At 66.6% G+C, this 229466-nt stretch carries 195 protein-coding genes, 1 tRNA gene and 2 riboswitches; of the genes, 131 read left to right on the top strand and 65 right to left on the bottom strand.

The window, feature by feature from the left end:
• Window positions 1–47: 47 nt before the first annotated feature.
• From J3U95_RS08335 to J3U95_RS08320, 4 genes are all read right to left on the bottom strand, one after another.
• Window positions 48–1706: a Na+/H+ antiporter gene (locus J3U95_RS08335; protein WP_208278138.1), complete on the bottom strand. Its 1659-nt coding sequence runs from the start codon at window positions 1704–1706 to the stop codon at window positions 48–50.
• Window positions 1707–1812: 106 nt separating this feature from the next.
• Complete coding sequence (locus J3U95_RS08330) at window positions 1813–3678, bottom strand: putative bifunctional diguanylate cyclase/phosphodiesterase (protein ID WP_208278137.1); 1866 nt, start codon at window positions 3676–3678, stop codon at window positions 1813–1815.
• A 185-nt stretch (window positions 3679–3863) separates the two neighbouring features.
• Window positions 3864–6113, bottom strand: a complete 2250-nt coding sequence (locus J3U95_RS08325) for a hybrid sensor histidine kinase/response regulator (RefSeq protein ID WP_208278136.1) — start codon at window positions 6111–6113, stop codon at window positions 3864–3866.
• Window positions 6110–7273: a pyridoxal phosphate-dependent aminotransferase gene (locus J3U95_RS08320; protein WP_208278135.1), complete on the bottom strand. Its 1164-nt coding sequence runs from the start codon at window positions 7271–7273 to the stop codon at window positions 6110–6112. Before J3U95_RS08320 ends, J3U95_RS08325 begins: the two co-directional genes overlap by 4 nt.
• Before the next feature lie 345 nt (window positions 7274–7618).
• Between J3U95_RS08320 and J3U95_RS08315 the strand changes: the two genes are divergently transcribed.
• Genes J3U95_RS08315 through J3U95_RS08295 form a run of 5 tightly spaced genes read left to right on the top strand, consistent with a single transcriptional unit; the run spans window position 7619 to window position 12833 of the window.
• Window positions 7619–10000, top strand: coding sequence for a bifunctional salicylyl-CoA 5-hydroxylase/oxidoreductase (locus tag J3U95_RS08315; protein ID WP_208278134.1), 2382 nt, complete (start codon window positions 7619–7621; stop codon window positions 9998–10000).
• A gap of 24 nt (window positions 10001–10024) precedes the next feature.
• Window positions 10025–10879, top strand: a complete 855-nt coding sequence (locus tag J3U95_RS08310) for an enoyl-CoA hydratase family protein (protein WP_208278133.1) — start codon at window positions 10025–10027, stop codon at window positions 10877–10879.
• Window positions 10879–12015, top strand: a complete 1137-nt coding sequence (locus tag J3U95_RS08305) for an acyl-CoA dehydrogenase family protein (RefSeq protein ID WP_208278132.1) — start codon at window positions 10879–10881, stop codon at window positions 12013–12015. Before J3U95_RS08310 ends, J3U95_RS08305 begins: the two co-directional genes overlap by 1 nt.
• Before the next feature lie 19 nt (window positions 12016–12034).
• On the top strand, window positions 12035–12427 hold the full coding sequence (locus tag J3U95_RS08300) for a RidA family protein (protein ID WP_208278131.1): 393 nt from the start codon (window positions 12035–12037) through the stop codon (window positions 12425–12427).
• 13 nt (window positions 12428–12440) lie between these two features.
• Entirely contained in the window at window positions 12441–12833 is a 393-nt protein-coding gene (locus tag J3U95_RS08295) for an ASCH domain-containing protein (RefSeq protein WP_229519708.1), read from the top strand.
• 55 nt (window positions 12834–12888) lie between these two features.
• Here J3U95_RS08295 and J3U95_RS08290 read toward each other — a convergent pair whose 3' ends face one another.
• Window positions 12889–13704: an APH(3')-I family aminoglycoside O-phosphotransferase gene (locus J3U95_RS08290; protein WP_208278130.1), complete on the bottom strand. Its 816-nt coding sequence runs from the start codon at window positions 13702–13704 to the stop codon at window positions 12889–12891.
• 82 nt (window positions 13705–13786) lie between these two features.
• Here J3U95_RS08290 and J3U95_RS08285 point away from each other — a divergent pair, with 82 nt between their 5' ends.
• Window positions 13787–14125, top strand: coding sequence for a hypothetical protein (locus J3U95_RS08285; protein WP_208278129.1), 339 nt, complete (start codon window positions 13787–13789; stop codon window positions 14123–14125).
• A 43-nt stretch (window positions 14126–14168) separates the two neighbouring features.
• On the opposite strand, the gene J3U95_RS08280 is transcribed toward J3U95_RS08285, so the two are convergent.
• Window positions 14169–16412, bottom strand: a complete 2244-nt coding sequence (locus tag J3U95_RS08280; protein ID WP_208278128.1) for a xanthine dehydrogenase family protein molybdopterin-binding subunit — start codon at window positions 16410–16412, stop codon at window positions 14169–14171.
• Window positions 16409–16888 (bottom strand): (2Fe-2S)-binding protein, encoded by a 480-nt coding sequence (locus J3U95_RS08275; RefSeq protein WP_208278127.1) that lies wholly within the window; start codon window positions 16886–16888, stop codon window positions 16409–16411. The genes J3U95_RS08280 and J3U95_RS08275 overlap by 4 nt, the downstream gene beginning before the upstream one ends.
• A gap of 181 nt (window positions 16889–17069) precedes the next feature.
• Here J3U95_RS08275 and J3U95_RS08270 point away from each other — a divergent pair, with 181 nt between their 5' ends.
• Window positions 17070–19052 (top strand): diguanylate cyclase domain-containing protein, encoded by a 1983-nt coding sequence (locus J3U95_RS08270; protein ID WP_208278126.1) that lies wholly within the window; start codon window positions 17070–17072, stop codon window positions 19050–19052.
• A gap of 9 nt (window positions 19053–19061) precedes the next feature.
• On the opposite strand, the gene J3U95_RS08265 is transcribed toward J3U95_RS08270, so the two are convergent.
• The 7 genes from J3U95_RS08265 to J3U95_RS08235 all read right to left on the bottom strand — a co-directional run bounded on the left by J3U95_RS08265 (window position 19062) and on the right by J3U95_RS08235 (window position 24886).
• Window positions 19062–20396, bottom strand: coding sequence for an erythromycin esterase family protein (locus tag J3U95_RS08265; RefSeq protein ID WP_208278125.1), 1335 nt, complete (start codon window positions 20394–20396; stop codon window positions 19062–19064).
• Between the two features lies 1 nt (window position 20397).
• A complete protein-coding gene (locus tag J3U95_RS08260; protein WP_208278124.1) occupies window positions 20398–21720 on the bottom strand; it encodes an SRPBCC family protein in 1323 nt (440 codons plus the stop codon).
• Window positions 21721–21739: 19 nt separating this feature from the next.
• Window positions 21740–22438 carry a phosphoribosyltransferase gene (locus tag J3U95_RS08255; RefSeq protein ID WP_208278123.1) on the bottom strand — a complete coding sequence of 233 codons (699 nt, stop codon included), beginning with the start codon at window positions 22436–22438 and terminating at the stop codon, window positions 21740–21742.
• A 97-nt stretch (window positions 22439–22535) separates the two neighbouring features.
• Window positions 22536–23378, bottom strand: coding sequence for an S-formylglutathione hydrolase (gene fghA, locus J3U95_RS08250; RefSeq protein WP_208278122.1), 843 nt, complete (start codon window positions 23376–23378; stop codon window positions 22536–22538).
• 62 nt (window positions 23379–23440) lie between these two features.
• On the bottom strand, window positions 23441–24031 hold the full coding sequence (locus J3U95_RS08245; RefSeq protein ID WP_208278121.1) for a chromate transporter: 591 nt from the start codon (window positions 24029–24031) through the stop codon (window positions 23441–23443).
• On the bottom strand, window positions 24028–24654 hold the full coding sequence (locus tag J3U95_RS08240) for a chromate transporter (protein WP_208278120.1): 627 nt from the start codon (window positions 24652–24654) through the stop codon (window positions 24028–24030). The genes J3U95_RS08245 and J3U95_RS08240 overlap by 4 nt, the downstream gene beginning before the upstream one ends.
• 61 nt (window positions 24655–24715) lie before the next feature.
• Entirely contained in the window at window positions 24716–24886 is a 171-nt protein-coding gene (locus J3U95_RS08235; RefSeq protein ID WP_183407374.1) for a hypothetical protein, read from the bottom strand.
• Between the two features lie 197 nt (window positions 24887–25083).
• Here J3U95_RS08235 and J3U95_RS08230 point away from each other — a divergent pair, with 197 nt between their 5' ends.
• Together J3U95_RS08230 and J3U95_RS08225 are read left to right on the top strand one after the other, a co-directional pair.
• Window positions 25084–25302 carry a hypothetical protein gene (locus J3U95_RS08230; RefSeq protein ID WP_208278119.1) on the top strand — a complete coding sequence of 73 codons (219 nt, stop codon included), beginning with the start codon at window positions 25084–25086 and terminating at the stop codon, window positions 25300–25302.
• Window positions 25303–25678: 376 nt separating this feature from the next.
• Window positions 25679–27772, top strand: coding sequence for an ATP-dependent helicase (locus J3U95_RS08225; RefSeq protein ID WP_208278118.1), 2094 nt, complete (start codon window positions 25679–25681; stop codon window positions 27770–27772).
• Window positions 27773–28039: 267 nt separating this feature from the next.
• On the opposite strand, the gene J3U95_RS08220 is transcribed toward J3U95_RS08225, so the two are convergent.
• On the bottom strand, window positions 28040–28855 hold the full coding sequence (locus J3U95_RS08220) for an SIR2 family NAD-dependent protein deacylase (RefSeq protein ID WP_208278117.1): 816 nt from the start codon (window positions 28853–28855) through the stop codon (window positions 28040–28042).
• Window positions 28848–29486, bottom strand: coding sequence for a phosphohydrolase (locus tag J3U95_RS08215; protein WP_229519706.1), 639 nt, complete (start codon window positions 29484–29486; stop codon window positions 28848–28850). Before J3U95_RS08215 ends, J3U95_RS08220 begins: the two co-directional genes overlap by 8 nt.
• Window positions 29487–29657: 171 nt before the next feature.
• On the opposite strand from J3U95_RS08215, the gene J3U95_RS08210 reads away from it, so the two are divergent.
• From J3U95_RS08210 to glpD, 3 genes are read left to right on the top strand one after another with little or no spacing between them, the layout of a single operon-like run.
• Window positions 29658–30299, top strand: coding sequence for an IS607 family transposase (locus J3U95_RS08210; protein ID WP_208278116.1), 642 nt, complete (start codon window positions 29658–29660; stop codon window positions 30297–30299).
• Window positions 30271–31620 (top strand): RNA-guided endonuclease InsQ/TnpB family protein, encoded by a 1350-nt coding sequence (locus tag J3U95_RS08205; RefSeq protein ID WP_208278115.1) that lies wholly within the window; start codon window positions 30271–30273, stop codon window positions 31618–31620. Before J3U95_RS08210 ends, J3U95_RS08205 begins: the two co-directional genes overlap by 29 nt.
• Window positions 31621–31628: 8 nt before the next feature.
• Window positions 31629–33170, top strand: a complete 1542-nt coding sequence (gene glpD / locus J3U95_RS08200) for a glycerol-3-phosphate dehydrogenase (protein WP_208278114.1) — start codon at window positions 31629–31631, stop codon at window positions 33168–33170.
• A 3-nt stretch (window positions 33171–33173) separates the two neighbouring features.
• Here glpD and J3U95_RS08195 read toward each other — a convergent pair whose 3' ends face one another.
• The gene (locus J3U95_RS08195) at window positions 33174–34016 is read right to left on the bottom strand and encodes a protein-glutamate O-methyltransferase CheR (RefSeq protein WP_208278113.1); all 843 of its coding nucleotides are present in this window, start codon (window positions 34014–34016) and stop codon (window positions 33174–33176) included.
• A 7-nt stretch (window positions 34017–34023) separates the two neighbouring features.
• The gene (locus tag J3U95_RS08190; protein WP_208278112.1) at window positions 34024–38937 is read right to left on the bottom strand and encodes a hybrid sensor histidine kinase/response regulator; all 4914 of its coding nucleotides are present in this window, start codon (window positions 38935–38937) and stop codon (window positions 34024–34026) included.
• A 351-nt stretch (window positions 38938–39288) separates the two neighbouring features.
• Here J3U95_RS08190 and J3U95_RS08185 point away from each other — a divergent pair, with 351 nt between their 5' ends.
• Window positions 39289–40029 carry a helix-turn-helix transcriptional regulator gene (locus J3U95_RS08185; protein WP_208278111.1) on the top strand — a complete coding sequence of 247 codons (741 nt, stop codon included), beginning with the start codon at window positions 39289–39291 and terminating at the stop codon, window positions 40027–40029.
• On the opposite strand, the gene J3U95_RS08180 is transcribed toward J3U95_RS08185, so the two are convergent.
• Entirely contained in the window at window positions 40004–40276 is a 273-nt protein-coding gene (locus J3U95_RS08180) for a helix-turn-helix domain-containing protein (RefSeq protein ID WP_208278110.1), read from the bottom strand. The genes J3U95_RS08185 and J3U95_RS08180 overlap by 26 nt on opposite strands.
• A gap of 351 nt (window positions 40277–40627) precedes the next feature.
• On the opposite strand from J3U95_RS08180, the gene J3U95_RS08175 reads away from it, so the two are divergent.
• On the top strand, window positions 40628–41209 hold the full coding sequence (locus J3U95_RS08175) for an acyl-homoserine-lactone synthase (RefSeq protein ID WP_109347447.1): 582 nt from the start codon (window positions 40628–40630) through the stop codon (window positions 41207–41209).
• Between the two features lie 7 nt (window positions 41210–41216).
• Here the strand turns inward: J3U95_RS08175 and J3U95_RS08170 are convergent, their stop codons facing one another.
• On the bottom strand, window positions 41217–43292 hold the full coding sequence (locus J3U95_RS08170) for a prolyl oligopeptidase family serine peptidase (RefSeq protein WP_267877777.1): 2076 nt from the start codon (window positions 43290–43292) through the stop codon (window positions 41217–41219).
• A 53-nt stretch (window positions 43293–43345) separates the two neighbouring features.
• On the opposite strand from J3U95_RS08170, the gene J3U95_RS08165 reads away from it, so the two are divergent.
• From J3U95_RS08165 to J3U95_RS08145, 5 genes are all read left to right on the top strand, one after another.
• Entirely contained in the window at window positions 43346–46405 is a 3060-nt protein-coding gene (locus J3U95_RS08165; protein ID WP_229519705.1) for a CHASE domain-containing hybrid sensor histidine kinase/response regulator family protein, read from the top strand.
• 78 nt (window positions 46406–46483) lie between these two features.
• A complete protein-coding gene (gene recC, locus J3U95_RS08160; RefSeq protein ID WP_208278108.1) occupies window positions 46484–49861 on the top strand; it encodes an exodeoxyribonuclease V subunit gamma in 3378 nt (1125 codons plus the stop codon).
• Window positions 49858–53523 (top strand): exodeoxyribonuclease V subunit beta, encoded by a 3666-nt coding sequence (gene recB, locus J3U95_RS08155; RefSeq protein ID WP_208278107.1) that lies wholly within the window; start codon window positions 49858–49860, stop codon window positions 53521–53523. The genes recC and recB overlap by 4 nt, the downstream gene beginning before the upstream one ends.
• Window positions 53510–55432 (top strand): exodeoxyribonuclease V subunit alpha, encoded by a 1923-nt coding sequence (recD, locus tag J3U95_RS08150; RefSeq protein WP_208278106.1) that lies wholly within the window; start codon window positions 53510–53512, stop codon window positions 55430–55432. The genes recB and recD overlap by 14 nt, the downstream gene beginning before the upstream one ends.
• 9 nt (window positions 55433–55441) lie before the next feature.
• Entirely contained in the window at window positions 55442–55987 is a 546-nt protein-coding gene (locus tag J3U95_RS08145; protein WP_208278105.1) for a hypothetical protein, read from the top strand.
• Between the two features lie 43 nt (window positions 55988–56030).
• On the opposite strand, the gene J3U95_RS08140 is transcribed toward J3U95_RS08145, so the two are convergent.
• Both J3U95_RS08140 and J3U95_RS08135 read right to left on the bottom strand, forming a co-directional pair.
• Complete coding sequence (locus tag J3U95_RS08140; protein ID WP_208278104.1) at window positions 56031–56981, bottom strand: serine hydrolase; 951 nt, start codon at window positions 56979–56981, stop codon at window positions 56031–56033.
• A 288-nt stretch (window positions 56982–57269) separates the two neighbouring features.
• Window positions 57270–58289 (bottom strand): sulfate ABC transporter substrate-binding protein, encoded by a 1020-nt coding sequence (locus J3U95_RS08135; RefSeq protein ID WP_229519704.1) that lies wholly within the window; start codon window positions 58287–58289, stop codon window positions 57270–57272.
• 204 nt (window positions 58290–58493) lie between these two features.
• Here J3U95_RS08135 and J3U95_RS08130 point away from each other — a divergent pair, with 204 nt between their 5' ends.
• The 4 genes from J3U95_RS08130 (at window position 58494) to J3U95_RS08115 (ending at window position 60642) form a co-directional block, all read left to right on the top strand.
• Complete coding sequence (locus tag J3U95_RS08130; RefSeq protein ID WP_208278103.1) at window positions 58494–59018, top strand: GNAT family N-acetyltransferase; 525 nt, start codon at window positions 58494–58496, stop codon at window positions 59016–59018.
• A gap of 127 nt (window positions 59019–59145) precedes the next feature.
• Window positions 59146–59763 carry a YcbK family protein gene (locus J3U95_RS08125; RefSeq protein WP_229519703.1) on the top strand — a complete coding sequence of 206 codons (618 nt, stop codon included), beginning with the start codon at window positions 59146–59148 and terminating at the stop codon, window positions 59761–59763.
• A 111-nt stretch (window positions 59764–59874) separates the two neighbouring features.
• Window positions 59875–60165, top strand: a complete 291-nt coding sequence (locus tag J3U95_RS08120; RefSeq protein WP_208278102.1) for a DUF378 domain-containing protein — start codon at window positions 59875–59877, stop codon at window positions 60163–60165.
• Between the two features lie 15 nt (window positions 60166–60180).
• Window positions 60181–60642 carry a metallophosphoesterase family protein gene (locus tag J3U95_RS08115; protein WP_208278101.1) on the top strand — a complete coding sequence of 154 codons (462 nt, stop codon included), beginning with the start codon at window positions 60181–60183 and terminating at the stop codon, window positions 60640–60642.
• A 12-nt stretch (window positions 60643–60654) separates the two neighbouring features.
• On the opposite strand, the gene J3U95_RS08110 is transcribed toward J3U95_RS08115, so the two are convergent.
• On the bottom strand, window positions 60655–61554 hold the full coding sequence (locus J3U95_RS08110) for an alpha/beta hydrolase (RefSeq protein ID WP_370662047.1): 900 nt from the start codon (window positions 61552–61554) through the stop codon (window positions 60655–60657).
• Window positions 61555–61683: 129 nt separating this feature from the next.
• On the opposite strand from J3U95_RS08110, the gene J3U95_RS08105 reads away from it, so the two are divergent.
• Complete coding sequence (locus tag J3U95_RS08105; RefSeq protein ID WP_208278100.1) at window positions 61684–62085, top strand: hypothetical protein; 402 nt, start codon at window positions 61684–61686, stop codon at window positions 62083–62085.
• Here J3U95_RS08105 and J3U95_RS08100 read toward each other — a convergent pair whose 3' ends face one another.
• A complete protein-coding gene (locus J3U95_RS08100) occupies window positions 62086–63042 on the bottom strand; it encodes an SMP-30/gluconolactonase/LRE family protein (protein ID WP_208278099.1) in 957 nt (318 codons plus the stop codon). It lies immediately after the preceding gene.
• A gap of 153 nt (window positions 63043–63195) precedes the next feature.
• Here J3U95_RS08100 and J3U95_RS08095 point away from each other — a divergent pair, with 153 nt between their 5' ends.
• Entirely contained in the window at window positions 63196–64308 is a 1113-nt protein-coding gene (locus J3U95_RS08095; RefSeq protein WP_208278098.1) for a Gfo/Idh/MocA family protein, read from the top strand.
• A 59-nt stretch (window positions 64309–64367) separates the two neighbouring features.
• Window positions 64368–65183 carry a transporter substrate-binding domain-containing protein gene (locus J3U95_RS08090; protein WP_208278097.1) on the top strand — a complete coding sequence of 272 codons (816 nt, stop codon included), beginning with the start codon at window positions 64368–64370 and terminating at the stop codon, window positions 65181–65183.
• A gap of 70 nt (window positions 65184–65253) precedes the next feature.
• Here J3U95_RS08090 and J3U95_RS08085 read toward each other — a convergent pair whose 3' ends face one another.
• From J3U95_RS08085 to J3U95_RS08075, 3 genes are all read right to left on the bottom strand, one after another.
• Window positions 65254–65640, bottom strand: a complete 387-nt coding sequence (locus J3U95_RS08085; protein WP_208278096.1) for a hypothetical protein — start codon at window positions 65638–65640, stop codon at window positions 65254–65256.
• A 122-nt stretch (window positions 65641–65762) separates the two neighbouring features.
• Complete coding sequence (locus J3U95_RS08080; RefSeq protein ID WP_208278095.1) at window positions 65763–66737, bottom strand: alpha/beta hydrolase; 975 nt, start codon at window positions 66735–66737, stop codon at window positions 65763–65765.
• 11 nt (window positions 66738–66748) lie between these two features.
• Window positions 66749–68425, bottom strand: coding sequence for an electron transfer flavoprotein-ubiquinone oxidoreductase (locus J3U95_RS08075; protein ID WP_208278094.1), 1677 nt, complete (start codon window positions 68423–68425; stop codon window positions 66749–66751).
• 195 nt (window positions 68426–68620) lie between these two features.
• Here J3U95_RS08075 and J3U95_RS08070 point away from each other — a divergent pair, with 195 nt between their 5' ends.
• Window positions 68621–69397: an SDR family oxidoreductase gene (locus tag J3U95_RS08070; protein WP_208278093.1), complete on the top strand. Its 777-nt coding sequence runs from the start codon at window positions 68621–68623 to the stop codon at window positions 69395–69397.
• 24 nt (window positions 69398–69421) lie between these two features.
• Window positions 69422–69841: an acyl-CoA thioesterase gene (locus J3U95_RS08065; protein WP_208278092.1), complete on the top strand. Its 420-nt coding sequence runs from the start codon at window positions 69422–69424 to the stop codon at window positions 69839–69841.
• Here J3U95_RS08065 and J3U95_RS08060 read toward each other — a convergent pair.
• Complete coding sequence (locus J3U95_RS08060; RefSeq protein ID WP_208278091.1) at window positions 69780–70253, bottom strand: hypothetical protein; 474 nt, start codon at window positions 70251–70253, stop codon at window positions 69780–69782. The two genes, J3U95_RS08065 and J3U95_RS08060, sit on opposite strands and share 62 nt — an antisense overlap.
• 451 nt (window positions 70254–70704) lie before the next feature.
• Here J3U95_RS08060 and J3U95_RS08055 point away from each other — a divergent pair, with 451 nt between their 5' ends.
• From J3U95_RS08055 to J3U95_RS07985, 15 genes are all read left to right on the top strand, one after another.
• Window positions 70705–71679, top strand: coding sequence for a hypothetical protein (locus J3U95_RS08055; protein WP_208278090.1), 975 nt, complete (start codon window positions 70705–70707; stop codon window positions 71677–71679).
• Window positions 71680–72063: 384 nt separating this feature from the next.
• A complete protein-coding gene (locus tag J3U95_RS08050) occupies window positions 72064–73296 on the top strand; it encodes a GNAT family N-acetyltransferase (protein ID WP_208278089.1) in 1233 nt (410 codons plus the stop codon).
• A 97-nt stretch (window positions 73297–73393) separates the two neighbouring features.
• The gene (locus J3U95_RS08045) at window positions 73394–74446 is read left to right on the top strand and encodes a GNAT family N-acetyltransferase (protein WP_208278088.1); all 1053 of its coding nucleotides are present in this window, start codon (window positions 73394–73396) and stop codon (window positions 74444–74446) included.
• Entirely contained in the window at window positions 74434–74658 is a 225-nt protein-coding gene (locus J3U95_RS08040) for a hypothetical protein (protein WP_208278087.1), read from the top strand. The genes J3U95_RS08045 and J3U95_RS08040 overlap by 13 nt, the downstream gene beginning before the upstream one ends.
• A gap of 33 nt (window positions 74659–74691) precedes the next feature.
• A complete protein-coding gene (locus tag J3U95_RS08035) occupies window positions 74692–75834 on the top strand; it encodes a glycosyltransferase family 4 protein (RefSeq protein ID WP_208278086.1) in 1143 nt (380 codons plus the stop codon).
• A 26-nt stretch (window positions 75835–75860) separates the two neighbouring features.
• Entirely contained in the window at window positions 75861–76898 is a 1038-nt protein-coding gene (locus J3U95_RS08030) for a DUF354 domain-containing protein (protein WP_208278085.1), read from the top strand.
• Window positions 76885–78066 carry a Gfo/Idh/MocA family protein gene (locus J3U95_RS08025; protein WP_208278084.1) on the top strand — a complete coding sequence of 394 codons (1182 nt, stop codon included), beginning with the start codon at window positions 76885–76887 and terminating at the stop codon, window positions 78064–78066. The genes J3U95_RS08030 and J3U95_RS08025 overlap by 14 nt, the downstream gene beginning before the upstream one ends.
• Window positions 78066–78962 (top strand): hypothetical protein, encoded by an 897-nt coding sequence (locus J3U95_RS08020; protein ID WP_208278083.1) that lies wholly within the window; start codon window positions 78066–78068, stop codon window positions 78960–78962. Before J3U95_RS08025 ends, J3U95_RS08020 begins: the two co-directional genes overlap by 1 nt.
• Entirely contained in the window at window positions 78941–80704 is a 1764-nt protein-coding gene (locus J3U95_RS08015) for a glucosamine inositolphosphorylceramide transferase family protein (protein ID WP_208278082.1), read from the top strand. The genes J3U95_RS08020 and J3U95_RS08015 overlap by 22 nt, the downstream gene beginning before the upstream one ends.
• Before the next feature lie 34 nt (window positions 80705–80738).
• Window positions 80739–82289 (top strand): O-antigen ligase family protein, encoded by a 1551-nt coding sequence (locus J3U95_RS08010; protein WP_208278081.1) that lies wholly within the window; start codon window positions 80739–80741, stop codon window positions 82287–82289.
• Window positions 82286–83401 carry a glycosyltransferase family 4 protein gene (locus tag J3U95_RS08005; protein ID WP_208278080.1) on the top strand — a complete coding sequence of 372 codons (1116 nt, stop codon included), beginning with the start codon at window positions 82286–82288 and terminating at the stop codon, window positions 83399–83401. Before J3U95_RS08010 ends, J3U95_RS08005 begins: the two co-directional genes overlap by 4 nt.
• Window positions 83385–84530, top strand: a complete 1146-nt coding sequence (locus tag J3U95_RS08000) for a glycosyltransferase (protein WP_208278079.1) — start codon at window positions 83385–83387, stop codon at window positions 84528–84530. Before J3U95_RS08005 ends, J3U95_RS08000 begins: the two co-directional genes overlap by 17 nt.
• A gap of 22 nt (window positions 84531–84552) precedes the next feature.
• Window positions 84553–86034, top strand: coding sequence for a lipopolysaccharide biosynthesis protein (locus J3U95_RS07995; RefSeq protein ID WP_208278078.1), 1482 nt, complete (start codon window positions 84553–84555; stop codon window positions 86032–86034).
• 243 nt (window positions 86035–86277) lie between these two features.
• Window positions 86278–87738, top strand: a complete 1461-nt coding sequence (locus tag J3U95_RS07990) for a GNVR domain-containing protein (RefSeq protein WP_208278077.1) — start codon at window positions 86278–86280, stop codon at window positions 87736–87738.
• The gene (locus J3U95_RS07985; RefSeq protein ID WP_208278076.1) at window positions 87735–88058 is read left to right on the top strand and encodes a superinfection immunity protein; all 324 of its coding nucleotides are present in this window, start codon (window positions 87735–87737) and stop codon (window positions 88056–88058) included. Before J3U95_RS07990 ends, J3U95_RS07985 begins: the two co-directional genes overlap by 4 nt.
• Here J3U95_RS07985 and J3U95_RS07980 read toward each other — a convergent pair.
• The gene (locus tag J3U95_RS07980) at window positions 88055–88615 is read right to left on the bottom strand and encodes a PAS and helix-turn-helix domain-containing protein (RefSeq protein ID WP_208278075.1); all 561 of its coding nucleotides are present in this window, start codon (window positions 88613–88615) and stop codon (window positions 88055–88057) included. The two genes, J3U95_RS07985 and J3U95_RS07980, sit on opposite strands and share 4 nt — an antisense overlap.
• Window positions 88616–88768: 153 nt before the next feature.
• Between J3U95_RS07980 and J3U95_RS07975 the strand changes: the two genes are divergently transcribed.
• Window positions 88769–89464: a CoA transferase subunit A gene (locus J3U95_RS07975; protein WP_208278074.1), complete on the top strand. Its 696-nt coding sequence runs from the start codon at window positions 88769–88771 to the stop codon at window positions 89462–89464.
• A gap of 24 nt (window positions 89465–89488) precedes the next feature.
• The gene (locus J3U95_RS07970) at window positions 89489–90139 is read left to right on the top strand and encodes a 3-oxoacid CoA-transferase subunit B (RefSeq protein ID WP_208278073.1); all 651 of its coding nucleotides are present in this window, start codon (window positions 89489–89491) and stop codon (window positions 90137–90139) included.
• Between the two features lie 58 nt (window positions 90140–90197).
• Here J3U95_RS07970 and J3U95_RS07965 read toward each other — a convergent pair whose 3' ends face one another.
• From J3U95_RS07965 to J3U95_RS07925, 9 genes are all read right to left on the bottom strand, one after another.
• The gene (locus J3U95_RS07965; protein ID WP_208278072.1) at window positions 90198–90578 is read right to left on the bottom strand and encodes an energy transducer TonB; all 381 of its coding nucleotides are present in this window, start codon (window positions 90576–90578) and stop codon (window positions 90198–90200) included.
• Entirely contained in the window at window positions 90575–90991 is a 417-nt protein-coding gene (locus tag J3U95_RS07960; RefSeq protein WP_229519700.1) for an energy transducer TonB, read from the bottom strand. Before J3U95_RS07960 ends, J3U95_RS07965 begins: the two co-directional genes overlap by 4 nt.
• A gap of 91 nt (window positions 90992–91082) precedes the next feature.
• A complete protein-coding gene (locus tag J3U95_RS07955) occupies window positions 91083–92345 on the bottom strand; it encodes a M56 family metallopeptidase (protein ID WP_208278071.1) in 1263 nt (420 codons plus the stop codon).
• Window positions 92342–92728 (bottom strand): BlaI/MecI/CopY family transcriptional regulator, encoded by a 387-nt coding sequence (locus tag J3U95_RS07950; RefSeq protein WP_208278070.1) that lies wholly within the window; start codon window positions 92726–92728, stop codon window positions 92342–92344. Before J3U95_RS07950 ends, J3U95_RS07955 begins: the two co-directional genes overlap by 4 nt.
• Window positions 92729–92846: 118 nt before the next feature.
• Window positions 92847–93251, bottom strand: coding sequence for a DNA-binding transcriptional response regulator (locus J3U95_RS07945; RefSeq protein ID WP_208278069.1), 405 nt, complete (start codon window positions 93249–93251; stop codon window positions 92847–92849).
• Window positions 93244–93747: a GAF domain-containing protein gene (locus J3U95_RS07940; protein WP_208278068.1), complete on the bottom strand. Its 504-nt coding sequence runs from the start codon at window positions 93745–93747 to the stop codon at window positions 93244–93246. The genes J3U95_RS07945 and J3U95_RS07940 overlap by 8 nt, the downstream gene beginning before the upstream one ends.
• A 105-nt stretch (window positions 93748–93852) precedes the next feature.
• The gene (locus J3U95_RS07935) at window positions 93853–95154 is read right to left on the bottom strand and encodes a dicarboxylate/amino acid:cation symporter (RefSeq protein WP_208278067.1); all 1302 of its coding nucleotides are present in this window, start codon (window positions 95152–95154) and stop codon (window positions 93853–93855) included.
• 183 nt (window positions 95155–95337) lie between these two features.
• Window positions 95338–96321 carry an AraC family transcriptional regulator gene (locus J3U95_RS07930; protein ID WP_208278066.1) on the bottom strand — a complete coding sequence of 328 codons (984 nt, stop codon included), beginning with the start codon at window positions 96319–96321 and terminating at the stop codon, window positions 95338–95340.
• The gene (locus J3U95_RS07925; RefSeq protein WP_208278065.1) at window positions 96299–97093 is read right to left on the bottom strand and encodes a 3-hydroxybutyrate dehydrogenase; all 795 of its coding nucleotides are present in this window, start codon (window positions 97091–97093) and stop codon (window positions 96299–96301) included. The genes J3U95_RS07930 and J3U95_RS07925 overlap by 23 nt, the downstream gene beginning before the upstream one ends.
• 122 nt (window positions 97094–97215) lie before the next feature.
• Here J3U95_RS07925 and J3U95_RS07920 point away from each other — a divergent pair, with 122 nt between their 5' ends.
• The 8 genes from J3U95_RS07920 to J3U95_RS07885 all read left to right on the top strand — a co-directional run bounded on the left by J3U95_RS07920 (window position 97216) and on the right by J3U95_RS07885 (window position 103908).
• Window positions 97216–98100, top strand: coding sequence for an alpha/beta fold hydrolase (locus tag J3U95_RS07920; protein WP_208278064.1), 885 nt, complete (start codon window positions 97216–97218; stop codon window positions 98098–98100).
• Window positions 98101–98163: 63 nt separating this feature from the next.
• Window positions 98164–98514: a RidA family protein gene (locus tag J3U95_RS07915; RefSeq protein ID WP_208278063.1), complete on the top strand. Its 351-nt coding sequence runs from the start codon at window positions 98164–98166 to the stop codon at window positions 98512–98514.
• Between the two features lie 14 nt (window positions 98515–98528).
• Entirely contained in the window at window positions 98529–100769 is a 2241-nt protein-coding gene (locus J3U95_RS07910) for a RelA/SpoT family protein (protein WP_208278062.1), read from the top strand.
• Between the two features lie 74 nt (window positions 100770–100843).
• The gene (locus J3U95_RS07905) at window positions 100844–101650 is read left to right on the top strand and encodes an ABC transporter permease (RefSeq protein ID WP_208278061.1); all 807 of its coding nucleotides are present in this window, start codon (window positions 100844–100846) and stop codon (window positions 101648–101650) included.
• 19 nt (window positions 101651–101669) lie between these two features.
• Window positions 101670–102617: an MlaD family protein gene (locus J3U95_RS07900; protein ID WP_208278060.1), complete on the top strand. Its 948-nt coding sequence runs from the start codon at window positions 101670–101672 to the stop codon at window positions 102615–102617.
• The gene (locus tag J3U95_RS07895) at window positions 102614–103255 is read left to right on the top strand and encodes a hypothetical protein (protein WP_208278059.1); all 642 of its coding nucleotides are present in this window, start codon (window positions 102614–102616) and stop codon (window positions 103253–103255) included. Before J3U95_RS07900 ends, J3U95_RS07895 begins: the two co-directional genes overlap by 4 nt.
• A 129-nt stretch (window positions 103256–103384) precedes the next feature.
• A complete protein-coding gene (locus J3U95_RS07890) occupies window positions 103385–103729 on the top strand; it encodes a hypothetical protein (protein WP_208278058.1) in 345 nt (114 codons plus the stop codon).
• A gap of 5 nt (window positions 103730–103734) precedes the next feature.
• Window positions 103735–103908, top strand: coding sequence for a hypothetical protein (locus J3U95_RS07885; protein ID WP_208278057.1), 174 nt, complete (start codon window positions 103735–103737; stop codon window positions 103906–103908).
• A gap of 65 nt (window positions 103909–103973) precedes the next feature.
• Here J3U95_RS07885 and J3U95_RS07880 read toward each other — a convergent pair whose 3' ends face one another.
• From J3U95_RS07880 to J3U95_RS07865, 4 genes are all read right to left on the bottom strand, one after another.
• Window positions 103974–104843 carry a phytanoyl-CoA dioxygenase family protein gene (locus J3U95_RS07880; protein ID WP_208278056.1) on the bottom strand — a complete coding sequence of 290 codons (870 nt, stop codon included), beginning with the start codon at window positions 104841–104843 and terminating at the stop codon, window positions 103974–103976.
• Window positions 104818–106023, bottom strand: a complete 1206-nt coding sequence (locus tag J3U95_RS07875; protein ID WP_208278055.1) for a glycosyltransferase — start codon at window positions 106021–106023, stop codon at window positions 104818–104820. Before J3U95_RS07875 ends, J3U95_RS07880 begins: the two co-directional genes overlap by 26 nt.
• A gap of 159 nt (window positions 106024–106182) precedes the next feature.
• A complete protein-coding gene (locus tag J3U95_RS07870) occupies window positions 106183–107121 on the bottom strand; it encodes an NAD(P)/FAD-dependent oxidoreductase (RefSeq protein WP_208278054.1) in 939 nt (312 codons plus the stop codon).
• 84 nt (window positions 107122–107205) lie between these two features.
• On the bottom strand, window positions 107206–108129 hold the full coding sequence (locus tag J3U95_RS07865) for a cation diffusion facilitator family transporter (protein ID WP_208278053.1): 924 nt from the start codon (window positions 108127–108129) through the stop codon (window positions 107206–107208).
• 131 nt (window positions 108130–108260) lie between these two features.
• Here J3U95_RS07865 and J3U95_RS07860 point away from each other — a divergent pair.
• The 11 genes from J3U95_RS07860 (at window position 108261) to J3U95_RS07810 (ending at window position 119111) form a co-directional block, all read left to right on the top strand.
• Window positions 108261–108337: transfer RNA gene (locus J3U95_RS07860), tRNA-Val, on the top strand.
• 209 nt (window positions 108338–108546) lie between these two features.
• Window positions 108547–110457: a threonine--tRNA ligase gene (gene thrS / locus J3U95_RS07855; protein WP_208278052.1), complete on the top strand. Its 1911-nt coding sequence runs from the start codon at window positions 108547–108549 to the stop codon at window positions 110455–110457.
• Window positions 110457–111014: a translation initiation factor IF-3 gene (gene infC, locus J3U95_RS07850; RefSeq protein ID WP_267871919.1), complete on the top strand. Its 558-nt coding sequence runs from the start codon at window positions 110457–110459 to the stop codon at window positions 111012–111014. Before thrS ends, infC begins: the two co-directional genes overlap by 1 nt.
• 293 nt (window positions 111015–111307) lie before the next feature.
• Window positions 111308–111508 (top strand): 50S ribosomal protein L35, encoded by a 201-nt coding sequence (rpmI, locus tag J3U95_RS07845; protein WP_005667419.1) that lies wholly within the window; start codon window positions 111308–111310, stop codon window positions 111506–111508.
• A gap of 20 nt (window positions 111509–111528) precedes the next feature.
• On the top strand, window positions 111529–111888 hold the full coding sequence (gene rplT, locus J3U95_RS07840; protein WP_005667421.1) for a 50S ribosomal protein L20: 360 nt from the start codon (window positions 111529–111531) through the stop codon (window positions 111886–111888).
• Window positions 111889–112019: 131 nt separating this feature from the next.
• Window positions 112020–113033: a phenylalanine--tRNA ligase subunit alpha gene (gene pheS, locus J3U95_RS07835; protein WP_208278051.1), complete on the top strand. Its 1014-nt coding sequence runs from the start codon at window positions 112020–112022 to the stop codon at window positions 113031–113033.
• A 25-nt stretch (window positions 113034–113058) separates the two neighbouring features.
• Complete coding sequence (gene pheT, locus J3U95_RS07830) at window positions 113059–115485, top strand: phenylalanine--tRNA ligase subunit beta (protein WP_208278050.1); 2427 nt, start codon at window positions 113059–113061, stop codon at window positions 115483–115485.
• 171 nt (window positions 115486–115656) lie between these two features.
• Window positions 115657–116025: an integration host factor subunit alpha gene (locus J3U95_RS07825; protein WP_071362436.1), complete on the top strand. Its 369-nt coding sequence runs from the start codon at window positions 115657–115659 to the stop codon at window positions 116023–116025.
• A 16-nt stretch (window positions 116026–116041) separates the two neighbouring features.
• Entirely contained in the window at window positions 116042–116446 is a 405-nt protein-coding gene (locus tag J3U95_RS07820; protein ID WP_208278049.1) for a MerR family transcriptional regulator, read from the top strand.
• 302 nt (window positions 116447–116748) lie between these two features.
• On the top strand, window positions 116749–117381 hold the full coding sequence (locus J3U95_RS07815; protein ID WP_005667428.1) for a response regulator: 633 nt from the start codon (window positions 116749–116751) through the stop codon (window positions 117379–117381).
• 191 nt (window positions 117382–117572) lie between these two features.
• Complete coding sequence (locus tag J3U95_RS07810) at window positions 117573–119111, top strand: CHASE3 domain-containing protein (protein ID WP_208278048.1); 1539 nt, start codon at window positions 117573–117575, stop codon at window positions 119109–119111.
• Here J3U95_RS07810 and J3U95_RS07805 read toward each other — a convergent pair.
• Window positions 119092–119826 (bottom strand): Crp/Fnr family transcriptional regulator, encoded by a 735-nt coding sequence (locus tag J3U95_RS07805; RefSeq protein WP_229519699.1) that lies wholly within the window; start codon window positions 119824–119826, stop codon window positions 119092–119094. The two genes, J3U95_RS07810 and J3U95_RS07805, sit on opposite strands and share 20 nt — an antisense overlap.
• Window positions 119827–120181: 355 nt before the next feature.
• Between J3U95_RS07805 and J3U95_RS07800 the strand changes: the two genes are divergently transcribed.
• From J3U95_RS07800 to J3U95_RS07755, 10 genes are all read left to right on the top strand, one after another.
• Window positions 120182–120853, top strand: coding sequence for a response regulator transcription factor (locus J3U95_RS07800; RefSeq protein ID WP_208278046.1), 672 nt, complete (start codon window positions 120182–120184; stop codon window positions 120851–120853).
• 10 nt (window positions 120854–120863) lie between these two features.
• Window positions 120864–122177 (top strand): sensor histidine kinase, encoded by a 1314-nt coding sequence (locus J3U95_RS07795; RefSeq protein ID WP_208278045.1) that lies wholly within the window; start codon window positions 120864–120866, stop codon window positions 122175–122177.
• Window positions 122178–122284: 107 nt separating this feature from the next.
• Window positions 122285–123478, top strand: coding sequence for a hypothetical protein (locus J3U95_RS07790; RefSeq protein ID WP_208278044.1), 1194 nt, complete (start codon window positions 122285–122287; stop codon window positions 123476–123478).
• A gap of 193 nt (window positions 123479–123671) precedes the next feature.
• Window positions 123672–124109 carry a type IV pilin protein gene (locus tag J3U95_RS07785; RefSeq protein WP_208278043.1) on the top strand — a complete coding sequence of 146 codons (438 nt, stop codon included), beginning with the start codon at window positions 123672–123674 and terminating at the stop codon, window positions 124107–124109.
• Complete coding sequence (locus tag J3U95_RS07780) at window positions 124097–124747, top strand: pilus assembly FimT family protein (RefSeq protein ID WP_208278042.1); 651 nt, start codon at window positions 124097–124099, stop codon at window positions 124745–124747. The genes J3U95_RS07785 and J3U95_RS07780 overlap by 13 nt, the downstream gene beginning before the upstream one ends.
• Window positions 124744–125184, top strand: coding sequence for a type IV pilus modification PilV family protein (locus tag J3U95_RS07775; RefSeq protein WP_208278041.1), 441 nt, complete (start codon window positions 124744–124746; stop codon window positions 125182–125184). The genes J3U95_RS07780 and J3U95_RS07775 overlap by 4 nt, the downstream gene beginning before the upstream one ends.
• Window positions 125181–126380: a PilW family protein gene (locus tag J3U95_RS07770; RefSeq protein ID WP_208278040.1), complete on the top strand. Its 1200-nt coding sequence runs from the start codon at window positions 125181–125183 to the stop codon at window positions 126378–126380. The genes J3U95_RS07775 and J3U95_RS07770 overlap by 4 nt, the downstream gene beginning before the upstream one ends.
• Entirely contained in the window at window positions 126380–126973 is a 594-nt protein-coding gene (locus J3U95_RS07765; RefSeq protein WP_208278039.1) for a pilus assembly PilX family protein, read from the top strand. The genes J3U95_RS07770 and J3U95_RS07765 overlap by 1 nt, the downstream gene beginning before the upstream one ends.
• A gap of 28 nt (window positions 126974–127001) precedes the next feature.
• On the top strand, window positions 127002–131657 hold the full coding sequence (locus J3U95_RS07760) for a pilus assembly protein (protein WP_208278038.1): 4656 nt from the start codon (window positions 127002–127004) through the stop codon (window positions 131655–131657).
• A gap of 109 nt (window positions 131658–131766) precedes the next feature.
• Window positions 131767–133443, top strand: coding sequence for a peptide chain release factor 3 (locus J3U95_RS07755; RefSeq protein ID WP_208278037.1), 1677 nt, complete (start codon window positions 131767–131769; stop codon window positions 133441–133443).
• 35 nt (window positions 133444–133478) lie between these two features.
• Here J3U95_RS07755 and J3U95_RS07750 read toward each other — a convergent pair whose 3' ends face one another.
• The 4 genes from J3U95_RS07750 to J3U95_RS07735 are packed head-to-tail and all read right to left on the bottom strand — an operon-like array spanning window position 133479 to window position 138856.
• The gene (locus J3U95_RS07750; RefSeq protein ID WP_208278036.1) at window positions 133479–134471 is read right to left on the bottom strand and encodes a DUF3108 domain-containing protein; all 993 of its coding nucleotides are present in this window, start codon (window positions 134469–134471) and stop codon (window positions 133479–133481) included.
• Window positions 134472–134509: 38 nt separating this feature from the next.
• A complete protein-coding gene (locus J3U95_RS07745) occupies window positions 134510–135148 on the bottom strand; it encodes a putative outer membrane beta-barrel protein (RefSeq protein WP_208278035.1) in 639 nt (212 codons plus the stop codon).
• Between the two features lie 11 nt (window positions 135149–135159).
• Complete coding sequence (locus tag J3U95_RS07740) at window positions 135160–135801, bottom strand: outer membrane beta-barrel protein (protein WP_208278034.1); 642 nt, start codon at window positions 135799–135801, stop codon at window positions 135160–135162.
• Window positions 135802–135856: 55 nt separating this feature from the next.
• Window positions 135857–138856, bottom strand: a complete 3000-nt coding sequence (locus J3U95_RS07735) for a sensor histidine kinase (protein ID WP_208278033.1) — start codon at window positions 138854–138856, stop codon at window positions 135857–135859.
• A 243-nt stretch (window positions 138857–139099) separates the two neighbouring features.
• On the opposite strand from J3U95_RS07735, the gene J3U95_RS07730 reads away from it, so the two are divergent.
• A complete protein-coding gene (locus J3U95_RS07730) occupies window positions 139100–140860 on the top strand; it encodes a methyl-accepting chemotaxis protein (RefSeq protein ID WP_208278032.1) in 1761 nt (586 codons plus the stop codon).
• A gap of 22 nt (window positions 140861–140882) precedes the next feature.
• Here J3U95_RS07730 and gcvP read toward each other — a convergent pair whose 3' ends face one another.
• The 3 genes from gcvP to gcvT form a co-directional block, all read right to left on the bottom strand.
• Window positions 140883–143777: an aminomethyl-transferring glycine dehydrogenase gene (gcvP, locus tag J3U95_RS07725; RefSeq protein ID WP_208278031.1), complete on the bottom strand. Its 2895-nt coding sequence runs from the start codon at window positions 143775–143777 to the stop codon at window positions 140883–140885.
• A gap of 87 nt (window positions 143778–143864) precedes the next feature.
• A complete protein-coding gene (gene gcvH / locus J3U95_RS07720; RefSeq protein ID WP_147935818.1) occupies window positions 143865–144245 on the bottom strand; it encodes a glycine cleavage system protein GcvH in 381 nt (126 codons plus the stop codon).
• A 60-nt stretch (window positions 144246–144305) separates the two neighbouring features.
• Complete coding sequence (gene gcvT / locus J3U95_RS07715) at window positions 144306–145436, bottom strand: glycine cleavage system aminomethyltransferase GcvT (protein ID WP_208278030.1); 1131 nt, start codon at window positions 145434–145436, stop codon at window positions 144306–144308.
• 46 nt (window positions 145437–145482) lie between these two features.
• A riboswitch (glycine riboswitch) is annotated at window positions 145483–145577 on the bottom strand.
• Between the two features lie 17 nt (window positions 145578–145594).
• A riboswitch (glycine riboswitch) is annotated at window positions 145595–145680 on the bottom strand.
• 434 nt (window positions 145681–146114) lie between these two features.
• Between gcvT and J3U95_RS07710 the strand changes: the two genes are divergently transcribed.
• The 9 genes from J3U95_RS07710 to J3U95_RS07670 all read left to right on the top strand — a co-directional run bounded on the left by J3U95_RS07710 (window position 146115) and on the right by J3U95_RS07670 (window position 160322).
• Window positions 146115–146675, top strand: coding sequence for an ATP-dependent Clp protease proteolytic subunit (locus J3U95_RS07710; protein WP_208278029.1), 561 nt, complete (start codon window positions 146115–146117; stop codon window positions 146673–146675).
• Window positions 146676–146818: 143 nt separating this feature from the next.
• Window positions 146819–149095, top strand: coding sequence for a DUF1631 family protein (locus J3U95_RS07705; protein ID WP_208278028.1), 2277 nt, complete (start codon window positions 146819–146821; stop codon window positions 149093–149095).
• Between the two features lie 35 nt (window positions 149096–149130).
• A complete protein-coding gene (gene smc / locus J3U95_RS07700) occupies window positions 149131–152640 on the top strand; it encodes a chromosome segregation protein SMC (protein ID WP_208278027.1) in 3510 nt (1169 codons plus the stop codon).
• A gap of 79 nt (window positions 152641–152719) precedes the next feature.
• The gene (locus J3U95_RS07695; RefSeq protein ID WP_208278026.1) at window positions 152720–154564 is read left to right on the top strand and encodes a sensor histidine kinase; all 1845 of its coding nucleotides are present in this window, start codon (window positions 152720–152722) and stop codon (window positions 154562–154564) included.
• Between the two features lie 171 nt (window positions 154565–154735).
• Window positions 154736–156010, top strand: coding sequence for a cell division protein ZipA C-terminal FtsZ-binding domain-containing protein (locus J3U95_RS07690; RefSeq protein WP_208278025.1), 1275 nt, complete (start codon window positions 154736–154738; stop codon window positions 156008–156010).
• A gap of 57 nt (window positions 156011–156067) precedes the next feature.
• Window positions 156068–158383 (top strand): NAD-dependent DNA ligase LigA, encoded by a 2316-nt coding sequence (gene ligA / locus J3U95_RS07685; protein WP_208278024.1) that lies wholly within the window; start codon window positions 156068–156070, stop codon window positions 158381–158383.
• Between the two features lie 15 nt (window positions 158384–158398).
• Window positions 158399–159292, top strand: a complete 894-nt coding sequence (galU, locus tag J3U95_RS07680; RefSeq protein ID WP_208278023.1) for a UTP--glucose-1-phosphate uridylyltransferase GalU — start codon at window positions 158399–158401, stop codon at window positions 159290–159292.
• On the top strand, window positions 159289–159825 hold the full coding sequence (gene def, locus J3U95_RS07675) for a peptide deformylase (protein ID WP_208278022.1): 537 nt from the start codon (window positions 159289–159291) through the stop codon (window positions 159823–159825). Before galU ends, def begins: the two co-directional genes overlap by 4 nt.
• A complete protein-coding gene (locus J3U95_RS07670; RefSeq protein WP_208278021.1) occupies window positions 159822–160322 on the top strand; it encodes a hypothetical protein in 501 nt (166 codons plus the stop codon). The genes def and J3U95_RS07670 overlap by 4 nt, the downstream gene beginning before the upstream one ends.
• A gap of 36 nt (window positions 160323–160358) precedes the next feature.
• On the opposite strand, the gene J3U95_RS07665 is transcribed toward J3U95_RS07670, so the two are convergent.
• On the bottom strand, window positions 160359–162152 hold the full coding sequence (locus tag J3U95_RS07665) for a DUF885 domain-containing protein (RefSeq protein WP_208278020.1): 1794 nt from the start codon (window positions 162150–162152) through the stop codon (window positions 160359–160361).
• A 270-nt stretch (window positions 162153–162422) separates the two neighbouring features.
• On the opposite strand from J3U95_RS07665, the gene J3U95_RS07660 reads away from it, so the two are divergent.
• The 3 genes from J3U95_RS07660 to J3U95_RS07650 are packed head-to-tail and all read left to right on the top strand — an operon-like array spanning window position 162423 to window position 165577.
• Window positions 162423–162806 carry a hypothetical protein gene (locus tag J3U95_RS07660; protein WP_208278019.1) on the top strand — a complete coding sequence of 128 codons (384 nt, stop codon included), beginning with the start codon at window positions 162423–162425 and terminating at the stop codon, window positions 162804–162806.
• Window positions 162806–164272: an ATPase domain-containing protein gene (locus J3U95_RS07655; RefSeq protein ID WP_208278018.1), complete on the top strand. Its 1467-nt coding sequence runs from the start codon at window positions 162806–162808 to the stop codon at window positions 164270–164272. Before J3U95_RS07660 ends, J3U95_RS07655 begins: the two co-directional genes overlap by 1 nt.
• Window positions 164273–165577, top strand: a complete 1305-nt coding sequence (locus J3U95_RS07650) for a hybrid sensor histidine kinase/response regulator (RefSeq protein ID WP_208278017.1) — start codon at window positions 164273–164275, stop codon at window positions 165575–165577.
• 13 nt (window positions 165578–165590) lie between these two features.
• On the opposite strand, the gene J3U95_RS07645 is transcribed toward J3U95_RS07650, so the two are convergent.
• Together J3U95_RS07645 and J3U95_RS07640 are read right to left on the bottom strand one after the other, a co-directional pair.
• Complete coding sequence (locus J3U95_RS07645) at window positions 165591–166784, bottom strand: pyridoxal phosphate-dependent aminotransferase (protein WP_208278016.1); 1194 nt, start codon at window positions 166782–166784, stop codon at window positions 165591–165593.
• Between the two features lie 49 nt (window positions 166785–166833).
• Window positions 166834–168360 (bottom strand): peptide MFS transporter, encoded by a 1527-nt coding sequence (locus J3U95_RS07640; protein WP_208278015.1) that lies wholly within the window; start codon window positions 168358–168360, stop codon window positions 166834–166836.
• 139 nt (window positions 168361–168499) lie between these two features.
• On the opposite strand from J3U95_RS07640, the gene J3U95_RS07635 reads away from it, so the two are divergent.
• The 4 genes from J3U95_RS07635 to J3U95_RS07620 all read left to right on the top strand — a co-directional run bounded on the left by J3U95_RS07635 (window position 168500) and on the right by J3U95_RS07620 (window position 174791).
• Window positions 168500–169501, top strand: coding sequence for an amidohydrolase family protein (locus J3U95_RS07635; RefSeq protein WP_208278014.1), 1002 nt, complete (start codon window positions 168500–168502; stop codon window positions 169499–169501).
• Window positions 169502–169618: 117 nt separating this feature from the next.
• Window positions 169619–170833 carry a beta propeller repeat protein gene (locus tag J3U95_RS07630; protein ID WP_229519698.1) on the top strand — a complete coding sequence of 405 codons (1215 nt, stop codon included), beginning with the start codon at window positions 169619–169621 and terminating at the stop codon, window positions 170831–170833.
• Window positions 170834–171015: 182 nt separating this feature from the next.
• Window positions 171016–172248: a beta propeller repeat protein gene (locus J3U95_RS07625; protein WP_229519697.1), complete on the top strand. Its 1233-nt coding sequence runs from the start codon at window positions 171016–171018 to the stop codon at window positions 172246–172248.
• 131 nt (window positions 172249–172379) lie between these two features.
• Window positions 172380–174791: a glycoside hydrolase family 31 protein gene (locus tag J3U95_RS07620; RefSeq protein WP_229519696.1), complete on the top strand. Its 2412-nt coding sequence runs from the start codon at window positions 172380–172382 to the stop codon at window positions 174789–174791.
• Window positions 174792–174825: 34 nt separating this feature from the next.
• Here J3U95_RS07620 and J3U95_RS07615 read toward each other — a convergent pair whose 3' ends face one another.
• The 3 genes from J3U95_RS07615 to xth all read right to left on the bottom strand — a co-directional run bounded on the left by J3U95_RS07615 (window position 174826) and on the right by xth (window position 176970).
• On the bottom strand, window positions 174826–175452 hold the full coding sequence (locus J3U95_RS07615; protein WP_208278012.1) for a LysE family translocator: 627 nt from the start codon (window positions 175450–175452) through the stop codon (window positions 174826–174828).
• Window positions 175453–175535: 83 nt separating this feature from the next.
• On the bottom strand, window positions 175536–176111 hold the full coding sequence (locus J3U95_RS07610; protein WP_208278011.1) for an MliC family protein: 576 nt from the start codon (window positions 176109–176111) through the stop codon (window positions 175536–175538).
• A 73-nt stretch (window positions 176112–176184) separates the two neighbouring features.
• Window positions 176185–176970 (bottom strand): exodeoxyribonuclease III, encoded by a 786-nt coding sequence (gene xth / locus J3U95_RS07605; protein ID WP_208278010.1) that lies wholly within the window; start codon window positions 176968–176970, stop codon window positions 176185–176187.
• A gap of 179 nt (window positions 176971–177149) precedes the next feature.
• Here xth and J3U95_RS07600 point away from each other — a divergent pair, with 179 nt between their 5' ends.
• The 9 genes from J3U95_RS07600 to J3U95_RS07560 all read left to right on the top strand — a co-directional run bounded on the left by J3U95_RS07600 (window position 177150) and on the right by J3U95_RS07560 (window position 184433).
• Window positions 177150–177980 carry an ABC transporter substrate-binding protein gene (locus J3U95_RS07600; protein WP_208278009.1) on the top strand — a complete coding sequence of 277 codons (831 nt, stop codon included), beginning with the start codon at window positions 177150–177152 and terminating at the stop codon, window positions 177978–177980.
• An 8-nt stretch (window positions 177981–177988) separates the two neighbouring features.
• Window positions 177989–178681, top strand: a complete 693-nt coding sequence (locus J3U95_RS07595; protein ID WP_208278008.1) for an amino acid ABC transporter permease — start codon at window positions 177989–177991, stop codon at window positions 178679–178681.
• Between the two features lie 10 nt (window positions 178682–178691).
• Window positions 178692–179384, top strand: a complete 693-nt coding sequence (locus tag J3U95_RS07590; RefSeq protein ID WP_208278007.1) for an amino acid ABC transporter permease — start codon at window positions 178692–178694, stop codon at window positions 179382–179384.
• A 13-nt stretch (window positions 179385–179397) separates the two neighbouring features.
• Window positions 179398–180126, top strand: a complete 729-nt coding sequence (locus tag J3U95_RS07585; RefSeq protein WP_208278006.1) for an amino acid ABC transporter ATP-binding protein — start codon at window positions 179398–179400, stop codon at window positions 180124–180126.
• Window positions 180127–180174: 48 nt separating this feature from the next.
• Entirely contained in the window at window positions 180175–180591 is a 417-nt protein-coding gene (locus J3U95_RS07580) for a secondary thiamine-phosphate synthase enzyme YjbQ (RefSeq protein WP_208278005.1), read from the top strand.
• A gap of 113 nt (window positions 180592–180704) precedes the next feature.
• Window positions 180705–181247, top strand: coding sequence for a hypothetical protein (locus J3U95_RS07575; protein WP_208278004.1), 543 nt, complete (start codon window positions 180705–180707; stop codon window positions 181245–181247).
• 14 nt (window positions 181248–181261) lie between these two features.
• Window positions 181262–181561, top strand: a complete 300-nt coding sequence (locus tag J3U95_RS07570) for a hypothetical protein (RefSeq protein ID WP_208278003.1) — start codon at window positions 181262–181264, stop codon at window positions 181559–181561.
• Window positions 181562–181696: 135 nt separating this feature from the next.
• The gene (locus J3U95_RS07565; protein WP_208278002.1) at window positions 181697–183349 is read left to right on the top strand and encodes a hybrid sensor histidine kinase/response regulator; all 1653 of its coding nucleotides are present in this window, start codon (window positions 181697–181699) and stop codon (window positions 183347–183349) included.
• 94 nt (window positions 183350–183443) lie between these two features.
• Complete coding sequence (locus J3U95_RS07560) at window positions 183444–184433, top strand: aldo/keto reductase (RefSeq protein WP_208278001.1); 990 nt, start codon at window positions 183444–183446, stop codon at window positions 184431–184433.
• On the opposite strand, the gene J3U95_RS07555 is transcribed toward J3U95_RS07560, so the two are convergent.
• The 3 genes from J3U95_RS07555 to map are packed head-to-tail and all read right to left on the bottom strand — an operon-like array spanning window position 184430 to window position 188645.
• On the bottom strand, window positions 184430–185176 hold the full coding sequence (locus J3U95_RS07555) for a pseudouridine synthase (RefSeq protein ID WP_208278000.1): 747 nt from the start codon (window positions 185174–185176) through the stop codon (window positions 184430–184432). The two genes, J3U95_RS07560 and J3U95_RS07555, sit on opposite strands and share 4 nt — an antisense overlap.
• Before the next feature lie 30 nt (window positions 185177–185206).
• Window positions 185207–187789 (bottom strand): [protein-PII] uridylyltransferase, encoded by a 2583-nt coding sequence (locus tag J3U95_RS07550; protein WP_208277999.1) that lies wholly within the window; start codon window positions 187787–187789, stop codon window positions 185207–185209.
• Between the two features lie 10 nt (window positions 187790–187799).
• Window positions 187800–188645 (bottom strand): type I methionyl aminopeptidase, encoded by an 846-nt coding sequence (gene map / locus J3U95_RS07545; protein ID WP_208277998.1) that lies wholly within the window; start codon window positions 188643–188645, stop codon window positions 187800–187802.
• Window positions 188646–188906: 261 nt separating this feature from the next.
• Between map and rpsB the strand changes: the two genes are divergently transcribed.
• The 17 genes from rpsB (at window position 188907) to J3U95_RS07460 (ending at window position 205948) form a co-directional block, all read left to right on the top strand.
• Window positions 188907–189656 (top strand): 30S ribosomal protein S2, encoded by a 750-nt coding sequence (rpsB, locus tag J3U95_RS07540; protein WP_005667508.1) that lies wholly within the window; start codon window positions 188907–188909, stop codon window positions 189654–189656.
• Between the two features lie 136 nt (window positions 189657–189792).
• Window positions 189793–190701 carry a translation elongation factor Ts gene (tsf, locus tag J3U95_RS07535; RefSeq protein WP_208277997.1) on the top strand — a complete coding sequence of 303 codons (909 nt, stop codon included), beginning with the start codon at window positions 189793–189795 and terminating at the stop codon, window positions 190699–190701.
• Between the two features lie 363 nt (window positions 190702–191064).
• Window positions 191065–191781 carry a UMP kinase gene (pyrH, locus tag J3U95_RS07530; protein WP_005667511.1) on the top strand — a complete coding sequence of 239 codons (717 nt, stop codon included), beginning with the start codon at window positions 191065–191067 and terminating at the stop codon, window positions 191779–191781.
• Between the two features lie 28 nt (window positions 191782–191809).
• Window positions 191810–192370 carry a ribosome recycling factor gene (frr, locus tag J3U95_RS07525; RefSeq protein WP_208277996.1) on the top strand — a complete coding sequence of 187 codons (561 nt, stop codon included), beginning with the start codon at window positions 191810–191812 and terminating at the stop codon, window positions 192368–192370.
• 141 nt (window positions 192371–192511) lie between these two features.
• On the top strand, window positions 192512–193261 hold the full coding sequence (gene uppS, locus J3U95_RS07520; RefSeq protein ID WP_208277995.1) for a polyprenyl diphosphate synthase: 750 nt from the start codon (window positions 192512–192514) through the stop codon (window positions 193259–193261).
• Window positions 193261–194091, top strand: coding sequence for a phosphatidate cytidylyltransferase (locus J3U95_RS07515; protein ID WP_208277994.1), 831 nt, complete (start codon window positions 193261–193263; stop codon window positions 194089–194091). Before uppS ends, J3U95_RS07515 begins: the two co-directional genes overlap by 1 nt.
• Window positions 194092–194103: 12 nt before the next feature.
• Window positions 194104–195291 carry a 1-deoxy-D-xylulose-5-phosphate reductoisomerase gene (gene ispC, locus J3U95_RS07510; RefSeq protein WP_208277993.1) on the top strand — a complete coding sequence of 396 codons (1188 nt, stop codon included), beginning with the start codon at window positions 194104–194106 and terminating at the stop codon, window positions 195289–195291.
• 16 nt (window positions 195292–195307) lie between these two features.
• Window positions 195308–196645: an RIP metalloprotease RseP gene (gene rseP, locus J3U95_RS07505; RefSeq protein ID WP_208277992.1), complete on the top strand. Its 1338-nt coding sequence runs from the start codon at window positions 195308–195310 to the stop codon at window positions 196643–196645.
• Between the two features lie 92 nt (window positions 196646–196737).
• Window positions 196738–199074, top strand: a complete 2337-nt coding sequence (gene bamA / locus J3U95_RS07500; RefSeq protein ID WP_208277991.1) for an outer membrane protein assembly factor BamA — start codon at window positions 196738–196740, stop codon at window positions 199072–199074.
• Between the two features lie 39 nt (window positions 199075–199113).
• Window positions 199114–199665, top strand: coding sequence for an OmpH/Skp family outer membrane protein (locus J3U95_RS07495; RefSeq protein ID WP_208277990.1), 552 nt, complete (start codon window positions 199114–199116; stop codon window positions 199663–199665).
• A 37-nt stretch (window positions 199666–199702) separates the two neighbouring features.
• Window positions 199703–200752, top strand: a complete 1050-nt coding sequence (lpxD, locus tag J3U95_RS07490) for a UDP-3-O-(3-hydroxymyristoyl)glucosamine N-acyltransferase (RefSeq protein WP_109347554.1) — start codon at window positions 199703–199705, stop codon at window positions 200750–200752.
• Window positions 200749–201246, top strand: a complete 498-nt coding sequence (gene fabZ / locus J3U95_RS07485) for a 3-hydroxyacyl-ACP dehydratase FabZ (RefSeq protein ID WP_005667524.1) — start codon at window positions 200749–200751, stop codon at window positions 201244–201246. Before lpxD ends, fabZ begins: the two co-directional genes overlap by 4 nt.
• Window positions 201247–201258: 12 nt before the next feature.
• On the top strand, window positions 201259–202047 hold the full coding sequence (gene lpxA, locus J3U95_RS07480; RefSeq protein ID WP_109347555.1) for an acyl-ACP--UDP-N-acetylglucosamine O-acyltransferase: 789 nt from the start codon (window positions 201259–201261) through the stop codon (window positions 202045–202047).
• Between the two features lie 4 nt (window positions 202048–202051).
• Complete coding sequence (gene lpxB, locus J3U95_RS07475; protein ID WP_208277989.1) at window positions 202052–203227, top strand: lipid-A-disaccharide synthase; 1176 nt, start codon at window positions 202052–202054, stop codon at window positions 203225–203227.
• Window positions 203224–203901, top strand: coding sequence for a ribonuclease HII (rnhB, locus tag J3U95_RS07470; protein WP_229519695.1), 678 nt, complete (start codon window positions 203224–203226; stop codon window positions 203899–203901). The genes lpxB and rnhB overlap by 4 nt, the downstream gene beginning before the upstream one ends.
• Window positions 203898–204683, top strand: a complete 786-nt coding sequence (locus J3U95_RS07465) for a TrmH family RNA methyltransferase (protein WP_208277988.1) — start codon at window positions 203898–203900, stop codon at window positions 204681–204683. The genes rnhB and J3U95_RS07465 overlap by 4 nt, the downstream gene beginning before the upstream one ends.
• Window positions 204684–204739: 56 nt before the next feature.
• A complete protein-coding gene (locus J3U95_RS07460) occupies window positions 204740–205948 on the top strand; it encodes an EAL domain-containing response regulator (protein WP_208277987.1) in 1209 nt (402 codons plus the stop codon).
• Window positions 205949–206387: 439 nt separating this feature from the next.
• Here the strand turns inward: J3U95_RS07460 and ppsR are convergent, their stop codons facing one another.
• Window positions 206388–207236 (bottom strand): posphoenolpyruvate synthetase regulatory kinase/phosphorylase PpsR, encoded by an 849-nt coding sequence (gene ppsR, locus J3U95_RS07455; protein ID WP_208277986.1) that lies wholly within the window; start codon window positions 207234–207236, stop codon window positions 206388–206390.
• A gap of 201 nt (window positions 207237–207437) precedes the next feature.
• Here ppsR and ppsA point away from each other — a divergent pair, with 201 nt between their 5' ends.
• From ppsA to J3U95_RS07435, 4 genes are all read left to right on the top strand, one after another.
• Window positions 207438–209870, top strand: coding sequence for a phosphoenolpyruvate synthase (gene ppsA / locus J3U95_RS07450; RefSeq protein WP_208277985.1), 2433 nt, complete (start codon window positions 207438–207440; stop codon window positions 209868–209870).
• Window positions 209871–210038: 168 nt separating this feature from the next.
• Complete coding sequence (locus tag J3U95_RS07445) at window positions 210039–210467, top strand: NfeD family protein (RefSeq protein ID WP_208277984.1); 429 nt, start codon at window positions 210039–210041, stop codon at window positions 210465–210467.
• 32 nt (window positions 210468–210499) lie between these two features.
• Complete coding sequence (locus J3U95_RS07440) at window positions 210500–211420, top strand: SPFH domain-containing protein (RefSeq protein WP_208277983.1); 921 nt, start codon at window positions 210500–210502, stop codon at window positions 211418–211420.
• A complete protein-coding gene (locus tag J3U95_RS07435) occupies window positions 211417–212226 on the top strand; it encodes an SDR family oxidoreductase (protein ID WP_208277982.1) in 810 nt (269 codons plus the stop codon). The genes J3U95_RS07440 and J3U95_RS07435 overlap by 4 nt, the downstream gene beginning before the upstream one ends.
• Window positions 212227–212229: 3 nt before the next feature.
• On the opposite strand, the gene J3U95_RS07430 is transcribed toward J3U95_RS07435, so the two are convergent.
• Window positions 212230–214422, bottom strand: coding sequence for a TonB-dependent receptor (locus J3U95_RS07430; RefSeq protein ID WP_208277981.1), 2193 nt, complete (start codon window positions 214420–214422; stop codon window positions 212230–212232).
• Between the two features lie 121 nt (window positions 214423–214543).
• Here J3U95_RS07430 and J3U95_RS07425 point away from each other — a divergent pair, with 121 nt between their 5' ends.
• From J3U95_RS07425 to J3U95_RS07415, 3 genes are all read left to right on the top strand, one after another.
• Window positions 214544–215728 carry a PepSY-associated TM helix domain-containing protein gene (locus J3U95_RS07425; protein WP_208277980.1) on the top strand — a complete coding sequence of 395 codons (1185 nt, stop codon included), beginning with the start codon at window positions 214544–214546 and terminating at the stop codon, window positions 215726–215728.
• On the top strand, window positions 215725–215916 hold the full coding sequence (locus tag J3U95_RS07420; protein ID WP_208278246.1) for a hypothetical protein: 192 nt from the start codon (window positions 215725–215727) through the stop codon (window positions 215914–215916). Before J3U95_RS07425 ends, J3U95_RS07420 begins: the two co-directional genes overlap by 4 nt.
• Window positions 215917–216057: 141 nt before the next feature.
• Complete coding sequence (locus tag J3U95_RS07415) at window positions 216058–217506, top strand: Ppx/GppA phosphatase family protein (protein ID WP_208277979.1); 1449 nt, start codon at window positions 216058–216060, stop codon at window positions 217504–217506.
• Window positions 217507–217566: 60 nt separating this feature from the next.
• Here J3U95_RS07415 and J3U95_RS07410 read toward each other — a convergent pair whose 3' ends face one another.
• A complete protein-coding gene (locus tag J3U95_RS07410; protein WP_208277978.1) occupies window positions 217567–218025 on the bottom strand; it encodes a SixA phosphatase family protein in 459 nt (152 codons plus the stop codon).
• The gene (gene ppk1 / locus J3U95_RS07405) at window positions 217997–220159 is read right to left on the bottom strand and encodes a polyphosphate kinase 1 (RefSeq protein ID WP_208277977.1); all 2163 of its coding nucleotides are present in this window, start codon (window positions 220157–220159) and stop codon (window positions 217997–217999) included. Before ppk1 ends, J3U95_RS07410 begins: the two co-directional genes overlap by 29 nt.
• A gap of 149 nt (window positions 220160–220308) precedes the next feature.
• Between ppk1 and lepB the strand changes: the two genes are divergently transcribed.
• Entirely contained in the window at window positions 220309–220983 is a 675-nt protein-coding gene (gene lepB, locus J3U95_RS07400) for a signal peptidase I (protein WP_208277976.1), read from the top strand.
• Window positions 220984–221069: 86 nt separating this feature from the next.
• Window positions 221070–222263 carry a multidrug effflux MFS transporter gene (locus J3U95_RS07395; protein ID WP_208277975.1) on the top strand — a complete coding sequence of 398 codons (1194 nt, stop codon included), beginning with the start codon at window positions 221070–221072 and terminating at the stop codon, window positions 222261–222263.
• Between the two features lie 151 nt (window positions 222264–222414).
• Here the strand turns inward: J3U95_RS07395 and smpB are convergent, their stop codons facing one another.
• A complete protein-coding gene (gene smpB / locus J3U95_RS07390; RefSeq protein ID WP_208277974.1) occupies window positions 222415–222864 on the bottom strand; it encodes an SsrA-binding protein SmpB in 450 nt (149 codons plus the stop codon).
• A 95-nt stretch (window positions 222865–222959) separates the two neighbouring features.
• Between smpB and J3U95_RS07385 the strand changes: the two genes are divergently transcribed.
• From J3U95_RS07385 to J3U95_RS28620, 3 genes are all read left to right on the top strand, one after another.
• The gene (locus J3U95_RS07385; RefSeq protein ID WP_208277973.1) at window positions 222960–223391 is read left to right on the top strand and encodes a type II toxin-antitoxin system RatA family toxin; all 432 of its coding nucleotides are present in this window, start codon (window positions 222960–222962) and stop codon (window positions 223389–223391) included.
• Window positions 223384–223701, top strand: a complete 318-nt coding sequence (locus J3U95_RS07380) for an RnfH family protein (RefSeq protein ID WP_208277972.1) — start codon at window positions 223384–223386, stop codon at window positions 223699–223701. The genes J3U95_RS07385 and J3U95_RS07380 overlap by 8 nt, the downstream gene beginning before the upstream one ends.
• Before the next feature lie 154 nt (window positions 223702–223855).
• Window positions 223856–225022: a GGDEF domain-containing protein gene (locus J3U95_RS28620; protein ID WP_208277971.1), complete on the top strand. Its 1167-nt coding sequence runs from the start codon at window positions 223856–223858 to the stop codon at window positions 225020–225022.
• Here the strand turns inward: J3U95_RS28620 and J3U95_RS07370 are convergent.
• The gene (locus tag J3U95_RS07370; RefSeq protein ID WP_208277970.1) at window positions 224994–225494 is read right to left on the bottom strand and encodes a DUF4124 domain-containing protein; all 501 of its coding nucleotides are present in this window, start codon (window positions 225492–225494) and stop codon (window positions 224994–224996) included. The two genes, J3U95_RS28620 and J3U95_RS07370, sit on opposite strands and share 29 nt — an antisense overlap.
• A gap of 150 nt (window positions 225495–225644) precedes the next feature.
• Between J3U95_RS07370 and guaB the strand changes: the two genes are divergently transcribed.
• Window positions 225645–227105: an IMP dehydrogenase gene (gene guaB, locus J3U95_RS07365; RefSeq protein ID WP_208277969.1), complete on the top strand. Its 1461-nt coding sequence runs from the start codon at window positions 225645–225647 to the stop codon at window positions 227103–227105.
• Window positions 227106–227260: 155 nt separating this feature from the next.
• Window positions 227261–228871, top strand: a complete 1611-nt coding sequence (gene guaA / locus J3U95_RS07360) for a glutamine-hydrolyzing GMP synthase (RefSeq protein ID WP_208277968.1) — start codon at window positions 227261–227263, stop codon at window positions 228869–228871.
• Window positions 228872–229466 lie beyond the last annotated feature (595 nt).

The following is a 229466-nucleotide window of genomic DNA, read 5'->3' as shown; positions in this document are numbered from 1 at the left end:
GCGCAGTCCGAAGCATGTAGGCGCAGTCCGAATCAGTTCGCACGCGCTCAGCGATAACGCGCCTCGACCAGATCGATCTCGCGCAGCAGCTTGCGCGCGATCTCATCCGACAGCTGGTTCTGGCGCGTCATGCGCAGCAGCACCGCGCGTTCCTGCTCGAGCGCGGCCAGGCGGTAGTGGCGCTCGGCGCTTTCGGCTGCGCGCGCCCGCGCCGGGTCGATGTCGGCGCCACCGACGTTGCCCAACCAGCCGTCGAGCCGGTACTGGTACAGGCTGCGCACCTGGTCGGCCGCGCTGGCGTGCATCTCGGCTGCGCCTTCGGCGTCGCAGCCCATGGTGGGCGGTGGCGGCGGGGCCGTTGCGATCGCCTCCAGCGCCGCCAGCGCGGCGGCGTGGCGCGCCTGGTCTTCCTCGCTCTCGTGGGCCGCCTCGGCCGGCAATTCCAGGCCGCGCAGCACGCGCGGCAGGCCGACGCTGGCCAGCACCAGCGACACCACGATCACCGCGCTGGCGAGGAAGATCACCAGGTCGCGCCCCGGAAATGGCGTCCCGTTCGGCATCGCCAGCGGCAGGGTCAGCACGCCGGCCAGGGTGATTGCGCCGCGCACGCCGGCCAGCGAGGTGGCCAGGATCAGGCGCGGATTCGGACGGTAGACGGCCTGCTGCTGGCGCCGCGCGGCCAGCAGGGTCAGGCGCAGCGAGATCCAGACCCAGATGAAGCGCAGCAGGATCAGGCCGACGCTGATGGCCAGCGCATTGCCCAGCAGCCACCAGACATCATGAGGCGCGGGCAGTTCGGGGGCGACCAGCGCCGCTTTCACGATATTCGGCAACTGTTCGCCCAGCAGCACGAACATCACGCCGTTCAGCGCGAACTGGACGGTATCCCAGACCACGGCGCGGCGCACCCGGGTGGTGGCCAGCGCGCGGCCGCTCAGCTCGACGTAGCTCATCGTGATGCCGGCCGCCACCGCCGCCAGGATGCCCGAGGCTTCCAGGTGTTCGGCCGCCAGGTAGGCGCCGAATGGCAGCAGCAGGTTGATCAGGATCGGCGAGCCGCTCTCCTCGCCGATGCGCGCCGCCAGGATGCGCTGGGCGGCGCTGACGGCCACCGTCAGTCCGACGCCGATCGCGATGCCTGCGAGCGCCACCCACAGGAAGGTGAGGGTGGCGTCGCCCAGCGAGAAGGCGCCGGTGAGCGCGGCCGCCACCGCGAAACGGAAGCACACCAGGCCGCTGGCGTCGTTGAGCAGCGACTCGCCCTCGAGGATGTGCATCAGGCGCGGCGGAATCGGCACGCGCGCCGCGATCGACGACACTGCGACCGGATCGGTGGGCGCCAGGATCGCGGCCAGCGCGAACGACACGGCCAGCGGCAGCGACGGGATCAGCCAGTGGATCAGGAAGCCGGCGCCGATCACCGTGAACAGCACCAGGCCGAGCGCCAGTTCGAGGATGGTCGAGCGGTCGCGGAACAGGCCGACCTTGGGAATGCGCCAGCCGTCCAGGAACAGCAGCGGCGGCAGGAACACGAGGAAGAAGATGTGCGGCTCGAGCCGCACGCCATGGCTGGTGGTGCTGGAAATGGCGGCGCCGAGCGCGATCTGGACCAGCGGCAGGGGCACGGCGAACGGCAGCATCCGCACCAGGTAGCCGCTCGCCACCACCGCCAGCAGCATTGCCAGTACGATTCCTACCTCATCCATCGACATCTCCCCCGTTCAACATTGGCATGACAAAATGAAATGATACGGGATCGCGCCAATTCGCGTCGGTGGCGCTCGTGCCGAGCCGGCGGCGCGGGCCAGCGGCTCAGGAAGACTGGCGCAAATGGTCGAGCAGATCTTCCAGCGGCATCGGCCGGTGGAACAGGAAGCCCTGCATGCTGGCGTTGCCGTGGCGCGCGAGATACCCGGCCTGGGCCTCGGTCTCGACGCCTTCGGCGACCACGCGCAGGCCCAGGTGGCCGGCCATCGACAGGATCGACTGCACGATCGCGGTGCCGTCCTTGTCGTGCGGGGTGTCGCGGATAAAACTCTTGTCGATCTTGAGTTCGTACAGCGGCATGCGGGTCAGGTAGGCCAGGCTCGAGTAACCGGTGCCGAAATCGTCGACCGAGATGCGCACGCCCAGCGCCGCCAGTTCGTGCATGCGCCCGACGGTCCGGTCGAGGCGGTCGACCAGCAGGCCTTCGGTGATCTCGAACACCAGCTGGCCGGGCGGCACGCCGGTCTCCTGCAGGATGCTTTCCACCCGCGCCACGAAGTCGGGCTGGCGGAACTGCATCGGGCTGACGTTGACCGACAGCGGCAGCGGATGGCCGGCGCGCGCCAGCGCGTACCAGGCCAGGCAGGCTTCGCGCAGCACCCACTCGCCCAGCGGCACGATCAGGCCGCTCGACTCGGCGACCGGAATGAACTGGTCGGGCGGCACGCTGCTGCCGTCCTTGCGGCGCCAGCGCATCAGCAGCTCGGCCCCGCTCGGGCGCCGCGCGCCATCGACCTGCAGCTGCAGGTGCAGCGACAGCTCGCCGTGCTCCAGCGCCAGGCCCAGGTCGCGCTCGAGGGTGAGGCGGCGCTCGGCGTCGCGCAGCATGCCGGCCTCGAACAGGGCCACGCCGTTGCGGCCGCGCGCCTTGGCGTGGTACATGGCGGTATCGGCCTCGCGCAGCAGGTCGTGCACCGAGGATGGCGCGCGGGCCGAGGTCAGCGCGACGCCGATGCTGGTGGTGGCGTAGTAGCGCTGGCCCTCGATGATCATCTTTTCGCACAGGGCGCCGCGGATCTCTTCGGCCAGCGCCAGCGCGCGCGCGGTGGCGGCGTCGGCGTCCGGGCCCAGGTCGTCCAGCAGCACCACGAATTCGTCGCCGCCCAGGCGCGCCACGCAGGACTGCGCCCCGGCCACCGAAGCCAGGCGTTCGGCCGCCTGGCGCAGCAGCTGGTCGCCGACGGCATGGCCGCGCGCATCGTTGACGTTCTTGAAGTTGTCGAGGTCGACGTACAGCACCGCGCCCAGGGTGCTGCCGCGGCGCGTGCCTTCGACCAGTTCGGCCAGGCGGTCCATCAGCAGGCGCCGGTTCGGCAGGCCGGTGAGCACGTCGTAGAAGGCCAGGCGGTTGACGGCGTCGGCGGCGGTGCGCGCTTCCTGCACCGACCTCGCCAGGCCCTTGAGCAGAGTGCCGGCGGCGAAAGTGACGAGGGCGCCGACGCAAGCGAAGTTGATCGCCACCACCAGCGAGGACAGCAGCGGATCGGTCTCCAGGCCCGGCACGTACAGGCGCGCATAGCCGTTCACGCCGAACGCCACGATGCACAGCGCGCCGAGGGCGAGCGTGAGGATGCCGGGCCGGTTGCCGAGCAGGATCACGGCCATGATCGGCGGCGCCATCAGGTAGTTCAGGCTCACGGGCCCCACCGCCAGCATCAGCCCGATCGCGACCATGAACAGCACGGCCAGGAAGTTCAGCACGCGGAAGGTATGGGGCAGGCGGTCGAGGCGCCAGATGGCGAAGATCCAGGCCAGGGCCACCGCATCCATCAGCGCGATCGGCCACAGGCCCTGGCGCAGCGCCAGGGCGATGCTCGGCAGGGCGGCGCTGGTGCCCAGCACCAGCACGATCGGCAGCAAGGTAGAGAAAACACGCACGCGCCATTGCGCGATATCGTCAGTGGGAACCATCAGGCAGCATCCAGGTCAGCATGCCCACAGAATTTCTCCGGAGTGCATAAATTTGCTTGTCGGCAAATTCTATGTAGGTGGCATGCGGCCTGTCACGCGATATTTACCACGATGTTGTTCCGAAACGACCAAAGGTAAAATGGCAACAGGCCCGCGTCGACACGATGCGGGCCTGAAGATCAGGTTCAGCGCGCGGCCGCGATGGCCAGCAGTTCGCCCAGCTGCAGCGTGTTGACCGGCTTGACCAGGTAATGGTCGAAGCCGGCCTGGTCGGCCGCCTCGCGGTCTTGCTGGCGTCCGTAGCCGGTCGCGGCGACCAGGGTCGCGTCGCTGGTCTGCGGCAGGCGGCGCAGGCGGCGCGCCAGTTCATTGCCGTCCATGTCGGGCAGGCCGATGTCGAGGATGCAGACCTGGGGCGCGAATACCTTGGCGATCTCGATCGCGTCGATGCCGCAATAGGCGATCTCCACGTCGTGGCCAGTGGCGCGCAGGAACAGGTTGAGCGTGTGCGCGGCATCGAGGTTGTCGTCCACCACCAGGATGCGCAGCGCGTTCGGCGCTGCCGCATCGAGGATAGTGCTGCCCGCGGGCAGGTGGCCCGGCAAGTGAGCGGGAAGGGCCAGGCTTTCCTGCCGGTGGCGCGGCAGGCGCACGGTGAAGGTGCTGCCGTGGCCCAGGCCGGGGCTGCGCGCGCCGACGCTGCCGCCATGCAGCTCGACCAGGCTCTTGGCCAGCGCCAGGCCCAGGCCCAGGCCGCCCTGCGAGCGGTCCGGGGTGCGCTCGGCCTGGGTGAACAGGTCGAACACGCGTTCGACCAGGCGCGCTTCCATGCCGATGCCGTCGTCGCTCACGCTCAGTTCCCAGTCGTCGCCCACCTCGACCAGCTGGAGCTGGATGTGGCCGCCCTCCGGCGTGTACTTGGTGGCGTTGCCCAGCAGGTTGGCCACCACCTGCACCAGGCGCTTGTGGTCGCCCTTGACGTGGGCCGGGCCGGTCGGCAGGTCGAGCACCACCTTGTGGCGCCGCGCGGCGATCAAGGGACGGATCTGCTCGGCGGCGTCGTCGACCACGTTGCGCAGGTCCAGCACCTGGGTCGACAGCGACACCAAGCCGCGCGTCACGCGCGACACGTCCAGCAGGTCGTCCACCAGGCTAGTCATGTGCTCGACCTGGCGCGCGATGATGGCGCAGGTCTGGGTGATCTGGGCGTTATCCGAGTGCAGCAGCTTGAGCAGGTGGGCGCCGGTGCTGATCGGCGCCAGCGGATTTCTCAGCTCGTGCGCCAGCATTGCCAGGAATTCGTCCTTGCGCTGGTCGGCGGCGCGCAGCTCGCGCTCGGCCTGGCCGCGCGCGGCTTCCTTCTTCTGCAGGTTCTCGGCCATCTCGTCCAGCGCCGCCGCCAGCCGCCCGATCTCCTCGTTGCCGTATTCGATCCCGGTGCGCGTATCGAGCTCGCCGGCGGCGATGCGGCGCGCGACCGTGGTCAGGCCGCGCACCCGCTGCACGATCAGTTTTTCGCCGGCCAGCCAGGCTGCCAGCAGCGCCAGCAGGGTGGTGGCGCCGAGGCCGAGCAGGGACATGAACTGGGCGTCGCGGGCGACCTGGGTGATCAGGTCGGTCGGCACCCCGATGGTGATGGTGTAGTCGGTCAGGGTCGGCGATCCGACGCGGGCGAACGCGTGCAGGCGCTCGATCCCGTCCTCGCCGCGCACCACCAGCGCGCGGTCGTGTGGTCCGCGCATCGCGTCCAGCATCTCGCCGGTGACGCGCTTGCCGAACCAGCGCTCGGGGTCGGGACGGCGCGAGATCAGGTTGCCCGAGGCGTCGGCCGTCTCCAGGATCGAGCCGGGCGGCATGCTGATGTCGTTGACGAAGGTGTCCAGGCCGGCCAGGTCCATGGCCGCGAACACCACCGCCACCACGTCGCCCGAGCGGTCGATGACGGGGTAGGTGAGATTGATCGTGTGCTTGCGGATCACGCGCCCGAACACGTAGTCGCTGGCGATGAAGCGGCGTTCCGCGAGCGCGCGCTTGAAATGGCTGCGGTCGCCCAGGTTCACCGGGTGCAGCATCGGCACCGCGCTGCAGGTGACTTCGCCGTTCAGCTGGATCAGGCCGAAATTGACGTAGCCCTCGTTGCGGTCGAGGACATTGGCCAGCAGGGCATTGCAGCCGGCGGTGTCGCCCATCAGGTCGGGCACGCTGACCAGGTCGACCAGGATCTGGCGCGCACGGTCGATCGATTGCGCCTCGTTGGCGGCCGCCAGGGCGGTGAGGCGCTTGAGGTTTTCTTCCGAGGCGCGGATCGCCGCCTCGCGCTCGCGCAGGCCGCCCAATACGGTGACGATGGCGATCGGTGTGATCGCCAGCAGCACCAGCAGCATCAGGCGGCTGCGCAGGCTATTCAGGCGAAAGCGCCCCAGCAAACTGCTCATCGATGCTCCGCCGTCTCCGCCAACCGCGTGCCGAATGCGATGATGCGGCGCACGCCATCCATCAGGGTGTCTTCGTCGTCCGAGATGTAGCCGATGCGGATGAAGCCGGGCTGGCCGAGCGCGTCGCCCGGCATCAACGCCACCCGTTCCTCGTCCAGCAGGCGCTCGGCGAAGCCGACCGTGTCCATGGTGAGCCCACGCACGTCGCCCCACAGATAGGGGCCGGAGGCCGGCGCGTGCATGGTGATCCAGGGCACGTCGGCGAACCGGCCCACCACCAGGTCGCGCCGCGCGCGGTAGTCGCGCAGCAGTTCGTGCGGGGTGCCGGTGGCGAAGGCGGCCACCGCCGCCACCTGCGACAGGTGCGGCGCGGCGGCCGTGATCGGTCCCTGCAGGGTCTGCATCGCATTCACCAGCGTGGCCGGGGCGAGGGCGAAACCGACGCGCCAGCCCATCATGGCATAGCTCTGCGAGGCCGAGAACAGGGTGACCACGCCCAGCTCGCGCCAGTCGCACAGCGCCGCCAGCGTGACGTGCTCGCCGTCATAGATCAGGTGTTCGTAGCTCTCGTCGACGATCACGTGCACGCCGCCGGCGCTCGCCCAGTCGCGCACCAGTTCCAGCTCGCGCCGGTTGTACACCTTGCCGGTCGGGTTGTGTGGATTGTTCAACACCAGCACCTTGACGCGGCCGAGGGCCGCCAGGCAGGCTTCGGTCAGCGTCTCCGGCAGCTCGGCCAGCACCACCTCGAGCCCCAGCAGCTCGGCGGTCGCGAGATAGGCCGGCCAGTGCGGACGGAACACGGCGATGCGGTCGCCCGGATCGGTCATCGCGTACAACGCCTGGTAATACGCCTGCTTGCAACCGTTGGTCACGATGATCTCATCCACCTGCGCCTCGATCCGGTTCTCGGCCGCGAGCTTGGCTCGCAGCGCCTCGCGTACCTTCAGCGCGCCGCCCACCTCGGTATACGGCAACGTGCGCTCGCGCTCGACGGCGCCCGAGACCGCATCCAGCACGCTGGCCGGAGCCGGGAAGTGCGAAATCGCGATCGAAAAATCGATGACGCGTTCACCCGCGTTGCGCAGCGCTTCGGCGCGGCCGTGCATGGCGGTGGTGGCAAGGGGACGGGAATGCGCGATTCGGTCTGAGATCTTCATCTTGTCGGTGTCGTTTATCCAAGTTGGGTGGCCGGCTGCGCATCATCCGGGCTCTCGGTACGTTCTTTCTCGATTGTACTAAAAACTGGCGATTTCCAGAGGGGGTTTTCGTAGAGTCTATCCCGGTAGGTGGGGGGAAGCTCATGGCGATGCATGGCGAGTGTGGGCAAGGCGCGAGGAGGCCGCATGGCGAGCCATGCAACGACGAGCAACGCAGCACACGCTCGCCAGGCGCGCCAGGAGCGACTCCCACCTGCCGGGATAGACTCTCAGGTGCAACAAGAGATTGACACCTCAAGCATCGGGGCGGCTAAACTACCCCCTACACCAGCACCGGGAGGGAAAATGAACATCGTCTGCGTGGGCGGCGGCCCGGCCGGTCTCTACTTCGGCCTGCTCATGAAACTGCGCCACCCGACGCATGTGGTGACCGTCGTCGAGCGCAACCGGCCAGGGGACACCTTCGGCTGGGGAGTGGTGTTCTCGGACCAGACGCTGGGTCACCTGGCCCGGGCCGACGAGCCGAGCGCGCGCGCCATCCTGCAGTCATTCAATCACTGGGACGCGATCGACGTCCACATCAAAGGCGCCACCGTCACCTCGCACGGCCACGGCTTTTGCGGCATCGGGCGCAAGCGCCTGCTCGACATCCTCTCGGCGCGCTGCCGCGCGCTGGGCGTGGACCTGGTGTTCGCAACCCGCGTCGAGGACGTGCCCGAGCTGGCGCGCCGCTACCGCGCCGACCTGGTGGTGGCGGCCGACGGCGTGAACAGCGCGCTCCGCCAGCAGTATCGCGAGGCATTCGAGCCCGAGGTCGAGGAGCGCCTGTGCCGCTTCGTGTGGCTGGGCACGCGCAAGCGCTTCGATGCCTTCACCTTCGCCTTCGAGGAAACCGAATACGGCTGGTTCCAGGCGCACGCCTACCAGTACGATAACGAGACCTCGACCTTCATCATCGAGACGCTGGATGCAACCTGGCGCGCGAGCGGCCTGGCCGACATGAGCCAGGCCGATGCGCTGGCCTTCTGCGAGCGCCTGTTCGCGCGCCACCTGGACGGTCAGCCGCTGATGGCGAACGCCGCCCACCTGCGCGGATCGAGCATGTGGATCCGCTTCCCGCGCCTGGCCTGCCGCCAGTGGGTGCATCCGATCGGCGTCGATGGGCGCCAGGTGCCGCTGGTGCTGATGGGCGACGCCGCCCACACCGCCCACTTCTCGATCGGCTCCGGCACCAAGCTGGCGCTGGAAGATGCGATCGGGCTGGCCGACGAGCTGGGGAAAGAAGGTGACTTGTTTGCCGCCCTGGCGCGCTACCAGGAGGCGCGCCTGGTCGAGGTGCTGAAACTGCAGAGCGCCGCGCGCAACTCAATGGAATGGTTCGAGAACGTGGCGCGCTACACGGCGATGGAGGCCGAGCAGTTCGCCTATTCGCTGCTCACGCGCAGCCAGCGGCTGTCGCACGAGAACCTGCGCCTGCGCGACCCCGCCTATGTCGACGGTTTCGAGCGCCGTTTCGCCAGTGCTGCGGCGCGGGACGCCGGCGTCGCGCCGCCTTCAAGGGCGGTTCCTCCGATGTTCACGCCCTACAAGGTGCGCAGCGTGCTGCTGAAGAACCGGGTGGTGGTCTCGCCGATGGCGCAATACTCGGCCGTGGAGGGCGTGGTCGGCGACTTCCACCTGGCCCACCTCGGCGCACGGGCGCTGGGCGGTGCGGCGCTGGTGATGGCCGAGATGACGTGTGTTTCGGCCGACGCCCGCATCACGCCCGGCTGCCCGGGCCTGTACACGCAAGAGCAGATGCTGGCCTTTAAACGCATCGTCGACTTCGTGCACACGGCCAGCGATGCGAAGATCGGCATCCAGCTCGGCCATGCGGGCGCCAAGGGCTCGACCCGGCCGATGTGGGACGGGATCGACCTGCCTTTGGCAAGCGGTAACTGGCCGCTGTTGTCGGCCTCTCGCCAGCAGTACATCGGGGGCGTCTCGCAGATCGCGCGGGAGGCGACGCAGGGCGACCTGGAGCGCATCAAGGACGACTTCGTGCAGGCCACCCGGTCTGCCTTCGACGCCGGCTTCGACTGGCTCGAGCTGCATTGCGCGCATGGCTACCTGCTGTCGAGTTTTATTTCTCCCCTGACCAACCAACGCCAGGATGCCTACGGCGGCAGCCTGGAAAACCGCTGCCGCTATCCGCTCGCGGTGTTCGCGGCGGTGCGCGCGGCCTGGCCGGCCCACCTGCCGATCAGCGTGCGCATCTCAAGCCACGACTGGGTCGAGGGCGGCATCACGCCGCAGGACGCGGTGCAGATTGCGCGCCTGTTCCGCGCGGCGGGCGCCGACATGATCGACTGTTCCTCGGGCCAGGTCAGCAAGCAGGAAAGGCCCGTGTTCGGCCGCATGTACCAGGCCCCGTTCGCGGACCGGATCCGCAACGAGGCCGGCATCCCGACCATCGCCGTCGGCGGTATTTATGAGGCCGACCATGTGAACGGCATCATCGCCGCTGGCCGCGCCGACCTGTGCGCGGTGGCGCGCCCGCACCTGGCCAATCCGGCCTGGACGCTGATGGAAGCGGCGCGCATCGGCTACACTGGCGCCGCCTGGCCACGCCAGTACGGGGCCGGCAAACAGCAGCTGGAACGCAACCTGGAGCGCGAACGCCAGCTGCAGGCGGCTTCCAGCGGCCTGTCGCCGCAGCAGCTGGCGGCGCGCCTGCTCGAAGGCTGACCTAATCATCATCAGGAGTCACACATGCATTATCTACCGGGGCAGTCGCACCGCCTGCCAGGCGGGCATAACAGCCTGGCCGGCTACGCGGCGCAGCACTTCGGCTTCGCGCTCGATGCCGGCGTCGCCACCATCACCCTGGACCGGCCCGAGCGCAAGAATCCGCTGACCTTCGATTCCTACGCCGAGCTGCGCGACCTGTTCCGCGCGCTGGCGTACGCCGACGACGTCAAGGCGGTCGTGATCGTCGGCGCCGGCGAGAACTTCTGCTCCGGCGGCGACGTGCACGAGATCATCGGCCCACTGACGAAGCTGGACATGCCCGGCCTGCTGGCCTTCACCCGCATGACGGGCGACCTGGTCAAGGCGATGCGCGCCTGTCCGCAGCCGGTCGTGGCGGCGGTCGATGGCGTCTGCGCCGGCGCCGGAGCGATCCTGGCGCTGGCCTCCGACATCCGCTACGGCACGGCGCGCAGCCGCACCGCTTTCCTGTTCACCCGGGTCGGCCTGGCCGGCTGCGACATGGGCGCCTGCGCGCTGCTGCCGCGCGTGATCGGCCAGGGCCGCGCCGCCGAGCTGCTGTACACGGGCCGCTCGATGGACGGCGAGGAAGGCGAGCGCTGGGGCTTCTTCAACCGCCTGTGCGCGCCCGAGCAACTGCTCGGTGAGGCGAGCGCCTTTGCCGCCATGCTGGCTGGCGGCCCGACCTTCGCCCACGGCATGACCAAGAAGATGCTGCAGCAGGAGTGGAATATGGGCGTGGACGAGGCGATCGAAGCCGAGGCCCAAGCCCAGGCGATCTGCATGGCGACCAATGATTTTCACCGCGCCTACCACGCCTTCGTGGCCAAGGAACGGCCGCGCTTCGAGGGGGATTGATGGACTACCTGGACTGGCCTTTTTTTGAAGAGCGGCATGGCGCGCTGACGCGCGAACTCGATGCCTGGGCGGCGGACAATCTGACTGACGCGCATGGCAGCGACGTCGATGCGATTTGCCGCGCCCTGGTCGCGCGCCTGGGCCGCGACGGCTGGCTGCGCCATGCCGTCGGCGAAGAAGCCATCGACACCCGCGCCATCTGCCTGATCCGCGAAACCCTGGCGCGCCACGCCGGCCTGGCCGACTTCGCCTTCGCGATGCAGGGCCTGGGCAGCGGGGCGATTTCGCTGTTCGGCACCCAGGACCAGAAGCGGCGCTGGCTGCCACTGGTGGCCAATGGGGAAGCGATCGCCGCCTTCGCCCTGTCGGAGCCCGAAGCCGGCTCCGACGTCGCCGCCATGCAGTGCGCGGCGCGGCGCGATGGGGACGACTGGGTGCTCGATGGCGAGAAGACCTGGATCTCCAACGGCGGCATCGCCGATTTCTATGTCGTCTTCGCCCGGAGCGGCGAAGCGGGCCGCGGCTCGAAGGGTATCTCTGCCTTCATCGTCGACGCCGCGACTCCCGGCCTGGAGATCGCAGAGCGCATCGACGTGATCGCGCCGCATCCCCTGGCGCGCCTGCGTTTCACCGGGTGCCGGGTACCGGCCGACTGCCTGATCGGGGCCGAAGGCCAGGGATTCAAGGTGGCGATGGCGACGCTGGACGTTTTCCGCACCTCGGTCGCCGCTGCAGCGCTGGGCTTCGCGCGGCGCGCCATGGAAGAAGCATTGACGCGCGCCCAGGCGCGGCCAATGTTCGGCAAGACCTTGGCCGACTTCCAGCTCACCCAGGCGAAGCTGGCCCAGATGGCATTGGAGATCGACGCCGCGGCGCTGCTGACCTACCGCGCCGCCTGGCTGCGCGACAGTGGCAAGCGGGTGACGAAGGAGGCGGCGATGGCCAAGCTGGCGGCCACCGAATCGGCGCAGCGCGTCATCGACGGCGCGGTGCAGCTGTTCGGCGGCCAGGGCGTGCAGAGCGGGCAGACGGTCGAAAGCCTGTACCGCGAAATCCGCGCGCTGCGCATCTACGAGGGAGCGAGCGAGGTGCAGCTCCTGATCATCGCGCGCGAGCTGCTCGCGGCGAAGATTTAACCGAAGCTCTGGAGCAGGAATGGACATTCTTCAACCGCCGGGCTGGCCGCGCCCCAAGGGCTATGCCAATGGCGTGGCCTGCCGCGGACGACAGGTTTACGTCAGCGGCATGATCGGCTGGGACGCCGAAGGGCGCTTTCATACCGACGACTTCGTCGGACAGGCGCGCCAGGCGCTGGATAACATCGTCGCCGTGCTGCGCGAAGCGGGCGCCGGGCCGGAGCACATCGTGCGCATGACCTGGTATGTGGTCGACAAGCGCGAGTATCTCGACGCGGGGCGCGAACTCGGCGCCGCCTACCGCGAGGTGCTGGGGCGCCACTATCCGGCAATGAGCGCCGTCCAGGTGGCGGGGCTGATGGAAGACCGGGCGCGGGTCGAGATCGAGGTAACCGCGGTCATACCTGAATGACAAGGCAGAAGCGATGCAGAGACTGAAACGCCTGACCTTCTGGGGCGCCGACGAGAATGACGACAGTCTGCCGCGCGCCGTGATCGCCGGGCGCAAGACGGTCACCGCCGACACGGTCGAGGACTACTACAAGCCTTATAGCGAGTACGGCGATGGCAGCTATGAAGCCGGGGACCTGATCGAAGTGTACGACCTGAAGCAGCGCCTGCGCTGCCTGATCCGCGCCGTCGACGTCCAGATCATCCGTTTCGGTGACATCCCGGAAGCGGTGTGGCGGGGCGAGGGATTCGCCAGCGCTCGTGAGTTTCAGGACGTCCACATCCGCTGTCTGCCGCAATATGAACTCCATGATGACTTCGAGTTCGTCACCTTGCATTTCGAACTGGTCGAAGTGATCGAGCACTGAGCGTCAAGTGGCGTTGCCTTCCTGCGCCCGCCGGCCACGCCAGTGCATACGGCGTTCAGAACAGCTCGTCCAGCATCAAGTGGAACTGCAGCTTGCGCCGGTCAGGTTCGACGATGCCATATTGCCGCAGGAAGCGCTCCTGGAGCGCGCCGCCGAACTCGCCAAGACAATTCCAGGCGATGGCGAGATCCTGGTAGCGATCAGCGATGCCGACCCGCCCGGCGTCGATGCAGCCGGTCACCTCGCCATCGACGATGAGAAGGTTGTCCAGCGAATAGTCGCCGTGGGTGAGCACCGGATCGGGCGCGAGCGGCAGCAGGGCCTGCATCGCATCCCACACCTGCCGCGCGGTCCAGCCGGCGCGTTCCTCGTCGAAGTCGTCTTCATCGACCAAGCCCGCCTCGATGCGCGAGCACGCCAGGCCCAGGCGATAGGCATGGTCGCTGTTGAAAGGGCAAGCGGATGCCGGGATCGCATGCAGCCGCTTCAGGAAGCGGGCCAGGGCATCCACCACGGTGTGATGCTGGCCGGGATCGGCTTGCAGCAACTGGTAAGCGGTCTGGCCCTGCACGGCCGTCATCAGCAGCCAGGCCTCGTTGCCCGAGCAGTCGAAATGCGCGACGGCGGGCACGGGTAGGCGTCCGGCCAACCAGCGCAGCCGAGCCATTTCGTCGACGATCGCGTCGGCAACGGCGTTCCTGCCGTGCTTCAGAAACAGGTCGGGTGCCCCTGGCTTGCCGTGCAGCCGGTAGACGGCGCCGCCCGATTCGCCGACCCTGTCACGCGCCCACGCATAGCCGGCCACCGCGACCGAGATGCTCTCAGGAACGGGTACGGCTTGACAGGCTTCCTCGCGGTTCGTATCGATCATGGTCTGCAGTAGTTGTCCCGACCGAGCGCCACCGCCCCGGCCATTCTGTTAAGTTGGTCCGATAGTGAACCGAGGAGCCACCATGAGCAACCCCATCGTCCACGTCATCCAGGATTTTTCCATCGCCGAGCAATTGCGGGCCGATCTGCTGGCCGCTGGCCTTTCCCAGGACAGTGTCGTCCTGTCACCCATCGGGGACGAGGCTGGCCCGGGCCAGTCCAACTTCACGGTCGGCGATTCGCCATCGGCCCGGGGCGGCACCGACTACAACGACGTCTATCGCCCGGATGGCGATATGCACGGCGCCTGCATCCTCAGGGTGCTGGCCCAGAATGCGCGCGAGGAAGAGCTGGCGCGGGCCGTCGTCGAACGCCATCGCACGGCGAACCCGCACGCGCTGAGCGAACAGCGCGTGCCATAACCGCCGTCATTTCTGCCACTGGCAGAAATGACGGACGGGTACGCTAGCTCCAGCTCAGATCGACCTTGCTGAGCGGAAGCTCGCGCACCCGCTTGCCGGTGGCGGCGAAGATCGCATTGCACACCGCCGGCGCCAGCGGCGGCAGGGGCGGCTCGCCCAGGCCCGTCACCGGCTGATCCGACTTCACGAAGTGCATCTCGATCCTGGCCGGCGCGTCGCCGATGCGCAGCAGCTGGTAATCGTGGAAGTTGCTCTGCACGATGCGGCCGTTCTCGAGGTTCAGCTCGGGGAACATCAGGGTCGACAGGCCGTCGATCACCGAACCCTCGACCTGGTTTTCGGCGCCCGACAGGTTGATGATGGTCGGGCCAACATCCGACGCCACCACCACGCGGTCGACCTTCACCTTGCCGTCCTTCGAGACAGTGACCTCGGCCACCTGCGCCACGTAGCCGCGATGGCTGAAGTGGAAGGCGATGCCTTGCCCCTGGCCGCGCGCGAACTTCTTCTTGCCCCAACCGGCCTTGTCGGCGGCGGTCTGCAGCACCGCGCGCATGCGCGCCACGTTATAGGTCTGGCCGCGCTCGACGCTCGGCGGCATGATGTCCTTGTCGCCCAGCAGTTCGAGGCGGAAGGCCAGCGGATCGCGCCCGCCCGCATGGGCCAGCTCGTCGATGAAGCTGTGGAAGGCCCAGGCGAACACGCAGCTGCCGGGCGCGCGCCACGGTCCCATCGGCACGCTGCATTCCAGCGCGGTCTGCTCCAGCTGGCAGTTGGCCAGCCAGCGGCCCGGGAACTCGTCGGGCGACAGGCTGCCGCCGCTGCCGTTGCGCAGCGTGCTCTTGCCGTCCTGCTCGACGCGGTTGGCGAAGGTGACGAAGTGGTTGTGCCATCCCACGACCTTGCCGGCCTTGTCGACGCCGCCGCGCAGGAAGTGGAAGCCGCCCGGACGGAAGTGGTCGTGCTGCAGGTCGTCCTCGCGGGTCCAGGTCAGCTTGACCGGCGCCTTGTCCTTCATGCGCTGGGCGATCGCGGTGGCTTCGACGATGAAGTCCGAGCTTAGGCGCCGGCCGAAGCCGCCGCCGCTGCGGATGATGTGCATCGTGATCTTCTCTTTGGGGATGCCGCAGGTGGTCGACACGAGCGCCTGCCCCGCGTTCGGATTCTGGGTCGGGGCCCACAGTTCGAGCGCGCCGTCGGGCTTGATCCAGGCGGTGCAGTTCTGCGGCTCCATGCTGGCGTGCGAGATGAAGGGATAGCTGTAGGCCGCTTCCACGGTCTTCGCGGCGCCTTTCAGGGCCCCGGCGACGTCGCCATCCTTGCGCAGCACGGTGGCGCCGGGCTTCTTGCTGGCCGCCTTGGCCTGGGCCGTGAAGTCGGCCCAGCTGTGCTTGGCGGCGCCGCCTTCGTCCCACGTCACTTCGAGCCCGCGGCGGGCGCGGATCGCGGCCCAGGTCGAGGTGGCGACGATCGCCACGCCGGGACGCAGGCCGTTCAGGTTATCGGTTCCTTCGATGATGAAGGCGTCCTTGACGCCGGGCAGGGCGCGCACCGCGTCCAGGTTGGCGCGCAGCGGCTTGCCGCCAAAGACCGGGCACTTGACGTATTGCGCGTGCAGCATGCCGGGCAGCTGGACGTCGATGCCGAACAGCGGCTTGCCGCTGACGATGGCGGGGTTGTCGACGCCGCCGATGCGCTTGCCCAGCAGTTTGAAGGTGGCCGGGTCCTTCACGGCCACGCTCGCCGCTTCCGGCAGCGGCAGCTTCGCCGCCGCATCGACCAGCGCGCCGTAGGCGAGGCGCCGCTTGCTGGCCGCGTGCAGGACATGGCCGACGTCGGTCGTGCATTCGGCGGCCGGCACTTTCCAGGACTGCGCCGCGGCCTGGACCAGCACGGCGCGCGCGGTGGCGCCCAGGCGGCGGAAGTTCTCGTAGTTGTTCGGGGTCGAGTTCGAGCCGCCCGCACCCTGGCTGCCATAGGCTTCCAGGTTCAGGTCGCCCTGGACCACGCGCACGCTTTCCCAGGCGACGTCGAGTTCCTCGGCGATCACCATCGGCAGCGAGGTCTTGATGCCCTGGCCGATCTCGGGCTGCTTGGAAATCAGGGTCACGCTGCCGTCGCGCGCGATGCGGATGAAGGCGTTCGGCACGAAGTCCGCGCCGGCGGCGCCGGCCCTGGTATCGGTCACGGCGGCGAGCACGCCTTGCGCCGACATGCCGATCAGGAAGGCGCCGCCGGCGGCGCCGGCGCGCAGGAAACCGCGGCGGGAGGTGGAAGCGAGCGTCATGCCTGTTTCCCTTCGGTCGATGCGATCTCGGCCGCGCGGTGGATGCCCTTGCGGATCCGCATATAGGTGGCGCAGCGGCACAGGTTGCCGGCCATGGCCTCGTCGATCTGGGCGTCGGTCGGCTTCGGGTGCTGCTTGAGCAGGGCGCAGGCGCTCATGATCTGCCCGGACTGGCAGTAGCCGCATTGCGGCACGTCGAGCTCTTGCCATGCCACCTGCAGCGGATGGCGGGCGTTGGCGTCCAGGCCCTCGATGGTGGTGATCCTGGCGTTACCGATGCTCGAGACCGGCAGCACGCAGGCGCGGGTCGCCACGCCGTCGAGGTGGATGGTGCAGGCGCCGCACTGGCCCAGGCCGCAGCCATACTTGGTGCCGACCAGTCCGAGGGTATCGCGCAAGGCCCACAGCAGCGGGGTGTCGGCTTCGACGTCGACGGCCTGCGCCTTGCCGTTGACATTCAGGGTGTAAGTACTCATGAAGCTCCTTCAAGGCAGTCCGAACAAGCTGACAATCCTAGCTGATATTTCACCTTTTCAACAGTATTGCAGGGTATGTCTCGTCAGCGCCTGAACAGATTCTGTCCCGTATCCCGATGCTACTTGGTCGGTGCGGATTGGTATGTGATACTTTGTTGCATTATCGTCGATATTTACCCTTATGCTGAAACGCGGTCTGCGCCTGGTGCCCGCAACCCTGAAGCTGCGCATGGCCTGTGTCGCGGCCATTCTGGTCTTCGTGACTACCTTGTTGGTCACACTGGCTACCCTGGCGGTAGCCGAGCGCGGCATGAAATCGGTCATCGGCGACCAGCAGTATTCGATACTTTCCAATGCCGCATCATTCATGGACGACCGCATCGTGACGCGTATCGCGCAGGTCGAATCGCTGGCTTCCCGCATGCCGCCGTTGACGGGCGCCGACGACCGCGCGCGTCTTTATCTCGAGGCTCAGGCGCCGATCTGGGAACACGAATACCTCAACCTGATCCTGTTCGATGCGGCTGGTCGGCAGACCGTATCGATGCGTCCCATAGGCGGCGTCAGGCAGCTCAATGCCGCGGGACGCGATTATTTCGAGCGGCCCATGTCGACGCAGCGCGGCTATATGTCGCACCCATTCATCAGCCGTCTTTCAGAGCGCGAGATCATCATCGTGAGCGCACCGGTACGCGACCAGGCCGGCAAGCCAGGCGGCATACTTACCGCCAGCATAGACCTGCAGGCTTCGGGTTTCCTGCGCCAGATCTCGGCGCTGAGGCCAGGTGGCTCGGGCTATCTGTTCCTCATGACCGGCGATGGCACGATGATCGACCATCCCGATCGCCGCAGGCTGCTGCAGAAGGCCGCGCAGGCTCCCTATGTCAACGTAAAAACTGATCCTGCACTCAATGGCTTCGAAGCGTGGCTCGAGGGCAGGGACCGGGATGGCGGAACCTATATCTACGCATACAAGCGCCTGCGCACGACAGGCTGGATTCTTGGAGCTCGTTACCCTACCGCAGAGGCCTTTGCGCCATTGGCGCAGATGCGGCGTAACGCCATCGTCGTCGCCAGCGTGCTGGCGCTCGTATCGGGCGTAGTGGCCTGGGCGCTGGTGTTCCGGCTGCTGGCGCCGCTGCAGCGGCTGCGCGACCGCATCCGCGCGATCCGCCACGACGGCGCCGACATCGCGGTGCTGCACGACACCCGGCGCGATGAGATCGGGGAATTGGGCAATGCCTTCTACCAGCTGATGGCCGAGCGCGAGAACGCCGAAGGCCTGCGCGCGGCCAGCGAGAAGCGTCTGCGCCTGATTGCCGACAACCTGCCCGTGCTGATCGCCTACGTCGACCGCGACCGGCGCTTCCGGTTCGGGAACGCCACCTTCGAGCGCTGGTTCGGGGTCGCGCCCGAGCGGCTGGTCGGCATGTCGATCGCCCAGCTGATGGGCGAGGATGCCGCGCGCCAGGGCGCGGAAAGCCTGGAAGGCGCGTTCGCCGGCCACGCCACCACTTGCCAGATGCGGCTGCTGATAGGGGGCGCGCCGCGGGTGCTGGAAGGTGTCTACATCCCCGACCTGCAGCCGGACGGCAGCGTGGCCGGCGTGTACGTGCTCAAGCATGACATGACGCACGTGAAAGAGGTCGAGGAACAGCTGACCCGGCTCGCGCGCATCGATACCCTGACCGGCCTGGCCAACCGGCGCAGCTTCAACGAGACCCTGCAGCAGGCGCTGGCGCGTGCATCGCGTCACGGCCGGGGGCTGTCGCTGGCCTACCTGGACGTCGACCACTTCAAGCGCATCAACGACAGCCACGGCCACGGCGTGGGCGACGAAGTGCTGAGGGAGTTCGGCGAGCGCCTGCGCGCCTGCGTGCGCGCCAGCGACCTGCCGGCGCGGCTGTCGGGCGACGAGTTCGTGGTGATCCTCGAAGAGATCGGGAGCGCTGCGGAGGCCGAACGCATCGCAGCCAAGATCGTGGCCGCGATGCGCGCGCCGTTCGCCACCGGCGCCGGCAGGCTGGCGGTGTCGGCTAGCGTCGGCGTCGCCTTGTGGCGGCCGGGGCAGGGTGAGGACGCGCTGCTGGCGGCTGCCGATGGCGCCTTGTACGTGGCCAAGGCGAATGGCCGGGATGGGTATGCGGTGGGGGCGGCAGCGTAGCCGCCGGCGTTACAATCCGCCCGGATACGTCTCCGGCGGCTCGCCCGAATGCCAGCCGCTGGTCGCGTCGAGCGGCTCCACCGCCGTGGTGCGGTCGATGTGGATCACGGCGTCGAACTGGCGCGGCAGCTGGGCCATGAAATAGTGGCTCTGGCGCTCGCTGCGCGGCAGGTACAGCACGCCGATGGCGCGCTCCAGCCGCTCTTCCATCAGCACGTCGCGCGCCGGGGACGGCTCGCGCAGCGGCAGGAAGAAGCGCTCGATGCCGGTGCTGTGCAGCAGGTGCTCGTAGCTGTTTTGCAGGGCCGGCCGCACGTGCTTGTGCAGGCCCTCGCCATCCCATTCGGAGGCCGCCGTGACCCGGCCTTCGTAGGTGGTGAAGCCGATCAGTACCGTGTCGGCGCCATGCGCCTTGCGCGCCAGCTCGCCCACCGTCCATTCGCCCTGGCGTCCGATCTCGGTCGCGCGCGCGTCGCCGATGTGGGAGTTGTGCTCCCATACCACGATGCGTGCTGGCTTGCCGCCTTGCGACAGGTAGCGCGCCACCGCGTCCAGGGTCTCGGCCATATGGCTGTCGCGCAGGTTCCAGGACGAGATGCGGCCCTTGAACATGGTGCGGTAATACTCTTCCGCGTTCTTGACCAGGCGCGCGTTCTGCTGGGCGTAGAAGAACGCGTCGTCGCCACCGTCGGCCTGCACGTAGTCGAAGGCGCGCTGCTGCAGCGTGCGCAGGGTGGCGAGCACGCCTTCCTGGCACGAGGGCGACATGCCGAAGCTGGCTTCGTAGCCGTATTGCTGGCTGTCGCGGTCGTAGTGGTCGAAGCAGGCATAGACCTTGCGCGCCTCGCGCGCGGCGTTCGGGTCGACCTGGTCAAGGTAGCGCAGCACCTCGTGGATCGAGGTGTACATGCTGTACAGGTCCAGGCCGTAGAAGCCGGTCCTGGCGTCCGCGTCCAGGCCATCGTTGCGCGCGCGCAGCCACTCGACGAAGTCGAGCACCGCCGTGTTACGCCACATCCAGGCCGGGAAGCGTTCGAAGCCCGACAAGGCGGCGCGGCCGTCCGCGTCCGCCCCTTCGCCGCGCACGTAACGGTTGACGCGCCAGGCATCGGGCCAGTCGGCTTCGACCGCCACCGCGGCGAAGCCTTTTTCCTCGATCAGGCGCCGTGTGATGCGTGCCCGCTCCGCGTAGAACTCGTGGCTGCCGTGGGTGGCCTCCCCGAGCAGCACGAAGCGGGCATTGCCGACCATGTCGAGCAGGGCGTCGTAGTCGTCCGCGCCCCCGGTGAGGGGGCGGGCCGACGCGCGCACCGCGTCGAGGGTGGCGTTGGTGAGGATGGCCACGTCAGTGCAGGAAGCTGTGGCTCGGCGCCGGCTGGTGGCCGGCATAGTGGGCGCCGCCGCGCTCGATGAACGCCTTCATGCGCGCCAGGTCGTCGTCCATCTGGCGCTGCGGATCGGCGCCCAGCATGCGCGCGATGCCGTGGCCCAGGGCGCCGGCCGGCGGCGAGTAGGTCATGCGCACCGTGACGCGGGTGCCGTTGCCGGACGGCTCGAAGGTCACCGTGCCTTCCTGTTCGATCTCCGAGCCCGGCTCGCTGCGCCACGACAGGCGCTCGGGGCGCGACTGCTCGGTCATCACGGCGTTCCAGGCGTATTCCATGCCGCCGGGGCCGCGCACCACCCAGTGCGAGCGGCGGTGGCCGAGGTCGCGCACCTCGGTCACGTGCGACATGAAGCGCGGGAAGTTCTCGACTTCGGACCAGGCGTCGAACACCTCCTTCGGCGCGGCGTCGATGTGGATCGCGTTCTCCACTTCGACCTGGCTGGCGGCGCCGCGGTGACGCAGCGAATCGACCATATGGCGGCCGCGGTCGCTGCGCAGCAGCACCGCCAGCGCGCCCAGGCCGAGCAGGGCAGCCAGCGGCGAGCGGCGCGCCAGGCCGACCACGCTCAGGGCGCCGGTGCCCAGCAGGGCGGAATTGGTGAGCGTCGGGCTGCGCGAGCTGAAGGCCTCGGTCAGGTGATCGGTCCAGCCGCGCACCTGGTTGGCGGCGGCGTGGGCGCGCGAGCGGGCCTCGGCTTTCATGCCGTGGGCGGTCTGTTCGAGGCGTTCACGCGCGTGGTCGGCCCGTTCGCGGGCGCGTTCGGCGGCGTACTCGGCCCGGTCGCGCGCCTGGTCGGCGGCATAGCCGGCATGTTCGCGCGTTTCATGGGCGGCATGGCTGGCGCGGTCGCGCGCCTCGTAGGCGGCGTGCTTCATGCGATCGCGCGCTTCGTGCGCGGCGTGGCTGGCGCGATCCTTCGCCTCGTACGAGGCGTCGGCCAGGCGCTCGCGCGCATGTTCGAGCCGGTCGCGCGTGCGGTGCGAGACCTCGGCCAGGCGGTCGCCCGCCGCATGGGCGGCGCCGGCCAGTCGTTCGCCGGCAAGGGCGGCGGCGCCGGTGGCGCGCAGGCGCGCCGAGTCGAGGCGGTCGCCGGCGCTGTGCCAGGCGTGTTCGAGGCGGTCGCCGGTGCGGTCGCGCGCGTCGCGCAGGGCGCCGCGGGCGCGGGCGCGGCGCTTGGCGCCGCGATCCGGGTCGAATGCGTACATCAGCAATGCGCCTGCGACCGCCGCGCCGATCCACTTGCCCACGTTCGTTGCTTGTTCATTGTTTGTATCGTTCATCTCGGCTCCTTGAGGTAAGTTAGCTGGTGGCATCGTGCTGGCGCGCCCACGCCTGCGCCAGCAGGGATTGCACTTCTTCATCGTCGGTCTGCTCGAAGCGCCGGTACCACTGCCCCACGGCGCGAAAGCGCATCGGGGCGAGGGGGCAGACCACCTCGTCGGCAACGCCACGCAAGACCTGCAGCGCATCCTGGGCCGCCACCGGCACCGCCAGCACCAGCCTGGACGGCCGCTGGCGGCGCGCGACTTCGACCGCCGCCAGCATCGTCGATCCGGTGGCGACGCCATCGTCGACCAGGATCACGCAGCGTCCCTCGAGCCGGGCCGGCGCACGCTCGCCGCGGTAGCGTCGCTCGCGCCGCGCCAGTTCGCTTTGCTCCGCCGCGACGACCGCATCGACTTCGCCCTGGGTCACGCCCATCAGGCCCGGCACGCCGGGCTGCAGCACGAACACGCCGCCGCTGCCGATGGCGCCCATGGCGAACTCCGGCTGGTTGGGCAAGCCGAGCTTGCGCACCAGCATCAAGTCGAGTTCGGCATTCAGTGCCTGGGCGATGGGGAAGGCGACCGGCACGCCCCCGCGCGGCAGCGCGAGTACAAGCACATCGTCGCGGTCGGCGTAATGGCGCAACGCCCCGGCCAAATGCCTGCCGGCGTCGACGCGGTCGATGAATGGTTCGAGCTCTTGCATGATGAAGAAGTTGTTAACTTCCAGCATACACAGGGACGAGCGTGGCCGTCGTTCGTTTGCCGCGCGGAATGATGCCGAGGAGAATGGCGGCCCCGGACAGGTCCGCGCGTGGGTTTCTGACAGGTCAGCCGAGCTGGCGGCTGTGGAAACGCAGGTGGTCTTCGACGAAGGTCGAGATGAAGTAATAGCCGTGGTCATAGCCGGCATGGCGGCGCAGGGTGAGCGGCTGGCTGGCCTTGGCGCAGGCTTCCTCGAACGCCTCGGGGAACAGCTGCTCGACCAGGAATTTGTCGCCCAGGCCCTGGTCGATCAGGATGCCGCCAGGGAATGGTGCGCTCGTCTGCGACGCCATCAGGGCGCTGGCGTCATATTGCTGCCAAGCGCTTTCGTCGGCGCCGAGGTAGCCGCCGAAGGCCTTCTTGCCCCATGGGCAGCGGCTCGGCGCGGCGATCGGCGCGAAGGCCGAGACCGAGCGGAACAGGTCGGGGTGCTTGAGCGCCATGGTCAGCGCGCCATGGCCGCCCATCGAGTGGCCGAAGATGCCGACCCGTTCCGAATCGGCCTGGAAAGTGGCCAGTACCAGCGCGTGCAGTTCCAGCAGGTAGCTGTGCATGCGGTAGTGGCGCTTCCACGGTTCCTGGGTGGCGTCGAGGTAGAAGCCGGCGCCGGTGCCGAAGTCCCAGCTGTCTTCTTCTCCCGGCACATTGGCACCGCGCGGGCTGGTGTCGGGCGCGACCAGGATGATGCCCAGCTCGCTGGCCAGGCGCTGGGCGCCGGCCTTGATCGGGAAGGTTTCTTCGGTGCAGGTCAGGCCGGCCAGGTAGAACAGGACCGGCAACTTCTTCTCGCCGGCCGCCGGCGGCAGGAAGACCGAGAATTTCATCGGCAGGCCGATAGCGGCCGAGTTGTGCTGGTAGAAGCGCTGCACGCCGCCGAAGCAGGCGTGTTCATTGAGGAGTTGGGGCATCTTGGTGTCGGGTGCAGTTGATGGATGGCGCCAGTATGCCGGTTCCAGGCGGCGCTTGCCAACTAGACCACGCCCAGCGCCCCCAGCAGCGCGCCGAGCGCCAGCATCCACAGCAGGTGCAGGCGGGTGCGCCAGATGACGATGGCGGTGGCTGCCGTCAGCAGCCACAGGGGCCAGTTGTCCATGTGTTCGCCGCCCTTGCCGCCGCCGGTGGCCAGCAGCCAGGCGGTCGACAGCAGCATGGCGATCACCAGCGGCGCCATGCCCTGCTTGAAGGCGCGCACGGCGCGCAGTTCGCGGTTGCGCTGGGCCCACTGCGCCACCTGGTAAGTGAATACGGTGGAAGGCAGCATGATGCCGACCATCGAGATCGCTACGCCGGAGAGCGCGGCCGTCATGCTGCCGGTGTTGAGTCCGACGTTCCAGCCCAGCAGGGCCACGAACAGGACGTTGGGTCCGGGCGACGACTGGGCCAGGGCGACCGAGTCGGCGAACTGGGTCTGGCTGAGCCAGCCGTGGCGCTCGACCAGGTAGCGCTGCATCTCGGAGGTGGTCGAGATCGCGCCGCCGAGCGACATCATGGACAGCATCAGGAAATGGACGAACAGGTTCAGCCAGTCATGCCAGCCGAACACCAGGCTGGGCGCGTTCATGGCTTGAGCCTGCGCCAGGCCAGCAGGCAGCCGAGGCCGCCGAGCAGGCCGATCACGGCCGCCAGCGGCACGCGGATCCAGGCCAGCAGCACGAAGCCGGTGGCGGCGATCGCGATGCAGGCGGCGAGCGGGATCACATTCCGGGTCAATGCAACCGACATGCGCAGGCCGGTGGCGGCGATCAGGCCGGCGGCGACGGCAGCCATGCCGCGCAGGGCGCCCTGCAGCTGGGGCTGGGTGGCGAACTGCGCATAGACCAGGGCCAGGCACAGCACCAGGATGAGCGGCACGGTGAGGATGCCGGCCAGGGCGCTCATGGCGCCGGCCAGGCCGAAGTGGCGGGTGCCGATCATCATGGCCAGGTTGCAGACGTTGGGGCCCGGCATGATCTGGGCCACCGACCATTCCTCGACGAAGTCCTCGTTGCTCATCCAGCGCTTGCGCTCGACGACTTGCTGCTGGATCACGGCCAGCACCCCTCCGAAGCCCTGCAGGGCGATCAGCGTGAATGACACGAACAGGTCGGTCAGCGAAGTCGGGCGGGGACGATCGGGTTCGGCCGGCGGTGCGGAAGGGGCAGGCTGCGGCGCGGAAGGCGGCAAGGGCAGGGGTGAGGCGCTCATCCGGCGATTATCGCCGCAGGGCCCGCGCCGTGTCCATGCGCTACCCGTGCTGGATAATGGCTCAGCCGCCGCCGATGCCTTCCATCACGCGACCGGTCCCGCCGCATTGCGGACATGGCTTGCCGTCGGCCAGCGTGCCGCGGCCGGCGCAGGCGTCGCAGATGTCTTCGCCGGCGCCAGGGGTGCCGGGGGCGGCGTCGTCGCCGGGATTCAGGTCGGGTTGGGTGCTCATGGAAATCCTCATGCGTGGTCTGTTGCGGCCGATTGTAGGCAGGAAGACGGCCGGGCGGCGCAGCGCAGACGGAGGGGGGGCCGGCGTCTGCCATAGACAATGTTTTCGCGTATTGATACAGGTTTGACATTGACTTCATTCCGCCATCGTCAATACTCGTGGTGCGTCAGCGACATAACCCACCGGAGACCCGCGCCATGAGCCCATACCGTGCCCAGGATATCAATCAAAGCCTCTCCGGATCTTCCGAGCTCAGGCGTAACATCCGCCAGCGCGACATCGTGGCGCGCGGCATCGCCACCCTGGGCGAGTGCGGCACCATGCCGGCGCTCGAGTACCTCAAGGCGCATGGCGTACGTCCCCAGGTGATCGAGCGCGTGCTGCTCGAGCCGGAGCGCCGCCGGGTGCTCGCCTGAGCGGAACCTGAACTCCCGATTGCCCACGAAGTTGCCGCAATATTTATTTGTGGTGCATACTGTGTCAGTCGGGGTTAAATCTTGTAAACCCTTGATTTTCAGCGGAAACGAGATTGCCTTCCCAATAGGCAAATTGTTGAAAGCCGCACGGGAGGCCGCGTCCAGCGTGTCAAGCCCCCGCTTTTCCACACACTTATTCACAGACTTTGTGGATATCCGAAAAACGCCTTGATTTTCCGTGACTTGGCAGCGATTGTTCAGGTCACGGCTGATGTCATTCTTGACAACCTTTTGACAGTGACACAAGGCGGCCCCATTTTCTCCTTGCGGCCCGGGACTGGATAAATGTACAGTATGGCATTTCCAGATTCCGCCCATGTCCGCCGTCGCCGATCCGATCATCACCTCGTCTACCGACGACCCGTTCGCCAGCCTGAATCCCGAGCAGCGGGCGGCGGTCGAGCACGACGTCGGGCTCGACGCGCCGCGTCCCTTGCTGGTGGTGGCCGGCGCCGGCTCCGGCAAGACCAATACGCTGGCGCACCGGGTGGCGCGCCTGATCCAGTCGGGCGCCGATCCGCAGCGCATCCTGCTGCTGACGTTTTCGCGCCGCGCCGCCACCGAAATGACCCAGCGCGCCGGCGGCGTGCTGCACCGGCTGTTCGGGCTCAAGGGCAGCCAGGCGCCGGTCACGCTGCCCTGGGCCGGCACCTTCCACAGCATCGGGGCGCGCCTGCTGCGCGAGTTCGCCGGGCGCATCGGGCTGGACGATCAGTTCACGATCCACGACCGCGGCGACTCCGAAGACCTGATGGGCATGGTGCGCCACGAGATCGGCCTGAGTCAGCTCGAGAAACGCTTTCCGCTGAAAGGCACCTGCCTGTCGATCTATTCGCGGGTGGTCAATGGCCGCGAGCCGCTCGACGGGGTGCTGCAGGCCTTCTTCCCCTGGTGCAGCGAGTGGGAAGCCCAGCTCAAGACGCTGTTCGGCGCCTATGTCGACGCCAAGCAGGAACAAAACGTGCTCGACTACGACGACCTGCTGCTGTTCTGGGCCGAGATGGCGGCCGACCCGGTGCTGGGGCTTGAACTCGGCGCGCTGTTCGATCACGTGCTGGTCGACGAATACCAGGACACCAACCGCCTGCAGGCGGCCATCGTCACCGGCATGAAGCCCGACGGCCGCGGCGTGATGGTGGTGGGCGACGATGCGCAGTCGATCTATGGCTTTCGCGGCGCGACCGTGCGCAACATCCTCGACTTCGCCGGCCAGTTCTCGCAGCCGGCGCAGCTGATCACCCTGGAGCGCAACTACCGCTCCACGCAGCCGATCCTGGACGCGTCGAACGCGGTGATCGGCGCCGCGCTCGAGCGCCACGCCAAGACCCTGTGGACCGACAAGGCGTCAAGCATCAAGCCGCAGCTGGTCTTGATTCCCGACGAAGCCGAACAGGCGCGCTGGGTCTGCAACCGCATCCTCGAACAGCGCGAGACCGGCATGCCGCTGAAGTCGCAGGCGGTGCTGTTTCGCGCCGCCAGCCACAGCGCCGCGCTCGAGCTCGAACTCATGCGCCGCAACATCCCCTTCGTCAAGTTCGGCGGCCTCAAATTCCTGGAAGCTGCCCACATCAAGGACATGCTGGCCGTGCTGCGCTTCGCCCAGAACCCGAGCGGACGCCTGGCGGGTTTCCGCGCGCTGCAGCTGATTCCCGGCATCGGCCAGGCGACCGCCACCCGTCTGGTCGAGGCCGCCGGCACCAGCAACGACGCGGCGGCGGCGCTGGAGGCATTCCCGGTGCCGGCGCGCTGCAAGACCGACTGGCAGGCGTTCTGCGACCTGTACCGGCGCCTGCGTACGCCCGGCCTGCGCTGGCCGATGGACCTCGAGCTGGCGCGCGCGTGGTACCAGCCGCACCTCGAGCGCCTGCACGACGATGCGCAGGTGCGCGCGGCCGACCTCGACCAGCTGGTGGCGCTGTCGGGCGGTTATGGCAACCGCGAGAGCTTCCTGGCCGAGATCACGCTCGACCCGCCCGAAGCCACCAGCGACCGCGCCGGCGCGCCGCTGCTCGACGAAGATTACGTGATCCTGTCCACCATCCACTCGAGCAAGGGGCAAGAATGGAATTCGGTGCACGTTCTGAATGTCGTCGACGGCTGCATTCCGTCGGACATGGCGACCGGCAGCCAGGAAGATATCGAGGAAGAGCGGCGCCTGCTTTACGTCGCCATGACGCGCGCGCGTGAAAACCTGCACCTGGTGGTGCCGAACCGCTTCTTCATCAAGCAGCAGTCGAGCATGGGCGACCGCCACGTGTACGCGGCGCGCACGCGCTTCATCACCCCGGTGATGCTCAAGCATTTCGAAGAATGTGCCTGGCTCAGCGCCGACAAGCGCGAGCTGCGTACGCCGATGCCCGACAGCATTCGCATGATGGTGCGAGACCGGGCCCGGAACGCGTGGAAATGACGACAGATGCGGGCAAATTGACGACTTATCCCCCGTGCCCCGCTTTTGTAGGAATTTGCCGTATGTGACATGGACGCGCAGAAGTGGTGCACGTGCAAGTGACTGATTTTACGAGGGTATTTTTTTGCCTCCAGAACGGGCATTTTGTTGAAACCCGCATCGATACTGCGCTTGCGGCTTGTCAAGTGGCGCTTTTCCACACACTTATCCACATTTCTTGTGGATAGTCCAAAAGGCTGAATGAAATCAGCCACTTAGTGTTCAATATTACTTGACCACAATGTCCATTTCCTGTGCGATCGCCTGCAGGGCGGCGAGCGCGCCCATGGGGATTCCGACGCCGCCCACGATGCGGTGTTCGCGCGGATTGATACGGATCGCGTGCACGCCCTGCGACTCGGTAAAGCGGCGCACCGAGGGCAGGTCGGTGCCGGCGCCGAGCTCGATCACGGCAAGCCGGGCAACCCCTGCGCGCCACTGCGCCAGCCGCTCGAGCTGGGTGTCGCCGGGAATGTCGACCCGGGCGACGTCGTTGAACATCAAGATATTGGGGCGGGCCAGGGCGCCGCAGTGCGGGCAGGCCGGCAGCGGCGACCGCAGCGCGCAGCGGGCCAGGTCCACCTCGGGCTCGAAGTCGTCCGCCGGCCAGGTGACATCGCGGCAGGGACGGGTGCACTGCAGGTGGTGAATGGTGCCGTGGCATTCGGCGATCCGGTCGTGCGCGAAACCGGCGCGCAGGAACTGGCCGTCGACATTGCTCGTGAAGACGAAGCTGCCATGCCGCATGCGGTCTCCCAGCGCGCGCAGGATCGCGAAGCCCGCATGCGGTCGCGTGCGCCGGTACAGGTCGAGCCGGTGGCCATAAAAGCCCCAGGCCAGATGCGGATCGCGCTCGAAACTCGCCGGATTGGCCATCTCGCGAAATGGCAGGCCGCGTTCGGCCAGTGGCGGATAGGCTTTCCAGAAGCCGGTATTGCCGCGAAAATCGGGCAGGCCCGAATCGACGCCGATGCCGGCGCCGGCGGCGATCAGGAGGCCGTCGGCCTCCCTCAGCAAAGCGCAGGCGCGCGCGATCTCATCCATGGGCGCTCGCCTTGAGCCGCTCGAGTTCGGCCAGGAAGCGCTCGCAGGCCACGCCAGGCGCCCACGGCTCCCACGGCCGGCAATCGTAATGGGCGGCGAGCGGGTCCTCGGCCAGCACCTCGGCGCGGATCTTGAGGGTGCGCCGCACTTCCTCGCGCGACCAGCCGGCCACGTGCACCGCCTCGGTGGCCGCGGCCAGGCGGTCGGCGCGCTTGTGCGCCGCGTGGCCGCGCGCGTCCCAGGCCGGCAGGCCGTAGCGCAGGAAGACCATGTGTTCCAGGCGCCTGGTCAGCGCGCGGAAGGCGTCGCCCAGGAAGGGCTTGATGACCGAGATCGCGTCGAAGCCGAGCAGGCCTTCCTCGGCGTCGTGCAGCAGTTCGCGCAATTCTTCCAGCGGCGTGATGGCCGGCGCGGCCGCGCGGCGCAGCAGCATGACGGTGATCGAATGCTGGGCCACCGACAGCGGCAGCGGCCAGGCCGAGTGGCCGCCCCAGCGGTAGGTGCGGGCCAGGCCGAGCGCCAGGTCGGCGTCGTCCCAGTCGAAGGGTGTCGGGTCGAGCAGGTCGAGGCGGCGGCCGGATGGCATGCGGACCCAGGCGCGGGTCCGGTCTGGCGTGGACGGGATGGACATGTGGCGATTTTACACACCGGTCCGTCCATTCTCCGCATAATTGATCCATGCGTACGCAAGACCTGCGCGCCCGCGTACAGTGGATCGGATGCGCGTGGGGGACCATGAGGAGCGGAACTCTAGTCACAATTCTAGTGTCTGAACCTACGTAAGTGTACATGAGAGAACACTATGGAAATGATGCTGAAGACCGGAGCGGCAGCGCGCAGGCTTGGTGTGACATCCAAGACGTTGCAACGCTGGGATCGCTGTGGCACGTTCTCTCCACTAGCGCGTAGCCCAACCGGTCTGCGCCTCTATAGTGAAACGCAGATCGCTGAGCGGATCGGATTGCAGTCACGCCCGGCTCCATACCGGATCATCGCTTACTGCAGGGTGTCCAGCGCTGCGCAAAAGCCTGATTTGCGCAATCAACGCCGGGTTCTCGAAGAATTTTGCACAGCGCGTGGACTGGCGGATGTCGAGTTCATCGAAGAGATCGGCGGCGGGCTCAATTTCAGGCGTCCGCGCTTGCTGGAGCTGACCGACGCGCTCGGGCGAGGCGAGGTGCGCCCCCTGGTGCTGGCGCACCGGGATCGCCTGACGCGCTTCGGATACGAATGGTTCGAACACATAGCGCACGAACATGGCTGCGAGCTGCTCGTACTGAACCAGGAGCGCTTGTCCCCTGAACAGGAAATGGTGCAGGACATGATGACCATCGTGCATTGTTTCTCAAGTCGTTTATATGGGCTGCGCAACTATCGCCGCCAGTTGGATGTTGCATTGAGCAAGGACGCGCGCAATGCTGCTGTCACATCGCATCCGGATTGAAGCCACGCCTGAGCAGCGCGACTATTTCGCGCGAGCGGCGGGGACGGCGCGCAAAGTCTGGAACTGGGCGCTGGCCGAATGGCAGCGGCAAACCGCGCTGGGGCAGCGTCCAGACGCCATGAAATTGAAAAAACAGTTCAATGGGATCAAGTATGCTCACCCGGACTGGCTCGATGCCGAAGGCAGACCTTGGTTGCGAACGATTCACCGCGATGCGCATGCGCAGCCTTTCGCGCACCTGGAGCGGGCGTGGCGCCGCTACTACGAGCAACGGCAAGCCGGCAACAAAGCCTATTCACCGACATTTAAAAGGAAAGGCCGCTGCCGCGACTCGTTCTATATTGCCAACGACAAGATTCGTTTTGAGGGCAAGTGCGCCGTGCTGCCAAGGATCGGGAAGGTCGTGCTGGCCGAGCTCCTGCGGTTTCCCGGAAAGATCATGGGCGCATGCGTATCGCGCGAAGCCGACCACTGGTATGTGGCCGTGCAGGTCAAGCTACCTGAACAGCTGGCCCGCCTGCAGCGCCAGGGTGATGGCGTGGTTGGGGTCGATCTCGGCATAAGCGCTGCAGCCGTCCTGTCCACTGCCGAGAAGATACCGGCCCCACGGCCGCTACGTGCTAGCCAGCGGCGCCTGCGCATCCGCTCGCGCCGCCATGCACGCAAGCTGAAAGCCGCGAAGGCCAGTGCCGGGATCACGGGCACGATCCCGAAAGGTATGCGTCTGCCGGTGTCGCGTAACCGGAAAAAGGATGCCCGTACGCTGGCGCGCCTGCATGCGCGCATCACCCATGTACGTACCGATTTCATCCATAAGCTCACGACTCGACTGTGCCGCGAAAACCAAGCGATAGCGATCGAGGACCTGAACGTGAGCGGCATGCTGGCCAACCATCGACTGGCGCGTGCGATCGCTGATGTCGGATTCTACGAGATCCGGCGTCAGCTCCAGTACAAGGCGCAACGTTATGGCACGATATTGGTGCTGGCGGATCGCTGGTATCCGTCCAGCAAACTGTGTTCGGCATGCGGCGCGCATTACACCGCATTGAAACTCAGTGAGCGTCATTGGACTTGCGCTTGCGGTATCTCTCACGACCGGGATGTGAACGCCGCGATCAATCTGCAACGGCTCGCCACCGACGCCCTCGTGGCGAGAACGGCGCTACCCGAGGCGAGTCATGCGGCAACGTATGGCACTGCCGCTGGAGAGGTTCCGGCGGCAGGCGGGAAAGTCACGCCTGTCAGATACGAGTACGGTCAACAGGACGGCTCGGGGCAGGAAGAGAGCGGTGTGCACGTGTGTGCACCTTTTCGATAGCAGAGGCGATGGGGGCGGACACGACGATCGATTGCGACCTGCTGGTGGTCGGCGGCGGCATCAATGGCGCCGGCATCGCGCGCGACGCGGCCGGGCGCGGCCTGTCGGTGGTGCTGTGCGAAAAGGACGACCTGGGCGCGCATACCTCCTCCGCCTCCAGCAAGCTGATCCATGGCGGCCTGCGCTATCTGGAATATCGCGAATTCGGCCTGGTGCGCAAGGCGCTGGCCGAACGCGAGACCCTGCTCAGGAGCGCGCCGCACATCATGCGTCCGCTGCGCTTCGTGATGCCACACGTCGCAGGGCAGCGGCCGGCCTGGCTGATCCGCGCCGGCCTGTTCCTCTACGACCGCCTGGCGCCGCGCGCCTTCCTGCCCGCATCCAGCGCGATCGAGCTGGCCGGCCACCGCGCCGGGGCGCCGCTCAAGCCCGAGTTTACGCGCGCCTTCGCCTATTCCGACGGCTGGGTCGACGATGCGCGGCTGGTGGTGCTCAATGCCCTCGATGCGCACGAGCGCGGGGCGCGGGTGCTCACCCATGCGGCCTGCGAAGCCGTGGTCCGGCGCGCCGCGCACTGGGAGGCGCGCATCGACCAGGATGGCGCGCCCCTGACCGTGCGTGCGCGCGGCCTGGTCAACGCCGCCGGCCCGTGGGCGGCCCGCTTCGCCGGGCGCGCCAACCGGGAGGCGCCGCACCGCGCGCTGCGCCTGATCAAGGGCAGCCACATCGTCGTGCCGCGCCTGTTCGAGCACGGCTGCGCCTACCTGTTCCAGCACGAGGACGGGCGGGTCGTGTTCGCGATCCCCTACGAAGAAGCGTTCACCCTGGTCGGGACCACCGACATCGACTTCGCGGGCGACCCCGGCGCGGTGGCGATCGGAGAAGACGAGACGCTCTACCTGTGCGCGCTGGTCAACCGTTACTTCAAGCGCCAGCTGGCCCCTGGCGACGTGGTGTGGAGTTATTCCGGCGTGCGCCCGCTGCTGGAAGACGATGCCGGCAATCCGGCGGCGATCACGCGCGATTATTTCCTCGAGCATGACGCCGGCGGTCCGCCGCTGCTGTCGGTCTTCGGCGGCAAGATCACCACCTATCGCAAGCTGGCCGAGGAAGCGGTCGACTGGATCGCGCCGTTGCTCTGCAAGACGCCGACCGGCGCGTGGACCGCGCACGCCGTGCTGCCGGGCGGCGACCTGTTCGGGCCGCGGCCCGACAGCCGCAGCGTGCTGGAATTCGACCGCTGGGTGGCGGCGCTGCAGCGGAGTCACGCCTGGCTGCCCAAGCCGCTGGCGCTGCGCTATGCGCGCGCTTATGGCACGCGGGTGGACATCTTGCTGGGGGCGTGCCAGTCGCTGGCCGACCTGGGCCTTGAAGTGGCGCCGGGGCTGTACGAGGCCGAGCTGCGCTACCTGATGCGGCACGAGTGGGCCCGCAGTGCGGCCGACGTCCTATGGCGCCGCACCAAGCTGGGCCTGCACCTGCGGCCGGGCGTGGCGGGCAGGATCGATGCGTGGATGGCCGCCGAACGGTCAGCCGCGGCCATCGTGTGAGGCTCAGCGCACCCGCTTGTACCAGGCCCCATCCTCGAACAAAGGCTGGTAGTCGCTCGCCGCCGCATCGCCCGGCGCCAGCTCGCGGTCGATCCCGAGCACCCCGAACAGGGCCAGGCTGTCCCTGAACAGGCGCAGCACGCGCTGGCGCAGCACCGGGCCGAAGTCGGGCAGGGCGCGGCAGCAGACGATAGCGTGGAACTCGTTGAACGAGCCGTCCGTCACCAGGCAGTATTGCAGCCAAGTGATGCGCTCGCGCAGCTGCGGCAGAAGGCGCGCGCGGCCGTCGCTGACCTCGAAGTAGTCGGCCAGCCGCCCCGTGCCGCCACTGGCTTCGTAGCCGCGCTGGGCCTCCACCAGCTGCGAGGCCGGCAGCGTGGCTTCTCTCGCCTCGAACAGCAGTTCGTCGCTGGCCAGGGTCGCGAACACCTCGGTGCGTCCGTACAGCTTTTCCTCGGCCAGCAGCACGGCCAGGGTCCAGGCTTCTCCCACGCCGGCCACCTCGGGCAGCCAGACCTTGGGCAGCGCGGTCGGACGCAGGCTGTCGGCCAGCGCGTCGCGCTGGCGCCGCGCCCAGTCGGGACGGTCGAACAACGCCGCCGGCTGCACCGCCAGCGCGCGCACCACGCCCAGCGCCGCGCCGGGCGCATGCAGCACCTGTTCCTGCAGCCGCGTCAGGTTCGGCAAGGCGTGCAGGCGCGCGAGCTCCTGCAGCCGGCGTCGCAGGATCGCGCGCTCGTGGCTGCGGTAGTCCAGGCCGAAGCGCTGGTACAGGGCTTCGAGCAGCAGCTCGATCTCGAGCTCCGCCAGGCCGGTATCGACCGGCACACCAGTCAAGGCATTCACCGCTGCCTCAGTGCAACCAGACCCGCATCATCGACAGCAGCTGCGCCACGTCGACCGGCTTGGTGATGTAGTCCGAGGCGCCGGCCGCGATGCACTTGTCGCGGTCGCCCTTCATCGCCTTCGCGGTCAGCGTGATGATCGGCAGCGAGCGGAATTTGGGGATGCGGCGGATCGCCCGCATCGTGTCGTAGCCGTCCATCTCGGGCATCATGATGTCCATCAGGACGATCTCGATGCCCGGGTCTTTCTCGAGCACCTCGATGCCGTCGCGGCCGTTCTCGGCGAACAGCACCTGCATCTGCTGGCGCTCCAGCAGCGTGGAAAGCGCGAAGATATTGCGCAGGTCATCGTCGACGATCAGCACCCTGCGTCCGGCCAGGCCCGAGTCGAGGGCGTGGATCTCTTCCAGCATGCGCCGCTGGGTCTCGGGCAGACTGGCCTGCGAACGGTGCAGGAACAGCGCCGTCTCGTCCAGCAGGCGTTCGGGCGAGCGCGCGTCCTTGATCACGATGGTCTTGGCGAAGCGCTTGAGCTTCGTGACTTCCTTGCGATTGAGCTCCTGGGCGGTGTAGATCACGATCGGCAGGTCGCGCAGGCGTTCGTTGCGGCCGATCTGGTCGAGCAGGTCGAAGCCCGAGATGTCGGGCAGGGTCAGGTCCAGCACCATGCAGTCGAAGTGCGAGGTCTGCAGCGCCTCGAGCGCCGCCGCGCCATTGTCGACGGTGACCATGTGGATGTCGTTGTTGCCGATCAGGGACACGATCGAATCGCGCTGGGCCGGGTCGTCCTCGACCACCAGCAGGCTGCGCTTGCCGCCCATCAGGAATTTCTGGATGCGCTTGAATTCCTCGTTCAGCGCCTCGCGTTCGACCGGCTTGTTGATGTACGAGATAGCGCCCTGGCGCAGCGCGCGCTCGCGCTCGCGCAGTGACGACATCACGTGCACCGGGATGTGGCGCGTGCTCGGGTCGCGTTTCAGGCGGTCGAGCACCGTGAAACCGTCGATGTCCGGCAGGTCGATGTCGAGCAGGATCGCCGACGGCAGGTAGTCGCGCGCCAGCGACAAGGTCGAATCGCCGCGGTGGGTGACGATCGCCTTGAAGTTTTTCTCGCGGGCGAATTCGAGCACCACCTTGGCGAAGCGCTCGTCGTCCTCGACGATCAGCACCGACGGGTCGCCCGGCGTCACCAGGCCACGGTCGTCCAGCACGCTCGCGTATTCGACCACGGCGCCGCTCGGATCGAGCAGGTCGGTCGTCAGGTCGAGCGTCGAGACTTCGCTGTTCTCCTGCAGCACTGGCACCAGCGGGGCGGGGACGTTCAGTGGCGGCGCCAGGCGCGCCGGCTGCGGCTGGCGCGCCTGTTCGTAGTTGATGAAGCCGGCGCGGTTGTACGGCAGGTAGAGCGTGAACACCGAGCCGACGTTGACCGTCGATTCGACCCGGATCTCGCCGCCCAGCAGGCGCGCCAGCTCGCGCGAAATCGACAGGCCGAGACCCGTGCCGCCATACTTGCGCGCGGTCGAGCCGTCGGCCTGCTGGAAGGCTTCGAAGATCAGCTGCAGCTTGTCGGCCGGGATGCCCACGCCGGTGTCGTAGACCGAAAACGCCAGCACCGCATCGGCGTGTTCCAGGTTCGGGTGGTCGGCGGTCCAGCCGCTGGTCACCAGGCTGATGCCCAGAGAGACCTGGCCATGGCTGGTGAACTTGAAGGCATTGGATAGCAGGTTCTTCAGCACCTGCTGCAGGCGCGTGGTGTCGGTCATCACGGCGGTCGGCAGGTTCTCGGCCAGCTCGACCTGGAAGCCCAGGTGCTTGGCCTCGGCCATGTGGCGGAAGGTGCGGTCGACGTAGTTGCGCAGGTTCGAGAAGCGGTATTCCGAGACGTCCAGGGTGACGGTGCCCGACTCGATCTTGGACAGGTCGAGAATGTCGTTAATCAGGGTCAGCAAGTCCGAACCGGAGCCGTAGATCGTCTTCGCGAACTCCACCTGTTTTCCGGACAGATTGCCTTCCGGGTTGTCGGACAGCTGCTGGGCCAGGATCAGCAGCGAATTCAATGGCGTGCGCAGCTCGTGCGACATATTGGCCAGGAACTCGGACTTGTACTTCGAGGACAGCGCCAGCTGGGTCGCTTTTTCTTCCAGCGCCAGCTTGGCCTGCTCCACCTCGCGGTTCTTGCGCTCAACCTCGATGTTCTGCTCGGACAGCAGGCGCGCCTTCTCGCCCAGCTCCTGGTTCGTCTGCTGCAGTTCCTGCGCCAGCGACTGCGACTGGGTCAGCAGCGACTCGGTGCGGCTGTTGGCTTCGATCGTGTTCAGGACCACGCCGATCGACTCCATCAGCTGGTCGAGGAAGGACAGGTGGGTTTCGGTGAAGCGGTCGAGCGAGGCGATCTCGATGACCGCCTTGACCTGCTGCTCGAACAGGATCGGCAGCACCACGATATTGTTCGGCGGCGCCGAGCCCAGGCCCGAGGACACCACGATGTAATCGCGCGGGACGTCGGTCAGCCAGATGCGGGTCTTCTCCAGCGCGCACTGGCCCACCAGGCCTTCGCCCGGCAGGAAGGAGGTCGGCAGCTTGCGGCTCGAGCGGTAGCCGTAGCTCGCGATCATGCGCAACCTGGCGTCGGTCTCCTGCGAGTCCATCATGTAGAACACGCCGTGGTGGGCCGAGACCAGGGGCGCCAGTTCCGACAGGATCAGCTTGGTCACCGCCTGCAGGTCGCGCTGGCCCTGCAGCAAACGGGTGAAGCGCGCAAGGTTGGTCTTGAGCCAATCCTGCTGCGCGTTCTTCTGCGTGGTCTCCTTCAGGTTGCGGATCATCTCGTTGATGTTGTCCTTCAGATAGGACACCTCGCCGCGCGCTTCCACCTGAATGGAACGCGACAGGTCGCCGCGCGTCACCGCGGTCGCCACTTCACCGATCGCGCGCATCTGGTTGGTGAGGTTGGCCGCCAGTTGGTTGACGTTTTCCGTCAAGTCCTTCCAGGTGCCGGCCACGCCCGACACGTTGGCCTGGCCACCGAGTTTACCCTCGGTGCCGACCTCGCGCGCCACCCGGGTCACCTCCGACGCGAACGAGGACAGCTGGTCCACCATGACGTTGATGGTGTCCTTCAGCTCGAGAATCTCGCCCTTCACGTCCACGGTGATCTTCTTGGACAGGTCGCCGCGCGCCACGGCGGTGGTCACCGCCGCGATATTACGCACCTGGCCGGTCAGGTTGGAGGCCATGAAGTTGACGTTGTCGGTCAAGTCCTTCCAGGTGCCGCCGACGCCCGGCACATAGGCCTGGCCGCCGAGCTTACCTTCGGTGCCGACCTCGCGCGCCACGCGCGTCACTTCCGATGCGAACGACGACAGCTGGTCGACCATCACGTTGATCGTGTTCTTCAGTTCCTGGATCTCGCCCTTGACGTCCACCGTGATCTTCTTGGACAGGTCGCCGTTCGCCACCGCGGTGGTCACTTCGGCGATATTACGCACCTGGGCGGTCAGGTTTCCCGCCATCGAGTTCACGCCGTCGGTCAAGTCCTTCCAGGTGCCGGCCACGCCCGGCACGTTGGCCTGGCCGCCGAGTTTGCCCTCGGTGCCGACCTCGCGCGCCACCCGCGTCACCTCGGAAGCGAAGGAGTTCAGCTGGTCGACCATCACGTTGATGGTGTTCTTCAGCTCGAGAATCTCGCCTTTCACGTCCACCGTGATCTTCTTGGACAGGTCGCCGTTCGCCACCGCGGTGGTCACGTCGGCGATGTTACGCACCTGGCCGGTCAGGTTGCCCGCCATCGAGTTGACCGAGTCGGTCAAGTCCTTCCAGGTGCCGGCCACGCCTTTCACCACCGCCTGGCCGCCGAGCTTGCCTTCGGTGCCGACCTCGCGCGCCACCCGCGTCACCTCGGAGGCGAACGAGGACAGCTGGTCCACCATCACGTTGATGGTGTTCTTCAGTTCGAGAATCTCGCCCTTCACGTCCACCGTGATCTTCTTGGACAGGTCGCCGTTCGCCACCGCGGTGGTCACCGCCGCGATATTGCGCACCTGGCCCGTCAGGTTCGACGCCATGAAGTTGACGTTGTCGGTCAAGTCCTTCCAGGTGCCGGCCACGCCCGGCACATAGGCCTGGCCGCCGAGTTTACCTTCGGTGCCGACCTCGCGCGCCACCCGCGTCACTTCGGAGGCGAAGGAGCGCAGCTGGTCCACCATGACGTTGATGGTGTCCTTCAGTTGCAGGATCTCGCCGCGCACGTCGACCGTGATCTTCTTGGACAAGTCGCCGTTGGCCACCGCGGTGGTCACCTCGGCGATGTTACGCACCTGCGAGGTCAGGTTGCCCGCCATCGAGTTGACCGAATCGGTCAAGTCCTTCCAGGTGCCGGCCACGCCCTTGACCTGCGCCTGGCCGCCCAGCTTGCCCTCGGTGCCGACTTCGCGCGCCACGCGCGTGACTTCGGACGAGAACGACGACAGCTGCTCGACCATGGTGTTGGCCGTCATCGCCGCGCGCAGGTACTGGCCCTTGAGCGGGTGGCCGTCGACCTCCAGGGCCATGGTCTGGGACAGGTCGCCTTTCGCCACCGCGCCGATCACGCGCGCCATTTCGGTCGTGGGGCGCACCAGGTCGTCGATCAGGGTGTTGACCGAGCTGATCATGGTGCTCCAGCCGCCCACCACGCCCGGCAGGTCGGCGCGCTGGGTCAGGTGGCCTTCGCGGCCCACCACCCGCGAGACTTCCGTGACGGTCTCGACCATCTTTTGCTTGGTCTCGATGATGTCGTTCAGGGTATCGGCGATCTTGCCGGACACGCCGGTCCAGTCATCAGGCATGCGTACCGAGAAATCGCCTTTTTTCAAGGCCATCAATGTGGTGAGCAGCAGTTTGACGTCCAACTGTTCGCCCATATCGGTCATGGTGTTCATCGCCTGGATCCTCGTCCTGAAAGGAAGTCTGTGGTTAGCCGTTGGGTCCGGCAAAGATGTCGTTTTTACACACGTACAAGATACGATTCTATAGATCTACGTCAAGCTGCGAAACCGTATCTGGGTTAGCAAATACTTGCTAATCTGAAATTTGTTACAGGTAATTCGGCGGAGGGTAGCCGATTCCCCTCTGGGAGGGCGCACGATTGCAACTTTGTTGTGGTTTATGCACGACAATATGCAAGCGATATGCAGGCTAGATACAAGTAAATATCTTGATTGTTAATTTCTGTGAATTTGTGAACGGGGTGAACCATCTAGCATAGGGGTGTTACATCAAACTTTGCCCCCATGATTGACACTGCTTTATTACTCGAGCTGACGCAGGCCAAGGATGCTTCCCACTGGAGCGCGTCCTTGTTCACCATTGCGCGGGGGCTGGGCTTCGACCACGTGCTGTTTGGCGTCGTCAATTCGCGCCATACCCGCTTCGAGTCGGCCTTCTTGCGCAGTAATTATTCCGCCAACTGGCGCGATCGCTACGACCGCAACGGCTTCGCCTACGTCGATCCGACCGTCGCCCATTGCCTGTCGAGCACGACGCCCATCGTGTGGCAGCCGGGCACATTTGCTTCCAGCTCCCAGCAGGCCGAGCTGTACGAGGAAGCGAGCGCCCACGGCATCCGCAGCGGTGCGACCCTGCCGATCCACGGGCCGCAGGGCGAATTCGGGGTGATCAGTTTCGCGTCCGACGCGCGGCCGGATGTCGCTGCACAGCGCGCGATGAACGAGGCGCTACCGATGCTGTCGCTGGTGCGCGACTATGCGTTCGCATCTTCCGGGCGTTTCCGCGAGGAGGCGGCGCGGCCGGACGAGGCGCCGCGCCTGACGCGGCGCGAGCTGGAAGTGTTGCAGTGGGTGATGGCGGGCAAGTCGTCATGGGAAGTCGCGCGCATCACCGGCTGTTCCGAAGCCACCGTCAATTTTCACCTGGCGAATGTGCGTCAAAAATTTGACGTCAACACTCGCCAGCAGGCGGTGGTCAAGGCCATCGCCCTGGGGCTCATCACCCCTGAAGATCACCATCGCTGAGCTTACCGTTCATGTACATGCGCAGAAGAATCGACACGGGCGCCGGGATCGCGAGGCCGGTCTCAAAGCGGCTGCCGCTGGACTGGGTGACGCCGAAGCGGCCCCAGAATTTTTCCTGGCTTTCGCGCTTGGTGATGCGCAGCCGACGCAGTTCGTGCGGCGCCAGGCGGGCCGCGCCGGCGGCGTGGACCAGCTGGTTGGCCTGCAGTTCGGCTGCCAGTGCGTCGCACATCAGATCGTTTGCCATGGTGGTTCCTTTCGGGGTGATGAATCGAGTAGTTCAGAAACTGCGTCGTTTCCAAAAGTATTGCACCGCCGATATTGCTCGCCACCTATCAATGCTGATAGTACCCAGCTTACCCGATTTGCATAACGCTTCCATGCTCGGGGAAGCACTGATTTATTCGTGGCGGCGGTCTTGGCACATAAAAAAGACGTCCCGCTGCGTTGCAAATCCTCGCCATACCACACGGTATGGCTGCGGTTTGCGCCTTGCCGGACGCCTTTTTATGTTGCCAATCCCATCCGCCAGAATAAATCAGTGCTTCCCCAGCGCATATTTCTTGAACCGATTTTCTCAACGAGGAGGGGGTTGGCAATGAGCATGCAAATCACGATCGCGCCACGGCGCGCATTCGCATCCAAAGAGCTGTGGGAAATGCATACGCTGCGCGCGAAGGTGTTCCGCGGGCGGCTGGGCTGGGAAGTGCCGGTGTTGTCCGGCATGGAGATCGACGGCTACGACGCGCTCGAGCCGCGCTACATGCTGATGCGCGACGGCGAGACGCTGCGCGGCTGCTGGCGCCTGCTGCCGACCGAGGGGCCGTATATGCTCAAGGATTCCTTCCCTCAGCTGCTGGACGGCCAGGAGCCGCCCAGCGACCCGCATATCTGGGAGCTGTCGCGCTTCGCGATCGAGACCGAAGGGGCCGGCAGCTACGGCTTTTCGGAGATGACGATGGAATCGATCGAGGCCATCATCCGCCACGCCCACGAGCGCGGCCTGTCGCGCTACGTCACCGTCACCACCACCGCGATCGAGCGCATGCTGCGCCGGGCCGGCGTGGTCACCACCCGCATCGGGGCGCCGCAGGCGGTCGGGATCGAGACCGCGGTCGCGCTCTACGTGGAGATCGAGCCGACCTGGGAAGCGCTGTTCGCCAGGCGGCTGGCCTCCTGAACGGGCTTCAGGCCGCGTGCGCGCCCAGCTGTCGCAGCAGGAAGGTATAGGTCAGCGCGACCATCCGCGCGGTCTGGGCGTTGTCGGCGGCGCCGGAGTGGCCACCCTCGGTGTTTTCCCAGTACAGCACGTCGTGTCCCTGGTCCAGCATGCGCGCCGCCATCTTGCGCGCATGCGCCGGATGGACGCGGTCGTCGCGGGTCGAGGTGGTGAACAGCACGCGCGGGTAGCGCTCGCCGGGCCGCACGTTGTGGTACGGCGAGTAGCGCGCCAGGTAAGCCCAGCCGTCGGCATCGTCCGGATCGCCGTACTCTCCCATCCACGAGGCGCCGGCCAGCAGCAGGTGGTAGCGCCGCATGTCCAGCAGCGGCACCTGGCACACCACGGCGCCGAACAGGTCGGGACGCTGGGTCAGCGCCGCGCCGACCAGCAGGCCGCCATTGCTGCCGCCCATGATGCCCAGCTGCTGCGGCGTGGTGACCCCGCGCGCTATCAGGTCTTCGCCGACCGCGATGAAGTCATCGAATGCGCGCTGGCGGTGCTGGCGCAGGGCCGCCTGGTGCCAGCGCGGACCGAACTCGCCGCCGCCGCGGATATTGGCCAGCACATAGGTGCCGCCGGTTTCGAGCCAGGCGGCGCCGGTCATGCCGCTGTAGAAGGGTTTGAGCGACACCTCGAAGCCGCCGTAGCCGTACAACAGGGTCGGATTGGCTGTGCCGGCGGCGCTGTTGCGGCGGGTGACGACGAAGTAGGGCACGAGGGTGCCGTCGCTGGAGGTCGCCGTGTGCTGGCTCACCTCGTAGGGTTCGGCCTCGAAGAAAGCCGGCATCGCCTTGAGCGGTTCGCGCTCGTCGCTGCCGGCATGCATCAGGTACAGCGTGGTCGGATGCAGGAAATCGGTCACGGTCAGGAAGTAGTCGTCCGAGTGGTCCGGGTCCACGGCCGACACGCCCAGCGAACCGATGCCGGGCACCGCGACCTCGCGCCGGATCCAGTGTCCATCCTCATGGCGCAGCTCGACGATGCGGTTCTTGACGTTGTCGAGCACCGTCAGCAGCAGGCTGCTCCTGGTGGCCGCCACGCCGTCCAGCGAAGTCATTGGCGTCGGCGCGAACAGCACCTCGAAGGCGCGGCCGCCGGCCACGAAGGCGTCGAAGCCGGTCGCCAGCAGGGCGCCCTGGGGGTAGGTCACGCCGTCGACCGTCCAGTCCGAGCGCAGCTCGATCACGAGCTGGTCGCGCAGGGCGAAGGCGCTGGCGTCGATCGGCTTGTCGATCCTGACCAGCTGCGCGCCACGGCGCCAGAACAGCTCGCTCGTATAGAAATCGATCTGGCGCACCACGAAGGCGCGTTCCCAGCCGGGGCTGTTGTCCTGATAGCCGGATGCCGCCATGTCGCCAGGCGCCGCCTCGTACACGGTGGTGGCCGCCGCCAGCGGCGTGCCGCGCTTCCACTCCTTGACGATGCGCGGGTAGCCCGATTCGCTCAGGCTGCCGGGGCCGAAGTCGGTGCCGACGAACAGGGTGTCGCGGTCGATCCAGGACACGTCGCTCTTCGCCTCCGGCAGCGTGAAACCGTCGGCCACGAAGTCGAGCGACACCAGGTCGAACTCGCGCACCACCCTGGCGTCGCCGCCGCCGCGCGACAGCATTATCAAACAGCGCGAGGCATCGGGCTCGAGCCAGGACACGCCGGCCCAGACCCAGTTGTCATTTTCCGTGCGCGCCAGCGCATCGAGGTCGAGCACCGTGTCCCACGCAGGGGCCGGCTTGCGGTACTCGTCGAGCGTGGTGCGGCGCCAGATGCCGCGCACGTGGGCCGCATCGCGCCAGAAGTTGTAGCACCAGCCGCCATGCAGGCCCACATAGGGAATCTTGTCGCTCGAATCGAGGATGCTCGTCAAGCGTTCGCGCAGCGGCGCGAAGCGCGGATCGGCCTCCAGTTCGGCTTCGGTGGCGGCGTTGCGCGCGTCGACCCAGGCGCGGGATTCTTCGGTGTCGATCTGTTCCAGCCACAGCCAGGGATCGTCGTGGTGTTGCATGCTGTCCTCATCGGTTTCACGCCGGCTCGGTGCGCCGCGCAGTGCACCGATATACTAGCAATTTTGCGTGGCGGCCACCGTCCGCCAGGGGAAGCATGAAGCGCTTGACCATGCCAGGAATCGACGCCATCGAAGCGGCTTGCGCGCGCGTCGGCCGGCCATTCGTGCTGTGGGGCGGCGGCATCGCGCTGTCGCTGGCGATCGGCCTGCTGCTGCATGCGGTGGCGAGCGCCGCCATCGAGGACGCGGCCAGGAGCCGTTTCGAACACGCGGCGCAGGCGGCGCGTGAAAGAATCGACGCTGCGCTCGCCTCGTATGGCCGCGCGGCGCGCGCGCTGGCGGCGCTGCACGCGGCCGGCGGCGGCGACGCGGTGCCCGACCGCGCCGCCTTCCACCGCTATGTCGCCGCCCTCGACCTGCCGTCCAACTTCCCGGCGATCGAGGGCGTGAGCTACGCCGCCCATGTGCGCGAAGACGAGCGCGAGGCCTTCATCGCCGCCATGCGCGCCGACCGCAGCGTCGATGCGCGCGGCTATCCCGACTTCGCGATTTTCCCGGCCGGCCGCCGTCCCTGGTACGAGGTGATCGCCTACCAGTTCCCGATCGACCAGCCAAGCCGCCGGCTCGGCTTCGACATGGCCGCCAGGCCCGCCGTCGCCCACGCCCTGGAGCAGGCGCGCGACAGCGGCGGCATGAGCGCCTCCGGCCAGCCGGTATTCCTGCGCGAGCCCAAGCCCCATTACGCGTTCGGGATGCGCATGCCGGTCTACCGCGGCGGCGTGGCGCCGCTGGGCGTCGAGGCGCGCCGCGCCGCCTATCTCGGCTCGTTCGGGATCGCATTCTCGGTGCAGGACCTGGTCGAGAACGCGCTGGCCGCCCCCGGCGCCCAGCCGCTGGCGGTCAGCATCTACGGCGCCGGCCAGCCAGGCGGCATCCTGCTGCACGGCCAGGACCTGCGGCGCATGGCGCCGGCGCCCGGGCAGCATTTCACCCTGGCGCTGGACGTGGACTTCGCCGGCAGCCGCTGGCTGGCGCATTTCTCGGCGCCCAGGGCGGCCATGATGGGCGGACTCGATCCCTGGCTGCCGATGGCCGCGCTGGCCTTCGGCTTCGGCGCGACCCTGCTGGTGTATGGCCTGTTCCTGGCCCAGTACCGCTCGCGCCGCGCCGCCGACGAGCAGCGCCTGCTGCTCGACACGGTGCTGGACAACCTGGACGCCGAGGTCTACCTGAAGGACGCTCTGCGCCGCATCCGCTACCTCAATGCCAAGGGCGCCTCGCGCCTCGGGCGGCCGGCGGCGGAACTGATCGGAAGGCGCGACGTCGAGGCCATGGACCGTGCCCTGGCCGATGCCGCCTGGGAGCTCGACCGCGCGGTGCTGCACGACGGCCGCCGCAGCAGCGCCCAGGTGGCGCAGTCGGCGCCGGGCGGCGCGCCGCGCCAGCTGTGGATGGTGCGGGTGCCGATGCAGGTCGACGAGGAAGCGGCGGTCCTGTGCGTGGCGACCGACGTCACCGAGCTGCACCGCCTCAAGGCGCGCGCCGACGCCGCCAGCAAGGCCAAGAGCGACTTTTTGTCGAACATGAGCCACGAGATCCGCACCCCGATGAACAGCATCATCGGCATGACCCACCTGGCGCTGCAGGCCACGCCCGACGCGCGCCAGCGCGACTACCTCGAAAAGATCTACCACTCGGGCCAGCACCTGCTGGGCATCATCAACGACATCCTCGATTTCTCCAAGATCGAGGCCGGCATGCTGGAACTGTCGCGGGTGTGCTTCATGCTCGACGCCCTGCTGCGCAACGTCGAGGCCCAGTTGGGCACTGCGGCCGTGGCCAAGGGCCTGGGCTTCGACATCGAGATCGATCCGGTCCTGATGCGGCCCCTGTGCGGCGACTCGCTGCGGCTGGAACAGGTGCTGCTCAATTTCGCCGGCAATGCCGTCAAATTCTCCGAGCGCGGCCGGATCACGCTGCGCGCGCGCCTGGCGCGCGCCTTCGGTCCCGAAGTGCTGGTGCGCTTCGAGGTTCAAGACCGCGGCATCGGCATCGACGCGGCCGCGCTGCCCCACCTGTTCACGCCGTTCCAGCAGGCCGACCAGTCGGCCACGCGGCGCCACGGCGGCACCGGCCTGGGCCTGGCCATCAGCCGCCAGCTGGCCGAGCTGATGGGCGGCGAGGTCGGCGTGGTCAGTACGCTGGGCGAGGGCAGCACCTTCTGGTTCACGGCGCGCCTGGCGCTGGACGATGCCGCAGGCGCCCGTTCGGGAACCATGCTCGGCGCCGGCCTGGGCGCCGCGCCGGCGCCGGCCCAGGCGCGCCTGGACGACTGCGCGGTGCTGCTGGTCGAGGACAACCTCTTCAACCAGCAGGTCGCGCGCGAGCTGCTGGAGCAGTCCGGCGCCGCGGTCGAGGTGGCGAACAATGGCCAGGAAGCGCTGGCGGCGATGGCGGACAGCCGCTTCGATTGCGTGCTGATGGACGTGCAGATGCCGGTGATGGACGGGCTGGAAGCGACCCGCCGCATCCGCCGCGATCCCGCCTTGCGTGACACCCTGGTGGTGGCGATGACGGCCAATGCCGGCGTCGACGACCGCGCGCGCTGCCTGGCCGCCGGCATGAACGAATTCCTGGCCAAGCCGGTGGTGCCGGAACTGCTGGCCGCCACCATCGCGCGCTGCCTCGGTCGTACCACGGCGCCGGTGGCCGACGTCGCCATGGCGGGGGCAATGCAGCGGGCGCCAGGGTCCGCAGCCGGTGCGGGGCAGGGCGGGCAGGGAGAAGTGCTCGACCTGGCCAGCCTGGCCAGCACGGCCGGCGGCGACACCGAGCGGATGCGTAAATATGTGTTCCTGTTCCTCGATACCGCGCGCGAGAACCTGGCGGGGATCGACGCCGCCCTGGCCGGCGGCGACCTGACCCATACTGCGAGCCTGGCGCACCAGCTCAAGTCGGCCGCGCGCGCGATCGGCGCCGCCAGCTTCGGCGCCATCTGCGAAGACCTGGAGGCGCAACCGAAGCGGGCGCCGCGCCTGGGCGCGGCCGGCACCGCCCAGGCCCGGGCGTTGGCGGCGCGCCTGCGCGCACTATTGATCCGGATCGAACGCGAGGTCTCGACCCAGTTCGGCAGCCGGGACGGCGAGGTGCGCTGAGTGCAGGAGCAGCCTGCGGCCCTACCGCGAGCGGGCCAAACACGGTATGCTGTGGCCCCGACCGTTCGAGCTTCAAGCATGCCTTCCCCGATCACTCCCGGCCTCCTGATCCTCCATGGCAACCAGATGGAGCTGCTGCGCAGCGCCGTGTTCGACTGGCTGCGCAACCGTCCGCTGGCCCCCCTGGAAGAAGAGATCTTCCTGGTGCAGTCCAATGGCGTGGCCGAATGGCTCAAGATCGCGCTGGCCGAGGAGATCGGCGTGTGCGCCGCCACCAGGGTGGCGCTGCCGGCGCGCTTCATGTGGGAAGCCTATCGCGGCATGCTGGGGCGCGAGCGGGTGCCCAATCGCGCGCCGTTCGACAAGGATCCGCTGACCTGGCGCCTGATGCGCCTGCTGCCGACGCTATTGCAGGAAGACGGCTACGAGCCGCTGGCGCGCTTCCTGGCCGACGGCGATGCCGAGCGCCGCCTGCAGCTGGCCGAACGGGTGGCTGACCTGTACGACCAGTACCAGGTCTACCGCGCCGACTGGCTGGCCGATTGGGCCGAGGGCCGCGACCAGCTGCGTCGCGCGGCCGGCGACCCGCAACCGCTGGCCCCGGACCAGCGCTGGCAGGCCTGCCTGTGGCGCGCCGTGCACGCCAGCCTGGACGAGGTGCAGCGCGATAGCGGGCGCGCCACCATCCACCAGCAATTCCTCGCCGCGATCGAGGCCGGCCAGGCGCCGGCCGGCCGCCTGCCGCGGCGCGTGGTGCTGTTCGGGATGTCGACGCTGCCGTACCAGACCCTGCAGGCGATCGCGGCGCTCGCACGCCATACGCAAGTGCTGTTCGCGGTGCCGAACCCGTGCCGCTTCTACTGGGGCGACATCATCGATGGCCGCGACCTGCTCAAGGCCGCGCGCCGGCGCCAGCCGCAGCGCAATGGCGTCGACCTGGGCGCGATCCCGATCGAGGAACTCCATGCGCACAGTCATCCGCTGCTGGCGAGCTGGGGGCGCCAGGGCCGTGACTTCGTGCGCATGCTGGACGAATTCGACAACCAGGACCGGGCCGACGATACGGATGCGCCGCTACGGGTCGACCTGTTCGCCGACGACGACGGCGCGACCCTGCTGGGGCAAGTCCAGGCCGCGGTGCGCGACCTGTTGCCGCCGGATGAGCACCCGCACGCGCCGCCGGAGCCTGGCGACCGCTCGATCGAATTCCACGTCACCCACAGCGTGCAGCGCGAAGTCGAGGTTTTGCACGACCAGCTGCTGTCGTGGTTCGCGCAAGACCCGAGCCTGCGTCCGCGCGACGTGGTGGTGATGGTGCCCGACATCGACACCTTCTCGCCGGCGATCCACGCCGTGTTCGACCAGCATCGCCAGAACGACGATCGCCGCATCCCGTTCGAGATCGGCGACATGCGCGACCGCAGCGTCAACCCGCTGCTGGTCTCGCTCGAATGGCTGCTGCGCCTGCCGCAGCAGCGCTGCCGCCAGAGCGAGGTGCGCGACCTGCTGGACGTGCCGGCAGTGGCGCGCCGCTTCGGCCTGGGTGACGACGACCTGGCCATCCTGGGCCGCTGGATCGAAGGCGCCGGCGTGCGCTGGGGCCTGGACCACGACCACCGCGCCGGTCTGGGCCTGGGCATGGCCGGCGAACAGAACGCCTGGATCTTCGGCGTGCGGCGCATGCTGCTCGGCTATGCCAGCGGCGCCGGCGCCAGCTTTGCCGACATCGAGCCCTACGCGGAGGTCGGCGGACTCGATGCCGCGCTGGCCGGCGCGCTGGCGCAGCTGGTCGATTGCCTGCTCAACTGGCGCGCCCAGCTCGACACGCCGCGCACCCCCGTCGCCTGGGGCGAGGCGGCGCGCGAGATGCTGTCGTGCTTCTACGCCGCCAGCGACGAAGCCGATCGTCTCACCCTGCAAAGCCTGAACGAAGGCCTGCAGTGCTGGCTCGAGACTTGCGATGCGGCGGGCTTCGACGAAGCGGTACCGCTGGCGGTGCTGCGCGAAGCCTGGATGAACGAACTCGACCAGCCGACCCTGAACCACCAGTTCGTCTCGGGCGGCGTGACCTTCTGCACCCTGATGCCGATGCGCGCGGTGCCGTTCCGCGTGGTGTGCCTGCTGGGCATGAACGACGGCGACTTCCCGCGCCGCGCGCGCCAGGCCGACTTCGACCTGCTGGCGCTGCCCGGGATGGCGCGCCCGGGCGACCGTTCGCGCCGCGACGACGACCGCTACCTGATGCTCGAAGCGCTGCTGGCGGCGCGCGACAAGTTCTACGTGAGCTGGGTGGGCCGCAACGTGCGCGACAACAGCGAACAGCCGCCGTCGGTGCTGGTGTCGCAGCTGCGCGACTACCTGGAAGAGGGCTGGGACCTGGACCTGCATGCGCTGACGACCGAGCACGCGCTGCAGCCTTTCAGCCGCGTCTACTTCCAGCAGGGCGGCTTGCTGACCTATGCCGGCGAATGGCGCCTGGCTCATGGCGCCGGGCAGATGGAAGGCGGCGACGCCTTGCCGCCCTTTGAGCTGGAGCCCGGCTTCGTGCTCAAGCTGGGCGAGCTGGCCAGCTTTTTGCGCCAGCCGGCGCGCTACTTCTTCCGCCGCCGCCTCGGCGTGGTATTCGCCGACGCCGCCCAGGTGGGAGAAGACGAGGAACCGTTCGCGCTCGACGCGCTCGAACGCTACCAGATCGAGGACCACCTGCTGGACGACAGCGGCGAGCCCGAGGAATTGCACGAGGTGCGCGCCACGTTGGCCACGCGTGCCGAAAGGCTGGCGCGCGAAGGCGTGCTGCCGATCGGGCTGATGGGCCGCATGTGGCAGGAGCAGCTGGTCGAGAGCCTGGCGCCGGTGCGCACCGAGTGGCTGCGCCTTGGAGCGCGCTTCCCCGAGGCGGCGCCCAAGCAGGCGCTCCGTCTCGAGCTGGACGGCATCTTGCTCGACGACTGGATCGACCGCCTCAGGATTGGCGACGGCCACACGGCCTGGCTGATGCAGCTCTCCTCGAAGGTACTGGACCGCAACGGCCGCCCGCGCGGCGACAAGCTGATCGCCCCCTGGCTGCGCCAGCTGGGCAGCAGCGCGGCCGGCCATCCGGTGGCAGGCTACCTGGTCGCGCGCGACGCGGTGCTCGAGATGGCGCCGCTGCCCCAGGAGGAATCGCTGCAGATCCTGAGCGACCTGGTGCGCCTGTGGCGCGCCAACCTGGACGCGCCGCTGCCGGTGGCCTGCCGCACGGCGCTGGCGCAGCTGGCCGACGGCGATCCGCGCGCTACCTATGACGGCGGCTTCGAGCTCAGTGGCGAAGTGGACGACCTGTGCCTGGCGCGCCTGTGGCCCGATTTTGATGCGCTGCGCGCCGCCGGCGCCTGGCCCGAGCTGGCCGAAGAATTGTATGGACCGCTGGCGCGCTGGATGGATGGCGCCGTCACGATCAAGGAGTTGTCCGCATGAGCAGTAAACTCGAAGCGATCCGGTTCCCGCTGCACGGCTCGCGCCTGATCGAGGCCTCGGCCGGCACCGGCAAGACCTGGACCATCGCCGCCCTCTACGTGCGCCTGGTGCTGGGCCACGGGGGCGACGACGCCTTCGTGCGGCCGTTATTACCGTCCGAGATCCTGGTGATGACCTTCACCCGCGCCGCCACCCGCGAACTGTCCAACCGCGTGCGCGAACGGCTGGTGCAGGCGGCGGCATACTTCCGGGGCGAAGCGCAGCAGCAGGATCCCTATCTCGACGAGCTGGCCGAGGCCTATGCGCCGGGCGCCGAACGCAGCAGGGCCGCCCACCGTCTGATGCTGGCCGCCGAGACGATGGACGAGGCGGCGATCTTCACCATCGACGCCTGGTGCCAGCGCATGCTGCGCGAGCACGCCTTCGACAGCGGCAGCCTGTTCGACGAAGAACTGGTCAGCGACGAGCGCATGCTGTTCGAGGACGCCGCCCACGATTACTGGCGCCAGCACGTTTATCCGCTCGATGCGCAGAACCTGGCCGTCGTGCTGGACACCTGGAGCGACGTCGAGGCGCTCAAGGGCAGCGTGCGCGAGCTGGTGCACCGCGGGCCGCTGCTGGGCGAGGTGGAGCGCGCGCCGCTGGGCAAGTTGGTGGCGCGCCTGGCCCAGGCCCAGCGCGACGAGCTGGCGCGCCTCAAGCACGGCTGGATCGAGCGCGCCGACGCGATGGAGCGCTGGATCGCCGGCCACCGCGAACGCGCGCCCAAGTGCTTCAACGGCAACAAGATGCGCGCCGATTTGCTGGTCAAGTGGTTCGAGGCGCTGCGCGCCTGGGCGCGCGACCCGGCACAGCACATGCCAGACCTGAGCGACACCGCCTGGCGGCGCCTGACCCCGAACGGCATCGTGGACGCGTTCAGCAAGGACTTCAGCGCCGACGTCCCGGCCTGCTTCGACGGCACCGCCGCGCTGCACGAGGCCTTGGGCGCGATCGATCCGATCGCTCACGCGCTGCTGCGTCACGCCGCCGGCCACATCGGCGCGCGCATGCAGGAACTCAAGCGCCGCAACCGCCAGTTTGGCTTTGCCGACATGCTCGAGCGCCTGAAGCTGGCTTTGGCGAGCGAGAACGGCGCGGCGTTGCGCGAACGCATCGTGCAGCAGTATCCGGTGGCCATGGTCGACGAATTCCAGGACACCTCGCCCGACCAGTACCGCATCTTCGACCTGCTGTACCGGGTAGGCGACAACGATCCGCAGCAAGGGCTGTTCCTGATCGGCGACCCCAAGCAGTCGATCTATGGCTTCCGTGGCGCCGACATCCACAGCTACCTGTCGGCGCGGCGCGCCACCAGCGGCCGCCATTACCAGCTCGACACCAATTACCGCTCGACGGCGGCGCTGGTGGGGGCGGTCAATGCGCTGTTCCTGCACGCCGAGGGCGGCGACGGCAAGGCCGGCCATGCGCAAGCGGCCTTCCGCTTCCGGCGCGGCGACGACAATCCCTTGCCGTTCGAGGCGGTCAAGGCGCGCGGCCACGGCAAGCGGCTCGTCGGCGTCGATGGCGACGGCGAGATCGAGGCGCTGGCCGTGTGCACCACCGGCCGCGACGACCTCAAGGCCGAGGACTACCGCAGCTTCTTCGCCCATCACTGCGCCGAGCACATCGTGCGCCTGCTGAACGACGAGCGGGTCGGCTTCCAGGACGAGGAAGACGGCAGCTTCCGGCGCCTGATGCCGGCCGATATCGCGATCCTGGTGCGCGACCGGCGCGAGGCGGCCGCCGTGCGCCAGGCGCTGGTGCGGCGCAAGGTGGCCAGCGTCTACCTGTCCGACAAGGATTCGGTGGTCGAGAGCGAGGAGGCGGCCGACGTGCTGCGCTGGCTGTACGCGGTCGCCAATCCGCTGGACGGCGCCTTGGCGCGCGCCGCCTTCGCCACCCGCACCGCCGGGCTGCCGATGGGCGAACTGGCGCGGCTGTCGAGCGACGAGCTGGCGTGGGAGCGGCGGGTCGAGCAACTGAAAACCCTGCATGGCGCCTGGCAGCGCCGCGGCGTTCTGGCCATGCTGCGTACCTTCATCCATGAGCTGGAACTGCCGGCGCGCCTGCTGGGTGAAGCGGGCGGCGAACGGCGCCTGACCAATCTGCTGCACCTGGCCGAACTGCTGCAAGAGGCCAGCGCCCAGCTCGAGGGCGAGCAGGCCCTGATCCGCTGGTTCGCCGAGCAGATCGAGGGGCTGGGCGCCGGCGGCGACGAGCGCGTGCTGCGCCTGGAAAGCGACGCCGAGCTGGTCAAGGTGGTGACGGTGCACAAGTCGAAAGGCCTCGAGTATCCGCTGGTGTATCTACCGTTCGCGGTGACCGCGCGCGCGACCAATCGCCGCAACCGCGCCTTCTTCGAATACGTGGACGACGAAGGCAGCCGCCGCCTCGACCTGGCGCTGTCCGACGAAGCGCTGGAAGCGGTCGACCGCGCCCGCATCGAGGAAGACCTGCGCCTGCTGTACGTGGCCCTGACCCGGGCGCGCCACTTCCTGTGGCTGGGCGCGGCGGCGGTGGCGGGCGCGCGCAAGGGCGAGAACCGGCTGCACGAATCGGCGCTCGGCTACCTGCTGGCCGGCGGCGAACGGATTCCTGCCGACGGCCTGCGCGATCGCTTCGCCGCGGTGGCCGGCACTGGCGGTGGCATCGCCCTGAAGGAGCTAGAGCTGGACGAAGGCATCACCATGCTGGCGCGCCAGGATGCGCGTCCCGCGCTGCTGGACGCGCCGGTGTACCGCGCCAGCTTCGAGAAGGACTGGTCGATCGGCTCGTTCACCTCATTGACCCGGCATGCGGTGGCGCCGCCGCCGACGCCGATGCGGGCCCAGGAACAAACCCTGCTGGAAGAAGCGCCGCAGGTGCCGGCGCCGCCGCGCATCGAGGACGTCGCCTGGCACCGCTTCCCGCGCGGCTCGGTGCCGGGCAACTTCATGCACGAACAGCTCGAATGGCTGGCGCGCGAAGGCTTCGACTGCCTCGACCAGCCGCATTGCGAGACGCGGCTGGTGCAGCGGATCGAGCGCGCCGGCTGGGGCAACCGGCTGGAAGACGCGCTGGCCTGGCTGCGCGCGATCGTCGATACGCCGCTGCCGCCGCTGGGGGCGGCATTGCGCGACCTGCAGGGCGTGCTGCCCGAGATGGAATTCTGGTTCCCCAGCGAGCGCCTCGCGCTGCCCGAGCTGGACGAGCTGTGCCGCGCGCATCTGTTGAACGGCATCGAACGGCCGGTCTTGCCCGAACGCGAGCTGCACGGCATGCTCAAGGGTTTCGCCGACCTGGTGTTCGAGCACGACGGGCGCTACTGGGTGCTCGACTACAAGACCAATGCGCTGGGACCGGGCGATGCCGCCTACGGCCAGGCGGCGATGGAGGCCGGCATGGCTGAGCAACGCTACGAGATCCAGGGCAGCATCTACCTGCTGGCGCTGCACCGCCTGCTGCGCGCGCGCCTGGGCGAGGACTACGAGCCGGAATACCAGCTGGGCGGCGCGATCTTCATGTTCCTGCGCGGGATCGCCAACCCGGACACGCGCGGCTGCTGCGTGCTGGCGCCCGACCTGGAACTGCTGGACGGACTGGAACGATTGCTGGACAAGGAAAAGCATGGGCAAGACTGAATCCGATAGCGCCGCCTTGTGGCACGAGATCGGCAACCTGACCGAGGCGGGCGAGCTGCGCCGCCTGTCGAGCGCTTTCGCGCGCTTCATCGCGCAGTTGGGGACCGCGCCGCCGCCGCTGGTGCTGGCCGCTGCCATCCTGTCCGAGCTCGAAGGCCATGGCCACAGCTGCGTCCAGCTGTCCGACCTGGCCACCAGCGCCGCAGCCCTGCTGGGCTGGAGCGAGGAGCAATGGGCGCAGCTGGCAACAAGCGCGGCGCCGCTGCCCAAGGGCGTGGCGGGCTGGAGGAAGCTGCTGGCCAGTTGCGAACAGGTGTGGGTGCGCGAGGAGTTCGACTACGATCAGCCGCTGGTGCTGGACGGCGAGCGCCTCTACCTGCGCCGCTACTGGCGCGACGAGACCCAGGTTGCGCGCGCGGTGCGCGAACGCGCCGAGGCGACCCACCCGGTGGATACGAACCTGGTGCGCGCCTGGCTCGACAAGCTGTTCGTGGCGGCGCCGGGCGCCGCGCAGCCCGACTGGCAAAAGCTGGCCTGCGCCGTGGCCCTGCGCGGTTCGGTCGCGATCATCACGGGCGGCCCCGGCACCGGCAAGACCTATACGGTGGCGCGTCTGCTGGCCTTGCTGTTCGCGACCGCGCCGGATGCCGAGCGCCAGCGCGTGGCCCTGGCCGCGCCGACCGGCAAGGCGGCCGCGCGCCTGAAGCAGTCGATCGACAAGGCGCTGGGGGAGCTGGCCGACCGCGTCGGCGCCGAGCTGCCGCTGCGCAAGCTGACCGAGCGCATGGGCGCCGCGCGCACCCTGCACAGCCTGCTCGGGGCGCGGCCCGACACCCGCGCCTTTGCCCATCACCGCGGCAATCCGCTCGACGTCGACGTGTTGATCGTCGACGAAGCCTCGATGGTGCACCTCGAGATGATGGCCAGCCTGCTCGATGCGCTGCCGCCACGCGCCACGCTGATCCTGCTGGGCGACAAGGACCAGCTGGCCTCGGTGGAGGCGGGCGCCGTGCTGGGCGACCTGTGCCACGATGCGCAGGCCGGCAACTACGATGGCGACACCATCGGCTATGTGAAGGCGGCCAGCGGCGAGGCGATTCCCGCGCAGTACGCGGGCGAGGGCGGGCCGCTGGCCCAGCAAACCGTCATGCTGCGCCACAGCCGCCGCTTCGGCGGTCCGATCGGCCAGCTGGCGCTGGCGGTCAATGCCGGAGACATGGCGCGCGCCGGGGAAGTCCTGCGATCCAGCCTTGATGGCGTGCGCTGGATCGAGCACGCGCAGCCTTCCCAGTTGCTGCAGCTGGCCTACGCCGGCTACGCCCCTTATCTTCAACTGCTCAAGGGCGGCGCGGCGGGCGACGAGGACTGGGTGCGCCAGGTGCTGCAGGCCTTCGAGACCTTCCGCATCCTGTGCGCGGTGCGCGATGGCGAGTGGGGCGTGGCGGGCCTGAACGAGGCGATCGAGAAGCGTCTGGAGGCCGGCGGCCTGCTGCGCCGCGGCGCCGAATGGTATGTGGGCCGGCCGGTGATGGTGACCCGCAACGACTATTCGACGGGCGTGTACAACGGCGACATCGGCGTGACCCTGGCCGACCCAACGCGTCCCGGTGCGCAGCGGGTCTACTTCCTGGAGGGCGATCAGGTGCGCAGCGTGCTGGCCACGCGCCTGCGCAATGTGGAGACGGCGTTCGCGATGACGGTGCATAAATCGCAGGGCTCGGAATTTAGCCACACGGTGCTGGCGCTGCCGCGCGAGAGCAATGCCATCCTGACGCGCGAGCTGGTCTACACCGGCATCACGCGCGCCAGCCGCGAATTCACGCTGGTGACCCCGAGCGGCGACGTGCTGCGCGAGGCGATCGCCAGCCGCACCCACCGCACCAGCGGCTTGCGCGAGCTGGTGGCCTAGGAGAATGTCATGCGTCTTGCTGCATCTCTGTTGTTGCTATGTCTTGGAACGGCGGGATTACCGGCCGCCCTGGCTTCGTCGCGCGCGCCGCTCGATGGCGAGGAGATCGTCTCTGCGACGGTCGTCCTGTTCCCTTCCGGCGTCTTTACGCGCGCGCCATTGACCGAGGGGCTATTGGCCCTGCAAGGTTGCACTTTCACGACGGCCGGGGACACCGCCCGGCACGTGGCGCTGGCCGGCATCCTGAACCGGCGCCTGGCGGACGGCGTGGAGGGGGATGGATTTCCGAACCACCTGCGCAATGTCGTTTACCTGCGGCTGCGCGACGGCGCCAGGCTGCGTTATACCCTGACCGATGAGTACGATGCGCAAGGCCGCGTGTATGGCTGGGTCGATAGCTATGCGGGCGACGGCAGGCCGCTGGTCGCGGGTCGGGAACTGCTGTTCGACTTGCGTGACTGGGCTGCGGGTGTGACGGACAGGAAGAACTTCAGCGCGGAATGCCTGGCGAAGACCGTCTGGCCGCCCGGGCCCCGGATAGCGCCTTCCCAATGACAAAGAGGCCTTGCGGCCTCTTTGTGATCGGAATGATGCGACGTTAATCGCGGCGCTTGCGCGTCGCCTTGACCTTGGCCGAAGTGCGCTTCTTGGTCGCCTTGGCCTTCGAACCCTTCGAGCTGGCGCGGGCCTTGGCCTTCGAGCTGCCGGCGCTGGCCTTGATGCGCGGGCCGCCGGCGGCGCGGGCAACCCTGGCCACAGGCTCGTCGCCGGTGATGAAGCGGCGGATGTTCAGCGCATCCATGATGCGCGCCGACGAGGCGTTGGCGTTCAGCAGCACCAGCGTCGCCTTCTTGCCGGCGGCGGTGATGTTCATGATCAGGCAGCGGCCGGCTTCGTTGGTGAAGCCGGTCTTGGACAGGCCGACGTCCCAGCCCTTGGCGCCGACCAGGCGGTTGGTATTGCGGTACTCGACCCCGCGGCCGTTGATGTCGATGATTTCCTTGGTCTCGGTCGTCATGCGCACGATTTCCGGATAGCGGGTCGAGGCCGACGCCATCTTGACCAGGTCGGCCGCGGTCGAGCGGTTGTGCGGCGACAGGCCGGTCGGTTCTTCGATCTCGGTCTGGCTCATGCCCAGCGCGTGGATCTTGCGGCGCACGGCGGCCTTGAAGCCTTCCTTGCCGCCCGGGAAGGTGCGGGCAAGGGCGGCGGCGGCGCGGTTGTCCGAGGACATCAGGGCCAGGTGCAGCACGTCGCGGCGCGCGATGCTGGCGCCGACCGGCACGCGCGAGCTGCTGAACTTGACGCGGTCGACGTCTTCACGGTCGATCTCGATCATCTCGTCCATGTCGAGCTTGGCGTCGAGCACGACCATCGCCGTCATCAGCTTCGTCAGCGAGGCAATCGGGACGACCGCATCGGCATTTTTCTCGAGCAGGATCTTGCCGGTGTCGTCTTCCACCACGAGCACCGATTGCGAACCGAACGGCACGGCGAATGCCGCAGCCGAAAAGGTCATCAGGACCGTTGCTAACAGTTTCTTGATCATTCTTTGTCTGGAATCTGGGGTTGAGGTTGAACGTCGGGGCGCCGGGCGGCGCAGGATCAACATCTATCTCTAGAGCAACTAGAGTAAGGACAATATCATCCATCCCAGCTGCATGTCTATGGCGCACAAGCAAATTCCCCTATGGGAAGCCATTTTTTGTCGGAAATGTGACGCTAGCGATTCGCAAGATTAACAACTCATGTCACATAGAAATGTCGAGTGGCTAATTTGTGTGCATATCAAACAAAACAGCCCTGCACGCGGCAGGGCTGTCGAGATCAAGCGGTTTTATTTGGCCTGGTAGATCTTGTCGAACTCACCACCATCGTTGAAGTGGCGCTTCTGGGCCGCGGTCCAGCCGCCGAACACTTCGTCCACGGTGAACAGGCTGATCGGCTTGTAATTGGCCGCGTACTTCTTCATGACCGTTTCCGAGCGCACGCGCATGAAGTGCTTGGCGCCGATTTCCTGGCCTGCCGGCGAGTACAGGAAGTTCAGGTAGGCGGTGGCCGGCTGGCGGATCTTGAGGCGATCGACCACCTTGTCGACCACGGCCACCGGCGATTCGGCCAGGATCGAGCTGGTCGGATAGACGACTTCGAAATCGTTGCCGAATTCCTGGCGCACCATGCTGACTTCGTTCTCGAAGGTCACCAGCACGTCGCCGATCTGGCGCTGGGTGAAGGTGGTGGTCGCGGCGCGGCCGCCACCGTCCAGGATCGGCACGTTCTTGAAGATCTTGCCGACCAGGTCGCGCGCCTGCGCTTCGTTGCCGCCTTTCTTGATCACCGAGCCCCAGGCCGCGAGATAGGTGTAGCGGCCGTTGCCCGAGGTCTTGGGATTCGGGATGATGCTGGCCACGCCCGGACGCGCCAGGTCGGCCCAGTCGCGCACCTGTTTCGGATTACCCTTGCGCACGAAGAACACCATGGTCGAGTAGTAGGGCGTCGCGTTGTTCGGGAATTTCTTGGCCCAGTCCTTTGCCACCAGGCCGCGGTCGACCAGCAGATCGATGTCGTTGGCCTGGTTCATGGTCACTACCGACGCCTCGAGGCCGTCGGCCACGGCGCGCGCCTGCTTGCTCGAGCCGCCGTGCGACTGCTTGATGGTGACGGTCTGGCCGGTCTGCTGTTTATACGAGGCGATGAAGGCCGGATTGACTTCCTTGTACAGCTCGCGGGCGACGTCGTAGGACACGTTCAGCAGTTCGGCATTGGCCGCGCTGGCGTGGAGCGGCAGCGCACCGCCGGCGGCCAGGACCAATGCCAGGAGGGAGCGGCGCAGCGTGTTCGGGGTGGTGTCGCGCATTGTTTTTTCTCGCTTTGAAAGTGATAGTGACAGAGTGCATGTTCCCTAATCCAGGTCGCGAACGGAACGATAGTTTCGTCATATCCTTATATGGGGAACGCGTTTGACCGTGCCGCCAGCAGGGTCTCTTACTTTCGGTGTATAGTCGAGGCCGTGCGATGCCGCGTCATCGTTCGTTCATGTCCGTTTCCAAGTAGATGATTGATGTCCACGCGTATTGAAATCCGCAGGGCTGTCCCTGACGATGCAACGGCTGCCTGCAATCTGCTGCGCCGTTCGATCGAAGAGGGCTGCCGCGCCGATCACCAGGACCAGCCCGGCGTGCTTGGCGCCTGGCTCGGCAACAAGACGCCGGCCAATGTCGTCACCTGGTTTTCCTCGCCCACCAATTATGCGGTGGTCGCCGAGAGCGAAGGCGAGCTGGTCGGCCTGACCCTGTTGACGCAGGCGGGCAAGGTGGCGCTGTGCTACGTGCTGCCGGAAGCCTTGCGCTGCGGCGTCGGCCGCGCGCTGCTGGATGCGGTGGAACAGCAGGCGCGCGCCTGGAACATCAGCAAGCTGCATCTGCACAGCCCGGCTGGCGCGAGCATGTTCTTCGAGCGCCATGGCTATATCAATGCCGGCAAAGAAAAAGCCTGCTTCGGCCTCGAATGCGACCTGCTGTGGAAACGCCTGGACGGCGCCTGCGATCCGGCGGCGCGCAAGCGCTTCTGCAACTGCGGCGAGTAAATACTGCCGGCTGGTGTCAACGTGCAACAAAGCGATAACATTTGCACGCTTCGTGAACACTTCTGCATGCTTGTCGGATACGCTATAGTACGCACTATCGCAATTGTCGAGTAACGGATCCGCACCCATGGCTTCACGCAGAGAATTTCTTCACCATAGTGCCCGCCTGGCCGCGCTGGGCGCACTCGGCGCGCCGCTGGCCGCTGCCGCCACCGACCTCCAGCCGCCTCCCGACCTGTTCGACTCGCAAGCGCTGGACCTCGATTTCTGGGTCAAGCCGCGCACCCTGTCCGTGACCCGTCCGGCCAGCGGCGAACGTGCCAGCGTGCTGTACTGGAAGGATGGCGAAGTGATCGACTCCGCCTACGAGCAACTGTGCCACCTGCTGCGCGACGTGAACGGCAAGGCCACCGCCAGGATCGATCCCAAGCTGCTCGAGATGCTGTGGAGCACCCAGGCCTTCATCGCCCGCTACGGCCTGCTGCAGCCGCTCGAGATCCTGTCCGGCTATCGCTCGCCGGCATCGAACGCGCGCCTGCGCGAAGCGGGCATCCCGGCCGCGCGCCAGTCGCTGCACATGGTGGGCAAGGCGGCCGACATCCGCATCGCCGGCCTGAACGAAGAAGTGCTCGGCGGCCTGATCAAGAGCTTCCGCGGCGGCGGGGTCGGCTACTACTACCGTTCCGGCCCGCGCGGCGGCTGGATCCACGCGGATACGGGCCTCGAACGTACCTGGAAGGGGTGACCCGCCATCGCGCCGATGCGTGCGAACGTGTCCGATAACTTGGGATAGTATTGTTGTCAAGTGCCGGGGCAGGACGCCCTGGCAGTCCCACGTCTTTCCAAGGAGGCTGTGATGGCAACAATCAACGCACCAACCATGGACCGCCGGTCCATCCCCGACCGCCGGGTCAACGTCCATGCGCGCGAGCGCTCGGCCATGTCCGCCGTCGACTACATCGCGATGGCGCTCCTGATCATCGGTGGTCTCAACTGGGCCATGGTCGGCCTGTTCGACGTCGACATGGTCGCCACGCTGTTCGGCCCCGAGACCGCGCTGACCCGCATCGTCTATGTGGTGGTGGGCCTGGCCGCGCTGTACTCGATCTATACCACGGCCAAGATGGCCAGCAGCAAGCGTCACTGATTGTCGACCGGGCCCGTGCGTATTGGCTTGATCTCCGACACGCACGGGCTGCTGCGGCCGCAGGCGCTCGATTTCCTGCGTGGCAGCGATCACATCCTGCACGCCGGCGACGTCGTCGGCGCGGACATCATCGACCAGCTCGCCGGGCTGGCGCCATTGACCGCCGTGCGCGGCAATAACGACCACGGCGACTGGGCGCAAGCCTTGCCCGAGAGCGTCACCCTGGCCCTGGGCGGCGTCACCATCCACATGCTGCACGATCTCAAGGAACTGGCCATCGATCCGGCCGCGCAAGGCGTGCGCGTGGTCGTGACCGGCCATTCGCACAAGCCCGCCTGCGAGGAACGCGGCGGTGTGCTCTACGTCAATCCGGGCGCCGCCGGACGGCGCCGTTTTACCTTGCCGGTGTCGGTTGGCGAACTGCTGGTCGACGATGGACGGGTGGAGGTCCGGCTGGTCACGCTCGACGTACCGTAAGCAGGCGCGGCTTCATTTCTTATGCGTTGCCAGGTAGGCCCGCAAGCCATGGGTGACGACCATCGGCAACACGCTGGCGTGATCTTCGTCGGCGAACACTTTCAGGCGGGTACGCAGGTGCTTGTAGCCGCGGCCCCTGAGCGCCGCATCGAACTCGCGCAGGTCGGCTACCATGTCGGCATCTTCTTCCGCACGCGAGCGTTTTTTGCCGGGCGCCAGGGTCTCCAGGCTGCCGATGCCGAAGAACGCGCTGGCCGGCAAGTCCTTGTTGTGCGCGGCATAGGCTTGTTCGCGCTCGAACATGATGCCGGCGTCGAACCATAGCGAAGGACTGCCGAGGATATAGTGCTCGAAGCTGCGCGGCGCATCGAGCATCATCTGCAGGCCGAGCAGGCTGCCGTAGGAGTGGCCGACAAAGATCTTGCGTCCCATGTCGGCGCGGTAATTTCGGGCGATGAAGGGAAACACCTCGCCGGTCAGGTAGCGGCCATAGGCCGACGCTTCGCCGAAGGCGGGCGCCCGTCCCGGCATGTCCGAGCGGTAGGCATGCTTGCGCGGGGTGGTCGGCGTATAGTCGCGGCGGCGGCTGAAGACGGCGCCGTCGCCTTTGGCATACGACAGGCCGACGACGATGGCTTCTTCCATGCCCGCGTGCCGGTTCAGGCGCGACGCGATATTGCGCACCACCGGGAAGGCGTAGTCGGCATCGACCACGAACACGACCGGGTAGGAACGCTTGCTCGTGGCATAGGAATCCGGCAGGGCGACGAAGACCTGGTAGTCGCGCCCCAGGGTACTGGCGCGCACGTCGCGCACTTCGGTATTGGCCAGGACGTAGGGTGAAGGGGCGGCGGGAGCGGCCGCCGCGAGCGTCGAGAGAGAAACCACACAGGCGGCAAGGATTGCTTTCACGCGAAGACCTTTGTTGTTGTCGTGCAAGCATTGTCACACAGCTAGTTGCGCCAGGAAAGCGCCCCCAAGGTCGGGCGCAGACGCCCGAAATCCCTTAAGATAGGGGCCGTTTCATCAACCGCGCAGCACATGACCCTCCAGTCCGACCAACCCCGTTTCAAACCCCGCCCCTGGACGCCGCTCGAGACGCCGCAGGACGTCGAACTCTGGATCGACGAACACAACGCCGCGATGCAGGAGCTGATCCGGCCGCAAGAGACCGGCGTCGGCATCTGCTTCACGCTGGCCGAGGGCGGCACCGTGCACATGCAGACGACGGAAGATGCGATCGTGCTCGATGTCGACGATGACGCCGCATGGATCGCGCCACTGATCATGGCCGCCACGAGCGCCGAGCAGCCGCGCGGCCACTACTGGCTGCTGCCGGACGACAGGCTGGTGCAGCTGATCCTCGGCCTGTCGATGCTGGTGCAGAGCACGACGCTGGTGACGGGCCACAACTTCGGTGCGGCCGGTCGCCGCGCCTGGTAATCAATAGGGCAGGCCGGTCACGTCCAGCCGCACCTGCCACACGGCGCCGGCGCCGGTGATGTACAGGGTCTTGCCGTCGGCGCCGCCGAAGGCCACGTTGGTGACGTTGGCGTCGGTCCGGATCGTCGCCAGCTCGCGGCCCTGCGGCGTGAACACGCGCACGCGCTTCGGTCCGTGTTCCGTCACGTACAGGTTGCCGTGGCAGTCGAGCGTCATGCCGTCGCCGTTCTCGATGCCGCGGATGACATCGTGGCCCGACTGCGGCACGCCGTCCCTGATCGGGTAGGCGCGCACCGCGCCGTCGCTCGCGTTCACGTACAGGGTGTCGCCGTTCAGCGAGAGCGCGATCCCGTTCGGATTCTTGCGCGTGCCGTCCACCAGCGTCACCGTGCCATCGGGCGCGATGCGGTAGATGCCGGTCACCGGCTGGCCGCCGGGCGCCGCGGCCTTCTGGTAATCCGGGTCGGTGAAGTAGATCGTTCCGTCGGCCGCGATCGCGATGTCGTTCGGCGAATTGAAGACCTGTCCCTGATAGCGCGTGGCGACGTCCGCACGCTGGCCCGTCACGAGGTCATAGCGCGACATGGCCTTGTACTTGTGGGTCGCGGCGACCAGCGCGCCGTTGGCGTCGACCGCCAGGCCGTTACTGCCGGCGTCCTCGAGCGCCGTGCTCACCGTGCCGTCGGGCGAGAACTTGCGCACGCGCGAAGGAAACCCCGCGCTGAAGCTGAAGTCCGAGAAGTACAGCGCATCCCTGATCCATACCGGTCCCTCGTACAGGCCCGGCTCGCTGCGCGACGGCTTGATCGCGGCGATCCGTTCGGCCTTGAGTTCTCCCGATGGCGGCCTGCCGCTGCAGCTGGCTGCCATGGCGGCAGCGGGCAGGGTGGCCGCCACGCTGGCCGCAAGCAGGGCGCGAACGAGGGGAGCGAAGCGGAATGGACGGGATCGGGTCATCAATGTGGTCTCCTTTTATGAATGCCTGGGGTGGCGTGCGCTGTGTTAACGCTACCATTTCAATCGAATCAATTGTATCCTTATTAAGCGATGGTAACCCGCGCCGCTCGACCGGCACGGTATTCGAACGAAACATTCTGCAAGGAGACCTGAATGATCGACCTGAATCGGCGCGGCCTGGTCATGGCCGCGGGTGGTGCGCTGGCGGCCGGCGCGGTGGGCATGCCGGCCTGGGCCAATCCCGAACGCAAACTGGGCTATGCGATCGTCGGCCTGGGCGGTTATGGGCTGGGCCGCATCATCCCCCAGTTCAAGGAATGCCGGCACAGCCGCCTGGTGGCGCTGGTCAGCGGCGACCCGGCGAAGGCGAAGAAGGTGGCCGCGGAATACGGCGTGCCCGAACGCGGCATCTATAACTACCAGAACTACGACAGCATCCGCGACAATCCGGACATCGACATCGTCTACATCTGCCTGCCCGTCTTCATGCATGCCGAGTACACGATCCGCGCCGCCCAGGCCGGCAAGCACGTGATGTGCGAAAAGCCGATGGCGCTCAGCGTGGCCGAATGCGAGCAGATGATCGCCGCCTGCCGCAAGGCCGGCAAGAAGCTGATGCTGGGCTATCGCTCGCGCTTCGAGCCGCACAACGTCGAGGCGATCCGCCTGGCGCGCAGCGGGGCCATCGGCAAGCTGCGCTACTTCCGCTCCGAACACGGTTTTACCGCGCGCGACCCGAATGCCTGGCGCATGAAGAAGGCGCAATCGGGCGGCGGCTCGCTGATGGACATCGGCATCTACGCGCTGCAGGCGGCGCGCTACATGACCGGCGAGGAGCCGGTCGCCGTGTTCGCCAAGGAGACCACCGACCGCAGCGACCCGCGCTTCCGTGAGGTGGAAGACATGATCGACTTCCAGCTCGAATTCCCGTCCGGCGTCATCGGTTCATGCATGTCGATGTACAGCGCCAACCGCAACCAGTTCGTGCTGATGGGCGACAAGGGGCGGATCGAACTGGAACCCGCCACCGCCTACAGCGGCCAGCGCATGTGGGTCGGCGGCGAGCGCAGCGAGAAGACCCTGGTGACGCCGCCGGCAGGGCCGTATGCGAACCAGTGGGTCGGCCAGCTCGACCATATGGCGCAATGCGTGAAGGATAACCGCGAGACCATCGTGCCGGGCGAGGAAGGCTTGCGCGACATCCGCATCATCGAGGCTGTTTACCGCTCGGCGCGAGAACAGAAACGAATCGCTCTGCGCGGCTAGTCACCGATGCCGTTTTTCGGTTATAAAGTGCCATTGACCGTGGTGCAGGGTAAAAGTCGATGGTTGAGGCAGTAACGAAGGAGCGGCGCCGCCGGTGCATGGCTGCGGGAGTGGCGGCGGCCTTGCTTGCCATGCTGCTGCCGGTCGCGCACGGCGCCGACCTGATGGGCGAGACCAGGGCCCGCGGCGTCTTGCGCATCGCCGTCGAAGGCACGTATCCCCCCTTCAATTTCAAGGATCCGAAAACCGGCCACCTGGCCGGCTACGACGTCGAGGTGGCGCGCCTGGTCGCCGCCAGGCTGAAGGTCAGGCCGCAATTCGTGTTCACCGAATGGAGCGCCGTCCTGCCGGCGGTAACGTCAGGCAAGGTCGATGCCGCCATCAGCCAAGTGATCATCACGCCCGAGCGCGAGCAGTCCTACGATTTCTCGGTCCCCTATACCTATTCAGGCTTCCAGCTCATCGTGCGCAAGAACGAGCGCGCCAATTACCGCAGCCTGGCCGACTTGAAGGGGCGCAAGCTGGGCGTGCGCCAGGGCAGCGTGTTCGAGCAGCAGGCGAGGGCGGTGAAGGGGATCGAGGTCAGGAGTTATCCGGCCGTGCCCGAGAACCTGCAGGACCTCGCCTTCGGGCGCATCGACGCGTCGCTCGACGACAGCCTGATGGTGAGCTACCTGCTGAAGAATTCGGAATTGCCGATCAAGGCCGGGCCGCGGGTGGGCGAACTGGTGCGCGTCGGCGTGGCTTTTCGCAAGGGTAATCCGGACTTCAAGGCCGCGATCGACAAGATACTGAACGAGGCGCGCGCCGACGGCACCCTGCGCCGGCTGTCGTTCAAGTGGTTCGGCATCGACGCCAGCAGCGCCACGCGCTAGTTGCGGACGACGCACACGATAACAGGCGCGGCCCGTCTTGCGGGCCGCGCCATCCGTGGTCGATGCCACGTCAACGGTTCTTGTCCTGCTTGCCGTTCCAGCCGTCCGTCTGGTCCATCTGCTGGGATGCGTTGCCCAGCGACCCACGATTACGACTGTCGAGGTCGGCATTCAGGTCGTCCAGTGCCGGGGTTCCGCCCGAGGCATGCTGGCCGCCTTTTTGCTGGTTCTGCCGTTGTCCGCCGGCGCTTTGCTGATTGCCGCGGTCCTGTTGCTGATCTTGCTGCTGATCTTTCTGCTTCTGGATACTGCTGTCTTGCTGCAGGCCGGCGTCTTGCTGTTGACCGGCACTCTGTTGATTGCCGGCACTCTGGCCGGCGCGGCTTGCTGCCGATCCCTTTGCGTCCAGCTCGGGGTAGTTCGGCGCTTTATCGCTATGTCCTTTGTTTTCACCCATGTTCGTCTCCTAGCACTGGTGTCTGGAAGACCCATGCTACGCCGATGCCGGACCCCGCCAATCAGCGGATTGGTGGAGACTTCGTAGGATTAATCAGACAAAGTCAGCAGTAAATTGGAGGGTCAGCGGGAGGCCGGAATGATGCCTTGCTGGCGCAGGAAGGACTGGATCTCGCCGAAGATGATCACCTGCTGATCGAGGCTGAAACCGCCATGGCCGCCGCCCTCGACCGTATGCATCACATTGCTGACTCCCGCCTTGTCGAGCGCGCTTTTCAGGCGCATGCCCTGGGCATACGGCACCAGCTTGTCGGCATCGCCGTGGATCGTGAACACGGCCGGGCCACCGGCACGCACATGGCTCAGCGGCGACAATTCCCTGGCCAGCGCGAGGCGGCCCGGCAGGCTGCCGAACCAGCCCACCGCATACGAGCGGATATTGGGACCTTCCAGCATGTCGGCCACGTCTGTGATGCCATACCAGTTGACGACGGCTTTTACCCTTGGCGCGGCGTTCTTGTACGGTCCGCTCCAGCTTCCTTCGGTGAAGGCGCAGCCGTTGGTGAAAGGAGAATCGCTTGGAATCATGGCCGTCGCCAGCGCCAGGTGGCCGCCGGCCGAATCGCCGGTGGTGACGACCCGGTCCAGGTCGAAGCGGTAACGCTCGGCATTACGGCCCACCCATTGCAGCGCGCACAGCGTGTCTTCGACGGCGGACGGAGCAAGCGCCACATTGGCCAGGCGATACTGCACGTTGACGAAGACAAAGCCCATCTGCAGCCAGGGCAGGGCGGTCAGCGCGCGGCTTTCGCGGTTGCCCGCCACCCAGCCGCCGCCATGGAAGTTCAGCACCACCGGCAGGCGGGCTGCATCGTCTCGCCGGGGCCGGTAGACATCCAGCTTGAGCTCCTGCCCGCTCGCGCGCAGGTAGGTGATGTTCGGCTCGACCGCCATCTCATGGCTGAGCAGGACGGCGGTACGCAATGCGTCTGGCGCCGCGCCATCCTGTGCCAGGCTGGGCGCGCAAGTGAAAGCCGCGGCCAGCAGGCAGGCGGCCTTCACGGCATGCATTCGATGGTGCAGCGTGATGGTCGCCATGGGCGTACTCCTTACATGTTCGGATAGTTGGGGCCGCCACCGCCTTCCGGCGTGACCCAGACGATGTTCTGGGTCGGATCCTTGATGTCGCAGGTCTTGCAGTGCACGCAGTTCTGGGCATTGATCTGCAGGCGGTCGCCGCCATCCTCGCGCTTGACGAACTCGTACACCCCGGCCGGACAGTAACGCTGTTCCGGGCCGGCATACTTGGCCAGGTTGACGTCGACCGGCACGCTCGGATTCTTGAGCGTCAGGTGGACCGGCTCGTCCTCGCGGTGGTTGGTGTTCGAGATGAACACCGACGACAGCTTGTCGAAGGTCAGCTTGCCGTCCGGCTTCGGATAAGCGATCGGCTTGTAGTGCGCAGCCGGCTTGAGACACTCGTGATCGGCGTGCTGGTGGTGCAGGGTCCAGGGCGCCTTGCCGCGGAACACGATCTGGTCGATGCCGGTCATGATCGTGCCCAGGACCAGCCCCTTGCTCATCCACGGCTTGAAGTTGCGTGCGATGTGCAGCTCTTCATGCAGCCACGATTTCTCGAACGCTGCCGGGAAGGCGCTCAACTCGTCGCTCGAGCGGCCTTCGCCCAGCGCCGCGAAGGCGGCTTCGGCGGCCAGCATGCCGGTCTTGAGCGCGGCGTGGCTGCCCTTGATGCGGCTGGTGTTCAGGAAGCCGGCGTCGCAGCCGATCAGGCAGCCGCCCGGGAACACGGTCTTCGGCAAGGATTGCAGACCCCCAGCGGTAATTGCTCGCGCGCCATACGAGATGCGCTTGCCGCCTTCGAAGAAGCCGCGGATGTCCGGGTGGGTCTTGTAGCGCTGGAATTCCTCGTACGGCGACAGATAGGGGTTCTGGTAACCCAGCCCCACCACATAGCCGACCGCGACCAGGTTGTTTTCCAGGTGGTACAGGAAGGAGCCGCCATAGGTATCGTTCGGCAGCGGCCAGCCGGCCGTGTGGATCACCAGGCCCGGCTGGTGCTTGGCCGGGTCGATTTCCCACAGCTCCTTGATGCCGATGCCATAGGTTTGCGGATCCTTGTCCTTGTTCAGGTCATACTTCGCCATCAGCTGGCGGCCCAGGTGGCCGCGCGAACCTTCGGCGAAGAAGGTGTACTTGGCGTGCAGTTCCATGCCGAGCTGGAAGTCCGCGCCCGGATTGCCTTCGCGGTTGACGCCCATATTGCCGGTGGCCACGCCCTTGACCGAGCCATCCTCGTTGTACAGGATCTCGGCGGCCGGGAAGCCCGGGAAGATCTCCACGCCCAGGCTTTCGGCCTGCTGGCCCAGCCAGCGCACGACGTTGGCGAGCGAGACGATGTAGTTGCCGTGGTTCTTGAGCGCCGGCGGGATGGCGAACACGGGCGTCGAGAACGATTTGGTTTCGGTCAGGAACATGACGCGGTCTTCCGTGACCTGCGTGTTCAGCGGCGCGCCTTTTTCTTTCCAGTCAGGAATCAGTTCGTTCAGCGCACGCGGATCCATCACCGCGCCCGACAGGATGTGGGCGCCCAGTTCGCCGCCTTTCTCCAATACGCAAACCGATACTTCCTGGCCCTTTTCTGCGGCCAGCTGCTTGAGCCGGATCGCAGCGGCCAGGCCGGCAGGGCCGCCGCCGACGATCACGACGTCGTACTCCATGGCTTCGCGCGGTCCGTATTGTTCGATGAGGGTGCTTGTCTCTGTCATGGTTGTCAGGGTGCTCTTAATGAGGCAATCTTGAAAATAGCACGAGTGTGCGGGTTTTTGCTGTTCAATGCAACTTGCGCGCCATTGTAAAGGCAATATTAGATGAGGCAATCTAATACTGGACATTTGTGGGATCATTATGCTTTCGCAATTAGCCAGATTCGTGGCCGGCATGACAGCATTGGGGAGCGGGACGTGGGAATCGAAGTCAATTTCGAAGGAAAGATCGCGATGGTCACCGGCGCCTCGAGCGGACTCGGGGCGCGCTTCGCGAAGGCGCTGGCCGGGGCCGGAGCCCAGGTCGTGCTGGCCTCGCGCCGGGTCGAGCGCTTGAAGGAGTTGCGCGCCGAGATCGAGGCCGATGGCGGGGCCGCGCACGTGGTGCGCCTCGACGTGACCGACCTCGGCAGCATCAAGGCGGCGATCGCGCACGCCGAGACCGAGGCGGGGCCGATCGACATCCTGGTCAACAACTCCGGCGTCTCGTCAACCCAGCGTCTGCTGGATGTCGGCGAAGACGACTATGGCTATATCATGGACACCAACCTGCGCGGCGCCTTCTTCATGGCCCAGCAGACGGCCAAGCGCATGATCGCGCGCGCAAAGGGCGACCCGCGCAAGCAGCACCGCATCGTCAACATCGCCTCGGTCGCGGGCCTGCGCGTGTTGCCCCAGATCGGCGTGTATTGCATGAGCAAGGCCGGCGTGGTGCAGATGACCAAGGCGATGGCGGTGGAGTGGGGCAAATACGGGATCAACGTCAATGCGATTTGTCCCGGCTACATCGCCACCGATTCGAACGAGGATTATTTCGACACCGAGCCGGGCCGCAAGCTGATCGAGATGTTGCCGCGCAAGCGGCCGGGCAAGCCGGAAGACCTCGACGGGCTCCTGCTGCTGCTGGCGGCGGAAGAAGCCCATTTCATCAATGGCGCCATCATCACGGCCGATGACGGGATGACGGCGCAGTAATTTTTTGGGAAGCAGAGACAGGGAATGAGTAGCAAGAAGTTGGTTCACACCATGCGCATGCCGATCCGCTGGGGCGATATGGACGCCATGGGGCACGTCAATAACACGAATTATTTCCGCTACATCGAGTCGGCCCGCATCGCCTGGCTGGAACAGGTGGGCGGCCTGCCGGACTCGCGCGCCGAAGGGCCGGTGATCGTCAATGCATCGATGAACTTCCTCAAGCAATTGACCTATCCGGGAGAGATCGAGGTGCGCACCTTCGTGGCGCCGCCGGGACGCTCGAGCGTCGAGGTGTCGCACGAGATCCGTCTGGTCGGAGCGGACGGCGAACCGGGCGACCTGCATGCCGACGGCGTGGCCAAGGTGGTGTGGGTCGATTTCAGGCTCGGCAAGTCGGCGCCGTTGCCGGAATCCCTGCGCGCCGGGCTGCCGGCCGAATAAGCCGGGCGCGACCGCGCGCGATCATCTTCCACGGTTGCGCGCGCCATCGTGGCGCCGCTCCGAGCAAGCACGTGTGATCGAACACGTGCATCACACCTGAATTCACATCACTCGCCGTCCAGCCGTACGATGGCATGCCGCCGTGCATGTCATCCACGATCGATATGGCGTCGATCGGATAGTTGTTCGATATCTCATTATCGCTTATTGACGAATGCGGCTGTGAATAACTGTCTATATGCTGTGTTGACGATAGCATGTCGCATTGAAACTCTGTTTCCTTAGGCGCATCGATTAATGTCGGTTCGGCATTTTTTATCCCTAGTTCAATTTCTAAATGGGAAAACTCTTTGTTTATTTGAGTTGGTGAAATAGCCAGCAGAAAATATTTTCCTGAAGTGATGGAACTCATTGGCCATTGGAATCCTCCAACGACCTCATTTCATCATTGTGTAAGGAAAGATTCTGTGAACAATTCCACTCGACTCCAACCGAAAGCCAAACTCATGGTGCTTGCCCCTGCGTTTGCCGTACTCGCCGCATGCGGTGGTGGCGGGGATCCTGCCTCGATTGACCCGGCCAGTGTTTCTCTGGCAGAAGTAGAAACTCCAGTTCGTCCCGCCGATTATGCTCCCGACACCGCTGCCACTACCGCAGCCGATGCGCCCGCCACCGACGCCACGCCGGATGGACAGTCGGCCGCAGGCGGCGTTGCGGCCGCAACCGACGCCCCGGCAGCCACTGCCGCCACCCCCGCGGCTACGACCGACGCCCCCAGTGGAAACAAATCCCTGGCAAGCGTGACTGCCGTGGGTGCCCGAGATCCCCTCAAACAACCGTTTGCCAGCAACAGCATCTGGAATATGCCGATCGGTAGCGGTGCACGGTTCGTGCGCGCCAACCTGAATTCGCGACCGGGCAATAACATCTGGGCACAAATGCCCGGCATCGACGATGAAAAAATCATCCTCAAGCCGACCGCGCCGCTGGTCAATATCAATTACAGCAATGCCGCCTGGACCGGCAGGAATCGTTGCGGCGCGACGGGCGGCCTGATGTACCAGGTGCCGATGCCCAGCAATTACATCATTCCCAACACCAACAAGAACAGCTCGGCCGTGTTCCTGATGAGGGATGGCCGCACGCTGGTGCAAACCCAGCCGGTGGCGCGCTGCACTGCCGGAGGACCGGCGACATCCTTTGCCAAGTTCGCCAACGTCGACCTGTATGGTCCGGGCATCACCGGGGCGCACGGCGGCTCGGGCCTGTCGGCCATCGGCGGCAGCATCCGCCTCGGTGAGCTGCGTCCAGGCACCACGACCGGACCGCGCCATGCGTTGAAGGTCAATGTGTACGCCAAGGAAGCGCTGTACCGTTGCACGACGCGCAGCGCTTGCTCCCGTTGGCCGGCAACGACCTCGGACAGCTACGCGGTCGGCTGGTACGGCAGCGCCACCGGCAACAGCAACACCGCCATGAAGATGGGTTCCTTGCTGGCGATTCCCGGCACCACCTCGATCACGTCGCTGGGCCTGGAAACCACGCCGGCCAAGCAACTGGCCTGGACGCTGCAGAACTATGGCGCCTACATCGTCGACGACACCTATGCGCCTGGTTTCGACATCAGCGCCGAAGACGGTCCGGACGGCTCGAAACGCGCCGAGTTCCGGCGCGACTGGGGCTTCGACATGAACCAGAAGGTCCAGGGCAATACCGCGTGGGTGCGTGACATCCAGCGCCTCATGAGGGCACTGAGCGTGGTCGACAACAACAGCCCGACCAGCATCGGTGGTGGCGGCACCCCGCGCCAGCCACTGGCGCCAGCGATCGCACCATAAGTTCCTCGCAAGAGCAACAGCCGCCGCGTGAAAATGCGGCGGCTTTTTTTATGGGCGTTGTTCATGATATTGATCACTTTGCTTATTATAAGATCCGCCGTCGAATATGCTAATGTCGAATTATTATAATAAATGACATGAGAAATCTGTGCGTCGCTTGTAGTTTTTATCAAGCCATTTCGTGAAAAATCTCACGCGTGTGGTCCGATCGGGTGGGGCTGCCCTGCGAACTTGTCAATGTGAATTTAATGGAGGAGGGTAAAGCCATGCTCGGCAGTGATAAATGTTTATTGCTCATGCATGGTTTGATATTAATCACGCCCGGCCGGCCGCGAAAAAAATAGAATTTGAATGTATTCACTTCATGCGGAGGGTGGTAATAAAATGGGTATTGAAAACACCACCGTTCAAGCGATTCCCACTAATTTCTGGATAGAAGGAAATCCGCCCTTTGCATCTCATGCAGACAAGAACATTGTTTCCAGCCGTTTTTACGAGAACGCCATTCCAGACTTTGCGGAAGCGGCCCTCGAGCGCCTCTATGCAAATATCTATTGCACCCTGACCCGTATCGGCATCTACGAGCGGCTCGACGACATCCACACCTTCGCCGCCGCCGACGAGCATGACGTCGTCCTGCTGATCCTGTTCCGGATCGATCGCGACACGGTCCGCATCGTCAATCAGCAGGTCGCCCTGAGCGCGGGTGACCTCGCTTACTTCGCCGCCAACGTGTTTTCGCGCTACCCGGCGGCAAGGCGTATCGAAGGCTACGCGCTCGACACGCGCATCGATGCGTCCACATTCTCCTTCCCGGTCCAGGTCCTGCCCCAGCTCGAAGAAAACGTGGCCCAGCTCCCACCCAGCGCGGACGCCTATATGCGGCAGTTGGGCAAGCGCACCAGGGAGCTGATGCGGCGCAGCATGCGCAAATGCGCGGCGCAGTTTCCTTCCTGTCGTTTCGAGGTGCTGTCGACGCACCGGATCACGCCGCGCCATGTGCGCGAACTGGTCCGCCTGACCGACCAGCGGATGGGGGCGCGCAATGCCGCGCCGTATGTCGAGAATGCCGACATCGAGCGCATGGTAAGGCTGGCGCACAGCCACGGCTACCTCGGCATCATGCTGATCGACGACAGCATCGTGGCGGCCAGCCTCTTCTTCAAGGTGGGTATGCGCCACTTCCTGCACCTGGTCGGCCACGACCCACGTTTCGATGCCTACCGGCTGGGCCGCCAGGTGACCCTGCACACCATCTTCCATGCCATTGCCATCGGCGGCCGGGAGCTGTGGATGATGGGGGGCCATCACGACTGGAAGTCCCATTTCCTGGCACGCCGCAAGACGCTCGGCAACGTGACGATCTACCGTTCCCGCGTTGCCGCGCTCGTCTGTTGGCGCACCTTGTTGCGCAACGCAGCGCGCTCCCGGCTGCACGATCTCAGGCTTCTCGTGGCCAGGGTGCAGGCGCGGGACGGCGCGGGCGGCCGGCTGCTGGGCGGTTCGTTTGCCGGGCTGCGCCACGCCAGGAAAGGCCTGCGACGCCTGCGTTTCCTGCTGGCGGGGGGAGCCGGCAAGCCGTGCTTCCGGCGCGAAGGGGGCGACACGGATGCCTGACGGCCTGCTGACCGTGAGGAGCGGCGCGGTGCAGCCCGGCTCAGGCTCGTGGAACCTGCCGGGACAGGTTCCTGGATCAAGACAACATGGTGGAACAATGAATGATCGACTCGACGATCGACTCGACCTGGTAAGCGGTGCGGCGCCGCAAGAAGCGGTGCTCGTCGGGCGGCCTTTTCCACCGTCCCTGCGCGCCTTGCTCGAGACGTGCCACGAGAACGTGTTCTGCACCGAGGCGCGCTGCGCGGCCTTCCCGGCCGACGCCGAGGTGGCCTGCCATGTCGCGCTGCGCGACGGCGTTCCCGTCACGGGCGTGCTGTATCGCCGCGAAGGGGGCGCGATCACGGTGCTGAGCGAGCTGTTCGCCATCGGAGGCTGCGCGCTCGAGCAGATGGTGCGCTGCCTGTTCGGGCGGCACGAGGGCGTCCATTCAATCCATTTCCCGGCGGTGGAGACGCCGCCCTGGCCCTTGCCGTTTCCGTCCCAGCGCTACGGCGCCACCGAAGACCTCGTGATCTCGCTGCCGGGCACGCCCGAGGCCTATCTCGCCAGCCTCGGGCCGAATACCCGTGCGGCGATCCGGCGCGCCCAGCGGATGGTCGCGCAGCAGGCGCCCGATATGGCGTTTTCCTTCCATGGTCCCGACACCATCGACCGGGCCGATGTCGCCGCCCTGGTCGAGCTCAACTGCCTGCGCCTGGCGCACAAGAAACAGTCCCCGAGCCATACGGCGGACTCGCTGGCCACGCTGGAGAGCATGTTTGGCGCGTATGGATGCGTCCTGTTCGCCCGCAGCGGCGGACGTATCCGCGCCGGCGTGGCGTGCACCCATGTGGGCGGGCATGCCTATATGCACGTGATCGCGCACGACCCCGGGTTCGACCAGGCCCGGCTCGGCCTGCTGTGCTGCTACCTGAGCATCTGCGAGTCGATCCGGCGCGGCATGCGCGAGTATCACCTGCTCTCCGGCCGCTACGACTACAAGCGTCGGCTGCTCGGGCAGCAGCGCGACTTCGACCGCATCGTCGTGTATCGCTCGCTGGCCGCGGTCATGGCGAGCCTGCCGACCTATGCCCGCACCCTGGTGCGCGGGCGGGGGCGCCAGGCCAAGCAGTGCATTTCGTCCTGGAGGCGATCGTGGAGATCCTAGATATCGGCCGGCCCCTGACCGAGCGGGAGCGCACCGGCCCGCCCGAACAGCTGCCATTGCTGTGGGACGAGACAGAGGCGCCGGCGCCAGGACACCCGGCGCCACGCGCGGCGAGCGAGCGCGATGCCGCCATCGAACGCGAGACGCGGCGCGCCAAGACGGTGCTGCTGACCCTGCTCGGCGCGATCCTGCTGGCGTCCCATTTCCTGTGACACGAGGGCGCACACATGCCTGGAGCGACAGCCATGAACCGTGAAAAGAAGATCGTGATGCTCGGCACCCATGTCGATGGCTGCGGCGGCATCGCGTCGGTCATCGCGGTGTACCGGGCCGCGGGGCTGCTCGCGCGGCGCGACATCGTCTACCTTCCGACGCATCGCACCGGGCCGGGACGGGCCAAGGTCCACCTGTTCGCGCTGGCCCTGCTGGCCACCTTGCGCCTCCTGGCCAGGGGCGAGGTCGCGCTGCTGCACGTTCACGTGGCCATCAACGCCAGCTTCTGGCGCAAATATGTCTTCTTCCTGCTGGGTTACCTGTGCCGGGTGCCGGTCGCGCTGCACCTGCACGCGGGGCGCTACCCCGACTACTACCGCAACGGATGCGGCCCGCTGGCCCGCCTGCTGATGCGCTTCGCCTTCGACCGGGTGCGGGCCGTCGTCGTCGTCTCGGGCGAACTGCAGGCCTGGGTGCGCACCGTCTCGTCCCAGGACCGCGTCGTCGTCCTGCACAACCCGGTGCTGCTGCCGCAGCGCGCGCATGGGGTCGCGCCTGCGGCCCGGCCAGCGCGCGCGCGCGCGCCGGCGACCTTGCTCTTCCTCGGCCATCTCGAGGCGGGCAAGGGCTGCCACGACCTGCTGCGCGCGATGCGCACGATCGTCGCTGCCGTGCCGCAGGCGCGGCTGCTGCTGTGCGGCGACGGGCAGCGCGACGAGGCGCGCGCACTCATCGCGGCCCTCGGACTGCAGGCCAATGTCGACTTGCCGGGCTGGGTCGACGCAGGCGAACGCGCGGCCTTACTCGACGCAGCGACCGTCTTCGTGCTGCCGTCGCACGCCGAAGGCTTGCCGATGAGCCTGCTCGAGGCGATGGCACATGGCGTCCCGGTCGTCGCCACGGCCGTCGGCGGCATCCCGGAGGCGGTACGCGATGGGGTGGAGGGCGTGCTGGTCGCGCCCGGCGACACCGCGGCGCTCGCCGACGCGGTGCTGGGCCTGCTGGCCGACCCGGCTGCCCGCCTGCGCCTGGGCGCCGCCGGCCGCGAGCGGGTCCGGACGGAGTTCTCCAGCACGCGGATGATCGCCACGCTGGAAGACCTGTACGAGAAGCTGGCGGCCAGGGAGGCGCGCCGGCCCGGCAGGCGCGAACGCTTCGACGAGAAAATCGGCTGACCGGGCCGCGCATCACGGGGGAATCCATGAAGATATGGTTCGATCTATCCAATTCGCCGCACATCAATATGTTCCGCACGATGATCCGCGACCTGCAGCGGTCGCACGAGGTCATCGTCACCAGCCGCCCGCTGGCCAATACCGAGGACCTGCTGCGCATGCACCGCATCCAGCACACGACGGTGGGCGTGCACTATGGCCGCTCCCTGATCGGCAAGACCTTCGGCTTCCCGATCCGCGTCGCGCAGCTGGTGCGCTTCCTGCGCCGGCGCGGGGTCGAAGTGGCGGTGTCGCAAAGCTCTTTCCACTCGCCGGTCGTGGCCCGGCTGCTGGGAATCCGGTCGGTCTACCTGAACGACAACGAGCATGCGGCCGGCAACGTGCCGGCCTTCGCCTGCGCCGACCGGATCATGGTGCCAGAATTCCTGACGGCCCAGAACCTCCGGCGGCAGGGCGCGTCGCTGGCCAAGGTGGAGCGCTATCCCGGCGTGAAGGAGGGGATCTACCTGTGGGAATATGCGCAGCGCTGCAGGGCCCCGACGCCGGCGCCGGCGCGCGCGCGCCGCTCGCCGGCGCCGCCGCGCATCTTCGTCCGCCCCGAGCCCTGGACGGCCCAGTATTATCGCGGACCGAGGAACTTTTTGGACGACGTCATCGGCGCGCTGCAGCACCGGGCCAGCGTCACCGTGCTGCCGCGCTCGCGCGAGCAGTACCAGCATTACGCCGGCGCGGCATTCAGGGCTTGCCGCACCCTGTCCGGCGTGATCGACATCGAGACCATCGCCGGCGAATGCGACCTGTTCATCGGCGCGGGCGGCACCATGACGCGCGAGATGGCCGTGCTGGGCGTGCCCACCATCTCGGTCTACCAGGACGCGCTGCTCGATGTCGACCGCTACCTGATCGCCGAGGGCGCCTGCGCCCACCTGCCGGCGCTCACAGCGCAAGACGCCCTGGACTACCTGGCCTCGCGCGAGCGGGCCGGCCCCAATGCCGGCCTGCTCGCCAAGGGGCGCGCCGCCTACGACATGATCAAGCACGAGGTGACCCATGCACACGCCTGACACGCCCCCCATCCGCATCGCCATCGCCGGCCTGGGCAAGATGGGCCTGTCGCACCAGGCCCTTGTCAACGCCCATCCCGACCTGGAGCTGGTCGCCGTCTGCGATCCCGCGACCTACCTGCTGGACATCATCGGCCGTTACACCAGGGTGGCCACCTACAGCGACTATGCGCGCATGCTCGAGCGCGAGCGGCTCGATGCGGTGCTGGTCGCCACGCCATCGCGGCTGCACGCGCGGATGGTGCGCGCGGCGCTCGAGCACGGCCTCGACGTGTTCTGCGAAAAGCCGTTCTGCCTGGACATCGAGGAAGGCGCGCGCCTGGTGGCGCTGGCCGCCGCGCGCGGCGCGGTGACGCAGGTCGGCTACCACAACCGCTTCCTGGGCACCTTCGAGGAGGTCCGGCGCCTGCTCGACGTGGACGCGATCGGGCGCGTGCATCACGCGCGCGTCGACTGCTATGGCCCGGTGGTGCTGCGCCCGAAGGGCGCCACCTGGCGCAGCAGCCGCAACGAGGGCGGCGGCTGCCTGTACGACTACGCATGCCACGGAATCGACCTGCTCAATTACACGGTCGGCCCGCCGACCGGCGTATCCGGTTCGATCCTCAGCGGCGTCTTTTCCGCGTCGGCCGACGACGAGGTGTATGCCAACCTGTCTTATGCCGACGGCAAGACCGCGCAACTGTCCGCCAACTGGAGCGATGACAGCCACCGCAAGATGTCGACCACGCTCGTGCTGTGGGGCACCAACGGCAAGATCGAGGCCAGCCGCCAGGAGCTGCACATCCACCTGCGCACGCCGGTGGCGGCCCGTCCCGACCTGGCGGCTGGCTGGAACGTCCGCTATACCACCGACCTGACCAGGCCGGTGTGGTTCTACCTGCGCGGCGAGGAATATTCGGCGCAGATCGATTATTTCGCCGAATCGATCCGGCAGCGCCGGGTCGACAGCCACTGCGGCCTGGCCGCGGGCCTGGCCACCGACATCGTGGCCGACATGATCCGGCGCGACGCCGCCAGCGCGGCCGGCGCCCGCACCGACACGGTCACCGGCGCCGCGACGGACCTGGCAAGCGCGCGCGGCGTCCCGGGGCGCTGGGGAAGGCTGCGCGACGCAGTGCTGAGTTCGCCCGAAACGATCATGAAGGCATTGAAAGGGAGCCCTTGATGGACCGTATTCTATTTGGAGACAACCAGTTTTTCGGCATCAACCACATGTCGGACGAGCATGCCCGCGCCCAGAGCATGCAATTCCAGAGCAACGAGGCAGTCATGGCGATGCTCGACGGCGTCCTCGAAGAAGGCATCGAGGTGCTGATGTGCACCACCCATGAGCGGGTCGCCGCGATCTGCGAGGCCATCCGTGCGAAGCCGGCGCGCTACCGCCAATTGAAAATCTATCCCTGCATGCCTTACGCGCACAAGTATGCCAACGCGGTGTCCGAGCTGGGAATCATCGACACGGTCCGCAAGTTCCTGCCGGATGAGTCACCGCTGACGGCGGCGGTCATGAGCGGCATCGCCGTGGCGCGGCGCGACGTCGACGCCCTGATCCGGCGTCTCATCGACGCCGAAATGAAGATGTTCGCGGCGATCCCGACACCGGTGATCTTCCTGCAGAACGTGGTCACCGACCTGGCGCTGGGCCTCGGCTTCCATGACGCGCTGCGCACCTTCCACGACCATGTGCGCGAGCGCTACGAGGCTGAGCCCGGCTTCATCACCATGAACCTGCCGCGGCTGCTCGAGGCACTCGACGCCGTGGGCATCGACAACCCGATCGTCTGCGCCAACGTCAACAAGATCGGCTTTCGCATGTGCGGCGGCTTGCCGGCCTACGAGGAAACCGTCGCTACGCGCAAGTTCCGCGCGGTGGCGATGTCGGTGTTCGCGTCCGGCGCGATCCCGGCCGAGGAAGCGATCGAGTACGTCTGTGGCCAGCCGCGCATCGAATCGATCGTGTTCGGCGCTTCCAGCCTGGGCAAGGTGCGCCATACCAAATACCTGATCGACCACTATACGGCGCTGGGAAGGGGCGAGCCATGCAGCGTGCGGGTGCAATGAAGCCGCTGCGCGTCGGCCTGGTGCTCGAGACGCGCGCGAGCGACGCCTATGCGGCCGCCCTGTGCGACTGGCTGGTGGAAAGCCGCGACCTCGAGCTGGCGCTGGTGCTGGTGTCTGACGGAGCGCCGCCTGGCCGGGCCGGGCGCAAGCGCCGCCCAGCGGCCCAGGGGCGAACTGCGCCGCGAATTGCGCCGCCGACTGCGCCGCCGACTGCGCCGCGGGTACCGCTGCTGTTTGCCGGCGTGATGGCCATCGAGCGACAGTTGCTGCGCCACTACGAGGCGCACCGTACGCACCTGGACGTGGTCGACGTGGCCGCCCTGGCCGCCGCGCGCCGGGTGCCGGTGCGCAGCATGGCGCTGCCCGGCCTGGCGTGCGCCGCGGCGCCCGCTGCGGCGTCCGATGTGCCTGCGGATGCGGCGCCCGACCCGGCGTTCCCGGCGATCTCGCATGCCGAGCTGGCCGGCCTGGAACTGGACCTGCTGGTGTGCTGCGATGGCGTCGCGTGCGACGAGCGCCTGGGCCGCGCGGCGCGCCTCGGCGCCATCGGCATCGACTACCGGCGCGACCAGATCGCCGGCAGCGCGCCCATCGGCTTCTGGGAAACCTATCACCGCGCACGCAAGACCGGATTCGCCATCGTCCGGCTGGGACGGGCAGGGGAGGCGGGCCAGGTCCTGGTCGAGGGGGCGTTCCGCACCAAGTATGCCTTCCTGCTCAACCAGGCGCACCTGTTCTGCAAGGCGCATGCCCAGCTGCGCAGGCTGCTGGGCGACGTGGCCATTACACGCACGCTGCCGGCCGCGCGCGATCCGGTCCCCTACTCGGGATGCTGCCCGGCGCAACCGGACAGCCTGCACGCGCTGCTGTACGCGCTCAAGCTGGCCGGGCGCCTCGGCATGCGCGGCGCGCGGCGCATGCTCGGCATCCGTCACAAATGGACGCTGTCGGTGACCCGCTCCGGATGGCGCAACGCCGCCCTGTGGCGCGGCGTGCCGGTGGCGGCGCCCCACGGGCATTTCTGGGCCGATCCCTTCCTGCGCGTCCATGCCGGAAGGGTGTACTGCTTCGTCGAAGACTATGTGTATGCCACCAACCGCGCGCATATCTCGGTGCTCGAGATTACCAAGGCCGACGTCAAGTGCCTCGGCGTGGCGCTGCAGGAGGGCTTCCACCTGTCGTTTCCCTTCCTGTTCGAATACGGGGGGCATCTCTATATGTGCCCCGAGACCTCCGAGAGCAACCAGATCCGCATCTACAAATGCGACGAGTTTCCGCTGCGCTGGTCGCTCGATTCGGTCGCCATCGACGGCATCTCGGCCGCCGACTCGATGTTCTTCGAACACCGCGGACGCTGGTGGCTGCTCACCAGCATCGACCGCTCGGGCCTGAACGACCACTGCTCCGAGCTGTGCCTGTTCCATGCACCCGATCCGCTCGGCGGAGCATGGACGCCGCACCCCATGAACCCGCTCTACATCGATACCGACATGGGGCGCAATGCCGGCCTGATCGTGGACGAGGGACGCATCTACCGCGCCGCCCAGCGCCAGGGGTTCGACCAGTACGGCGAAGGCCTGGCCCTGTACGAGATCATCGAGCTCGACGAGACCAGGTATTCCGAGCGCAAGGTCACCGACATCCGCCACGATTACCTGCAGCGCTCGCTCGGCAGCCACCATATCTCGTCGGACGGCAACGTGACCGTGGTCGATTTCAAGACCCATTGCTTCGCTCCCTGAGGGGCCGACCTGACCAGGACCCGACGAGAACCCCATGAGCGATCCGATCCTGCCACCGCTGTCGCCGCCACTGTCGCCATCGATCCCGGCAGCCGTTGCGTGTCCGCCCGCCGCGGCCCGTCCGGCCGAGTCGGCGCTGGTGTACCTGGCCTGCCTGGGGGCGGCGCTGGCGGTCGGCATGGCGTGCGAGCTGCTCGGCGGCGTGCGCGCCGCCGCCGTCCTCGGCGCCGGCGTGGTGGCGCTGCTCGGCATGCGCGATTTCCGGGTCCTGGCCGTGGCGGTGGCCTTCCTGCTGCCGTATGTGCCGACCTGGTTCCTGTCCGAAGGCGTGGCCGGCGTGTCCGGCCAGCGCATCGTCGGCCTGGTGATGCTGCTCGCCCTGGTGTCGGTCGCCTGCGGCCATGCGCTCGATCCCTGGCGCATCCGTTATCCCCGCTGGCGGCCGGCCTTCCTGGCCTATGTCGCCGTGTTCGTGTTCGCCGCCCTCAACGGGGCCGGGTCGGCGAGCGCCATCCCGGAGTATTTCAGGGTGCTCGAGGTGGTGCGCGAAACGACGCCGCTGGGCTACCTGCGGGTGAGCCTGTTCGCCCCCGCCCTGATCATCGCCGGCTGTGCGATCGCGGGCCTGCTGGCGGCGAACGTGCGCGATCCGCGCTGGATCCTGCTGCCGGTGCTGTCGTCGGCGGTGCTGCTGGCGGCGCTGGTCTGCGTGTTCGCGCTGCTCGGCGCCAGCGCCGGCGCCGACCTGGCGCAGCAGGAATCGCGGCGCTCGCTGTCGGTGCTGGGCCTGCATGCGAACGAACTCGGCCTGCTGCTGAACATGGCGCTCGCGCTGGCGATCTGCGCCCTCGGGACGGCCAGGTGCGCCATGGCCCGGGTCGCGCTGGCGCTGGCCTGCCTGGCGCTGATGGCGGGCGTCCTGATGACCTTCTCGCGCGGCGCCTTCCTCGGGCTGGCGGTGGTCATCCTGTACGCGCTGGTGACCGCGCGCGGCCGCAGCTGGCTGCTGTGGGGGCTGGTCGCGCTGGCGCTGGCCGTGGCCCTGTCGTCCGATTCGCTGGCGCAGCGTGCCTTGCACGGCATCGGCGGCGGCGACCTCGACTTTCTCAGCTCGGGCCGGATCGACGCCATCTGGCTGCCCCTCATTCCAGAAATACTCGACCACCCGATCCTGGGCGCCGGCCACGCATCGATCCTGTGGTCGCAGGCGGCGCAGGCGCGCACGATCTTGCCGGTGAGCCATCCGCACAGCGCCTACCTGGCCTCGCTGCTCGACGTCGGCATCGTCGGCAGCGTGCTGACCGCGCTGTTCTTCGCCCATGCCTGGCGACTGCTGCGGCGCGCGGCGCGCCTGGCCGCCCGGCTCGCCCAGGGCGCGCTGGCCGGGTTCTTCGGCGGCGGCGCGGCCTGCATCCTGCTGCTGCTGGTCCAGGGCCTGACCGACGACAGCTTCATGCCGGCGTTCACGCATGTGTATTTCTGGCTGTGCTACGGCGCGGCGGTCGGGACCCTGGCCCGTACGCAGTCCGCGCGTGCGGCGAGCACCGCGGCGCGCGGCCGGCCCGCAGCGGGGGAGGCGTCATGAAAGTCTGTTTCGTCGGCATGGACAACCTGCCGGTGCTGGCCGAAGAATTCAATATGCACGGGATCGGCGGCGAGCAGGTCCAGCAGACGCTGCTGGCCCGGGCACTGGAGCGGCGCGGCTTCGAGGTCAGCATGGTGGTGTACGACTACGGCCAGGCCGACCGCCGCAGCTGGTCGGGCATCGTCACCCACCGCGCGTTTCGCCAGGCGGCCGGATTGCCGGTGCTGCGCTTCATCTACCCACGCTGGATCAAGACCTGGCGCGCCCTGCGGCGCGCCGATGCCGACGTGTACTACCTGAGCTGCGCCGGCATGCAACTGGGGCTGGTGGCGCTGTTCTGCCGTCTTCATGGCCGCAAGCTGGTGTTCCGGGTCGCGCACGACAGCGACTGCGTGCCGGATGCGCTCCTCATCCAATACCGGCGCGACCGCAAGCTGTACGAGTACGGCTTGCGGCGGGCGCACCTGGTGCTGGTCCAGACGCAGCGCCAGCGCGACGCCATGCTGCAGAACTACCGGCGCCACAGCACGGTCGCGCGCATGCTGGTGCAGCCGGCGGCGGAGCCGGTGGAACGCGATATCGACGTGCTGTGGGTGAACAACCTGCGCCAGTTCAAGCGTCCCGACCTGCTGCTCGAGCTGGCGCGCCGCCTGCCGCGCCTGCGTTTCTGCATGATCGGGGGAGAGCAGCCCGGCGCCGCCGACCTGTATGCCGGCATCGCGGCGCAGGCCGCGCAGCTGCCCAACCTGTCCTTCAGCGGCCGCGTGCCGTATCACCGGATGGCCGGGCGCTACGCGGCGGCGCGCGTGTTCGTCAATACCTCGGACAGCGAAGGTTTTCCCAACTCCTACCTGCAGGCGTGGATCCACGGCACGCCCACGGTCGCCTTCTTCGACCCCGACGGCGTGATCGCCCGCGAAGGACTCGGCCATGCGGCCACCACGCTCGACGACATGGCGGCGCAGGTCGCCGCGCTGGCCGCGGGCGGCGCCGACTGGCACGCGCGCAGCGCGCGCTGCCGCGCCTACATGGAGCGGCATTATGCCGAGCAGGACGTGCTCGGCCCCTATCTGGATGGACTCGAGGAGGTCTGCCATGGAACAAGCAACTGAACGGCCGCTGCATGTGATGTTCCTGGTCGTGTCCGCCAGCGTCGGCGGGGCCGAGACCCATGCGGTGACGCTGGCGCAGGCGCTCGACCAGCGCCGCTTCTCGGTGTCGCTGGTCTACCTGAAGGACGAGGCCGAGATCCCCGGCGCCTTCGACGACGAGCATTGCCGGGTATCGGCGTTCTGCCTGAACGCCCGCAACAAGCTCGACCTGGGCGCGGTGCGCCGGCTGGCCGACTATGCGGCACAGCGCCAGGTCGACATCATCGTCTGCGCCAACCCGTATCCGCTGATCTATGCATGGGCGGTGCGACTGCTGTCGCGCAAGCGCCTGCGCGTGGTCGAGATCCTGCATTCGACCGAGCCGTTCACGCGGCGCGCCTGGCTGCAGATGGTTCTGTACCGGCCCCTGATGTGGATGTCCGACCTGCTGGTCTTCGTCTGCAAGAACCAGCGCTCGTATTGGGAGACCCAGCGGGTGCGGGCGCGCAGTTCGCAGGTGGTGCACAACGGCGTGGACCTCGGCCGCTTCAGGAACGACTTCGGACCGGCGCAGATCTGCGCCTTCCGCCGCCTGAACGGCTTCGCGGACCACGACTACGTGGTCGGCATCTGCGGGATCCTGCGCCAGGAGAAAGGGCACCAAGACCTGTTGCGCGCGCTCCACATGGCGCATGCGGCCGGCACCTGCGCCAAGTGCCTGATGATCGGCGACGGGCCGATGCGGCCGGCGATCGAGTCGACCATCGAGCGCCTGCGCCTGACCGGAGATGTCGCGATCACGGGCGTGCTGGCCGACGTGCGGCTCGCCATCTCCTCGTGCGACGTGATCGTGGTGCCCTCGCACAACGAAACGTTCTCGATCGCGGCGCTCGAGGCGATGGCCCTGGGTAAACCCCTGATCATGGCCGACGTGGGCGGCGCTTCGGAGCAGGTCGAGCACTCGGGCAATGGCTACCTGTATCCGAAGGCCGATGTGGCCGCGCTGTCCGACCGCATCCTGCGCATGGCCGATCCCGGCTGCCGCAGCGCGTTCGGCGCCGCCAGCCTGCGCAAGGTGATCCGTGAATTCTCGCTGACGCGGATGGTGGATGCCTACGTGCGCGAACTCCTCGACCTGGCGCGCCACTGAGATGGGACGCGCCGGTCCAGCCATGGGAGTGAGCCGGTCGGCGGCGCTCCTGACCGCCGGCGGCATGGTCGAGTTCGCCTTGCAGTTCCTGCTGCCTGTGATCCTGGTGCGCCAGCTCGACCCTGATGCCTTCGGCCAGTACCGCTTCCTGACCCTGGTCCTGGGCACGGCGCTGGCGCTGGCGCCGGCCTTCATGCCGCAGGCGCTGTACTACTTCCTCCCGCGCGCCGGCGGCCGGCAACTGACGGTGATCGGCAACGCCGCCGCCTGGCTGGCCTGCATGGGCCTGGTCGTGGCCTTCCTCGTGAGTCCGGTCAGTCCGCTCGCGGGCGAGCTGCTCCGCGCGCTGCACCGGGCCACGCACGGCCTGTCGGCGCTGTACCTGGGCCTGTCGGTGCTGCTGACGATCGTGACCACGCTGGCGATCGCCGAGGGGCGCATCCTGTGGCACTGCAGTACCGAGCTGGCGCTGGCCCTGCTGCGCACCGCGCTGGTGGCCACGGCCGCGGTGCTGTCGCATGACGTCGCCTGGGTGGTGGTGGCGCTGGTGCTCGAGGCCACGCTGCGCCTGGCGGTGCTGGCGGCCTACCTCCTGACGCGGCCAGGCGGGGCGCGCCTGCGTTGCGAGCCGGCGAGCCTGCTGGCGCAATTGCGCTATGCACTGCCGTTCGCCGCGGGCGGCAGCCTGTTCGCCATGCGGGCCCAGGCCGACGGCTGGATCGCCGCCTCGGTGATGCCGCCGCACGTCTTCGCCGCGTTCACCATCGGCGCCGTGGTGCTGCCGGTCGCCACGCTGATCCGCCAGCCGATCAACAGCGCCATGCTCCCGCACCTGAACCGTGCCTTCGCCGCTGGCGCCCGCGCCGAAGTGCATGCGCTGCTGCTCAAGGGGAGCGGGGCGGCGACGCTGCTGCTGGCGCCGCTGGCCTGTGCGCTGATCCTGCTGGCGCCCGAGATCGTGGCGCTGGTGTACACCGAACGCTACCTGGCGGCGGTCCCGGTGATGCGCCTGTACTTGCTGCTGGTCGTGCTGCAGTCGGTGGCGGTCGGCTTCGCGATGCCGGCCCTCGACATGGGCCGGCTGGCGCTGCGGATCAATCTTGCCGGGCTGGCGCTGTCCGTCACCCTTAGCCTGGCCGGCGTGCACTGGTTCGGCCTGGCCGGGGCGGCGCTCGGCAGCGTGGCTGCCTTCCTGCTGTGCGAACTCGCGAATGCGCGCGCCGTGGGGAAGGTGCTGGAGCGGTCATGGCGCGCGATGTTCCCGCTGCGGCTGGCGGGGCTGGTGCTGGGCGCCTGCGTGGCGGGAGTCCTGCTGGCCGAATGGTGGGCGCCGGCGTTCGGCGCCGATCCGTGGCGCTCCCTCGGGAGCAAGCTGGGCGTGTACGCCGCCGCGACGCTGGCGCTGTTTGCCGCGGGTGGCGGCCTGGGAGAGCTGCGCCGCCTGAGCGCGCCGTTCGGCGTTGCCGGCGTGGCGCCGGTCGCGGCGCGGCCGCCATCGGCCTGAAGCCGCGATTCCTGGAGCACGTAGCTGGAACCTGCTTCAGCGCCGGCTGGGGGCGCTTGAAGCACGAATACTGCTTGCTGAGTTACCGATCGCCTTGATCTAACTCAGCAAGTAATGTGTTTATGGCGCTAGGGTAGTGGTAGCACGCTTGCCTTCACGCGCCACGTCATTGAGAGCTTACAGGGATAGGCTCCTGAATAGCCGCGCAGCAGTGCGCTGTGCCGGTCCAACCGAGGGAACAGCATGGGGAAGAACGAGATCCTGACACCGGAAGCGACGCCATTGGACAGGTTCGATCCCGGCCCTGCGCTGGTGCCCTTCAGGCTGGCGGAACATGTCGGGGTCATAGTGCGCCACCGGCTGTTCATCCTGCTGGTGACCGTGTCGGTGACGGCGCTGGGGACCCTCTACGCCCTGGCGCGGCCACCGTCCTATACGGCCAACCTGCTGATCCACGTGACCGACATGCGCTCGTCCGAACCGCGCACGCTGCTCGGCCATGCCACGCCGGGCGTGGCGTACAAGCGCGCCATGGCCGAGGCCGAACTGCTGCGCTCGCGCGCGGTCATCGGCACGGCCGCGACGCGCCTGCGGCTGGACGTGGTGGCCGAGCCGCGCTACTTCCCGGCGATCGGCACGGCGCTGGCGCGCTGGAATGCGCGCCACGGCCTGGCGCCCGCGCCCTATGGCGGCTACGCCTGGGGCGGCGAGCGCATCCGGGTGAGCGAGCTGGCGGTGCCCCCGGACCTCCTCGACCAGCCACTCCATGTCACGCGCCTCGACCGCGAGCGCTACAGCCTGAGCGTCGGGGACGGAAGCCGCGCCGTCGTCGGCCGGGTCGGCACGCCGCTGGCGGCGGCGCAGGGCGGCGGCAGCGTGCGCCTGACCATCGATGCGCTGGAGGGCGCGCCCGGCACCGCCTACCTGGTCGCGCGGCGCTCGGTCCCGGCCGTGATCGACGAGATCGGCGCCGCGCTGGACGTTGCCGAGCTCGGCAAGGACACCGGCGTCCTCAGCGTGAGGCTCCAGGGCGCCGAGCCGCGCCGGCTCACGGCCATCCTCAACGAGATCGGCAATGTCTATATGGAGCATGTGCGCAGCGAGAAAGCGAGCGAGTCGACCGGTTCGTTGGACGTGCTGCGCGCGCGCCTTCCCGCCCTGCGCCAGCGCGTCGTTGCCGCCGAGGAGCGCTACGAATCCTACCGCCGCCAGCACGGCGCCGCGGACGTCGTCGAGGATACGCGCCTGGCGCTCGGCCGGCTGTCCGCGACCCGCGAGCAGCTGGCCCAGCTGCAGCGCAGGCGCGCCGAGCTCGGCGTGCGCTTCGGCGACCAGCATCCGGAGCTGCTGGCGCTGGACCGGCAGCTCGACGGGGCGCGCCAGGAGATTGCCGGCCTCCAGGCCGAGGCCGGGCGCCTGCCCGCCGTGGCGACCGAGCTCGAGCGGCTCGCGCGCGACCTGAAGGCCGAGACCGACCTGTACAACGCTGTGTTGCGTCGGACGGAAGAGCTCGACGTCGATGCTGGAGACCGCTCCAGCAACGTCAGGATCGTCGACGAGGCGATCGTGCCAACCCAGCCGGCCGGTTCGCGCAAGGTGATCGTCGCACTGTCCGTCGTGCTCGGCCTGTTCTTCGGCATCGCCGGCGCCTTCGTCCTGACCTTGCGTGAACGGCTGCGCCAGCCGATGCGGGGGGAAGCATGAAGCGTGTCGCGCGTATCGGGATAGTCCTGCTGGCCGCCTGCGCGCTATGCCTGCTGCGCATCGCCCTGGTGCTGCTGGGGATCACCGTATATCTGTTGCTGCTGCCAGGTGTGATCGCCATGAAGCGCGACTATCCCCGTGCCGACCGGGTCTTCCTGTGGTGCGCGCTCCTGGGCTGGACCGGGGTGGGCTGGATCGCGGCCCTGGTCTTCGTGCTGACGCGGCGGACCAACCCCACGCACGCGAATGCCGGTCGTCAGCCCTCCATGGCCACCGGTGACGGCACCGTCGTATTTACCAAGCGCGGACGGGACTGCTAGCCGCGCACACCCACCAGCTTGTGCACCAGCTCCGACGAAGTCGACGCCGCGAATTTGCGCATCAGGCTGGCCCGGTGCATTTCCACCGTGCGCGGGCTCAGGGCCGTATCGCGTGCGATCATCTTGCTCGTCTTGCCTTCCACCAGCAAGGCCGCGATCTCGCGCTCGCGCGGGGTCAGTTGCGCCGTCACCGGGCGCTTTTCGCTGACGTCCTCGAAGGTCCAGACCCCGGCGCCCAGCGGCAGGGCCGGATCCAGCGCGCGGCCGGTCACGTGGCACCAGAACAGCTCGCCGTTCGCGCGGCGCATGATGCGCTCGTCCGAATAGCGTCCCTTGGCGTTCATGATGGGGATGATGCGGTCGCCAGTGCGCAGGAACTCGTCCATGGTCGGGTACAGGACGCTGAACGATTGCCCATCGAGCTTGCCGTCGGCATAGCCGAACATCGCCGCCAGCGCGCCGTTGCAGGTCTGGATCACGCGATCGACCGAGACGCACATGCCCACCGGCGCGTGCTGGAAGATCATCTTGTAATCGATGGCGCAAGGCGGATTCATCTGATGCAGATCTACAGCTGGGTTCATTCGCGGTGGTATGTGTGGAGAATGGCCGTAGTTCTACGGTATTGTGCATTGTTATCACGTATTCTATGCTGAGAGTCTACTCAGTAGTACAGAAGAGCTTTGGCTTAACCTATAAAAGGGACGGGTATGAATAAAGTTTATCCTGACGCGCGCGCCGCCCTGGCCGGCGTCGTTCAAGACGGCCAGACCATCGCCGTGGGCGGCTTCGGCCTGTGCGGCATTCCGGAAGCCCTGATCGCGGCGTTGCGCGATTCGGGCGTCAAGAATCTCACCGCCATTTCCAACAACGCCGGCGTGGACGGTTTCGGCCTCGGCCAGTTGCTGGAAACGCGCCAGATCAAGAAGATGATCTCGTCCTACGTGGGCGAAAACAAGGAATTCGCGCGCCAGTTCCTGGCCGGCGAACTCGAACTCGAGTTCACGCCGCAGGGCACCCTGGCCGAAAAACTGCGCGCCGGCGGCGCCGGCATCCCGGCCTTCTTCACCAAGACCGGCTACGGCACCATCGTTGCTGAAGGGAAAGAGACCCGTGAGTTCGACGGCGAGCACTACGTGATGGAACACGCGCTGTTCCCGGATGTGTCGCTGGTCAAGGCCCATATGGCCGACCGCGCCGGCAACCTGGTGTTCCGCAAGACCGCCCGTAACTTCAATCCGAATGTAGCCATGGCCGGCAAGGTCTGCATCGTGGAAGTCGAACAGCTGGTCGAGATCGGCGAGATCGATCCGGACCAGGTGCACCTGGCCAGCATCTTCGTGCACCGCATCGTCCACAATCCGACGCCCGAGAAACGCATCGAACAGCGCACCGTACGCGCCTGATCACCCACATTCGGAGACAAGAACATGGCATGGACTCGTGATGAAATGGCCGCGCGCGCGGCCCGGGAGCTGCAGGACGGCTTCTATGTGAACCTGGGCATCGGCTTGCCGACCCTGGTCGCCAACTATGTACCCAAGGATATCGAGGTGTTCCTGCAGTCCGAGAACGGCCTGCTGGGCATCGGCCCATTCCCCACCGAACAAGAAGTCGACGCCGACCTGATCAACGCCGGCAAGCAGACCGTGACGGCGCTGCCCGGCTCGGCATACTTCAGCTCGGCCGATTCCTTCGGCATGATTCGTGGCGGCAAGATCAATCTGGCGATCCTGGGTGCGATGCAGGTGTCGGAACACGGCGATCTGGCTAACTGGATGATTCCGGGCAAGATGGTGAAGGGCATGGGCGGCGCGATGGACCTGGTTGCCGGCGTCAAGCGCGTGGTGGTCGTGATGGAACACGTCGCCACCGCCAAGGACGGCAGCACCAGCCACAAGATACTCAAGAAATGCGACCTGCCGCTGACCGGCGTGGGCGTGGTCGACCGCATCATCACCGACCTCGGCGTGATCGACGTGACCGACACCGGCCTCAAGGTGGTCGAACTCGCGCCGGGCGTGAGCCGTGACGAGATCCTGGCCGCGACCGGCTGCGAACTGGATACGTCGGCGCTGTAGGCCGCAGCATCGGCCATGATGAAGGGCGCTGGATTCAGCGCCCTTTGTCGTTCATGCCTCAGTCCATCTTCCAGACGTATTGCACCGCAGTCCAGGCAGGCACCGGTTTTCCCTCGCGCATTGCGGGCTTGAATGTGCAGGCCGAGAGGGCGCTGCGGGCCGCTTCGTCGAGCGATGCGTCGCCGCTCGACTTGATCAGTCGCGACGTGACAACCTTGCCGTCTGGACCGACCAGGAAACCGACCGTCGTGATCCCCTCGACCTTGTTGGCCTTCGCCTGTTCCGGATAGACCGGGCTGCTGCTGCAGGAAGCATGGTTCCCGGCCGCCTGCGTTGCATCGGCCGGTGCGGCGGCTTGGCGTGAGGGCGACTGTGCGCAGCCGGCCAGGATAGCCGCGGCCGTGCCTGCAGCTGCAAGCAGGCGAATCACCGGCATCATTCCAGCACCCAAGTGTACTTCAGATCGGTCCATTGCTCCTTCGGCGCACCGTTCACCGTGCCCGGCTGGAACCGGCATTTGGCGAGCGCCGCGCGCGCTGTCTCGTCCAGCGAGTTGTTGCCGCTGGTCTTGCGCACCACCGCTTCGCGCACCGTGCCGTCGGCCCTGACCAGGAAGGCGAGGGTGACCGTGCCTTCGACCTTCGCGGCCAGCGCCTGCGGCGGATACTCCGGCTTGCGGCAAGACTTGAAGTTCACGACCGGCTCGGTGGTGACACTGTCCGGCATCGCGGCGAAAGGATTGACCGGCGCCGTCTGGGTGCAGCCGGCAAGCAGGGCCAGTCCGAATGCCGGCAGGGCGGCTTTCCAGCGCGGGTGGGCGAGGGTGCGAAACAGCGGTTTGTTGCGTGACATTCCTTCTCCTTCGTTGGCCGCCCCGATCGGATGTCTGGTGGCGGCTGTGCACGTCGATCCCCCAGGCGTCCCCGGTGGATCGTTCATGCCGTTAGTTTAACTGCCAGACATAGGATACCTTGGTCCAGGACTGGACCGGCTTGCCGCCGGCCAGCGCCGGCTTGAAGCTGCACTTGACCAGGGCGGAGCGTGCCGCCTCGTCCAGGCCGGCATGGCCGCTCGATTTCTCGACCTTGTTTTCCTTGACCTTGCCGTCGGCGCCGACCAGGAAGTTCAGGTCGACCGTGCCCTGGTGTTTGGCGCCGAGGTCGGCGGCCGGATACTCCGGCTTGGCGCAGGATGAAAATTCGGCGATCGCCTCTTGATCCACTTTCTGGGCCGCCGCCTGTGCCGGTTGGGCGTTGGCGAAGACGGCGGCGCTCAGCATGGCCAGGCCGATAACCGGGACGGCTGCCTTCCAGCTCGGGGCGTGGTGTTCGGGACGAACCAATCGTGTGATACGTTTCATCAGATTTCCTCCGTTGGCCGCTTGGGCCAGGTGGTGGGTGGAGAACTGGAGCTTGTCCAGTTCGGAAAGGGCAAGGGCCAGGCGCCGCGGTTCGCCCAGTTGCGTTGCCGCGATATCGTCGGCGATGTGTTCGCGCTCGGTGCGGATGCGCCCCGAGATCCACCACACGGCCGGGTGATAGAAGAGCAGCGTCTCGACCACGTTCTGGGCCAGGTTGACCAGGTAGTCGTGACGCCGGATATGGGCCACTTCGTGCGCCAGCAGCGCTTCGAGCAAAGGCGGCGGCATGCCAGTCACCAGCGATGCGGGCACCAGCACTACCGGCTGCCACCAGCCGGCGGTCACCGGACTGGACAATCCTTCGACCAGGCGCAGGCGCACCGGGCGCGTGACACCGCATTGCGCCGCCAGCCGATCGAGCCGGGCCTGCCAGGCGGCGTGGCCCGTGTCGCTCGCCGCGGCACGCCGTATCCAGGCCAGGCCCAGGCCCATGCGCATGGCCAGCACGAGGGCACAGGCGGCCCAGCACGCCACGATCCAGGCGAGGTGCTCGCGCAGCAGGGCGTCCCAGAACAGGCCGTCCTTCATGGCGGGGGCCGTCGTTGCAGCGTCGAAGATGGCGCCGGCGTGACTGGCGCCGGCATCCTGCAGGCGCAGCACGAGGCCCGCCGCCGGTATCGCCAGGCACAGGAACAGTCCGGTACAGGCCACGGTGTAGCGGTGTTCGGCGCGCGCCTTGCGCATGGCGAACAGGGCGAGGGCCACCGCGAGGCCGATCAGCGCGCCTTGCCAGATAAAGTGGATCAGGGTCCAGCCGATGCTATCGACAAGATGCGCGCTATTCATTGCTTGTCCCCGTCCTTCAGCAATTGCTCGATCTCGTCGCGTTCCTTCTTCGAGATGCCGCTTTTCAGCGCCGCCAGCACCAGCGCCTTGGCCGAGCCCGAGAAGGCGCGCTGCATCAGGTCTTGCAGCAGATTGGTCTGCAGGGCGTCGCGTTCATGCACGGGCGCATAGACATGGGAACGTTCGCTCTCGTCGCGGCTGAGCAAGCCCTTGCCGTGCATGACCTGCATCAGGCGCAAGACGGTAGCATAGGTGACGTCGGGACGTTGCGGGAGCATCGCCTCGTGCACCTGCTTGGCGGTGGCGGCGCCGAGCGGCCATAGGACCTGCAGGAGGTCGAGTTCGGCGGGCGTGGGCTTGGGAGCGTCGGGGGAGCGCGGCATGACATAACCTCGTCTGTTCAGGATGAGTCTAGATTATCCTGTCTAGATCGAAGTGTCTACATCAATTCGTGCGTTCATGCGTGCCGGGTAATCCCGGCCTTGCTGCTGTTGCGGTCGGTCAGGGCAGGCGCGGAACCGCGCCGAATTTCTCGATCGTTTCCAGTAGTACCTTGGCGCGAAACGGCTTGAGAATGACGCGGCTGATATTGCGGTCGCGTAGTGCACTCAACAGTTCTGCCGTGGCTTGCTCGGCCATGATCGCGATCGGCATCGCCTTGCCAGGCGTATCGTCGGCACGCAAGCGGTCGATCAGGCCCAGGTCGTATTGCTGGTCGGCGCCACGACCGACGCAGTCGACGGCGATGACGGCGCCGTGGAAGGTGCGCGAACGCAGCAGGCTCAGTGCGGCGTCGTTGCTGGCCGCTTCGTGCACCTGGCTCATGCCGAGGCTGCGCGCCGTCATGACCACAGTGCGGCGCAACATCGGCTCCGGTTCGACCAGCAAGATGTGGCTGTCAGGCATCGTGATTTTCCTCCGTGCGCGCCAGTTCCATCACTGCCAGGTCGCGCAGCGTGCCCAGGATGCCCAGGTCGAGCGGGTCCAGCGTGCGCGGACGGCGGTCGATCAGGCACAGGGTGCCCAGGCGCAGGCCGGATGGCAGCGCCAGCGGCGCGCCGGCATAGAAGCGGATATGCGGCGCGCCCGTCACCAGCGGGTTGTCGGCGAAGCGCGGGTCTTGCAGCGCGTCCTCGACCACCATGATCTCGTCGTGCAGGATGGCGTGCGCGCAGAACGAGACGTCGCGGCCCGTCTCGCACACTTGCGTGCCGACGCGCGCCTTGAACCACTGGCGCTCGGCATCGACCAGCGTGACCAGCACGATCGGCATGTCGAATTCGTCGGCGGCGAAGCGCGCGATCTTGTCGAAGCGCTCCTCGGGCGGCGTGTCGAGAATCAGCAGTTCATAGAGGGCGGCGAGGCGGGCGGCCTCGTTGTCGGGTTTGGCGGCGATGTGCATCGTGGAAGTGCTCGTCAATCTGGATAGGCGCAATATAGCAGACTGGCGCAGGCATAAAAAAACCGTGCCACGAGGGCACGGTTTCCAGGGCGGCGGCGTGAGAAATTACGCCGCTTCGCGCACTTCCTGCATGCTGTTCTGGTCTTCGATATGCACACGGCCGCTCAAGACGTCATCCATGCGCGACGAATCCAGTTCCTTCTCCCACTTCGACACCACGACCGTCGCGACACCGTTGCCGATGAAGTTGGTCAGGGCGCGCGCTTCGCTCATGAAGCGGTCGATGCCGAGGATCAGGGCCATGCCCGCCACCGGAATGGTCGGCACCACGGCCAGGGTCGCGGCCAGGGTGATGAAGCCGGCGCCGGTAATGCCCGATGCGCCTTTCGAGGTCAGCATCGCCACCAGCAGGATGGTCAGTTCCTGGGTCAGCGTCAGGTCGGTATTGGTTGCCTGCGCCACGAACAGCGCCGCCATCGTCATGTAGATATTGGTGCCGTCCAGGTTGAACGAGTAGCCGGTCGGGACGACCAGGCCGACCACGGGCTTCGAGCAGCCCAGCTTTTCCAGCTTGCGCATCAGGTTCGGCAGGGCGCTTTCCGACGACGAGGTGCCCAGCACGATCAGCAGTTCTTCCTTGATGTACTTGATGAACTTGAAGATCGAGAAGCCGGTGAACTTGGCGATCAGGCCCAGCACGATGAACACGAACAGCGCGCAGGTCAGGTAGAACGAACCCATCAGCTTGGCCAGCGGCAGCAGCGAGGCGATGCCGTATTTGCCGATGGTGAAGGCCATCGCACCGAAGGCGCCGATCGGGGCGACTTTCATGACGATGTTGACGATGCCGAAGATCACGTGGGCGATGTCGTCGATGAACTTGGTCACCGGACGGCCGCGTTCGCCCATCATCGACAGCGAGAAGCCGAACAGGATCGCGACCAGCAGCACTTGCAGGATATTACCGGTGGCGAAAGCATCCACGAACGTCGTCGGGATGATGTGCATGATGAACTCGGTCGTGGTCTGGGCATGCGCATTGGTGGTGTATTGCGCGATCGAGCTCGAATCGAGGTGGGCCGGATCGACGTTGAAGCCGGCGCCCGGCTTGGCCAGGTTGGCGACGATCAGGCCGATGGCCAGCGCGAAGGTCGACACGACTTCGAAATAGATCAGCGCCTTGCCGCCGACGCGGCCGATCTTCTTCATGTCCTGCATCCCGGCGATGCCGGCGACGACGGTACAGAAGATCACGGGGGCGATGATCATCTTGATCAGTTTGATGAAGCCGTCTCCCAAAGGCTTCATCGCGGTGCCCAGTTCGGGGTAGAACACCCCCAGCAACACGCCAAGGACGATGGCGATCAGCACCTGGACATACAGTACTTTATAAAAAGGCTTCTTCATGGCAACTCTTCAACGAGGTTGGTGGTTGTTCCATGTTGGAGCAATCGTTCCCTGCGGGCTATTGTGGAAATCCGCATGCTGCACTGCACCAGGGCATCGTGGATAACCACGCACCGCGGCGGTGCGGGAGGGAAGGGCAGTGAAAGGCGTGTACGAGCTGCCTCTTGTGGCAGAGAGCAATGCCTAGCTTGCGGCGGCGTTGGCGGCGCGGCGCCAGGCGCCCGGCCCCACGCCGTAGCTGCGCTTGAAGACCCGGTTGAACGCTGCCTCGGACTGGTAGCCGACCGCCTCGCCGATCGCCGCGATCGGCCGCGTGTCGCGCGCCAGCCACTGCGCCGCCTGGGTCATGCGCAACTGCACAAGGGCATCGAGCGGAGTCGTTCCCGCCAGCTGGCGGAACAGGCGCGCGAAGGTGGCGCGCGACATGAAGCAGGCGGCAGCCAGTTCTTCCACCAGCCACGCGCGGTCCAGCTGCGCCAGCATCAGGCGCAGCGCGGGACCGAGGCGGCGGTCGGCCAGCACCGCCAGCAGGCCCGGGGTAGTCGGGCTGTCGTCGAGCCAGGCGCGCAGCAGCAGCGTGAACAGCGCCCCGGACAGTTGCGCCACCACGGCCGCGGCGCCGGGCCGTGCGCTGTCGGCTTCGCTGCGCAGCATTGTCACCAGCGCCAGCAGGCCGCCGAAGTCGGGGCGGGAAGAGGCGTGAACGACGATCATGGCGGGCAGCGCCGGCTGCAGGACGCGGCGCGCGCCGTCGTCGAACACGAACTGGCCGCACAGGATGCCGGTCGGCGCGCCGTCGCCGCCATTCGAGACCCAGCGCAGCGGCTCGGGACCCGGCACATCGACCAGCGGCCGCGCCTGTTCCGGCGGCCCCGCGTGCAGCCGGTGTGCGCCGCCCTGCGGGAAGACCACGATGTCGCCGGCGGAGAGCTTGACCCGTTCGCCGCTGGGCGTGTCGACCGCGGCTTCGCCCTCGACGATCAGGTGGTAGGGCGCCACGCCGGCGCTGGCCGCCGGCTGCTCCAGCACCCAGGGCGCGGCCAGCGCGCAGCGGATGTCGAGCGAGGTGCGCAGCGTGAACAGCGACAGCAGGCGGCTGAGCGCATCGATGCCCTGGGCCGCGCCGCCGTCGGCCACGCCGGGATTACTGCGCAGCCCAGCCTCCATCCATATTCCAGGCCACGCCGCGCACCTGGTCGGCGGCCGGGCTGCAGAAGAACACGGCCAGCGCGCCCAGTTCTTCCGGGGTAACGAATTCGCCCGACGGTTGTTTCTCGGACAGCAAGGCCTTGCGCGCGGCGTCGTTGTCCAGGCCCTCGCGTGCGGCGCGGTCGTCGACCTGTTTCTGTACCAGCGGGGTCAGCACGAAGCCGGGGCAGATCGCATTCGCGGTCACGCCGGTCTGCGCCGTCTCGAGCGCCGTCACCTTGGTCAAGCCGACCAGGCCGTGCTTGGCGGCGACGTAGGCCGATTTCTGGCTCGAACCCACCAGGCCGTGCACCGACGCCAGGTTGATGATGCGGCCCCAGTTTTTCTGCTTCATGCCGGGCAGGGCCAGGCGGGTGGTGTGGAAGGCCGAGCTGAGGTTGATGGCGATGATGGCGTCCCATTTCTCGGTGGGGAAGTCCTCGACCGCGGCCACGTGCTGGATGCCGGCATTGTTGACCAGCACGTCGACCCCGCCGAACTTCTCGAGGGCGTAGGCCATCATGGCCTCGATTTCTTCTGGCTTGGACATGTCGGCGTTGTGGTAGGCGGTCTGCACCCCGAACTCGGCGCCGATGTCGGTGTACAGCTTCTCGATCTGCTGGGCGTCGCCGAAGCCGTTGAACACGATGTTGGCGCCCTGTTCGGCCAGCGAGCGCGCGATCCCGAGCCCGATGCCCGAGGTCGAACCGGTGACGAGAGCCGTTTTACCACTTAGCATGGTGGATTTCATTGTGTCCTCTATATGAAGGTGATCGGGGGAACTTCGTGAGAATTGGTAGAATTCTAATCGCAACGCCATCGCGATGGTGATTTGCAGAGCCGCCGCAACCATATTGTCATGACGGAGTCCCGATGTCTGAACCCAGATTAAAAAGCGTCCAGTGCAGCTCGCCCGCCGGGCTGCACCGCGTCGCCTACAAGGAATGGGGCGACGCGGACAATCCGAAGGTGCTGGTCTGCGTGCACGGCGTGACCCGTGTCGGCGACGATTTCGACCACCTGGCGCGCGCCCTGTGCGATGAATACCGCGTGGTATGCCCGGATATCGTCGGACGCGGACGCTCGGAGCGCCTGCGCGATCCGGCCTATTACACGGTGCCGCAATACATGGCCGACATGGTGACGCTGATCGCGCGCGTGACAGCCGGCGCCGGCGCCGACGAAGAAGGCGTGGCCTGGTTCGGCACCTCGATGGGCGGCCTGATCGGCATGGCGCTGGCCGCGCTCGAGGACAGCCCGGTGCGCAAGTTCGTGCTCAACGATATCGGGCCGGTGCTCGACGGCGCGGCGCTGCGGCGCATCGGCGACTACATCGGCCAGGACCTGCGCTTCCCCAGCTTCGCCGCGGGGGCCGAGTTCGTGAAAACGGTGTCGGCATCCTTCGGCCCGCACTCCGACGACGAATGGCGCAAGCTGGCGGCCGACGTCCTGCGTGTGGGGCCAGACGGCCAGTGGGAGCGCCACTACGACCTGAACCTGGCGCAGCCGTTTCGCGCCATCACCCTGGAAGGGGCCGCCCAGGACGAGGCCGCGCTGTGGGCGGCCTGGGACGCGATCCGCTGCCCGACCCTGCTGGTGCGCGGCGAGCAGTCCGACCTGCTGTCGCACGAGACGGCGCGGCAGATGACGCAGCGCGGGCCGCGTCCGCGCCTGGTCGAGATCCCCGGGGTGGGCCATGCGCCGACCTTCGTGCACGATGACCAGATCGCGATTGCGCGTGCGTTTTTAGTGAACTGAATCAATCGGCTGAATTATCAATCTGAACCAAACGGTTCGTCATAAACCTAGAAGAAAGAGATCATGGAAATCAAACGACTGCATGTAGGCAAACGCCTGTCCGAAGTGGCGATCCACAACGAAACCGTCTACCTGGCCGGCCAGATCGCCGAAGACACCAGCCAGGGCATCGAGGGCCAGATGCGCGAGGTGCTGGGCCACGTCGACCGCCTGCTGGGCGAAGCCGGCAGCGACAAGACCTGCATCCTCTCCTGCCAGATCTTCATCTCCAGCATGGACAACTTCCCCGGCATGAACAGTGTCTGGGACGAGTGGGTGCCGCAGGGCCATACCCCGCCGCGCGCGACCGTCGAAGCGAAGCTCGCCAACCCGGCCTGCCTGGTCGAGGTGTGCGTGATCGCCGCCCTGCGTTAAGGCAGAACCGGCATATGGTATCGACCGCCCTTCTCGGCGACGTCAACAGCGGCCTGGTCCAGGGCTTGAGCCAGGAGGACTGCGTGCGCGTGCACGCGGCGCTCGACTACGCGGCCGCCGGCTATGGCGAGCGGGTGGCCTCCTCGGGCCAGGGCGCATTCGAGTTCTCGCTCGGCGCGGCCGGCACCCTGGCTTTCCTGAACACCGACGCCGAAACCCGCATCGCCGGCCTGCTGTTCGAGCTGGCGCTGATGGACCCCTCCACCTTCGGGCGCATCGAGGAGCGCTTCGGCCCCGAGGTGGCGGCGCTGGTGCAGGGCGTGCACCAGCTGATCCGCCTGCGCGACCTGACCGTCGGCCAGGCGCCGGTGGGCAGCGGCAAGAACGCGGCCCAGCAGGCCGCGGCCCAGAACGAAACCCTGCGCAAGATGCTGCTGGCGATGGCCACCGACATGCGCGTGGTCCTGATGCGCCTGGCCTCGTGCGCCGCCACCTTGCGCTACTTCGCCGAACACAAACGCTTCGACGAGGTCACGCGCGCCTATGGCCGCGAGGTGCTGGACTTCTATGCGCCGCTGGCCAACCGGCTCGGCATCTGGCAACTGAAATGGGAGCTGGAAGACCTGGCCTTCCGCTTCATCGAGCCGGACACCTATAAACGCATCGCCAGGATGCTCGAAGAGAAGCGCATGTCGCGCGAGAGCTTCGTGGCCTCGTCGATCGCGCGCCTGCAAAGCGAACTGGCCGCGGCCGGCATCAAGGCCGACGTCTCCGGCCGGCCGAAACACATCTACAGCATCTGGAGCAAGATGCGCGGCAAGGAGCTCGATTTCTCGGAGCTGTACGACGTGCGCGCCTTCCGCGTGATCGTGCTTGATATCAAGACCTGCTACACGGTGCTGGGCGTGATCCACAATATCTGGACCCCGGTGCCGAAGGAGTTCGACGACTACATCTCGCGGCCGAAGCCGAACGGCTACCGCTCGCTGCACACGGTGGTGACGGCCGACGACGGCCGTCCGCTCGAAGTGCAGATCCGCACCCAGGAGATGCACAACTTCGCCGAGTACGGCATCGCCGCCCACTGGCGCTACAAGGAAGAGGGCGGCTCCAACTTCAAGAGCCAGGCCTACGACGAAAAGATCGCCTGGCTGCGCCAGCTGCTGGCCTGGAAGACCGACGTCACCGACGCCGTCGCCGGCCAGGAAGACCTGCAGAAGGAGTGGGTCGAGAAGCTCAAGGCGACCAGCCTGGACGACCGCATCTTCGTGCTGACGCCGCAGGCGCGGGTGCTGGAGCTGCCGGTGGGCGCCACGCCGATCGACTTCGCCTACCACCTGCACAGCGACGTCGGCCACCGCTGCCGCGGCGCCAAGATCGACGGCACGATGGTGCCGCTGAACACCCAGCTCAAGAACGGCCAGACCTGCGAGATCATCACCGCCAAGGGCGGCAGCGCGGGGCAGGGGCCGTCGCGCGACTGGCTCAGTCCCGGCTACGCGGCCAGCAGTCGCACCCGTTCCAAGATCCGCGCCTGGTTCCATGCCCTGGACCAGGCCGAGACCTTGGCCCAGGGCCGCGCCGCGGTCGAGAAGTCGCTCCAGCGCGAGGGCAAGACCGCGGTCAACCTCGAGCTGCTGGCCCAGAAGCTGGGCTTCGCCAAGGTGGACGAACTGTTCATCGAGGTCGGCAAGGACAAGTTCAGCCTGCGCCACGTGGAGGCGGCGCTGCACGAGAGCGCCGAGCCGGCGCCGGTCGAAGACGCGGCGGTGGTCAACAAGAGCCGCGCCTCGAGCGTGGAGCAGGGCGCCAAGTCGGGCGTGCTGGTGGTGGGCACCGACGGCCTGATGACGATGCTGGCCAAGTGCTGCAAGCCGGCGCCGCCGGACCCCATCGTCGGCTTCGTCACGCGCGGCAAGGGCGTCTCGATCCATCGCCTGAGCTGCAAGAACTTCGCCGAGATGCAGGCCAAGTCGCCCGAGCGCGTGATCCAGGTGGAGTGGGGCACGGCCGGGATGGAGACCGTCTATCCGGTCGACCTGTTCATCCTGGCCCAGGACCGGCAAGGCCTGCTGCGCGACATCTCCGAGGTGTTCTCGCGCGAGAAGATCAATGTGATCGGGGTGAATACCCAGAGCGCCAAAGGCCAGGCGCGCATGGTGTTCACGGCGGAGATCGGGTCGACGGCGCAGGCGCAGAAGGCGCTGGCGGCGATCATGGAGGTGTCGGGGGTGATGGAGGCGAGGAGGCAGTAGCGGAATGTGGTGAGCACGTAATCATTTGTCACGAGCGAAGCGCAATCCCTTGCAACCGAAGTATCATTCAGCCCATGCCGCGAACGATCCCGCCCATCGCCCAACCGACCCTCTGGCCCGCCTACCTGGCGCGCTACCTGCGCAGCTGGTGGTACATGATCCACCTGGGCGCGATCGCCGTCGTCACGGCGCTCTCGCCTTCCACCTGGCGCCGCGCGAGCTTCCACGCCACCGCGCGCCACATCCACGCCAGCACCTGGCAGGTGCTGCCCTGGTTCACGCTGGCCTCCTGCCTGGTCAGCCTGGTCATCATCCGCATCGTGCTGGTCACGGCCAAGAGCTACGGCCTGTCCGGCCTCGCGCTCGAGATGGTGGTGCGGGTGCTGGTGCTGGAGCTGGTTCCTCTTTCTGCGGCGCTGTTCGTGGCGCTGCGCGCCAGCATGGCCTTCGACGCCTCGGCCCTGGGCCTGGCGCGTTCCGGCCTGTCGATCCGCGCCGCCAGCGATGAAGCGTTGCGCCGCGTGCGGCGCGACCTGGTGCCGCAGCTGATCGCCAACGCAGTGGCGGTGCTCTCGCTGGCGATGGTCACGTCGGTCATCGTGCTGCTGCTGGCCTACCTGAACGTGTATGGCCTGTCGCCCTGGGGCATACCCGACTACACCCGCACCGTGGGCCGCGTGTTCGCGCCGGTGGTGACGGCCGGCTTCGTGCTCAAGACGGTGCTGTTCGGCCTTGCCGTGGCCCTGATCCCGACCGCCGCCGTGCTCGAGCTGCAGCGCTATCCGCGCGCGCTCGCCACCAGCGTGCAGCCCGGCGCGCTGCGCCTGCTTTTCGTGCTGATCGTGATCGAGGCCGGCTCGCTGGCCCTGAAATACATCTGAATCCTGGAAGAAGAACACCATGCCGGACCTGACTCCCGATCCATCCATCCCCGACGAACCGAAGAACGTCGAAGCCAAGGCGGTGATCCTGCTGGTGCTGCTGGGCCTCCTGATCGCGGCCTTCGTGCTGTACGTGATGTACGCGCGCGGCGTGTTCGAGCCGACCCAGCGCCTGACCCTGGTGGCCGAGGATTCGTCCGGCGTCATCCCCGGCATGGACATGACGTTCGCGGGCTTCCCGATCGGGCGCGTGCGCCAGGTCGACCTGGGTGACGACGGCAAGGTGCAGATCACGGTCGACGTCCAGAGCAAGGACGCCAAATGGCTGCGCGCCTCGAGCGTGTTCACGCTGGAGTCGAGCATCGTCGGCGAGACCCGGCTGCGCGCCTATACCGGGGTGCTGACCGACGCGCCGCTGCCGCCCAATTCCACCCGCACCGTGCTGCGCGGCGACGCCACCGCCGAGATCCCGCGCATCGTCGCCACCGCCAGGGCGCTGCTGGAAAACCTGGAAACCATGACGGCCTCCGGCTCGGACGTCAACGCCAGCCTGGCCAACCTGTCGGCGGTGACCGGACGCATGTCGGGCCGCTACGGCGTGCTCGGTGGGGCGCTGGGCGGCGACGAAGAGGCGAAGAAGCTGATGGAGGCGCTGGACCGGGTCAACGCCATCCTGGCCAAGGCCGACCAGCGCGTGTTCGGCAAGGCCGGCGTGATGGACGACACGCAAGCCGCGATCCGCCAGCTGGACGTGGTCCTGCAGGACGCCAGCGCCACGCTGAAGAAGGTCGACGCGGTGCTGGTCGAGGCCCAGGCGGTGGGCGCCAACACGCGCGAGGCCACCGAAGACCTGGGCGCCCTGCGCGGCGAGGTCGACGCCAGCCTGCGCAAGGTGAACCGGCTGGTCGAGGAAATCAACCGCAAGTGGCCATTTGCCCGCAGCAGCCAGGAGATCAAGCTTCCATGAAGATCGCATACGTATGCATCGCGGCCGTGCTGGCCGGCTGCGCCGGCGGGCCGCTGCCGCCCGACTGGCAGGCCAATGCCAAGGGCGCCCTCGACGCCTCGGTCGACGATTACCTGAAGGGCCACACGGCGGCGTCCGAGGCCGAGTTCCGCGAAGCGCGGCGCGAGACGACGGCCACCGGGCGGCTTGACCGCGTGGCCCAGGTGGAGCTGGTGCGCTGCGCGGCCCAGGCGGCGAGCCTGGTGTTCGAGGATTGCCCGGGCTATGCGGCGCTGGCGGCGGATGCGACGCCGGCGCAGCGCGCCTACGCCGCCTACCTGGCGGGGCAGTGGGATGGCCTGGACGTGGCGCTGCTGCCCGAACAGCATCGCGCCGTGGTCGCGGGCGGCGCCCTGGAGAAAATCGAAGACCCGCTGTCGCGCATGGTCGCGGCCGGAGCGCTGTTCAAGGCCGGGCGCATGACGCCGCCGGGCATCGAGTTGGCGGCCGACACCGCCTCGAACCAGGGCTGGCGCCGTCCCTTGCTCGCCTGGCTCGGCGTGCAGGAGCAGCGCGCCAGGGCGGCGGGCGATACCGCGGCGGCGGACCAGATCCAGCGCCGGATGGCGCTGGCGTCCGGCGCGCCTTCGAACGAATGATGCGAGTATCCGTTATTATGGTCGTGTAAACCTTGGTTAATCGATCGTTTGATGCTGGCTCTGTCCTTGTAAACTGGTCGTGCAATCCGATGAAGCCAACGGTACACACACTTTTCATGGAGCAGAACCATGTCCCGCATCGATTCCGGCAATCCCTACCGCGTGCAAGGCCCGATCATGTCCTTCAGCGAGCTGGCCAAGAAGAACCCTGACATGGTCTTCAAGATGCCCGACGAACTGGTAGCGGAGGCCAAGCTGCACGACGAGCAGATGGCCGCGCGCCTGGAAGCCGGGCGCCTCTACGCCGAGCAGCATCCGGACAAGATCCATGCCCAGATCACCATGGGCGGCAAGACGGTGGCGACGATCTACGATTCCGGCGTCACCCGGCTCGAGCGGGAGGCCTACGGCGCGCAACTGACCATCGATGGCGAGGGCTGGCCCTGGCCGACGCCCGCATCGCCGACATCCTGAAGGCGGTGCCGGGAGCTGTGAAGTACGGCGACTTCACCGACCCGGGCAGGCTCTCGGCGCGCGGCGCCCCGGAGTCGGTCCTGCCGAAGGTCACTGCGCGCAGCCTCATGCAGATCATGCAGGACCTGGACTGGAAACTGGCGCGTGCGCGCATCGACGAGGGCGCGCCCGGGGCTTGATCGAACGATCGGGAAGGTCATATTCACGATGGGTCGCGGTTGGGCGTGCCGATGACGGTCTCGATTCAGGCGCGCGGCGGCAGGGTGTGGACCGGCAGCAGGCGATGCACCAGTTTTTCCGACAGCCGGCGCAGGCGAACCGCCGCGCCAGGCGGCGCCAGGCAGTCCAGGCGGCGTCCGAAGTGGCTGACGCCGGGCACATCGACGCCGAACAATTGTTGGCGTTGCAGATTGCCATCGAAACGGGTCAGGTCGGATGGTGCAGCGCTGCGGAAGGCCTTCATCCAGAAATGCCCGTAGGTATAGATGAGCGACTTGCGCACGCGATCGGTTTCGTTGGCCTCGGCCATGTGCAGCACATGGGTGTTGAAAAGCACTACGTCGCCGGCGCGCGGCACGATGCGCACCGTTGCCGCGGAGGCGGCCAGCGTTGGCCGATGCGGATTCACGTGCAGCGGCGGCAGGTGCTGGCTGCCGGGGATGAACGACAGGCAGCCCTGATTCGGCGCCAGGTCTTCCAGGTAGAAATGGGCCTTGGCCAGGAAGCCCGGCGCATGCGCGGGATCGATGCCCGAGACGCGTGCGATGTCGGAATGGTAAGGGCTGGTGAAGGTCGGGCCGGGGAAGAACAGGCGTGCACTGGTTTCCTGCAACGCGATATCTTCGCCCACCGTCGCCCGCAGCAGCGGGAACAGTTGGGGCAGGTCGACAAGGTCGACGAAGACCGGGTCGGCATCGAGGATGGCGGGCAGGTCGTGGAAGCGCTTGCCGCTGTCGCGCGCCTGGTCCGTCGCCTGCACGTGGCGGGCGGAGGCGGCATCGAAGGCATTGCGCGCAGCGTCGAGCACCGCCTGCGGCAGCAACTGTTTCAGGTGAACGAATCCTTGCGTATTGTATTGGAGCGTGAGGTCAAGCAGCTGGTCGGTGGAGAGCATGGTCGATGGGCATTCCGGCGGCGTTGGCGAACAGGTTGAATTGGGCATGCGTCGTCGCGTGCCAGGAGTGCAGGCGCGCGTGAGCGCAGGTTGCTTCGCGCGCGGGCATGTCGGCGCGCAGGCGCCGCACGGCATCGGCTACCCCAGTCGCCGAATTGGCGCGAAGCAGTAGCCCGGCTGCATGGCAGCGCACCACCTCGGCGGTGCCGCCCACGTCGCTGGCAAGGGCCGGCGCACCACAGGCCATCGCCTCGAGCAGGACGTTGGCCCAGCCTTCCCGGTTCGAGGCCAGCACCAGCGCGTCGGCGGCGCTGTAGCAGGTGCGCAGCTGGCTCTGTGTGAGCAGGCCGAGAAAGCGGACACGATCTTGTACGCCCAGCTCGTGGCACAGGGCGACCAGTTGGGCGCGCTCAGGACCGGCGCCAACGATCATCAGGCGCGTGTCAGACAGTTGCGGCAGCGCGGCGATCGCCTTGTCGTGGCCCTTGCGTTCGATCAGGTGACCGACCGAGAGCAAGGTAAAGCCATGGACGCCCAGCGCCGCACGTGCCTGCGCATGGGGTTCTGGATAGAACAGCTCGAGATCGACGCCGTTACGCAGCGCGTGGATGCGTTCCCCCGGGAGGCCAAGGCGGATCATGTCCTGGCGCAGGGCCTCGCAGACGCTGATCATCGCGTACGCCGAGTGCGCGGCCTGGCGGATCAGGCGGCGTGGCCAGGCATGGTCCGGCAACTGGGTGATGTCGCTGCCGAGGGCGCTGATGACGACCGGCTTGCCGTAATGGCGTCCCAGCATGGCCGCGGCGACGCCATCGGGGTAAAAGTAGTGTGCGTCGATGACGTCGAAATCGCAGCCCTGCGCGCGCAGGCCGTCGATGGCCCTGCGTGCGGCATGGAACAGCGTCCAGGGAGTCATGTACATGCCGATGCCGGGCGCGTTCGCATAGCGCGGATGCAGCACGCGCACGCCGTCCCGGACTTCCTCGCGCGGCACCCGCGCATAGCGGGCATAACGCCCAAAGACTTCAGCGGTAGACGGGAACCACGGCACGGGTGCGACCACCACCGAGCGCAGCGGGTGGTGGCGCAGTTGCTGGCGCAGGCTGGTCTCGGTGAAGATGCCGTGGTGCGGCTCCACGGCATTCGGAAACAGGGTCGAGAACGTCAGGATATTCAGCATCGTGGTCGCTGGCAGCGTTGATCGGTCGCGCCGCTATCAATCGATGATGATTCGGACGATGGGTATCGCTATGCAATTCCCATGCCTATCCGCAATTACTTGATTTTGTTCAGTATCTGCGACGTAAGTTGTTTTGCTGTAAAGTTTATCGACAGTCGGTTACGTCCGGGATCTCAAGGCCCACGGCAGCGTATTGTGGATGCTCGTGGCCGCGATCGCCGCCTGGCCCGCGGCCACCGCGATCTGGTTCAGACCGCGCGTGACGTCGCCGATGGCGAACAGGCCCGGCACCGAGGTGCGGCAATGGTCATCGACCAGCAGCTTGTCGCATTCGACGGTCTCGGCGCCGAGCGCCTTCGCCAGGCCTGACCTGGCGCTTTCGCCCAGCATCGGATAAAACACGTCGCATTCGTAATCCTCGCCATCGCGCGTGTGCAGCACCGGCCGCAGGTCGTCGGTGAGGGTCACGCCGGCCAGCGGCGAGACGATGCGGCGCACGTTCGCGGCTTCCAGCTTGCGCTGTTCCTCGTCGGTGACGGCCGATTCCTCGGCCCGCTCGAACAGCCAGACGTCGGCGCTGAAGCTGCGCATGAACAGCGCGTGGCCGACCGGATTGACCTCGGAGGTCGCCACCGCGATGCGCTTGTCGATCACGTCGAAACCGTCGCACACCGGGCACAGGCGCACCGCGCCGGCGGCCACGGCTTCTCCCCAGCGCTCGACCGGCATGCCGGCGTCGGCCACGCCGGTCGCCAGCAGCACCGTGTGTGCGCGCAGGATCGTCAAATCTCCCTCGGGACTGCAGCAGTCGGCCACGAACAATCCATCCTCGATGCGCAGGTCGACGATTTCGCCAGGGATCACATGTCCGCCATAATTGCCGAGCTGGCAACGCAACTGGTCGAGCAGCAGCTTGCCGTTGATCCCATTGGGAAAGCCGGGATAGTTGTGCGAGACGGGAATCCAGCCGAGCCGGCTATTGCCCTTGTCGACCAGGGCCACGTTGCGGGTGAAGCGGTGCAGATAGATGGCGGCCGTCAGCCCACCGGGGCCGCCGCCGACGATGAGGGTGTCGAATACGTTCGCTTTCAGTTCCATGCCGTCGATTATGCCGAGCGACAAACGGACGGGCTATCGGCGCGCGCCTGCACGCCGGGTCGGCATCGGCTTACACGCGCGCCTTCACAGGGACTTGCCGCCGGCCGCCTCCGGCTGCAGGGTCACGTGGTCGATGCCGTGGCGCTCGCGCAGCATGGCGCGCACGGCCTCGAGCACGGGCGGCCATTCTTCCAGGCTGCGGATCTCGATGTGGCCGATCAGGGCGGGGTGGCCCGGCGACATGTCCCACACGTGCATATCGTGCACGGCCAGCACGCCGTCGACGGCAGCCATGTCGGCGCCGACCTGGACGTAGTCGATCGCATGCGGCACGCCCTCCATCAGGAAGTGATACGACTCCCGCAAGATGCCGCTGGTCGAGCGCAGGATCAGCAGGGCGACGAAGATCGACAGGATCGGGTCGGCCTGCACCCAGCCGGTGACATAGATGATGGCGCCGGAGGCGATCGCCGCCAGCGAGCCCAGCAGGTCGCCCATGACGTTGACGAGGGCAGCGCGGGTATTGATGCTGTCGTTGTTGCGAGAAAGAATCCAGGCAACCAGCAGGTTGATCGACGCGCCCAGGGCCGCCACCACCAGCACGATGCCGCCTTGCACGTGCTCGGGATGGATCAGGCGCTGCACCGCCTCGTAGCCGATCCAGGCCACCAGGCCCAGCATCGCCAGGCAGTTGACGAAGGCGGCCAGCGCCTCGGCGCGCACGAAACCGAAGGAGTGGCGGGCCGACGGCGGACGCTTGGCGATCAGCTGGGCCAGCAGGGCCAGGCCGAGGGCGGCGGCGTCGGTCACCATGTGGCCGGCGTCGGAGATCAGGGCCAGCGAGTTGGAGAGAAAGCCGGTGATCACTTCGACCACGGCGAACAGCAGGGTCAGGCCGAGCGCCACCGCCAGCGCCTTCTGGCTGCGCGCCTCGATCGAGTGCGAGTGGCTGGCGTCGCCGTCCAGGTGGGCGTGCAGATGGGAAGGGTCGAGCTGTTTCAAGTTCATCGCAAAAGTAAATATGGGCCTGGTGTCGAAGTGTAATGCATCCCGCGCCACGGGGCGTGGGCGGACCCTGCGGCAACTATTTCCGTGCGAGGGTTGCGGTTCCGCCATGCGGTCCTTATAATGGCGGCATCGGGCGGTTAGTTCAGCTGGTTAGAATACTTGGTCGACATCCAAGGGGTCGCAGATTCGAATTCTGCACCGCCCACCAGACACATTGAGTAAGAGCGAGAAAGGCACCGACGGTTATGACACCGCGAACTACAACCTGGTTGTGGGGGAATCGCTAGACGCGAAGGGGTGTGCTTTTGCTCAACACAACGGAGAAACGCGGCTAGTGCCGCGTTTTTTTTCGTCTTTTAAGTTTTCATTGTCTTTTTGTTTATTTTTCACCGGCGCGAGCGCCAATTGGAGAACAGCATGCTGAACGTTCGACTTCCCGATGGCTCCAGCCGTCAATTCGACGGCCCCGTGACGGTGGCCCAGGTAGCACAGAGTATTGCCCCGAGCCTGGCCAAGGCCGCGCTGGCCGGCAAGGTCAACGGCAAGGTGGTCGACACCTCGCACCTGATCGACGCCGACGCCGACCTGGCGATCGTGACCGACCGCGATCCGGAAGGCCTGGACGTGATCCGTCACTCGACCGCCCACTTGCTGGCCTATGCGGTCAAGGAATTGTTCCCGGACGCCCAGGTCACCATCGGCCCGGTCATCGAAAACGGCTTCTATTACGATTTCTCGTACAAGCGCCCATTCACCCCGGACGACCTGGCCGCGATCGAAAAGAAAATGGTCGAGCTGGCCAAGAAGGACGAGCCGGTCACCCGCAAGGTGCTGCCGCGCGACGAGGCCGTGGCCTATTTCAAGTCGATCGGCGAGGCTTATAAAGCCGAGATCATCGCCTCGATCCCGGCCAATGAAGACGTGTCGCTGTACAGCGAAGGCGGCTTCACCGACCTGTGCCGCGGTCCGCACGTGCCGTCGACCGGCAAGCTGAAGGTCTTCAAGCTGATGAAGCTGGCCGGCGCCTACTGGCGCGGCGACTCGAAGAACGAGATGCTGCAGCGCGTGTACGGCACCGCCTGGACCAAGAAGGAAGACCAGGAGCAATACCTGCACATGCTCGAAGAAGCGGAAAAGCGCGACCACCGCAAGCTCGGCAAGGCATTGGACCTGTTCCACTTCCAGGAAGAAGCCCCAGGCCTGGTGTTCTGGCATCCGAAGGGCTGGACTGTCTGGCAACAGGTGGAGCAGTATATGCGCCACAAGTACCAGGTGAGCGGCTACAGCGAAGTCAAGGCGCCGCAGATTCTCGATCGCACCCTGTGGGAGAAGACCGGTCACTGGGAAAACTACCGTGACAATATGTTCACGACCGAGTCGGAAAACCGCTCGTATGCGCTCAAGCCGATGAACTGCCCGGGCCACGTGCAGATCTATAACTCGGGCATGCGCTCCTACCGCGACCTGCCGCTGCGCTTCGGCGAATTCGGCCAGTGCCACCGCAACGAGCCGTCCGGCGCGCTGCACGGCCTGATGCGCGTGCGCGGCTTCACCCAAGACGACGGCCACATTTTCTGTACCGAAGAGCAGGTCGAGCGTGAAGTCACCGAATTCCACGCCCAGGCGATGGGCGTCTACGACGACTTCGGCTTCACCAATATCGACGTCAAGCTGGCGCTGCGTCCCGACAGCCGCATCGGTTCCGACGAGGTCTGGGACCAGGCCGAGGAATCGCTCCGTTCGGCGCTGCGCGCCTGCGGCGTGGAGTGGACCGAGCTGCCGGGCGAGGGCGCCTTCTATGGTCCGAAGATCGAGTACCACCTGAAGGACAGCCTGGGTCGTCCATGGCAGGTTGGCACCGTGCAGGTCGACTTCTCGATGCCGGGCCGCCTCGGTTCCGAGTATGTCGCAGAAGACAATACCCGCAAGGTGCCGGTGATGCTGCACCGCGCGATCGTGGGTTCGATGGAGCGCTTCATCGGCATCCTGATCGAGAACTACGCCGGCGCGCTGCCGCTGTGGCTTGCGCCGGTGCAAGTGGCAGTCCTGAATATTTCGGATGCGCAGGCCGATTACGTCAAGCAGGTCGAGGCAAGGCTGCGCGCTGCGGGCCTGCGCGTTCACGCTGATTTGCGGAACGAGAAGATCACCTATAAAATACGCGAACATTCCGTCCAAAAACTGCCATATATCCTCGTTGTTGGGGATAAGGAAAAGGACGCGAACACTGTGGCCGTGCGTGCCCGCGGTAATGTCGATCTGGGCGTGATGTCCGTCGACGCGCTCGTGGAGCGTCTGGTAGGCGAAGTTGCCGCCAAGACGAAATAATCCCGGCCAATACCAATACATTCAAAGGAAAAGACATAGCTACTGACAAGCAGAATCGCATCAATGGCGAGATCACCCATCCGGAAATGCGTTTGAACGGTGTGGACAACGAGCCGCTGGGCATCGTGACCCTGGCCGAAGCGTTCCGTCTGGCCGAAGAAAAGAACGTCGACCTGGTTGAGATCGCGCCAAATGCGGTCCCTCCGGTTTGCCGCCTGATGGACTACGGCAAGTTCAAGTATTCGGAGCAGAAGAAGGCCCACGAAGCCAAGCTCAAGCAGAAGATCATCCAGGTCAAGGAAATCAAGTTCCGTCCGGGTACCGATGAAGGCGACTACAGCATCAAGCTGCGCAACCTCATCAAGTTCCTGGAAGAAGGCGACAAGACCAAGATCACCTTGCGCTTCCGTGGTCGCGAGATGGCGCACCAGGACATCGGCCTGCGCATGCTCGAACGCCTGCGCGGCGATCTGGAGCCGTATGGCCAGGTCGAGCAGTTCCCGAAGCTCGAAGGTCGCCAGATGATCATGGTGGTCGCGCCGAAAAAGAAGAAGTAATTCTTCGCGCGAAGTAGATACACGGCCGGGTCCGTGGCGCGGGCGAAAGCCGGCGCCGCGGCCCGGCTTTCACACGTCCGTGCCTCGCGTGCGGTGTGCGGATCGCCGGATGAGTTGCCGGCGACCATCCTATTCCCCAAAACCTGTGCTACAATCTGCGATTCCTGTTTTTAGAAACAGGTTGTAGCAGACTCGCTTCTGCTGCAAGACAAGTGAAAGTAGGCATCCAAGAGCAGCGTTGCTGCCACCTGCAATCCTGTCCCATATGAGGCTGTCCGCGAGGACAGATGACTATGCCAAAAATGAAAACCAAGAGCTCCGCGAAGAAACGTTTTCGCGTGCGTCCGGGCGGTACCGTCAAGTCGGGCATGGCCTTCAAGCGTCACATCCTGACCAAGAAGACCACCAAGAACAAGCGCCAGCTGCGCGGCACCCGTAACATCAATGCGTCGGACGTGACCAGCGTCTACCGCATGATGCCATCTGCTGTTTAATCTCACACTAAGGAGCTAATATGCCTCGAGTAAAACGTGGGGTTACTGCACGTGCCCGTCACAAGAAAGTTCTTGAACTTGCCAAAGGCTACCGTGGTCGCCGCAGCAAGGTATACCGGATTGCCAAGCAAGCAGTCATGCGCGCTGGCCAGTATGCCTACCGCGATCGCCGCAACAAGAAGCGCGTCTTCCGCGCACTGTGGATCACCCGTATCAACGCGGCTTCGCGTTCGCACGGCATGACCTACAGCGCCTTCATGAACGGCCTGAAGAAGTCCGCGATTGAACTGGACCGTAAAGTCCTGGCCGACATGGCTGTGCATGACAAGCCGGCATTCGCCGCGATCGTCAGCGCCGTCAAGGCCAAGCTGGCTGCTTAATCTCAGTCTGCTAGCAAGTCAGTGCCGCGTTAGCAATAGCGCGGCGCACTAGAAGCGGGGCAAGGGTCACACCTGTGCCCCGTTTTTGATTCTGGCGTCTCCCGCCAACGAAAAACAGGAAAAGAACAAGCATGAACTTGGAAGAACTCGTCGTCGCGGCCAGGAACGACTTCAGCGCCAGTGCGGATGCCGCCGCGCTCGAAAATGCGAAAGCCAAGTACCTGGGCAAGACCGGCCAGGTGACCGACCTCATGAAGGGCCTTGGCAAGCTCGACCCTGAACAGCGCAAGGCGCAGGGCGCCCTGATCAATGCCGCCAAAGAACAAATCGAACAGGCATTGACCGCGCGCCGCGAGGCGCTCGCCGAAGCGCAGCTGATGCTGCGCCTGTCCGCCGAGAGCATCGACGTCACCCTGCCGGGCCGTGGCCGCTCGAAGGGCGGCATCCACCCGGTGATGCGTACCTGGGAACGCGTGGAGCAGATCTTCCGCTCGATCGGCTTCGACGTCGCCGACGGTCCCGAGATCGAGACCGACTGGACCAATTTCACCGCACTGAACAGCCCCGAGAACCATCCGGCGCGTTCGATGCAGGACACCTTCTATATCGAGGGCAACGACAGCACCGGCAAGCCGCTGCTGCTGCGCACCCACACCAGCCCGATGCAGGTGCGCTACGCGCGCACCCACACGCCGCCGATCAAGGTGATCGCGCCAGGCCGCACCTACCGCGTCGACAGCGACGCTACCCACTCGCCGATGTTCCACCAGGTCGAAGGCCTGTGGATCGGCGAGGACATCAGTTTTGCCGACCTCAAGGGCGTGTACCTGAACTTCGTCAAGGCTTTCTTCGAGACCGACGACCTGCAGGTCCGGTTCCGTCCGTCGTACTTCCCGTTCACCGAACCGTCGGCCGAGATCGACATCGCCTTCGGTTCCGGTCCGCTCAAGGGCCGCTGGCTGGAAGTGTCGGGCGCCGGCCAGGTGCACCCGACCGTCGTGCGCAACTTCGGACTGGATCCGGAAAAATTCATCGGCTTCGCGTTCGGCTCCGGCCTCGAGCGCCTGACGATGCTGCGTTATGGAATCAACGACCTGCGCCTGTTCTATGAAGGCGATCTGCGTTTCCTGAAGCAGTTCAATTAATTTGCGAAGCTGAGGTAAAAAGAATATGCAATTCTCGGAAAACTGGCTCCGTTCCATCGTCGATCCGAAGATGAGTTCGGATGAGCTGTCCCACCTGCTGACCATGTCCGGCCTCGAAGTGGAAGAGGTCGAAGCCGTTGCGCCGCCGTTCTCGAACGTGGTGGTGGCGCACGTCGTGGAAGTGGTGAAGCACCCGAACGCCGACCGCCTGAACGTGTGCCAGGTCGATGCCGGTACCGGCACCCTGCTCAATATCGTGTGCGGCGCGCCGAACGTGCGCGCCGGCATGAAGGCGATTTGCGCCAAGTCCGGCGCGCTGCTGCCGCCGGGCGCCGACGGCAAGCCGTTCGAGATCAAGACCGGCAAGCTGCGCGGCGTCGAGTCGCAGGGCATGATGTGTTCAAGCAAGGAGCTGGGCATCTCGGAAGAGAGCAGCGGCCTGATGGAACTGCCGGAAGACGCGCCGGTCGGCCAGAACATCCGCGACTACCTGGGTCTGAACGACCTGAAATTCACCATCAAGCTGACCCCGAACAAGGCCGACTGCCTGTCGGTGCTGGGCGTGGCGCGCGAAGTGTCGGCCTTGACCGGCTCGCCCCTGAGCCTGGCGCCAACGCGCGCCGTGCCGGTGAGCAGTGACGAAATCCTGCGGGTCAAGGTGTCGGCGCCCGACCTGTGCGGCCGTTTCGCCGGCCGCGTGATCCGCGGCCTGAACGCGCGCGCGGCCACCCCGGAATGGATGAAGCGCCGCCTGGAGCGCAGCGGCCAGCGCTCGGTGTCGGCCCTGGTCGACATTTCCAACTATGTGATGCTGGAAGTCGGCCGTCCGTCGCACGTGTTTGACCTGGCCAAGATCCACGGTTCGCTCGACGTCCGCTGGGGCAAGAAGGGCGAGTCGCTCAAGCTGCTGAACGGCAATACCGTCGAGCTTGACGAGTGGGTGGGCGTGATCGCCGACGACAAGGAGATCGAATCGCTGGCCGGCATCATGGGCGGCGATTCCACCGCCGTCTCGCTGGACACGACCGACATCTACCTGGAAGCGGCCTTCTGGTGGCCGAATGCGATCCAGGGCCGTGCCCGCCGCTACAATTTCTCGACCGATGCGGCGCACCGCTTCGAGCGCGGCGTCGACTACGCGACCATCCCCGACCATATCGAGCGCATCACCGCGCTGATCGTCGAGATCTGCGGCACCGCCGAGACCAAGGTGGGCCCGGTCGACGACCAGGTCGTCAATCTGCCTCAGCGCCAGCCCGTGATGCTGCGCACCGCGCGCGCGCAAAAAGTCATCGGCGTGCCGCTGACCGATGAGCTGATCGCGGACATCTTCACCCGCCTGGGACTGGAATTCACGCGCGCCGAGGGCACGTTCCTGGTGACGGCGCCGTCGTACCGCTTCGACATCGAGATCGAGGAAGACTTGATCGAAGAAGTGGCGCGCGTCTATGGCTTCGAGAACATTCCGGCAAATCCGCCGGTGGCGCCGAGCGCCATGCTGATCGCGCCCGAAAACACCCGTTCGCTGTTCGCGATCCGTCACCAGCTGGCCGACCTGGGTTACCAGGAAGTGGTCAATATGAGCTTCGTGGAGAGTGCCTGGGAGGCGGATTTCGCCGGCAACCTCGAGCCGATCCGCCTGCAGAACCCGATCGCCAGCCAGCTCTCCGTGATGCGTTCGAGCCTGATCGGCAGCCTGGTCGCCAATGTGCGCTACAACATCAACCGCAAGGCCGGCCGCGTGCGCGCCTTCGAAGTCGGCGCCGTGTTCAAGCGCAATGCCGACGTCCAGGACGGTCCGCTGGCGGTGGCCGGCTATGACCAGCCCAAGCGCGTGGCCGCGATCGCCTACGGTCCTGCGGTGGACGAGCAGTGGGGCGCGCCGACCCGCGCCGTTGATTTCTTCGACGTGAAAGCCGACCTGGAAGCGCTGTTCGCCCCGCGCCAGCTGCGTTTCACCAAGGCCGAGCACCCGGCGCTGCACCCGGGCCGCTGCGCCACGGTGGAGCTGGACGGCAAGCAGATCGGCCTGGTCGGCGAGCTGCATCCGCGCTGGCTGCAAAAATATGATCTGCCTCAAGCGCCGGTACTGTTCGAAGTCGATGCCGCCGCCCTGTGCGAGCGCGTGGTCCCGAGCCATACCGAGATTTCGAAGTTCCCGGGCGCCACGCGCGACCTGGCGCTGGTGGTGAAACAGGACGTGCCGGCCCAGCTCGTGATCGATGCATTCAATGCCGAGATCGCCGCCAATCCTGCAGGCAAGATCGTGCAAGCCGTTGTTTTGTTTGATGAATATCGCGGCAAGGGCCTGGAGGCGGATGAAAAAAGTCTTGCTTTCCGCTTTAGCTTGCAAGATACTCAATCGACGCTGCAGGACGAAGCGGTCGACGCCATCATGGCGGCCGTCGCCGAATCCGCATCGACGAAACTGAACGCGCGGCTGCGCGCCTGAGTAGCGAAATAAGCAAAATCCGATCGCAGGATTAGTCCATGACGGGCAAGCCCAGGCTTGTCCCGTCATCCGAAACATCGTTTGACTTGAAGGCAGGGCTTCAAAATTAACAACAACGACGTTGATTCCGCCGTCTTCCAAGAGGCGCTGGCCGCCGACCTGGACCGCGCCATGCACGTGGCGCGGGTACGCAAGGAAGCTGAACAGTCATTGCCGACCTTGACCAAGGCCGAGCTGGCCGAGCTGTTGTTCGAGCAGGTCGGCCTGAACAAGCGCGAAGCCAAGGACATGGTCGAAACCTTCTTTGACGAAATTCGCAATGCGCTCGAGCGCGGCGAGGCGGTCAAGCTGTCCGGCTTCGGCAATTTCCAGTTGCGCGACAAGCCACAGCGGCCCGGCCGCAATCCGAAAACGGGGGAAGAAATCCCCATCACGGCGCGCCGCGTCGTGACATTCCACGCCAGCCAGAAACTCAAGGGAATGGTCGAAGAGACCACGCCAGGTAGTCCACCCGCGGGTTCCCTGGCGCGTGCAGCCTGAGGACGCCCGATAAGCGATGAATGACCGACCGAACAAGATCGAACCGAACGTGCTGCCGCCGATTCCGGCCAAGCGTTATTTCACGATTGGGGAAGTCAGTGACTTGTGCGGAGTCAAACCCCACGTCTTGCGCTACTGGGAACAGGAATTTACTCAGCTTAAGCCGGTCAAACGTCGTGGAAACCGCCGATACTATCAGCACCACGAAGTCCTGCTGATCCGGCGCATCCGCGCGCTGCTGTACGAGCAGGGCTTTACCATCAGCGGCGCCCGTAACCGCCTCGACGGTCGCGCCAGCGCGGCTGCCGAGTTCGACCGGCTGGACCTGCCCGACAGCCCGCCAGCGATCGACGGCGACAAGCTGCGCGCCGATCTGCTGGACATCCTCGACTTGCTCAAGAACGGGTCGCGGCCGGCGTAAGGCCTGCGCGCGGTCCTGCCGTCCGTCGACATCGGTCTCCAGCCGGGCTAGTCGTGAGCAAATCGTGCCATACAGAATCACGCGTTCCTTCGCCGGCGGGTCGTCCCCGGTTCAGTTGCCGGGTTTCCACTGCTTAGGCGTCGGTCACACGCTGCTTATGACTACTCAAGCATTCGTGCACCTGTTGAACGCGGCCCTCTGGGTGTTAAAATGTCACTTGCGCATATGCTGAATCTAACGCATGTAAACCGGGCGGTTCAGACCCGGCACTTTCCTGCGCAAGGAAAATTTAAGGGAAGACAATGATACGCGTTGCCATTTGTGACGATCACCAGATAGTTAGAGCAGGGTTCAAGCAGATTTTCTCGTCGTCGGGCGATTTCGAAGTCGTCGCCGAAGGCGCCACCGGCCGCGAGGCCCTCGATATCGCACGCCGCGAGATCTGCGACGTGCTGCTGCTGGATATCGCGATGCCCGACCAGAGCGGCATCGACATCCTGCGCACCATCCGCCAGGGCCAGCCCAATCTGCCGGTGCTGATCCTGTCCGGCTACCCGGCGCAGCAGTATGCGCTCAACCTGTTCAAGATGGGCGCCAACGGCTACCTGAACAAGGAGTGCGAGGCCGACGAACTCAAGACCGCCGTGCGCACCGTCTACCAGGGCCGCCGCTATGTGTCCTCCACGGTCGGCGAACTGCTGGCCCAGAGTTTCGACCGCGATCCCAACACGGCGCTGCATACCGAGCTGTCCGATCGCGAGTTCCAGGTCTTCCTGCGCCTGGCGAAGGGCGCGACCGTGTCCGACATCGGCAACGCGCTGTCGCTGTCGATCAAGACCGTGTCCACCTACCGTACCCGCATCATGGAAAAAATGGGCCTGCAGTCGAATTCCGACCTGACCTATTACGCCATGAAGAACAATCTGCTCGACTAAGCTTCGGCTGATTTTCTAACCAGATTCATCTGACAACGCGCCCACCGGGCGCGTTTTTGCTTGCTGGGCAGGTAGACAGAATACTCAGGCGCAAATGCAACAAAAGGTTACTGCAGAGAATATCGCAGTGCAACATTGCGTCCATACGCCTATAATGAAGGGCCACATTCCTTGCGCGAAAGGAAGCCTGGATGTACTTCACTACCACTGCGGACGAGAAATCCATTCGCAGTCTCCCTCTTCACAAGACAATGCTGTGCCTGATGTGCGTGGTGCTGTTGGTCGTCAATGGCGTGTTCCTGGCGCGTAACCTCGACGATTTGCGGGCGGCCAATGCGCTGCAGGCGCAGACGGCCCAGGTGTCGGACGAGCTGCAATACCTGAACCTGATCGTCACCGATGCAGAAAGCAGCCTGCGCGGCTATTTTCTGTCGGGCGACGAGGTCTATCTCGGCCCGCTGCGCAGCGCCTCCCAGCACATCGACAAGCAGATGCACTCGCTGGATGAGCTGCTGCGCGACAATCCTTCCCAGGCAAAAAACCTGCAGCAGCTGCGCACGCTGGTCGACAAGAAATTTGGCCTGCTCCGGCAATCGCTCGAGGTCTACCGCGAGGGTGGCTTGAACGATATCGTGGCGATCGCCGCCTCGCCCGACGACCGCGCGCAGATGGACGAGATCCGCCTGCAGGTCGTGATCATGACGCGCGAGCAGAACGAACTGCTCACCACCCGCACCGCCGCGTTCTACCAGCAATACCGGCACGCCGTGGTATTCGGCGTCGGCATCAATGCCGCCGCCATCTTCGTGCTGCTGCTGTTCTACAAGATGATCAAGCGCGCCTTCCGCCTGCGCCTGTTGGCCGAGCGCGCCCTGCAACACACGAATGATGGCCTGGAAGAAATCGTGGCCGAGCGCACTGCCCAGTTGTCGGTGCTGTCGCGCCACCTGATCAAGGTGTCGGAAGAAGAAAAATCGCGCCTCGCGCGCGAATTGCACGATGAAATGGGCGCCAACCTGACGGCGATCGGCATGGACTTGTCCACGGTCGCCGAGCACCTGCGCGCCAGCCATCCGGAACTGGCGTCGAAGCTGGGCCGCGCCAAGCGGACCCTGGTCGATACCGTGCAGCTGAAACGCCGCATCATCGAGAATTTACGGCCGAGTCTGCTCGACAATATGGGCTTGTCGGCCGCGCTGCAAAGCTATTGCGCCGATTACGCAAGAGTCACGTCGCTCGACTGCGATGCGCTGATCGATGCCGAGGCCGATGCCGCCGGCCCGATGCAGGCGATCGCATTGTTCCGTATCACGCAAGAGGCCCTGAACAATATCGCCAAGTACGCCAAGGCGCGCAACGTGATCGTCAACCTGACGCGCGAACCCGATGGCTGGGGCCTCGAGATCACCGACGACGGCATCGGCATTCCGCTTGACGCCATGGCCAGGTCGAAATCGCATGGCCTGCTCGGCATGCGCGAACGCGCCTTGCTGCTGGGAGGCACCTTGGTGGTGGAGCGTGGTGTGAATGGAGTGGGAACTTGCGTGCGCGCCATCATTCCGGCGACGGCCCCGGGGGGCAATGAAGAGGTGGGTGCGGCCCAGGCCGTCAGTGCGGCTGCGGTGGCCTTGTCTTGCGTACAGGCTGAAGCGGTCTTGCTGGATCCGCCGACCCCGGGCGGGGCGCAGGCGGATCCGGTACGGCGTCATCTCAACGCGCCACATCCATGAGCAGGCGGTCGTATTCCGATTTGGCGACCTTGTAGCATTCGCCAGCATATTCTTCCAGGCCGGCGCGGTCCAGCACGGTGATATTGCCGCGGCGGTACTGGATCAGGCCTTCGTCCTGCAGCTTGCCGGCGGCGGCGGTGATGCTTTCGCGGCGCACGCCCAGCATGATCGAGATCAATTCTTGCGTCACCTTCAGTTCGTTGCTGGCCGAGCGGTCCAGGCGGTCGAGCAGCCAGCGGCACAGCTTCTGTTCGATCGAGCTGTGACGGCCGCCGACGGCGTTCTGGGCCATCTGGGCGAACAGCGCATTGGTGTAGCGCATCAAGAGCTGGGGCAGGGCGCCGCCGCGGTTGAAGGCGTCGCGCAGGTATTGGGTCTTGAGGCGGTAGCCGTAGCCGGCGCTCTGGACCACGGCGCTGCAGGTGGCGCGCTCGCCCATGAACAGCGACACGCCGACCGCGCCTTCATGGCCGACCACGGCGATCTCGGTGGTGGCGCCGTCTTCCATCACGTACAGCAGCGACACGATTGCGGTCGTCGGAAAATACACGTATTCCAGTTTGCTGCCATACTCGAACAATTCTTTACCGAACGGCATCGGGACCAGTTCGAGGTGGTCGAACATGTCTTCCAGGTCGGTACGGGGCAGGGCGGCCAGCAGTTCGTTCTGCTGGGTGCCGCTGTAGCTCACGACCGGTTTCGACGCGGACTTCATTGCCTCACTCGTGGCAGGGATCTGGTTCTTGGATTTTTGGGTGAGACCACCAAACTGAGTGTTGTTCATCTTATGTCCTCTTTTATGTCTATCGTGCGTCGGGGGCGATTCAATGGAGGCTTGTCTTTCTTACCTCATCGCGATGGGTGTACTTTAAGGCTACCGTCTGTTGCCGCACATAAGACGAGTATCCGCCCCCATGTAGGTTCCAAGCATGATGTCGTGTCAGCCCAGTCCTACTAGAGAAGACTGTGCGTTGGCGCACCTTCCGCCGCAAAGTTTCGTTAAAGAACGCCGAAATGCCGCATAATTTGCCGGCGCGACCGGCGCACGACGAAAAGAGGGCTACGGGGATATGGGGTTGCGGGTATTGCTGGTGGAAGACGATGCGGTGCTGGCCGATGGCCTGCTGCGCGCGCTGCAGGCGCAGGACATGACGGTCACGCAGGTGGCCGACGGCCTGGCCGCCGACCGCGCGCTGCAGGAGCCAGGAATCGAAGTGGCGGTGCTCGACATCGGCCTGCCCGGCATCGACGGCTTCGAGGTGGTGCGCCGCCTGCGCGCGCGGGGCGCGGCGACTCCGGTGCTGCTGCTGACGGCGCGCGATGCGGTCGAGGACCGGGTGCGCGGCCTGGAGACCGGCGCCGACGACTACCTCGTGAAACCCTTCGCCACCGCCGAACTGGTGGCCCGCATCCGCGCGCTGGCGCGGCGCCACGCCCCCGTCTCGACCGTCATGACGCTCGCCGGCCTGAGCCTGGACCGCGCCACCCGCCGCGCCCGCGTCGCCGGCAATCCCATCGAGCTGTCGGTCCGCGAATGGGGCGTGCTCGAATACCTGCTGCAGCATGCCGGGCGGGTGGTGTCCAAGCAGCAGATCATCGACGCCATCCTGCCCTGGGGCGAAGACGTGACCCAGAACGCGGTCGAGGTCTATGTGTCGCGCCTGCGCCTGAAGCTCGATGGTTCGGGCGTGGCGATCCGCACCATCCGCGGCTTCGGCTACCTGCTGGAGGCGGCCGAGTGAACCTCGCGGCATGAGCAGCATCCGGCTGCGCCTGCTCAAGTGGCTGCTGGGCCCGATCCTGCTGGTCAACCTGGTGCTCGCCGCGCTGGTGACCGGCCTGGCCTGGACCCCGGCCCAGGTCGCGTTCGACGGCGGCTTGCTCGACACCGCCAACGGCCTGACCGCGCGGCTGGCGGCGGGCGCCGCGCCGCAACTGCCTCCCGGCGGAGCGGATGCCGACCGCAGCTGGTTCGTGGTGCGCGACGGGCACGGCCGCCTCCTGGCCGGCGCCGCCGGCTTTCCTGCCTTGCGGCCCGGCGCGGCGCCGTATGACGCCGAGGTCGACGGCGAGCCGGTGCGGGTGGTCGCATTGGCGGTGCGGACGGCCGACGGTGAGCGCCATGTGGGCGTGGCGCGCACCCTGCGCCAGCGGCTCGAGGTGCGCTCGGCCATCGTGCGCTCGCTGGTGGTGCTGGTCTCGCTGGTGACACTGACCCTGGCCGGCGTGGTGTGGCTGTCGGTCAGCAATGGCCTGCGTCCGCTGGCGCGCATCCGCGCCGAGCTGGCCGCGCGCGGGCCCGGCGACCTGGCGCCGATCCCCCAGGCCAGCGTGCCCTACGAGATCGCGCCGGTGGTCGCCGGCTTCAACGAATTGCTCGACAAGGTAGAAGCCGGCGCGCGCGCCCAGCGCGACTTCCTGGCCGACATGGCGCATCAGTTGCGCACGCCGCTGGCCGGCATGCAGCTGCAGCTCGAGTGGCTGCGCGCGCGCCATGCGCGCGACCCCGATACCGTGCGCTCGCTGGGCATGATGGAACTGGCCAACGAGCGCATGATCCGCCAGGTCAACCAGCTGCTGGCGCTGGCGCGCGCCAGGGAAGGACTGCCCGACGGACAGCATGCGCCGCTCGACCTGGCGCAGCTGGTGCAGGAAACGATCCAGTTCTTCGTCGGCCAGGCGACCGCCAAGGACATCGACCTTGGCTTCGAGCTGGCGCCGGCGCCGGTCGAAGGCGACGCCTTCCAGCTGCGCGATCTGGTCGACAACCTGGTCGACAATGCGCTGCGCTACACGCCGGCCGGAGGGCGGGTGACCGTCGGCTGCGCCCGCGAGGGGGAGGCCGTGCTGTTCACGGTCGAGGATTCCGGCCCCGGCATCCCGCCCGCGCGCCGCGCCGCCGTGTTCGAGCGCTACGTGCGCCTGGACGACCAGACCACGGGCAGCGGCCTGGGACTGGCCATCGTGCGCGATATCGCGCTGGCGCATGGCGCGACCGTGCTGCTCGACGATGCCGAGGGTGGCGGTACCCGCATCACGGTGCGTTTTGCTGCGTTGCCTGCATGAAACGATCGGTGAGAATTCAAGCGATATCGGACGCTATACTGTGGAGTTCCCGAAGGCATCTTTAATCGAGATACGGGCGGGATTAACGTATTTTCATAGGACACCACATGCCTAGTTATATGTCTTCTATCGCCGGCTGGTTCAAAGCCGGTTATGAGGGACGGCACTTAGAGTTGATATTGCTTGAGATTGCAAAGCTGAAGCCGAAAGTAATTTCCGGCTATCTTGCGAGGGAACTGGGCATCGATATTGCCGAGTTCGACAATGCGGAATACGCGATCGAAGTAGCATTCAATGGCCAGCGATCTCAGCGCCGCGCCGACATGGCAGTACGTCGCGAGGGCGAAGCTGATCCGTTCGTGCTTATCGAAATTAAGTACTTCGACAAGCCGCTGGCGGAAACGGAACACCGCGCCGAACAGTTTGCGGACTATCGCTACTGGAAGGGGAGGAAACGCGGTCGCCATGTCCTCGTTCTGTCGCGTGAACTGTACCAAGCTCGCGGGATCGAAGTCCGGCGCTGGGATCACTTGGCACGCGCGTTGCGCAAACCGGCGGAGCAATCGGATCTCATCGCCATGTTTGTCGAATATCTGGAAGAAGAGGGAATCGTGATTCAGAACATCAACAGCGCTGCGCTTGAGCGTTACTTCGTGCGCCTGGTGTGCGCAAACCGAAATGTCGGCCGCGCTGCCGACAACCTAGATGGACCCGTTGAATTCGCTAAGGTCTTGAAGAACCTGCAAATGTTGAGCGGAGCATTCACACCTAAGTTCAAGCAAGCGTGGAGCGATGCTGGCGAGCAGATCGATGGGCTGGCGACACGGTCCAAAGTTGCCAGCATCGATTTCCGGATTCGCAACAAGCTGCGCACCGTGAGCGATCCATCCAAATATCGGGATGAGGATGGTGAGCTGCCCCAGGGCCTGAAAGAGGGCGGCTACATTGAGGTGTTTGCAAGGCATTCGCTGGGCCATGCTGAAGACCGTCTGCGTATTGAATACGGCATCATGTTCACCGTCCCGTCCGATAGGAAACCCGTTCTGTTTGTCAGTGGCTACGGAAATCAGATGACTCCGGCATATCAAGACTTCGAGATTGGACCAACCCTAGTGACGGACAACGCTGAGTCGATGGCGGAGCGAGTCGAAGGCTACTTGCGAGACGCCATGTGCGCTGTTATTTCGGATTTGCTTGGAAGCCCGAAATCTCTGAATGCAAAGCAAAGGCATGCGTTGCGCTCACTGCAAAAGTCGCTCCCCGCGACCGAGATCGTTGACGCAGAGGACGCCGCAGCATAATCCCTGTTGTTGCATTGATTCCTTCCAACCCGTTGTGGTCTGTTGCAGACGGCATCCATCGAAACCAAAACGTCGTATTTGCGCCGCTGTCAGGAGTTTGTCAGCTTTTCCTCAGGGAAATGACAGCTTCGTAGGATATCATTCTCCATGGCAACATTATTGGCGGAGTCCGTCCGCCGTCCAGGAGAATCCCATGCAGCAGCGCCAGTCCGGCTTCACCCTCGTCGAGATCATGATCGCCGTCGTCATCATCGGCATCCTGACCGCGGTCGCGCTGCCGTCTTATAGCAGTTACGTGATGCGGGCGCGCCTGGCCGAGGCCCACAGCGCGCTGGCCTCGACCCAGCCCAAGCTTGAGCAGTTCTGGGCCAACCACCGCACCTATGAGGACTTCGACGACGAGGAGCTGGACCCGCAGCTGATGCCGGCCGAGACCGCCAACTTCGTCTACACCCTGGAAAACGCCAGCGCCACCGGCTATCAGCTGGTGGCCACCGGCCAGGGCGCGGCCGCCAGCTTCAAATACACGCTCAACCAGGCCGGCGCCCGCGCCACCACCGGGGCGCCTGAAGGCTGGACCAAGAGCGATACCTGCTGGGTCGATCGCAAGGACGGCTCGTGCACCCAGTGACGGCGCGCGCTTGCGGCCTGCCCCGGCGCCAGTCGGGCTTCACCGCGCTCGAAGCCATGATCGCGGTGTCGATCCTCGGCATCCTGATGGCGGTCGGCATCCCGCGCCTGTCCGGCTGGCTGGCCGCGACCAAGGCCGCCGGCGCCGGCCAGTTCTACGTCGAGGGCTTCGCGCTGGCGCGCACCCAGGCCCTGGCCCACAACAGCAATAGCCGGCTGGTCTTCATCGACAACCCGGGCGGCCAGCCCGACTGGCGCGTCGATATCTGCTTTCGCGCCACCGGCAATGCCTGCGACGACGCCAGCAACGACTGGTCGACGCCCACCACCGCGGCCAACGCGGCGCCGGGCGAGTCGGCGGCATTCCGTTCGATCCGCCGCAGCGCGGCCGGCTTGCCGCCACCGAGCCTGCTGGCGGTGACCCTGGGGCCCGACGACGAGGCCGACGCCGTCTACTTCACGCCGACGGGATGGGTCGATGGCGGTATCGCGCCGCGCGTGACGCAGATCGACCTGACGCCGGCCGAGGGGAAGGAAAACGAGTTCAGGCCATCGGCCGTCATGCTGACGCTGGCCGGGATCGCGACCACCTGCGATCCGGACGTCGACGCCGGCGATTCGCGCAGGTGCCCGCAATGATCGCCCGATCTCACCCACGCCGGCAGGGCGCACAGCGCGGCATCGCCATGATCGAGTCGCTGATCGCCATCCTGATCCTGGGCATCGCCCTGGTCGGCACGCTCGGCATGCAGGCGCGTTCGGTGGCGGCCCTGTCCGATGCGGGCCTGCGCGCCGAGGCGACCATCGCGGCCAACCAGCTGCTCGGCATGATGAATACCGATAGCGCCAACGCCGGCGCCTATGCGGTGGCCAGGACCGCGGCCCCGGGCGAGCGCCTGGCGCCGTGGTACGCCGGGGTGCGCGAGCGGATCCCGGGCGCCACCATCGAGGTCGCCGTGACGCCGGTCGCCGGCACCACCCGCACCGAAGTCGACATCCGCATCGGCTGGCAGCGCACCACCGACAGCCAGGTCAACTCCCATCGCGTCACCTCCTACCTGTCGCCGGCGACATGAACCTCCAATTCACCCGCCGCGCGCGCGGCTTCTCGCTCGTCGAACTGATGGTCAGCGTGGTCATCGGCCTGCTGGCGATCCTGTTCGCGACCCGCATCATGACCGACGGCGAGCGCAACAAGGATGCGGCGATGGGCGGCTCGGACTCGATGCAGAACGGGATGCTGGCCATGTTCCAGATCAGCGCCGACGCCGAGCAGGCTGGCTTCGGCCTGAACGATCCCCTGGTCACCGGTTGCAATACCGTGTTCAGCGACAGCCAGGGCTATGAGCTGGCGCCGGCCCAGCGCGATGGTGTGTCCGTGCGTCCGCTGGCGGCGACCGTGATCGAGCCTGGCGGCGAGGGCCCGGACCGCCTGACCCTGTATGCGGGCGGCGCGACCGGCGGCGCCACGACCCTGCGTGTGACCCAGAACTACATCGGCGGCAACACCATCACCGTCGACCGTCGCCCCTGGGGCTATTTCGCCCTGGGCGACGTGATCGTGGTGGCGCCCGAGCAGATCGGCGAGAACTGCGCAATGGCCCAGATCTCGGTCGAGCCGTCGACCCAGCCGCCGAATCCCATGCAGCTGCAGTTCGGCTCGGTCGAGCAGCGCTTCAACCGCGGCCAACTCGACGTCCTCTACGACGGCAATACCACGCGCGTGTTCAATCTGGGGCCGGGCGCGCGCCTAGCCTTCCATACCTGGTCGGTCGACCAGGGCTACCTGCGCCTGCGTGCGACCGACATGGCCGGCGCCGCGAAAGACAGCCAGGCGGTGGCCGACAATATCGTCATGCTCAAGGCGCAGTACGGCTTCGATACCCGCGAGGCCACCGACTTCAAGCCGGGCCTGGGCACGACCGTCGGCCAGTGGTCGTCCGACATGATCGATGCCGACGGCGACGGCGTGAACGGCGGGGCGGGCGACTATGGCCGCATCGTGGCGCTGCGCATCGCCGTGGTGGCGCGCGCCAGGAATCCCGAGCGGCCGGTCGCCGACGCCGACGGCGAAGCCGTGTGCAAGGCCACCGTCGAAGTGGAAAACCAGGAGCCGGTGTACCTGTTCAACAGCGCGCAGCCGGAGGGCGTCGAGGCGGCGCCGGTGAAGGTCGACCTGGCGGTCGAGGGCGACACGGTCGACTGGCAGTGCTACCGCTACCGCGTGTTCGAGACCATCGTCCCGCTGCGCAATGCCGGGTGGAGGAACTGATGCCGATCCTGCACCGGACCCCGAAGCAGCGCGGCATCGCGCTGCCGGTCATGCTGATCATGATGCTGGTGATGCTGGTGACCGGCATCTACCTGCTCAAGTCGACCAATTCGACCACGCTCACCGCCGCCAACCTGGCCTACGACGCCTCGCTCAGCCGCGCCGCCGATCTGGGCCTGCATACGGGCTTCGAGTGGCTCAAGGAGAAAGCCGCCACCAACAAGATCGACCTCGACGGCAATCTGCCGGACGAGGGCTATTCCGCCATCCGGCCGCCCGGACTGAACATCCGCGACGGCGGGTTCTGGGATGACGCCATGACGGTCGATGGGCCCGGCGAGACCAGCGTCGAATACGTCATCCACCGCATGTGCCGGAGCGAGGGTCCCTACGATACCAACGATAATACATGCGTCCAGACCGCCGCCAACACGGCGGTCCTCGGCACGCCGGTCGCGATCGGCGAAAGCCTGGCCTCGGACGCGCCGAGCTACGCCGGCAGCCCGCAGCTGCACTACGTGATCACCGCCCGCATCAAGGGGGCGCGCGGCGGCACCGTGGTCAACCAGATGGTGGTCCTGATCGGCGTCTGAGACGCTGCAATACTCTGATGGAATGCGCATGAAACGCCTGCTTGCCCTGTTCGTCCTGATCTTCGCGCTCCCGGCCTGGGCCGAGCCGACCGCCATCGCCCAGCTGCCGCTGATGAATATCAGCGGCAGCGGCACCGTCCAGCCGAACCTGATGCTGCTGTACGATAACTCGGGCTCGATGAACTTCAACTACACGCCCGACTACGTCAACCTGCGCTCCACCTGCCGCCTCGGCAATACGATGGACGACGACACCACCGCCTGCGTGGCCGGCCATCCGCCCTTCGCCAGCGCCGACTTCAATCGCCAGTACTACGATCCGAAAGTGCGCTACATGCCGCCGCTCAAGGCGGACGGCACCTATTACGGCGAGCTGGACGCGCGCGCGACGAGCGACTGGAAATCGGTGCCCAACGACGTGTTCGGGGTGAACCGCACCGACCTGCTGGGCAACCGCAACGACGCCTCCACCACCAACCTGGTGACGGGATTCCCGGACCTGAACTGGTGCGTCGGCCGCAACAACAGCTGCGACTACAACCGCACCGGCTATACCTATCCGACCAATTCGCGCGCCTACGCCCAGTATTTCACCGCCAATCCCTATTACTACACGATCAACGTCGCCGAGTATTGCCTCGACGCCACCCTGACCGATTGTCGCGCCGCCAATGCCAACGGCGGCCCGCCCACCGACCGCTACACGGTGCCGGCGCGCGTGCGTTTCTGCGACTCGACCAAGCTGACCAACTGCCAAGCCAAGTATGTCGGCAACTACATCTATCCGCGCTTCTCGGGCAGCAACCAGGTCGCCGCATGGTACGGAACGATCACCATCGGCAGCTCGGCCGGCACCCAGGCGCGCACGATCGAGAGCGTCACCGCGACCGGCGTCGGGGCAACCGAGATCATCACCGCACGCGAAGTCAGGGCCGACACCGGCACCAATACCGCCGACAAGCAGCTTGCGCTGGCGCGCGACCTGGCGCGCTCGATCGTCGACAAGACAGGACTCGCCAACCAGTTCACCGCCTGCCTGATGTCGCCAGGAAGCAGTGGCGTGCCTTCCTGCGCCTCGTTGGGGATCACGCTGGCAGGCAACAACGTGGTGGGCGTGCTGCCGATCGCATGCGCCGAAGGCGTTACCGGCAAATCGATCGGCGACTGCGCCCTGGTGACCGACAACAGCCGCGCCGGCACCAGCCTGATGGTGGCCAGCGGCACCGGCGCCACCGCGCTGCTGCGCATCAGCGGCACCACCAACGGCAACAACACCCAGGTGATCAGCAATTTTTCGCTCAACAAGGTGTCGCTGTTCGCACGCTCCCTGAGCCTGGAGCGGGGCAAGAACGCGACCTGGGTCGCCAGCCGCATCCGCGACTACATCAACGAGTCCATGGCCGGCAAGGGCACCATCCGCGCCTACGTCGGCGGCGAGGCGAATTCCTCGCCGACTTGCCGCGCCGAGCAGCCGACGACCTTGTGCGTGATCGATTCCTCCGGCAACGCCGATGGCCAGAGCGTGAGCTACGACGGCCCGACCAACAACGTCCAGCTGTTCTGGCCCTACCTGACCCTGACCAGGGTGGCGGCCGTGACCGATTCGATGGCCATCACCACCACCGGCCTGGGCAGCTCGGTGTTCGTGCGCACCGACATCGTGCCTACGCGTTCGGTCTACCCGCGCTACCCGAACCGCAGCGACTGCACCGGCACCTTCTGCACCTATGCCCAGGAGATGACCAACTTCGCCAACTGGTACGGCTACTACAAGACCCGCAACCAGATGATGAAGACCTCGGTGGGCCAGGCCTTCGGCCCGATCAACGACAAGTACAACGTCGGCCTGGTGTCGTTGTCGGTGGCCGCCGAGGAGGGCGACATGAACCCGCCGAAACCCTTCGCCAGCAGCGACCGCACCAAATGGTATGCGGACCTGTACGGCATGAACACCTCGGGCGCGACGCCGGTACGCCTGGCCCTGCATGCGATCGGCAAGATGTACGCCAACAAGGCCCCCTATGAGGTCGAAGGCGATGCGCGGGTGGTGAAGTTCGCCTGCCAGCAGAACTTCACCTTCATCACCACCGACGGCTACTGGAACGGCGGCGCGCCGGGCGGCATCGCCAGCAACGACAACAAGCACGACCCGTCTCGCTTCTGCCTGCAGTCGCAGGGCTGCGTCGACAAGCGCGGCCAGAGCGTGCCGTCGCTGGCCGACATCGCCCTGTACTGGTACAACGGCGGCTGGGACGGCCGCGATCCCAAGCCGGACATCCCATCCCTGCGGCGCGACCTGGAGGGCAAGGTGGGCGCGGTGCCGGCCGCCGGCGGCGAGAACAACCGCCTGCACATGCGCACCTATGCGCTCGGCCTGGGCGTGGACGGCATCATGAACTACGAGCCGAACTACGACGTGGCGCCGCTGCCGGGCGGCGACCTGTACAAGGTGATCAGCGAGGCGAAAGAGGGCTGCCCCTGGAACGGCGGCGGCGCCTGGGTCTGGCCCAATCCCGAAACTGGCGTCAACAGCGGTTCGGCCGCCTACCAGTCGCGGGTGGACGACCTGTGGCATGCCGCGATCAACGGCCACGGCAAGTATTTCTCGGCCTCCGACCCGCTGCAGGTGGTCGAGGGCCTGCGCTCGGCGCTGGCCAATATCGAGGTCAAGACCGGCGCCGCCGCGGCCGCCGCGACCTCGACCCCCAACATCTCGCAGAACGACAACGACATCTTCTCGGCCACCTTTACCACCGTGCGCTGGTTCGGCCGCCTGGCCAAGCGCAGCGTCGACGTCGCGACCGGCGAGGTGAGTACAACCGAATCGTGGAATACCTCCGACACCCTCGGCACCAAGGTCGACGCCAGCAGCGACGAGCGCAGGATCTATATGCGCAGTGCCAGCGGCGCGCGCGCCAACTTCCTGTACGCCGAGATGGACCTTGAGAAGGCCTGGTTCGACAACAAGTGCAATGCGCTGACCCAGTGCGCCAGCATGTCCGCCGCCAACCGCCAGATCGTGAACAACGGCGCCAATATCGTCAACTGGCTGCGCGGCCAGCAGCAATATGCGGACGACACCGTGCTGCGTTCCTATTCCCGCACCACGGTGGGCGAGAACAGCGGCAACAGCTCGGTACCGATCGTGCTGGGCGATATCGCCTCGTCCAAGCCGGCCTACCTGCGCGAACCGCGCCGCAACTTCGACCGCGACGGCTACAGCGCCTACAAGATCGCCAACGCCAGGCGAGCGGCAACGGTGTTCGCCGCGGCCAACGACGGCATGCTGCACGCGTTCAACGCCAGCAGCGGCGAGGAGACTTGGGCCTATGCGCCGCGCATCACGATGAAAAAGCTGCACCTGCTGGCCAGCACCACCTATGGCACGAATCACATCTTCTCGGTCGATGGTTCGCCCGAGGTGGCCGACGTCAAGATCGGCGATGAATGGCGCACCGTGCTGGTGGCCGGCCTGAATGCGGGCGGGCGCGGCTACTACGCGCTCGACGTCACCAATCCCGACGATCCGCAGCCGCTGTGGGAACTGTGCGCCGACAGCACCGTGTGCAGCGGCATCCACAATGAGCCGCAGATCGGCTACTCGTTCGGCAACCCGCAGTTCGGCACCATCAAGGACGAGGCGAACGGCGAAGAGAAATGGGTGGTGTTCCTGACCTCGGGCTACAACAACATCCCGGGCACGGACGGCGTGGCCGGCGGCGACGGCAAGGGCTATCTGTTCGTGGTCGACGTCGCCAGCGGCCGGATCCTGCGCAAGATCAGCACCGACGTCGGCAGCGTCGGCACGCCGTCGGGCCTGGCCAAGATCACGGCGATCACCAACGATCCGAACAACGATCCGCTGGTGACCTACGTCTACGGCGGCGACAACACCGGCAAGATGTGGCGCTTCGACTTCACCGTGCCGGGCACGACCACCCGCCTGCTGATGGGCGACGCCGGCGTCGACAAGCCGTTCACCACCCGTCCCGAAGTGACTGCCTGCCGGGTCGAAAGGCCGGTTCTCGACGAGGATGGCGACGAAGACGAGAGCGGCAAGACCGTGGCCGGCGCCCAGCGCGTGGTGGTGTTCGGCAGCGGACGCCTGCTGGACCTGATCGACGTCGAGAACACCAAGCGGCAGAGCGCCTACGTGCTCAAGGATGGCGGGCAAACGATCGGCGCCAGCGGCTGGCCCGGCTCGTCCATGGTCAAGATGCAGCTGGCCCGGATCGAGGACGAGGCGGCCCAGGAGGACGCGGCGAACCAGAAGGCGGTGCCCTACAGTATCTCTGGCGAGGACGTCGACCTGGCGCGCCAGGACGGCTGGTACATCGACTTCGACCAGAACACGGGCGAGCGCGTCAACCTCGACCCGAAGGTGGTGGCAGGCACCGTCAACGTGGTGACGAACCTGCCGAGCTCCTCGACCGAGTGCTCGGTGGGCGGCACCAGCGTCATGTACCAGCTCAACGTCTGCACCGGCCGCGCCGCCTCGCCCGACGGCGTCGCCGGCTATCCGCTGGCGGCATCGGCGGCGGTCGGCTTCATCGTGGTGCGCCTGCCGTCCGGCGCCCTGAAGACGATCACCACCACCGCCGACGGCAGCATGGTGACCGGCCGCTTCCCGCCGTCCGAGACCACCGAGGCGCACCGCGCCGGCTGGCGCCGGGTGCGCGACTAAAGGCATGGAGGGCGCCGCCGCCGGGGCGGCGCCATTCAATTCACACGGGAGAGGGCGGAGACGGTAAAATTGAGGGTTTTCTTACCAGGGCCGTCCAAAGGGCTCGACTATGGCCAACGACACCGACATCTCCGCCGCGAACGATACCCCCGACGCCGGCGACGACACCACCAGCACCACCTCCCGCCAGGGCGGCCTGACCGCGCGCGAAGTCGCGCGCCGCCGCACCTTCGGCATCATTTCCCACCCTGACGCCGGTAAGACCACGCTGACCGAGAAGCTGCTGCTGTTCTCGGGCGCGATCCAGCTGGCCGGCACCGTCAAGGGCCGCAAGAGCGGCCGCCACGCGACCTCGGATTGGATGGACATCGAGAAGCAGCGCGGCATCTCGGTCGCGTCCTCGGTGATGCAGTTCGAGTTCCGCGAGCACGTGATCAACCTGCTCGACACCCCGGGCCACCAGGACTTCTCGGAAGACACCTACCGCGTGCTGACCGCGGTCGACTCGGCCCTGATGGTGATCGACGCCGCCAAGGGCGTCGAGGAACAGACCATCAAGCTGCTCGACGTGTGCCGCATGCGCGACACCCCGATCGTCACCTTCATGAACAAGATGGACCGCGAGACCCGCGATCCGCTGGAACTGCTGGACGAAGTCGAGTCCGTGCTCAAGATCGAGTGCGCGCCGGTGACCTGGCCGATCGGCATGGGCAAGAACTTCCGCGGCGTGTACCACCTGCTGCGCGACGAGATCATGCTGTTCAAGGCCGGCGAGGAGAAGGCCGACGGCGCCTTCGAGATCGTCAAGGGCATCGACAATCCAAAGCTGGCCGCGATGTTCCCGCTCGAGATCGAGCAACTGAAGATGGAAGTCGAGTTGGTGCACGGCGCCTCGCACGTGTTCGACCTCGAGCGCTTCCTGTCGGGCGTGCAGACCCCGGTGTTCTTCGGCTCGGCGATCAACAACTTCGGCGTGCGCGAGATCCTGTCGGCGCTGGTCGACTGGGCCCCGGCCCCGCGCGAACGCGACGCCACCGTGCGCGCGGTCGAGCCGACCGAACCCAAGTTCTCGGGCTTCGTGTTCAAGATCCAGGCCAATATGGACCCGGCCCACCGCGACCGCATCGCCTTCCTGCGCGTGTGCTCGGGACGCTTCGAGAAGGGCATGAAGGTCAAGCACCTGCGCCTGGGACGCGAAGTGAAGCTGTCGTCGGTCGTGACCTTCATGGCCTCGAGCCGCGAACAGGTCGAAGAGGCCTACGCCGGCGACATCATCGGCCTGCCGAACCACGGCAATATGCAGATCGGCGACAGCTTCTCGGAAGGCGAGATGCTGACCTTCACCGGCATTCCGTACTTCGCTCCGGACCTGTTCCGCACGGTGCGGATTCGCAACCCATTGAAAGTGAAGCAGCTGCACAAGGGCTTGCAGCAGCTGGGCGAAGAGGGCGCGGTGCAGGTGTTCAAGCCGGTGCTGGGCTCGGACCTGATCCTGGGCGCGGTCGGCGTGCTGCAGTTCGAGGTCGTGGCCAGCCGCCTGCTCAACGAGTATGGCGTGGACGCGGTGTTCGAAAGCAGCAGCATCAGCAGCGCTCGCTGGATCTCGAGCGAAGACAAGAAATCGCTGGCCGACTTCGAGAACCAGCTCGGGCACCAGGTTGCCTACGACGCCGCCGGCAATATGGCCTTCCTGGCGACGTCCGGCGTGAACCTGCGCCTGACCCAGGAGCGCTGGCCCAAGCTGGTGTTCCACGCGACCCGCGAGCACGCGGCCAAGCTGGCCTGACGGCCGCCGCGGCGCGGGAGGCATCCCGCGCCGTTTTACTCCTCTTGCACGGCCTCGATCGCGATCGAGGCCATGGTCTGGGTGCTGACCGTGCCGTCCGCGCCGGTCAGCCGCAGCTGCACCGGCATCCAGGCATGCTGCGGCGCCAGCCACAGCTCCAGCAGCGGCGCGCCATGCTCCGCCAGGCGCGCCAGGCGCACCGTGTCGAGCGGTCCGGCGCCGGTCTCGATCCGCTCCGGGCCCAGCACCTGGTAGCGTTCGACGCCGGCGCCGTCGCTTGCCCCGACCCAGAATTCCAGTTCCCTGCGCACCTGGCGCGCGTCGCCCAGGCCGATGCCTGCCAGTTGCAGCAGCACCGAGGCCGGGTCCTGGCTGCCGGGCGCCAGCTGGTCGGCGTGACCGCCAGCACTGGCGATCGTGCCCGTGGCCCGGTCGAAGGTGGTCGCTGCCTGTCCGGTGCCGACGGCGCGCAGCGCGCGCTCGGGGGCGATGCCGGCGTCGTCGACCCGGCCTTCGCTCGACAGTGTTCCCATCACGCCATCGATCTCGACCGCATAGCTGTTGCCGTCGCTGCGCCATGTCATGCTGGCGCTGCCGGCGTCGCGCGGCGCGCCGCCGGCGGCGCTGCGCGTGACCGTGTATGCGATGCGGCCCGAGGGCGGCGGGGCAATGCGATAGGTATCCGGCATCCGGACCGGGGCGACGTCGCCCTCCAGGCCTGGTGGAGGCGGCTCGGCGACCGGCGCGGGCGCGGGCAAGGGTACGTCGCCGTCCGGAGCGTCGATGGTTGGCACCGGGGCCGCTTCGGGCACGGCGACCTCCGGCGCGGGCAGGTCGGGCGCCCGCGGCAGTGGCGCGGCAGGCGGCGTGTCGACCAGGCGCAGCGCCAGCGCGGGATTGCCGACCGTGACGGCCGGCGGCGCGAGGCGAGTGTCGACCCAGGCGATCGCGAGCAAGTGCAGCAGCAGCGAGGCAAGGCCGGCGGGCAGCAGGCGCCGGTAGCGCGCCAGGAAGACGGAAAATCTCATGGGCGCTAGTGTAGCGCGCCCGTCCCGCCAGCGGCGGTTCAGAAACCGACGCTGAGGTTGGCCTTGACCCTGCTGCTGGAATTGGTCGCGTTCTGAAAGCGTTGGGCCGCGTGACCATGGTTCTCGAAGGAACCGTCGACCGTGACCCGCTCGCTGACCCGGTAGCGGGCGCCGACGCCCGTGTACAGGCCGGTATCGACGCCCTGGATTTGGCCACGGCGGTTCTGGCTGTGCGCCACGCCCAGCTTGCCGTAGGCCGACAGGCGTTCGCCGAGCGGCTGCGTGACCTTGACGGCCGCGTGCAGGTTGAAGCCGCGCAGGCCGATCGCGCCGGTCGTGTCTTCGGGATCGCGTTCGTTCACCGGCCTGAAACCCTGGTCGAGCAGGTTGACGTAGCCGGCCTCGAAGGCCAGCCCCGGCGTCACCGCGACGCCCATCAGCAGCCTGGGATCGGTCTTGAACAGGCCGCCGAACAGGCGGTCGTTGGGATTGGCGTTCAGGTTGCCGCCATACACGCGCGGGAAGGCCTGGTCCCCCGGATCGCGCGGGGCCGAGAACACGCTGCGTGGGCGGGTGTCGGCCAGTTCGACTGGCGACGCGGTAGATTCCGCCAGTTGCGCCTGGGCCGGCGCGCCGGTGGCGACGGCCGCCGCCAGCAGGAAGGCTGATCGCCCCATGTCGCGTCCTTTCAGAAGCCCATCTTGAGATTGCCTTGCAGGCCGTCGCGCACGCGGTCGAGCTTCTTCGCCGCATCGCCGTGGCGCACGAAGTCGCCGCTCACGGTGGTACGCTTGTCGACCTTGTAGCTGGCGCCGGCGCCGGTGTACAGGCCGGTATCGGACCCGGCCACGCCGCGTTCCTTCTTTTTTTCAGTATAGGCGATGCCGGCCTTGCCGTAGGCCGACAGGCGGTCGCCGGCTGGCAGCGAATATTTGGCGGCCAGGTGGTTGCTGGAACCTTTTTCGCCCAGCGGGATCGAGGCGTCGGCGGGCTTGCCCGGCTCCACCTTGTGCAGACCCTTGTCCGGCAGGTTGAGGTAGCCGCCCTCGATGGCGACGTTGGGCGCCACCTCGACGCCGGCGATCAGGCGCGGATCGCGCCGCATTCCGGTGAACACGTGGTCGTTGGGCTGGGCCGCCACGTTGCCGCCGTATACGCGCGGATAGGGCTGGTGGCTGCCGGCGAACGGATCGGGCGCGGCGGGTTTGCCGGGTTCGAGCTGGGCCGGCTGGCGCGGCGCCGGGTCGGGCAGCAACTGGGCCTGGGCCTGGGTATGAGCCCCGGCGGCCGTCAGTATTCCAAGCGTCAATGCGAAGGCGCGAGCTTTCATCGGTTTTTCCTCGATCGGGTCTCGTGCAAGCATAGCGCGTTATACGGCGCTGTGCTCATGCACGACGCATGCCTTGGTAAGCAGTTGTTACCGGTATGCATACACTGACGATGGTGCCGGCCGGGGTGCTGTCGATCTCCAGCGCGCCGCCGGCCAGGCGCGCCCGCTCGCGCATGCCGGGCAGGCCCCAGTGGCCTTCGCGCCCGCCGCGGGCCAGGATCTCGGGCGGGATGCCCTGGCCGTCGTCGCTCACCGCCAGGCGCAGGCTGTCGGCGTGGTAGTCGAGCGTCAGCGTGACCCGCGTGGCTCCGGCATGGTGGAAGGCGTTGGACAGCGCTTCGCGGCCGATGGTGAACATCTCGTCCTCGACTTCCGGGTCCAGTTCTCGCACATTGCCCGTGACTTCCCGGGCGAAGGCCACGCCGGACGACGCCGCCAGTTCGCCGCCGGCGTCTTCCAGCGCCTGCAGCAGGCAGCCGTGGCGCACGCCCGGCACCCGCAGCTGGCGCACCTGCTGGCGGCCTTCCTCGATCACGTCTTCGGCGCGCGCCAGCACCGCCTCGACCTCGGCCCGCATCCCGCTGCCGGCCGGCAGCCTGCCCATCAGCACGTGCATGCGCAGCACCAGGGCCTGCACGCTCTGCAGGAAGGTGTCGTGCAGGGTGCGCGCGATGCGCTCGCGCTCCAGCGCACGCGCGCGCAGGCGCAGGTCGACGTCGGCGTGCAGGCGCGCCTCGACCCGCTTCAGGCGCCAGCGGTGCAGCAGCCAGGCCGTCGCCAGCAGCGCCAGAGCGCAGGCCAGCCTGAACCAGGCGGTCTGGGTCGGGGCCGGCTCGATGCGAAAGTCCGCGCGCGCCGGCTGCGGGCTCCAGACGCCATCCTCGTTGGCAGCCTTGACCTCGAAGACATAGGCGCCGGGCGCCAGGTTGGTATAGACCGCCTGGCGCACGCCGCCGGCATCGCGCCAGTTTGCATCCTGGCCGACCAGGCGGTAGCGAAAGCGCACCCGCTCCGGCATCGACAGGGCGGTGGCGGTGAAATCGATCTCCAGGCGCGTGGTGCGCGGCGGCAGCACCGTGGTGCCATCCGGCGCGAAGGACTGGCGGTCGGTGCGCAGCGCGCTCACCAGGACCGTCGGGGGACGCGGATTGCGCGGGATCGCCGCCGGATCGATGTGGCCGACGCCGCTCGAGGTGGCGAACCACAGCCGCCCGTCGCTGGCCTGCACCAGCGTCGGCAATGGGCGGATCTGGGCCGGCAGGCCGCGGTGGCCGTCGAGATGGTCGAAGCGCTCGGCGCCAACCAGGGCCGGCGGACCGCCGGCGCCGGCCAGCGTGGTCGCGTCGATGCGCGCCAGTCCGCTGGTATCGTGCAGCCACAGCTCGCCGCCGGCGCGCTCGACGATGCCGGACACGCCGCGAAAGTCGCCTCGCTCGCGTTCGCCGATCGTGTGGAAGCGGCTGCCGTCGAACCATGCCAGGCCCCGGTCGCCGCCGATCCAGACATGGCGGCGGCCGGGCGCGATCGCGAGGGTGTTGCCGACCGCCAGGCCGTGGGTGGCGTCGTAGCGGCGCACGGTAGTCCCATCCAGCACGGCGATCCGGTCGCCCGTGTAGCCGAACCAGATGCGACCGGCGCGGTCGCGCGCGATGCTGACGGCGGTGTCGCGCTCCAGTTCCGGGTAGCCGCCGCCGGCGCGCCAGGCGCCCTCGTGGAAGGCATGGACGCCCAGCCCGACCACCGACAGCCACAGCCTGCCGTCGCCATCGGTGCTCATGGCCTGGACGTCGCGGCCGGCGAAGGCGGCCGGCAGCGGCCAGCGGCGGGTGGCCGCGCCGTCCACTCGCCACAGTGCGTCGCTGCTGGCGAACCAGAGGACGCCGTCGTCCTGGCGATGACTGGCGGTCACCCCGGCGATCTCGCTACGGCGCTGGGCGCCATCGGCAGCCAGCACGATGCTGCGCATATTGAAGGTGTCCTGCACGTCCGAGGTGCCGATCCAGACCGCGCCGTCGGCGCCGGGCGTGACGCCCAGGGCGGCGGTGAAGCCGGCCGGCAGCGCCACCATCGCCAGCCGCGCCGGGCGCACCCGGTCGACCCCTTCCGGGGTGACGAACCAGACGTTGCCTTCGCGGTCGGTGAGGTTGGCGCTGAAGGTCGAGCCGGTGAAACCGCCCGAGGTGACGAACTGGCGCACGACCTTGCCCTCGCGATCGAGCAGTTGGACCGATTCGCCCGTGCCGACCCACAGGCCGCCATGGGCGTCGCTGTAGTAGCCGAGGTTGGGCAGGCCGCCGTTGTGCAGGGTCAGCGGAGCCAGCGCGCCGCTGTCCGGATCGAACAGCTGCATGCCGCGCGAACGGCTGTTGATCAGGACCCGGCCGTCCGGCTGCAGCTCGCCGCCGTCGACGCCGGGCTGGTCGAGCACCTTGCGAAAGCGCGGGCGGTCCGGTGCCGGTCCCCCGGCGCTGCGGTAGACGCCGTCGGGGTAGTAGGCGAGCATGCCGCCGTCCGCGAGCATCGTCAGCTGGTGCAGGCCGCCCGCGGGCAGGCCGGCTTCCGGCCCGGCGGGGCGCCAGACGTCGCCGTCGAGCCGGTACAGGCTGGCGCTGGTGGCGGCCCAGGTGGTGCCGTCGGCGGTGCGCGCGATCCGGTGCACCGAGCCGCGCGGCGCGTCGGCGCCGACGTAGTGGCGCGCGCCGGAGCGCTCGAAGCGGCTGATGCCGCCGAACTGGTAGCCGACCCAGATCGCGTCGTCGAGGGCCGCGACGGCCATCGTCACCGGCGAGTGCAGGCGGTGGCCGTAAACCCGGTCGTTCCGCACGAAGCTCACCCCGTCGAAGCTGTACAGGCCATCGCGGGCGGCGAACCACAGCAGGCCGTCGGCATCCTGGGCCATCGAATACAGGCCGGCCGGGGCGCCGTCCTTGCGCGTCCAGCCGCTGTGCTGCAGGTTGGCGTCCCACGGCGCCGGGGTGGCGGCATGGGCGGGGGCGAGGGCCTGGATGCCGGCGAGGGCCCAGGCCAGGATGATGCGCGCGCAAGTCGACGTCATGCTGCGTTTTCCGTGGTTGTTTGCTTGTTATTGGTCTGGCGGTCCACAATCATAGCCATCGGCCGGCGAAAAGCAAGGCGCCGTCACCGCCTTGCGCCGCCGCAAGCGCCCGGGCGTGCCGGCGGCGTACATTGATGAGTGCGCCAAAGAAACAGGCGCCGACCGAGAGGATGCCATGACCGCTTCGACCCCGCGCCCCGTGCGCCGCCCGTTCCCCCCTTCCACGCCGCTGCCGGGCTGACCATGCTTGCCCGCCTGCGCATCGGTCCCAAGCTGCTGCTCGCACCCGGCGCCGTCCTGGTCCTGTTGCTCCTGCTGTCCTGCGTGGCGTATTACGCGATGGTGCGCCAGAACGATTCGCTCGAATCGATCGTCGGCCAGCGCGCGGCCAGCATGCGCGCCGCCAGCAGCCTGGCGGCGCAATCGCAGAAGGCGCACGCCGACATCTATCGCCTGCTGAGCTGGATGGGCGGCAGCTTCCCGGTGGCGCGCACCGAGCCGCTGCGCCAGGACATCCTGGCCCAGCACCGGCGCATCGCGGCCGGCCTGGAGTCCCTGGGCAAGATGACCCTGACCGGGGCCGAAGACCGCCACGTGGAGCAGGCCGGCGCGGCGCAACAGCGTTATGCCGAGGCGGTGCGCGAGGTGATCGAGCTGGCGCCGCTGGACGGCTCGATCAGCGCCAACGCCATGCAGAAGGCCGAGAGCGCGTTCGCGCTGGTGGCGCAGCGCCTGGCCGACCTGGCCGCGCTCGAAGAAGCGCTGTCGCGCGAGGCCTCCAGCAGCGCCAAGGCCGACTTTCGCATGATCTCGGTCCTGATGCCGGCGGTCGTGCTGCTGGCGATCGGGCTGTCGCTGGCGATCACCTTCGCGGTGCGCCGCATCCTGCTGGACGAGATCCGCGGCATCGGGCGGGCCGCCAGCGGCCTGGCCAGCGGCGACCTGACATTGCGAGCGCATCTCGACCACGACTACGGCGGCGACGAGATCGCCGACACCTCGCGTCAGCTGGACGCCAGCATCCGCAACCTGAACGGCACCCTGCGTTCGATCCTGGAATCGGCGCGCCTGATCGGCGCCGCCTCGCGCGACATCAAGCTCGGCAGCCTGAGCCTGGGCAGCCGCGCCGTGTTCCGCGCCAGCGCGCTGGCCCATACCGAAGGCGCGCTGCGCGAGCTGGCGGCCGACGTCAAGCTTGGCGCCGACCAGGCGCGCGCCGCCAACCGCCTGGCCGCCGGCGCCGGCGAGGCGGCGCACGAAGGCAGCGACGTGGTCGAACGGCTGGTGGCGACGCTCGAGGGCAGCCGCCGCGGCGCGCAGCGGGTGGTCGAGATCGTCGACGGGCTGGACCTGGCGGCGAGCGAGACCGGCACGCTGGCCCTGAACGCCGCGCTGGACGCGGCGCGCGCACAGATGGATGCCGGCGTGGATGCAGGCATGGACAGCTGCGCGCAGTCGCCGGCGATGGCCGCAGTGGCCGGCGAGGTGCGGGCGCTGGCGCGCCGGGTGGCCGCCGCCAGCCGCGAGATCCGCGCCGTGGCGGCCCAGTCGCTGGCCGAGATCGACGGTGGCGCTGCCTGGGCCCTGCACGCCGGCAGCAGCATGGAGCGCATCGCCGGCACGGTGCGTGAGGTGGAAGACCTGGCCGGGCGCATCGGCGCCGCCGGCGAAGGCCAGGCCACGCACCTGGCCGACGTGGGCCAGGCGATCGTGCAGATGGACCAGGTGACGCGCCAGAACTGCACGCTAGTGGAAGAAGCCGCGAGCGCGGCGCGCACCCTGCAGATGCAGGCGCTGGCGCTGTCGCGCACGGTGGCGGGGTTCAGGCTGGAAGAAGAGGGCGCCCGCGCGGCGGCCCCGCAGGCGGAGGACGCGGGCCGGAAAGACGACGGCGGCGTCCCCTTGTCGAAGCCCTTCGATCCGGCGCGCGAACGCCGGGGGGGCAACAGGGAACGCCGCCGTCACCAGGCGTCGCACTTGCGGCTCGCCTCGAGCCGCAAGTGACGGGTTAGGTCAACCCGGGCGATTACTCGTAATCGCTGATCGGCGCGCAGCCGCAGAACAGGTTGCGGTCGCCGTACACATTGTCGGCGCGGCCGACCGGCGGCCAGTACTTCTTCTTGCGCAGGCCGGCGACCGGGAAGGCCGCCACTTCACGGGTGTAGCCGTGGGCCCAGGCGTCCGAAGTCACGACTTCGGCGGTGTGCGGCGCGCCCTTGAGCGGGTTGTCCATGCGGTCGTACTCGCCGCGCTCGACCTTGACGATCTCGGCGTGGATGGTGATCATCGCCTCGATGAAGCGGTCGATCTCGGCCTTCGATTCCGACTCGGTCGGCTCGATCATCAGGGTGCCCGGCACCGGGAAGCTCATGGTCGGGGCGTGGAAGCCGAAGTCCATCAGGCGCTTGGCCACGTCTTCGTTGCTGATGCCGGTCTTGTCCTGCAGCGGGCGCAGGTCGATGATGCACTCGTGGGCGACCAGGCCGTCGTGGCCCGCGTACAGCACCGGGTAGTGCGGGGCCAGGCGGCGCGCGATGTAGTTGGCGTTGAGGATCGCCACTTCGGTCGCCGAAGTGAGGCCTGCGGCGCCCATCATCGCGATGTACATCCACGAGATCGGCAGGATCGAGGCCGAGCCGAAGGCGGCGGCGCTGACGGCGCCGATGCCGTCGCCGTTCTCCTGACCTTCGCGCACGTAGCCGGTGGAACGCTGGTTCGGCAGGAACTTCGCCAGGTGGGCGCCGACGCCGATCGGGCCGACGCCGGGGCCGCCGCCGCCGTGCGGGATGCAGAAGGTCTTGTGCAGGTTCAGGTGGCTGACGTCGCCGCCGAAGGCGCCAGGCGCGGCCAGGCCGACCAGCGCGTTCATATTGGCGCCGTCGACGTAGACCTGGCCGCCGTGCGCGTGCACGATCTCGCACAGTTCCTTGATGCCTTCCTCGAACACGCCGTGGGTCGACGGGTAGGTGACCATCACGCAGGCCAGGTCCTTGCTGTACTGCTCGGCCTTGGCCTTCAGGTCGGCGAGATCGACGTTGCCGTTGTCGTCGCAGGCGGTGACCACGACCTTCATGCCGACCATGCTGGCCGAGGCCGGGTTGGTGCCGTGGGCCGAGGACGGGATCAGGCACACGTTGCGATGGCCTTCGCCGCGCGACTCATGGTACTTCTGGATCACCAGCAGGCCGGCGTACTCGCCCTGCGAGCCGGCGTTCGGCTGCAGCGAGATGGCGGCGTAGCCGGTGGCAGCGCACAGCATGGCTTCCAGCTGGGCGATCATCTCGCGGTAGCCGATGGTCTGCTCGTTCGGCGCCAGCGGGTGGACGTTCGAGAACTCGGGCCAGGTGACCGGCACCATCTCGGCGGTGGCGTTGAGCTTCATGGTGCACGAGCCGAGCGGGATCATCGTGCGGTCCAGCGCCAGGTCCTTGTCGGCCAGCGCGCGCAGGTAGCGCAGCATCTCGTGCTCGGCGTGGTAGCGGTTGAAGGTCGGGTGGGTCAGGTAGGCGCTGGTGCGGGCCAGCGCGGCCGGGAAGGCTTCCGCCACGCCGGCGTCCAGCTGGTCCAGGTCAAGGGTTTTGCCATTGCCGAACACTGCGAACAGGTTCGCCAGGTCGTCGCGGGTGACGGTTTCGTCGAGCGAGACGCCGACGGTGGTGGCGTCGATCTGGCGCAGGTTCAGGCCGCGCGCATTGGCTTGCTGGTGGATCGCGTTTGCATCCTGCACGCGCACGGTGACGGTGTCGAAGAAGGTCTTGTTAACCAGCTCGAAGCCCAGCTGCTGCAGGCCGGCGGCCAGGATGGTGGTCTGGCGGTGCACGCGGCGCGCGATGCGGGCCAGGCCTTGCGGGCCGTGGTAAACCGCGTACATGCCGGCCATCACGGCCAGCAGCACCTGCGCGGTGCAGATGTTCGAGGTCGCCTTTTCGCGGCGGATGTGCTGTTCGCGGGTCTGCAGCGCCAGGCGGTAGGCCGGGTTGCCCTGGGCGTCGACGGTGACGCCGACCAGGCGGCCCGACATGCTGCGCTTGAATTCGTCGCGGGTGGCCAGGTAGCCGGCGTGCGGGCCGCCGAAGCCGAGCGGCACGCCGAAGCGCTGGCTGTTGCCGACCACGACGTCGGCGCCCCATTCGCCCGGCGGGGTCAGGACCGTGAGCGCCAGCAGGTCGGCGGCCACGATCACCATCGCCCCGGCGGCATGCAGGTGCTCACAAGCAGCGCGGTAGTCGCGTACTTCGCCATCGACGCCCGGGTATTGCAGCAGCACGCCGAAGCAGGTTTCCTCGAGTTTTTCGATGTCGGCCGGTGCGATGGTGCGCACTTCGACGCCGATCGGTTCGGCGCGGGTCTCGATGATCTCGCGGGTCTGCGGCAGCACGTCGTCGGCCACGTAGAACACTTTCGAGGCCGACTTGCCGACGCGCTGGATCAGCGTCATCGCCTCGGCGGCGGCGGTGCCTTCGTCGAGCATCGACGAGTTGGCGATGCCCATGCCGGTCAGGTCGGTGATGGCCTGCTGGAAGTTCAGGATGGCTTCCAGGCGGCCTTGCGAGATCTCTGGCTGGTAAGGGGTGTAGGCGGTGTACCAGGCCGGGTTTTCGAAGATGTTGCGCAGGATGACTTTCGGCGTGTGGGTGCCGTAGTAGCCCTGGCCGATCAGCGATTTCAGCACCTTGTTCTTCGATGCCAGGCCCTTCAGCAGCGCCAGCGCTTCTTCTTCGGTACGCGGCTCGGCGAACTGGCCCAGGTCCAGCTTGTCCTTGCGGCGGATGTTGGCCGGGACCACGGCGTCGATCAGGGCGGCGCGGGTGGCGTAGCCGAGGGTCGACAGCATGGCTGCCTGTTCGGATTCGGACGGGCCGATGTGGCGCGGGATGAACGAATCGCGTGCTTCAAGTTGGGTGAGGCTGGAGCGGGTCATGATAGAAAGGAGTCTGGCGCCAATGCTGGCTGGATCGAGAAGGGGTGCACAGGGAGGTGCGCCCGGGGACGGGCGCACCTTGGACCATCAGTGGTCGGTGGTCTTGCCGTAGGCGTCGGCGTCGAGCAGCTTGTCGTAGGCGGCGGCGTCGCTCGGGGCCAGCTTGAACAGCCAGGCGCCGTAGGCATCCTGGTTGATCGAGTCGGGGGCGTCGGCGACCGGCTGGTTGACGGCGGTGACGGTGCCCGAGACCGGAGCGTAGATGTCGCTGGCGGCCTTGACCGATTCCACCACGGCGGCGTCGTCGCCCGCGGTGAATGCCTTGCCGACCTGCGGCAGTTCGACGAACACGATGTCGCCCAGCGCGTCCTGCGCGTATTCGGTGATGCCCACGGTCAGGCTGCCGTCTTCTTCGCGGCGCACCCATTCATGGGATTCGGTGTATTTCAGGTCGGTAGGGATGTTCATGGAAACTCCTGAGGATGGTGGGTTTATTAGTATACGTGTTTGTTATGACGCAACGACGATTCAGGCGGCCAGCACTTTGCCGTTGCGCACGAACGGCAGCTTGACCACGCTGGCGGCCAGGCGCTTGTCGCGAATGATCACGTGCACGGTGTCGCCGACGGCGACGTCCATCGGCACGCGCGCCAGGGCGATCGCCTGCTGCATGGACGGGCTGAAGGTGCCGCTGGTGATCTCGCCGAATTTCTCCGATTCTTTGCCGGAGGCGGCAACGACGGCCTGGTGGGCGCGCAGGATGCCGCCTTTCTCGCGCAGGATCAGGCCGACGAACTGGGCGCCCTGGCCCTTGGCCTGCAGCGCGGCCTTGCCGATGAAGTCGCGCTCGGAGACCAGGTCGATGGTCCAGGCCAGGCCGGCGTCGAGCGGGTTGGTCGTTTCGTCCATGTCCTGGCCGTACAGGTTCATGCCGGCTTCCAGGCGCAGGGTGTCGCGCGCGCCGAGGCCGGCGGGCTTGACGCCGGCGGCGAGCAGGGCATTCCACAGGGCTTCGGCCTGGCTTGCAGGCACGCCGATCTCGAAGCCGTCTTCGCCGGTATAGCCGGTGCGGGCGACCATGGCTTCGCCGAAGGCGGTATCGCCGACGATGGCGGCGTTGAACGGCTTGATGTTTTCGGTCGCCGCCTGGGTGGTCGGCAGCACCTGCCACACCTTGGCGCGGGCGTTCGGGCCCTGGACGGCGATGAGGGCGATCGGATCGTTGCCGTCGCGGCGCTGGGTGATAGTCACGCCGCTGTTGGTGGCGACATTCTGCGCGTTCATCCAGGCCACGTCCTTGTCGGCGGTGCCGGCGTTGACGACGATGCGGAACCAGTCCTCGGACAGAAAATAGACAATCAGATCGTCGATGACGCCGCCTTCGGGATTGAGCATGCACGAGTACAGGGCCTTGCCCGGCACTTGCAGCTTGTCGACGTTATTGGCCAGCAGACCGCGCAGGAAGGAGCGGGTGTTGGCGCCCTTGACGTCCACGACGCACATATGGGACACGTCGAACATGCCGGCGTCGCTGCGCACCGCGTTGTGCTCTTCGATCTGGGAGCCGTAGTTGACGGGCATATCCCAGCCGCCGAAGTCGACCATCTTGGCGCCAAGGGCACGGTGAGCGGAATTGAGCGGGGTCGCTTTGAGCGTCATGGAATCCTCGGGCATGAATAGGGTGTCGGCACGATCGTCGTGCGCTATCGACCCCTCTGTCCTTGGTACCTGAGAGATAGCGGCTGGCGCCGCTTGCCCCTTCGGTGGGCCGTATCGCGGCCGCTCTCCAGAGTTGACCGGCCGCGCCGTGCGCCGCCGTCCCTTGACCGGTCCTTTTGCCTGAGAGTTTATGGGTGAGTGCCCCTTCGGCGGCAGCGTCGCTGCGCTCTCCCGATCAAGACTGCGGAGGATATGCCAGCCCGCCACCCCTGTCAACCACACAAGCCCCCACTTTTATTTCCCCCACCCCCTTACTCAACAATTAGGGTCAGAGTCGAATTCTTTGACAACTTTCGAAGTTGCTCATTAATTCTACTCTGACCCTCATTGTTTTCTGACCGCTGGGGAAACAAAAGGCGTTCATCCGGAAAACTATTTGACGCTGAGAATCAAATCCTATTTTTGGTAGCGCTAAACCGCCCGAAATTAATTAGGGTCGGAGTCGAATTGTTTGACAACTTTGAGGAATTGCCCAATAAATCTACTCTGACCCTAATTGTAGAATTTCACTGCGGAATTGCTGGAAAGTATTGCTGCGCACTATTGGCGCAGGGCGGTCGGGGTGTTTGTCGTGATTTGCTACACTTGTTCCACTTACTTTGTAGGCGGGAATTGACTATGAACGAAGAAAAAACGTTGCAGGAGAAAGAGGGTTGGTACACGCTGTCGGGCGACGTCAACAGCGATATGGTGCACCGGATGTTCGAGGCGGTGGCGGCGATGACCGAGGACGGGATCGATACCGCCCACGTGCTGCTGCAGTCGAATGGCGGCTATGTCAGCGACGGCTTGTGCCTGTATAACTTCATGGCCAGCTCGCCGATCAAGTTTGTGATGTATAACGCCGGGGCGGTGGCCTCGATCGCGGTGGTGCTCTACCTGGCTGGCTCGCGCCGCTATGCCAGCGAGACCGCGCGCTTCATGATCCACAAGTCGCATGCGACCGCTTCGCCCGGTTCGCGGCCGGATGCGCTCAACATCATCGTCGAAGGCCTGCGCGCCGACGATGCGCGCACCGAGGCCATCCTGCGCAAGGAAATCGAACTCGCGCCCGAGCAGTGGAGCGTCCACCAGTACGGCGACCTGCACATGACCGCGCGCGATGCCAAGAAGGCAAAGATGATCCACGAGGTGCTGGACTTCGCGCCGCCGAAAGGCGCCATCCTGCGCAATATCTGAACCGGGCGCCGTCGCCAGCCGTCGCCAGCCGTCGCCGGCCGTCGCGCCGGCGGCCAGCGACGCCCCGGCCAGGATGTGTTTGGTCATTGCTGAGAGGTAAGAATATGGCAGAATAGGGGCTTGCCTCACTTCGCCGAACCGTCATGGCCACCCCATCCGCCCAGAGCTCTGCCGCGCGCAAGGCCGCATCCGCCCAGCAGGCGGCGCTGGCCGAGCTGGTCGACATCGCGCGCAGCCATGCCGAGTCCGGCCTGGCGGACATGGCGCGGCGCATGGTGTCCGCGCTGCTCGACCTGACCGCGGCCGGACTCGACCCCGCCACCGTCATGCGGCGCGTAAAATCCGGCAATCTCCTCAAGGACAACGGCTACGCCTTCACCCACCTGGCGACGAGCGAGATCGAAGCGGCGCTGCGCCGCGAAGTCGCGGGCCTGCTCCCGCACGCCGCCGGCGTCCCGAATGCGGCCCCGGCCACCGCGGCCGAACTGAGCCTGGTCCCGCTGGAACAGATCGACCAGCAGATGGCGCTGGGCGCCGTCAGCCGGCCCTTCGACCTGCAGCATTCCGAGGGCCTGGCCACGCTGGGCGTGCGCCTCGGCCTGCTGCTCGGGCGCGACCTGGTGCGCGCCGCGCACAACCCCTTCCGTCCCGACGTCTTCCTGGCCGCCGTGGACGCGGCCTGGCGCCAGTTCGAGCCCGATCCCGACGCCCACGGCCTGGTGGCGCCGCTGCTGCGTCCCGGCCTGATGTTCGACCTGGGACCGATGTACGAGGCCTTGATCGAGAAGCTCAAGGCACGCAAGGGCGACAACGCCGACACCCGCTTCAGCAAGACCGACGACCGCGCGTCGCGCCAGGCCGAACGCGCCCGGCGCGATGCCGCGCTGGCCCAGCAGCTGCGCCAGCTGTTCGACCCGGCGCTGGCTGTCGACGAGATCCCGAACCTGCCGCAGGGCAGCGGCGGCTGGCGTCCGAGCGCGGCGTCCGGCTTCGCGGTGGCGCCGTTGGCGCCGCCCGCGCCTGCAGCGGGCGCCGTTCCCTCGGGCGCCGCCGCCGGCGTGACCGCCCATCCGTCACCGGTCTACGCCTCGGGCGGCGCCGGCAGCGCCGTGCCGCTGGCGCCGTCCGCGCAGCCCTTGACGCATTCCTTGAGTGAGCTCCTGGCCCGCGCCGGCGCCGCGGCCCGGGACGCCGCCCCCGGCGTCCCCGTCCTGCCCGGCCTGCGCGCCAGCCTGCCGCAGGGCGCCCTGTCGCGCGCCGACGAAACGACGCTCGACCTGCTGTCGCGCGTGTTCGGCAGCGTGCTGCAGGACGACGGCGTCGCCCCCGAGACGCGCGAGCTGATCGGCCACCTGCAGCTCCCGGTCCTGCGCACCGCGCTGCGCGACCGTAGCTTCTTCTTCCAGGAGAGCCATCCGGCGCGGCGCCTGCTCGACCTGCTGTCGCAGGCCGGCTGGGAACGCCCCCTGGACGCGGACGACCCGGTCTACCGCGCCATGCGCAGCAGCGTCGAGCGCGTGCGCGGCCAGCTTGACCCCGAATTCGGCGCTGCCGTGGCCGATCTCGAAGCCGGCCTGGCCGCGCGCGATCATATGGAAGAAGCGGCGATGGCGGCGCCCATCGCCCAGGCCATGCGCAGCGAGAAGCGCGCCGCCGCCGAGCGTTCGGCCCGGCGCGCGGTGGCGCTGCGCCTCACCGGAGAGCAGCTGATACCGGCCGTCTCGGGCTTTCTGGAGGGCCGCTGGAGCGCCGCGCTGGCACTGGCCTACACGATCGAGGACAGCCGTCCCGGCGCCGTCGACAATGCCACGCGCACGATGGAAGACCTGATCTGGAGCGTCAAGCCGAAGGCGACCCAGGAGCAGAGGAAGGCCCTGATCGCGCGCCTGCCGGCGCTGCTGGCAAGCCTGAACAACTGGCTCGACGCCACCCGCTGGCAGGATGCCGAGCGCCTGCAGTTCTTCGCCGAGCTGGCCGAATGCCACGCCTCGATCGTGCGCGCGCCGATCGAGTTGCTGCCCGAACGCCAGCTCGAACTGGCGCTCGAGGCGGCGCAGCAGGATGCGCTGCGCCGGGTCGCCCAGGAGCAGGAAGAAGAGCGGGAACAGGCCAGGATCCGGGCCGAGGAAGCGCAGGCGGCGGCAAGCGATCCGGCCGCCGCCCTGCTTGCCAGCCTGGAGCGCGGCATGCGCCTCGAGCTGAGCGAGGCGCACATCGTGCGCCGGGTGCGCCTGGCCTGGGTCAGCCCGCTGCGCACGTTGTACATCTTCTCGGGCGCCGGGCGCCAGGAAGCGTTTTCGCTGCCGGCCGCGCGCCTGGCCGAGCTGCTGCGCGAAGGCGCGATGCGCGTGGTGGCGGCCGAGGGCGTGGTCGGCCGCATCCTGAGCGCGGCGGTCAAGCCCATGCCGGCAATGGTATGATGCGCGCTTTACCTCTACAGTCATAGCCGATCCACGTGCGCCTCTCTTCCATCAAATTGTCGGGATTTAAGTCGTTCGTCGATCCCACCAATTTCCAGGTGCCGGGTCAGCTGGTCGGCGTGGTCGGCCCCAACGGCTGCGGCAAATCCAATATCATCGACGCGGTGCGCTGGGTGCTGGGCGAGTCGAAAGCCTCCGAACTGCGCGGCGAGTCGATGCAGGACGTGATCTTCAACGGCTCCACCCACCGCAAGAGCGCCGGCCGCGCCTCGGTCGAACTGGTGTTCGACAACAGCGCCGGCAAGGCCGCCGGCCAGTGGGGCCAGTACGCCGAGATCGCGGTCAAGCGCACGCTCACGCGCGACGGCACGTCCACTTATTACATCAACGGCCAGCCGGTGCGCCGGCGCGACATCCAGGACATCTTCCTCGGCACCGGTCTCGGTCCGCGCGCCTACGCCATCATCGGCCAGGGCATGATCGCGCGCATCATCGAATCGCGCCCGGAAGAACTGCGGGTCTTCCTCGAAGAAGCGGCCGGCGTCTCGAAGTACAAGGAACGGCGCCGCGAGACCGAGAACCGCCTGTCGGACACGCGCGAGAACCTGCTGCGGGTCGAGGACATCCTGCGTGAACTCAACGCCAACCTCGAAAAACTGGAGGCCCAGGCGGCGGTGGCGAATCGCTTCCGCCAGCTGCAGGCCGACCAGGAAGAAAAGCAGAAGCTGCTCTGGCTGATGCGCAAGAACGAGGCCAAGGCTGAACAGGTGAAATTCTTCCGCGAGATGGAAGAGGCGCAAACCGCCCTGGAAGCGCAGACTGCCAGGCTGCGCAGCGTCGAGGTCGACCTCGAACACCTGCGCCAGGCCCACTTCGCCGCCGGCGACCGCCTGCACACGGCGCAGGGCGCGCTGTACCAGATCAATTCCGAGATCGGCAGCCTGGAGGCGCAGATCAAGTTCGTGGTCGAGTCGCGCACCCGGCTGCAGAACCAGATCGTCACGCTCACCGCCCAGCGCGATCAATGGCTGGCGCAGGAGCAGGAACAGCGCGAGGGCCAGGAAGAAGCGGAGATGCAGCTCGAGGAACTGGCCGCGCGCGCCGAAGGCGCCCAGATCGCGGTCGAGGTCCACAACGAGCGCCTGCCCGAGCTGGAAGCGGCCTGGCGCGCCGGCCAGGAAAGCTCGACCGCCTCGCGCGCGCGCATCATGCAGGTCCAGCAGCGCATCGAGCTGGCCTCGGCCCACGGCCGCAATGCCGCCGGCATCCTGAACAACCTGGCGGCGCGGCGCGAACGCCTGCAGCAGGAGAGGAATGGCCTCAACCTGCCCGACAGCGCGACCCTCGACAACCTGCGCCTGCAGCTGGAAGAAAAGCAGATGGCGCTGGAAGAGCAGACCATGCTGTTGGAGGAGGCGACCGGCCGGCAAGAGGCGGTCGAACTCGAACGCAAGGAGGCGCATGCCCAGGTGCAGATGGAGAGCGCCGCCAACGCCCAGCTGGAGGCGCGCCTGAACGCGCTGCGCCAGATGCAGGAGCGCGTGCAGACCCAGGGCAAGGTCCAGCCCTGGCTCGAGAAGCACGAGCTGGCCGGCTTGCCGCGCCTGTGGCAAAAGCTGGACGTGGAAGAGGGTTGGGAGACCGCACTCGAGGCCGTGCTGCGCGAGCGTTCCGGCGCCCTCGAAGTGTCGAACATCGACTGGGCCAGGGCCTTCGTGCTCGACGCCCCACCGGCCCGCCTGGCGCTGTACGCGCCGCAGGCGGGCGCTCATCCGGCGCCACCTGACGGTTTCAAGCCATTTTCGAGCCTGCTGCGCGTGAACGACGCCGGCGTGCGCGGCGTGCTCGAAGACTGGCTGCACGGGGTCTACGTGGCCGTCGATGCGGCACAGGCGCTCGCCGAGCGCGCGCGCCTGCCGCAGGGCGCCGCCTTCGTCACCCGCGAAGGTCACCTGGTGACCCGTTCCAGCGTGCGCTTCCACGCGCCGGACGCCGAGCAGGACGGCATGCTGGCGCGCCAGCACGAGATCGAGAACATCGGCAAACAGCTCAAGGCCCAGGCCTTGCTGGCCGACGAGGCGCGTGCGCGCGCGGTCCGCGCCGATGCCGCCGTCACCGACCTGGCGCGCCGGCTGCAGGATGCCCGCGGCCGCGTGGCCACCTTGCAGCGCGAGGGACATGCGCTGCAGATCGAGGTGCTCAAGCAGAGCGAGATCGAGGCCCGCTTCAACCAGCGGAGCGGCCAGATCGCGGACGACCTGTCCGAGATCGCGGCCCAGGAAGCCGAGCAACGCCAGACCCAGCTTGAGGCTGAGCAGGAATTCGAACAGCTCGACCTGGAACTGGCCGAGCTGCAGGAAGCGCACGAAGAAGGCCAGACCGCCTTCCTCGAACAGGAGCAGGCCCTGGGCCGCGCGCGCGAGCACCTGCGCGAGCTGGAACGCAGCGCGCAAGAGGCCCAGTTCGCCGAGCGCGCCCAGCGCAGCCGCATCGAGGAATTGCGCCGCACGATGGCGACTGCCGCCACCCAGGCCGAACAGGTCGGCGCCAGCCTGGCCCAGGCGCGCCTGGAACTGGAAACCCTGGAAAGCGGCACCGCGCACGAAGGCCTGCAAGAGCTGCTCGACCGCCGCACGAAGCAGGAAGTGGCGCTGTCCGACGCCCGCCACGAGCTGGACCAGGTAGCCCAGCAGCTGCGGGCGGCCGAAGAGGCGCGCATGGGGTCCGAGCGCAGCCTGCAGCCGCAGCGCGACCGCATCACCGAGATGCAATTGAAGGAGCAGGCCGCGCGCCTGAACCAGGAGCAGTTCGCCGAGGCGCTGGCCGCCACCGGCGCCGACGAGGCGGCACTGAGCGAAAAGCTCGTTCCGGAACTGAAGCCCCAGTACCTGCAGGGCGAAGTCACGCGGCTGACGAATGCCATCAACGGCCTGGGCGCGGTCAACCTGGCGGCGGTCGACGAGCTGGCCCAGGCCACCGAGCGCAAGCGCTTCCTGGATTCGCAGAACGCCGACCTGAACGAGGCCATCACCACGCTCGAAGACGCGATCGGCCGCATCGACCGCGAGACGCGCGACCTGCTGCAGGACACCTTCGACCGCGTCAATGGCCACTTCTCGGAACTGTTCCCGATCCTGTTCGGCGGCGGCAATGCCAGGCTGGTGATGACGGGCGACGAGATCCTGGACGCGGGCGTGCAGGTCATGGCCCAGCCGCCGGGCAAGAAGAACGCCACCATCCACCTGCTGTCGGGCGGCGAGAAGGCGCTGACCGCGACCGCCCTGGTGTTCTCGATGTTCCGCCTGAACCCGGCGCCATTCTGCCTGCTCGACGAGGTCGACGCGCCGCTGGACGACGCCAATACCGAACGCTTCTGCCGCATGGTCAAGCGCATGTCCGACCACACCCAGTTCCTGTTCATCTCGCACAACAAGATCGCGATGGAGATGGCCAGCCAGCTGATCGGGGTGACGATGCAGGAGCAGGGCGTTTCGCGCATCGTCGCGGTGGACATGGAGTCGGCCGCCGACCTGGCCGCCGCCTGAACGGGCGCGGACTTCCCGGACCGCCGTGCTACACTGGCCCGGCTCTGCCAGGGCGCGTCCCACCGTACGATTGCTTGCAATGACCCACCACTCCAGATCACCGCAGCCTACCCATATCCCTTCAGCACTGGAGCAGGGCTTGCGGCTGATCGGCGCGTCGCCGGCGCCGATGTTCATCGTGCACGGCGACGGCGTCATGGCCGCAGCCAATCCGGCCTTCACGGCGCTGCTGGAAGGGGCTCGGGCCGCATCTCCCGATGCCTGGACGCCGCTCGCCGCGCTGCTGCCGGGCGCCATCGACCCGGTTGCGCGCATCCTCGACGGCAGCCTGGCCCAGGCCAGCTCCGAGCTGGAGCTTCCCACCCGCATCGGGCTCGCCCTGTCGCCGGTGTGCGAAGCCGATGGCGCCATCGTCGGGGTGCTGGGCGTGGCCGCGGCGCTGCCGCCGCAAGTCGACCAGGCCGCGCGCGAACTGGGGCGGCTGGTCGAACTCAGTCCGGTCGGCGTGGTGCGCTACACCGTCGACGGCGAGATCCTCGATTGCAACGACGCCTTTCTCTCCATGCTGGGGCTGAGCCAGGAGGACCGCCTCCGCGGCCTGTCCTGGCGCGCCCTGACGCCGCCCGAGTGGCGCGAGGTCGACGACGCCGGCCTTGCGCGCCTGCGGGCGCACGGGGTGATGCCGCTGATCGAGAAGGAATTCCTGCACCGCGACGGCCGCCGCATTCCGGTGCTGGTCGGCGCCGGCAACCTGCTGGCCGATGGCCGCCAGGGCTTCGGCGTGGTGATCGACATCTCGGCGACCCGCGCCGCCGAGCGCGCGCTGGCGGAGAGCGAGGCGCGCTTTCGCGCGATCACCAATGCGATGCCGCAGATGGTGTGGTCGACCCGGCCCGACGGCTTCCACGATTACTACAACGACCAGTGGTACGCCTTCACCGGGGCGCCGCCCGGGATGACCGACGGCGAGGCCTGGAACGGCATGTTCCATCCGGACGACCAGGAGGCAGCCTGGGCCAGGTGGCGCCATTCCCTGGACACCGGCGAGCCCTACGAGATCGAGTACCGCCTGCGCCACCACAGCGGCGCCTACCGCTGGGTGCTGGGCCGCGCCTTGCCGGTGCACGACTCGCGAGGGGTGATACAGCGCTGGATGGGCACCTGCACCGACATCCATGAGCACAAGCTGACCGAGGACGCGCTGCGCGAAGCCGACCAGCGCAAGGACGAGTTCCTCGCCATGCTCGGCCACGAGCTGCGCAATCCGCTGGCGCCGATCCGCAGCGCGGCGGCGCTGCTGCCCCTGGCCAAGGCCGATCCGGCCCGGGTCGAGCACATTGGCCAGGTGATCGCGCGCCAGGTCACCCACATGACCGGCCTGATCGACGACCTGCTGGACGTGTCGCGCGTGCCCCGCGGACTGATCGCGCTGGTCCAGGAAGACGTGGCGGCGCGCCTGCTGGTCGACGAGGCCGTCGAGCAGGCGCGCCCGCTCATCGAGGCGCGCGCGCACGCGCTGTCGGTGGCCGACCACGCCGGCGGGGCCTGCATCCATGGCGACCGCAAGCGCCTGGTCCAGGTGCTGGCGAACCTGTTGTCGAACGCGGCCAAGTATACGCCGCCGGGAGGGCGCATCGTCGTCGCGCTGGCGCGGGTGGACGGCATGGTCGAGATTGCGGTCAGCGACAACGGCATCGGCATGGCGCCCGAGCTGGTCGACGGCGTGTTCGAACTGTTCCGCCAGGGGCAGCGCACCCCGGACCGCTCGCAGGGCGGCCTGGGCATCGGGCTGGCCCTGGTCAAGAGGCTGGTGCACCTGCATGGCGGCCGGGTCGGCGCATCGAGTCCGGGAGAGGGGCAGGGCAGCGAAGTCGTGGTCGCCCTGCCGGCCTGCCGCGAGGCGGGCGCGCCGGCGCCGGCATGAAGATCGCAGGGCACGCCGGCTATCCATGGCGTCCGCGCGGGGGAGTTGGTATGATGGCACGAGTTTTCGTGGGGAGCGCCCGCACGGATGGCATTTCGATCGAATCAACCTTCGCGCACGACAACAGGACCCGGCGTCCGGCGCGAATTTCGCTATTGAGGCACAAGCAGCATGACTGATTTCCAAATGAGCCTGATCGCAGCCGGCGGCGTCTTCGTCGTCGGCGTCATCACCTATAACAAGTGGCAGGAATACAAGGCCAGGAAGAGCGTCGAACGCGCCTTCGCCTCCGACCACGACGACGTCCTGATGCGCGACGGCGAGCAGGCCCCGGCCGTGGACCGTCACGAGCCGGTGTTCGAGGCCGACCTCGAAGAGAAGGCGCCGGTAATCGCCAAGGAACCCGTGCTCGACGCCGACGCCTTCGTGCCCAGCGACGTCAAGCCCGAGCCGCAGCTGGACACGCCGGCGCCGACGCCGGCGCCAGCCGCACCGGCTTCGGCTCCGACTCCGGCGGCGCCGGTCACGCCGACCGCCAGCGCCCCCGCCACCACCTACCGCGCCGCCGGCGCCAGCGCCGCCCAGGATGCGGTGGCGGCCTCGCTGCCGGGTACCCGTCCCGGCATGCCGCCGGCCGAGCTGGCCGAATGCCTGGTCGATCCGTTGATCGACTGCCTGATTCCCCTTTCGCTCGAAACGCCTGTCCGCGGCGACAAGATCCTGCCGACCCTGCAAACGCTGCGCCGCGTCGGCAACAAGCCAATCCACTACATCGGCTTCGCCGTCAGCGGCGACTGGGAGCCGATCGTGCATGGCGGCGTGTACACCAAGCTGCAGGCGGGCGTGCAGATGGCGACCCGCACCACGGCGCTGAACGAACTCGAATACTCCGAGCTGGTCACCCGCCTGCGCGCGGTAGCCGACGAGATCGGGGCCGAGCCGGAAGTGCCGGACATGATCGAGGTGATGGCCGAGGCGCGCATCCTGCATCGCTTCGTGGCCGGTCACGATGCCCAGCTGGGCGTGAACCTGGCCGCGAATGGCGCGCCGTGGGCGATGTCGACGCTGATCGGCGCCCTCGAGAACGCGGGCTTCGACGTGCGTCCGGACGGCCGCTTTGCGATGCCCGACAAGGAAAGCTCGGGCGGCGGCGTGCTGTTCACTCTGTCGACCAACGTCACCCTGGGCGCCGACACCACCTCGCGCCTGACCCTGCTGCTGGACGTGCCGTGCGTGGCCCCGGCGCGCGACGGCTTCGGCCGCATGGTCGAGACGGCGCGCGGCCTGACGCAGCGCCTGGACGCGACCATCGTCGACGATTTCGACCAGCCGCTGGTGGATGAGGCGCTGGACGAGATCAAGGGCCAGGTGGGCGAGTTCTACCAGGAGATGGACGCGGCCGACATTCCGGCCGGCTCGACCCGCGCGCTGCGCCTGTTCAGCTGAGGAAGTCCGGTGACCGAGCAAGAGCAACAGAATGACCGCCAACGCAGCATTGAACAAATGCGATGGCTGGTCGCGGAACTGAACCGCGCCAGCTACAACTACCATGTGCTGGACGCGCCGACGATTCCCGATGCCGAGTACGACAAGCTGTACCACGAGCTGCTGGCGCTGGAAACGAAGCACCCCGAGGCGGTCGATCCCGACTCGCCGACCCAGCGCGTCGGCGACGCCCCGATTCCCGAATTCAGCCAGGTGACGCACGCCGTGCCGATGCTGTCGCTGAACAACGGCTTCACCGATGACGATATCGAGAACTTCGACCGCCGCGTGCGCGAGGGCCTCGAAACGCGGCAGGTGACCTACAACGCCGAACTCAAGTTCGACGGCCTGGCGATCAGCCTGCGCTACGAGAATGGCCGCCTGGCGCAGGCCGCGACCCGCGGCGATGGGTATACGGGCGAAGACGTCACCGCCAATATCCGCACCGTGAACGTGATTCCGCTGCGCCTGCACGGAAGCGACGTGCCGGCGGTGCTCGAGGTGCGCGGCGAAGTCCTGATGTTCAAGCGCGACTTCGAGGCGCTCAACGAGCGCCAGCGCGCCGCCGGCCAGAAGGAATTCGCCAATCCGCGCAACGCCGCCGCCGGCAGCCTGCGCCAGCTCGACTCGCGCATTACGCGCCAGCGCAAGCTGCGCTTCTTCGCCTATGGCGTTGGCCAGCTCGAAGGCGCCGAGCTCCCGGAAACGCATTCCGGCACGCTCGACTGGCTCGATGCCCTGGGCCTGCCGGTCGCGAAAGAGCGCAAGGTGGTCACCGGCCAGGACGGCCTGCTCGAGTTCTACCGCGACATCGGCGAACGCCGCAAGTCGCTGCCCTACGAGATCGACGGCGTGGTCTATAAAGTCGACCGCATCCAGGACCAGCGCGCGCTGGGTTTCGTCTCGCGCGCGCCGCGCTTCGCGCTCGCCCATAAATTCCCGGCCGAGGAAGCATTGACCACGGTCCAGGCGATCGAGGTGCAGGTCGGCCGCACCGGCGCCATCACGCCGGTGGCGCGCCTGGTGCCGGTCTCGGTCGGCGGCGTCACCGTCACCAACGCCACCCTGCACAACGAAGACGAAGTGCGGCGCAAGGACGTGCGCGTGGGCGACACCGTGATCGTGCGCCGCGCCGGCGACGTCATCCCCGAGGTGCTGTCGGTGGTGCTGGAACGTCGCCCGAGCTCGGAACCGGCGGTCTATGCATTGCCGAAGCAATGCCCGGTATGCGGTTCGCACGTGGTGCGCGAGGCCGATGAGGCGATCGCGCGCTGCTCCGGCGGCCTGACCTGCGCGGCACAGCGCAAGGAAGCGATCCGCCACTTCGCGGGCCGGCGCATGATGGACATCGAAGGCCTGGGCGACCGCTATATCGACAGCCTGGTCGAGGCGAACCTGGTCAAGGGTGTGGCCGACCTGTACAAGCTCACGCTCGATGACCTGCTCAAGATGAAGCGCCTGGCCGACGAACGCGACGGTACCACGCCCGAGACGGTCAAGCAGGGCAAGGTCGCCACGAAGTGGGCCGACAACCTGCTGGCCGCGATCGCCGCCAGCAGGCAGCCGCCGCTCGAACGCCTGCTGTTCGCGCTCGGTATCCGCCACGTGGGCGAGTCGACCGCCAAGACGCTGGCCGACTGGCTCGGCAGCCTGAACCTGGTACGACGCGCGCCGGCCGCGCTGCTGCGCGTGCTGCCCGATATCGGCGGCACGGTGGCCGAGTCGATCGCCGAATTCTTCGCCGAAGAAAAGAACCAGATCGCCCTGAATGCCTTGCTGGACGCGGGCGTGGGGCCGAAGGGCGAGCATCCGCCGAAGGCGCAGCTGCGCGAAAAGCTCGACGAGATCAAGCTGCTGGCCGCGCTCGACATCCCGAAACTGACCGAGCCGCGCGCGCGCCAGGTGGTGGGCGCCGGCCAGACGCTGGAAGACATCGGCGTGCGCACCGACTTCGGCATCTTCGGCCTGCCGGCGACGGTCGCGGCGGCGCTCGAGGAATGGATGGCGGTGCGCGAGAACCGTGAGCGGCTGCAGGCGCTGGCGGCGCTGCGCCGCTCGCTGCTGGAATCCCTGCCCGAGGTCTCGGCGGCGGCCGCGCCCGAGGGCCCGCTGGCCGGCAAGACCTTCGTCCTGACCGGCACCTTGCCGACCATGAGCCGCGACGCGGCCGGCGCGCTGATCGAGCAGGCCGGCGGCAAGGTGTCGGGCTCGGTGTCGAAGAAGACTTCCTACGTGGTGGCCGGCGCGGAAGCCGGCAGCAAGCTGGCCAAGGCCGAGGAGCTGGGCATCACCATCCTGGACGAGGCGGCGCTGCTGGCGCTCCTCGGACAATAACCGAACTGGACCACGATGAACCTGATTCGCAAAGCCGTATTCCCCGTCGCCGGCCTGGGCAGCCGCTTCCTGCCGGCGACCAAGGCGCAGCCCAAAGAGATGCTGCCCATCGTCGACAAGCCGCTGATCCAGTACGCGGTCGAAGAGGCGGTCGCCGCCGGCGTCACTGAACTGATCTTCATCACGGGCCGCAACAAGCGCGCCATCGAAGACCATTTCGACAAGGCCTACGAGCTCGAATCCGAGCTCGAGGCGGCCGGCAAGCAGGCCCTGCTCGAGACCGTGCGCGGCGTGATCCCGAGGAACGTCAACTGCATCTACATCCGCCAGTCGTCGCCCCTGGGCCTGGGCCACGCGGTGCTGTGCGCGCGTCCGGTGGTGGGCAACGAGCCCTTCGCCGTGCTGCTGGCGGACGATTTCATGGACACCGCCGACGGCCAGAAACCGGTGCTGGCCCAGATGGCCGACGTCTACGGCTATGAGCGCAGCAGCATCCTGGCGGTGCAGGACGTGCCGCGCGAGCACACCCGCCAGTACGGCATCGTCAGCGCCTCGGCCTACCGCCAGGACCTGGAGCTGGTGTCGGGCATCGTCGAGAAGCCGCAGCCTGCGGACGCGCCATCGACCCTGGCCGTGGTCGGCCGCTACGTGCTGTCGCCGTCGATTTTCGGCTACCTGGAAAACATCGGCAAGGGCGCCGGCGGCGAGATCCAGCTCACCGACGGCATCGCGGCCCTGATGCGGGACGAACGCGTGCTGGCCTACCGCTATGCCGGCCAGCGTTACGATTGCGGCTCCAAGCTGGGTTATCTGCAGGCCACCGCCGCGATCGGCCTGAAGCACCCGGAAACGGCCGAGGGCTTCCGCGCTTCGCTGGCCGGCCTGCTTGAAGGACGAGGCCTGGCATGACGGTGCGCGAGATCCTGAAAATGGGCGATCCGCGCCTGCTGCGGGTCGCGCAGCCGGTGACGCAATTCGATACGCCCGAGCTGCATGCGCTGATCGCCGACATGTTCGAGACCATGCATGCTGCCAACGGCGCCGGCCTGGCCGCGCCGCAGATCGGCGTCGACCTGCAACTGGTGATCTTCGGCTTCGGCAGCAACCAGCGCTATCCCGATGCGCCGCCGGTGCCCGAGACGGTCTTGATCAATCCCGTGCTCACGCCCCTGTCGGACGAGATGGAAGAGGGCTTCGAAGGCTGCCTGTCGGTACCCGGCCTGCGCGGCAGCGTGCCGCGTCATACGCGCCTGCATTACGAAGGCTTCGACCAGTTCGGCAAGCGCATCGTGGTTGACGCCGAAGGCTTCCATGCGCGCGTGGTGCAGCACGAAGTGGATCACCTGCTGGGCATCTTGTATCCGATGCGAATCCGCGACTTTTCCCGCTTCGGCTTCAGCGAAGTGATGTTCCCCCACCTTGATCCCGGAGCCGACGATTGAGCCGTGCTTTATGTTCCCTGGCGCTGCTGGGCGCCGCCTGTCTTGCCGCGCCCGCGGCAAGCGCCGCTGACTTCTTCACGAAGATCGATCCGTCGCCCACCAGCGAACTGTGGATCGACACCGGCTTCTACACCGCCCACTTCGACGGCGACAAGGATCTGAACGACAACAACAAGGGCCTGGCCTTCGAATACCGCTTCAAGGGCACGATGACGGCGACTGCCGGCCGCTTCTACAACAGCGACCGCGCCTGGTCGAATTACGCGGGCGTGATCTGGCAGCCGTATGCGGTCGGCCCGGTGCGCGTGGGCCTGGCGCTGGCCGCGTTCGACGGCTATCCGAAGACCCGCGACGGCGGCTGGTTCCCGGGCGCGATCCCGACCCTGACCTACGAATACAAGCGGGTTGGCGTGAATGTCGGGATCATCCCGAACTACAAGGACCGGCTGTATGGCGGGATTTCGTTCCAGCTGAAGTTCAAGCTGTTCGACAAATAAAAAAGGGGCCGCGCGATGCGGCCCCTTTGCCGATGATCAGCCTTCCTTCGGATACGGACTCGGTCCGCCATCCGCGATGAACTGGTCGATCCGCTGCTGCAGCACCGGCAGCGGCACCGAACCCACGTGCAGCACGGTGTCGTGGAAGTTGCGGATGTCGAACTTCGACCCGAGCGCCTTCTCGGCGCGGGCGCGCGCTTCCTGGATCGCCATCTGGCCCAGGTAGTAGGACAGCGCCTGGCCCGGCCACGAGATGTAGCGGTCGACTTCGGTCTCCACCTCGTGCTTCGACAGCGCGGTGTTCTGCAGCAGGTAGTCCTGCGCCTGCTCGCGGGTCCAGCCCTTGGCGTGCACGCCCGTGTCGACCACCAGGCGCGAGGCGCGCCAGGCCTGGTAGCTGAGCATGCCGAAGACCTCGTACGGGGTCTCGTAGATATCCATCTCGGTGCCCAGCCGCTCGGTGTACAGCGCCCAGCCTTCGCCGTAGGCCGAGATATAGGCGCGGCGGAATGGCGGCACGCCTTTCTGTTCCTGCGCCAGCGGGATCTGGAAGGCGTGACCCGGCGCGGATTCGTGCAGGGTCAGGGCCGGCAGGCTGTACAGGGGCCGCGCCGGCAGGTTGTACGTGTTCACCCAATAGGTGCCCGGGCCGCCGCGGCCCGCGGTCCAGAACGGCGCCTGGTCGTCCGGCACCGGCACGATCGCGAAACGGCGGCGCGGCAGGTGGCCGAAGAACTGGTCGGCCTTGGCGTCGAATTTCTTGGATGTCCAGGCCGCGCTCTTGAGCAGCTCTTGCGGCGTCTTCGCATAGAACTGCGGATCGGTGCGCAGGAAATGCAGGAAGGCCTGCAGGTCGCCCTTGAAGCCCACCTGCTTCATGACGTCGTGCATCTCGGCGCGGATCTTCGCCATCTCGGCCAGGCCGATCGCGTGGATCTGGTCGGCCGTCAGGTCGGTGGTCGTGAACTCCACGATCTTCGACTGGTAGTACGCCTTCCCGCCCGGCATGTCCTGGGCCGCCAGCGTGGTGCGCGCCTTCGGCACGTACTCGTCGCGGAAGTAGGCCAGCGCCTTGGCGTAGGCCGGCTGTATCTTGTCCTGGATGAGGGCCACCGCCTGTGCGCGCAGCGCTTCCTGCTCGGCGGCCGGCATCGCGGCCGGCATCTGCCTGAACGGGTTGTAGAACACGACGTCCTGCGGCGTTTTTGCCCCGGCCACCGAGCTCAAGGTGCCCTCGCGGCCGGCCAGGGTGACCTTGGGCGGGGTGAAGCCGCGCGCCAGGCCGGCGCGCATATTGTCCAGCTCCTGGTCGAAATAGGCTGGCAGGCCTTCGAGCATTGCCAGGTACTTGCGGTACTCGTCGGCGCTCTTCAGGGGGCGGCGCGCGGCGTAGGCGACGTCCGACCAGAACGCGGTATCGGCGTTGACCGGCTGCTCGTATTCGCGGAAGCGCTGGGCGTCATGCAGGGCGGCGATCTGGGCGCGGTAGACGGCGAAGTTGATGCGTTCGGCGGGCGAAAGCGCGCTCGGTGCGATCGCATCGAGTTCCTTGAGGATGCCGGCCCAGTAGACGCGGCGCGCTTCCTGAGCGGCGGCGTCGACCCTCGCATAGCCCGGATTCGCGTTGGGCGCGTTTTCGTCGCGCGCCAGGCGCTCGGCGATGCGCCACTTCCATTCCTTGGTGTAGATGTCCTTGAATCGCGCATCGGCTGCGGTGGCAGCCGCGTGCGCCGCAGGTGCGCTCGTTGCGGCCATGGCCGTCGGCGCGAACGCCATACCCATCACGACGGCGGCCGTGGAGACGGCGGCGCCCAGCTTGCTTATTTTCATTGATCCCCTGCTTGATAAAGAGCATTATTGCTCGGCGATACACATCTTAGCGGGGAAACAGGCACATGCCTACCGCATGTTTTGTATCGTAAATACTTATACTGCAGCATGGTGCGCTGCAACTTTAATCGCCGGATATCCGGGGAATGGAAGGAAGCCAAGATATAATGTTCGTTAACCTATCGCCGGGCGAGCGCACGACGTTTCCGCGCGAGCGTGTGCATGGACCTTTCATGAAAATAACGGCAGCAGTTGCTATTCAACCTAGACATGATGACGAGTAAGGGCGGCCCCGGACGTTCTGAAGAGCATATCCAGCTCATCCAATCCTGGCGGCGCCTGGCGGATCAGTTGGGTCCGCTCATCGGTGACAGCGGCTTTTGCGCGCTGTATGGACGCGCATGCCGCCTGGCCGGGCCCGAATTCAAATGGTTGGCCGATACGCCGCCATGCAAGACCCGCGACTCCCAAATCACCGCGCTGGACGAGCTGCTCGCCAGCGTGGCACCCGACCACGCAAAAGCCGCGCACGCGGCACTGCTCCAGACGTTTACCGAGCTGCTGGCGTCGCTGATCGGCCAGGCGCTCGCGCGGCGCTTGCTCGATGCCGCGGCGCGTGACGGGGAAGAGAAGAATGCACAGGAGCACAAGTAATGAGCGATAAAGTATCCCTTGGAAAGCTGAGCACTGGCGTGCAAGGGCTCGATGTTCTCCTGGGGGGAGGGCTGAGCGAATTTTCCTTCAACCTGATCGCCGGGCCGCCCGGATCGGGCAAGACCACGCTCGCCCACCAGATCATGTTTTCGCTGGCAAGCAACGAGCGCCGCGCCCTGTTCTTCACCGTGCTTGGCGAGCCGCCCCTCAAGATGCTGCGCTACCAGCAGCAGTACAGTTTCTTCGACATGGACATGGTCGGCAACTGCGTCCGCTACGTCAACCTGGCCGAAGACCTGCGCGCGGGCGATTTCAGCGGCGTGCTGGCGCGCCTGATGAAAGAGGTCGAGGACTTCTCGCCGAGCCTGGTGTTCGTCGACTCGTTCCGCTCGGTCGCGCAGACGGCGCGCGCCGGCAACGAGGGCGTGGCCGACCTGCAGCACTTCATCCAGGATCTCGGCACCCGCATGACGAGCTGGCAGGCCACCACCTTCCTGATCGGCGAATACCTGCATGGCGACGCCGAGGCCAGTCCGATCATGACGGTCGCCGACGGCATGATTTCGCTGACCCCGGTGCACGAGGATAACTCGGTGGTGCGCAAGATGCGGGTGGTGAAGATGCGCGGCCAGGCCCACCTGGGCGGCTCGCACACCTTCCGCATCACCGACGACGGCATCCGGGTCTATCCGCGCATCCTGCCGCCGCTGGCGGCCGATCATCACCAGGGCGCACGCGTCGACCGCGATGCGGCGCGCATCCCGACCGGCACGCCCGATCTCGACGCCATGCTGCATGGCGGCCTGCCGCAGGGGCACTCGCTGCTGGTGTCCGGTCCCAGCGGCTGCGGCAAGACCATCCTCGGAACCCGCTTCCTGCAGGCGGGCGCGCGCCTGGGCGAGAAGGGCGTGGCGGTCTCGTTCGAGAAAGGCGCCTCGCGCCTGCGCAACGCCGAGCTGGCCGCGCTGGTGGCCAACGGCGACGTGCAGATGGTCGAGAGCCGCAAGATCGACCTGACGATCGACGAGCTGCTCGACGAGATGAACGAGGCGATCGACCGCACCGGCGCGCGCCGGGTGGTGGTCGATTCGCTGTCCGAGCTGGCGCTCTACCTGGCGCCGGAAGGCCGCAACCAGCTGCGCTCGACCGTGTTCCAGATGCTGTCCTCGCTGGCCAAGCGCGGCGTCAGCGTGCTGGTGACGATGGGCGTGGATGATGACTTCACCCAGCTCAGGTTCGGCCAGGCCGACGTCGCCTATCTCACCGATGCCATCGTGCTGATGCGTTTCGGCGAGAGCGGCGGCCAGATCCGGCGCTTCATCTCGGTGGTCAAGGTGCGCGGCAGCGCCCACAGCACCGACCTGCGCGAATTCAACATCGGCGACGACGGCATCCATATCGCGCCGGTCGCCACCGAATACGAAGGCGTGCTGCACGGCCTGCCCATCTCGCGCGGGACACCCTGAATGAATCTCATGGCGGCGACACCAGGCAACGACGACGGCACCCTGGCGATCCGCCTGGCGGCCCTGGAACTCGAGGCCGCGCAGCTGCGCGGCGAGCTCGCGGCCAGCCTCGCGCTGACCGCAAGCCTGCGCGAAGCGAACGAGCACCTGGTGCTGGCCGCGGTCGATGCCCAGACCTCGCGCGACGACGCCGAGGAAACCAACCGCCGCCAGAACGAATTCCTCGCCATGCTGGCGCACGAGCTGCGCAACCCCCTGGTACCGATCAATGTGTCGGCGAGCCTGCTCGAACGTTCGCCGGTGAACACGGCCACCCTGGAGCGCCTGACCGGCGTGATCCAGCGCCAGGTAGGCCATATGGCGCGCCTGCTGGACGACCTGCTCGATGCCGCTCGCCTGAGCAGCGGCAAGATCACGCTCGCGATCGAGCCGCTGCGGCTGGCCGAGCTGATCGAGCATGCGGCGGAAACCGTCATGCCGCGCGTGCGCGAGCGCGGCCAGGAGCTGGCGATCGCCTCGGTCTCCGATGCCCTGGTGGTCGAGGGGGACCGGGTGCGCCTGACCCAGGTGTTCACCAACCTGCTCAACAACGCCTCCAAATACACCCAGGATGGCGGCCGGATCGCGGTCGCGGCCCGGGTCCGCGCCGAGGGCGGCGTGACGGTGACCATCGACGACAACGGTTCCGGCATGTCCATCGAGACCATCGGCCGCGCCTTCGACCTGTTCACCCAGGGGCCGCGCACCCTGGCGCGCTCGGAGGGCGGGCTCGGGGTCGGGCTGAACGTGGTGCGCAACCTGGTCACCATGCATGGCGGCAGCGTCGGCGCCGCCAGCCCGGGACTGGGCCAAGGCAGCACCTTCACGGTGTCGCTGCCGCTGTCGAGCGCCGCGGCGCCCAGCGGCGTCGCCGACGGCGCCGCGCCGGTTGCCGGCAGCGCGCGCCGGATCCTGATCGTGGAAGACAATGCCGACGCGTCCGACGTGCTGCGCATGCTGCTCGAAGTCGAGGGCCACCAGGTCGAGATCGCGGGCGACGGCAACACCGGGCTGGCACTGGCGCTGGAAGGCCGGTTCGACGCGATCGTGTGCGACATCGGCCTGCCGGGCCTGGACGGCCTGGAACTGATGGCGCGCCTGCGCGCCGCGGAGGCGGGCGCGGCCCGCCCCCTGACGATCGCCCTGTCGGGCTATGGCCAGCCGCAAGACCGCGAGCGCGCACTGGCCGCCGGCTTCGACCGCTACCTGGTCAAGCCGGTGGCGCCCGCCGTGCTGATCGAGCTGCTGGCGGGCGTGGCGCCGTAGGGACCACGGTCATTCAGGCAAACAAGCGCCGCAGCCGCGCCACCGCTTCCTCGATCCGCTCGTACTTCGTCGCATACGAAAACCTCACATGGCGCTGCGGCGCCGCCACCCCGAAATCGTCGCCCGGCACGATCGCCACATGGGCGTCCCGCAGCACCGCCATGCTGAACGCCGCACTGTCGTCACGCAGCGGGTGCGCCACGCGGTCGATGTCGGCGTACACATAGAAGGCGCCGTCCGGCATCACCGGCACCCCGAAGCCGAGCTCGCGCAGCGCCGGCACCAGGTAGTCGCGGCGGCGCTGGAATTCGCGCCGGCGCTCCTCGAAGATCGCCAGCGCCTCGGGCTGGAAGCAGGCCAGGGCCGCATGCTGGGCCACGGTCGGCGCGCAGATGAACAGGTTCTGGGCCAGCTTCTCGAAGGTCGGCACCAGGCTGTCGGGCACCACCAGCCAGCCCAGGCGCCACCCGGTCATATTGAAATACTTGGAGAAGCTGTTCACCGTGATCGCGTCGGGATCGAGCGCCAGCGCGCTCACGGGCTGGTGGTCGTAGGACAGGCCCTGGTAGATCTCGTCGACGATGGCGAAGCCGCCGCGCGCGCGCACCGCCGCCAGCATCTCGCGCAGCTGGTCCGGCGTCATGGAGGTGCCGGTCGGATTCGACGGCGAGGCCACCAGCACGCCGCGCGTGCGCTCGCTCCAGCGTTCGGCCACGTGGTGGGCGCCGAGCTGGTAGCGATCTTCGTGGGAGGAGGGCACCAGCACCGCCTGGCCCCCGAAGCTGGCCACGAAATGGCGGTTGCACGGGTAGGACGGGTCGGGCATCAGGACCTCGTCGCCCTCGGACACCAGCGCGGCGCAGGCCAGCAGCAGGCCGGCCGAGGCGCCGGCGGTGATCACGATGCGGCGCGGGTCGATGTCCAGGCCCTGGGTCGCGGCGTAGTGGCCCGAGATCGCCTGGCGCAGCTCGAGGAGGCCGAGCGACTCGGTGTACTGGGTGACGCCGCCGCGGATCGCTTCCATTGCGGCGTCGGCAACGATGTCGGGCGCGGTGAAATCGGGCTCGCCGACGCTCATGCTGATGACGTCGTGGCCGGCGCGTTTCAGTTCGCCGGCGGCCTTGACCATCTCCATGACGCGGAATGGTTCGATCGCGTGCACGCGCTGGGCGAGCTGGAGCTGGCGGTTGGGGATGATGAGAGACATGCTGGGATGGCAGGGAGTGGGAATCCCCGCCATCTTACTGGATAGGCGCTTATGCGTGGGCGTGATGCGCAGCGGTCAGGCGCCGCATCAAGGGCAGGGCGGCCAGCGCGATCAAGGTGCAGGCGATCGCCGCCAGGCCCAGCTTGTTGAACAGGCTGGTATAGATCGGCAGCGTCTGCAGTGGGTCCGTCATGCCTTCAGGGACGCTGGCCATGGTGGCCACCAGGCCGCCCAGGTATTGCGAGATGCCGACCGCGACGAAATAGGCGCCCATCATGAAGCCGCCCATGCGCGCCGGCACGTAGCGCGCGATCATCGCCAGCCCCAGACCGCTCACCAGCAACTCGCCCAGCGAATACAGGCCGTAGCCCGCGATCATGATCCACGACGAGGTCAGGCCATTCACGGCGAAGGCGCCGGCGAAGCCGTAGGTGAAGAAGCCGGCGGCCACCACCGCGAAGCCGAGCGCGAACTTGGCGGCGATCGACACGTCCAGGCGGCTGCCGCTGGAACGCGTGTAGACCCAGGCCAGCACCGGGGAGAGGACCATGATCCAGATCGCGTTGAGCGCCTGGAACTGGGCCGGCGACCAGGTGAACAGGTGGCTGCCGAACAGGCTGAAATCGAGGTCGACGTTGCGCAGGGCGAACAGCGACAGCGAGGTCGACATCTGCTGGTAGAAGATGAAGAAGAACACCGTCTGCAAGGTCAATACCAGCGCCGCCACCAGGCCGGCGCGCTCGCTGGCCTGGCTGGTGCGGATCAGGTGGATGAAGATGCCCAGCACCACCAGGCCGGCGACGTAGACGAACAGGCGCGCCAGCCACTGGTATTCGAGGATGAAGGTCGATGCGATCACGGTGAGCACGCCGCCGCCCAGTACCAGCGCCAGCTTGCCCCAGTTCAGCGGCAGTTCGTCCGGCGGCGAGCCGATGTGGTTCACGGTGCGGCGCAGCACGCCGACCGTGAGCAGGCCCACCCACAGGCCGACGCTGCACACGGCGAACGCCATGTGCCAGCCCAGGTCAGCGCCGGAGCTGGCGTTGAAATGGTCCTTGATCGCCGGCGTGGCCAGCATCGAGACGGTGGAGCCGACGTTGACCGCCATGTAGTAGATGGTGAAGGCGCTGTCGATCTTGGCGTCGTCGCCCTCGTAGATCTTGCGCACGAGGTTGGCGGTGTTGGGCTTGAACAGGCCGTTGCCGACCACGATCACGCCCAGCGCCACGAAGGTGAGCCAGGTGCCGCTGACAGGGATCCCCATCAGGGCGTAGCCCAGCGACAGGATGATGGCGCCGATGATCATGCAGCGGCGGGTGCCGAGCACCTTGTCGCCGATCCAGCCGCCGATGGCCGGGGCCACGTAGATCAGGGCCGCCGCGGCGCCCCACACGAGGGTGGCGCGGGTATCGTCGAAGCCCAGGCGCTGCACCATGAAGTAGACGATCAGCGCCTGCATGCCGTAGTAGCCGAAGCGCTCCCACAACTCGATCAGGGCCACGGTGAGGAAGGAGCGGGTCTGGCTGACTGGAAGCGTGGCCCCGCGGTTCGGCTGGCGCTGCGACTGCTGCTGCATATGATTCCTTTGACAACGGCGCCGGGCAAGGATCGGCGCAAAACGGATGATTCTATGCCATCCGGATGGAATCCGCAGCCTTGACAGCGGGTGGTGACATTGCGTTAACATGGTCCGGGTTTCCAGACATGAGGTTCGCATGAGGCGATTGAGCATCACCACCGGCGCCATCTTCTGCGCCGCCATGGCCGCGTTCGTGTCCGTATCCGCGTCGGGTCCGGCTTGCGCGGGCGAGGCCCCGGCGCAACTGCGGCCGACCGCCGATCACCACCAGCACCTGTTCAGCCCTGCCGCCGCGGCCTGGATGTCGTCGTCGATCGCGCTGGCGCCGGTCGACGCCGACGCGCTGGTGGCGCAGCTGGATGCGGCCGGCGTCGGGCGCGCGGCGGTGCTGTCGGCGGCCTACGCCTACGGCCTCCCGGCGCGCGCCATCGATCATGAATACGCCCGCGTGCGCGCCGAGAATGACTGGGTCGCGGCCCAGGCCGCACGCCATCCGGACCGCCTGGTGGCCCTGTGCAGCTTCAACCCGCTCAAGGACTATGCGCTGCTCGAGCTGGGGCGCTGCGCCACCAGCCCCGGTTTCGGGCGCGGCATCAAGCTCGATTTCGCCGCTTCCGACGTCCAGCTCGACGAGCCCGGCCACGTCGAGCGCCTGCGCCAGGTCTTCCGCGCCGCCAATGCGCGCGGCATGGCGATCGTGATGGACGTGCGCGCCTCGCGCGCCCTCGGGCGGCCGTATGGCGCCGCGCAGGCGCGCGTGCTGCTGGAGCAGGTGCTGCCGTATGCGCCCGACGTGCCGGTGCAGGTCTCTCATTTGGCCGGCAACGGTCCCGGCTTCGGCGACACTCCGGCGCGCGAGGCGCTGGCCGTGCTGGCCGAGGCGGCCGCGCGCGGCGATCCGCGCATGCGCCAGGTCTGGTTCGACGTCGCGGCGGTGGTGCAGGCCGACCTGCCGGCCGACGAGGCGCGGCGCCTGGTGCGGCGCCTGCGCCAGCTCGGCCTGGACCGGGTGCTGTACGGTTCGGATCCGCGCGGCGACAGCGATGCGCCGGACGGCTGGGAGGCCTTCCTGCGCCTGCCGCTGGAAGACGCCGAGACGGCGCGCGTGGCGCGCAACGTGGTGCCGTATCTGCGCTGACCGATCGTCGGCTTACATTTTCGCGACATTCCGTCGACAATAATCCGGAACATGCCGTAGCCCGCTTGCCTAGAATTCCCCTGTTAGTCAATACACCTTCCAGGACAGGGGACACGCATGCATCACCACATCAAATTCACCGCCATGGCCATGAGCTGCGCGCTGCTGCTGGCAGGCTGCGGCGGTTCGGACGACGACGACGACAAGCCGCCGGTCGTGGTCCAGCCGCCGCCGGTGGCCGCCACCATCACGCTGCTGACCAGCACCGCGCGCGGCATGGAGAGCGTCGCCTACTACGGCGGCAGCGCCTATCTGTCGCTGTCCAACAGCAAGACCGAAGGCTCGGCCGTGCTCAAGGCGACGCTGCCGGTCACCAGCACCTCGAGCTGGACCCCGGTCAGCCAGGGCGCCTGCGCCATGGGCAAGCAGGGCGACTTCATCGTGCGCGCGCCGAAGCTCAAGATGGTGGGCGACGATATGTGGCTGATGCAGCCGTGGGCCGACCTGCCGGAATCGAAGAACGAGAGTTCGACCTGCACCCTGATGGCGAGCAGTAACAGCTTCGTGCCGCGCGACCAGGACCTGCGCGTCTGCACCGGCGGCTTCTGTGAAACCCTGTCGATGCAGGACGTCAAGCTGCACGGCAAGCGCCTGTACAGCAATCCGGGCGCGGGCGTGAACCTGTTCACCTCGAACAACGGCGGCAATACCTGGACCGTGATCCGCGGCCAGAAGGCCTCGATGGTGTGCACCCCGACCAAGTTCCATGTGCTGGGCGACCGGGTGCTGGTCGGCGGCGAGTGTCCGCTCGACATGGCCTTCGTCGAGGCCTACCAGCTCAATGCCGACGGCAGCGCCCTGGCCAGCGAAGCCAAGCTGGCGCTGAACCTGCCGGCGCTGGAGAACCGCAACGTCCAGTTCATCGAATCGGTCGCGGACACCAAGCGCGTGTTCATCGGCGTCGAGGGCGGCCTGCTGCGCAGCGACGACAATGGCGTCAGCTTCAAGTTCGTGATCCAGCAGCCGCTCTCGGGCAGCAAGAACTACCCTTACATCACCTCGTTCCTGCCGCTCAAGGGCAAGCCCGACACGATGGTCATCGGCGGCTTCGACAAGGCCACCCAGATGGCTTACCTGGCCTGGTCGAAGGATGGCGGCGCAACCTGGACCGACATCTCGAACCTGACGCCGAACCACGGCAAGACGCCGCCTGCCGGCGCCACCGTCATGATCAAGTCCATCACCGAGGATCCGCAGGGCCGCATCCTGGTGACGATGAATGAGCTCGGCGAGGGCCAGGGCAAGCTGATGCTCCTGAGCCTGGGCGGCTGACCGGCCGGCGGCATCGTCCGTCGCGTACTGCTTCCGCCCCAGTGCGGATGCGGTACGCTTACACATTCACGACATTCTGTCGACAATAATCCCCCAAACGCGACAAGTGCCTTGCCTAGAATTCCCCATTTTGGACAGGGGCCATGCCGGCCCCCGTCGTCATGACAGATTTGGGGACCCGGATGCAACGACACACTTCACTCGCCGCCATCGGTGCGGCCTGCGCGCTGCTGCTGGCCGCCTGCGGCGGCTCGAGCAACGACCACCAGGCTCCGCCACCACCGCCACCCGTGGCGGTGGAACCGGTACCGGTGACCACCAAACTCGAGGCGCTTTCGAGCACCACGCGCGCGATGGACAGCGTGGCCTTCTACGGCGGCAGCGCCTACCTGTCGCTGGCCAACAGCGCGACCGAGGGCTCGGCGGTCCTGAGCGCGAAGCTGCCGCTGACGGCCACGTCGACCTGGAGCCCGGTGGGCCTGGGCGCCTGCGCCATGGGTCCGGTCGGCGACTTCATCATGCGTTCGCCGAAGCTCAAGATGGTGGGCGGCGACATGTGGCTGATGCAGCCCTGGGCCGACACGCCTGACGCCAGCAACGGCCATTCGACCTGCACCCTGGTGGCCAATACCGCCAGCTTCATCCCGCGCGACAACGACCTGCGCACCTGCAACCCCTACTTCTGCGAAACCCTGTCGATGCAGGACATCAAGCAGGCGGGCGGCCGCCTGTACAGCAATGCCGGCGCCGGCAACAACCTGCTGACCTCGAAGGACAAGGGCAACACCTGGCAGGTGATCCGCGGCTCGAAGGATTCGCAGATGTGCTATCCCTCCAAGTTCCACGTGCTGGGCGACCGGGTGCTGGTCGGCGGCGAATGCCCGCTCGACTTCGCCTTCGTCGAAGCCTATCGCCTGACGGCCGACGGCGGCGCGCTGGCGAGCGAGGACAAGCTGCCTGTCACCCTGCCCGAGATGGAGAACCGCAACGTCCAGTTCATCGAATCGGTGCCGGATACGCAGACCGTGTTCGTGGGCGTCGAGGGCGGTCTGCTGCGCAGCACTGACAATGGCAACAGCTTCAAGTTCGTGATCCACGAACCGCTCTCGGACGGCAAGGGCTATCCCTACATCGGCGCCTTCCTGCCGCTCAAGGGCAAGCCGGATACCCTGGTCGTCGGCGGCTTCGACAAGATGCATGGCCGACCCTACCTGGCCTGGTCGAAGGACGGCGGCAATACCTGGACCGATATCTCGACGCTGGTGCCGGGCTACGAGCGCAAGACCGACGACGAGTACAGCACGGCCTCGATCTCGGCGCTCATGCAGGATCCGGACGGCCGCATCATCGTGGTGACCAACGAGCGTGCCGACGGCCAGGGCCGCCTGATGCAGCTGACCCTGGGCACCAATTAAGCTTCAGATTGTCTTCAGCGCCCCATGCCTGCCCAGGGCAGCGTGGGGCGTTTCGTTTGCGTCAAGACTGTCTGTGAGGGCGGAATTCTGTCATGCTCTCGCCTGCATCTCACCACAACGATAATGAAGACATGACCAAAGCCTTGACGTCCCGCCTGGCGCTCAGCCTTGCAGCCATCCCGCTCGCCGCCAGCCCGCTCGCATACGCCCAGAACGCCGAACGCCAGCTGGCCGGCGTGACGCGCAACCAGAACACCCTCGAGATCGCGACCAACGACGGCCGCTACCTGATCAAGCCCTATTCGAGCACGATCGTCGAGACCACCTTCATCCCCAAGGGCGAGCGCTTCGATCCGGCCTCGCACGCGGTGATCCTGGCGCCGGTGCAGGTGCAGGGGACGCTCAAGGACGAAGGCGGCCGCATCACCTATGCCGTCGATGGCGGCATCAGCGTCACCGTCGACAAGCGGCCGTTCCGCATCAGCTATGCGTACAAGGGCAAGCCGCTGGTGGCCGAAAAGCGTGGCTTCGGGCGCGCCGACGGCCATGACACCATCGAATTCGCGCTGGAAGACGGCGAGGCCCTGTACGGCGCCGGCGCGCGTGCGGTCGGCATGAACCGCCGCGGCCACCGCTTCCAGCTCTACAACAAGGCCCATTACGGCTATGCCGAGCGCTCCGAGCTGCTCAACTACACGATTCCGGTCGCGCTGTCGTCGAAGAAGTACGCGATCCACTTCGACAATCCGCAGATCGGCTGGCTCGACTTCGACAGCCGCAAGGACGGCACCCTGCGCTACGAGGTGATCGGCGGACGCAAGACCTACCAGGTCGTGGCTGGCGACAGCTGGGACCACCTGATGGCCGGCTATACCGGCCTGACCGGACGCCAGCCGCTGCCGCCGCGCTGGGCCTTCGGCAACTTCGCCAGCCGCTTCGGCTACAAGACCGAGGCCGAGACGCGCGCCGTAGTCGACAGGTTTGCGCAAGAGAAGATTCCGCTCGACGCCGTCATCCTCGACCTCTACTGGTTCGGCAAGACCGTGCAGGGCACGATGGGCAACCTGGCCTGGGACCGCGACACCTTCCCCAACGCCGAAAAAATGATGGCCGACTTCAAGGAGAAGGGCGTCAAGACGGTGGTGGTCACCGAACCGTTCGTGCTGACCACGTCGAAGCGCTGGGACGAAGCGGTGGAGAAGAAGGTGCTGGCCCTTGATAAGGCGGGCAAGCCGTATACCTATGACTTCTACTTCGGGAACACGGGCCTGATCGACATCTACAAGAAGGAAGGCCGCGACTGGTGGTGGAGCATCTACCGCGACCTCAAGAAGGGCGGCGTCACCGGCTGGTGGGGCGACCTGGGCGAGCCGGAGGTGCATCCTTCGAGCCTGCAGCACGCCACCGGCTCGGCCGACCAGGTGCACAACGTCTATGGCCACGACTGGGCGCGCCTGATTGCCGAGGGCTACAAGCAGGAATTCCCGGCCGAGCGTCCCTTCATCCTGATGCGCGCCGGTTACTCGGGTTCTCAGCGCTTCGGCATGATCCCGTGGTCGGGCGACGTCGCACGCAGCTGGGGCGGCCTGCAGTCGCAGATGGAGATCTCGCTGCAGATGGGCATGCAGGGCCTGGCCTATATGCACTCCGACCTGGGCGGTTTCGCCGGCGCGGTGCTGGACGACGAGCTGTACGTGCGCTGGCTGCAGTACGGCGTGTTCCAGCCGGTCTTCCGTCCGCATGCGCAAGAGGCGGTGGCGTCCGAGCCGGTGTTCCGCTCCGAACGGACCAAGGTGCTGGCGCGCGAAGCGGTGTGGCTGCGTTACGCGATGCTGCCGTATAACTACACGATCGCCTTCGACAACGAGCAGACCGGCATGCCGCTGATGCGTCCCCTGATGTTCGTCGAGACCGATCCTGCCCAGCCGGCCGAGCGCTCGACCACCTATCTGTGGGGCCCGGACTTCCTGGTCACGCCGATCGTGCATCCGGGCGCCACCCGCGCCGAGGTCTACTTCCCGAACAGCGGCAGCGTGTGGTTCGACTTCCATACCGGCCAGGCGCACAAGGGCGGCATCCTCGAGACCGTGAAGCCGGTCGAGGCCAATATCCCGGTCTACGTGCGCGCCGGCGCCTTCGTGCCGATGGCGAAGGTGGTGCAGACCACGCGCGACTACACCGGCCGTGAGATCGATCTGCACTATTACCACGACGCCTCAGTCGCCAACTCCAGCGGCAAGCTGTACGACGACGACGGCGAGACCGCGGGCGCCTATGAGCAGGGCAAGTACGAGATCGTGCGCTTCGATAGCAAGTTGGCCGGCAAGCGGCTCGAGATCGGCTTCAGGACCGAGACCGGCAAGGCGATGCAGGCAAAGGAACGGGCCTTCGCGCTCAAGGTGCACAATGTGCAGGCGAAGCCGCGCGGCGTGACGGTCGACGGACGCAAGGCCAGCTTCGTCTTCAACGCCCAGCAGCACCTGCTCGAAGTGCAGGTTCCCGCGCGCAGGAGCCAGGCGGCGCAGGTCGCCATCGAGCTGTAAGAACGAAAGCGCGGTTCATCGAACCGCGCTTTTTTTAGCGCGCCACGATCAGGCGCAGTCCCAAGCCGATGAATACTGCCCCCGCGATCCGGTCCAGCCACATGCCGGCCGTGGGCGTGCGGTTGAGCCACTGGCCGATCGTTCCCGAAAAATAGCCGAGCGCGCCGAAGATGACGGCCGCCTGCAGGGTGAACACGATGCCCAGCAGGCCGATCTGCAGATTGGCGTCGCCGCGCGCGGCCACCACGAACTGCGGCAGGAAGGACAGGAAAAACAGCACCACCTTGGGATTGATGGCCGCGGCCACCAGCCCCTTGACGAACAGCCGTCCGGCCGGCTCGTCGGATGCGCCGGCAGCCGTCACGCGCGCGCCGCCGCGGCTCCTGATCGCGCCCCATCCCATCCAGATCAGGTACAGGCCGCCCACGACCTTGAGCGCGGTGAAGGCCGCCGGCGAGGCCGCGATCAGCGCGCTGACGCCGATCACGGCGAGCACGGTATGGCTGATGCAGCCGAACGCGCACCCGAGCCCGAAGGCGATGCCGCGCAGGCGGCCCTTGGCGATGCCGGTGCTCAGCACCATCAGGTTGTCGGGACCGGGGGAGAGGGTGATCAGGATGGCGGCGGCGAGGAAGCCGAAGAGTTGTTCGGGCGAGAGCATGGGCGTGTCGAAAAATGAAACGGGCGAACAGCTTAACGCATGTTCGCCCGCCCATGTTCACTCTGGCAGAGCTGCCAGCCGGATTACGACTTCTTGCAGCTCAGCTCCTTGGCATTGGCGCCCCACTTGATGGTGACCTTGCCCTGGTGTTCCTTGAATTCCTCGCTGCGGTTGCCATAGGCGATGCCGCTGGCGGTCTTTTCGCCGCGCAGCAGCACGTTTTCCTTGTTGCGCACCGCGACCATCGAGGCCGGCGTGGTATCGAGGAAGGTGGCGCTGATCTTGCTGCCGTCACTGCAGGTGAAGGCGACCGGGCCGGTGGTCTTTACCAGCTTGTAGCTCGATTGCAGCTGCATGATGCGGGTGCCGTAGGCGTTGTTGAGGCAGCCGTTCATGTCCTTGGACTCGGCGCACTGCTTCACGCCTTCCCACCACTTGGTGTGCTGCTCCTGCAGTTCCTTGCCGGCGCCGGCGTCGAGTTTCTCGAGCGCGGCGCGGTACAGGGCGTAGACCATGCCTTCGGATTCGGCCGAACCCGGAGCCTGGCAGATCTTGGCCTCGGCGGCGCCGATGCCGCGCGCGCAGAAGCCGGGCATCGAGACGGCCTGGGCTCCCAGCGGCAGGGCCAGGACGGCGGCGGCGATGAGTAGTCGTTTCATGATGTGCTCCTTATTGTATTGAATGCGATGGTGGGGGCGGCGCGGCGTCTTGCCTGACCGCGGGTAATGAGTTCTATGCCGTGACCTTCGCCAGGTCCAGTTCGACCCAGGTCGGCGCATGGTCGCTCGGCTTTTCGCGGCCGCGCACGAACTTGTCGACCCCGGCGTCCTTCAGCGCCGGCTGCAGCTTGGGGCTGAGCAGCAGGTGATCGATGCGGATGCCGGCGTCGCGCCCGAAGGCGTTGCGGAAGTAATCCCAGAAGGTGTAGATCGTCGCGTCCGGATGGATGGCGCGCAGCGAATCGAGCCAGCCCTGCTCGATCAGGCGCTCGAAGGCGGCGCGGGTCTCGGGGCGGAACAGGGCGTCGTCGACCCAGCGCTCCGGCTTGTAGACGTCGCGCTCGGTCGGGATGACGTTGAAGTCGCCCGCCAGCACCGCGGGAATGCCCTGGGCCAGCAGTTCGAGGCCGCGCAGGCGCAGGCGTTCCATCCAGGCCAGTTTGTAGTCGAACTTGGGGCCGGGGGCCGGATTCCCGTTCGGCAGGTAGAGTCCGGCGATGAGGATGCCCTTGTAGACCGCCTCGATGTAGCGGCTCTGTTCGTCGGTTTCGTCGCCCGGCAGGCCGCGCTGCACTTCCTGCGCCGGCTCGCGCGTCAGGATCGCCACGCCGTTCCAGCTCTTCTGGCCATGCCAGAGCGCGTGGTAGCCGGCGTCCTGGATCGCCTGCAGCGGGAATTTGTCTTGCGGAGCCTTCAGCTCCTGCAGGCAGACCACGTCGGGCGCGCGCTCGCCGAGGTACTGGACGAGGGCGTCCAGCCGGCTGTTGATGCTGTTGACATTGTAGGTTACGACGAGCATGGCTTCTCCGATTGGCTTGAGGTAATTATGACAACAATTTCTGGCAACAGGCGCACGGGTAGCGACGTCGGCGCCGGTCTATATGAGTTTTTCGACATTTTCTTATGGCAAATTAGTCGTTTTTCGATATAAGCGTTTGTTCTATACTCGCAGGAATTGTTATCGTAGCCGGAGCATCAATGATCACTCGCCGTCACCTCATCCTGAGCACCTTCGCCCTGGGCGCATCCTTGTCCGCCGGCCTGGCGCAAGCCGACCAGCTGGCCGACATCAAGCAGAAGGGCCAGATCGTGTTCGGCGTGCTCGGCACCGATGAACCGAACAGCTTCATCGACCCGAAATCGCGCCAGCTGGTCGGCTACGAGATCGACATCGCCAATGCGGTGGCCAGGAAGCTGGGCGTCAAGCCGGTATTCAAGCAGATTTCGGTTGCCGCCCGCATCCCCGAGCTGCAGCAGGGCCACGTCGATATCCTGGCCGCTTCGCTCACCCACAACAAGGAGCGCGAATCGCAGGTGGACTTCGCGCTGACCCACTTCGTGACCGGTTCCAAGGTCATGGTGCGCGCCGCCAGCGGCATCACCGGCTTGCCTCAGCTGGCCGGCAAGAAGGTGCTGACCGTGCGTGGGGGCACCCAGGAAACGAATATCCGCAAGGCGGTGCCGAACGTCGAGGTGGTCACCTTCGAGAATACCCAGCAGGCCTTCCAGGCGCTGCGCCAGGGTAAAGGCGTCGCCTACGTCAACGACGAATCCTCGCTGCTGTCCGACTACGGCAAGCTGGGTCCGGCCGCCAAGGGCTTCACGATCCTGGCCCCGTCGATCGGCAGCGAGCCGCTCGCGCTCGGCCTGCGCAAGGGCGAGAAGGGCCTGAAGGCGGTGGTCGACCAGACCCTGCGCGAGCTGGAAAGCAGCGGCGCTGCCGAGGGGCTGTTCAACAAATGGTATGGCCCCGGGACCCGCACCAACCTCGCCAAGCGCGGCTTCAAGATCCACACTGACCAGATCTGAGCCTGGTCTTGTTCTTCGATCCGACCATCCTGCAGTCCGGCGAGTACCACGACTGGCTGGTGCAGGGATTCTTCCTGTCGATCCAGCTGACCGTCATCAGCTTCGCCTTCGCGCTGCCTTTCGGCGCGCTGGTGGCGGTGATGCGCACGTCGACCTTCGCGCCCATGCGCGCACTAGGTGCGACCGTGGTCGAGGCGATCCGCAACGTGCCGCTGCTGGCGCACCTGCTGTTCTGGTACTTCGCCTTTCCCGAACTGCTGCCGGAAGGCGCGCGCGAAGTCCTGTACGCGAACAATCCCGAAGTGATCTGCGCCGTCATCGCCCTCTCCCTGTACGCCGGCGTGCACATGGCCGAGGACATCCGCAGCGGCATCCGCGCGGTGCCCGCGACCCAGCTCGAGGCTGCGCGTTCGCTGGGCCTGGGCCGGGCGGCCGCGGTGCGCCTGGTGCTGCTGCCGCAGGCGCTGCGCGCCTCGGTGCCGCCGCTGCTGTCGCAGACCGTCAACCTGTGGAAGGACACCAGCGTGGCCACCGTGATCGGCGCCGCCGAACTGATGTACCAGGCCGCGCGCGTGGAAACCGCCAGCTTTCGCAGCCTGGAGGCGTTCACCTTCGCCACGCTGGCCTACCTGACGGTCTCGCTCGTGATCGCGCTGCTGGCCCACCTGTTCCAGCGCCGCTATCCGGTGCGCACAAACTGAGAGGCGCCGGATGCTCGAACTGATCGATACCTACTGGCTGTACTTCCTGGTCGGCCAATATCCCGAAGGTCCGCTGGGCGGCCTGGCGCTGACCATCCTGCTGTCGGGCGCCGCGCTGGTGCTGGCGATGCCGCTCGGCCTGCTGCTCGGCATCGCGCGCGTCAGCCCTTATCGCGCCATCAGCCTGCCGGTGGCCGGCCTGGTGCAGGTGGTGCGCGCCGTGCCGCTGCTGCTGGTGCTGTTCTGGGTGTACTTCTTCCTGCCCGCCGTCACCGGCGTCAAGACCTCGCAGGCGACCACGATGCTGATGGTGCTGGTGGTGTTCGACAGCGTCTACCTGGCCGAGATCGTGGCCGCCGGCATGCGCGCGCTGCCCAGGGGCCAGCTGGAAAGCGCCCGTTCGCTGGGCCTGGGCTATGGCGCCGCGCTGCGCCACGTGGTGCTGCCGCAGAGCCTGCGCCACGGCCTGCCGTCGATCGTCAACCAGCTGGTCTCGACCATCAAGGCGACCTCGCTCGGCTACATCATCGGCCTGTCCGAAGTCTCGTTCATCGCCACCCAGATCAATACCCTGGTGTTCACCCAGGCGGTGGAGGTCTACCTGATCCTGGCGCTGACCTATTTCATCCTGTGTTTCGGCCTGTCCCGCCTGGCCTTCCTGCTCGAGCGGCGCCTGCAACGGCGCGCTGTGCAAGCGTCATGAAAGTGCATGAACGATGATCGTTCTCGATAAAGTCAATAAATTCTACGGCGACTACCACGCGCTGGTGGACGTCACCGAGCGCGTCGACGACAACGAGGTGCTGGTGGTGTGCGGTCCTTCCGGTTCCGGCAAGTCGACCCTGATCCGGACCCTCAACCGGCTCGAGGAGATCGACTCCGGCCGCATCGCGATCGACGGCCGCGACGTCCACGCCAGGGACCTTGATGTCAATGCGCTGCGCGCCGGCATCGGTTTCGTGTTCCAGAGCTTCAACCTGTTCCCGCACCTGACGGTGCTCGAGAACTGCACGCTGGCGCCGGTGAAGTTGAAACGCGCGACCAAGCCTGAGGCGCGCGACTACGCCATGCAGCTGCTCGAGCGGGTCGGCCTGGCGCACAAGGCCGACGCCTATCCGAACGCGCTGTCTGGCGGCCAGCAGCAGCGGGTGGCGATCGCGCGCGCGCTGGCCATGCGGCCGCCGATCATGCTGTTCGACGAGCCGACCAGCGCGCTCGACCCCGAGATGGTGGGTGAAGTGCTGCAGGTGATGCGCTCGCTGGCGGGCGAGGGCATGACCATGGTCTGCGTGACCCACGAGATGGGTTTTGCGCGCGACGTCGCCGACCGCATCTGGTTCATGGCCGAGGGGAAGATCCTGGAGAAGGCCACGCCGCAGGAATTCTTCGCCAACCCTCAGCACCCGCGCGCACGGCAGTTCCTGGCCGACCGCCGCCGCGACTAGCTGTCGCTGCTATGATGAAGGCCTCGGCTTTCATCCCAGGACGGCAGCATGGCGCACCAGACCATTCTCGAATTTTCGACCAGCGGTCGCGGCACGCGCGACATCACGCGCGACGTCGCCGCCGTGGTCGCGGTATCGAAGCTGCAATGCGGCCTGGTCCACGTTTTCGTGCAGCACACCAGCTGCTCGCTGCTGCTCACCGAGAACGCGGATGGCGACGTGCGGCGCGACCTGGAAACCATCGTCTCGCGCCTGGCGCCGGACGGCGACCCGGCCTACCGCCACGACGCCGAAGGGCCGGACGATATGTCGGCCCATGGCCGCAGCATGCTCACCGACACCGCGCTGACGATTCCGATCGGGGGAGGGCGCATGCTGCTCGGCACCTGGCAGGGCATCTACCTGTGGGAACACCGCACGGCGCCGCACCGGCGGCGGGTGGTCGTCACGGTGCTGGGCGGTTGAATGCATATGCATATCATGGCGGTTGCATGGAATCCGCTCCCGGCGTAGATCGGGGCCGCGACTTCTGGTAACGTGAGGCGATTGAGCTCCTCCACCTCCAGCCCGGGAATCCCATGCACGCCTCCGCCTCCACCAGCCGTCGCCGTATTCTCCTGACGCTCCTGGCGCTGTGCGCCGAACTGGCCCTGCTCGCGCGCGAGCACCTGCATGGCGGCGTGCTGTCGCATCACCTGCTAGCCAACCCCGACCTGCCCGCGTTGTCCAACTGGTGGGGGCTGCTGCTGGTGCCGCTGCTGACCTGGTGCACCGTGGGCAGGGTCGAGCGCCGCGCGCGGCTTGCCGCCAGCGCAGGCCGGCCGCTCATGCCGGCGCCCCTCATCGCGTTCCTGTGCGCGCTGGCCTATGGCGCCACGCTGGCGGCGCTGTTCGCGGCCGGCAGTCCCCTGGTCGACTACCTCTTCTTCGGCCTGCTGGCGCTGGCTCTCGTAGTGCGCCTGTGGCATGCCGAATACCTGCTGGGCTTCGTGCTGGCCATGAGCTGGGTGGCCGGGCCGATCCTGCCGGCCATGTTCGGCTCGGTCATCGCCGTGTTCTCCTGGCTGGTGCACACGGCGGCGCGGGCCTTGTGGCGCCGGCTGCGTCCGGGCGTGGCCTGAGCGGACCGCCTGTCATGAGCCACCCTTTCCTGCTGTTCGCCACGATCTTCGTCATCCTTGCCATCGTGCTGTACGCAGCGCCCGGGCGCAAGCTGCTCAACTTCGTGCACTACCCGACGGGGCAGGACCAGGTCGCGCGCCTGAACCGCTACGCGGCGCTGCGCCTGATGCTGCCGGCGCTGGTCAACCTGGGCTGCGCCTGGGCGGTGACCGAGCGGCCGGCCCTGATGGTGCCGATGATCTTCCTCACGCCGTTGTCGGTGATGGGCGTGGTGGTCTGGATCGCGGCCGGGTCCAGGCGCTTCGGCGCGTGAACCCGGTCGAGTGACGGTCGCAAGACGCGGCGCAAGCTTTCCAGGACGTTCCGTGTGGCAGTACGCGGCGCTTTCTTCCTATAATCGGGGAGCAGCCGGCATCTTCGCCCGACCCGTTTTGAAGCCCGACCAACCATGACGTCCAGCACCGCCACCCTTGACGAAGAAGGGCGCCTCGCCGTCCTCGATTCCTACGGCATCCTCGACACGCCGCCCGAGCGCTCGTTCGACGACGTCGTGCGCCTGGTCAGCCAGCTGCTGTCCGCGCCGATCGCCGCGGTCAACCTGATCGCGCGCGGCCGCCAGTGGTTCAAGTCCGAGATCGGCCTGGGCACGCGCGAGATGCCGCTGGACGATTCGATCTGCCGCTTCGCACTGCTCGAGGAGCAGCAGTTGATCGTGCCCGACACGCGCGACGATCCGCGTTTCAGCTGCAATCCGCTGGTGACCAGGGATGCCGGCTTGCGCTTCTACGCCGGGGCCCTGCTCAAGACGCGCGACGGTGTCCCGCTCGGCACCCTGTGCGTGCTCGATGACAAGCCGCGGCCGCAAGGCTTGAGCGAGCAGGAGCAGTTCGTGCTGGCCACCATGGCGCACCAGATCATGAGCCAGATCGAGCTGCGCAAGGCGATGGCCGAGCAGGAGGCCCTGATCGCCGCGCTGCGCCAGGCCGACCAGCGCAAGGACGAATTCCTCGCCATGCTGGCCCATGAGCTGCGCAATCCGCTGGCGCCGATCGTCTCGGCCGCCACCATGCTGTCCAACTTCAACCTCGACCCCGCGATGGTGCAGCGCGCCAGCGAGATCGTGGCGCGCCAGTCCGGCCACATGACGTCGCTGATCGACGACTTGCTGGACGTCTCGCGCGTCACGCGCGGCAAGGTGGAGCTCGAGCTGCGCGAGCTGGATTTCAAGGACGTCATCGCCGACGCCATCGAGCAGGTGCGGCCGCTGATCGAGAAGCACCAGCACCGCCTGACCCTGGACTTGCCGCCGGCGCGCGCCATCGTCGTCGGCGACCGCAAGCGCCTGGTGCAGGTCATGACCAACCTGCTCAGCAACGCCGCCAAGTACACGCTCGAAGGCGGGCGCATCGAGGTACGCCTGACGACCGATGGCGCTGCGCTCGCGGTCGACATCCGCGACGACGGCATCGGCATGTCGCCCGAACTGATCGCCAGCGCCTTCGACCTGTTCGCGCAAGGCGCCCGCGGCCTGGACCGCAGCCAGGGCGGGCTGGGCATCGGGCTGGCCCTGGTGCGCAGCCTGCTCAAGCTGCATGGGGGCGCGGTCAGCGCCAGCAGCGACGGCCCCGGACGGGGCAGCACCTTCCACGTCGTGCTGCCGCTGTCGGCCCGCGCCCAGGTCGAGCGGCGTGCGCGCGACCGCAATGCGCCGCAGGGCAAGCTGCCGGCGCTGCGCATCGGCGTGGTCGACGACAACGAGGACGCGGCGGTCACGCTGTCGCTGCTGCTCGAAACCCTGGGCCACACGGTGCTGGTCGCCCACTCCGCGCGCGAAGCGCTGACGGCGCTGCCGGCCTTCGGCCCCGACGTCTGCCTGCTCGACATCGGCCTGCCCGAAATGAATGGCTACGAGCTGGCCGCCGCGCTGCGCAGGAAGCCCGGCACGGCGCAGGCGATCCTGATCGCGGTGACGGGTTATGCGCAAGAGAAGGACCGTACGCTGGCGCTGGCGGCGGGCTTCCACGACCTGTTCGCCAAGCCGGTCGACCTCGACGTGCTGGGCGCGGCGCTGGTGCAGATCGAGAGCCGGCGCGCGGCCTGAAGGCAATGTGGCGCTGCAGCGCTGGCGTGCGCCGGCGTCGCGGTCCGGCAGGCAGAATCTGTCCCATCATGCGTCGTCGAGAAAGGACAGAACAATGACTCAGCGTTACCAACCCCTGACGCGCCTGGGCCTGGGTGGCACCGGCCTGGGAGACATGTACCACAAGACGAGCGAAGAGGCGGCGCAAGCCACCGTTGATGCGGCTTGGGACGCCGGCATCCGCTATTTCGACACCGCGCCGCACTATGGCGCCGGCCTGTCCGAGCACCGCTTCGGCCAGGCCCTGCGGCGCCGTCCGCGCAATGAGTACACGCTGTCATCCAAGGTCGGCCGCATCCTGGCGCCGAGCGAGACGCCCGAGATTGCCGCCCCCTTCGTGGGCGGCCTGCCGTTCCGGCGCATCACCGACTACACGGCGGACGGCGCGCGCCGTTCGATCGAGGACAGCCTGCAGCGCATGGCGCTGTCGCACATCGACATCGTCTATGTGCACGACCTGTCGCCGGACCGTTTCAGCCAGGCCGAGTACGAGCACTACTACGCCATCGCGGCCGGCCGCGGCGGCGCCTTCGAGGGCCTGGCCAGGCTGCGCGAGGAGGGCGTGATCAAGGGCTGGGGCCTGGGCGTGAACACGGTCGACCCTTGCCTGCGCGCGCTGCGCGATGCGGATCCCGACGTCTTCCTGCTGGCCGGCCGCTACACGCTGATGGAGACCACGCCTTTGGACGAGCTGTTCCCGTTGTGCGAGGAGCGGGGCGCGAAGGTGGTGCTGGGCGGTCCGTTCAATTCCGGCTTCCTGGCGGGCGGCCCGAACTACGATTACGGCCCGGCGGATGAAGACAAGATCGGGCGGCGCGAACGCCTGCGCCAGGTGGCGGCGCGCCACGGCGTCGACCTGCCGGCGGCGGCGCTGCAGTTCGGGCTGGCGCATCCGGTGGTGGCGGCCACCATTCCCGGCGCCAGCAGCGTGGCCCACCTGCAGCGCAATGCTGCGCTGATGGACATCGTCATCCCGCCGGCGTTCTGGGAAGAATTGAAGGCCGAGGGCCTGCTGGCGAGGGAAGCGCCGCTGCCGAACGGTTAGAACTGCTCGTCCGGGGCCAGGTAACGCCACTGGCCCTCGGGCAGGTTGCCCAGTTTGACCTTCCCGATGCGCACGCGCTTGAGGCCCACCACTTTCAGGCCAACCATATCGCACATGCGCCGGATCTGGCGCTTCTTGCCTTCGCGCAGGGTAAAGCTCAGCTGGTCCTCGTTCTGCCAGCGCACCTTGGCCGGCAGTAGCGGTTTGCCGTCCATCCATAGGCCGTGGTTCAGCTTTTTCAGGTCGCTCTCGGGCAGCTTGCCCGGCCTGGTGTACTGCACCCGCACCAGGTATTCCTTGTCGACGGAAGTGGTCTCGCCGATCAGGTGCTTGGCGATGCGGCCGTCCTGCGACAGCACGAGCAGCCCCACCGAATCGATGTCCAGCCGTCCGCAGGGCACCAGGCTGCGCAACTGGGTCGGGTGGAACTGTTCTAGCGCAGGATCGTCCGCCCAGCGATTCTCGGGCTTGATCAGGGCGATCGCCGGCGTATAGCCATCCTCGGCCTGGCCGCTGACGTAGCCGACCGGCTTGTTGATCAGGATGGTCACGCGTTTCGACTGCTCGGCCGCGGCCTGGCGCTCGACCGTGATGCGCTGGGTCGGGAGCACCTTGCTGCCCAGCTCCGAGACGACCTTGCCGTCCACCCGCACCCAGCCGCGGGCGATCCATTCATCGGCTTCGCGGCGCGAGCACAGGCCGAGTTCGGACATACGTTTGGAGAGGCGGAGCGGTTCGGTCATGGGTAAAGCTTTACTGTGAAAAGAGGTGAATCAAACTTTGAGGGCGTCGAGCAGGTCGGTCTCGAGCTGCACCTGGGTGCGTGGATTGTTCAGGGCCGGGCCGTCGATCAGGAACACGTCCTCGACGCGCTCTCCCAGGGTCATGATCTTGGCCGTGTGCAGGTTCAGCCGGTAGCGGGCCAGCACGCTGGCGATCGCGTACAACAGGCCCATGCGGTCGTTGGCGGCGATCGACAGCACGTGGAACTGGCCGCGTTCGTCCGGCCGCAATTCGACCGTCGGCGTGATCGGGAAGGTGCGCGCCACGCGCGACAGGCGTCCGCGCACCAGCGGCGGCAAGGGTTCTTGCGACAGCAGCTGGGCGCACAGCTCGTGCTCGATCAGGCTGATGATGTCGCGGTAGCTGCCGGCGAAGTTCTCGTCCGCCACCAGGAAGCTGTCCAGCGCATAGCCGTGGCGCGTGGTGTGGATCTTGGCGTCCAGGATGCTGAAGTTCTTGCGGTCGAAGTAGCTGCAGATGCGCGCGAACAGGTCGGGCTGGTCCTTGACGTAGACCGCCACCTGCAGGCCTTCGCCGATCGGCGCCAGCCGCGCGCGGACCACGGGCTTGTCGCTGTCGACCTTGTCGACCAGCGCCCGCGTCTGCCAGGCGATGTCGGAGGCGTCGTGGCGCAGGAAGTACGCCACGTCGAGCTGCTTCCACAGCGCTTCGTGGGCATTGGCGTCCAGGCCGAACAGGCGCAGGGTGGCCAGCGCTTCCTTCTGGCGCGTGCGCAGCTCGCGGTCGGCCGAATGCGGCTCGCCGCCCAGCACGCGCAGGGTGACCTTGTACAGGTCTTCGAGCAGCTTGGCCTTCCAGGCATTCCACACCTTGGGACTGGTGCCGCGGATGTCGGCCACGGTCAGGAGGTACAGCGCGGTCAGGTGCCGCTCGTCCTTCACTACGGCGGCGAAGGCCTGGATCACGTCGGGGTCGGACAGGTCCTGCTTCTGCGCCACCGTCGACATGGTCAGGTGCTGCTCGACCAGGAATACCACCAGCTCGGTGTCTTCCTCGTTAATGCCGTGGTCGCGGCAGAACCCGCGCGCATCATCCATGCCGAGCTTGGAATGGTCGCCGCCGCGGCCCTTGGCGATGTCGTGGAACAGGGCCGCCACGTACAGCAGCCAGCGGTCGTGGAAGTCGGCGATCAGCTGGCTGCAGAACGGGTATTCGTGGGCGTGTTCCGGCATCGTGAAGCGGCGCAGGTTGCGCACCACCATCATGATGTGCTGGTCCACGGTATACACGTGGAACAGGTCGTGCTGCATCTGGCCGACGATCTTGCGGAAGGCCGGCAGGTAGCGGCCGAGGATGCCGAACTCGTTCATGCGGCGCAGCGCGTGCACCAGGCCGCGCGGCGCCTGCAGCACGCGCAGGAACAGGGCCTTGTTGCCCGGGTCGGCGCGGAAGGCCTCGTCGATCAGCGTGCGCGCATGCCACAGCGCGCGGGTGGCGCGCGCCGTCATTCCCTTGAGCTCGCGGCGCTCGGTCATCGCCACGAACAGCTCGAAGATGGCGGATGGATGCTTCTCGAATGTGTCGTCGGCCACGACGTCGATCAGGCTGCCCACCTGGGTGAAGTGGGCGCTGATCGGGAAGGCCACCGCCGGCTGCGGGAACAGCTGGGCTTCGATGTTCTGCAGCAGAATCGTATTCAGCTGGGTCACGGTCTTGGCGGCCCAGTAGTAGCGCTGCATCAAAAATTCGCTGGCGCGGCGCGCGTCCGGGCCTTCGCCGCTGGCGGTCAGGCCCAAGGTGCCGGCGATCGCGGTCTGGACGTCGAACACCAGGCGGTCTTCGCGTCTTTTCGTATGCAGGTGCAGCCGGATGCGGATGTCCTTGAAGGCGCTTTCCTTTTCCAGCAGCTGGCGCGCTTCCATGCGCGTGATCAGGCCGCGCGTGGCGAGCTGGCCGAAGGTGTCGGCAAGACCCGCGGCCTTGGCCACCCACAGGATCACCTGCAGGTCGCGCAGCGCGCCGGGGCTTTCCTTCACGTTCGGTTCGAGCGCGAAGGCGGTGTATTCGTACTTGGCGTGGCGCAGCCGCATCTCGGCCGTCTTGGCCTGGAAGAAGGCTTGCGGATCGAGGGCGTCGCGGTAGCGCCGCTGCAGCTCCTCGAACAGCGGCGCGCTGCCGGTGACCAGGCGCGCTTCGAGCAGGCTCGTTTGCACCGTGATGTCGGCGGCGGACTCGCTCAGGCACTCGTCCACGGTGCGGATGCTGTGGCCGATTTCCAGGCCCAGGTCCCACAGCAGCTGGACCAGGCCTTCCAGGCGCGCCTGGGTGATGGCGTCGGCCGGCTGTCCCAGCAGGATCAGGAGGTCGACGTCGGAATAGGGGAACAGTTCGCCGCGCCCATAGCCGCCCACGCCCACCAGGGCGGTGTGCTCCGGCAGGCCGGCGGCCTGCCAGGCGTCGAGCAGGACGCCGTCGACCACCTGGCGCAAGCCGCGCAGGAGCTTCTCGGGCTTGCCGTCTTCCTGGAAGGCCTGGAACACCAGCTGGCGTTCGGCCTTCAGGCGCTGGCGCAGCGTGGTGCGGGCGGTGTCGAGCAGGGCGGCCTGTCCCATTGGCGCTCCTTCAGGCCGCGGCCAGGCTTGGGACCGCGCCGGGGTTCAGCAGCGGCAGCACGATGGCGGGCGGCGGCGGGCTGCCGGCCGACATGGTCAGCACCTCGACCCCGGTCTCGGTGACCAGCACCGTGTGTTCCCACTGGGCCGACAGGCTGCGGTCCTTGGTCTTGATGGTCCAGCCGTCCGGCATTTCCTTGATGTCGCGGCGGCCGGCGTTGATCATCGGCTCGATGGTGAAGATCATGCCCGGCTTGAGTTCCTCGAGGGTGCCGGGGCGGCCATAGTGCAGCACCTGCGGCTCTTCGTGGAACACGCGGCCCACGCCGTGGCCGCAGAATTCGCGCACCACGCTGTAGCCGGCCTTTTCGGCGTGCTGCTGGATCGCATGGCCGATGTCGCCCAGGTGCTTGCCCGGCTTGACGGCGGCGATGCCCAGCCACATGCACTCGAAGGTGATCTCGGACAGGCGGCGCGCCATGATCGACGGCTCGCCGACCAGGAACATGCGGCTGTTGTCGCCGTGGTAGCCATCCTTGGTGATCGGGGTGATGTCGATGTTGAGCGCATCGCCCGATTTCAGCACGCGGTCGCCCGGGATGCCGTGGCAGATCACGTCGTTGAGCGAGGTGCAGATCGAGCCGGGGAAGGGCGGGTAGCCCGGCGGGGCATAGTTCAGGGTCGCCGGGGTCGTGCCCTGGACGTTGACCATGTATTCATACGCCAGGCGGTCGAGTTCGCCGGTGGTGACGCCGGGCTTCACGAACGGGGTGATATAGTCGAGCACTTCCGAGCCGAGGCGGCAGGCGACGCGCATGCCTTCGATTTCTTCGGGAGTTTTGGGAGTGGAGGCCATAGGGGATTCTTATCCTGCGATAGTCTGGGCAATAAGGGTTCATTATAGAGGAAACATTCCTTCCTCAGGGCGGGCCCCATCGCCAGTCCTACGTCACGCTTGAACAAAACGGCAAATCCCGCTAGAATCTCGGGTTGCTCGGATTCGCATCGAGCAATGTTGTAAAAAGCATCTTTTATTTTATTGAAATCGCGAATGTGGCCCTAAAAGGGTGCCTGACTGGTGACTGGCCACATTCAAGACCCAACCCTGGAGAATTACATGTCCGTTACTATGCGTGAAATGCTGGAAGCCGGTATCCACTTCGGCCACCAGACCCGTTTCTGGAACCCAAAGATGGCGCCGTTCATCTTCGGTCATCGCAACAAGATCCACATCATCAACCTGGAAAAAACCATGGCGATGTACCAGGATGCGATGAAAACCATCAAGCAGATCTCGGCCAACCGCGGCACCATCCTGATGGTCGGCACCAAGCGCCAGGCACGCGACATCATCGCCGCCGAAGCACAGCGCGCTGGCGTGCCTTACGTCGACCAGCGTTGGCTGGGCGGCATGCTGACCAACTTCAAGACCATCAAGACCTCGATCAAGCGCCTGAAAGACATGGAAGCCCAAGTCGAAGACGGTTCGGTCGAGAAGATGTCGAAGAAAGAAGCGCTGCTGTTCTCGCGCGAAATGGAAAAGCTGCAAAAGTCGATCGGCGGCATCAAGGACCTGGGCGGCGTGCCTGACGCGATCTTCGTCGTCGACGTCGGCTACCACAAGGGCACCATCACCGAAGCCGGCAAGCTGGGCATCCCGGTCATCGGCATCGTCGATACCAACCACTCGCCAGAAGGCGTGACCCACGTCATCCCAGGCAACGACGACTCGTCGAAAGCGATCACCCTGTACGCACGCGGCGTCGCCGATGCGATCCTGGAAGGCCGCGCCAACGCCACCAACGAAGTCGTGGAAATGGTCAAGGCTGGCGGCGACGACTTCGTCGAAGTTTCCGAGCAGGCATAAGTGACTGCGGGTCATTGACCCGCTGGCACATCGAAGGGGGCGCCGCACACACGAGCCCCCCTTTTTTTAAGCTGAATACCCGTGGGGCGTTGTCATAACGACCTGCAACCGGATAAAACATTTAGGAGAAATCAACATGGCAGCGATTACTGCAGCGATGGTAGGCGAACTGCGCGCGAAGACCGACGCGCCAATGATGGAATGCAAAAAAGCACTGACCGAAGCCGACGGCGACATGGGTCGTGCTGAAGAGATCCTGCGCGTCAAGCTGGGCGGCAAGGCATCGAAGGCATCGGCACGCATCACCGCCGAAGGCGTCGTGGCAACCTACATCTCCGGCAACGTCGGCGCGATCGTCGAAGTCAACAGCGAAACCGACTTCGTCGCCAAGAACGACGAATTCCTGGCCATGGTCAACCTGGCCGCCAAGCTGGTCGCCGAGAACAACCCGGCTGACGTCGCCGCCCTGGCAGCGCTGCCGCACGACGGCAAGACCTTCGACGACGTGCGTACTGGCCTGATCGGCAAGATCGGCGAGAACATGACCGTGCGCCGCTTCCAGCGTTTCGAAACCACCGGCAAGCTGGCTTCGTACCTGCACGGCACCCGCATCGGCGTCATCGTCGACTTCGAAGGCGCGGACGAGCAAGTCGGCAAGGACCTGGCCATGCACATCGCTGCAATGAAACCAGTCGCTCTGTCGTCGGAGCAAGTGCCTGCTGAAATGATCGAAAAAGAGCGCTCGGTCGCCGAACTGAAGGCCAAGGAAGACGCCGAGAAGGCCGTCGCCGAAGGCAAGCAGCCGCAATCGGACGAAATCGTCGCCAAGCGTATCGACGGTTCGGTGCAGAAGTACCTGAAAGAAGTGTCGCTGCTGAACCAGGCATTCGTGAAGAACGACAAGCAGTCGATCGAGCAATACCTGAAAGCATCGAACACCACCGTCAAGGCATTCACCATGTACGTGGTGGGCGAGGGCATCGAGAAGAAGGTCGACGACTTCGCAGCGGAAGTCGCAGCACAGATGGCTGCAAACAAGCAGTAATCAAAAAGAACGGGCCGCAAGGTCCGTTTTTTTAAGGTGGGAAGGTTTGTTTGCGTAGCCGTAATGGAGTTGCGGCTGAGCATGGAAACTTGGGTTCCCGCCTTCGCGGGAACGACGTACTGGCGGTGCAGGCCGATGCAGGCTCCTGTGGCCCGCACCCTCCGTACGTCGTCCCCGCGCAGGCGGGCGCAATGCCACTGGCATTGTGCCCCCCAAGTTCGCATGCCGACCAGCTGCGCGACTCACCGACCGCGCCCGCCTTACAATGCCATCGCCCTCGAGGCAGATGAGATCGCAGCCCACGGGCCAGCGATCGGACCCGAATTCGCAACATCGAAACATCACATTAGGAGCCGCTTCATCATGTCAAAACCAGCTTACCAACGAGTCCTCCTGAAACTGTCCGGCGAAGCGCTGATGGGCGACGACCCGTTCGGCATCAACCGCGCCACCATCGAGCGCATGGTGGCCGACGTGGCGGAAGTGGCGAAGCTGGGCGTGCAGGTGGCGGTGGTGATTGGCGGCGGCAACATCTTCCGCGGCGTCGCCCCGGGCGCCCAGGGCATGGACCGCGCCACCGCCGACTACATGGGCATGCTGGCCACCGTCATGAATGCGCTGGCCCTGGCCGACGCCATGCGCCACGTCGGCATCACCGCCCGCGTCATGTCGGCGATCGGCATCGAGCAGGTGGTCGAGCCCTATGTGCGCCCGAAAGCCCTGCAATACCTGGAAGAAGGCAAGGTCGTCGTGTTCGCCGCCGGCACCGGCAACCCGTTCTTCACCACCGATACCGCGGCCGCCCTGCGCGGCGCCGAGATCTCGGCCGAGATCGTCCTGAAGGCCACCAAGGTCGACGGCGTCTACAGCGCCGACCCCAAGAAAGACCCGCACGCGACCCGCTACGAGAACATCTCGTTCGACGAAGCCATCGCCAAGCACCTGCAAGTGATGGACGCCACCGCCTTCGCGCTGTGCCGCGACCAGAAACTGCCGATCAAGGTGTTCTCCATCGTCAAACCCGGCGCGCTCACCCGCGTGATCATGGGCGAAGACGAGGGTACACTGGTACACGTTTAAAATATTACTGAACAACAAGGAGAGCAGCATGTCCCTGGCTGACGTCAAAAAGAACGCGCAAGAGCGCATGGCCAAGTCCATCGAGACCCTGAAAGCCGACCTGGCCAAGGTCCGCACCGGCCGCGCCCATACCGGCATCCTGGACCACGTGATGGTCGAGTACTACGGCGCCCCGACCGCGCTGCCGATGGTGGCCAACCTGACCCTGGTCGACGCGCGCACCATCGGCGTCCAGCCGTTCGAAAAGAAAATGGCCTCGACCATCGAAAAAGCGATCCGCGACGCCGACCTGGGCCTGAACCCATCGGCCCAGGGCGACATGATCCGCGTGCCGACCCCGCCGCTGACCGAAGAGCGCCGCAAAGAGATGGTCAAGCTGACCAAGTCGGAAGGCGAAGATGCGAAGATTGCCGTGCGCAATATTCGCCGCGATGCCAACGAAGCACTCAAGAAAATGGTCAAAGACAAGACCGCGTCGGAAGACGACGAGCGCCGCGCCTCGGACGAGATCCAGAAGCTGACCGACAAGGCCGTGGCCGACATCGACAAGCTGCTGGGCGAAAAAGAGAAAGAAATCCTGACGGTGTAAAGGCCCAGCTCAACGGCTTTCTTGCGGACCGGCCCCGGCAGCTTGCCGCGGCCGGTCCGCCTACCTTATGATTGTCCAATTCTGATTGGCCATATGCGCACCGCCGGACGGCAGTCCGGGCGCAGCCCTGCTGGATACAAGATGTTCAAAAGTTCGACCACCGCCGTTCCCGACACGCCCGCCGTGCCGCGCCATATTGCCATCATCATGGATGGCAATGGCCGTTGGGCCACCAAACGCCTGCTGCCGCGCGTCGCCGGCCACGTCAAGGGCGTGGAAGCCGTGCGCGGCATCGTCGAAGCCTGCGTGCTGCGCGGGGTCGAGTACCTGACCCTGTTCGCCTTCTCGTCCGAGAACTGGCGCCGCCCGGCCGACGAGGTCTCGCTCCTGATGCGCCTGTTCGTCACGGCGCTCGAGCGCGAAGTCTCGAAGATGCACGCCAATAATATCCGCCTGAAAGTCGTGGGCGACCTGAGCCGCTTCGACCCCAAGCTGCAAGAGATGATCGCCAACGCCGAGCGCCGCACCGCCGGCAATACCCGCCTGACCGTCACCGTGTGCGCCAACTATGGCGGCCGCTGGGATATCATGCAGGCAACGGGGAAGATGGTGCAGGCCAACCCCGGCGTGACCGAATTTACGGAGGAAATGCTGGCTCCGCACCTGGCGATGGCGTATGCGCCCGAACCCGACCTGTTCATCCGGACCGGCGGCGAGGAGCGCATCTCGAATTTCCTGTTGTGGCAGCTGGCGTATTCCGAACTGCATTTCACCAGCACTTTCTGGCCCGATTTCACGCCCGAGGCGCTGGATGAGGCGATCGCCTCGTTCCAGGGCCGCGAACGGCGCTTCGGCCAGACCAGCGCCCAAGTAGCGAAGAAGACCAACTGATGCTCAAGACCCGGATCGTCACCGCGCTCGTCCTGCTGGCAGTCCTGCTGCCGGTTCTGTATTCCAACAACCCCACGGCGTTCGCGGTGGTCGCTTCGATCTTCTTCGGGGCGGCGATCTGGGAGTGTTTCCGCCTGTTCAATCCGGGCGCGAAGAGCGCCGTGCTGATTGCGGCGGCCTGGACCCTGGCCTTCGCCTATGCCTTCTTCATGCGCGAGCAGGGCGATCCGACCTTCTGGTTCGCCATCGGCGCGCTGCTGTGGCTGCTGCGCTTCGCGCCCACGCTCAAGCTCGGCCTGCCGCCGTTGGCCAGCACGCCGAACACGCTGCTGAGCCTGCTGTACGCGATCTCTCTGGTGGCCTGCTTCGCCGCCATCGTCATGCTGTTCCAGTACTCGGCCCTGTTCCTGCTGTCGGTGCTCGTCATCGTCTGGTCGGCCGACATCTTCGCCTATGTGTGCGGCAAGACCTTCGGCAAGAATAAACTGGCGCCGTCGATCTCGCCCGGCAAGTCGTGGGAAGGCGCCATCGGCGGCGGCGTCGTGACCGTGCTGCTGGCCTCGCTTACCGTCCTGTTCGGCGGCGAGGCGCTCGCGAATACCTTCGCGGTGCGCGTGCAAGCCAGCTTCGGCTGGGCCGGCATGCTGGCCGTCATCGCCCTCATCGTCGTCGCCAGCGTGGTCGGCGACCTGTTCGAATCCCAGCTCAAGCGCCGTGCTGGCATGAAGGACAGCAGCAATCTGCTGCCTGGCCACGGCGGCGTGCTGGACCGGATCGACGCACTCGTGCCGGTCCTGCCGCTGGCGGCCCTGATCGCCACCCGGCTCTAGAAGGAAGTTTCCATGCAAGGCATTACCATCCTTGGCGCCACCGGTTCGATCGGCGCCTCGACCCTCGACGTGGTGGCGCGCCATCCCGACCGCTACCGCGTCCATGCCCTCAGCGCGCATTCGCGCGTGGAAGAACTGGCCGCCGCCTGCCGCCAGTTTCGCCCGCAGCGCGCGGTGGTCGGCAGTCCTGAGGCCGCCACGCAACTCGCGGCCTTGATCGCCGACCTGTCCACCAGCGTCGAATATGGCGAACAGGCGCTGTGCGACATCGCCTCCAGCGCGGACACCGACATCGTGATGGCCGCCATCGTCGGCGCCGCCGGCCTGGCGCCGACGCTCGCTGCGGCGCGCGCCGGCAAGAAGATCCTGCTGGCCAATAAAGAGGCGCTGGTGATGTCGGGCCAGCTGTTCATGGACGCCGTGCGCGAGCACAAGGCGACCCTGCTGCCGGTCGACAGCGAACACAATGCGATCTTCCAGGCGTTGCCGGCCTCGTATGCGCGCGTGCCCGGCGCCTGCGGGGTGTCCAAGATCCTCTTGACCGCGTCCGGCGGGCCGTTCCTCAACCGCGCCGTCGACACGCTCGGCAGCGTGACCCCCGACGAAGCCTGCAAGCACCCGAACTGGGTCATGGGCCGCAAGATCTCGGTCGATTCCGCCACCATGATGAACAAGGGCCTCGAAGTGATCGAGGCCCACTGGCTGTTCGGCGCGCCGGCCGACCAGATCGAAGTCGTGATCCACCCGCAAAGCGTGATCCACTCGATGGTCTCGTATGTGGACGGCTCGGTGCTGGCCCAGTTGGGCAATCCCGATATGCGCACCCCGATCGCCAATGCGCTGGCCTATCCGGAACGGATCGATTCGGGCGTGGCCCAGCTCGACCTGACGCAGATGGCCGGGCTGCAGTTCTTCAAGCCCGACTTCGAGCGCTTCCCCTGCCTGGCGCTCGCTTTCGACGCATTGCGCGCGGGCGGCACCGCCCCGGCCCTGCTCAACGCGGCCAACGAGGTGGCAGTGCAGGCCTTCCTCGAGCGCCGCATCGGTTTCCGCGACATCGAGCGCGTGGTCAAGCACGCGCTCGACGTCGTGCCGCACGGCCCGGCCCCGTCGATCGAGGCGGTGCTGGCCCAGGACGCGCGTGCGCGCGCGGCCGCCGACGACGCCGTATCGACCATCGCTTCAGGCTTGCAGCGCTGACCCCCTGGACCCCGCCATGACCATGCTTTACACCGTGCTGGCCTTCGTGCTGGCGCTCGGTCCCCTGATCGTGATCCACGAACTGGGCCACTACCTGGTCGCGCGCGCCTGCGGCGTCAAGGTGCTGCGCTTCTCGGTCGGGATGGGCCGCGTGGTGTGGTCGCGCCGCTTCGGCAAGGACCAGACCGAATGGGCGCTGTCGGCGCTGCCGCTGGGCGGCTACGTCAAGATGCTCGATGCGCGCGATCCCGAGACGGCGCCGACCAATGATGCCGACCTGGACCGCGAGTTCACGCGCCAGAACGTCTGGAAGCGGATCGCCATCGTCGCCGCTGGCCCGCTGGCCAACTTCCTGCTGGCGATCGGCCTGATGGCCGCACTGTATATGCATGGCGTGGACGAGCCGTCGGCGCGCCTGCGCGAGGCGCCGGCGGCGTCCGAGGCGGCCAAGGCCGGCGTGCGCGGCGGCGATACGGTGGTTGCCGTGAACGGCAACGAGGTGGCCTCGTGGGCCGAGCTGCGCTGGCAGATCGTGCATGCGGCGGTGGACAAGTCGGACGCGCGCCTGGAACTGCGCGGCGCCCACGGCGGCACTTACAGCGCGACGCTGCCGGCGGCGGTGGTCGGCCGGCTCGACGTCGAGACCGACGTGATGGCCGAGCTGGGCCTGGACTTGTGGCGCCCGCAACCGCGCATCGAGAAGGTGCTGCCGGATGGGGCAGGGCAGCGCGCCGGCCTGCAGGACGGCGACCTGGTGCTGCGCATGGACGGTCGGCCGGTCAATGACGGCATCGCCTTCATCGAGGCGGTGCGGGCCTCGCCTGGCAAGCCGCTGGCGCTCGAGGTCGAGCGCGGTGGCCGTCCCGTGGCCCTGTCGCTGGTGCCCGAGGCCGACGCGAATGGCCGCGGCGTGATCAAGGCCATGGTGGCCCAGGCGCCGGAGATGGTGACCGTGAGCTCGGGCCCGTTCGAGGCGATCGCGCGCGGCGCGGAACGCACCTGGGATACCAGCGTGATGACCCTCAAGATGATCTGGAAGATGATTACCGGGGAGGCGTCGTGGAAGAATGTGACCGGTCCCATTACCATCGCCGACTATGCCGGACAGACAGCGAGAATAGGTCTCGTGAGCTATTTACAGTTCATCGCCTTTATTAGTATCAGCTTAGGAGTAATGAATTTGTTACCAATTCCAGTTCTGGATGGTGGCCATTTACTGTATTATTCGCTGGAAGTTTTGACCGGGCGTCCCCTTCCTGCGCGCGTCGGCGAGTTCGCGCAGCGCGCCGGGGGCGGCCTGCTGTTCATGCTGATGGCGCTCGCCGTCTTCAATGACCTGGTGCGGCTGCTCTAGCGGCCTGCATTCGCTCCCGGAGTCGGGGCGACATTCCCGGCACAGAATAATATGCAATCGTTGTCCAAATGACTGACCCTTTGATCCAGCCAATGAAATCACAACCAGATCGTTTTGCCCTGCCGTTCATTCGTCGCAGCTTGATCGGCGCGGCCGTGCTGGCCCTGTGCGCCGGTAATGCGCTGGCCGCCAACCCGTTCGTCGTCAAGGATATCCGGGTCGAAGGCATCCAGCGGACGGAAGCAGGCACCGTGTTCAGCTATCTGCCGGTGCGCGTGGGCGAGACCTTCGATGACGCCAAGGCCTCGAGCGCGATCAAGGCACTGTACGCCACCGGCTTCTTCAAGGACATCCGCCTTGAGGAAGAAAACGGCGTGCTGGTGGTGCTGGTCGAGGAACGCCCGGCGATTTCGTCGGTCGATTTCACCGGCACCAAGGAGTTCGAGAAGGACATGCTGGTCAAGGCGTTGTCCGAGATCGGCGTGGCCCAGACCCGCATCTTCGACAAGGCCTCGGTCGACCGCGCGGAGCAGGAGCTCAAGCGCCAGTACCTGTCGCATGGCCTGTACGGCGTCAAGATCACCACCACCGTGACCCCGATCGAGCGCAACCGCGTGACGGTCATGTTCAACGTCGACGAGGGTGAGGTCGCCAAGATCAAGGGCATCAACATCATCGGCAACAAGGCCTTCAGCGACAAGCAGCTGCGCCAGCTGCTCGAACTGCGCCCGTCCGGCTGGTTCACCTGGTACTCGAAGGCCGACCAGTATTCCAAGCAAAAGCTGACCGGCGACCTGGAGACCATCAAGTCCTGGTACCTGAACCACGGCTACCTCGAGGCCAACGTCGAATCGACCCAGGTCTCGATCACCCCCGACAAGCGCGACATCTACCTGACCCTCAACATCACCGAGGGCGAGCAGTACACCGTCTCGAGCGTCAAGCTCGAGGGCGAGATGTTCGGCCGCGAAGAGGAGCTCAAGGAGCTGATCGTGCTCCAGCCGGGCAAGACCTATGTCGGCGACCTGCAGGAAGCGACCAACAAGCTGATCGCCGACCGCCTGGGCACCTTCGGCTACGCTTTCGCCAACGTGACGGCCAACCCGGAACTCGACCGCGAGAAACGCGAAGTCGCGTTCACCTTCTTCGTCGATCCGGGCAAGCGCGCCTATGTGCGCCACATGAACATCTCGGGCAATACCGTGACCCGCGACGAAGTCATCCGCCGCGAATTCCGCCAGTTCGAAAGCTCGTGGTACGACGCCAACCGCGTCAAGCTGTCGCGCGACCGCGTCGACCGCCTCGGCTACTTCAAGGACGTGAAGGTCGAGACGCCCGAGTCGCCCGGCACCTCGGACCAGGTGGACGTGAACATCGCGGTCGAAGAAAAACCGACCGGTAACTTCATGATCGGCGGCGCCTTCTCGCAGTCCGAGAAGTTCACCTTCACCGCGTCGATCTCGCAGGCCAACTTCGCCGGCAGCGGCAACACGGTCGGCATCGAACTGAACACCAGCAAGTACAACCGCACGATCGCGTTCTCGCAGACCAATCCGTACTTCACGGACGACGGCATCTCGCGCGCGTTCTCGCTGTACCTGCGCACCTCGCGCCCGCCGGCGCTGAACATCGGCTCGTACACCGTGCGCCAGATGGGCGGCAACCTGACCTTCGGCGTGCCGTTCTCCGAATCCGACACCGTCTACTTCGGCGCCGGCCTGGAACGCACCGAGCTGGAAACCGACCAGACCTCGCCGACGATCTACCAGACCTTCGTGCGCCAGAACGGCGGCCCGGCCAGCGGCATCGGCAAGGCCACCACCAATGCGATCCCGCTGACCGCGGCCTGGGGCCGCGATACCCGCGACAGCGCCGTGACCCCGACCCGCGGCCGCTTCCAGCGCGCCAACTTCGAGATCGACGCCATCGGCGACGCCAAGTACTACAGGATGGTCTACGAGCACCAGTGGTGGAAGCCGCTGACCCGCTGGATGACGCTGGCCCTGCGCGGCGAGTTCGACTACGGCAAGGGCATCGGCGGCAGCGCCTACCCGGTGTTCAAGAACTTCTATGCGGGCGGCATCGGTTCGGTGCGCGGCTACGAAAGCTCGTCGCTGGGCGTGGTCGATCCGCGCTACTACGATGCGATCGGCGGCTCCAAGCGCATTATCGGCAATGCCGAGCTGCAGTTCCCGTTCCCGGGCAGCGGCACCGACCGCAGCCTGCGCTGGTTCACCTTCGTCGACGGCGGCCAGGTGTTCCAGGAAGACGCGAAGATCCGCTACGACGAGTTCCGCTACTCGGCCGGTATCGGCCTGTCCTGGATTTCCCCGGTCGGTCCGCTCAAGTTGAGTTATGCTAAGCCGCTGAATTCGCTGCCGGGCGACCGCCTGGAGCGCTTCCAGTTCCAGATGGGCACCGGCTTCTAAGCGGCCCACGGCGACCCGAAGAACGATTGCGAGAGACTTATGTTGAAAAATCTGATTGACTCGCTGCCTGGTGGACGCAGGTCCACGGTTCGACCCGCGCTCGGCGCCTCGCTGGTGCTGGCCGCCGTGTGCGCCGCGCCGCTGGCCCACGCGCAGGCGACCGTCAGCCGCATCGGCTTCGTGCACACCGAGCGCCTGATGACCGACTCCAAGATGGCCAAGGCGGCCGACGCCAAGCTGGCCGCCGAGTTCTCGAAGCGCCAGAAGGCGGTCGAGGAGATGGTCGGCAAGTACAAGCAGACGTCCGAGAAATTCGACGCCGAAGCGGCGGGCCTGAATGAGCTGGACCGCACGCGCCGCGCGCGCGAGCTGTACAACATGCAGAAGGACGTCGAGCGCATGCAGCGCGAGTTCCAGGAAGACCTGCAGCAGCGCAAGAACGAAGAGCGCGCCGCGATCGCGCAAAAGGCCTACAAGCTGGTCGAGCAGGTCGCGGAACAGGAAAAACTCGACGCCGTGCTGGTCGAGGCGGCGTGGGTCAGCCCGCGCGTGGACATCACCGACAAGATCCTGAAACTGCTCGACAAATAAAGCAGTACCGATTTTGACTTACACTGGAAAGACCGAGATGGGCATTCGACTGGGCGATTTGGTCGAGCGCTTCGGCGGACAGCTGGTGGGCAACCCGGACCTCGAAGTCCAGGCGATCGCCCCCCTGGACAGCGCCGGCGCTTCGCACATCAGCTTCCTCAGCAACAGCAAGCTGCGCGCACTGGCCGCGCAAAGCCAGGCGGCGGCCTTGATTTTGTCGCCGCTGGACGATCCGACGGTGGCCGCGACCTATGAAGGCGCGCGCATCGTCACCACCAATCCTTACGCCTACTTCGCCCGCGCGGCGCAGTATTTCGTGTCGCTCACCGAGCAGGCGCCGGCGCCCGGCATCCATCCGAGCGCCGTGGTCGACCCCGGCGCGACGGTCGATCCGACCGCCCACGTCGGGCCGCACGCGACGATCGAGGAGGGCGCCATTGTCGGCGCCCACGCCGTGATCGGCGCCGGCTGCTTCATCGGCCGCGAGGCGGTGATCGGCGAATACACGCACCTGTTCGCGAACGTGACCTTCCATGCGCGCTGCCGCATCGGCAAGCGCGGCATCCTGCACTCGGGCGCGGTGATCGGCACCGACGGCTTCGGCTTTGCCGTCGAAGCCGGCGCCTACATCAAGATCCCGCAGACCGGCCGCGTGCTGATCGGCGACGACGTCGACATCGGCGCTAACACCACGATCGACCGCGGCGCGCTGGACGACACCGTGATCGAGGACGGCGTGAAGCTCGACAACCAGATCCAGATCGGCCACAACTGCCGCATCGGCGCGCATACCGCGATGGCCGGCTGCGTCGGCGTGGCCGGCAGCGCCAAGATCGGCAGCCGCTGCACCTTCGGCGGCGCCGCCATGGTGCTGGGCCACCTCGAAATCGCCGACAACGTCCATATCTCCTCGGGCAGCATGGTGTCGCGCTCGGTCCTCGAACCGGGCCAGTACACCGGCTTCTACCCCTTGGCCAAGAACGCCGAATGGGAACGCAGCGCGGCGATCGTGCGCAATCTCGATTCGATGCGCGCCAAGATCCGCACGCTCGAGAAAACCATCAGAAACCTGACAGAACAAAAATGACCACTCCAGAACTCAAGACCCTCGACATCACCCAGATCAAGGAATACCTGCCGCACCGCTATCCGCTGCTGCTGGTCGACCGCGTGCTGGACGTCGAACTGGGCAAGCGCATCGTCGCGATCAAGAACGTCACCGTCAACGAAGAATTCTTCAACGGCCACTTCCCGCACAAGCCGGTGATGCCGGGCGTCTTGATGATCGAAGCGATGGCGCAGACCGCGGCCATCCTGTCGTTCATGACCATGAACGTCAAGCCCGACGAAAACTCGGTGGTGTACTTCGTCGGCATCGACAACGCGCGCTTCAAGCGTCCGGTCGAGCCGGGCGACCAGCTGCGCATGGAAATCGAGATCCTGCGCGTCGCGCGCGGCATCTGGAAGTACAAGGCGGTGGCGACCGTCGACGGCAAGGTGGCGGTCGAAGGTGAGTTGATGTGCACCATCCGCGGCGCCGCCGAAGCGACCATGAAGGGCCCGGAAGGCGCGGCGCAGTAAGGGGAGTACGAGATGAGCAAAATCCATTCGACCGCGATCGTCGATCCGAAGGCGGAGCTGGACAGCTCGGTCGAGGTCGGCCCGTATTCGATCATCGGGCCGAATGTGCGCATCGACGCCGGCACCGTGGTCGGCCCGCACGTGGTCATCGAAGGCCACACCACGATCGGCAAGGACAACAAGTTCTTCCAGTTCTGCTCGATCGGCGGCGCGCCACAGGACAAGAAGTGGAACGGCGAACCGACCCGCCTGGAAGTGGGCGACCGCAACACGGTGCGCGAATTCGTCACCTTCAACCTGGGCACGGTCCAGGATGAAGGCGTCACCCGCGTCGGCAGCGACAACTGGATCTCGGCCTACGTCCACGTGGCGCACGACTGCCAGGTGGGCAGCAACACGATCTTCTCGAACAACGCGCAGCTCGCGGGCCACGTGCAGGTGGGCGACTGGGCCATCCTGTCGGGCTACGCCGGCGTGCACCAGTTCTGCAAGATCGGCGCCCATGCCTTCATCGGCATGTACACCAGCCTGACCCAGGACGTGCCGCCCTACGTGCTCGTCTCCGGCAATCCGGCCGGCGCGCGCGGCGTGAACCTCGAGGGCCTCAAGCGCCGCGGCTTCACGCGCGAGCAGCTCGACGGCATCCGCAGCGCGTATAAACTGCTGTACCGCTCGAACCTGACCCTGGAAGAGGCCAAGACGGCGCTCCAGGCCGAGGAAGAGCGCCTGCCGGCGGCCAGCGCAGACATTCGCCTGCTGCGCGAATTCCTCGGCACCGCCACCCGTGGCATCGTCCGCTAACGAGATGAAGAACGACGTTTCGCTGGCGTTGGTGGCCGGCGAGGCGTCCGGCGACATGCTCGCCGCGCGCCTGCTGGCCGGCCTGCGGCCGCATCTTCCCCAGGCCCGCTTCCACGGCATCGGCGGGCCGCGCATGATCGAGCAGGGCTTCGTGAGCGAGGTCCCGATGGACACGCTCACGGTGCGCGGCCTGTTCGAAGTCATTCCCCGCTATCCCGAACTCAAGCGCATCCAGAGCAGGCTGCGCGACCGTCTCATCGCAGAGCGCCCAAGCGCCTTCATCGGCGCCGACTATCCGGGCTTCAATCTCGGTCTCGAAGAGCAGCTGCGCGGCGCCGGCATCCCGACCGTGCACTTCATCGGGCCGCAGATCTGGGCCTGGCGCGGCGGGCGGATCAAGAAGATCCAGCGCGCGGTGTCGCACATGCTGGTGATCTTCCCGTTCGAGGAAGCGATCTATCGCGAGGCCGGGGTGCCGGTGACGTATATCGGGCATCCGCTGGCCGAGACCATCCCGCTGGCGCCCGACGTCGCCGCGGCGCGCCGTGCGCTCGGCCTGAATGCGGATGCGCGCGTGGTGACGGTGATGCCGGGCAGCCGCATGGGCGAGCTGAAATACCTGGCCGAGCCGTTCATCCGCGCGGTAAAGCTCCTGGGCGCGCGCGATCCGGGTTTGACCTTCGTGGTGCCGATGGTCGGCGAACGCCAGCGCGCCTACTTCGACGAGCTCGTGGTCAAGGCGGGCTTGCAGGACGTCGAATTGCAGGTGACCGCCGCCGGCTCGCACACGGCGATCGCCGCCGCCGACGCGGTGCTGGTCGCTTCCGGCACCGCGACCCTGGAGGTGGCGCTGTTCAAGAAGCCGATGGTGATCGCCTATAAAGTGATGGCGGCGTCGTACGCGATCATGCGCCACATGGGCTACCAGCCCTGGATCGGCCTGCCGAACATCCTGGCGCGCGAGTTCCTGGTGCCGGAGCTGATCCAGCATGCGGCCACGCCCGAGGCGATGGCCGATGCGGTCTGGGCCCAGTTGCAGGATGCGGCCGGACGCGAACGGCTGGCCGCGCGCTTCCTGGAGATGCACCACAGCCTGCTGCGCGACAGCGCGCGAGAGAGCGCGGAAGCGGTATTGAAAGTGATAGGCCGCGATGTTCATACATCGCGTGAACCGGCATGAGAAAGAAGAAAGTCAACCTGTATCCCGGCCTGCCGCCGAGGCTTCGGCCGTTCACCGAGCTCGATATCGTGTGCGGCGTCGACGAGGCCGGACGCGGTCCGCTGGCCGGGCCGGTGTTCGCCGCCGCCGTCATCCTCGATCCGCTGCGGCCGATCGAGGGCCTGCGCGATTCGAAAAAGCTGACCGAGGCGCGGCGCGACGAGCTCGCGCCCCTGATCCGCGAGCATGCGTTGGCCTGGGCCATCGCCGAATGCTCGTGCGAAGAGATCGACAGCATCAACATCCTGCAGGCGACCATGCTGGCGATGCGGCGCGCGGTGGAGGCGCTGCAGACGGTGCCGACGCTGGCCCTGATCGACGGCAACCGCTGCCCGCAGATGGAGGTGCGCGCGCATGCGATCGTGGAGGGCGACGACAAGGTCAACGCCATCTCGGCCGCCTCGATCCTGGCCAAGACGGCGCGCGACGCCGCGCTGGTGCGCCTGCACGACCTGTACCCGCAATACGGCTTCGACCAGCACAAGGGTTACGGCACCCCGCTGCACCTGGAGCGACTGCGCCTGCACGGCCCGTCGCCGGCGCACCGCCGTTCGTTCGCACCGGTGCGCAACCTGCTGCAGGTCGACCTGTTTGCAGAACTCAGTGGCCACATGACTGAAGCAGAAGCAGTATGAAAATCATCAGCTCGCGCGACAACGCGTTCTACAAAGACCTGAAAAGCCTCGCCACCAGCTCGCAGGCGCGGCGCAAGGCCGGACAAAGCCTGCTCGACGGCGTGCACCTGTGCCAGAGCTGGCTCGACCTGCGCGGGGCGCCGCGCCACTGCGTGGTGTCGGAAGGCGCGCTCGGCAACCATGAAGTGCAGGCGATCGTCGCGCGCTGCGAGGCGCTGCATGCGTCGGTGACGGCGCTGCCCGATGCGCTGTTCAACGCCGTCAGCCAGGTCGAGCACGGCGTGCACCTGCTGTTCGTGATCGATTCGCCGCAGCCTTCGGCGGCGCCGGCCCTGGTGGGGCCGAGCGTGCTGCTGGATGGCGTGCAGGATCCGGGCAACGTCGGCTCGATCCTGCGCAGCGCGGCGGCGTCCGGCATCAAGCAGGTCTACTGCAGCCCAGGCACTGCTTTCTGCTGGTCGCCGAAGGTGCTGCGGGCGGCAATGGGCGCGCACTTCGTGCTGGAGATTTTCGAACAGATTGAACTGGCGCCGCTGGTGCGTGCTGCGAAGGTGCCGGTGCTGGCCACCAGCGGCTATGCGGCCGAGCGGCTGTATGCGATGGACCTGCGCCAGCCGGTGGCCTGGGTGCTGGGTCACGAAGGGCAGGGTGTGTCGGATGAATTGCTGAAGCTCGCCACGCACCGGGTCGCGGTGCCGCATGCGGGCCAGGTCGAGTCGCTGAATGTCGCCGCTTGCGCCGCCGTGTGCTTCTTCGAAGGACTGCGCCAGCAGCAAGTTTAAGTATGGACGGTTTCCCCTGCATCGCGTAGGCTGGCGGCTGGGAAACTGGAGCAACGATGGACATCGCGCATTTGCATTTTTTGGTGGCACAAGCCGACCCGGCCCAGCGCAGGGCGCTGGTGGACTTGCTGGGCCAGCTCGGCGCCAGCCGCGTCACCGAGGTGCCGGACGGGCATCTCGCGCTGCAGACCCTGGAGGCTGGCCTGGCGCCGGCGGTGAACGTCGCCATCATCGATCTCGCGCTGCCAGGCATGGATGGCCTGGAGCTGATCCGCAAGCTGGGAGAGATGCAGGTCGAGGCCCAGGCGCCGGCGCGCCTGGTGGTGACGGGCGCACAGCCCGCCGACCTGCTGTTCTCGGTCGAGACCCTGGCCCAGGCCTATGGCGTCGAGCTGCTGGGCGTGATCGCCAGGCCGGTCACCGCCGCCAAGCTGAAGCCGCTGCTCGACAACTACGCCCCGCTGGCGCGGCCGCCGCGCAAGCCGGGCGGCCCGCGCTTCACCTTCCAGCAGATCGGCATCGGCCTGCAGAAGCGCCAGTTCGAGCCCTTCTTCCAGCCGAAGATCGAGCTCGCGACCGGACAGGTAAAAGGCCTGGAAGCCTTCGCCCGCTGGCGGCACCCGGAGCACGGCGTGCTGGGCCCCGCATCCTTCATGGAAGCGCTGGAAGAAAGCGGCCGCATCGACTTCCTCGACTGGAGCATGATCGAGCTGTCGGTGGAGCGCTGCCGCTGGTTCCAGGAGCAGGGCATCCCGGTCCCGATCTCGCTGAACATCGCCCCCGAGACGCTGGCCCATCCGGCCTTCGTGCGCCAGATCGTGGCCTCGCTGGAGCGCCACAAGGTCCTGCCCGACTACATCACCTTCGAACTGCCGGAATCGTCGATCCTGAACACGAACCCCGATTTCATCGAACGCCTGGTCCGCCTGCGAATGATGGGCTTCGGCCTGGCCATCGACGACTACGGCACGGGAAGATCGAACCTGCAGTTGCTGGCGCGCATCCCCTTCACCGAACTGAAAATCGACCGCAGCTTCGTCGACGGCGCCTCGAAACGCCGCCCGCTGGGCACGGTCCTGCGCAGCTGCCTGAACCTGGCCCATAGCCTCGACCGCATGTCAGTCGCCGTCGGCGTCGAAACCCGCCAGGACTGGGACTTCCTCCAAAGCCTCGGCTGCACCTACGCCCAGGGCTACCACATCGCCAACCCCATGGAAGCCACCGCCTTCCCCACTTGGCTCGCCGACTGGCGCCAATTCTTCTAGCCCTCAATTAGGGTCAGAGTAAAATTATTGAGCAATTTCCCAAGTTCGGCCCGCAAATAAAGAGGGTCGGAGTCGAATTGTTGGCCAATTACTCAGCGGATAATTAGGGTCGGAGTCGAATTAACGGCTCAGCCGTCAATGTTGTCAAACAATTCGACTCCGACCCTATTTAGTTTTTGGGTGATATAGCGCTAACACGTGGAGGTGTTCGTCCTCTGCGGAATCTTATTTCCCGACTGCTCGGCCGACGGTGCTCAAACTGCCGAAAATAATTAGGGTCAGAGTAGAATTGCTGAGCAATTCCTCAAAGTTGTCAAACAATTCGACTCCGACCCTAATTAATGTGCACGAGCTTTCAGGCAAGTAGAGGCTGGCTTGTGCAGAATAAATGTGCGCACAAAAATCTTTCCTGATAATTCGACACTGACCCTAATGGGAGTCAGTACTCGCGGCGGTCGGGTTTGATTTCCTGGAGGATGGTGGTGGCGATTTCTTCGATGGATTTCGTCGTCGACGAAAGCCAGCGGATGCCTTCGCGGCGCATCAGTTGCTCGGCCTCGTTGACTTCGTAGCGGCAGTTTTCCAATGAGGCGTATTTGCTCCCGGCGCGGCGCTCGTTGCGGATCTGAGTCAGGCGCTCGGGGGCAATCGTCAGGCCGAAGCACTTATCCTTGAAGGGGGGGAGCGAGCTGGGGAGTTTGCCCCGTTCGAAGTCGTCTGGGATCAGCGGATAGTTTGCGGCTTTCAGGCCGTATTGCATCGCCAGGTACAGGCTCGTCGGCGTTTTGCCGGAACGCGAGACGCCGACCAGGATCACGTCGGCTTCCGCCAGGTTCTTGTGCGACTGGCCGTCGTCGTGCGCCAGCGAGAAATTGATCGCTTCGATGCGGTTCTTGTATTCCTCGGTGTCCACCGCATTGTGGATGCGCCCGATCGTGTGCGTCGATTTGACGTCCAGCTCCTGCTCGAGCGGCGCGACGAAGGTCTGGAACAGGTCCATGTGCATGCCGTTCGCCGAGCGGATCACGCTCGACAGGTCGTGCTTCACCAGCGTCGAGAAAACGATCGGCCGCTGGCCGTGCAGCGCGAAGCTTTCGTTGATGCGGCGCGCGGCGTCGTGCGCCTTCTCGATCGAATCCACGAACGGCAGGCGGATCTGGCGGAAACGCAGGTCGAACTGGCTCAACACGGCGTGACCGAAGGTCTCCGCCGTGATGCCGGTGCCGTCGGAAACGAAGAAGACGGTGCGCGAAGCGGTGACTGGAGGAGGCAGGGAATCGTCGGTCATGATGGCTGGATCGGTATGCTTTGCTGACAAAGTTGCATCAAAAGTGCGCTGCACTTCACCCTGCCGCGGGGTAAAATGCTCGGCAACGGGTTTTGCATTGTGCTGCACGCGGGCCAGAATAACAAGAACACGTCAAGACGCCCCCGCTTCCCGGCACCGATGCGCCAACAGCTTTCCATCATCAAGTAAGGGTGTTTTATCATGACTAACCTAGCTACTCCAGCATTGAAGCCCGACGAGGCTAACCGCGTCTACGTGGCCTCGTTCGAGGACTTGCGCATGACCGACGTCGAGTCGGTCGGCGGCAAGAACGCCTCGCTCGGCGAGATGATCAGCCAGCTGGCCACCGCCGGCGTGCGCGTGCCGACCGGCTTCGCCACCACCGCCGACGCCTTCCGCGACTTCCTCGACCACAGCGCCGACGGCGGCCCATCGCTGGGCCAGCGCATCGCGACCCGCCTCGAGAACCTGGACGTCGACGATGTGCGCTCGCTGGCCGCCGCCGGCGCCGAGATCCGCGGCTGGATCGTCGAGACCCCGTTCCAGCCACGCCTTGAACAGGAAATCCGTTCGTTCTACGAGCGCCTGGTCGCCGGCTCGGAAACCGAAGTCTCGTTCGCCGTGCGTTCCTCGGCCACCGCCGAAGACCTGCCGGATGCCTCCTTCGCCGGCCAGCAGGAGTCGTTCCTGAACGTGGTCGGCATCGACAACGTGTTAGAGGCGATGAAGCACGTCTTCGCCTCGCTCTACAACGACCGCGCGATCTCCTACCGCGTGCACAAGGGCTTCACCCACGCCGAGGTCGCGCTGTCGGCCGGCGTGCAGCGCATGGTGCGTTCCGACACCGGCGCCTCGGGCGTGATGTTCACCATCGATACCGAATCGGGCTTCAAGGACGTGGTGTTCATCACCTCGAGCTACGGCCTGGGCGAGACCGTGGTGCAGGGCGCGGTCAATCCCGACGAGTTCTACGTCCACAAGCCGATGCTGGCACAGGGCAAGTCGGCCGTCATCCGCCGCAATATTGGCTCCAAGCTGATCAAGATGGAGTTCACCAACGAGGCCAAGGCCGGCCGCTCGGTCAAGACCGTCGACGTGCCGATCGAGCTGCGCAACCGCTATTCGCTGGTCGAGGAAGAGGTCATCGAGCTGGCCAAGTACGCGATGATCATCGAGAGCCACTACGGCCGTCCGATGGACATCGAGTGGGGCAAGGATGGCCGCGACGGCAAGCTGTACATCCTGCAGGCGCGTCCCGAGACCGTGAAGTCGCAGCAGAAAGCCACCGACGCCCAGCAGCGCTTCCAGCTCAAGGGTACCGGCACCGTGCTGACCCACGGCCGCGCGATCGGCCAGAAGATCGGCGCCGGCCCGGTGCGCGTCATCACCGACCCATCGGAGATGGAACGCGTGCAGCCGGGCGACGTGCTGGTGGCCGACATGACCGACCCGAACTGGGAACCCGTGATGAAGCGCGCATCGGCGATCGTCACCAACCGCGGCGGCCGCACCTGCCACGCGGCGATCATCGCGCGTGAGCTGGGCGTGCCGGCGGTGGTCGGCTGCGGCGACGCGACCGACGTGCTCAAGGACGGCACCCTGGTCACCGTGTCCTGCGCCGAAGGCGACGAAGGCATGATCTACGACGGCCTGCTGGAAACCGAGGTCACCGAAGTCTCGCGCGGCGAACTGCCGCCGATCAAGACCAAGATCATGCTCAACGTCGGCAACCCGCAGCTGGCCTTCGATTTCCAGTCGGTGCCCAACAACGGCGTCGGCCTGGCCCGGCTCGAGTTCATCATCAACAACAATATCGGCGTGCACCCGAAGGCCATCCTCGAGTACCCGAACATCGACGCCGACCTGAAAAAAGCGGTGGAGTCGGTGGCCCGCGGCCACGCCTCGCCGCGCGCCTTCTACGTCGACAAGCTGGTCGAGGGCGTAGCCACCATCGCCGCCGCCTTCTGGCCGAAGTCGGTGATCGTGCGCCTGTCCGACTTCAAGTCGAACGAGTACAAGAAGCTGATCGGCGGCTCGCGCTACGAGCCGGACGAAGAGAACCCGATGCTGGGCTTCCGCGGCGCCGCGCGCTACCTGGCCGATGACTTCGCCGAATCGTTCGCGATGGAGTGCGCGGCCATGAAACGCGTGCGCAACGAGATGGGCCTGACCAACGTCGAGCTGATGGTGCCGTTCGTGCGCACCCTGGGCCAGGCCGAGAAAGTCGTCGACCTGCTGGCCAAGAACGGCCTCAAACGCGGCGAGAACGGCCTGCGCCTGATCATGATGTGCGAAGTGCCGTCCAACGCCATCCTGGCCGAGCAGTTCCTCGAGTACTTCGACGGCTTCTCGATCGGCTCCAACGACCTGACCCAGCTCACCCTGGGCCTGGACCGCGACTCCGGCATGGAGCTCCTGGCCAAGGACTTCGACGAGCGCGACCCGGCCGTCAAGGCGATGCTGTCGCTGGCAATCAAGGCCTGCCTCAAGCAGGGCAAGTACGTAGGCATCTGCGGCCAGGGGCCATCGGACAATCCGGACTTCGCCCAGTGGCTGGTGGAAGAGGGCATCGAGTCGATGTCGCTCAACCCGGACTCGGTGATCGAAACCTGGCAGAAGCTGGCCAAGGCCTGATCCCCGACATTCCCCATCGAGGGCCGCCGGTGCTACACTGGCGGGAATGATCGCTTTCCAAGCCCTCAAGATTGACCGCCGCAGCCCACCGCGCGGTCATGCAAACCCTCGCTACCCACTCCGGGTAGCGGGGGTTTTTTCATTCCATGACAAGAAGGAGACCCTGACATGTCCGACTGGACGTACTGGCTGATTGGGGCCGGCGTGCTGATCGTGGCCGAGCTGTTCATCGGCACGTTCTACCTCCTGATGATCGCGATCGGCCTCTTGTCCGGCGCCATCGTCGCCTGGCTCGGCGCCAGCGGCCCGCTGCAGACGCTGGTGGCGGCCGTCGTCGGCATCGGCGCCACCATGGTGCTGCGCCGCACCCGCTACGCGCGGCCAGGGCGCGGCAAGGCCGCAAACGACCCCAGCATCAACCTCGACATCGGCCAGCGCGTCACCGTGCCGCAGTGGCAGGAGCGGCGCGCGCGCGTGATGTACCGCGGCGCGCTGTGGGACGTCGAGCTGCGCGCCGGCCTGGAACCGGAGCCGGGCGACTTCGAGATCGTCGAAGTCCAGGGTAACCGCCTGATCGTCGCCCGCCGCCAGGCCTGAACAAGAACAACCCACAACAAGAAGGGATGCACATGGAACTGTCTTTCAGCGTGGTCGCGATCGTGATCTTCGCCATCGCCCTGGTCTTCGTGTTCAAGACCATCAATGTGGTGCCGCAGCAGAACGCCTGGGTGGTCGAACGTCTCGGCAAGTACCACGCCACCCTGGCCCCCGGCCTGAACATCGTGGTGCCCTTCGTCGATCGCGTCGCCTACAAGCACAGCCTGAAGGAGATCCCGCTCGACGTGCCGCCCCAGGTCTGCATCACGCGCGACAACACCCAATTGCACGTGGACGGCATCCTGTACTTCCAGGTGACCGACGCCATGCGCGCGTCCTACGGCTCGTCGAACTACATCCAGGCCATCACGCAACTAGCCCAGACCACCTTGCGCTCGGTGATCGGCCGCATGGAGCTCGACAAGACCTTCGAAGAGCGCGACCTGATCAACACCCACATCGTGAACGCGATCGACGAGTCGGCCGCCAACTGGGGCGTCAAGGTGCTGCGCTACGAGATCAAGGACCTGACGCCGCCAGCCGAGATCCTGCTGGCGATGCAGGCCCAGATCACGGCCGAGCGCGAGAAGCGCGCACTGATCGCGGCCTCGGAAGGCCGGCGCCAGGAACAGATCAACATCGCCAGCGGCGAGCGCGAGGCGGCCATCGCGCGCTCCGAGGGCGAGAAGCAGGCCGAGATCAACCGCGCCATGGGCGAGGCGGCCGCCATCGTGGCGCTGGCCGACGCCAGCGCAGCGGCCCTGCGCCAGGTGGGCGAGGCGATCTCCTCACCGGGCGGCATGGACGCGGTCAGCCTGCGCGTGGCCGAGCACTACGTGGACGCGTTCGCGAACCTGGCCAAGACCAACAACACCCTGATCGTGCCGGCCAACCTGGGCGACATGAGCACCGTGATCGCCAGCGCGCTGCAGATCGTGAAGGCGCAAAAATGAGCCGGGTCATCGTCATCACCGGCGGGTCGGACGGCATCGGCGCCGAGATGGCGCGCCAGCTCGCGGCCCGGCACGGCGCCGGAATAAAACTCGTGCTGGCCGCGCGCAACCAGGGCCCGCTCGACCTGGTCGCCGGCCAGTGCCAGGCGCTCGGCGCCGAGACGCTCACGGTGGCCTTCGACGCCGGCCGCCAGGACGATTGCCTGCGCCTGATCGCGCAGACGATCGAACGTTTTGGTGGCATCGACGTCCTGGTCAACAATGCCGGCCGTTCGGCGCACGCCCTGTTCGAAGAGGTCGAGAGCCTGGCCTGGTACGAAGAGCTGATGCGCGTGAACCTGTGGGGCAGCGTGTGGTGCACCCAGGCCGCGCTGGCGCAGCTGAAGGCGAGCCGCGGCGCCATCGTGGCCGTGTCGTCGCTGGCCGGCCTGGTCGGAGTGCCGGGACGCACCGCCTATTGCGCCACCAAGTTCGCGATGAGCGGCTTCTTCGAGGCGCTGCGGGTGGAGCTGAAGGAGGCGGGCGTCAGCGTGACCACGGCCTATCCGGGCGTGGTGGCCACGCGGATTCGCTACCGCGGCTTTAACGCGAAAGGTGAGGAAGCCGGCGCCAGCGCGCTCAAGGAAGAGAAGGCGATGCCGGTGGAGGAATGCGCACGCCTGATCGTCAAGGCGATGGAAAATCGCGAGCGCGAGGTCGTGATGACCGCGCAGGGCAGGATCGGGCGCTGGCTCAAGCTGATCGCGCCCGGGGTGGTCGACAGGATGGCGCTGGCTGCCGTGAAGGACGACCTGCGCCTGCGGTGAAACTTAAAAACCGACCGTCGCCGACACCACCACGCTGCGCGGCGCCGCCAGCACCAGGTAGCCCGCGCCCGGATAGCCGCCGGCCGAGGCCCAGTAGTTCTTGTCCGTGACGTTGTCCACGCGCGCGCGCAGGGTCAGGTCGCGGTCCATGAAGCGGGTGTTCCAGGTCGCGCCCAGGTCCAGGCGGGTCCACGACGGCAGTTTCTGCAGGTTGGCGCCATCGGCATACTGCTTCGAGGTGTACACGGTGCGCGCGTTCAGCGACAGGCCGTCCACGCCTGGCACGTCCCAGTCGGCGCCGATGTTCAGCTGCGTCTGCGGCACGCCGATCGCGTCCTTGCCCTGGTTGACGCCGCCGGCCGTCACGCGCTGCTCAGCGTCGATCAGGGTCAGGCCGCCCAGCAGCTTCAGGCCGCGCACCGGGGTGCCGAATACCGACAGCTCGAGGCCGCGGTTGCGCTGTTCTCCGAATACGCCGAACACGCGGTTTTCGACGTAGGCGCTCGGCTGGCTGGTCGAGAACACGGCGGCGCTCAAGCCGTAGCGGCCGCTGTCGTATTTGACGCCGGCTTCGCGCTGGCGCGCGACGTAGGGCGCGAAGATCTCGCCCTGGTTGACGATGTCGATGCCCGAGGCGACCGGGCCGCGCTGCAGGCCTTCGCTGTAGTTGGCATACACCGACAGGTCCTTGCGCGGCTTGTAGACGATGGCGGCGAACGGCGTGTTCTTGTTCGACTCGTAGCCCGAATTCTCCAGCCCGGTGTTGTAGTCGTAGCCGAAGTCCTTGATGCGCTGGTGGCGCAGGCCGACATTGACCAGTACCTTGTCGTCCATGAACGACATGGTGTCGGCGATCGCCAGGCCCGACAGGATGGTCTTCGAGGTCACCAGCGGATCGTTCATGTCGCCGCCGGTGAAGAAGGCCGACGACGGCGCCGCGACGTCGCGCGGACGGTACAGGTTCGACGCGAAGCCGGCGAAATCGGACATGCCGTAGGCGTTGCGCGACTTGGAGTGGAAACCGGACGCCGAAGCGCTCAGGACGTGCTTGACGAAGCCGGTGCGCAGCGAACCGCGCACGCCCACTTCGCCGGTGCGCACCTGGTCCTTGCGGATATTGTCGAAGCGGCTCATGGTCGCGTCGCCATTGACGGCGTTGACATCGATGCCCGCCAGGATGTTGAATTCCTGGCCGTTGCGCAGGCCGGCGGCGGCCCAGGCCACCGCGTCGGCGCCCAGGTCGACTTCGGCGCGTACGGTGCCGAAGGTGTGGCGTTCGTTCGAGACGGTCCATGGCTGGGCGAAGTTGTGGCTTGAATCCGGCGCCGCGATCATCGGCAGGCCAGGCGCCAGGTCCACGCTCGGACGGGCATTGCTCAACTGGTGGTCCTGCGCGCCGACGTCGGCCGACAGGCGGTAGCCGCGGCCGCGGTAATCCACGCCGATCGAATACACGGAGAGTTCGCGTTCCTCGCGGTCGACCGCGGTGTCGCCGTTGCGGTGCGCGACGTTGACGCGCACGCCGGCGCGGCCTTCCTCGCCGAAGCGGCGGCCCAGGTCGATGGCGCCGTAGCCCTGGCCGCCGGTCTCGACGCCCACGGTCACTTCGCTCAATTCCTGGTTCGGCGCGCGCTTCGGCAGGATGTTGATCGAGCCGCCGATGCTGCCGCCGGCCGGCGCCGCGCCGTTGATGAAGCTGTGCGCGCCGCGCAGCACCTCGACCCGCTCCATCAGCTCGGTCGCCACAAACTGGCGCGGCAGCAGGCCGTACAGGCCGTTGTAGGCCGTGTCGTCCGAGCCGACCGCGAATCCGCGGATCATGTACAGCTCCTGGTAGTTGCCGAAGCCGCGCGCCACCCGCACCGATGGGTCGTTCTGCACCACGTCGGCCACGCTGCGCGCCTGCTGGTCCTGGATCAGCGCATGGGTGTAGTTGGTGCTGTTGAACGGGGTGTCCATGATGTCGACGTTGCCCAGCAAGCCCAGGCGGCCGCCGCGCGCCACCTGGCCGCCGGCATAGGCGGCCGGCAGCCCCTGGGCCGAGGCGTCGGCCGAGGCGGTCACGACCACGGTCGCGACGTTCTCGTCGGTTTTTGGCTCGGCTTGCTGGGCGAACGCGGTGCTGGAGGCGAGGAGGGCGGCGGCCAGCGCGGCCGGGGTCGGGCTCAGTTTCAAGGTCAGGCGCAGGGTGTTCATGTGTCTTGCTCTTCTTATGCGTTAGAAGTAACGCGCATTCTATGCCTCATGCTTGATTATGTAAATGAGAACGATTATTATTCATGGTCTGTATCTCTAGCTATAATGCATACCCAATAACATGTCACCCGTTTCCCTGCGCCGCTGGGGCTGGATCCACAAGTGGTCCAGCCTGGTCTGCACCGTCTTCATGCTGCTGCTGTGCCTGACCGGCTTGCCGCTCATCTATCACCACGAGATCGGCCACCTGCTGGGCAACGAGGTCGAACCGCCGACCCTGTCGCAGCCGACGCCGATGGGCAACGTCGACGCCGTGATCGCCTCGGCCAAGGAGCTGTACCCGACCAAGAAGCCGATGTTCATCTCGCAAGAGGCGGACGTGCCCGAGATCTGGAACGTCACCCTGGCCGACCACATGCACGACCACGACTACAAGCCGATCGCGGTCGATGCGCGCACCACCAAGGTGATCGTCGAGCCGGCCTTCGAAGGCGGCGTGTTCATGTCGACCATGCTGGCGCTGCACGTCGACCTGTTCATGGGCCTGGCCGGCCAACTCTTCTTGGGGTTGATGGCCCTGTTGCTTCTGGTTGCGATCATCAGCGGCGCGGTCCTGTACTCGCCCTTCATGCGCAAGCTCGATTTCGGCACCGTGCGCAAGGAAAAGAGCAGCCGCCTCAAATGGCTCGACATGCACAACCTTCTGGGCATCGTCACGCTCACCTGGCTGTTCGTGGTCGGCGGTACCGGCATGATCAATACCTGGGCCGACCTGATGCTCAAGTATTACCAGCACAATGAGCTGGGCCAGATCCTGGCCCAGTACAAGGACAAGGCGCCGCAGCCGCATACCGCCTCGGTGCACGACGCGATCGAAAAGGCGAAGGAGCGGTTGCCGGGCATGCGGGTCGCGTTCGTGGCCTTCCCGGGCACCGACTTCAGCAGCGCCCACCACTACGGCATCTTCATGAACGGCAACGAGCCGTTCAGCTCGCGCATGTACCAGCCGGTGCTGGTCGACGCCCATACCGGCGAGCTGACCGACGCGCCCGAACTGCCGTGGTACCTGAAGGCGCTGCTGGTGTCGCAGCCGCTGCACTTCGGCGACTACGGCGGCCAGTGGATGAAATTCCTGTGGGCGGTGCTCGACATCGCGACCATCGTGATCCTGGTGACGGGCCTGTACCTGTGGGTCAAGCGCGGCAAGACCGCCAACGCGTCGGCCAAGGCCGCGGCCCTGGACCAGCACGCGCCGGCCCGTGGTCACGAGGCGCCGGCGCTGGCGCGCGAAGGAGGCGCATCGTGAGCAAAACTCCCATGCAAATCTGGGGCGCGCCGATCGTGCTCGCCATCCTCACCACCATCGGCCTGATTTCGGCCCTGCTGGGCGACGGCATCTGGGACGCCCTGTCCGCCGTCACGCTCGGCATTCCCTGCCTGGTCGGCGCCTGGTACTGCCTGCGCCGCGCACCGAGCGCCCGCCAGCACCGCTGATCGGACCGCGCCGCGCAACATCCGGGGCACTTTTCGTGTGCCGGGGTTGGTGGCGGCCCGTGCCACGCTGTATACTTGACGCCTATCGATCCCGCGCAGCATGAGCTGGCCGCGGGATTCGTCCATTTTCGAAAGGACCTCATGTTTGCAGCCGTCGACCTCGGGTCCAACAGCTTCCGCCTGCACATCGGCGAGCCGCTCGGCGCCCGCATGCACATCGTGCGCACCGCGCGCGATCCGATCCGCCTGGCAGCGGGGCTCGACAGCAACAACATGCTCACCGAGGCGGCGATGCGCGGCGCCATCGCCTGCCTGCACGACTTCCGCAAGATCCTCGACGAATACCACCTCGACGCCGTGCGGGTGGTCGCCACCAACACCATGCGCGTGGCGAACAACGCCGACCAACTGCTGCCGCAGCTCGAGGCGGCGATCGGCTACCCGATCGAGATCATCTCGGGCGAGGAAGAAGGCCGCCTGATCTACATGGGCGTGACGCGCGCCATCGAGCGCCAGGACGAGCGGCGGCTGGTGATCGACATCGGCGGCGGCTCGACCGAGGTCATCGCCGGCACCGGGGCCGAGATCCACCTGGTCGAGTCGTTCGGCATCGGCACCCAGCCGCAGACCCGGGCGTATTTCCCGGATGGCCGCATCACCGCGCGCGCATTCGATGCCGCCGTCACCGCAGCGCGCGCCCGCTTCGAGGACGCCGCCTCGCTCTACCACGCCCAGGGCTGGGATGCCGCCTACGGTTCGTCCGGCACCATGCGCGCCATCTCGGAAGTCATCGGCCGCAATGCGATCGGCGACGGCACGGTGTCGCAGGCCAGCCTGCATGCCTTGCGCGACATCCTGATCGAGCTGGGCCACGTGGACGCGTTCGCGCTGCAAGGCGTCAAGCGCGACCGGGTGCCGGTGATGGTGGGCGGCCTGACGGTGCTCATCGGCGCCATGCAGGAGCTGAAGGTCGAGCGCCTGCACGCGGTCAATGCCGGGCTGCGCCTGGGCGTGCTGTCCGACCTCGAGCTGCGCGCCAACCGGCGCGACCGGCGCGACGCCGCGATCCGCTCCTGCATGCAGCGCTTCCGGGTCGACACCCAGCGCGCGCTGCGCACCTGCGGCATCGCGACCCTGCTGTACGAACGCCTGCAGCCGCAGGCCGACAGCCAGCCGCACTACCTGGCCTGGAGCGCCATGCTGCACGAGATCGGCCTGGCCATCTCGATGAGCGGGGCCCACAAGCACGGCGCCTACATCGTCGAGCATGCAGACCTGGGCGGCTTCACTACGCGCGAGCAGCGCCTGCTGGCAACCCTGGTGCTGGGCCAGAAGGGCAATCTGCGCAAGATTCGCGACGCGCTGCTCGATCCCGACCTGGCCAAGGCGGTGCTGGCGCTGCGCCTGGCGGTGGTGTTCATGCATGCGCGCGCCGACAACGACATCGGCGGCCTGCGCCTGCGCATGAAGGGCAAGATCGAGATCGACCTGCCCCCGGAACTGCTGGCGCGGCATCCGACGCTGGCGCCGTGGTTCGAGAAGGAAGAGTGCAGCTGGAACGAGGTGGGGGTCGCGTTCCAGGCGAAGTAAATCAGTCGTCGTTGCCGCCCGGCGAGGGCGGGAACGACGTGCTGGAGGACGTGGCGCCGTTCAGCGCAATTTGCCAATCACATCCGGCCCCGCCACCAGGCGGATATACGGCACCCCATCCGCCTCCTTGTGTTCGATCCAGAACACCCCCGCCTTGCGGATGCGCCAAGCCTGCTTGTTCCCGCACAGCACCATCGACGCGACTTGACCCAGCAGCGGCTGGTGGCCGACGATCAGCGCCGGCTGGCGGTGGTCGGGCCAGCCGCAGGCCGCGATGATCGCTTCCGCGCTCGATTCGGTGTTCAGCGCCTCGACCACTTCGTAGCGGCGTCCCAGCGCCTCGACGGTCTGGATGCAGCGCGTGGCGGGGCTCACCAGGATGCGGCAGGCAGGCGGCAGCTTGCGATCCAGCCAGGCGCCCATGCGCGCGGCGTGGCGTTGGCCCTTGGGCGTCAGTTCGCGCCGGGCGTCCGGCTCTCCCGGCTCGGCCTCAGCGTGGCGCCACAGGATCAGTTCCATTGTCGATCTCCTTGTCGTTGGTATCGTTGTTGAGGCTGGCCGCGCCCAGCAGGTCCATCAGCGCCTGCTGGGCGCTGTAGCGCTGCTGCTTGCCGCGCGCCTTGCGGCGGCGGTAGCGGCCGTCCGGTGCCAGCTCCCAGGCATTGACGTTGTCCTTCAGGTAGGGGTGCAGGCCCTCGCGCATCACGCGCCGCTTGAGCGGCGTTGAGCGGATCGGGAATGCCACTTCGACCCGGCGGAACAGGTTCCGGTTCATCCAGTCCGCGCTGCTGAGCACCACGTCGTGCTTCAGGTCGTTGCGGAAGTAAAAGATCCGGGTGTGCTCCAGGAAGCGGCCGACGATCGAGCGCACCTTGATGTTGTCGGACAGTCCGTCCACGCCAGGGCGCAGGGAACAGGCGCCGCGCACGATGAGGTCGATCTTGACCCCGGCCTGCGAGGCCTCGTACAGCGCCTTGATCACCGACTCGTCGGTGAGCGAATTCATCTTGGCGATGATGCGGCCCGGCCGGCCCTGGCGTGCGATGTCCGCCTCCTGGCGGATGGCGCGCACGATCTCCTTCTGCAGCGAGAACGGCGCCAGCCAGATGCTCGACAGCTGCTTGGGCCGGGTCATGCTGGTGAGGTGGATGAAGACCTCGTTGACGTCGGCGGTGAGCTCGGCATCGGCCGTCAGCAGGCCCATATCGGTATAGAACTTGGCGGTGGTCGGATTGTAGTTGCCGGTGCCGAGGTGGGCGTAGCGGCGCAGTCCATTGGGTTCGCGGCGCAGCACCAGGGCCATCTTGGCATGGGTCTTGAGGCCCACCACGCCATACACCACCTGGGCCCCGGCCTGCTCGAGCTTCTCGGCCCAGTTGATGTTGGCTTCCTCGTCGAAGCGCGCCATCAGCTCGACGATGACGGTGACTTCCTTGCCGCGCCGCGCGGCCGCGATCAGGGCGTCGACCAGCTCCGAATTGCTGCCGGCGCGGTAGATCGTCTGCTTGATCGCCACCACGTTGGGGTCGGCCGCCGCACATTGGATGAAGTTGATCACCGGCTGGAACGATTCGAACGGATGGTGGAGCAATGCGTCGTGCTTGCGCAGCGCGGCGAACAGGTCGGGGCCGGACAGCTTGTTCGGGTAGCCCGCGACATAGGGCGGGAAGGTCAGGTCGGGGCGGTCGTTGCCGTTGACGATTTCCAGCAGGCGGCTCAGGTTGACCGGCCCGTCGACCTTGAACAGCCGGCTGCGGTCGATCTGGAACTGGTTGAGCAGGAAGTCCGACAGGTGCTCGGGGCAGGAGCGGCCCACCTCGAGCCGCACCGCGAAGCCGTACTGGCGGCTGTGCAGCTCGCTCTGCAGGGCCTGGCGCAGGTTCTTGACCTCTTCTTCGTCGACCCACAGGTCGCTGTTGCGGGTGACGCGGAACTGCGAGTACGAGACCACTTCGCGGCCAGTGAACAGGTCGGCCATATGGGCCTGGATCACCGACGACAGCATGCAGTAGGAGGCGCCTTTCTTGTCCGAGAGCTCGTCCGGCAGCCGGATCACGCGCGGCAGCACGCGCGGCGCCTTCATGATCGCGATGCCCGAGCCGCGCCCGAAGGCGTCCTTGCCGGCGAGTTCCACGATGAAGTTCAGGCTCTTGTTGACCACCCGCGGGAAGGGATGGGCCGGATCGAGGCCGATCGGCGTGAGCAGGGGACGCACCTCGCGGTCGAAATACTGCTTGACCCAGGCGCGCTGGGCGGCGTTGCGCTCGCTGCGGTGCAGCAGGTGGATGCCGTGCTCGGACAGTTGCGGCTGGATCTCGGTGTTGAACAGGCTGTACTGGCGCGCGATCAGGTGGCGGCATTCGGCGCTGGCGCGTTCCAGGTTGGCGGCCAGGCCGTCTGGCAGGGCGCCGCTCTCGCGGTCCATCTGGTACTGGGCCAGCAGGCTGGCCACCCGCACTTCGAAGAATTCATCCAGGTTGCTCGCCACGATGCACAGGAAGCGCAGGCGCTCGAGCAGGGGAATCGACGGGTCTTCGGCCTGGGCCAGCACGCGGCGGTTGAATTCGAGCAGCGACAGCTCGCGGTTCAGGTAGGCGCCGCCATCGGAAAATTGTTTGAGCTCAGCCTCGGTGGCCTTTTTTTTCATGTCCATATTCTGCGGTCGTAGTCGTCCCGCAGGCAGTGTAGATGTCAAATATGACAGCGCGGTGACACTCGCACTGCCGTTGTCTTAACGAACTGCTAAGCCTTCGTCGGGAGGCGGCGGCTATGCTTGGCGCTCCATTCACCGAGGAGTCGTCCATGAAAAACTTCGTCCGCGCCAACAAGGGCTTCCTGATGTTCATGCTGTTGTTCGGCGTGTTTCGCAGCGCGGTCGCCGACTGGAGCCCGATCCCGAGCGGTTCGATGCGCCCCAATCTGCTCGAGGGCGACGTGGTCCTGATCAACCGCATGGCCTTCGACCTCAAGATACCACTGACGCAGCACAGCGTGGCGCACCTGGGCGAGCCGGCGCGCGGCGACATGGTCGTGTTCCATTCGCCGGACGACGACATCCGCCTGATCAAGCGCGTGCTGGCCGTGCCGGGCGACCTGGTCGAGATGCGCAACGACCGCCTGTTCGTCAATGGCGAAGGCGCCAGTTATGCGGTGCTGGGCGAGGCGCGCGAGCGCAGCCGCGGCATCGAGGTGGGCGCCATCCGCATGGAAGAGCGGGTGGCCGGCACGCGCCAGCGCATCCAGGTCTTGCCGGGCGTTCCGGCGCCGCGCAGCTTCGAGTCAGTGCGCATCCCAGCCGGCCAGTACCTGATGTTGGGCGACAACCGCAACGACAGCGCCGATTCGCGCGTGATCGGCCTGGTGCCGCGCGAGAAGCTGATCGGGCGCGCCGAACGGATCCTGGTCTCGGCGGCCTACCAGGAAAACTGGATGCCGCGCCTGGACCGCTTCGGTATGTCGTTGCGTGAGGATCGGTGAAGATCGGCGGGATCGAAATAGCGTACAATCGCGTCCCCCCAACGCCGCATCCTGCGGTGTTGGCAATGATCCCGAAAGCGTAGTACATGCAAAAGCTCCTCACCGTCATCCTCGCCTGCCTCGGCATGATCGGCGCCCTGGCCATCGACACCTATCTGCCGTCGATGCCGGCGATCGGCGTCGAATTCGGGGTCGGCCCGGTGGCCGTGCAGCAGACCCTGAGCGTGTTCCTGTTCACGTTCGCCTTCATGATGCTGTTTTACGGGACCCTGTCCGATTCCTTCGGCCGCCGGCCCGTGATCCTGGCCGCGCTATCCGTCTACACGCTGGCCTCGATCGGCGCGGCCTGGGCGCCGAGCTTCGGCTGGCTGCTGGTGTTCCGCGCGCTGCAGGGCCTGTCGGCCGGCGCCGGCTCGGTGATCGGCCAGGCCATCGTGCAGGACCGTTTTTCGGGCCCGCAAGCCCAGCGCATGATGTCGCACATCATGATGGTGTTCGGCCTGGCGCCGGCCATCGCCCCGATCCTGGGCGGCTGGCTGCACGTGACCTTCGGCTGGCGGTCGTCCTTCGTGTTCCTGGCCGTGTTCGGCGCGGCGATGATCCTGCTGGTCATGAAGCTGCTGCCGGAAAGCCTGCCCGTTGACAGGCGCCAGGCCTTCCACCCCGGCACCATCGGTCGCAACTACCTGATGGTGCTGCGCAATCCGCAATTCGTGTTCCTGGCGTTGTCGGTGGGCCTGGCCTTCAGCGGCCTGTCGCTGTACATCGGTTCGGCCTCGAACTTCGTGATGGAGATCCTCGGCCTGCCCGAGACGGCGTTCGCGTGGATGTTCATCCCGCTGGTGGGCGGCATGGTGGTGGGCTCGGCCTGGGGCGGCAAGCGCGCCCACAGCTCGACGCCTGGCGGCATGATGTGGACCGGCTATGCCGTGATGTCGCTGGGCGTGTTGCTCAACGTCGGTTATCACGGGCTGTTCCCGGCCAGCGTGCCATGGTCGGTGCTGCCGCTGTTCGTCTATACCTTCGGCCTGGCGGTGGCGATGCCGGCGGTGCAGCTGACCGCGATGGGCCTGTTCCCGCGCAACCGCGGCCTGGCCTCGTCGATGGTCGGCTTCATCCAGATGATGTCGTTCGCGCTGGTGTCGGGACTGGTGGCGCCGCTGCTGTTCGACAGCGCCCTGAAATTGGGGCTGGGCGTGGCGGGCGGCCTGCTGCTGAGCTTTGGCGCCTGGCGCATGTCGGTTCGCAGCGCGGTGGCGCCGAAGGTGCAGGAGGCTTGAGGCGCGTTGCAGCCATCGTTTGCCGCGTTACCACCGTCGCTCCCGCGAAGGCGGGAGCCCAAGTCACTCAATAAACCCGCTAAGTCGAACGAAGTGGTGCTGCATGCGACCTTAGACTCCCGCCTTCGCGTGAGCGACGGGCTTGCTGTCGTCAGCGGCGGTTGGTCTTCATCGCCTGGTTGACTTCGCGCTTGGCGTCGCGGTCCTTCTCGGTCGCGCGCTTGTCGTGATGCTTCTTGCCCTTGGCCAGGCCGATCTCGCACTTCACGCGGCCTTTCTTCATGTGCAGGTTGAGCGGCACCAGCGTGAAGCCGGCGCGCTCGACCTTGCCAATGAGCTTGTCGATCTCGGCACGGTGCAGCAGCAGCTTGCGCGAGCGCAGCGCTTCCGGGTGGCTGAAGGTGGAAGTCGTCGTCAACGCGCTGACGTGCGCGCCGAACAGGTATAGCTCGCCATTGCGGACGAGCACATAGGCTCCCTTGATCTGCACCCGCCCTTCGCGGATGGCTTTTACTTCCCAACCCTCCAGCACCAGGCCCGCTTCGTAGCGGTCTTCGATGAAGTAGTCAAAAAATGCTTTTTTATTGTCAGCGATGCTCATGAAAAGGCGAAAATTCGCGTGTCGGTTAAACTACTGCCATTGCGTCAACGAATGACGCATGCAACTTGACCAACATCATAACAAACGGTTGACCAATGGCAGTAGTGCACAAATCAGTTTTCCTTGGCTATAGCGCAGAACAGATGTTCGACCTGGTTGCCAAGGTCGAGGATTATCCCAAGTTCCTGCCCTGGTGTGCAGGCGTTAAGGTCGTCGAGCGGACCGACGACAAGCTGGTCGCCAGCCTGCAGATCAATTTTCACGGCGTGAAGCAGAGCTTCACGACAGCGAACCACAACCAGCGCCCGACCCAGATGAAGATGCACCTGGTCGACGGTCCTTTCAAGATGCTGGAGGCGACGTGGAGTTTCAAGGCCCTGCGTGAAGATGCCTGCAAGATCGACTTCGACATGCAGTACGAGTTCTCGAGCGTCATCCTGGCCCAGATCGTCGGCCCTGTGTTCGGCATGATCGCCAACAGCATGGTCGACTCGTTCTGCAAGCGCGCCGAGGCGCTGTATGGCTGAGATGCTGGGTATTTCGGTCTGCTATGCCAGCGACAAGGTCGAATGGCTGCACCCCATGCAGGTCGCGGCGGGCACGACCATCGGCGAGGCGATCGAGCGCAGCGGCGTGCTGGAATCCTTCCCGGACATCAACCTGACCACGCAGCCGGTTGGCATCTACGCCAAGAAGAAGACGCTGGACACGGTGCTGCGCGAGCGCGACCGCATCGAGATCTACCGACCGTTGGTGGCCGATCCAAAGGAGTCGCGCCGCAAGCGCGCGGCCAGGAAAGAGCGCAACTCGCCCGACACGGCAGGCGAGGGCGCCTAGCAACCGGAGGAGGCATGTCAGTCTTGCTTGTTGCACAACTGCAATAATTGGATAGATTTCTCAGGGTTTCTTGGTATCATGTCGGCATCCCGTCTTGCCGCCCGCCGCCCGCCTTATTGCTGTGCCGATGTTGAATGCCCTGAGTCTGATATTAGTGACCACCGCCTTGTCGGGAGTCATGCTGCTGGTCCTGTCCTCGCTCGCCAAGAGCGAGGTGGCGGGCATCCGCGAGTGGCGACGGGCGAACCTGCTGGCGGTGGTGGCGCTGCTGCTGTTCGCCGGGCGGGGATTCATTCCCGAGTTCCTGACCATCGAGGTCGCCAACGTGCTCTATATGGGCACGATCACCCTGGGCTATGCGGGCTTTCGCCGCTTCCTGGGACGTTCCGTCCCGTGGCGCTGGCTGGCCGGCGGCGCGTTGCCCGCCATCGCCGCGCTCGTCTTCTTCCACCACGTCATCGAATCGGCGCCGCTGCGCATCGTGGCAATGTCGCTCTACCATGGCGCGGTCTGTTTCGCGATCGGCTTCACCCTGCGCGGGACGGTGGAGCCGCGCCTGCGCTATTCGTTCACCTTCACCCGCAGCGCCGCCCTGGTGCTGGGCGTCGGCCACGCCTGGCGCGGGACCTTCTACGTCATCGATGCCTACCAGCCTTACTCGCTGCTCGAGGCGAGCACCTATAACCTGGTGTTCTTCGCGATCGGCACCCTGGCGCTGCCGGCGCTGACCCTGGGCGCCGTGATGATGGCCAACGCGCGTCTGATCGCCGCCAGCACGCACGCCGCCGACCATGACCACCTGACCGGGGCCGCCTCGCGCCGCGCCTTCTTTGCCTTCGCTAAACGCGAACTGGCGCGGGCAGAGCGCCGCGGCAGCGGTCTCGGCCTGCTGCTGGTGGACGCCGACCACTTCAAGCGCATCAACGACACCCATGGCCACGGGGTCGGCGACCAGGTGTTGCGCGACCTCGTCGAGCGAACCCAGCAGGTGATCCGCAAGATCGACTACTGCGCGCGCCTGGGCGGCGAAGAGTTCGCGGTGCTGCTGCCCGACGCCGACGACGGCACGGTGCTCGCGGTGGCGCAGCGCCTGCGCGCCGCGCTCGAACGCGGGCCGCAGGGGGGAGCGGGCGCGGCCGGCGTGCCCTATACCGTCAGCATCGGCGTGGCCATGCTGCAGCCGGGCGAAGACATCACGAGCCTGATGGCGCGCGCCGATACGGCCCTGTATGCGGCCAAGGCGGGCGGACGCAACCGCGTGGAGGCGGCGCCCGAGCCGGCCCTGGAGCGGATCAGCGGCACTCCTGCAGTGCGCGCCTGACCTGCTCGCTGCGCGCGGCTTTTTCTTCGTCGCTCATATAGGTTTTTTCGCCATCCGGTCCGATCCGCGCGACGCGGATGCCCGAGGCCAGATTGGCCTGCGTCTCGCGGGCCGCCGCGCAATGCTCGGCCAGGCGCCGGCGGCGCTCGGCTTCTTCCTGGCTCTTCTGTTCCTGCTCCGCACGCGCCTTGCTGCGCTCGCGGAAGGCGGCTTCCTGCTCGGCCAGGGTGGGTGGCGTGGCGGCGGCCTTGCTTTCGGCCCGCGTCTCGGCTGGAGTTTCCGAAGCGGTCGACGGTTCCAGCGCCGGGCGGCCGGGCGACTTGAGGACCTTGCTGGCCGGCGTGCCGGGCGGCGGCGGGCGGTCGGAATACTGGCGCGTGCCGTTGGGGCCGATCCAGACATACTGGGCATGGGCGGCGGTGGCGGCGAAGAGGAGCAGGGCGCCAATGGCGTGTCTGGAAAGAAGAGGCATGAAATGGTTCCTGGATGAACGCGTCGATTTCGCCATGTCCTGGCTCGGCTGTCAATTGCCGGGCGCATCATGCAAAAGAAATTTTGGCCTCCCCGGCGACGGAAATTGAGAGTTTCTGTATAATTTGCTTTTGCGCCTATAGGAAATACTATGCGTCTCCTCCAAAAAGCACTCACCTTCGATGACGTGCTGCTCGTCCCCGCTTACTCCAATATTCTTCCGGCTGCAACTTCGCTCCGCACCAAGTTGACGCGTAATATTTCGCTGAACATCCCGCTGCTGTCGGCGGCGATGGACACCGTGACCGAAGCGAATCTCGCGATCGCGATGGCGCAAGAGGGCGGCATCGGCATCATCCACAAGAACCTGCGCCCGGCCGACCAGGCGCGCGAAGTGGCGCGGGTGAAGCGTTTCGAAGCCGGCGTGCTGCGCGACCCGATCACGATCCCGCCGACCATGAAGATCCGTGAAGTGCTGGCGCTCTCGCAGCAGCACGGCATCAGCGGCTTCCCGGTGGTCGAGGGCAGCCAGGTGGTGGGCATCATCACCAACCGCGACCTGCGTTTCGAGGAAGACCTGGAGGCCGAGGCGCGCGCCAAGATGACGCCGCGCGACAAGCTGGTGACCGTGAAGGAGGACGCGGACACTGCCGAAGCCAAACGCCTGATGAACAAGCACCGCCTGGAGCGCGTGCTGGTGGTCAACGACAACTTCGAGCTGCGCGGCCTGATCACCGTGAAGGACATCCAGAAGTCGCACGAGCACCCGCTGGCCTCGAAGGATTCGCAGGGCAAGCTGCTGGTCGGCGCCGCCACCGGCGTGGGCCCGCGCGACGAAGAGCGCATCGAGCTGCTGGTCGCCGCCGGCGTGGACGTGCTGGTGGTCGACACCGCCCACGGTCACTCGCAAGGCATCCTGGACCGCGTGAAATGGATCAAGGAGCGCTTCCCGCACGTGGATGTCATCGGCGGCAACATCGCCACCGCCGCCGCCGCACTGGCGCTGGTGGAAGCGGGCGCCGATGCGGTCAAGGTCGGCATCGGCCCCGGCTCGATCTGCACCACCCGTATCGTCGCCGGCGTCGGCGTGCCGCAGATTACCGCGATCTCCAATGTGGCTAAAGCATTGGAAGGCACCGGCGTGCCGTGCATCGCCGACGGCGGCATCCGCTTCTCGGGCGACATCTCGAAAGCGCTGGCAGCCGGCGCCCACACGGTCATGATGGGTTCGATGTTCGCCGGCACCGAAGAAGCGCCGGGCGAGGTGATCCTGTACCAGGGCCGCAGCTACAAATCCTACCGTGGCATGGGCAGCCTGGGCGCGATGGCCGACGGTTCGGCCGACCGCTATTTCCAGGAAGCTTCGGCCAAGGCCGACAAATTCGTCCCGGAAGGCATCGAAGGCCGTGTCGCCTACAAGGGCAGCGTGCTGGCGATCATCTTCCAGCTGATCGGCGGCGTGCGCCAGTCGATGGGCTACTGCGGTTGCGCCACCATCGAAGAGCTGCGCGAGAAGGCGGAGTTCGTCGAGATCACCTCGGCCGGCATGCGCGAATCGCATGTGCACGACGTGCAGATCACCAAGGAAGCGCCGAACTACCGTTCGGAGTAAGCCATACCGCGCGGTCGCCTGGCGGCCGCCTGTAGGGTGGACAGCTCTGCCGTCCACGCGTTCAACCATCACTCGCATTGCCTGGACGCGTGGAAGGCGGAGCCTTCCACCCTACCGAATTCCTCTCCACGAATTCCTCACCATAGACGCATCCCATGCATTCCAAAATCCTCATCCTCGATTTCGGTTCCCAGGTTACCCAGCTGATCGCGCGCCGCGTGCGCGACGCCGGCGTGTTCTCCGAAGTCTTCCCCTATGACGTCAGCGACGAGTTCGTCCGCGAGTACGGCGCTTCGGGCATCATCCTGTCGGGCAGCCACAACTCGACGCTCGAAGGCGACTCGCCGCGCGCGCCGCAGGCGGTGTTCGAAGCCGGCGTGCCGGTGCTGGGCATCTGCTACGGCATGCAGACCATGGCGGCCCAGCTGGGCGGCAAGGTCGAGAACGGCCTGAAGCGCGAGTTCGGCTACGCCGAAGTGCGCGCCCGCAATCACACCGCGCTGCTGAACGGCATCAACGACTTCGTGACCGACGAAGGCCACGGCATGCTGAAGGTCTGGATGAGCCACGGCGACAAGGTCCTGGACATGCCGGAAGGCTTCAAGCTGATGGGTTCGACCGACAGCTGCCCGATCGCGGCGATGGCCGACGAAGAGCGCCGCTTCTACGCGCTGCAATTCCACCCGGAAGTCACCCACACGACCCAGGGCGAAGCCATCATCGGCCGTTTCGTGCACGAGATCTGCGGTTGCAAGTCGGACTGGAACATGCCCGACTATATCGGCGAAGCCGTCGCCAAGATCCGCGAACAGGTCGGCACCGACGAGGTGATCCTCGGCCTGTCGGGCGGCGTCGACTCGAGCGTGGCCGCCGCGCTGATCCACCGCGCGATCGGCGACCAGCTGACCTGCGTGTTCGTCGACCACGGCCTGCTGCGCAAGGACGAAGGCAAGATGGTCATGGACATGTTCTCCAAGAACCTGGGCGTGAAAGTCATCCGCATCGATGCCGAAGCGCAGTTCATGGGCCACCTGGCCGGCGTGACCGATCCGGAGCAGAAGCGCAAGATCATTGGCCGCGAATTCGTCGAGGTGTTCCAGGTCGAAGCGGGCAAGCTGACCAATGCCAAGTGGCTGGCGCAGGGCACGATCTATCCGGACGTGATCGAGTCGGCCGGCAAGGGCAAGAAGGGCCAGACCATCAAGAGCCACCACAATGTGGGCGGATTGCCGGAGACCCTGAACCTCAAATTGCTCGAGCCGCTGCGCGAGCTGTTCAAGGATGAGGTGCGCAAACTCGGCGTGGCGCTGGGGCTGCCGCATGACATGGTGTATCGTCATCCGTTCCCGGGTCCTGGCCTGGGCGTACGCATCCTTGGCGAGGTGAAGAAGGAGTATGCCGACCTGCTGCGCGAGGCGGATGCGATCTTCATCGAAGAGCTGCGCAATACGCCGTTCGAAGTGCCGCATGTGCCGGGGATCGACGCGGGCAAGGCGCCGGTGAATTGGTATGAGGCGACCAGCCAGGCGTTTGCGGTGTTCCTGCCGGTGAAATCGGTGGGGGTGATGGGCGACGGCCGTACTTATGAGTACGTGGTTGCGCTGCGCGCGGTACAGACGCTGGACTTCATGACGGCGCAGTGGGCGCATTTGCCGCATGCGCTGTTGGGCAAGGTGTCAAATCGGATCATCAATGAGGTGCGTGGGCTGAACCGTGTCGTGTATGACATTTCGGGCAAGCCGCCGGCGACGATTGAGTGGGAGTGACCGAGGTTCTCTTAGCAGCTGATTTTTAAGGCAGGATCCAGAAAGCCGTTGACCTTTCTAACCGAATAGTCAACGGCTTTCTTTTTTTATTTTGTTCGAAAGCTATCGCGGCCTTCGCCGGACGACATTTCGTAGCGGGGCGGCGCGACCATGGGCACCACCTAATTCTCTCAGTTGCAGTTCTTCCCACGACGGGTTGCCAGCCATAGTGTGGGGATAGTGGAATGTTTGCACTTTCGCCACGATGTTGTAAGGACTACACACTGCAGCGCTTTTCACAATTATTTTTCTTTCGGGAGATTTAACAGTTCTCCTGTTCCTTTTTCCCTCTACATGATGTTGGGGTGCTTTACGCCGACATCTGGGTACACAGTTAACATTTAAGAGGGAATTGGTGAGTAACCAACGATTTCTATATGCTACCGTTGGCGGTCGCCTGAACTCTTCGTGAGCATACCGCGCAGAGCAGGATGGTAATCCCCCCATTTTTAGAGCACGCTAAAAGTAGAGGTTAAGCGGCGAGCGCCAATTTCTGTTTTGGCGTAATACCGCCGAGCGCCATGTTAGGCCGGTCGTGATTGTAGGTCCACAACCA

Origin of the sequence: Massilia oculi (genome assembly GCF_017582745.1) — a bacterium.
Taxonomy (GTDB): Bacteria; Pseudomonadota; Gammaproteobacteria; order Burkholderiales; family Burkholderiaceae_D; genus Telluria; species Telluria oculi_A.
This window is presented reverse-complemented; position numbering and strand designations above follow the sequence as displayed.

What these genes read in the sequence shown, in the direction of transcription:
- J3U95_RS07655 (WP_208278018.1), top strand. Translation starts at nt 162,806, where the DNA reads ATGAGCGATAAAGTATCCCTTGGAAAGCTGAGCACTGGCGTGCAAGGG.
- J3U95_RS07495 (WP_208277990.1), top strand. Translation starts at nt 199,114, where the DNA reads ATGTTGAAAAATCTGATTGACTCGCTGCCTGGTGGACGCAGGTCCACG.
- ligA (WP_208278024.1), top strand. Translation starts at nt 156,068, where the DNA reads ATGCGATGGCTGGTCGCGGAACTGAACCGCGCCAGCTACAACTACCAT.
- J3U95_RS07610 (WP_208278011.1), bottom strand. Translation starts at nt 176,111, where the DNA reads ATGAAACGACTACTCATCGCCGCCGCCGTCCTGGCCCTGCCGCTGGGA.
- J3U95_RS07430 (WP_208277981.1), bottom strand. Translation starts at nt 214,422, where the DNA reads ATGAACACCCTGCGCCTGACCTTGAAACTGAGCCCGACCCCGGCCGCG.
- galU (WP_208278023.1), top strand. Translation starts at nt 158,399, where the DNA reads ATGAACCTGATTCGCAAAGCCGTATTCCCCGTCGCCGGCCTGGGCAGC.
- guaB (WP_208277969.1), top strand. Translation starts at nt 225,645, where the DNA reads ATGCGTCTCCTCCAAAAAGCACTCACCTTCGATGACGTGCTGCTCGTC.
- J3U95_RS07440 (WP_208277983.1), top strand. Translation starts at nt 210,500, where the DNA reads ATGGAACTGTCTTTCAGCGTGGTCGCGATCGTGATCTTCGCCATCGCC.
- J3U95_RS07970 (WP_208278073.1), top strand. Translation starts at nt 89,489, where the DNA reads ATGGCATGGACTCGTGATGAAATGGCCGCGCGCGCGGCCCGGGAGCTG.
- J3U95_RS07755 (WP_208278037.1), top strand. Translation starts at nt 131,767, where the DNA reads ATGGCCAACGACACCGACATCTCCGCCGCGAACGATACCCCCGACGCC.
- J3U95_RS07590 (WP_208278007.1), top strand. Translation starts at nt 178,692, where the DNA reads ATGCTCGAACTGATCGATACCTACTGGCTGTACTTCCTGGTCGGCCAA.
- J3U95_RS08010 (WP_208278081.1), top strand. Translation starts at nt 80,739, where the DNA reads ATGAGCGATCCGATCCTGCCACCGCTGTCGCCGCCACTGTCGCCATCG.
- J3U95_RS07925 (WP_208278065.1), bottom strand. Translation starts at nt 97,093, where the DNA reads ATGAAATCCACCATGCTAAGTGGTAAAACGGCTCTCGTCACCGGTTCG.
- J3U95_RS07550 (WP_208277999.1), bottom strand. Translation starts at nt 187,789, where the DNA reads ATGGGACAGGCCGCCCTGCTCGACACCGCCCGCACCACGCTGCGCCAG.
- rplT (WP_005667421.1), top strand. Translation starts at nt 111,529, where the DNA reads ATGCCTCGAGTAAAACGTGGGGTTACTGCACGTGCCCGTCACAAGAAA.
- J3U95_RS08145 (WP_208278105.1), top strand. Translation starts at nt 55,442, where the DNA reads ATGCGTCTTGCTGCATCTCTGTTGTTGCTATGTCTTGGAACGGCGGGA.
- J3U95_RS07380 (WP_208277972.1), top strand. Translation starts at nt 223,384, where the DNA reads ATGGCTGAGATGCTGGGTATTTCGGTCTGCTATGCCAGCGACAAGGTC.
- J3U95_RS08240 (WP_208278120.1), bottom strand. Translation starts at nt 24,654, where the DNA reads ATGAGCGCCTCACCCCTGCCCTTGCCGCCTTCCGCGCCGCAGCCTGCC.
- J3U95_RS07570 (WP_208278003.1), top strand. Translation starts at nt 181,262, where the DNA reads ATGAGCCACCCTTTCCTGCTGTTCGCCACGATCTTCGTCATCCTTGCC.
- J3U95_RS08175 (WP_109347447.1), top strand. Translation starts at nt 40,628, where the DNA reads ATGAGCATGCAAATCACGATCGCGCCACGGCGCGCATTCGCATCCAAA.
- J3U95_RS07705 (WP_208278028.1), top strand. Translation starts at nt 146,819, where the DNA reads ATGGCCACCCCATCCGCCCAGAGCTCTGCCGCGCGCAAGGCCGCATCC.
- J3U95_RS08100 (WP_208278099.1), bottom strand. Translation starts at nt 63,042, where the DNA reads ATGACCCGATCCCGTCCATTCCGCTTCGCTCCCCTCGTTCGCGCCCTG.
- J3U95_RS07565 (WP_208278002.1), top strand. Translation starts at nt 181,697, where the DNA reads ATGACGTCCAGCACCGCCACCCTTGACGAAGAAGGGCGCCTCGCCGTC.
- guaA (WP_208277968.1), top strand. Translation starts at nt 227,261, where the DNA reads ATGCATTCCAAAATCCTCATCCTCGATTTCGGTTCCCAGGTTACCCAG.
- J3U95_RS08315 (WP_208278134.1), top strand. Translation starts at nt 7,619, where the DNA reads ATGAACATCGTCTGCGTGGGCGGCGGCCCGGCCGGTCTCTACTTCGGC.
- J3U95_RS08085 (WP_208278096.1), bottom strand. Translation starts at nt 65,640, where the DNA reads ATGGGTGAAAACAAAGGACATAGCGATAAAGCGCCGAACTACCCCGAG.
- rseP (WP_208277992.1), top strand. Translation starts at nt 195,308, where the DNA reads ATGACCATGCTTTACACCGTGCTGGCCTTCGTGCTGGCGCTCGGTCCC.
- J3U95_RS08325 (WP_208278136.1), bottom strand. Translation starts at nt 6,113, where the DNA reads ATGAGCAGTTTGCTGGGGCGCTTTCGCCTGAATAGCCTGCGCAGCCGC.
- J3U95_RS08030 (WP_208278085.1), top strand. Translation starts at nt 75,861, where the DNA reads ATGAAGATATGGTTCGATCTATCCAATTCGCCGCACATCAATATGTTC.
- J3U95_RS08015 (WP_208278082.1), top strand. Translation starts at nt 78,941, where the DNA reads ATGCAGCGTGCGGGTGCAATGAAGCCGCTGCGCGTCGGCCTGGTGCTC.
- uppS (WP_208277995.1), top strand. Translation starts at nt 192,512, where the DNA reads ATGTTCAAAAGTTCGACCACCGCCGTTCCCGACACGCCCGCCGTGCCG.
- J3U95_RS07750 (WP_208278036.1), bottom strand. Translation starts at nt 134,471, where the DNA reads ATGAGATTTTCCGTCTTCCTGGCGCGCTACCGGCGCCTGCTGCCCGCC.
- def (WP_208278022.1), top strand. Translation starts at nt 159,289, where the DNA reads ATGACGGTGCGCGAGATCCTGAAAATGGGCGATCCGCGCCTGCTGCGG.
- J3U95_RS08065 (WP_208278092.1), top strand. Translation starts at nt 69,422, where the DNA reads ATGAGTAGCAAGAAGTTGGTTCACACCATGCGCATGCCGATCCGCTGG.
- J3U95_RS08295 (WP_229519708.1), top strand. Translation starts at nt 12,441, where the DNA reads ATGCAGAGACTGAAACGCCTGACCTTCTGGGGCGCCGACGAGAATGAC.
- J3U95_RS07370 (WP_208277970.1), bottom strand. Translation starts at nt 225,494, where the DNA reads ATGCCTCTTCTTTCCAGACACGCCATTGGCGCCCTGCTCCTCTTCGCC.
- J3U95_RS08225 (WP_208278118.1), top strand. Translation starts at nt 25,679, where the DNA reads ATGTCCGCCGTCGCCGATCCGATCATCACCTCGTCTACCGACGACCCG.
- J3U95_RS07880 (WP_208278056.1), bottom strand. Translation starts at nt 104,843, where the DNA reads ATGCTCTCCACCGACCAGCTGCTTGACCTCACGCTCCAATACAATACG.
- gcvH (WP_147935818.1), bottom strand. Translation starts at nt 144,245, where the DNA reads ATGAACATCCCTACCGACCTGAAATACACCGAATCCCATGAATGGGTG.
- tsf (WP_208277997.1), top strand. Translation starts at nt 189,793, where the DNA reads ATGGCAGCGATTACTGCAGCGATGGTAGGCGAACTGCGCGCGAAGACC.
- J3U95_RS08210 (WP_208278116.1), top strand. Translation starts at nt 29,658, where the DNA reads ATGGAAATGATGCTGAAGACCGGAGCGGCAGCGCGCAGGCTTGGTGTG.
- J3U95_RS07515 (WP_208277994.1), top strand. Translation starts at nt 193,261, where the DNA reads ATGCTCAAGACCCGGATCGTCACCGCGCTCGTCCTGCTGGCAGTCCTG.
- J3U95_RS07795 (WP_208278045.1), top strand. Translation starts at nt 120,864, where the DNA reads ATGAGCAGCATCCGGCTGCGCCTGCTCAAGTGGCTGCTGGGCCCGATC.
- lpxB (WP_208277989.1), top strand. Translation starts at nt 202,052, where the DNA reads ATGAAGAACGACGTTTCGCTGGCGTTGGTGGCCGGCGAGGCGTCCGGC.
- J3U95_RS08310 (WP_208278133.1), top strand. Translation starts at nt 10,025, where the DNA reads ATGCATTATCTACCGGGGCAGTCGCACCGCCTGCCAGGCGGGCATAAC.
- J3U95_RS08220 (WP_208278117.1), bottom strand. Translation starts at nt 28,855, where the DNA reads ATGGATGAGATCGCGCGCGCCTGCGCTTTGCTGAGGGAGGCCGACGGC.
- J3U95_RS08095 (WP_208278098.1), top strand. Translation starts at nt 63,196, where the DNA reads ATGATCGACCTGAATCGGCGCGGCCTGGTCATGGCCGCGGGTGGTGCG.
- J3U95_RS07640 (WP_208278015.1), bottom strand. Translation starts at nt 168,360, where the DNA reads ATGCAGCAGCAGTCGCAGCGCCAGCCGAACCGCGGGGCCACGCTTCCA.
- thrS (WP_208278052.1), top strand. Translation starts at nt 108,547, where the DNA reads ATGCTGAACGTTCGACTTCCCGATGGCTCCAGCCGTCAATTCGACGGC.
- J3U95_RS07425 (WP_208277980.1), top strand. Translation starts at nt 214,544, where the DNA reads ATGTCACCCGTTTCCCTGCGCCGCTGGGGCTGGATCCACAAGTGGTCC.
- J3U95_RS07950 (WP_208278070.1), bottom strand. Translation starts at nt 92,728, where the DNA reads ATGCCGCGCTCCCCCGACGCTCCCAAGCCCACGCCCGCCGAACTCGAC.
- J3U95_RS08080 (WP_208278095.1), bottom strand. Translation starts at nt 66,737, where the DNA reads ATGGCGACCATCACGCTGCACCATCGAATGCATGCCGTGAAGGCCGCC.
- J3U95_RS07620 (WP_229519696.1), top strand. Translation starts at nt 172,380, where the DNA reads ATGACCAAAGCCTTGACGTCCCGCCTGGCGCTCAGCCTTGCAGCCATC.
- J3U95_RS07785 (WP_208278043.1), top strand. Translation starts at nt 123,672, where the DNA reads ATGCAGCAGCGCCAGTCCGGCTTCACCCTCGTCGAGATCATGATCGCC.
- J3U95_RS07815 (WP_005667428.1), top strand. Translation starts at nt 116,749, where the DNA reads ATGATACGCGTTGCCATTTGTGACGATCACCAGATAGTTAGAGCAGGG.
- J3U95_RS08025 (WP_208278084.1), top strand. Translation starts at nt 76,885, where the DNA reads ATGCACACGCCTGACACGCCCCCCATCCGCATCGCCATCGCCGGCCTG.
- J3U95_RS08235 (WP_183407374.1), bottom strand. Translation starts at nt 24,886, where the DNA reads ATGAGCACCCAACCCGACCTGAATCCCGGCGACGACGCCGCCCCCGGC.
- J3U95_RS08330 (WP_208278137.1), bottom strand. Translation starts at nt 3,678, where the DNA reads ATGGTTCCCACTGACGATATCGCGCAATGGCGCGTGCGTGTTTTCTCT.
- pheT (WP_208278050.1), top strand. Translation starts at nt 113,059, where the DNA reads ATGCAATTCTCGGAAAACTGGCTCCGTTCCATCGTCGATCCGAAGATG.
- recC (WP_208278108.1), top strand. Translation starts at nt 46,484, where the DNA reads ATGCCTTCCCCGATCACTCCCGGCCTCCTGATCCTCCATGGCAACCAG.
- J3U95_RS07580 (WP_208278005.1), top strand. Translation starts at nt 180,175, where the DNA reads ATGGCGCACCAGACCATTCTCGAATTTTCGACCAGCGGTCGCGGCACG.
- J3U95_RS07775 (WP_208278041.1), top strand. Translation starts at nt 124,744, where the DNA reads ATGATCGCCCGATCTCACCCACGCCGGCAGGGCGCACAGCGCGGCATC.
- J3U95_RS07790 (WP_208278044.1), top strand. Translation starts at nt 122,285, where the DNA reads ATGCCTAGTTATATGTCTTCTATCGCCGGCTGGTTCAAAGCCGGTTAT.
- J3U95_RS07990 (WP_208278077.1), top strand. Translation starts at nt 86,278, where the DNA reads ATGGGGAAGAACGAGATCCTGACACCGGAAGCGACGCCATTGGACAGG.
- J3U95_RS07665 (WP_208278020.1), bottom strand. Translation starts at nt 162,152, where the DNA reads ATGAAAATAAGCAAGCTGGGCGCCGCCGTCTCCACGGCCGCCGTCGTG.
- J3U95_RS07465 (WP_208277988.1), top strand. Translation starts at nt 203,898, where the DNA reads ATGAAAATCATCAGCTCGCGCGACAACGCGTTCTACAAAGACCTGAAA.
- pyrH (WP_005667511.1), top strand. Translation starts at nt 191,065, where the DNA reads ATGTCAAAACCAGCTTACCAACGAGTCCTCCTGAAACTGTCCGGCGAA.
- J3U95_RS08060 (WP_208278091.1), bottom strand. Translation starts at nt 70,253, where the DNA reads ATGAGTTCCATCACTTCAGGAAAATATTTTCTGCTGGCTATTTCACCA.
- J3U95_RS08285 (WP_208278129.1), top strand. Translation starts at nt 13,787, where the DNA reads ATGAGCAACCCCATCGTCCACGTCATCCAGGATTTTTCCATCGCCGAG.
- J3U95_RS07625 (WP_229519697.1), top strand. Translation starts at nt 171,016, where the DNA reads ATGCAACGACACACTTCACTCGCCGCCATCGGTGCGGCCTGCGCGCTG.
- J3U95_RS07435 (WP_208277982.1), top strand. Translation starts at nt 211,417, where the DNA reads ATGAGCCGGGTCATCGTCATCACCGGCGGGTCGGACGGCATCGGCGCC.
- J3U95_RS08290 (WP_208278130.1), bottom strand. Translation starts at nt 13,704, where the DNA reads ATGATCGATACGAACCGCGAGGAAGCCTGTCAAGCCGTACCCGTTCCT.
- J3U95_RS07995 (WP_208278078.1), top strand. Translation starts at nt 84,553, where the DNA reads ATGGGAGTGAGCCGGTCGGCGGCGCTCCTGACCGCCGGCGGCATGGTC.
- J3U95_RS07760 (WP_208278038.1), top strand. Translation starts at nt 127,002, where the DNA reads ATGAAACGCCTGCTTGCCCTGTTCGTCCTGATCTTCGCGCTCCCGGCC.
- gcvP (WP_208278031.1), bottom strand. Translation starts at nt 143,777, where the DNA reads ATGACCCGCTCCAGCCTCACCCAACTTGAAGCACGCGATTCGTTCATC.
- J3U95_RS07805 (WP_229519699.1), bottom strand. Translation starts at nt 119,826, where the DNA reads ATGAAGTCCGCGTCGAAACCGGTCGTGAGCTACAGCGGCACCCAGCAG.
- J3U95_RS07395 (WP_208277975.1), top strand. Translation starts at nt 221,070, where the DNA reads ATGCAAAAGCTCCTCACCGTCATCCTCGCCTGCCTCGGCATGATCGGC.
- J3U95_RS07930 (WP_208278066.1), bottom strand. Translation starts at nt 96,321, where the DNA reads ATGGAGGCTGGGCTGCGCAGTAATCCCGGCGTGGCCGACGGCGGCGCG.
- J3U95_RS08135 (WP_229519704.1), bottom strand. Translation starts at nt 58,289, where the DNA reads ATGCGCGACACCACCCCGAACACGCTGCGCCGCTCCCTCCTGGCATTG.
- J3U95_RS07735 (WP_208278033.1), bottom strand. Translation starts at nt 138,856, where the DNA reads ATGACGTCGACTTGCGCGCGCATCATCCTGGCCTGGGCCCTCGCCGGC.
- J3U95_RS07635 (WP_208278014.1), top strand. Translation starts at nt 168,500, where the DNA reads ATGAGGCGATTGAGCATCACCACCGGCGCCATCTTCTGCGCCGCCATG.
- J3U95_RS07935 (WP_208278067.1), bottom strand. Translation starts at nt 95,154, where the DNA reads ATGAAGAAGCCTTTTTATAAAGTACTGTATGTCCAGGTGCTGATCGCC.
- J3U95_RS08255 (WP_208278123.1), bottom strand. Translation starts at nt 22,438, where the DNA reads ATGCTGGAAGTTAACAACTTCTTCATCATGCAAGAGCTCGAACCATTC.
- J3U95_RS07955 (WP_208278071.1), bottom strand. Translation starts at nt 92,345, where the DNA reads ATGAATAGCGCGCATCTTGTCGATAGCATCGGCTGGACCCTGATCCAC.
- J3U95_RS07945 (WP_208278069.1), bottom strand. Translation starts at nt 93,251, where the DNA reads ATGCCTGACAGCCACATCTTGCTGGTCGAACCGGAGCCGATGTTGCGC.
- rpsB (WP_005667508.1), top strand. Translation starts at nt 188,907, where the DNA reads ATGTCCGTTACTATGCGTGAAATGCTGGAAGCCGGTATCCACTTCGGC.
- J3U95_RS07765 (WP_208278039.1), top strand. Translation starts at nt 126,380, where the DNA reads ATGCCGATCCTGCACCGGACCCCGAAGCAGCGCGGCATCGCGCTGCCG.
- J3U95_RS07870 (WP_208278054.1), bottom strand. Translation starts at nt 107,121, where the DNA reads ATGGAACTGAAAGCGAACGTATTCGACACCCTCATCGTCGGCGGCGGC.
- J3U95_RS08090 (WP_208278097.1), top strand. Translation starts at nt 64,368, where the DNA reads ATGGTTGAGGCAGTAACGAAGGAGCGGCGCCGCCGGTGCATGGCTGCG.
- J3U95_RS07710 (WP_208278029.1), top strand. Translation starts at nt 146,115, where the DNA reads ATGAACGAAGAAAAAACGTTGCAGGAGAAAGAGGGTTGGTACACGCTG.
- J3U95_RS08230 (WP_208278119.1), top strand. Translation starts at nt 25,084, where the DNA reads ATGAGCCCATACCGTGCCCAGGATATCAATCAAAGCCTCTCCGGATCT.
- J3U95_RS07560 (WP_208278001.1), top strand. Translation starts at nt 183,444, where the DNA reads ATGACTCAGCGTTACCAACCCCTGACGCGCCTGGGCCTGGGTGGCACC.
- ppsA (WP_208277985.1), top strand. Translation starts at nt 207,438, where the DNA reads ATGACTAACCTAGCTACTCCAGCATTGAAGCCCGACGAGGCTAACCGC.
- J3U95_RS08260 (WP_208278124.1), bottom strand. Translation starts at nt 21,720, where the DNA reads ATGAACGATACAAACAATGAACAAGCAACGAACGTGGGCAAGTGGATC.
- J3U95_RS07630 (WP_229519698.1), top strand. Translation starts at nt 169,619, where the DNA reads ATGCATCACCACATCAAATTCACCGCCATGGCCATGAGCTGCGCGCTG.
- gcvT (WP_208278030.1), bottom strand. Translation starts at nt 145,436, where the DNA reads ATGACGCTCAAAGCGACCCCGCTCAATTCCGCTCACCGTGCCCTTGGC.
- J3U95_RS08055 (WP_208278090.1), top strand. Translation starts at nt 70,705, where the DNA reads ATGCCGATCGGTAGCGGTGCACGGTTCGTGCGCGCCAACCTGAATTCG.
- J3U95_RS07695 (WP_208278026.1), top strand. Translation starts at nt 152,720, where the DNA reads ATGACCCACCACTCCAGATCACCGCAGCCTACCCATATCCCTTCAGCA.
- J3U95_RS08335 (WP_208278138.1), bottom strand. Translation starts at nt 1,706, where the DNA reads ATGGATGAGGTAGGAATCGTACTGGCAATGCTGCTGGCGGTGGTGGCG.
- recD (WP_208278106.1), top strand. Translation starts at nt 53,510, where the DNA reads ATGGGCAAGACTGAATCCGATAGCGCCGCCTTGTGGCACGAGATCGGC.
- J3U95_RS07460 (WP_208277987.1), top strand. Translation starts at nt 204,740, where the DNA reads ATGGACATCGCGCATTTGCATTTTTTGGTGGCACAAGCCGACCCGGCC.
- J3U95_RS07575 (WP_208278004.1), top strand. Translation starts at nt 180,705, where the DNA reads ATGCACGCCTCCGCCTCCACCAGCCGTCGCCGTATTCTCCTGACGCTC.
- J3U95_RS07825 (WP_071362436.1), top strand. Translation starts at nt 115,657, where the DNA reads ATGCACGTGGCGCGGGTACGCAAGGAAGCTGAACAGTCATTGCCGACC.
- ppk1 (WP_208277977.1), bottom strand. Translation starts at nt 220,159, where the DNA reads ATGGACATGAAAAAAAAGGCCACCGAGGCTGAGCTCAAACAATTTTCC.
- J3U95_RS08275 (WP_208278127.1), bottom strand. Translation starts at nt 16,888, where the DNA reads ATGAGTACTTACACCCTGAATGTCAACGGCAAGGCGCAGGCCGTCGAC.
- J3U95_RS07915 (WP_208278063.1), top strand. Translation starts at nt 98,164, where the DNA reads ATGGAAATCAAACGACTGCATGTAGGCAAACGCCTGTCCGAAGTGGCG.
- J3U95_RS08165 (WP_229519705.1), top strand. Translation starts at nt 43,346, where the DNA reads ATGAAGCGCTTGACCATGCCAGGAATCGACGCCATCGAAGCGGCTTGC.
- J3U95_RS07650 (WP_208278017.1), top strand. Translation starts at nt 164,273, where the DNA reads ATGAATCTCATGGCGGCGACACCAGGCAACGACGACGGCACCCTGGCG.
- J3U95_RS08105 (WP_208278100.1), top strand. Translation starts at nt 61,684, where the DNA reads ATGACCCTCCAGTCCGACCAACCCCGTTTCAAACCCCGCCCCTGGACG.
- J3U95_RS07585 (WP_208278006.1), top strand. Translation starts at nt 179,398, where the DNA reads ATGATCGTTCTCGATAAAGTCAATAAATTCTACGGCGACTACCACGCG.
- J3U95_RS07900 (WP_208278060.1), top strand. Translation starts at nt 101,670, where the DNA reads ATGCCGGACCTGACTCCCGATCCATCCATCCCCGACGAACCGAAGAAC.
- J3U95_RS08320 (WP_208278135.1), bottom strand. Translation starts at nt 7,273, where the DNA reads ATGAAGATCTCAGACCGAATCGCGCATTCCCGTCCCCTTGCCACCACC.
- J3U95_RS07740 (WP_208278034.1), bottom strand. Translation starts at nt 135,801, where the DNA reads ATGAAAGCTCGCGCCTTCGCATTGACGCTTGGAATACTGACGGCCGCC.
- J3U95_RS08050 (WP_208278089.1), top strand. Translation starts at nt 72,064, where the DNA reads ATGGGTATTGAAAACACCACCGTTCAAGCGATTCCCACTAATTTCTGG.
- J3U95_RS08075 (WP_208278094.1), bottom strand. Translation starts at nt 68,425, where the DNA reads ATGACAGAGACAAGCACCCTCATCGAACAATACGGACCGCGCGAAGCC.
- J3U95_RS07910 (WP_208278062.1), top strand. Translation starts at nt 98,529, where the DNA reads ATGGTATCGACCGCCCTTCTCGGCGACGTCAACAGCGGCCTGGTCCAG.
- J3U95_RS07555 (WP_208278000.1), bottom strand. Translation starts at nt 185,176, where the DNA reads ATGACCGAACCGCTCCGCCTCTCCAAACGTATGTCCGAACTCGGCCTG.
- rpmI (WP_005667419.1), top strand. Translation starts at nt 111,308, where the DNA reads ATGCCAAAAATGAAAACCAAGAGCTCCGCGAAGAAACGTTTTCGCGTG.
- J3U95_RS07875 (WP_208278055.1), bottom strand. Translation starts at nt 106,023, where the DNA reads ATGCTGAATATCCTGACGTTCTCGACCCTGTTTCCGAATGCCGTGGAG.
- J3U95_RS08270 (WP_208278126.1), top strand. Translation starts at nt 17,070, where the DNA reads ATGCTGAAACGCGGTCTGCGCCTGGTGCCCGCAACCCTGAAGCTGCGC.
- J3U95_RS07730 (WP_208278032.1), top strand. Translation starts at nt 139,100, where the DNA reads ATGCTTGCCCGCCTGCGCATCGGTCCCAAGCTGCTGCTCGCACCCGGC.
- J3U95_RS07600 (WP_208278009.1), top strand. Translation starts at nt 177,150, where the DNA reads ATGATCACTCGCCGTCACCTCATCCTGAGCACCTTCGCCCTGGGCGCA.
- J3U95_RS08215 (WP_229519706.1), bottom strand. Translation starts at nt 29,486, where the DNA reads ATGTCCATCCCGTCCACGCCAGACCGGACCCGCGCCTGGGTCCGCATG.
- J3U95_RS08000 (WP_208278079.1), top strand. Translation starts at nt 83,385, where the DNA reads ATGGAACAAGCAACTGAACGGCCGCTGCATGTGATGTTCCTGGTCGTG.
- J3U95_RS07980 (WP_208278075.1), bottom strand. Translation starts at nt 88,615, where the DNA reads ATGAATCCGCCTTGCGCCATCGATTACAAGATGATCTTCCAGCACGCG.
- J3U95_RS07940 (WP_208278068.1), bottom strand. Translation starts at nt 93,747, where the DNA reads ATGCACATCGCCGCCAAACCCGACAACGAGGCCGCCCGCCTCGCCGCC.
- J3U95_RS08035 (WP_208278086.1), top strand. Translation starts at nt 74,692, where the DNA reads ATGAACCGTGAAAAGAAGATCGTGATGCTCGGCACCCATGTCGATGGC.
- J3U95_RS07615 (WP_208278012.1), bottom strand. Translation starts at nt 175,452, where the DNA reads ATGCTCTCGCCCGAACAACTCTTCGGCTTCCTCGCCGCCGCCATCCTG.
- J3U95_RS07800 (WP_208278046.1), top strand. Translation starts at nt 120,182, where the DNA reads ATGGGGTTGCGGGTATTGCTGGTGGAAGACGATGCGGTGCTGGCCGAT.
- J3U95_RS08305 (WP_208278132.1), top strand. Translation starts at nt 10,879, where the DNA reads ATGGACTACCTGGACTGGCCTTTTTTTGAAGAGCGGCATGGCGCGCTG.
- J3U95_RS08005 (WP_208278080.1), top strand. Translation starts at nt 82,286, where the DNA reads ATGAAAGTCTGTTTCGTCGGCATGGACAACCTGCCGGTGCTGGCCGAA.
- J3U95_RS07975 (WP_208278074.1), top strand. Translation starts at nt 88,769, where the DNA reads ATGAATAAAGTTTATCCTGACGCGCGCGCCGCCCTGGCCGGCGTCGTT.
- J3U95_RS07890 (WP_208278058.1), top strand. Translation starts at nt 103,385, where the DNA reads ATGTCCCGCATCGATTCCGGCAATCCCTACCGCGTGCAAGGCCCGATC.
- J3U95_RS07415 (WP_208277979.1), top strand. Translation starts at nt 216,058, where the DNA reads ATGTTTGCAGCCGTCGACCTCGGGTCCAACAGCTTCCGCCTGCACATC.
- J3U95_RS07965 (WP_208278072.1), bottom strand. Translation starts at nt 90,578, where the DNA reads ATGATGCCGGTGATTCGCCTGCTTGCAGCTGCAGGCACGGCCGCGGCT.
- J3U95_RS07770 (WP_208278040.1), top strand. Translation starts at nt 125,181, where the DNA reads ATGAACCTCCAATTCACCCGCCGCGCGCGCGGCTTCTCGCTCGTCGAA.
- lpxA (WP_109347555.1), top strand. Translation starts at nt 201,259, where the DNA reads ATGAGCAAAATCCATTCGACCGCGATCGTCGATCCGAAGGCGGAGCTG.
- J3U95_RS08190 (WP_208278112.1), bottom strand. Translation starts at nt 38,937, where the DNA reads ATGAACACCATGACCGATATGGGCGAACAGTTGGACGTCAAACTGCTG.
- ispC (WP_208277993.1), top strand. Translation starts at nt 194,104, where the DNA reads ATGCAAGGCATTACCATCCTTGGCGCCACCGGTTCGATCGGCGCCTCG.
- J3U95_RS08125 (WP_229519703.1), top strand. Translation starts at nt 59,146, where the DNA reads ATGGCTTCACGCAGAGAATTTCTTCACCATAGTGCCCGCCTGGCCGCG.
- J3U95_RS07660 (WP_208278019.1), top strand. Translation starts at nt 162,423, where the DNA reads ATGATGACGAGTAAGGGCGGCCCCGGACGTTCTGAAGAGCATATCCAG.
- J3U95_RS08205 (WP_208278115.1), top strand. Translation starts at nt 30,271, where the DNA reads ATGCTGCTGTCACATCGCATCCGGATTGAAGCCACGCCTGAGCAGCGC.
- J3U95_RS08130 (WP_208278103.1), top strand. Translation starts at nt 58,494, where the DNA reads ATGTCCACGCGTATTGAAATCCGCAGGGCTGTCCCTGACGATGCAACG.
- J3U95_RS07820 (WP_208278049.1), top strand. Translation starts at nt 116,042, where the DNA reads ATGAATGACCGACCGAACAAGATCGAACCGAACGTGCTGCCGCCGATT.
- glpD (WP_208278114.1), top strand. Translation starts at nt 31,629, where the DNA reads ATGGGGGCGGACACGACGATCGATTGCGACCTGCTGGTGGTCGGCGGC.
- map (WP_208277998.1), bottom strand. Translation starts at nt 188,645, where the DNA reads ATGGCCTCCACTCCCAAAACTCCCGAAGAAATCGAAGGCATGCGCGTC.
- J3U95_RS08245 (WP_208278121.1), bottom strand. Translation starts at nt 24,031, where the DNA reads ATGAACGCGCCCAGCCTGGTGTTCGGCTGGCATGACTGGCTGAACCTG.
- J3U95_RS07690 (WP_208278025.1), top strand. Translation starts at nt 154,736, where the DNA reads ATGACTGATTTCCAAATGAGCCTGATCGCAGCCGGCGGCGTCTTCGTC.
- J3U95_RS07985 (WP_208278076.1), top strand. Translation starts at nt 87,735, where the DNA reads ATGAAGCGTGTCGCGCGTATCGGGATAGTCCTGCTGGCCGCCTGCGCG.
- J3U95_RS08180 (WP_208278110.1), bottom strand. Translation starts at nt 40,276, where the DNA reads ATGGCAAACGATCTGATGTGCGACGCACTGGCAGCCGAACTGCAGGCC.
- pheS (WP_208278051.1), top strand. Translation starts at nt 112,020, where the DNA reads ATGAACTTGGAAGAACTCGTCGTCGCGGCCAGGAACGACTTCAGCGCC.
- recB (WP_208278107.1), top strand. Translation starts at nt 49,858, where the DNA reads ATGAGCAGTAAACTCGAAGCGATCCGGTTCCCGCTGCACGGCTCGCGC.
- xth (WP_208278010.1), bottom strand. Translation starts at nt 176,970, where the DNA reads ATGCTCGTCGTAACCTACAATGTCAACAGCATCAACAGCCGGCTGGAC.
- J3U95_RS08300 (WP_208278131.1), top strand. Translation starts at nt 12,035, where the DNA reads ATGGACATTCTTCAACCGCCGGGCTGGCCGCGCCCCAAGGGCTATGCC.
- J3U95_RS07810 (WP_208278048.1), top strand. Translation starts at nt 117,573, where the DNA reads ATGTACTTCACTACCACTGCGGACGAGAAATCCATTCGCAGTCTCCCT.
- lpxD (WP_109347554.1), top strand. Translation starts at nt 199,703, where the DNA reads ATGGGCATTCGACTGGGCGATTTGGTCGAGCGCTTCGGCGGACAGCTG.
- J3U95_RS07745 (WP_208278035.1), bottom strand. Translation starts at nt 135,148, where the DNA reads ATGGGGCGATCAGCCTTCCTGCTGGCGGCGGCCGTCGCCACCGGCGCG.
- J3U95_RS07385 (WP_208277973.1), top strand. Translation starts at nt 222,960, where the DNA reads ATGGCAGTAGTGCACAAATCAGTTTTCCTTGGCTATAGCGCAGAACAG.
- J3U95_RS07895 (WP_208278059.1), top strand. Translation starts at nt 102,614, where the DNA reads ATGAAGATCGCATACGTATGCATCGCGGCCGTGCTGGCCGGCTGCGCC.
- frr (WP_208277996.1), top strand. Translation starts at nt 191,810, where the DNA reads ATGTCCCTGGCTGACGTCAAAAAGAACGCGCAAGAGCGCATGGCCAAG.
- J3U95_RS08140 (WP_208278104.1), bottom strand. Translation starts at nt 56,981, where the DNA reads ATGATCAAGAAACTGTTAGCAACGGTCCTGATGACCTTTTCGGCTGCG.
- J3U95_RS07865 (WP_208278053.1), bottom strand. Translation starts at nt 108,129, where the DNA reads ATGAACTTGAAACAGCTCGACCCTTCCCATCTGCACGCCCACCTGGAC.
- J3U95_RS08020 (WP_208278083.1), top strand. Translation starts at nt 78,066, where the DNA reads ATGGACCGTATTCTATTTGGAGACAACCAGTTTTTCGGCATCAACCAC.
- fghA (WP_208278122.1), bottom strand. Translation starts at nt 23,378, where the DNA reads ATGCCCCAACTCCTCAATGAACACGCCTGCTTCGGCGGCGTGCAGCGC.
- J3U95_RS07410 (WP_208277978.1), bottom strand. Translation starts at nt 218,025, where the DNA reads ATGGAACTGATCCTGTGGCGCCACGCTGAGGCCGAGCCGGGAGAGCCG.
- J3U95_RS07960 (WP_229519700.1), bottom strand. Translation starts at nt 90,991, where the DNA reads ATGTCACGCAACAAACCGCTGTTTCGCACCCTCGCCCACCCGCGCTGG.
- J3U95_RS07645 (WP_208278016.1), bottom strand. Translation starts at nt 166,784, where the DNA reads ATGTCTCTCATCATCCCCAACCGCCAGCTCCAGCTCGCCCAGCGCGTG.
- J3U95_RS08280 (WP_208278128.1), bottom strand. Translation starts at nt 16,412, where the DNA reads ATGACGCTCGCTTCCACCTCCCGCCGCGGTTTCCTGCGCGCCGGCGCC.
- lepB (WP_208277976.1), top strand. Translation starts at nt 220,309, where the DNA reads ATGAAAAACTTCGTCCGCGCCAACAAGGGCTTCCTGATGTTCATGCTG.
- J3U95_RS08045 (WP_208278088.1), top strand. Translation starts at nt 73,394, where the DNA reads ATGAATGATCGACTCGACGATCGACTCGACCTGGTAAGCGGTGCGGCG.
- rnhB (WP_229519695.1), top strand. Translation starts at nt 203,224, where the DNA reads ATGAGAAAGAAGAAAGTCAACCTGTATCCCGGCCTGCCGCCGAGGCTT.
- ppsR (WP_208277986.1), bottom strand. Translation starts at nt 207,236, where the DNA reads ATGACCGACGATTCCCTGCCTCCTCCAGTCACCGCTTCGCGCACCGTC.
- J3U95_RS08120 (WP_208278102.1), top strand. Translation starts at nt 59,875, where the DNA reads ATGGCAACAATCAACGCACCAACCATGGACCGCCGGTCCATCCCCGAC.
- fabZ (WP_005667524.1), top strand. Translation starts at nt 200,749, where the DNA reads ATGACCACTCCAGAACTCAAGACCCTCGACATCACCCAGATCAAGGAA.
- J3U95_RS07920 (WP_208278064.1), top strand. Translation starts at nt 97,216, where the DNA reads ATGTCTGAACCCAGATTAAAAAGCGTCCAGTGCAGCTCGCCCGCCGGG.
- bamA (WP_208277991.1), top strand. Translation starts at nt 196,738, where the DNA reads ATGAAATCACAACCAGATCGTTTTGCCCTGCCGTTCATTCGTCGCAGC.
- J3U95_RS08185 (WP_208278111.1), top strand. Translation starts at nt 39,289, where the DNA reads ATGATTGACACTGCTTTATTACTCGAGCTGACGCAGGCCAAGGATGCT.
- J3U95_RS07445 (WP_208277984.1), top strand. Translation starts at nt 210,039, where the DNA reads ATGTCCGACTGGACGTACTGGCTGATTGGGGCCGGCGTGCTGATCGTG.
- smpB (WP_208277974.1), bottom strand. Translation starts at nt 222,864, where the DNA reads ATGAGCATCGCTGACAATAAAAAAGCATTTTTTGACTACTTCATCGAA.
- J3U95_RS07905 (WP_208278061.1), top strand. Translation starts at nt 100,844, where the DNA reads ATGCCGCGAACGATCCCGCCCATCGCCCAACCGACCCTCTGGCCCGCC.